Source organism: Parasphingorhabdus sp. W113, from assembly GCF_055693205.1.
This window is the reverse complement of record NZ_CM146328.1, coordinates 115343-346028: the sequence shown is the minus strand read 5'-3', so window position 1 is coordinate 346028 and position 230686 is coordinate 115343. Positions and strand designations below refer to the sequence as shown.

At 56.6% G+C, this 230686-nt stretch carries 200 protein-coding genes, 2 tRNA genes, 7 pseudogenes and 2 riboswitches (2 of these 211 cut by a window edge); of the genes and pseudogenes, 107 read left to right on the top strand and 102 right to left on the bottom strand.

The features are described 5' to 3' along the window. Window positions 1-645, top strand: the 3' portion of a protein-coding gene (locus tag ACZ1GS_RS01565; RefSeq protein ID WP_472698050.1) for a hypothetical protein. The gene continues 282 nt to the left of window position 1, outside the view; the window shows 645 of its 927 coding nt (coding positions 283-927); the start codon falls outside the window, past its left edge; it ends in the stop codon at window positions 643-645. 177 nt (window positions 646-822) lie between these two features. Here the strand turns inward: ACZ1GS_RS01565 and bchO are convergent, their stop codons facing one another. The 9 genes from bchO to ACZ1GS_RS01520 form a co-directional block, all read right to left on the bottom strand. Continuing rightward, the gene (bchO, locus tag ACZ1GS_RS01560; protein WP_472696745.1) at window positions 823-1710 is read right to left on the bottom strand and encodes an alpha/beta fold hydrolase BchO; all 888 of its coding nucleotides are present in this window, start codon (window positions 1708-1710) and stop codon (window positions 823-825) included. Further along, on the bottom strand, window positions 1707-3416 hold the full coding sequence (locus tag ACZ1GS_RS01555) for a magnesium chelatase subunit D (RefSeq protein WP_472696744.1): 1710 nt from the start codon (window positions 3414-3416) through the stop codon (window positions 1707-1709). Before ACZ1GS_RS01555 ends, bchO begins: the two co-directional genes overlap by 4 nt. Beyond that, window positions 3413-4414, bottom strand: a complete 1002-nt coding sequence (locus tag ACZ1GS_RS01550; protein WP_472696743.1) for an ATP-binding protein — start codon at window positions 4412-4414, stop codon at window positions 3413-3415. The genes ACZ1GS_RS01555 and ACZ1GS_RS01550 overlap by 4 nt, the downstream gene beginning before the upstream one ends. 54 nt (window positions 4415-4468) lie before the next feature. Beyond that, the gene (locus tag ACZ1GS_RS01545; RefSeq protein ID WP_472696742.1) at window positions 4469-5104 is read right to left on the bottom strand and encodes an isochorismatase family protein; all 636 of its coding nucleotides are present in this window, start codon (window positions 5102-5104) and stop codon (window positions 4469-4471) included. 115 nt (window positions 5105-5219) lie between these two features. Then, on the bottom strand, window positions 5220-7979 hold the full coding sequence (locus ACZ1GS_RS01540; protein WP_472696741.1) for a TonB-dependent receptor: 2760 nt from the start codon (window positions 7977-7979) through the stop codon (window positions 5220-5222). A gap of 280 nt (window positions 7980-8259) precedes the next feature. Continuing rightward, the gene (locus ACZ1GS_RS01535) at window positions 8260-9195 is read right to left on the bottom strand and encodes a MurR/RpiR family transcriptional regulator (RefSeq protein WP_472696740.1); all 936 of its coding nucleotides are present in this window, start codon (window positions 9193-9195) and stop codon (window positions 8260-8262) included. A 160-nt stretch (window positions 9196-9355) separates the two neighbouring features. Further along, window positions 9356-10123 (bottom strand): creatininase family protein, encoded by a 768-nt coding sequence (locus ACZ1GS_RS01530; RefSeq protein ID WP_472696739.1) that lies wholly within the window; start codon window positions 10121-10123, stop codon window positions 9356-9358. Window positions 10124-10187: 64 nt separating this feature from the next. Beyond that, the gene (locus ACZ1GS_RS01525; RefSeq protein WP_472696738.1) at window positions 10188-10709 is read right to left on the bottom strand and encodes a hypothetical protein; all 522 of its coding nucleotides are present in this window, start codon (window positions 10707-10709) and stop codon (window positions 10188-10190) included. After that, the gene (locus ACZ1GS_RS01520) at window positions 10706-11863 is read right to left on the bottom strand and encodes a mandelate racemase/muconate lactonizing enzyme family protein (protein WP_472696737.1); all 1158 of its coding nucleotides are present in this window, start codon (window positions 11861-11863) and stop codon (window positions 10706-10708) included. Before ACZ1GS_RS01520 ends, ACZ1GS_RS01525 begins: the two co-directional genes overlap by 4 nt. A gap of 294 nt (window positions 11864-12157) precedes the next feature. On the opposite strand from ACZ1GS_RS01520, the gene ACZ1GS_RS01515 reads away from it, so the two are divergent. From ACZ1GS_RS01515 to ACZ1GS_RS01495, 5 genes are all read left to right on the top strand, one after another. Continuing rightward, window positions 12158-13924 carry a sodium:solute symporter family protein gene (locus tag ACZ1GS_RS01515; RefSeq protein WP_472696736.1) on the top strand — a complete coding sequence of 589 codons (1767 nt, stop codon included), beginning with the start codon at window positions 12158-12160 and terminating at the stop codon, window positions 13922-13924. Between the two features lie 42 nt (window positions 13925-13966). After that, window positions 13967-14746, top strand: coding sequence for an SDR family oxidoreductase (locus ACZ1GS_RS01510; protein ID WP_472696735.1), 780 nt, complete (start codon window positions 13967-13969; stop codon window positions 14744-14746). An 89-nt stretch (window positions 14747-14835) separates the two neighbouring features. Continuing rightward, entirely contained in the window at window positions 14836-16449 is a 1614-nt protein-coding gene (locus ACZ1GS_RS01505; protein WP_472696734.1) for a Gfo/Idh/MocA family protein, read from the top strand. Between the two features lie 114 nt (window positions 16450-16563). Then, a complete protein-coding gene (locus ACZ1GS_RS01500; protein WP_472696733.1) occupies window positions 16564-16818 on the top strand; it encodes a hypothetical protein in 255 nt (84 codons plus the stop codon). Window positions 16819-16888: 70 nt separating this feature from the next. Further along, entirely contained in the window at window positions 16889-17233 is a 345-nt protein-coding gene (locus ACZ1GS_RS01495) for a hypothetical protein (protein WP_472696732.1), read from the top strand. Between the two features lie 82 nt (window positions 17234-17315). On the opposite strand, the gene ACZ1GS_RS01490 is transcribed toward ACZ1GS_RS01495, so the two are convergent. The 7 genes and pseudogenes from ACZ1GS_RS01490 to ACZ1GS_RS01460 all read right to left on the bottom strand — a co-directional run bounded on the left by ACZ1GS_RS01490 (window position 17316) and on the right by ACZ1GS_RS01460 (window position 27132). Beyond that, window positions 17316-18308, bottom strand: a complete 993-nt coding sequence (locus tag ACZ1GS_RS01490; protein WP_472696731.1) for an XdhC family protein — start codon at window positions 18306-18308, stop codon at window positions 17316-17318. Continuing rightward, on the bottom strand, window positions 18295-18399 hold the full coding sequence (locus ACZ1GS_RS01485) for a hypothetical protein (RefSeq protein ID WP_472696730.1): 105 nt from the start codon (window positions 18397-18399) through the stop codon (window positions 18295-18297). Before ACZ1GS_RS01485 ends, ACZ1GS_RS01490 begins: the two co-directional genes overlap by 14 nt. A 106-nt stretch (window positions 18400-18505) precedes the next feature. Further along, window positions 18506-21448 (bottom strand): annotated as a pseudogene (locus ACZ1GS_RS01480) (glycoside hydrolase family 2 TIM barrel-domain containing protein); the annotation flags it as partial. Window positions 21449-21527: 79 nt separating this feature from the next. Continuing rightward, complete coding sequence (locus tag ACZ1GS_RS01475) at window positions 21528-24662, bottom strand: TonB-dependent receptor domain-containing protein (protein ID WP_472696729.1); 3135 nt, start codon at window positions 24660-24662, stop codon at window positions 21528-21530. 344 nt (window positions 24663-25006) lie between these two features. Next, window positions 25007-25408, bottom strand: a complete 402-nt coding sequence (locus ACZ1GS_RS01470; protein ID WP_472696728.1) for a Ros/MucR family transcriptional regulator — start codon at window positions 25406-25408, stop codon at window positions 25007-25009. Between the two features lie 381 nt (window positions 25409-25789). Then, a complete protein-coding gene (locus ACZ1GS_RS01465) occupies window positions 25790-26425 on the bottom strand; it encodes a CoA transferase subunit B (protein ID WP_472696727.1) in 636 nt (211 codons plus the stop codon). Beyond that, on the bottom strand, window positions 26422-27132 hold the full coding sequence (locus ACZ1GS_RS01460; RefSeq protein ID WP_472696726.1) for a CoA transferase subunit A: 711 nt from the start codon (window positions 27130-27132) through the stop codon (window positions 26422-26424). Before ACZ1GS_RS01460 ends, ACZ1GS_RS01465 begins: the two co-directional genes overlap by 4 nt. Before the next feature lie 71 nt (window positions 27133-27203). Between ACZ1GS_RS01460 and ACZ1GS_RS01455 the strand changes: the two genes are divergently transcribed. Further along, window positions 27204-28334 carry an esterase-like activity of phytase family protein gene (locus ACZ1GS_RS01455; protein WP_472696725.1) on the top strand — a complete coding sequence of 377 codons (1131 nt, stop codon included), beginning with the start codon at window positions 27204-27206 and terminating at the stop codon, window positions 28332-28334. A gap of 27 nt (window positions 28335-28361) precedes the next feature. On the opposite strand, the gene rpmB is transcribed toward ACZ1GS_RS01455, so the two are convergent. After that, window positions 28362-28652 carry a 50S ribosomal protein L28 gene (gene rpmB / locus ACZ1GS_RS01450; protein ID WP_472696724.1) on the bottom strand — a complete coding sequence of 97 codons (291 nt, stop codon included), beginning with the start codon at window positions 28650-28652 and terminating at the stop codon, window positions 28362-28364. 145 nt (window positions 28653-28797) lie between these two features. On the opposite strand from rpmB, the gene ACZ1GS_RS01445 reads away from it, so the two are divergent. Beyond that, complete coding sequence (locus ACZ1GS_RS01445) at window positions 28798-29256, top strand: nucleoside deaminase (RefSeq protein WP_472696723.1); 459 nt, start codon at window positions 28798-28800, stop codon at window positions 29254-29256. Window positions 29257-29286: 30 nt separating this feature from the next. Here the strand turns inward: ACZ1GS_RS01445 and ACZ1GS_RS01440 are convergent, their stop codons facing one another. Together ACZ1GS_RS01440 and ACZ1GS_RS01435 are read right to left on the bottom strand one after the other, a co-directional pair. Beyond that, entirely contained in the window at window positions 29287-30087 is an 801-nt protein-coding gene (locus ACZ1GS_RS01440) for a LytR/AlgR family response regulator transcription factor (protein ID WP_472696722.1), read from the bottom strand. Next, complete coding sequence (locus ACZ1GS_RS01435) at window positions 30084-31316, bottom strand: sensor histidine kinase (protein WP_472698049.1); 1233 nt, start codon at window positions 31314-31316, stop codon at window positions 30084-30086. Before ACZ1GS_RS01435 ends, ACZ1GS_RS01440 begins: the two co-directional genes overlap by 4 nt. Window positions 31317-31412: 96 nt before the next feature. Between ACZ1GS_RS01435 and ACZ1GS_RS01430 the strand changes: the two genes are divergently transcribed. After that, window positions 31413-31994 carry an HD domain-containing protein gene (locus ACZ1GS_RS01430; RefSeq protein WP_472696721.1) on the top strand — a complete coding sequence of 194 codons (582 nt, stop codon included), beginning with the start codon at window positions 31413-31415 and terminating at the stop codon, window positions 31992-31994. A gap of 117 nt (window positions 31995-32111) precedes the next feature. Here ACZ1GS_RS01430 and ACZ1GS_RS01425 read toward each other — a convergent pair whose 3' ends face one another. Continuing rightward, window positions 32112-32666 carry a winged helix-turn-helix transcriptional regulator gene (locus tag ACZ1GS_RS01425; protein WP_472696720.1) on the bottom strand — a complete coding sequence of 185 codons (555 nt, stop codon included), beginning with the start codon at window positions 32664-32666 and terminating at the stop codon, window positions 32112-32114. A gap of 128 nt (window positions 32667-32794) precedes the next feature. Between ACZ1GS_RS01425 and ACZ1GS_RS01420 the strand changes: the two genes are divergently transcribed. After that, window positions 32795-33124: a CC_3452 family protein gene (locus tag ACZ1GS_RS01420; RefSeq protein WP_472696719.1), complete on the top strand. Its 330-nt coding sequence runs from the start codon at window positions 32795-32797 to the stop codon at window positions 33122-33124. A gap of 182 nt (window positions 33125-33306) precedes the next feature. After that, entirely contained in the window at window positions 33307-35397 is a 2091-nt protein-coding gene (locus ACZ1GS_RS01415) for a RelA/SpoT family protein (RefSeq protein WP_472696718.1), read from the top strand. Between the two features lie 501 nt (window positions 35398-35898). Here ACZ1GS_RS01415 and ACZ1GS_RS01410 read toward each other — a convergent pair. Beyond that, entirely contained in the window at window positions 35899-36180 is a 282-nt protein-coding gene (locus tag ACZ1GS_RS01410) for a hypothetical protein (RefSeq protein ID WP_472696717.1), read from the bottom strand. Continuing rightward, window positions 36120-36686: a hypothetical protein gene (locus ACZ1GS_RS01405; protein WP_472696716.1), complete on the bottom strand. Its 567-nt coding sequence runs from the start codon at window positions 36684-36686 to the stop codon at window positions 36120-36122. Before ACZ1GS_RS01405 ends, ACZ1GS_RS01410 begins: the two co-directional genes overlap by 61 nt. A 353-nt stretch (window positions 36687-37039) precedes the next feature. Between ACZ1GS_RS01405 and ACZ1GS_RS01400 the strand changes: the two genes are divergently transcribed. Further along, window positions 37040-37834, top strand: coding sequence for a hypothetical protein (locus tag ACZ1GS_RS01400; RefSeq protein ID WP_472696715.1), 795 nt, complete (start codon window positions 37040-37042; stop codon window positions 37832-37834). Window positions 37835-37874: 40 nt separating this feature from the next. Here ACZ1GS_RS01400 and ACZ1GS_RS01395 read toward each other — a convergent pair whose 3' ends face one another. The 4 genes from ACZ1GS_RS01395 to rpsU all read right to left on the bottom strand — a co-directional run bounded on the left by ACZ1GS_RS01395 (window position 37875) and on the right by rpsU (window position 40093). Then, window positions 37875-38243, bottom strand: a complete 369-nt coding sequence (locus tag ACZ1GS_RS01395; protein WP_472696714.1) for a DUF3592 domain-containing protein — start codon at window positions 38241-38243, stop codon at window positions 37875-37877. Window positions 38244-38311: 68 nt separating this feature from the next. After that, a complete protein-coding gene (locus tag ACZ1GS_RS01390) occupies window positions 38312-39166 on the bottom strand; it encodes an FKBP-type peptidyl-prolyl cis-trans isomerase (protein ID WP_472696713.1) in 855 nt (284 codons plus the stop codon). 58 nt (window positions 39167-39224) lie between these two features. After that, complete coding sequence (locus ACZ1GS_RS01385) at window positions 39225-39803, bottom strand: FKBP-type peptidyl-prolyl cis-trans isomerase (RefSeq protein ID WP_472696712.1); 579 nt, start codon at window positions 39801-39803, stop codon at window positions 39225-39227. Window positions 39804-39886: 83 nt separating this feature from the next. Continuing rightward, complete coding sequence (rpsU, locus tag ACZ1GS_RS01380) at window positions 39887-40093, bottom strand: 30S ribosomal protein S21 (RefSeq protein ID WP_074204042.1); 207 nt, start codon at window positions 40091-40093, stop codon at window positions 39887-39889. 339 nt (window positions 40094-40432) lie between these two features. Here rpsU and ACZ1GS_RS01375 point away from each other — a divergent pair, with 339 nt between their 5' ends. From ACZ1GS_RS01375 to ACZ1GS_RS01365, 3 genes are read left to right on the top strand one after another with little or no spacing between them, the layout of a single operon-like run. After that, entirely contained in the window at window positions 40433-41197 is a 765-nt protein-coding gene (locus tag ACZ1GS_RS01375) for a class II aldolase/adducin family protein (protein WP_472696711.1), read from the top strand. A 23-nt stretch (window positions 41198-41220) separates the two neighbouring features. Beyond that, complete coding sequence (locus ACZ1GS_RS01370; RefSeq protein WP_472696710.1) at window positions 41221-41760, top strand: (2Fe-2S)-binding protein; 540 nt, start codon at window positions 41221-41223, stop codon at window positions 41758-41760. Between the two features lie 14 nt (window positions 41761-41774). Continuing rightward, window positions 41775-42104 (top strand): DMT family transporter, encoded by a 330-nt coding sequence (locus tag ACZ1GS_RS01365; RefSeq protein ID WP_472696709.1) that lies wholly within the window; start codon window positions 41775-41777, stop codon window positions 42102-42104. Between the two features lie 15 nt (window positions 42105-42119). Here ACZ1GS_RS01365 and ACZ1GS_RS01360 read toward each other — a convergent pair whose 3' ends face one another. Beyond that, the gene (locus ACZ1GS_RS01360; RefSeq protein WP_472696708.1) at window positions 42120-44258 is read right to left on the bottom strand and encodes a TonB-dependent receptor; all 2139 of its coding nucleotides are present in this window, start codon (window positions 44256-44258) and stop codon (window positions 42120-42122) included. 189 nt (window positions 44259-44447) lie between these two features. Here ACZ1GS_RS01360 and arsC point away from each other — a divergent pair, with 189 nt between their 5' ends. Together arsC and ACZ1GS_RS01350 are read left to right on the top strand one after the other, a co-directional pair. Continuing rightward, entirely contained in the window at window positions 44448-44798 is a 351-nt protein-coding gene (gene arsC, locus ACZ1GS_RS01355; RefSeq protein WP_472696707.1) for an arsenate reductase (glutaredoxin), read from the top strand. Between the two features lie 51 nt (window positions 44799-44849). Next, complete coding sequence (locus ACZ1GS_RS01350) at window positions 44850-45578, top strand: ParA family protein (RefSeq protein ID WP_472696706.1); 729 nt, start codon at window positions 44850-44852, stop codon at window positions 45576-45578. 6 nt (window positions 45579-45584) lie between these two features. Here ACZ1GS_RS01350 and ACZ1GS_RS01345 read toward each other — a convergent pair whose 3' ends face one another. After that, window positions 45585-47954, bottom strand: coding sequence for a putative bifunctional diguanylate cyclase/phosphodiesterase (locus ACZ1GS_RS01345; protein WP_472696705.1), 2370 nt, complete (start codon window positions 47952-47954; stop codon window positions 45585-45587). Between the two features lie 86 nt (window positions 47955-48040). Further along, the gene (locus ACZ1GS_RS01340; RefSeq protein WP_472696704.1) at window positions 48041-49771 is read right to left on the bottom strand and encodes a fatty acyl-AMP ligase; all 1731 of its coding nucleotides are present in this window, start codon (window positions 49769-49771) and stop codon (window positions 48041-48043) included. Window positions 49772-49937: 166 nt separating this feature from the next. Between ACZ1GS_RS01340 and ACZ1GS_RS01335 the strand changes: the two genes are divergently transcribed. The 5 genes and pseudogenes from ACZ1GS_RS01335 to ACZ1GS_RS01315 form a co-directional block, all read left to right on the top strand. Further along, window positions 49938-50471 (top strand): regulatory protein RecX, encoded by a 534-nt coding sequence (locus ACZ1GS_RS01335; RefSeq protein ID WP_472696703.1) that lies wholly within the window; start codon window positions 49938-49940, stop codon window positions 50469-50471. A gap of 149 nt (window positions 50472-50620) precedes the next feature. After that, window positions 50621-51238 (top strand): cold-shock protein, encoded by a 618-nt coding sequence (locus tag ACZ1GS_RS01330; RefSeq protein WP_472696702.1) that lies wholly within the window; start codon window positions 50621-50623, stop codon window positions 51236-51238. A gap of 19 nt (window positions 51239-51257) precedes the next feature. Continuing rightward, window positions 51258-51776: a DUF192 domain-containing protein gene (locus ACZ1GS_RS01325; protein WP_472696701.1), complete on the top strand. Its 519-nt coding sequence runs from the start codon at window positions 51258-51260 to the stop codon at window positions 51774-51776. Window positions 51777-51854: 78 nt separating this feature from the next. Then, complete coding sequence (locus ACZ1GS_RS01320) at window positions 51855-52256, top strand: NADH:ubiquinone oxidoreductase subunit NDUFA12 (RefSeq protein WP_472696700.1); 402 nt, start codon at window positions 51855-51857, stop codon at window positions 52254-52256. Further along, window positions 52232-52720, top strand: a pseudogene (locus ACZ1GS_RS01315) (DUF2155 domain-containing protein); the annotation flags it as partial. The gene ACZ1GS_RS01320 and the pseudogene ACZ1GS_RS01315, both read left to right, overlap by 25 nt. A gap of 35 nt (window positions 52721-52755) precedes the next feature. Here ACZ1GS_RS01315 and aat read toward each other — a convergent pair. Then, entirely contained in the window at window positions 52756-53613 is an 858-nt protein-coding gene (gene aat, locus ACZ1GS_RS01310) for a leucyl/phenylalanyl-tRNA--protein transferase (protein WP_472698048.1), read from the bottom strand. A 37-nt stretch (window positions 53614-53650) separates the two neighbouring features. After that, a pseudogene (locus ACZ1GS_RS01305) lies at window positions 53651-54576 on the bottom strand (hydrogen peroxide-inducible genes activator). Between the two features lie 321 nt (window positions 54577-54897). Here ACZ1GS_RS01305 and nhaA point away from each other — a divergent pair. From nhaA to ACZ1GS_RS01290, 3 genes and pseudogenes are all read left to right on the top strand, one after another. Next, window positions 54898-56073 (top strand): Na+/H+ antiporter NhaA, encoded by a 1176-nt coding sequence (gene nhaA / locus ACZ1GS_RS01300; RefSeq protein ID WP_472696699.1) that lies wholly within the window; start codon window positions 54898-54900, stop codon window positions 56071-56073. A gap of 85 nt (window positions 56074-56158) precedes the next feature. Next, a pseudogene (locus ACZ1GS_RS01295) lies at window positions 56159-56506 on the top strand (YbaN family protein); the annotation flags it as partial. A gap of 116 nt (window positions 56507-56622) precedes the next feature. Further along, window positions 56623-57843, top strand: a complete 1221-nt coding sequence (locus ACZ1GS_RS01290) for an aromatic ring-hydroxylating oxygenase subunit alpha (protein ID WP_472696698.1) — start codon at window positions 56623-56625, stop codon at window positions 57841-57843. Window positions 57844-58153: 310 nt separating this feature from the next. Here ACZ1GS_RS01290 and ACZ1GS_RS01285 read toward each other — a convergent pair whose 3' ends face one another. Further along, the gene (locus tag ACZ1GS_RS01285; RefSeq protein ID WP_472696697.1) at window positions 58154-58699 is read right to left on the bottom strand and encodes a cupin domain-containing protein; all 546 of its coding nucleotides are present in this window, start codon (window positions 58697-58699) and stop codon (window positions 58154-58156) included. A gap of 74 nt (window positions 58700-58773) precedes the next feature. Then, window positions 58774-59145, bottom strand: a complete 372-nt coding sequence (locus ACZ1GS_RS01280; protein WP_472696696.1) for a PilZ domain-containing protein — start codon at window positions 59143-59145, stop codon at window positions 58774-58776. Window positions 59146-59425: 280 nt separating this feature from the next. On the opposite strand from ACZ1GS_RS01280, the gene ACZ1GS_RS01275 reads away from it, so the two are divergent. The 7 genes from ACZ1GS_RS01275 to rplA all read left to right on the top strand — a co-directional run bounded on the left by ACZ1GS_RS01275 (window position 59426) and on the right by rplA (window position 63119). Then, a tRNA-Trp gene (locus tag ACZ1GS_RS01275) sits at window positions 59426-59501 on the top strand. Window positions 59502-59528: 27 nt separating this feature from the next. Further along, window positions 59529-59918 (top strand): VOC family protein, encoded by a 390-nt coding sequence (locus ACZ1GS_RS01270; protein WP_472696695.1) that lies wholly within the window; start codon window positions 59529-59531, stop codon window positions 59916-59918. A gap of 106 nt (window positions 59919-60024) precedes the next feature. Beyond that, entirely contained in the window at window positions 60025-60903 is an 879-nt protein-coding gene (locus tag ACZ1GS_RS01265) for a phytanoyl-CoA dioxygenase family protein (protein WP_472696694.1), read from the top strand. Between the two features lie 142 nt (window positions 60904-61045). Beyond that, on the top strand, window positions 61046-61249 hold the full coding sequence (gene secE, locus ACZ1GS_RS01260) for a preprotein translocase subunit SecE (RefSeq protein ID WP_109354996.1): 204 nt from the start codon (window positions 61046-61048) through the stop codon (window positions 61247-61249). Window positions 61250-61283: 34 nt separating this feature from the next. Then, complete coding sequence (gene nusG / locus ACZ1GS_RS01255; protein ID WP_472696693.1) at window positions 61284-61817, top strand: transcription termination/antitermination protein NusG; 534 nt, start codon at window positions 61284-61286, stop codon at window positions 61815-61817. A 165-nt stretch (window positions 61818-61982) separates the two neighbouring features. Continuing rightward, a complete protein-coding gene (gene rplK / locus ACZ1GS_RS01250; RefSeq protein WP_472696692.1) occupies window positions 61983-62414 on the top strand; it encodes a 50S ribosomal protein L11 in 432 nt (143 codons plus the stop codon). Window positions 62415-62417: 3 nt separating this feature from the next. After that, window positions 62418-63119, top strand: a complete 702-nt coding sequence (rplA, locus tag ACZ1GS_RS01245) for a 50S ribosomal protein L1 (RefSeq protein WP_472696691.1) — start codon at window positions 62418-62420, stop codon at window positions 63117-63119. A gap of 184 nt (window positions 63120-63303) precedes the next feature. Here rplA and ACZ1GS_RS01240 read toward each other — a convergent pair whose 3' ends face one another. Then, window positions 63304-63828 carry a PEPxxWA-CTERM sorting domain-containing protein gene (locus ACZ1GS_RS01240; RefSeq protein WP_472696690.1) on the bottom strand — a complete coding sequence of 175 codons (525 nt, stop codon included), beginning with the start codon at window positions 63826-63828 and terminating at the stop codon, window positions 63304-63306. 494 nt (window positions 63829-64322) lie between these two features. On the opposite strand from ACZ1GS_RS01240, the gene rplJ reads away from it, so the two are divergent. Beyond that, window positions 64323-64835 carry a 50S ribosomal protein L10 gene (rplJ, locus tag ACZ1GS_RS01235; RefSeq protein WP_472696689.1) on the top strand — a complete coding sequence of 171 codons (513 nt, stop codon included), beginning with the start codon at window positions 64323-64325 and terminating at the stop codon, window positions 64833-64835. A 41-nt stretch (window positions 64836-64876) separates the two neighbouring features. Next, window positions 64877-65251, top strand: a complete 375-nt coding sequence (rplL, locus tag ACZ1GS_RS01230) for a 50S ribosomal protein L7/L12 (RefSeq protein ID WP_108811330.1) — start codon at window positions 64877-64879, stop codon at window positions 65249-65251. Between the two features lie 87 nt (window positions 65252-65338). Here rplL and ACZ1GS_RS01225 read toward each other — a convergent pair whose 3' ends face one another. Both ACZ1GS_RS01225 and ACZ1GS_RS01220 read right to left on the bottom strand, forming a co-directional pair. Next, complete coding sequence (locus ACZ1GS_RS01225; protein WP_472696688.1) at window positions 65339-65902, bottom strand: acyloxyacyl hydrolase; 564 nt, start codon at window positions 65900-65902, stop codon at window positions 65339-65341. A 21-nt stretch (window positions 65903-65923) separates the two neighbouring features. Beyond that, window positions 65924-67159, bottom strand: a complete 1236-nt coding sequence (locus ACZ1GS_RS01220) for a cytochrome P450 (protein WP_472696687.1) — start codon at window positions 67157-67159, stop codon at window positions 65924-65926. A 115-nt stretch (window positions 67160-67274) separates the two neighbouring features. Here ACZ1GS_RS01220 and ACZ1GS_RS01215 point away from each other — a divergent pair, with 115 nt between their 5' ends. Together ACZ1GS_RS01215 and ACZ1GS_RS01210 are read left to right on the top strand one after the other, a co-directional pair. Then, window positions 67275-67814 (top strand): adenine phosphoribosyltransferase, encoded by a 540-nt coding sequence (locus ACZ1GS_RS01215; RefSeq protein WP_472696686.1) that lies wholly within the window; start codon window positions 67275-67277, stop codon window positions 67812-67814. A 7-nt stretch (window positions 67815-67821) separates the two neighbouring features. Next, on the top strand, window positions 67822-68514 hold the full coding sequence (locus ACZ1GS_RS01210; RefSeq protein WP_472696685.1) for a 5'-methylthioadenosine/S-adenosylhomocysteine nucleosidase family protein: 693 nt from the start codon (window positions 67822-67824) through the stop codon (window positions 68512-68514). Here ACZ1GS_RS01210 and ACZ1GS_RS01205 read toward each other — a convergent pair. From ACZ1GS_RS01205 to ACZ1GS_RS01190, 4 genes are all read right to left on the bottom strand, one after another. Beyond that, a complete protein-coding gene (locus tag ACZ1GS_RS01205; RefSeq protein WP_472696684.1) occupies window positions 68511-69227 on the bottom strand; it encodes an SDR family oxidoreductase in 717 nt (238 codons plus the stop codon). The two genes, ACZ1GS_RS01210 and ACZ1GS_RS01205, sit on opposite strands and share 4 nt — an antisense overlap. A 77-nt stretch (window positions 69228-69304) precedes the next feature. Continuing rightward, window positions 69305-69826, bottom strand: a complete 522-nt coding sequence (locus ACZ1GS_RS01200) for a hypothetical protein (RefSeq protein WP_472696683.1) — start codon at window positions 69824-69826, stop codon at window positions 69305-69307. 60 nt (window positions 69827-69886) lie between these two features. Further along, window positions 69887-71341, bottom strand: a complete 1455-nt coding sequence (locus tag ACZ1GS_RS01195; RefSeq protein ID WP_472696682.1) for an 8'-apo-carotenoid 13,14-cleaving dioxygenase — start codon at window positions 71339-71341, stop codon at window positions 69887-69889. An 11-nt stretch (window positions 71342-71352) separates the two neighbouring features. Then, window positions 71353-71721: a hypothetical protein gene (locus tag ACZ1GS_RS01190; protein ID WP_472696681.1), complete on the bottom strand. Its 369-nt coding sequence runs from the start codon at window positions 71719-71721 to the stop codon at window positions 71353-71355. A gap of 54 nt (window positions 71722-71775) precedes the next feature. On the opposite strand from ACZ1GS_RS01190, the gene ACZ1GS_RS01185 reads away from it, so the two are divergent. After that, entirely contained in the window at window positions 71776-72381 is a 606-nt protein-coding gene (locus ACZ1GS_RS01185) for a TetR/AcrR family transcriptional regulator (protein WP_472696680.1), read from the top strand. Window positions 72382-72402: 21 nt separating this feature from the next. On the opposite strand, the gene ACZ1GS_RS01180 is transcribed toward ACZ1GS_RS01185, so the two are convergent. The 3 genes from ACZ1GS_RS01180 to ACZ1GS_RS01170 are packed head-to-tail and all read right to left on the bottom strand — an operon-like array spanning window position 72403 to window position 73777. Continuing rightward, entirely contained in the window at window positions 72403-72627 is a 225-nt protein-coding gene (locus ACZ1GS_RS01180) for a helix-turn-helix domain-containing protein (RefSeq protein WP_472696679.1), read from the bottom strand. Then, a complete protein-coding gene (locus tag ACZ1GS_RS01175) occupies window positions 72627-73163 on the bottom strand; it encodes a DUF2975 domain-containing protein (protein ID WP_472696678.1) in 537 nt (178 codons plus the stop codon). Before ACZ1GS_RS01175 ends, ACZ1GS_RS01180 begins: the two co-directional genes overlap by 1 nt. 53 nt (window positions 73164-73216) lie before the next feature. Next, on the bottom strand, window positions 73217-73777 hold the full coding sequence (locus tag ACZ1GS_RS01170) for a DUF2975 domain-containing protein (RefSeq protein ID WP_472696677.1): 561 nt from the start codon (window positions 73775-73777) through the stop codon (window positions 73217-73219). Window positions 73778-73913: 136 nt separating this feature from the next. Between ACZ1GS_RS01170 and ACZ1GS_RS01165 the strand changes: the two genes are divergently transcribed. From ACZ1GS_RS01165 to ACZ1GS_RS01150, 4 genes and pseudogenes are all read left to right on the top strand, one after another. Further along, window positions 73914-74615, top strand: coding sequence for a DUF2306 domain-containing protein (locus ACZ1GS_RS01165; protein WP_472696676.1), 702 nt, complete (start codon window positions 73914-73916; stop codon window positions 74613-74615). Between the two features lie 254 nt (window positions 74616-74869). Beyond that, window positions 74870-79264 carry a DNA-directed RNA polymerase subunit beta gene (gene rpoB / locus ACZ1GS_RS01160; protein ID WP_472696675.1) on the top strand — a complete coding sequence of 1465 codons (4395 nt, stop codon included), beginning with the start codon at window positions 74870-74872 and terminating at the stop codon, window positions 79262-79264. Between the two features lie 64 nt (window positions 79265-79328). Continuing rightward, window positions 79329-83619 (top strand): annotated as a pseudogene (rpoC, locus tag ACZ1GS_RS01155) (DNA-directed RNA polymerase subunit beta'). A gap of 234 nt (window positions 83620-83853) precedes the next feature. After that, complete coding sequence (locus tag ACZ1GS_RS01150; protein ID WP_472696674.1) at window positions 83854-84447, top strand: PEPxxWA-CTERM sorting domain-containing protein; 594 nt, start codon at window positions 83854-83856, stop codon at window positions 84445-84447. Window positions 84448-84514: 67 nt separating this feature from the next. On the opposite strand, the gene wrbA is transcribed toward ACZ1GS_RS01150, so the two are convergent. After that, window positions 84515-85114 carry an NAD(P)H:quinone oxidoreductase gene (gene wrbA / locus ACZ1GS_RS01145; protein WP_472696673.1) on the bottom strand — a complete coding sequence of 200 codons (600 nt, stop codon included), beginning with the start codon at window positions 85112-85114 and terminating at the stop codon, window positions 84515-84517. A gap of 69 nt (window positions 85115-85183) precedes the next feature. After that, window positions 85184-85900 carry a pirin family protein gene (locus ACZ1GS_RS01140; RefSeq protein ID WP_472696672.1) on the bottom strand — a complete coding sequence of 239 codons (717 nt, stop codon included), beginning with the start codon at window positions 85898-85900 and terminating at the stop codon, window positions 85184-85186. 131 nt (window positions 85901-86031) lie between these two features. Here ACZ1GS_RS01140 and ACZ1GS_RS01135 point away from each other — a divergent pair, with 131 nt between their 5' ends. The 3 genes from ACZ1GS_RS01135 to ACZ1GS_RS01125 are packed head-to-tail and all read left to right on the top strand — an operon-like array spanning window position 86032 to window position 88690. Then, window positions 86032-86922, top strand: coding sequence for a LysR family transcriptional regulator (locus ACZ1GS_RS01135; RefSeq protein ID WP_472696671.1), 891 nt, complete (start codon window positions 86032-86034; stop codon window positions 86920-86922). A gap of 52 nt (window positions 86923-86974) precedes the next feature. Beyond that, the gene (locus ACZ1GS_RS01130) at window positions 86975-87655 is read left to right on the top strand and encodes a LysE family translocator (protein ID WP_472696670.1); all 681 of its coding nucleotides are present in this window, start codon (window positions 86975-86977) and stop codon (window positions 87653-87655) included. Between the two features lie 9 nt (window positions 87656-87664). After that, a complete protein-coding gene (locus ACZ1GS_RS01125) occupies window positions 87665-88690 on the top strand; it encodes a M48 family metallopeptidase (RefSeq protein ID WP_472696669.1) in 1026 nt (341 codons plus the stop codon). A 2-nt stretch (window positions 88691-88692) separates the two neighbouring features. Here ACZ1GS_RS01125 and ACZ1GS_RS01120 read toward each other — a convergent pair whose 3' ends face one another. From ACZ1GS_RS01120 to ACZ1GS_RS01095, 6 genes are all read right to left on the bottom strand, one after another. Then, window positions 88693-88962, bottom strand: coding sequence for a DUF6726 family protein (locus tag ACZ1GS_RS01120; RefSeq protein WP_472696668.1), 270 nt, complete (start codon window positions 88960-88962; stop codon window positions 88693-88695). A 71-nt stretch (window positions 88963-89033) separates the two neighbouring features. Further along, entirely contained in the window at window positions 89034-89903 is an 870-nt protein-coding gene (locus ACZ1GS_RS01115; RefSeq protein WP_472696667.1) for a UTP--glucose-1-phosphate uridylyltransferase, read from the bottom strand. 10 nt (window positions 89904-89913) lie between these two features. Further along, window positions 89914-90441, bottom strand: a complete 528-nt coding sequence (msrA, locus tag ACZ1GS_RS01110; protein WP_472698047.1) for a peptide-methionine (S)-S-oxide reductase MsrA — start codon at window positions 90439-90441, stop codon at window positions 89914-89916. Window positions 90442-90460: 19 nt separating this feature from the next. Further along, complete coding sequence (locus ACZ1GS_RS01105) at window positions 90461-93556, bottom strand: efflux RND transporter permease subunit (protein WP_472696666.1); 3096 nt, start codon at window positions 93554-93556, stop codon at window positions 90461-90463. A 36-nt stretch (window positions 93557-93592) separates the two neighbouring features. After that, window positions 93593-94645: an efflux RND transporter periplasmic adaptor subunit gene (locus ACZ1GS_RS01100; protein WP_472696665.1), complete on the bottom strand. Its 1053-nt coding sequence runs from the start codon at window positions 94643-94645 to the stop codon at window positions 93593-93595. Window positions 94646-94773: 128 nt separating this feature from the next. Then, the gene (locus tag ACZ1GS_RS01095) at window positions 94774-95727 is read right to left on the bottom strand and encodes an L-threonylcarbamoyladenylate synthase (RefSeq protein ID WP_472696664.1); all 954 of its coding nucleotides are present in this window, start codon (window positions 95725-95727) and stop codon (window positions 94774-94776) included. A 52-nt stretch (window positions 95728-95779) separates the two neighbouring features. Between ACZ1GS_RS01095 and ACZ1GS_RS01090 the strand changes: the two genes are divergently transcribed. Then, a complete protein-coding gene (locus ACZ1GS_RS01090; protein ID WP_472696663.1) occupies window positions 95780-97531 on the top strand; it encodes an acyl-CoA dehydrogenase in 1752 nt (583 codons plus the stop codon). Window positions 97532-97533: 2 nt separating this feature from the next. Then, window positions 97534-98364 (top strand): ATP-binding protein, encoded by an 831-nt coding sequence (locus ACZ1GS_RS01085; RefSeq protein WP_472696662.1) that lies wholly within the window; start codon window positions 97534-97536, stop codon window positions 98362-98364. Between the two features lies 1 nt (window position 98365). Here the strand turns inward: ACZ1GS_RS01085 and ACZ1GS_RS01080 are convergent, their stop codons facing one another. Further along, a complete protein-coding gene (locus ACZ1GS_RS01080; RefSeq protein ID WP_472696661.1) occupies window positions 98366-99739 on the bottom strand; it encodes a PQQ-dependent sugar dehydrogenase in 1374 nt (457 codons plus the stop codon). A gap of 88 nt (window positions 99740-99827) precedes the next feature. Then, the gene (locus ACZ1GS_RS01075) at window positions 99828-100025 is read right to left on the bottom strand and encodes a hypothetical protein (RefSeq protein WP_472696660.1); all 198 of its coding nucleotides are present in this window, start codon (window positions 100023-100025) and stop codon (window positions 99828-99830) included. Window positions 100026-100200: 175 nt separating this feature from the next. Between ACZ1GS_RS01075 and ACZ1GS_RS01070 the strand changes: the two genes are divergently transcribed. Beyond that, window positions 100201-100410 (top strand): hypothetical protein, encoded by a 210-nt coding sequence (locus ACZ1GS_RS01070; protein ID WP_472696659.1) that lies wholly within the window; start codon window positions 100201-100203, stop codon window positions 100408-100410. Between the two features lie 24 nt (window positions 100411-100434). Here the strand turns inward: ACZ1GS_RS01070 and ACZ1GS_RS01065 are convergent, their stop codons facing one another. The 3 genes from ACZ1GS_RS01065 to ACZ1GS_RS01055 form a co-directional block, all read right to left on the bottom strand. Next, complete coding sequence (locus ACZ1GS_RS01065) at window positions 100435-101142, bottom strand: GIN domain-containing protein (protein WP_472696658.1); 708 nt, start codon at window positions 101140-101142, stop codon at window positions 100435-100437. Then, window positions 101139-101762 carry a class I SAM-dependent methyltransferase gene (locus tag ACZ1GS_RS01060; protein ID WP_472696657.1) on the bottom strand — a complete coding sequence of 208 codons (624 nt, stop codon included), beginning with the start codon at window positions 101760-101762 and terminating at the stop codon, window positions 101139-101141. Before ACZ1GS_RS01060 ends, ACZ1GS_RS01065 begins: the two co-directional genes overlap by 4 nt. Window positions 101763-101839: 77 nt before the next feature. Beyond that, the gene (locus ACZ1GS_RS01055) at window positions 101840-102580 is read right to left on the bottom strand and encodes a head GIN domain-containing protein (RefSeq protein ID WP_472696656.1); all 741 of its coding nucleotides are present in this window, start codon (window positions 102578-102580) and stop codon (window positions 101840-101842) included. A 195-nt stretch (window positions 102581-102775) separates the two neighbouring features. Here ACZ1GS_RS01055 and ACZ1GS_RS01050 point away from each other — a divergent pair, with 195 nt between their 5' ends. The 6 genes from ACZ1GS_RS01050 (at window position 102776) to ACZ1GS_RS01025 (ending at window position 110358) form a co-directional block, all read left to right on the top strand. Further along, window positions 102776-103645, top strand: coding sequence for an ImuA family protein (locus ACZ1GS_RS01050; RefSeq protein ID WP_472696655.1), 870 nt, complete (start codon window positions 102776-102778; stop codon window positions 103643-103645). Next, window positions 103548-105116, top strand: coding sequence for a Y-family DNA polymerase (locus ACZ1GS_RS01045; protein WP_472696654.1), 1569 nt, complete (start codon window positions 103548-103550; stop codon window positions 105114-105116). The genes ACZ1GS_RS01050 and ACZ1GS_RS01045 overlap by 98 nt, the downstream gene beginning before the upstream one ends. Next, entirely contained in the window at window positions 105113-108508 is a 3396-nt protein-coding gene (locus tag ACZ1GS_RS01040; RefSeq protein ID WP_472696653.1) for an error-prone DNA polymerase, read from the top strand. Before ACZ1GS_RS01045 ends, ACZ1GS_RS01040 begins: the two co-directional genes overlap by 4 nt. Before the next feature lie 207 nt (window positions 108509-108715). After that, window positions 108716-108994, top strand: a complete 279-nt coding sequence (locus tag ACZ1GS_RS01035) for a hypothetical protein (protein ID WP_472696652.1) — start codon at window positions 108716-108718, stop codon at window positions 108992-108994. A gap of 146 nt (window positions 108995-109140) precedes the next feature. Then, a complete protein-coding gene (locus tag ACZ1GS_RS01030) occupies window positions 109141-109482 on the top strand; it encodes a hypothetical protein (protein WP_472696651.1) in 342 nt (113 codons plus the stop codon). 60 nt (window positions 109483-109542) lie between these two features. Beyond that, window positions 109543-110358: a matrixin family metalloprotease gene (locus ACZ1GS_RS01025; RefSeq protein WP_472696650.1), complete on the top strand. Its 816-nt coding sequence runs from the start codon at window positions 109543-109545 to the stop codon at window positions 110356-110358. Between the two features lie 73 nt (window positions 110359-110431). Here the strand turns inward: ACZ1GS_RS01025 and ACZ1GS_RS01020 are convergent, their stop codons facing one another. After that, the gene (locus ACZ1GS_RS01020) at window positions 110432-110956 is read right to left on the bottom strand and encodes a DUF1993 family protein (protein ID WP_472696649.1); all 525 of its coding nucleotides are present in this window, start codon (window positions 110954-110956) and stop codon (window positions 110432-110434) included. Window positions 110957-110998: 42 nt separating this feature from the next. After that, on the bottom strand, window positions 110999-111415 hold the full coding sequence (locus ACZ1GS_RS01015) for an MAPEG family protein (protein WP_472696648.1): 417 nt from the start codon (window positions 111413-111415) through the stop codon (window positions 110999-111001). 145 nt (window positions 111416-111560) lie between these two features. Between ACZ1GS_RS01015 and ACZ1GS_RS01010 the strand changes: the two genes are divergently transcribed. The 4 genes from ACZ1GS_RS01010 to ACZ1GS_RS00995 all read left to right on the top strand — a co-directional run bounded on the left by ACZ1GS_RS01010 (window position 111561) and on the right by ACZ1GS_RS00995 (window position 117513). After that, complete coding sequence (locus tag ACZ1GS_RS01010; protein WP_472696647.1) at window positions 111561-112466, top strand: LysR family transcriptional regulator; 906 nt, start codon at window positions 111561-111563, stop codon at window positions 112464-112466. Window positions 112467-112592: 126 nt separating this feature from the next. Next, a complete protein-coding gene (locus ACZ1GS_RS01005) occupies window positions 112593-113432 on the top strand; it encodes a GGDEF domain-containing protein (protein WP_472696646.1) in 840 nt (279 codons plus the stop codon). Window positions 113433-113509: 77 nt separating this feature from the next. Next, the gene (gene polA / locus ACZ1GS_RS01000; protein ID WP_472696645.1) at window positions 113510-116365 is read left to right on the top strand and encodes a DNA polymerase I; all 2856 of its coding nucleotides are present in this window, start codon (window positions 113510-113512) and stop codon (window positions 116363-116365) included. A gap of 116 nt (window positions 116366-116481) precedes the next feature. Further along, the gene (locus ACZ1GS_RS00995) at window positions 116482-117513 is read left to right on the top strand and encodes an NADP-dependent oxidoreductase (RefSeq protein WP_472698046.1); all 1032 of its coding nucleotides are present in this window, start codon (window positions 116482-116484) and stop codon (window positions 117511-117513) included. Between the two features lie 25 nt (window positions 117514-117538). Here ACZ1GS_RS00995 and ACZ1GS_RS00990 read toward each other — a convergent pair whose 3' ends face one another. Further along, window positions 117539-118438, bottom strand: coding sequence for a prephenate dehydratase (locus ACZ1GS_RS00990; protein ID WP_472696644.1), 900 nt, complete (start codon window positions 118436-118438; stop codon window positions 117539-117541). Window positions 118439-118660: 222 nt separating this feature from the next. On the opposite strand from ACZ1GS_RS00990, the gene ACZ1GS_RS00985 reads away from it, so the two are divergent. After that, window positions 118661-119296, top strand: a complete 636-nt coding sequence (locus ACZ1GS_RS00985) for a c-type cytochrome (protein WP_472696643.1) — start codon at window positions 118661-118663, stop codon at window positions 119294-119296. Window positions 119297-119332: 36 nt separating this feature from the next. Here the strand turns inward: ACZ1GS_RS00985 and ACZ1GS_RS00980 are convergent, their stop codons facing one another. Both ACZ1GS_RS00980 and ACZ1GS_RS00975 read right to left on the bottom strand, forming a co-directional pair. Next, a complete protein-coding gene (locus tag ACZ1GS_RS00980) occupies window positions 119333-120202 on the bottom strand; it encodes an LOG family protein (protein WP_472696642.1) in 870 nt (289 codons plus the stop codon). A gap of 84 nt (window positions 120203-120286) precedes the next feature. Continuing rightward, on the bottom strand, window positions 120287-120973 hold the full coding sequence (locus ACZ1GS_RS00975) for an extensin family protein (RefSeq protein ID WP_472696641.1): 687 nt from the start codon (window positions 120971-120973) through the stop codon (window positions 120287-120289). Between the two features lie 311 nt (window positions 120974-121284). Here ACZ1GS_RS00975 and ACZ1GS_RS00970 point away from each other — a divergent pair, with 311 nt between their 5' ends. The 5 genes from ACZ1GS_RS00970 (at window position 121285) to ACZ1GS_RS00950 (ending at window position 127186) form a co-directional block, all read left to right on the top strand. Then, window positions 121285-122457, top strand: coding sequence for a phosphoserine transaminase (locus tag ACZ1GS_RS00970; RefSeq protein ID WP_472696640.1), 1173 nt, complete (start codon window positions 121285-121287; stop codon window positions 122455-122457). A 107-nt stretch (window positions 122458-122564) separates the two neighbouring features. Beyond that, complete coding sequence (serA, locus tag ACZ1GS_RS00965; protein ID WP_472696639.1) at window positions 122565-124151, top strand: phosphoglycerate dehydrogenase; 1587 nt, start codon at window positions 122565-122567, stop codon at window positions 124149-124151. A gap of 72 nt (window positions 124152-124223) precedes the next feature. Continuing rightward, window positions 124224-125339, top strand: coding sequence for an ATP phosphoribosyltransferase regulatory subunit (locus ACZ1GS_RS00960; RefSeq protein WP_472696638.1), 1116 nt, complete (start codon window positions 124224-124226; stop codon window positions 125337-125339). 25 nt (window positions 125340-125364) lie between these two features. After that, on the top strand, window positions 125365-126654 hold the full coding sequence (locus tag ACZ1GS_RS00955; RefSeq protein ID WP_472696637.1) for an adenylosuccinate synthase: 1290 nt from the start codon (window positions 125365-125367) through the stop codon (window positions 126652-126654). Next, a complete protein-coding gene (locus tag ACZ1GS_RS00950) occupies window positions 126644-127186 on the top strand; it encodes a L,D-transpeptidase family protein (protein WP_472696636.1) in 543 nt (180 codons plus the stop codon). The genes ACZ1GS_RS00955 and ACZ1GS_RS00950 overlap by 11 nt, the downstream gene beginning before the upstream one ends. A gap of 341 nt (window positions 127187-127527) precedes the next feature. Here the strand turns inward: ACZ1GS_RS00950 and ACZ1GS_RS00945 are convergent, their stop codons facing one another. From ACZ1GS_RS00945 to ACZ1GS_RS00900, 10 genes are all read right to left on the bottom strand, one after another. Next, entirely contained in the window at window positions 127528-128160 is a 633-nt protein-coding gene (locus tag ACZ1GS_RS00945) for an NAD(P)H-dependent oxidoreductase (RefSeq protein WP_472696635.1), read from the bottom strand. A gap of 269 nt (window positions 128161-128429) precedes the next feature. Beyond that, window positions 128430-129668 carry a dicarboxylate/amino acid:cation symporter gene (locus ACZ1GS_RS00940; RefSeq protein ID WP_472696634.1) on the bottom strand — a complete coding sequence of 413 codons (1239 nt, stop codon included), beginning with the start codon at window positions 129666-129668 and terminating at the stop codon, window positions 128430-128432. 96 nt (window positions 129669-129764) lie between these two features. Then, on the bottom strand, window positions 129765-131564 hold the full coding sequence (locus tag ACZ1GS_RS00935) for an SLC13 family permease (RefSeq protein WP_472696633.1): 1800 nt from the start codon (window positions 131562-131564) through the stop codon (window positions 129765-129767). Between the two features lie 11 nt (window positions 131565-131575). Then, the gene (aroC, locus tag ACZ1GS_RS00930; protein WP_472696632.1) at window positions 131576-132643 is read right to left on the bottom strand and encodes a chorismate synthase; all 1068 of its coding nucleotides are present in this window, start codon (window positions 132641-132643) and stop codon (window positions 131576-131578) included. 142 nt (window positions 132644-132785) lie between these two features. Then, window positions 132786-133589, bottom strand: a complete 804-nt coding sequence (fabI, locus tag ACZ1GS_RS00925; protein WP_472696631.1) for an enoyl-ACP reductase FabI — start codon at window positions 133587-133589, stop codon at window positions 132786-132788. A gap of 69 nt (window positions 133590-133658) precedes the next feature. After that, a complete protein-coding gene (locus ACZ1GS_RS00920) occupies window positions 133659-134468 on the bottom strand; it encodes a YihY/virulence factor BrkB family protein (RefSeq protein ID WP_472696630.1) in 810 nt (269 codons plus the stop codon). A gap of 224 nt (window positions 134469-134692) precedes the next feature. Next, a complete protein-coding gene (locus ACZ1GS_RS00915; protein WP_472696629.1) occupies window positions 134693-135610 on the bottom strand; it encodes a DnaJ C-terminal domain-containing protein in 918 nt (305 codons plus the stop codon). 68 nt (window positions 135611-135678) lie between these two features. Further along, window positions 135679-136146, bottom strand: coding sequence for an ABA4-like family protein (locus ACZ1GS_RS00910; RefSeq protein WP_472696628.1), 468 nt, complete (start codon window positions 136144-136146; stop codon window positions 135679-135681). Between the two features lie 65 nt (window positions 136147-136211). Then, window positions 136212-137936: a choline dehydrogenase gene (gene betA / locus ACZ1GS_RS00905; RefSeq protein WP_472696627.1), complete on the bottom strand. Its 1725-nt coding sequence runs from the start codon at window positions 137934-137936 to the stop codon at window positions 136212-136214. A gap of 5 nt (window positions 137937-137941) precedes the next feature. Beyond that, a complete protein-coding gene (locus ACZ1GS_RS00900) occupies window positions 137942-139090 on the bottom strand; it encodes a BCCT family transporter (protein ID WP_472696626.1) in 1149 nt (382 codons plus the stop codon). A gap of 149 nt (window positions 139091-139239) precedes the next feature. On the opposite strand from ACZ1GS_RS00900, the gene ACZ1GS_RS00895 reads away from it, so the two are divergent. Next, the gene (locus tag ACZ1GS_RS00895) at window positions 139240-139920 is read left to right on the top strand and encodes a cyclic nucleotide-binding domain-containing protein (RefSeq protein ID WP_472696625.1); all 681 of its coding nucleotides are present in this window, start codon (window positions 139240-139242) and stop codon (window positions 139918-139920) included. A 42-nt stretch (window positions 139921-139962) separates the two neighbouring features. Here ACZ1GS_RS00895 and ACZ1GS_RS00890 read toward each other — a convergent pair whose 3' ends face one another. Next, complete coding sequence (locus ACZ1GS_RS00890; RefSeq protein ID WP_472696624.1) at window positions 139963-140400, bottom strand: GFA family protein; 438 nt, start codon at window positions 140398-140400, stop codon at window positions 139963-139965. Window positions 140401-140640: 240 nt separating this feature from the next. Between ACZ1GS_RS00890 and ACZ1GS_RS00885 the strand changes: the two genes are divergently transcribed. Then, window positions 140641-141090, top strand: coding sequence for a response regulator (locus ACZ1GS_RS00885; RefSeq protein ID WP_472696623.1), 450 nt, complete (start codon window positions 140641-140643; stop codon window positions 141088-141090). 55 nt (window positions 141091-141145) lie between these two features. Next, complete coding sequence (locus ACZ1GS_RS00880; RefSeq protein ID WP_472696622.1) at window positions 141146-141700, top strand: hypothetical protein; 555 nt, start codon at window positions 141146-141148, stop codon at window positions 141698-141700. 191 nt (window positions 141701-141891) lie between these two features. Here the strand turns inward: ACZ1GS_RS00880 and katG are convergent, their stop codons facing one another. Beyond that, complete coding sequence (gene katG, locus ACZ1GS_RS00875) at window positions 141892-144087, bottom strand: catalase/peroxidase HPI (protein WP_472696621.1); 2196 nt, start codon at window positions 144085-144087, stop codon at window positions 141892-141894. A gap of 186 nt (window positions 144088-144273) precedes the next feature. Here katG and pdxH point away from each other — a divergent pair, with 186 nt between their 5' ends. Continuing rightward, on the top strand, window positions 144274-144852 hold the full coding sequence (gene pdxH / locus ACZ1GS_RS00870) for a pyridoxamine 5'-phosphate oxidase (protein ID WP_472696620.1): 579 nt from the start codon (window positions 144274-144276) through the stop codon (window positions 144850-144852). After that, the gene (locus tag ACZ1GS_RS00865; protein WP_472696619.1) at window positions 144849-145682 is read left to right on the top strand and encodes a PhzF family phenazine biosynthesis protein; all 834 of its coding nucleotides are present in this window, start codon (window positions 144849-144851) and stop codon (window positions 145680-145682) included. Before pdxH ends, ACZ1GS_RS00865 begins: the two co-directional genes overlap by 4 nt. 259 nt (window positions 145683-145941) lie before the next feature. On the opposite strand, the gene ACZ1GS_RS00860 is transcribed toward ACZ1GS_RS00865, so the two are convergent. Then, window positions 145942-147096, bottom strand: a complete 1155-nt coding sequence (locus ACZ1GS_RS00860; protein ID WP_472698045.1) for a serine hydrolase domain-containing protein — start codon at window positions 147094-147096, stop codon at window positions 145942-145944. A gap of 14 nt (window positions 147097-147110) precedes the next feature. Between ACZ1GS_RS00860 and ACZ1GS_RS00855 the strand changes: the two genes are divergently transcribed. After that, window positions 147111-147476 carry a hypothetical protein gene (locus tag ACZ1GS_RS00855; protein ID WP_472696618.1) on the top strand — a complete coding sequence of 122 codons (366 nt, stop codon included), beginning with the start codon at window positions 147111-147113 and terminating at the stop codon, window positions 147474-147476. A 24-nt stretch (window positions 147477-147500) separates the two neighbouring features. On the opposite strand, the gene mnmA is transcribed toward ACZ1GS_RS00855, so the two are convergent. Continuing rightward, a complete protein-coding gene (gene mnmA, locus ACZ1GS_RS00850) occupies window positions 147501-148637 on the bottom strand; it encodes a tRNA 2-thiouridine(34) synthase MnmA (RefSeq protein ID WP_472696617.1) in 1137 nt (378 codons plus the stop codon). Window positions 148638-148828: 191 nt separating this feature from the next. On the opposite strand from mnmA, the gene ACZ1GS_RS00845 reads away from it, so the two are divergent. Then, entirely contained in the window at window positions 148829-149155 is a 327-nt protein-coding gene (locus ACZ1GS_RS00845) for a hypothetical protein (protein WP_472696616.1), read from the top strand. Between the two features lie 105 nt (window positions 149156-149260). Further along, window positions 149261-149560 (top strand): CtrA inhibitor SciP, encoded by a 300-nt coding sequence (gene sciP, locus ACZ1GS_RS00840; protein WP_472696615.1) that lies wholly within the window; start codon window positions 149261-149263, stop codon window positions 149558-149560. 89 nt (window positions 149561-149649) lie between these two features. Here sciP and ACZ1GS_RS00835 read toward each other — a convergent pair whose 3' ends face one another. Beyond that, complete coding sequence (locus ACZ1GS_RS00835) at window positions 149650-150045, bottom strand: GNAT family N-acetyltransferase (RefSeq protein WP_472696614.1); 396 nt, start codon at window positions 150043-150045, stop codon at window positions 149650-149652. A gap of 256 nt (window positions 150046-150301) precedes the next feature. On the opposite strand from ACZ1GS_RS00835, the gene ACZ1GS_RS00830 reads away from it, so the two are divergent. The 4 genes from ACZ1GS_RS00830 (at window position 150302) to ACZ1GS_RS00815 (ending at window position 156549) form a co-directional block, all read left to right on the top strand. Further along, on the top strand, window positions 150302-150577 hold the full coding sequence (locus tag ACZ1GS_RS00830; RefSeq protein ID WP_472696613.1) for a GlsB/YeaQ/YmgE family stress response membrane protein: 276 nt from the start codon (window positions 150302-150304) through the stop codon (window positions 150575-150577). Window positions 150578-150845: 268 nt separating this feature from the next. After that, window positions 150846-152075: an efflux RND transporter periplasmic adaptor subunit gene (locus ACZ1GS_RS00825; RefSeq protein ID WP_472696612.1), complete on the top strand. Its 1230-nt coding sequence runs from the start codon at window positions 150846-150848 to the stop codon at window positions 152073-152075. Between the two features lie 11 nt (window positions 152076-152086). Continuing rightward, window positions 152087-155248 (top strand): efflux RND transporter permease subunit, encoded by a 3162-nt coding sequence (locus ACZ1GS_RS00820; protein WP_472696611.1) that lies wholly within the window; start codon window positions 152087-152089, stop codon window positions 155246-155248. 95 nt (window positions 155249-155343) lie between these two features. Further along, complete coding sequence (locus ACZ1GS_RS00815) at window positions 155344-156549, top strand: DUF445 domain-containing protein (RefSeq protein ID WP_472698044.1); 1206 nt, start codon at window positions 155344-155346, stop codon at window positions 156547-156549. 28 nt (window positions 156550-156577) lie between these two features. Here ACZ1GS_RS00815 and ACZ1GS_RS00810 read toward each other — a convergent pair whose 3' ends face one another. Together ACZ1GS_RS00810 and ACZ1GS_RS00805 are read right to left on the bottom strand one after the other, a co-directional pair. Further along, on the bottom strand, window positions 156578-161260 hold the full coding sequence (locus ACZ1GS_RS00810) for an NAD-glutamate dehydrogenase (RefSeq protein ID WP_472696610.1): 4683 nt from the start codon (window positions 161258-161260) through the stop codon (window positions 156578-156580). A 194-nt stretch (window positions 161261-161454) separates the two neighbouring features. Then, the gene (locus ACZ1GS_RS00805) at window positions 161455-162849 is read right to left on the bottom strand and encodes a PAS domain-containing protein (protein WP_472696609.1); all 1395 of its coding nucleotides are present in this window, start codon (window positions 162847-162849) and stop codon (window positions 161455-161457) included. 210 nt (window positions 162850-163059) lie between these two features. Here ACZ1GS_RS00805 and ACZ1GS_RS00800 point away from each other — a divergent pair. Together ACZ1GS_RS00800 and ACZ1GS_RS00795 are read left to right on the top strand one after the other, a co-directional pair. Continuing rightward, window positions 163060-163135 (top strand) — tRNA-Thr (locus tag ACZ1GS_RS00800). A gap of 165 nt (window positions 163136-163300) precedes the next feature. After that, window positions 163301-164530 (top strand): tyrosine-type recombinase/integrase, encoded by a 1230-nt coding sequence (locus tag ACZ1GS_RS00795; protein WP_472696608.1) that lies wholly within the window; start codon window positions 163301-163303, stop codon window positions 164528-164530. A gap of 857 nt (window positions 164531-165387) precedes the next feature. On the opposite strand, the gene ACZ1GS_RS00790 is transcribed toward ACZ1GS_RS00795, so the two are convergent. The 7 genes from ACZ1GS_RS00790 to ACZ1GS_RS00760 all read right to left on the bottom strand — a co-directional run bounded on the left by ACZ1GS_RS00790 (window position 165388) and on the right by ACZ1GS_RS00760 (window position 173455). Next, window positions 165388-165732, bottom strand: a complete 345-nt coding sequence (locus ACZ1GS_RS00790) for a single-stranded DNA-binding protein (protein WP_472696607.1) — start codon at window positions 165730-165732, stop codon at window positions 165388-165390. 526 nt (window positions 165733-166258) lie between these two features. Continuing rightward, on the bottom strand, window positions 166259-167293 hold the full coding sequence (locus ACZ1GS_RS00785; RefSeq protein WP_472696606.1) for a radical SAM/SPASM domain-containing protein: 1035 nt from the start codon (window positions 167291-167293) through the stop codon (window positions 166259-166261). Between the two features lie 6 nt (window positions 167294-167299). After that, window positions 167300-167698 (bottom strand): hypothetical protein, encoded by a 399-nt coding sequence (locus ACZ1GS_RS00780; RefSeq protein WP_472696605.1) that lies wholly within the window; start codon window positions 167696-167698, stop codon window positions 167300-167302. Continuing rightward, window positions 167682-168062 (bottom strand): hypothetical protein, encoded by a 381-nt coding sequence (locus ACZ1GS_RS00775; protein WP_472696604.1) that lies wholly within the window; start codon window positions 168060-168062, stop codon window positions 167682-167684. The genes ACZ1GS_RS00780 and ACZ1GS_RS00775 overlap by 17 nt, the downstream gene beginning before the upstream one ends. After that, the gene (locus tag ACZ1GS_RS00770; RefSeq protein ID WP_472696603.1) at window positions 168059-170644 is read right to left on the bottom strand and encodes an SMEK domain-containing protein; all 2586 of its coding nucleotides are present in this window, start codon (window positions 170642-170644) and stop codon (window positions 168059-168061) included. Before ACZ1GS_RS00770 ends, ACZ1GS_RS00775 begins: the two co-directional genes overlap by 4 nt. A 798-nt stretch (window positions 170645-171442) precedes the next feature. Next, window positions 171443-172162 carry a Coq4 family protein gene (locus ACZ1GS_RS00765; RefSeq protein WP_472696602.1) on the bottom strand — a complete coding sequence of 240 codons (720 nt, stop codon included), beginning with the start codon at window positions 172160-172162 and terminating at the stop codon, window positions 171443-171445. 129 nt (window positions 172163-172291) lie between these two features. Next, a complete protein-coding gene (locus ACZ1GS_RS00760) occupies window positions 172292-173455 on the bottom strand; it encodes an amidohydrolase family protein (RefSeq protein ID WP_472696601.1) in 1164 nt (387 codons plus the stop codon). Window positions 173456-173556: 101 nt separating this feature from the next. On the opposite strand from ACZ1GS_RS00760, the gene ACZ1GS_RS00755 reads away from it, so the two are divergent. Together ACZ1GS_RS00755 and ACZ1GS_RS00750 are read left to right on the top strand one after the other, a co-directional pair. Next, on the top strand, window positions 173557-174282 hold the full coding sequence (locus ACZ1GS_RS00755) for a TetR/AcrR family transcriptional regulator (protein ID WP_472696600.1): 726 nt from the start codon (window positions 173557-173559) through the stop codon (window positions 174280-174282). 14 nt (window positions 174283-174296) lie between these two features. Then, complete coding sequence (locus tag ACZ1GS_RS00750; protein WP_472696599.1) at window positions 174297-175730, top strand: MFS transporter; 1434 nt, start codon at window positions 174297-174299, stop codon at window positions 175728-175730. A 118-nt stretch (window positions 175731-175848) separates the two neighbouring features. Here the strand turns inward: ACZ1GS_RS00750 and ACZ1GS_RS00745 are convergent, their stop codons facing one another. Further along, a complete protein-coding gene (locus tag ACZ1GS_RS00745; RefSeq protein WP_472696598.1) occupies window positions 175849-176274 on the bottom strand; it encodes a MarR family winged helix-turn-helix transcriptional regulator in 426 nt (141 codons plus the stop codon). Between the two features lie 243 nt (window positions 176275-176517). Between ACZ1GS_RS00745 and ACZ1GS_RS00740 the strand changes: the two genes are divergently transcribed. Then, a complete protein-coding gene (locus ACZ1GS_RS00740; protein WP_472696597.1) occupies window positions 176518-177777 on the top strand; it encodes an acyl-CoA dehydrogenase family protein in 1260 nt (419 codons plus the stop codon). 14 nt (window positions 177778-177791) lie between these two features. Here the strand turns inward: ACZ1GS_RS00740 and ACZ1GS_RS00735 are convergent, their stop codons facing one another. Further along, a complete protein-coding gene (locus tag ACZ1GS_RS00735) occupies window positions 177792-178580 on the bottom strand; it encodes an SDR family oxidoreductase (protein ID WP_472696596.1) in 789 nt (262 codons plus the stop codon). 372 nt (window positions 178581-178952) lie between these two features. Here ACZ1GS_RS00735 and ACZ1GS_RS00730 point away from each other — a divergent pair, with 372 nt between their 5' ends. Further along, a complete protein-coding gene (locus ACZ1GS_RS00730; RefSeq protein ID WP_472696595.1) occupies window positions 178953-181382 on the top strand; it encodes a TonB-dependent receptor in 2430 nt (809 codons plus the stop codon). A 28-nt stretch (window positions 181383-181410) separates the two neighbouring features. Further along, window positions 181411-182664 carry a serine hydrolase domain-containing protein gene (locus ACZ1GS_RS00725; RefSeq protein WP_472696594.1) on the top strand — a complete coding sequence of 418 codons (1254 nt, stop codon included), beginning with the start codon at window positions 181411-181413 and terminating at the stop codon, window positions 182662-182664. Between the two features lie 242 nt (window positions 182665-182906). Here the strand turns inward: ACZ1GS_RS00725 and ACZ1GS_RS00720 are convergent, their stop codons facing one another. From ACZ1GS_RS00720 to ACZ1GS_RS00695, 6 genes and pseudogenes are all read right to left on the bottom strand, one after another. Beyond that, the gene (locus tag ACZ1GS_RS00720; protein ID WP_472696593.1) at window positions 182907-183536 is read right to left on the bottom strand and encodes a TetR/AcrR family transcriptional regulator; all 630 of its coding nucleotides are present in this window, start codon (window positions 183534-183536) and stop codon (window positions 182907-182909) included. A 648-nt stretch (window positions 183537-184184) separates the two neighbouring features. Beyond that, window positions 184185-185045, bottom strand: coding sequence for a tyrosine-type recombinase/integrase (locus ACZ1GS_RS00715; protein ID WP_472698043.1), 861 nt, complete (start codon window positions 185043-185045; stop codon window positions 184185-184187). 39 nt (window positions 185046-185084) lie between these two features. After that, window positions 185085-185381, bottom strand: a pseudogene (locus ACZ1GS_RS00710) (integrase arm-type DNA-binding domain-containing protein); the annotation flags it as partial. Then, window positions 185378-186679 (bottom strand): tyrosine-type recombinase/integrase, encoded by a 1302-nt coding sequence (locus ACZ1GS_RS00705; RefSeq protein WP_472696592.1) that lies wholly within the window; start codon window positions 186677-186679, stop codon window positions 185378-185380. The gene ACZ1GS_RS00705 and the pseudogene ACZ1GS_RS00710, both read right to left, overlap by 4 nt. A gap of 355 nt (window positions 186680-187034) precedes the next feature. After that, window positions 187035-187379, bottom strand: coding sequence for a single-stranded DNA-binding protein (locus ACZ1GS_RS00700; protein WP_472696591.1), 345 nt, complete (start codon window positions 187377-187379; stop codon window positions 187035-187037). Window positions 187380-187703: 324 nt separating this feature from the next. After that, window positions 187704-188639: an alpha/beta fold hydrolase gene (locus tag ACZ1GS_RS00695; RefSeq protein WP_472696590.1), complete on the bottom strand. Its 936-nt coding sequence runs from the start codon at window positions 188637-188639 to the stop codon at window positions 187704-187706. Between the two features lie 680 nt (window positions 188640-189319). Here ACZ1GS_RS00695 and ACZ1GS_RS00690 point away from each other — a divergent pair. After that, window positions 189320-189478: a hypothetical protein gene (locus ACZ1GS_RS00690; RefSeq protein ID WP_472696589.1), complete on the top strand. Its 159-nt coding sequence runs from the start codon at window positions 189320-189322 to the stop codon at window positions 189476-189478. Window positions 189479-189881: 403 nt separating this feature from the next. On the opposite strand, the gene ACZ1GS_RS00685 is transcribed toward ACZ1GS_RS00690, so the two are convergent. Beyond that, window positions 189882-191018, bottom strand: coding sequence for a FecR family protein (locus ACZ1GS_RS00685; RefSeq protein ID WP_472696588.1), 1137 nt, complete (start codon window positions 191016-191018; stop codon window positions 189882-189884). Next, complete coding sequence (locus ACZ1GS_RS00680) at window positions 191015-191551, bottom strand: RNA polymerase sigma factor (RefSeq protein ID WP_472696587.1); 537 nt, start codon at window positions 191549-191551, stop codon at window positions 191015-191017. Before ACZ1GS_RS00680 ends, ACZ1GS_RS00685 begins: the two co-directional genes overlap by 4 nt. A gap of 255 nt (window positions 191552-191806) precedes the next feature. Here ACZ1GS_RS00680 and ACZ1GS_RS00675 point away from each other — a divergent pair, with 255 nt between their 5' ends. The 5 genes from ACZ1GS_RS00675 (at window position 191807) to ACZ1GS_RS00655 (ending at window position 199821) form a co-directional block, all read left to right on the top strand. Beyond that, window positions 191807-195424 carry a TonB-dependent receptor gene (locus tag ACZ1GS_RS00675; protein ID WP_472696586.1) on the top strand — a complete coding sequence of 1206 codons (3618 nt, stop codon included), beginning with the start codon at window positions 191807-191809 and terminating at the stop codon, window positions 195422-195424. Window positions 195425-195634: 210 nt separating this feature from the next. Continuing rightward, a complete protein-coding gene (locus ACZ1GS_RS00670) occupies window positions 195635-196642 on the top strand; it encodes a metallophosphoesterase (protein WP_472696585.1) in 1008 nt (335 codons plus the stop codon). Between the two features lie 71 nt (window positions 196643-196713). After that, window positions 196714-196819, top strand: a riboswitch (SAM-I-IV-variant riboswitch). A gap of 46 nt (window positions 196820-196865) precedes the next feature. After that, complete coding sequence (tdh, locus tag ACZ1GS_RS00665; RefSeq protein WP_472696584.1) at window positions 196866-197894, top strand: L-threonine 3-dehydrogenase; 1029 nt, start codon at window positions 196866-196868, stop codon at window positions 197892-197894. Window positions 197895-197897: 3 nt separating this feature from the next. Beyond that, window positions 197898-199085: a glycine C-acetyltransferase gene (locus ACZ1GS_RS00660; protein WP_472696583.1), complete on the top strand. Its 1188-nt coding sequence runs from the start codon at window positions 197898-197900 to the stop codon at window positions 199083-199085. 544 nt (window positions 199086-199629) lie between these two features. After that, entirely contained in the window at window positions 199630-199821 is a 192-nt protein-coding gene (locus tag ACZ1GS_RS00655; RefSeq protein ID WP_472696582.1) for an aldehyde dehydrogenase family protein, read from the top strand. A 32-nt stretch (window positions 199822-199853) separates the two neighbouring features. On the opposite strand, the gene ACZ1GS_RS00650 is transcribed toward ACZ1GS_RS00655, so the two are convergent. Further along, window positions 199854-200819 (bottom strand): alpha/beta fold hydrolase, encoded by a 966-nt coding sequence (locus ACZ1GS_RS00650; RefSeq protein ID WP_472696581.1) that lies wholly within the window; start codon window positions 200817-200819, stop codon window positions 199854-199856. Between the two features lie 16 nt (window positions 200820-200835). On the opposite strand from ACZ1GS_RS00650, the gene ACZ1GS_RS00645 reads away from it, so the two are divergent. The 7 genes from ACZ1GS_RS00645 to ACZ1GS_RS00615 all read left to right on the top strand — a co-directional run bounded on the left by ACZ1GS_RS00645 (window position 200836) and on the right by ACZ1GS_RS00615 (window position 209269). Then, window positions 200836-201663 carry an alpha/beta fold hydrolase gene (locus ACZ1GS_RS00645; protein ID WP_472696580.1) on the top strand — a complete coding sequence of 276 codons (828 nt, stop codon included), beginning with the start codon at window positions 200836-200838 and terminating at the stop codon, window positions 201661-201663. A gap of 192 nt (window positions 201664-201855) precedes the next feature. After that, on the top strand, window positions 201856-202782 hold the full coding sequence (locus tag ACZ1GS_RS00640; RefSeq protein ID WP_472696579.1) for a Crp/Fnr family transcriptional regulator: 927 nt from the start codon (window positions 201856-201858) through the stop codon (window positions 202780-202782). A gap of 47 nt (window positions 202783-202829) precedes the next feature. Continuing rightward, window positions 202830-204290, top strand: a complete 1461-nt coding sequence (locus ACZ1GS_RS00635; protein ID WP_472696578.1) for an FAD-dependent oxidoreductase — start codon at window positions 202830-202832, stop codon at window positions 204288-204290. 49 nt (window positions 204291-204339) lie between these two features. Further along, the gene (locus ACZ1GS_RS00630; RefSeq protein WP_472696577.1) at window positions 204340-205350 is read left to right on the top strand and encodes an NADP-dependent oxidoreductase; all 1011 of its coding nucleotides are present in this window, start codon (window positions 204340-204342) and stop codon (window positions 205348-205350) included. Window positions 205351-205390: 40 nt separating this feature from the next. Beyond that, window positions 205391-206680 carry a spinster family MFS transporter gene (locus tag ACZ1GS_RS00625; protein ID WP_472696576.1) on the top strand — a complete coding sequence of 430 codons (1290 nt, stop codon included), beginning with the start codon at window positions 205391-205393 and terminating at the stop codon, window positions 206678-206680. Then, on the top strand, window positions 206563-208191 hold the full coding sequence (locus ACZ1GS_RS00620) for an alpha/beta fold hydrolase (protein ID WP_472696575.1): 1629 nt from the start codon (window positions 206563-206565) through the stop codon (window positions 208189-208191). Before ACZ1GS_RS00625 ends, ACZ1GS_RS00620 begins: the two co-directional genes overlap by 118 nt. 397 nt (window positions 208192-208588) lie before the next feature. Next, window positions 208589-209269, top strand: a complete 681-nt coding sequence (locus ACZ1GS_RS00615) for a TetR/AcrR family transcriptional regulator (protein ID WP_472696574.1) — start codon at window positions 208589-208591, stop codon at window positions 209267-209269. 42 nt (window positions 209270-209311) lie between these two features. Here ACZ1GS_RS00615 and ACZ1GS_RS00610 read toward each other — a convergent pair whose 3' ends face one another. Continuing rightward, complete coding sequence (locus ACZ1GS_RS00610; protein ID WP_472696573.1) at window positions 209312-211831, bottom strand: TonB-dependent receptor; 2520 nt, start codon at window positions 211829-211831, stop codon at window positions 209312-209314. A 220-nt stretch (window positions 211832-212051) separates the two neighbouring features. Between ACZ1GS_RS00610 and ACZ1GS_RS00605 the strand changes: the two genes are divergently transcribed. The 3 genes from ACZ1GS_RS00605 to ACZ1GS_RS00595 are packed head-to-tail and all read left to right on the top strand — an operon-like array spanning window position 212052 to window position 216413. Then, window positions 212052-213110, top strand: coding sequence for a VOC family protein (locus ACZ1GS_RS00605; RefSeq protein ID WP_472696572.1), 1059 nt, complete (start codon window positions 212052-212054; stop codon window positions 213108-213110). Between the two features lie 15 nt (window positions 213111-213125). Further along, window positions 213126-213887 (top strand): SDR family NAD(P)-dependent oxidoreductase, encoded by a 762-nt coding sequence (locus tag ACZ1GS_RS00600; RefSeq protein ID WP_472696571.1) that lies wholly within the window; start codon window positions 213126-213128, stop codon window positions 213885-213887. Window positions 213888-213932: 45 nt separating this feature from the next. Next, complete coding sequence (locus ACZ1GS_RS00595) at window positions 213933-216413, top strand: outer membrane protein assembly factor BamB family protein (protein WP_472696570.1); 2481 nt, start codon at window positions 213933-213935, stop codon at window positions 216411-216413. A 23-nt stretch (window positions 216414-216436) separates the two neighbouring features. Here ACZ1GS_RS00595 and ACZ1GS_RS00590 read toward each other — a convergent pair whose 3' ends face one another. After that, window positions 216437-217474, bottom strand: coding sequence for an alpha/beta fold hydrolase (locus ACZ1GS_RS00590; RefSeq protein WP_472696569.1), 1038 nt, complete (start codon window positions 217472-217474; stop codon window positions 216437-216439). A 355-nt stretch (window positions 217475-217829) separates the two neighbouring features. Here ACZ1GS_RS00590 and ACZ1GS_RS00585 point away from each other — a divergent pair. Both ACZ1GS_RS00585 and ACZ1GS_RS00580 read left to right on the top strand, forming a co-directional pair. Then, window positions 217830-217949: pseudogene (locus tag ACZ1GS_RS00585) on the top strand (IS110 family transposase); the annotation flags it as partial. Beyond that, complete coding sequence (locus ACZ1GS_RS00580; protein WP_472698042.1) at window positions 217947-218558, top strand: DUF4917 family protein; 612 nt, start codon at window positions 217947-217949, stop codon at window positions 218556-218558. The pseudogene ACZ1GS_RS00585 and the gene ACZ1GS_RS00580, both read left to right, overlap by 3 nt. 813 nt (window positions 218559-219371) lie before the next feature. On the opposite strand, the gene ACZ1GS_RS00575 is transcribed toward ACZ1GS_RS00580, so the two are convergent. Next, a complete protein-coding gene (locus ACZ1GS_RS00575; protein ID WP_472696568.1) occupies window positions 219372-219818 on the bottom strand; it encodes a MarR family winged helix-turn-helix transcriptional regulator in 447 nt (148 codons plus the stop codon). 77 nt (window positions 219819-219895) lie between these two features. Here ACZ1GS_RS00575 and ACZ1GS_RS00570 point away from each other — a divergent pair, with 77 nt between their 5' ends. The 6 genes from ACZ1GS_RS00570 to ACZ1GS_RS00545 all read left to right on the top strand — a co-directional run bounded on the left by ACZ1GS_RS00570 (window position 219896) and on the right by ACZ1GS_RS00545 (window position 226236). Continuing rightward, window positions 219896-220708, top strand: a complete 813-nt coding sequence (locus ACZ1GS_RS00570) for an amidohydrolase family protein (protein WP_472696567.1) — start codon at window positions 219896-219898, stop codon at window positions 220706-220708. A gap of 30 nt (window positions 220709-220738) precedes the next feature. Further along, window positions 220739-221140, top strand: a complete 402-nt coding sequence (locus tag ACZ1GS_RS00565; protein ID WP_472696566.1) for a nuclear transport factor 2 family protein — start codon at window positions 220739-220741, stop codon at window positions 221138-221140. Between the two features lie 168 nt (window positions 221141-221308). Beyond that, a riboswitch (cobalamin riboswitch) is annotated at window positions 221309-221510 on the top strand. Window positions 221511-221643: 133 nt separating this feature from the next. Continuing rightward, window positions 221644-223545, top strand: coding sequence for a TonB-dependent receptor plug domain-containing protein (locus ACZ1GS_RS00560; protein WP_472696565.1), 1902 nt, complete (start codon window positions 221644-221646; stop codon window positions 223543-223545). A 62-nt stretch (window positions 223546-223607) separates the two neighbouring features. Further along, a complete protein-coding gene (locus tag ACZ1GS_RS00555) occupies window positions 223608-224498 on the top strand; it encodes an ABC transporter substrate-binding protein (protein WP_472696564.1) in 891 nt (296 codons plus the stop codon). Further along, complete coding sequence (locus tag ACZ1GS_RS00550) at window positions 224495-225466, top strand: FecCD family ABC transporter permease (protein WP_472696563.1); 972 nt, start codon at window positions 224495-224497, stop codon at window positions 225464-225466. Before ACZ1GS_RS00555 ends, ACZ1GS_RS00550 begins: the two co-directional genes overlap by 4 nt. Next, window positions 225466-226236, top strand: a complete 771-nt coding sequence (locus ACZ1GS_RS00545; RefSeq protein ID WP_472698177.1) for an ABC transporter ATP-binding protein — start codon at window positions 225466-225468, stop codon at window positions 226234-226236. Before ACZ1GS_RS00550 ends, ACZ1GS_RS00545 begins: the two co-directional genes overlap by 1 nt. A 78-nt stretch (window positions 226237-226314) precedes the next feature. Here the strand turns inward: ACZ1GS_RS00545 and ACZ1GS_RS00540 are convergent, their stop codons facing one another. Both ACZ1GS_RS00540 and ACZ1GS_RS00535 read right to left on the bottom strand, forming a co-directional pair. Continuing rightward, window positions 226315-226845, bottom strand: coding sequence for a CarD family transcriptional regulator (locus tag ACZ1GS_RS00540; RefSeq protein ID WP_109355750.1), 531 nt, complete (start codon window positions 226843-226845; stop codon window positions 226315-226317). A 593-nt stretch (window positions 226846-227438) separates the two neighbouring features. Next, on the bottom strand, window positions 227439-227909 hold the full coding sequence (locus ACZ1GS_RS00535) for an Lrp/AsnC family transcriptional regulator (RefSeq protein ID WP_472696562.1): 471 nt from the start codon (window positions 227907-227909) through the stop codon (window positions 227439-227441). 102 nt (window positions 227910-228011) lie between these two features. On the opposite strand from ACZ1GS_RS00535, the gene ACZ1GS_RS00530 reads away from it, so the two are divergent. After that, complete coding sequence (locus tag ACZ1GS_RS00530; protein ID WP_472696561.1) at window positions 228012-229049, top strand: PLP-dependent cysteine synthase family protein; 1038 nt, start codon at window positions 228012-228014, stop codon at window positions 229047-229049. A gap of 460 nt (window positions 229050-229509) precedes the next feature. Here the strand turns inward: ACZ1GS_RS00530 and ACZ1GS_RS00525 are convergent, their stop codons facing one another. Continuing rightward, on the bottom strand, window positions 229510-230686 hold the 3' portion of the coding sequence (locus ACZ1GS_RS00525; RefSeq protein ID WP_472696560.1) for a hypothetical protein. The gene runs 329 nt beyond the window's last position; the window shows 1177 of its 1506 coding nt (coding positions 330-1506); its start codon lies beyond the right edge, outside the window — the gene reads right to left on this strand; the stop codon is at window positions 229510-229512.

Sequence of the window (230686 nt, the reverse complement as noted above, 5' to 3'; positions counted from 1 at the left end):
ATCATCGACATTGAAGAGCGGGACATCCGTCTCGGCATTCCATGGCGGCGGCGAGTCAAAGGCCAGATCGTTCTGGAACCGGAAATGCTCAACACCCGCGCGTTCCGGCTCGATCCGCAAGGCAAGCATCGCTGGCATACGATTGCCCCGAAAGCTCGCATTTCGGTCAAGATGGATCGTCCGGATATCTCCTGGACTGGCAGCGGATATCTCGATGGAAATCACGGTAGCGAACCGATCGAGGACGGATTCCAAAGCTGGCACTGGTCGCGGGCCCATGTCGGTTCTGAAGTGATGGTCAGCTATGAAGGCCAACGGCGCGACGGCAGTCACTTTGCCAGTGCGCTGCGCTTTGATCGGTCGGGCACGCCAATTGAGGACCCACTGCCGCTGGTGGCACCGCTGCCGCGCACATGGTGGGGAATGGAACGGCAAACCCGCGCTGATCGCGGGCACGCGTCGGTGATCAAGACCTGGGAAGATTCGCCCTTCTACGCGCGGTCCGCGCTGGCGATGCGGCTTTACGGGAAGCCCGTCGTCGCCGTTCAGGAAAGCATTTCGCTAAACCGGCTTATCTGGCCCATCGTCCAGCGCATGCTCCCCTACAAGATGCCCCGAGCCACCGGTGGCTCGGTCTCCAGCTAGGTCGCCTGATTGCTCTTTCGCCGCCGCCTTTTCCTTGTCTTTCGCGATTTCGCGATTGACTGACCACAGCTGCCAGAAACCGAATCCGAGAGCCACGGCCCCGGAGAAGATGATCTCGATAAATCCCAGATTGTCCCACGGGCTCGTTTCCATGACATTCTCCTCGCACCCGGCAGTTTATCGCTTCCGATGCTTTTTCGCAAATTCCTCAATGATCGCGACAGCCTGATCGGGGTCCTCCTCATGCGCCAGATGGCCGAGACCGATAATCTCATGCAGATCACAATCGGGCATGAGCCGCGCCGCATCGACAACCGCAGACTTGGGAATCGCGCTGTCTTTTTCGCCATGCACCAACAGGACCGGACTGACGAGCGCACCCAGGTGGTCCCGCAGGGGTTCAAGGTCCCAATTGGCCATCATCCGGATGGCCCCGTCACAATGCCCTGGCCGACTGAACAGTCGCTGGTAATAATCCACTCCGGTGGCATCAATGCGTGACCCGGTCGATCGCCGGAGAAACTTGCCCGTCTCCCCCGGATAGCGGGCCATGCGGGCAAAAATTCGCGCCACAAACGGATTGGTGAACAGCATTTTCGCAAGCTGTGGAAACAGTTTGGCCGCCAGGCCCGGGAATGGCATCAGCGCGGGCGTGAAACCGATCAGAGGCACCGCCCAATCATTGTCGAGCAACATCTGCGCCCCGATGGCGGCACCGGCCGAGTGCCCGACAATCAGGTCCGGCCTGGTCTCCATTGTCTCCAACAAAATCGCCAGCGATTGTGCCATCGCGGGCAAGTTCACGCGTCTTTGCACCGTTGGCTTGGTGAACCCATGGCCCGGCAGATCAATGGCGACGACCTGATGGTTGGCCGCAAGCAGCGGCATGATATCGCGCCAGCTATGGGTGGCGGCACCGGTCCCGTGTAACAACAGGCAAACCGGCCCCTTCTTGCCCATGATCTGTACGTGCCAGTTATAGCCATCCGCCTTGACGAACCGGCTGGCCGCGTGGTTGGGCCAGTCGACGCCTTCGATCTGCCATTCCGGATAGCGTCTGCTCATCGGCTGTGCTCCCTGTTCACGCTTTCAATGGCCTCGACCATCGCGGCGCTTTGGGCATGGGGCAAGGGCAGGTAGCGCCCGTTCACCATAGCCGCCAGTTGCGCAGCCTCTTCGCGGGGTCGTGGCGATATGTCCAGCACGATGCAGTTTATCCCCTGCCCGGCAATCATCCGCGCCGCTTGTTCGGTTTCCTCCCGCGCCGCCTTGCGCCCCGGCGTGCCGTCCAGCTTCACATTGCCTTTGCCATCGGTGAGCAAGGCGATGGTCGGCGTCTGGCCGCGTTTTTGGGCGGCTTCAGCCAATTGTCGTGCAGCAACCAGTCCGGCGGCAAGCGGCGTCCCACCGCCGCCAGGCAAGGCGCCCAACGCCCGTCTCGCGCGCGTCAGCGAACGGGTTGGCGGGAGCAATATTTCCGCCGCGGTTTGCCGGAAAGCAATCAATGCGACTTGCGACCGTTTGACATAGGCTTCGGCCAGCATCAGTTCGACCGCGCCCTTGGCTTCGGCCAATCGCGACAGCGCCGATGAACCGGACGCGTCGACGGCAAAAATGGTCAGGCTTTCGCGGCGCTGCTCGAAATGGCGGACCCGCAGATCCGCCTTGCGTATGTGCACCGATCGGCGGTCCGTCTCTCCAGCGGCCTGACGGCGGATGGTCTGCCACGGCGCGGCCGCGCGCAAACTGTCGATCAATGCCAGACGTTGACCGTTACCCGGAATACCAGGCCGGGCTCCCAGCGGACGGCCGCGCTTTTTTGACTTGCGCTTCTGACCCGATCGGCCCGCCGGACCTTTGCCCGCCGTCCGCGCAGGATCATCCAGACGACTGAGGATATCCGGCGGGATCGCAGCCGTCGCCGCAGCGAGCAGGAGATCCTCCAGCGGGAGGTCTTGCTGACTGTCCTGTTGGTCTTCCCGGTCGCCGTCATCGCTGTCGTTTTCCGGCGGTGGTGCCTCGGGCGAAGGTGGTTCGGGCGGTTCTTCCGCCGCCGGCAATTGCATGGCCCGCGGCGCGAACACCAGCCGCACCGCCGCTGCAATATCGTCATCATCAACCACGTTCTGGTCAGCAAGCGCCGCGCTGCCACGCGCTGCATTCTGGGCAAAGAGCAACGGCCGCACCGAAGCGATACCCAGCGCTGCCGCCGTGGCGGCAAGCGCACCTCTCTGCTTCTGAGTCAGCGGCTTGACCTTGCCCGGATTGCCACCGGGACCGACCGATATTGGCTCCGCCGTTCTGGCCTTGGATAGGTCGCAATGAAAGGCGATCCGTTCCATCAACACCGATGGTGGCCCTTCCTCCCCTTCGCAGGAATCATCCAGCAACAGGATGGCCAGATCACCAATATCGAGCGCCTGGGCGAGATGGGCCGCGACATCCTCCGCCATCCGGTCTGCCATCGGCACGATCAGCACGCCGCCTTGTGCCTGCGTGATCAATCCGGGGCGCTCCACCTTGCGGCCACGAGCCAAAGTCGCGGTCAGATCAACGCCCCCGAGCAACCGCTCCCCGTCCACATTGATCGGCAGTTTGAACACCGGCCGGACGCCCGTCATCGCGCTTTTCAGGCTTGCCACAAAAGCCTCGCGTACGGGTCCGAAACCACGCAAGCAGAGCCCGCCGAATAGCTTGGGATTTTGCAGGAAAATATGTCCGGCGAGGATCGCATCGGCGAGTGCCGCGTCGCTCTCGGCCGTCCGGTTCAACCGAACAGCTCTTCCAGCGCCCGCTCAATCCGGACCGTGGATCCCGTTTCATCGAGGACATCCCGGCGCAGTCGATGGCGCAACGCCAGCGGCGCCATCGCCTTGAGATGATTCCGGTCGACGGTCTTGTCCCCTTGCAAGGCAGCCAGCGCGCGGGCCCCACGCATCAGGGTCAATTCTCCCCGCAGGCCATCCGCTCCGACCGCTTTGCAAAGGCTCGCCGTATCTTTCAATATTCTGGCCGATGTCTTCACATCTCCGATTGCCTTCTTGGCGCGGGCGATCTGGCGCAAAATCTTGCCATCCTCGGCCTTCCATTTTGCCGCGAACTTTTCCGAATTGCGTTCCTGGGCATCACAGCGGCGCATAATCTCGACGCGCTCCTCAATCGCTTCGGGCGTGCGGACTTCAACCGACAAACCAAAACGGTCGAGCAATTGCGGGCGCAGCTCGCCTTCTTCAGGATTGCCGCTGCCGATCAGGACGAAACGCGCCGCATGCTTGATGCTCAAGCCATCGCGCTCGACCAGATTTTCACCGGATGCCGCGACATCGAGCAACAGATCCACCACATGATCCTCGAGCAGGTTAATCTCGTCAATGTAGAGAAACCCGCGATGAGCCTTGGCCAGCAAACCGGGTTCGAACCGCTTCTCGCCATGGGCCAGCGCGCGCTCCAGATCGAGCGTACCGAGAACACGGTCTTCGGTTGACCCGAGCGGCAGATCGACAAAAGGCACCGCCACCTTGCGAACCCGTTTGCTGGTGCAGGGATCGGGGCAGGTACCGCGATTGTCAGGCTCGCAATTGAACCGGCAATGCTCGACCATCCTGATCGGCGGCAAGGTCGCAGCCAGTGCGCGCGCAGCGGTGGATTTCCCGGTGCCGCGATCGCCAAAGATCATGACTCCGCCAATGCGCGCATCCACCGCGGCCACGAGCAGAGCAAGCTTCATCTCATCCTGACCGACAATTGCACTAAAAGGAAAAGCTGCCATGGCAAAACCCTAGCACAAGACACCCACCGCGCAACTGTCTCCTCAAGATTGGGGTCAATCGGCTGGATTTAGCTGATCAAAATAGCGCTGTACGGCATCCAGATTGTGCAAGTCGGCATATTTCTGACCAAGATCGAACAGATTGGCCGCCTGCACCTCTGGCGCCCGGTCTCCGCAGGCTTCGGTCACCACAATCGGCCGAAAACCGTGTTGCAACGCATCCAGCGTCGTCGCCCGCACGCAACCGGATGTCGAAAATCCGGCCATCAGGCAAGTGTCGATCCGCATGGCGTTCAGGGTGGATGCCAGCGTCGTTCCGAAAAAGGCACTGGCATATTGCTTGGTGACCACAACATCCCCGGGCCGGGGTTTCAATCGGTCGTCAAAATCCCCTAGCGGTTCACCGGCCTGAAACAGCGAGAGCGCCTGCACCTTCTGGTAGAACAATCCGCCGTCCGCCCCGCCGGGGCAAAATTCAACCCGCGTGTACAGAACCGGAACGCCGGCTGCGCGCGCCATGGCATCGAGCGCGATCATCGCCTGAAACGCGTCTTCCGACCCGACATAGAGCGGCGCATCGGGATCAATATAAGCCTTGGCCACATCGATCAGGATAACCGCAGGTTTGGCGCCAAAGCCAATCTCGCCACCGAAACCGGCGGCACTATAAGAGGTCTGTAGATCGGCCATAATATGCTCCGTTGGCGGTCCCTTGAGACCGGGAACAATGGATGGGACCATCGGTTTTGGCAAGCGCATCATCGCGGGCATGGCCACCAGTCGGATGGCCGGATGATCCGATGGATCAGTGTGTAATCCGAATTCCGAACAGAAAACGACGGTCATTCTGGGTCACCGCATTCGGCGCGCGCAACACCGAACTGGTCAACACCGTCTGTTCCCTGTTGATGTTCAAAGCCTGAAACTGCACACTGACATTGTCGAGCAGGTTGATATTGGCCGAAAAATCCAGTTGACCGAACGGCTCCTGAAATCGCGGCACGCCGAAGGATCCCGAGAATGCCTGCAGAAAGTCGCCACGCCAGGCATAGGCCAGCCGCGCATCGATCGTCCCGTTGTCAAAATAGAGCGCAGCATTGACGCTATCTCGCGACAATCCCGGCAGTCCAGTGCTGCGGACATCATCCACCGCGTTAAAATCAGCGCTGCTATCGGCATAGGTATAATTAGCGAAAAGACCGAAATCGCGTAGAATCGGGACATCGGTGAATATCGAGAATGGCAATTGTCCGGCGAGTTCGAAGCCCTTGATCGTCGCCGATGCGCCATTGGCCGGTCGCGTAAAAACAATCGGGGCCGTGACCAGGACATTGTCCGATTGCCGCGGAAAAGTTCGGAGTTCAGTAAAGGATTCGGTATCGATAATACCGTCGAGTTTCTTGTAAAAAGCGTTGAACGCGACATAGCCTTCTGCGCCAAAATAATATTCGATTCCGACATCGATATTGTCAGAGGTAAACGGCTCCAGATCGGGATTGCCCTGGGTTCCGTCGCCACCCCCTTCATCGATGCCGTTGATCGTTTCGGTGGGTGCCAGGTCACCAAGGCCGGCCCGCGTCAAGCTCCGCGAAAAGGCCGCGCGCAAGATGAAATCGTCGAGCAGCTCATAGCGCGCGCTGATGCTTGGCAGGAAAGCCGAGTAGCGGCTGGTAAACTGAATCGGCGAGACCACCCCATTGGTAATTTGCGACCCGCGCGAAATCTGCCTGGTCCGCAAATAGCGAACCCCGGCATTCAGGATGAAGCGATCCACCTCAAATGTGACTTCTCCGTACCCGTTGACGGTCTCTTCCTGCACGTCAAAGCTGCGCTGCGCGGTGACCAGCGGACGCGGAACAATGGCGGCTCCGGTGACCGGCTCTCCGCCGATTCCATTGGGGAGATACAAAGCCAGCAACCGGGCAGGATCAGCGCTGATCAGCGACCCAGGCACCGAAGCGGGCGCGCCATTAATATCAAAAGGGTCGAGCGTGACCGCGGCATCGGCAACGCTGGGCAGCAATCGGCGATCAAATCCGGGGAGTGCGGTCACCCGCGTGTCGGCACCGGTCCGGGCAATTTCACGGTTCGCATAGCGCACCCCAAAATTGATCACACGGAGCGCGCTGTCATCAAATCTCCGCTCGACATCCAGGCGCGATTGCCAATCGCTGTCGGTGTCGGTCGACGGTCGCAACAGGAAGACATTGAGCAAAAATTCTTCTGGATTGGCTGAAAAATCGGTGCCCGTCGTCGTCCAGTCGACGAAATCGCCGCGGTAGATATAGGACACGTCGGCATCGACAAAGGCTCCGGTGGTCAGATCAGCGCGGCGCATCGATAGCAGATTGCCAACCCGCTTAATGTCGCGCTTGGTATATCCGACAAAGGGCGAGATCGTCCAATTGTCGTCCGGCATCCAGTCCAGTCCGGCAGTAAACTGGTAGAGCTTATCTTTCGAAGAATTGTCGTTGATACCCAGGCGTTGCTGGACGCCGCTGAACGTCCCGGCGGCAATCAGCCCGTCTTCGATCACCAGATCGGAAAAACCGGCGACATTGCCTTCCGACGGGGCATCGGCTCGGGTGAACAAACGGGTGGCATCCAGTTGGGAATAGAGACCCGTGACCGTGATCAGCAACGCGTCCGTCGGGCGAAACTGGAAGGTGCCGCTGCCGCTCAGTGTCTCCCGGTCCTGAAAATCATGCAGGTAATGCTGAATATTCGTGGCCTGCGCTGCCAATTGCTCCGGCGTCGCCAGCGCGGCCGCCGCCGGTGTCAGGATCTGGGCCAGCGGCCGAACGTTGAAGCCGCCGGTGCGGCTGGTTTGGAATTGTGAGCGCGTGTAGACGAGCGATGCGGCCACACCCATCCGGTCATCGAAATTATAGCTCGCGAAGACCGCCGCCCGGCCACCAAGATCGCGCGCATTCTGGCTATAGTCAGCCTGCGCCGACGCTGTGAATTTGAAGTTACTATAGTCCAGCGGCTTGGCCGTCTCCAAACGGACAATACCCGCGAGACCGCCTTCAACATCTTGGGCTCTCGCTGTCTTGAACACGGCGGCATTGGTAAAAAGTTCGGATGGCAGGATCTCGAAATTGAACCCGCGCCCGCCCCCCGATAGGCCGAAAATGTCGGTTGTGCCGTTGCTCGGGGCCGTGACTCCGTTAATTTCAACCCGGGTGAAATCCGGGCCGAGACCACGCAGGTTGATCGCCTGCCCTTCCCCGCCACTGCCGCGGTTCAATGTGACACCCGGCACCCGCTGGAGCGACTCGGAGAGATTAAGGTCCGGAAATTTCCCGATATCTTCCGCCGAAATCGCGTCGACGACGCCAACCGCCGCGCGCTTCTGTTCCACACCGCGGATCAGGCCCGCGCGAACCCCGGTCACGATGATGATAACGCCATCATCGTCATCGCCATAAAGCGGCTGTTGATCCTCCGATTCTGGCGAGGATTCCTGCGCGCTTTGAGCCTTTGCCGGACATCCGATTGCGCCAGCGTACAGCGCGGCGCCAAACAGGATGCGCATCGGCAGTTGGGCGGTGGAATATATCATCAGTCCCTCAAGATTCTCTAGAGTGTCAGTGATGCTTCTGCCTGCCGGAACAGCCTCGATGATGGTCTTTCCCGACAAGTCCCCCGCAACTTTGTGATCAGAAGGTGCCGAAAAGTCCAGCACAAATCTAAGCTTGCTACATTACTATCTAATTATGTTATATTTTTTATTTCCGCAAACCGCCAACCCGCCCCGTGGCGGACGGCGCAAGACGTTTGCGATCCGTTATTGGCCGGCAGACGGGAAGCCGCAGCGCGCCCGTGCTTCAGTTCTCAATGCGTCAGTCTCCGATAGGCTGCTGCGGCAAAATCCCGTGCAGCGTGGCAACGCTGGCCCGCGTGCGTTTCAGTTGTTCCGCAGCCGCCTCCCCGCGCTCCACCGCGACCTTGAAGGCCAGCGCATCGATCGTCAGCAATTGGGCAAAGCGCATCGGATTGGGCTGAAACTGGTACACACCGGACTGCGACAATTCGACATGCAGGCAGACATCCATATCCTTGGCCAGCGCGCTGTTTCGCGGGGCGATCCCGATGCAGAATGCGCCGTAATATTTGGCCAGTTCCACGCTATCGAGCAAGGCGCGTGGCCGGCCTGTGGAGGATAGGAACAGAGCCACATCGCCCTTGTCCAAGGTTGCGGCTGACATGCGTTGCATATAGCTGTCCGTATAGGGCACACTGGTAATCCCCAGCCGGAACAGGCGGTTATGCATTTCCATCGCCATGACAGAGGAGCTGCCGCCCAGTCCATATATCGCGACCTGCTTGGCTTTGGCGATTTGCTTGGCCGAGGCGGAAATCTCGCCGGCGTCGATCGAGGACATGGCGCTGTCCAGCGCGTCCACAGCACATAAATAGGTATGTTTGAGCGTGTTGACGCTATCTTCGCCTTCGCTCGTATTAATCTGCGAATTCTTCTCGCCCGCCGTTTGCGCGTCGATATTGGCTTGCAGGACCGCCATGTCCTGGATCAGTTGAAATTTGAGATCCTTGAATCCGTCATAGCCGACATTGCGGCAAAAGCGGATGACCGTCGGCTCGCTGATCTTCACCTTCTTTGCAATATCGCGGACATTCATCTGCGAAAATCGTTGCGGGTCCTTGAGCAGCAACTGACCGATTTTATGTTCCGCCTGGCTCAACGTGTCGAGATGCGATTGCACCTTCATGACCACCCCAAGCCGCGATCCGATCGCACTGGCCTTGCTGCTCTTCATCAACTCTCACCTATCCTGTAAAGAACGAAAAATGGACATGTCAGATGTAGCGCAATTTCATCTGCGCCTTTTGTACACCGGAAAACAGGAGCTTATGCTGTACCAACCGCCGGACAATATCAAGCATCAATGCTGTAACTTCTTTACAACTATGTGGTGGCTATTGCGGTGACCTGGATCGGATATCGCGCAGCATCTCGATCAACCGCGAAACCACAATATCCGTGATGTCTGCTCCCTTTTCGGAAGACGCAAATTGCGGCGCCCCGACAATTCCGGTGCCGCCCGACATGGCACGGACAGAACGGTAATAGGTGCCCTGGGGCGCATGGAGCATGTCCGCTTCTGCCCACAGAAATGTCGGCGTTGGCGCAGCCGCAACGATATCCTCCTTCCGGACCAGGTCGGGACGGAAATAGGCGACAAGAGAAGTTTCAAATTCACAGGCATGACCAACGCCCCCGAAACCGGATTGCTGAACCACGGCGAGTTGATCGGCCACAATCTGCCACCATGTGAGAAGAAAAATATTATGCGCTGGATAAGCGCTGCCCAGCTGCTCGAGCAGAACCTGTCCAATCGCCAAATTGCCGCCATGGCTGTTGAACAGCACCAAATTGTGAAATCCGTGACGAAAAACCGATCCGGCAATATCGCTGACATAGGCCCGGAGGCTTTCATGCGAAACGGTCAGGGTTCCGGGAAAATCCATATGATGCGCCGAGCACCCGACCGCCAGCTGGGGCAAGATCAGCAACGCTTCGTCCGCCCGTTGATTCGCCATATTCAGAAATTCGCGGCCGATCAGACTGTCCGTGTCGAGCGGCAGACCGGGGCCATGCTGTTCGATCGCGGCCAGATTGAGAACCACCGGAATCGTGGGATCCAGCGCATCGAGCGCGCTGCTGGTCAGATCAGCCCAGTACATCGAGTCGCTCCACCGAGACAGGAACCTCTATATTCTGACAGAAAGCGCGCGTGCCGAAAGCCATTCATCCAGCCTCATGGTCCAGATAACCGATGAAAGCAGCGATTTTCCAGGCGCCATCGATCCTGCGACAAAAATAGACCGTTCGCCAATGCAGCCGCTCTCGCTGTCCATTGGCCAACGGCAAATGGCCGTCAAAATATTTTTGCACAACCGCCAGAGAATCCTGGATCGCAATAGCCCGCAGCGCACTGGCGTGAAACAAGGCTGCACGAACGGTCTCAGGGTCCGTCCGTTGCTGCACGTCCCGGGCCTGGCGCAACCACTCGACCTGATAAGCGGGCAAATCGGGAAAGGCAGGCGTCCAGCCGGCCGGGTTTGTGGTCGTGGTTGGGCTCGTGGGATTGGCCTCCCCCGAAACGCCAAAAAAGCCGCTGGCAATGAAATCTCCGGCCACGCGATCCCAATCGGCCTGCACAAAGGCGTCAATATCTCTGCGGACCAGCATATTCCACAGCTGCGCGCGATCGCCATCATCGGCATCGGCAAACGGATTGCGATCATAAGAGGGTTCGGTGCTCATCATTCAAACTCGAAATGCTCGACCCGATGTTTCTCCACCGCGGCTTCATCCAGCACAACCCCGAGGCCTGGACCATTGTCGGGAAGATGGGCGAAGGGCGGGTCAATCCGGATGGGCGTTTCGAGCAGATCATGGGACCGAATCATCCGCCCGAAAATGTCGCTCGGCCAAACGCAGCTTTGCGCCGCCACGCTCTGATGCAGATAGAGCGCCTCGAGCACGCCGAGATCAATTTCCGAACCGTGCCAACAATAAAGGCCGTGCGCGTTCACAATGCTGTCGATCTGACGAAACTTGGACAATCCGCCATTGACATTGAACCCGTCGACGCTGCCGTGGGTCAGGCAGTTTATCGTATCATGCACGCGTTGTCCCTGCGACACATAGGGAAGCGAGATATGCTGGACAATCCGGATATCGGAAAAGTGCCGAAGCCGCCCATAGTCCTGCCACATCCATTTCGGCAGCGGGTCTTCGATCGCCAGAATATTACCGATTTCCGACAGTTTCTTGAGCAAGCGGCGGGCTTCGCCGGCATTGCCCCACCGTTGATTGGGATCGAGGATAACCAGCATGTCGGGCGCCGCCTGCTTGATCGCGGCGCACCATCGGACGACATCATCCTCGAGATCACATTTGAACTTTATGCAGCCATAGCCCTGACTGGCAAAGCGGGCAGCCAGCGGACCGACCTCTTCCACTTTGCGATGGCTGGACCACGAACCAACCCGGACGGAATCCCGGACCTTGCCGCCAAGCAGGACATGCAGGGGAATGTTCAGGGACTTGGCATAGGCATCCCAAATGGCACATTCGAAGCCATCATATTCGCGGCACAGCGGAATCGGCAAATTCTGGAGCGACAGCTGATGCAGATCACGACCGATCAGGTCTCCGGCGATGTGATAAATGGTCTGGGCGTCATGATCCCGGTAAAATTCCCCTAGTCCCTCAATCCCGTTGGACAGGCGCAAGCGCAGGATGAGCTTGGGCAGGACGTCAAATTGCATGCTCCAGCCATCCTTGCCCTGGGAAGGCAGCATATGCAGGGGCTTATGCAAATCATCAGAATCAATCGCGCCCTCATGAGCGGGCACAATCACCGCATCAAAGCGCAACGCTTCGATCACAAGCGGATTCTGAGAATGCGACCACATAGCGACTCCATCTAAGACGAATGTCTAATTTTGTTTCATATAAATGCACGTAGCATGTATTTTTGCAACGCAATTTTCGACATTATGCGGCAAACGGAGCAACAGGGACTATCCGCCGATCGTCGGATCATGACGAAGAAGGGCATTTGATTCCTTTTAATCCATTGTTTTTATGTACTATTCTCTGTCATCTACGAAAATTTACCTTGCACATCAATGTAATGGAATTCGAATCTTGCTCGCGGCCTGAATTCGGTGCTATATGTAATTTTGTTAGATAATGAGAGGTTTCTCATGCTGCTGACTGCTCTGGACTGGACGATAATTGCGTCCGTCCTGCTCATCTCGATAATGATCAGCCTGATTGTCAGCAGACAGTCTGCCCGGTCGTCGAGCGAGTTTTTCCTGTCCGGGCGATCCATGCGATGGTGGCTGCTGGGCCTGTCCATGGTGGCGACAACCTTTTCCACCGATACGCCCAATCTGGTGGCCGACATTACCCGGACGCACGGCGTTTCGGGCAACTGGACTTGGTGGGCGTTTCTGGTCACCGGGATGGTCACGACCTTTTTTTTCGCCAAGCTGTGGCATCGGTCCGGCGTCGAGACCGACATTGGCTTTTACGAGCTGCGCTATAGCGGCCGCTGGGCGGCTTTTCTGCGCATATTCCGGGCGGTCTATCTGGGCTTGATCTTCAATGTCCTGATCATGGCGGCAGTGACATTGGCGGCGATCAAATTCGGTTCGATATTACTGGGTCTGTCTCCCGCTCTGATCGTCCTGATCGCCGGCAGCACAACCTTGCTGTTCTCGATTATCGGGGGCCTGCGCGGGGTCATCTATACCGACCTCTTTCTGTTTCTGTTCGCGATGATCGGCGCGATCGCCGCGGCCTATTTTGCGGTCAATCACCCCAGTGTCGGCGGGCTGGAAAAACTATTCGAAAATGACGTCGTCCAGTCCAAATCAGCTATCCTGCCCAGCCCGGGCAACCTCAATGCATTTGTACCGCTGTTTCTGGTGCCGTTGCTGGTGCAGTGGTGGAGCGTCTGGTATCCCGGGGCAGAACCCGGCGGCGGCGGTTATGTCGCCCAGCGCATGCTGGCGGCCAAAAGCCAGGATCATGCCCTCGGCGCGGTGCTGTTTTTCAATTTCGTCCATTTTGCCGTTCGGCCCTGGCCCTGGATATTGGTGGCGCTGGCATCGCTCATCATCTTCCCCGACCTCGACAGCCTGCGGGCCGCCTTTCCTGACGTGGATGACCATGTCATCGGTCACGATCTCTCCTATCCGGCGATGCTGACATTTTTGCCCGCCGGTTGGCTTGGTCTTGTCATGGCGTCGTTGCTCGCCGCCTATATGTCGACCATTTCGACCAGCCTGAACCTCGCCTCTTCCTATTTCTCCAACGATATTTATCGCCGTTTCATCAAGCCCGACGCGTCCGAGAAAGAGCTGATCCGGTTTGGCCGGATCATCATGGCGGCGCTGATGGTCCTCGCCAGCTTTCTGGCGCTGCAGCTCAGCAACGCGCTGCAGGCCTTCAATATCCTGCTGTCGATCGGCGCGGGAACCGGTCTGCTCTTTCTGTTGCGCTGGTACTGGGATCGCATCAACGTGTGGAGCGAGATTTCCGCCATGGTCATTTCGTTTCTCGCCAGCCTTGCCTTGCAAACCGGTGATTTCCCCGATCTGGAAAGTTGGGAAAAACTCTGTCTGGCGGTTGCCATTACGACCGCCGGCTGGATCATCGTCACATTGATCACGCCACGGACCGACGCGCGCACGCTGGTGCGCTTTTACAATCAGGTGCGGCCACCAGGTCCGGGATGGAACCGGACCAAACGGCAGAATTCCGATCAGATTATTGGCCGCTGGGGCGACATGACCACTCGGTATGCCTTGTTGAATGTGCTATATTCCTGTGCCGCAATTTACAGCTTTCTGATCGGAACCGGACTGCTGATCATGGGCTATTTTGCCTGGGCAGGATTGTTCGCGATCGTCGGAATATCTTGCGGATACCTGTGTTACCGATGCTGGCAGCGCCTTGACCGCTGAGCCTGTGGCGCGCCGATCACGAAACCAAGGGAGGGAAGCGCGATGACCAGATCAATTGCCGCGATCACCGGTGCTGCCGGCGATATCGGACATGCAATCGCCTGCCAATTGCTCGCCAGTGGCTTTCATGTCGCGGCTACCGATATTGACATTGCCGGTTTGCACGATCGCCGCCGTCAGTTGGCGGATCCGGACCGATATCATGCCATGGAACTGGATGTGTGCGATCCGCAGTCGGTCGACAAGGCCTTCGCTACTATCGCCCGGCAACTGGGTGATGTCACGGCGCTGATCAACAATGCCGGCGCGATTTCGGCCCATAATCTGAAAACGACTTCGGAAGACCAATGGACCCACGACATCGCGTTGAATCTGACCGGGGCCTGGCGGTGCATCAAGGCGGTCATGCCGATCATGATCGACAATGCCAAGGGCGCGATTATCAACATCGCCTCTGCCAACGGGCTCGGCATTTTTGGTCATCCCGGATATAGCGTGGCCAAGGCCGGCTTGATCCATCTCACCCGTTTCGCGGCAGTGGAACTCGGACAGCATAATATCCGCGCCAACGCGATCTGCCCGGGCACTGTCAACACCAAGGCCTGGGCTCAGCGGGCCCTGCAGAAACCGGACATTATCGCAGAGGCGATGCAATGGTATCCGTCCCGCCGGGTTTCCGAACCGACCGACATAGCCGATCTGGTTGCATTCCTGCTGACCAAGGCCCCGAGCAGTCTGAACGGTGCCATCATCCCGGTCGATGGCGGTCTGATCGCCGGTCAGGATCCTGTCGCCTCGGGCTTTTGCGGAAAGCCGCTTTAGCATGCGCCCGATCGATCTCCCCCTTCCTTCGCCGCCGACCGGCCCTGGCGCGTGTTTTCCGGTCACAGGATCGGCCAAAGGACAGTCTCATGATCACTACCAATCGTCGCACGTTTCTTTCGCTGTCGCTGGCGGGTGCTGCCAATGTCGCCCTCGCCCGCCCGATCGCTGACACCAGCGGAGAGATCATCGCCCGCCGCGGATCATCGGTTGCCGGTCTGGTCATTCCCAAACTGGACCGCGTCAGATTCGGGGTGATTGGCGTTGGTCGGCGGGGGAAAAAGCTGCTCGACCTGCTGATCGGGGTGGATGGTGCGGATATAGTCGCGCTGTGCGATATTGACGACCAGGCCTTGGCGGCCGGTGCCCAAGCGCTGGTGGCCGCCGCTGATCCGGATGATCACCGCCAGAAACCCGCTCTTTATGGAGAGAGTCCAACCGCGTTTCGCACCATGCTCGAATCCGCTGAACTGGACGCGGTGATTATCGCAACACCCTGGCGCTGGCACGTGCCGATGGCACTGGCCGCCATGGCGGCTGGCGTTCAGACTTTTGTGGAGGTACCCGCCGCGCTCGACAGCGATGAATGCTGGCAGCTGGTGGAAGCCGCCGAACGGCATCAGGTCAATTGCATGATGCTGGAAAATATCTGCTACGGGCGCGAAGAAATGATGGCTCTGAACATGGTCCGGGCGGACGTCATCGGCACGCTGCTCCACGGTGAAGCAGCCTATATCCATGACCTGCGCTGGCAAATGAAGGATGTTGATTCCGGCACCGGATCCTGGCGTACCGAGTGGCACAGCAAACGCAATGCCAACCTCTATCCGACCCACGGACTGGGACCAATTGCGCAATATATGGATATCAACCGCGGCGATCGGTTCGACTATATCAGCTCGATGAGCTCGGCCGCGCTTGGCCGCGCCCAATATGCCGCCCGCGAATTGCACGACGCCAATCCGCACAAGACATTGGAACCGATTTGCGGTGATATCAACACCAGCATCATTCGCACCGTCCGTGGCCGGACGATCATGTTGCAATATGACACCACCACGCCTCGGCCCTATACCAGACATAATCTGATCCAGGGCACCAATGGCGTGTTTTCAGGCTATCCCAACCGGATTGCTCTGGAAAACAACCCGCTTGCGCCCGAAGCGATCGATGGGTTTCATCATTGGGATCAGGATATGGCTGAATGGTATCGCGCCTATGATCACCCGATCTGGACGAAGCTGCTGTCCCTGACGGCGGAACAAGAGGAGCATGGCGGGCTGGATTTCGTGATGCTGTGGCGCATCGTCTATTGTTTGCGCAACGGATTGCCTCTCGACCAAGATGTTTATGATGCGGCAGCCTGGTCGGTGGTCATTGATCTCAGCGCGCAATCGGTCAGCAACCGGAGCGCATCAAGAGACTTTCCTGACTTCACCCGGGGGAGTGGAAATCAAGAAAGCCGCTGGAAATCAGCCTGTAAGAACGAAAAATGCCCGCCCGATCATCCGCAGATCGACAGGGCCCGCAAACCGATTATTGAAAAGAATGCACCGGCAGACGGGGGGGCCTGCCGGTGCGTGACGAACCCCACCGGGAAGAGGTTCGAGACTGAAAAACGGATCGCTCATCGCAAAAAGATCACCGGTCAACAAAAATGGTCCAAAACCGGAACCGGAAGATCAACCGGACAAGCCGCCTGAAAAGAAGGGCTCTGGCGGCATATCAGAAGCGAACATCAGGCCACTCAATGCGCAACGGAGGAACCCAATTCCTTGAGAGCATTCCAATCCGGGCATCGGGCAGTCGGGCGACACATGTGCTGGTTTCGAGCCGAAGCCGAATTGGCGACAATCGTCCCCGCCAGCGATATACTCTCCGCTGTCGGATCTACATTGCCGCCAATCTTCAATCCGCGTGCGGTGAGGATTGAACTCGATAAAAGAGAAGCCATATCGGAAATCATCGCCTCCGGGTCCGGCGTGCCAGTCGCCCGGGATGAGAAGCCAATGCTGACATTCTTGCCGTTCTCGCAATTGCGAGAACGGCAAGAGCGACCCGCGTTGCAGTGAGTGTGGCACTACCGTCAGCATTGACTCTCGCCCCCTTCCGGTCAGGGATTTGTCCAACGCGGAAAGATGAGTGGACCGCCGCTCTGTTCACTGCCCGTGGCAGGACGGTGAGGATCCCGCGCGCACCGACATTGAATCGCGGATCGGCATTAATTTGGCGATCGCCAATATGGGGGGCGCCAATATGGGGGGCGCCGATGTTAGGGCCGGTCCTATTGGCGCGTTGGACAGCGGCTGGAGCTTGAGCTGGCGCCGCCACGGGCACCGAAAAGACCGAAGTGAGCCCGTAAAATATGAGACCGTCCAAGCCAAAAAGCATATTTGCATCCCGTTGTCATCCGATGAGGCGGCAATTGGTTTGGCGCGGCGTTTTCGCGCGTGTCCAAACATCCATGCTTTTTCGGTTTGGCAATAACCAGAACCGTTTTCGCCTCACAATGTAACATAATTAACTCGTTGCCTTGTAAAACTATACCGGGTGATGCAGCAATTAGACTTTAGTCGGATTTTGTCCGCGGCGACGCGATCGCCGATGCCCGGAAATCCGCCTCATGATAGGCCGCGACAACCTCGGCCAGGGTTGAAAGTGCAAGACTTTCCGGGTCTCTGCTCGAATGAAACAATCCGATGGGCGCCTTGATGCTCTGCGCTTGGGCCGTCGATATGTGCAGCGTTGCCAATTTTTCCAGGCGGTGCTGATGCGCGGTTCTGCCGCCCATCGCTCCGCAATAGAAATGCGCCTGGTGCAGAGCCGCCGCCATGAGCGGGCCTTCCCAATCATGGTCGTGAAAGAGAAAAATGAAAGCCGTCCACGGATCGCCGGCTAAGCCTCGAATATCCTGCGGTGTGCGTAACAATCGGGCGACAATCCGCTCGTCTTCCAGATCGTCGAGCACCCGCTGGTCAGAGGTCAGGACATCAATATCCATATCCATTGTCCTGCCCAATCGACACAAGGCCGGAACCGCGGCGCCATGGCCGACAACCACCAGTTTTGGCACGGGCCAATGACCGACATGAATCGTCCCGCTGGCCGGATCCAGCGCCGTTTCTCGCCATTCAGGCAGAAAGGTTGCAACCCCCTTCGCCATCGGCAAGCGTAGGGAGAATGGCAGACGCCGGTGAATGGAATCGACGCAAGCGGCCACGGGTTCGATCGCCTTGTCCGATCCGGTCAACGGCTGAAAATGCACGTCAAGACCACCGCCGCAAGGTAATCGGATGTCCATATAAGGTGATCCGGATCCAAAGCGGGTGATCCTGGGCCGGCCTTCCGCCAGCGCGGCTTGCGCTTCCGCAACCACCGCATTTTCAATGCAGCCGCCAGACAAGGACCCGCGAAAATGACCATCCGCGCCAACCGCCATATGGGCACCAGGGTTGCGCATCGACGACCCTTCGACAGCAACAACGGTGATCAGCACGCAATCTTGCCCCTGTCCGAGGCGGTGGTGCAGAAATTCAAAGATCCGCCGGTTATCCATCAGCATCGACCGCTTGCAACAGCCAGGAAAAGCGATAGGCGCCTGGTCCAACCCGATAGGGCGGCAGCGCATCCGGCCCGCAAGCACCGGTCCCCACCCCGCGCAGCGCCGCGTCGATATGCACTTCGGTCAGAATCCTGTCGGACAAGATCAGCCAGCGTTGTTGCAGCCGTCAGATCCGCATCATGATGATGGCGTGCCGAGAAACTGAGCGGCCGGGGCAAGTCAATCACGAACCCCCGGCCATCGTTGTCGCGCAGGCTGAAGCGTCGGGTCGCATGATGCGCGCCATGTTCCTGCGGGAAACAATAAGGATGATATTGCGCATTTACCGTGGACGCCCAGCGCCCCATCAGCTGCGCCTGATAGCGGTCGGCATAGCTTTCATCCGGACCCAAGCCGATCCATTCCAGCTGTTCAAAACCGGCTGGCACGGCAAAACGGATCCCGACACGGGGCATATCCGTCCACTGGTCAGGAATGATCAGCTCCTCATCCACCGCCAAGCCATTTTCGGTGATGTCCCAGCGGGATCGGTGAATTGCCTTCGGTCCCAGTCCGGCAGACCAGATCCGCTCCAGCAAGAGAGCCTTCCGGTTTGGCTGATCGTCATATTTTACCGTCGATGACTCCAGCGCCAACCGATCAAATCCATGGGCGAACCAGTCGGCGAGACAGCTCGGCATGATATCGCCGGCCAGCGTCTGCACCCCGTCATTGTCGATTGGCGCCCGCCAGAACGCGGCGGTGACGTCACCATCGATGATTGGCTTGCCGTCGAGCATCACCCGTTCAATCCGCCCCTGACCATCCACATCCACGCCAAAGCGGTCGCAGCGAACCTGCACCGCCCTGTCCTGGAGGACCCCGATATCAGATGATATGGCCGAAGCGGCCGGGCGAGCGGGCGGCGCGGACAAGGGCAATTGGTCCCAGGCCACGCGATGACCGGCATCCGCCCAGGCGCTATCTGCTTTGAGCACCCATTCCGTGGTCAGATGCATCTCCGCGTCCGGCCCCCATTCTGTCTGATAAGGCACGACCAGCGCAGCGCTGTGCTGCGCGGCCACCGCGACATCCATTTCACCGGATTCGACGGTGTCGCCATCGGCTTGCACCGACCAGCGCAGCAGCAGATCATCCGTGCCCGAAAAATGCCTGCGGTTGGTGACGGTGAAGCGACCGTCTCCGGTTTGCGCAACCACCACGGGGCGGGCGGCCCACATATATTCCCGCAAACCCGGATGCGGCGTCCGATCGGGGCCGACGAGCCCGTCACAGCAGAAATTGCCATCATGCCGCTGTTCACCAAAATGGCCACCATAGGCCCAATAGAAACGGCCCTCGTCATCGGTCTTCGCAAGACCATGATCCTGCCACTCCCAGACAAAGCCGCCACCAAGCGCAGGCTCTGCATAAAAGGCATCGACATAATCGGTCAGCGATCCGTTGCTATTGCCCATCGCATGGGAATATTCGCACATGATCAGTGGACGATCATCTGCTTGGCTGTCCTCGGCCCAGCGCGCCCAGCTGACGATCAGATCGAGCGGTGGATACATCGGGCACACGACGTCGGTGGTCACCCGCTCCGATCGGTCCGGTGCCTGCCGGGACAGGCTGGACGGGTCGCTCCAGAAGCTGATGAACCGGTCGGCAACGGCGCCTTCATATTGGACGAACCGCGTGGGATCGAGCCGCCGCGCGAGAGCGGCGGCCGCATCATGGGCCGGACCATGGCCGGCTTCATTGCCCAGCGACCAGCCGATAATACACGGGTGATTGCGATCCCGCATGATCATCCGGCGGGTGCGATCGACAATCGCTTTCTGATAGCGCGGATCATTCGATACCGCCTTGGCCCGTGCATGGCATTCGACATTGGCTTCATCGACAACATACAGGCCGAGTTCATCCGCAAGATCGAGCAGGCGATGGTCATTCGGATAATGGGCGGTCCGCACCGCATTGATATTGTGGCGCTTCATCGCCACCAGATCCGCGCGCATGTCCTCCAGGCTAACGGTCTTGCCGTTGACCGGGTGGTGATCGTGGCGATTGACGCCGATAATGATCACCGGCTCACCATTGATCAAAAGCCGCCGGTCGCGGATCTCGGAGCGTCTGAAGCCGACCCACTGACGATGCGTTTCGGTAATTGTGTCGGCCGCGTCTTGCAGCGTCAGGCACAGCCGATAACGGGTCGGCTGTTCGGCCGACCATGGCTGAACGGACTGCACCGAACCGCTGAGTTCTGCTTCATGCCCGCCATAGTCAATCGACGTGGTCAACTGCTCCATCAACGTGCCGTCATGCGGAAATTGGGCAACACATGCACGAGAGAGATCGAGAATTTTCCGCCCGCCCCCATCTTCGAGCCAACCCGCAACCGACCAGTTCTCTGATGGCCCGGTGACCCGCGTGCGAACGGACAAGCTTCCCGATCCGTCCGCGGCTTCATAATCGGCCACCACCACCAGATCATCAATCCGCGTCCGGGCCCGGGATTCGAGAAAGACCGAGCGATGCAATCCGCCATGGCGCCAATGATCCTGATCCTCGATCCAGCTGGCATCCGACCATTTGATGACCATGATCGCCAGTTGATTCTGGCCTTCGACCAGCGCCGCGGTCAGATCATATTCGGACGGCAGGCGACTGTCATTGCCCATGCCGATAAAGCGATCATTGCACCAGATCAGCGCCACGCTCTCAAAGCCGCCGACATGCAGGATGACGTCACGGTCCGCCCAATGGGAGTCAAAGGGGAATTCGGTGCGATACAGGCCCGTCGGATTATCCGCTGGCACAGCGGGGGGCTCATGCGGGTCTCCGAACGGCATCCGGAAATTGCTGTAAATCGGTTCATCACCCGTAGCCTGCAAAGTCCAGACGCCGGGGACGGTGATCGCGCGCCATTCGCTCGCATCAAAGGCGCGATCATGCCACCCGTTCGGTGCCGCCTCCGGACGGTCGGCCAGCAGAAACTGCCACTCTCCATCCAGCGACAATCGCGTTTCGCTGATAACCTCATCCGGATGCTGGCCAGCGCCTGGCTGTTCCGGCCGCAGCGGAGGACGGATCGGCAGCCGGTTGATCTCGGTCAGCTCCGGCTGCAAGATCTGGTCTATGGTCAATGCAATCATGGCCCGCATCATGCACGATAATGCGGGCCATGATAGACGTTAAATATGATTTTTCGTCCTTGGCTGTGATGGAACCCTTTTAGAGGCCTACTTCAACCCCGGCGTAGAAAAAGCGTCCGGTATTCGGGAAAATCCCGCTGCCTTGACCCGTCCCGGTCAATCCGAACGGCGGGAGCCGGTCGAACAGATTGTCAACGCCAGCATAGAAGCGGAACTTCTCGTTCACATCCAGGCCGATGCGGATATCATGATAAAAGACATCGGGATAGAAAACGAACGGATAGGCATCGGGATCGCGGGCCGGGTCGCCGTTAAACGCATTTTGCGTTTCATATTCCGGCGCCGTGGTCTGCTTGCCAATATAGCGCAGGTCGTAGCTGAAATCGAAATCACCGAAATCCAGTCCGACCCGGAATGTCCCGGTCCAGGCCGGATCACCCAGTTCGCTTTTCGCCCGATCGGCGAAATCCGGCTGGGTGATATCGGTAAACGCATTGCGTTTGATGAGATAGCTCAGCAACAAACGGGTGTTCAGCTGAACGCCGTCGAATATCTCGCCGGTATAGGACATGTCCAGATCGACACCGGACGTCTCCAGACGGGCAAAGTTGAAAGAGCCGGCGCGGAACGAGTCACCGATGACCGGCAGGCTGATGATATCAGCGCCGATCCGGCGGTCGGATTGACCAAAAAAGGTTCCATCCGGCCGGCGGTTGATCGCAGCGCAGAACGGATTATCGATCCCGCCCGGATTATCATAACATTGGTCGATAATCGTCTGCCCGTTGAGCGTGAAGATGACATCTTTCACCGTGATATCATAATAATCTACCGCAATCGTCAGTCCGGGAGCATAGCTGGGCTGATACACGGCTCCAATCGTCAAGCTCTCGCCGGTTTCCTCTGTGATATCCGGATTACCGGCATTGATACCCCGGACACCGGAATTGGGCAGGTTGGTGAACGGCGTCACCCCGTCCGGATTGAACTGCGGCACGTTGGGATCAGCGGCACAATTGCTGGCGCGGTTGGGGTTGTTGGCAATATTTTCCGCGCTACACGGATCGGTGAGCCCGTTGACGAAGGTCTGCGACCCGGCATCAAACTGGTCGCTTAACGTCGGCGCTCGCACTGATTCCGCATAGCCTACCCGGAAACGGATATCGCGGGTCGGTGCGTAAGTGCCGGACAGATTATAGGCAAAGACCGTCCCGACCGCACTGTTATAGTCGGATACCCGGCCCGCAGCCTGGAAGGTCAATTCCTCCGCCCAGGGCACGTCAGCGAGAATCGGCAGATTGAGCTCGCCATAGGCTTCCCAGACTTCGGCTGCCGGGGGATCGAATTCCGAAATAGCGTTCAGGAAAGTTGCCCCGCTCTCGGTGACCGGGTCAAATTTAGAGAAAGCGGTGTCCCGCCGATATTCACCGCCCAGCACGAAACCCACCGGACCGCCCGGCAGTTCGAACAGTTGCGACAAATCACCGGCGACATAAGCGGTTGCGCTATATTGTTCGGCTTTCTCGTCGCGTGACGAAGTGAAGCCAAAATAGTCCCGCGCCGCTTGCGAGACATTGCCGACGCCGAACAAATTGGCTGGCGCACAAGCCGGGTCGTCATTGGTCGGATCGGCATCGGCATTGATTCCGCAGACAATCTCCCCGGCCGTGTTCCGCACCGCATTGATCGAATTGGAATATTCCGCGAGCAGAACATTGCCTTGCGTCTCGTAAAATGTGTCGAGACGGCCATAGTTGAAAGCGATTTCATATTTCCAGTCATCGTTGAACGTGCCGTCAATACCCGCGACGATCCGATAGGTTTCCCGCCGATGTTCCTCGCCCCGCGCACCGAGATCGGTGTTGAACCGGAAGGCGCGGAACTGCGTCGCACCCGGCGCCAGGCTCGAGGTCAGCAAGGCCCGCGTCTCTGCGTCGAGATACGGATTATCGACACTGAACGTATTGTTGAAAAATGTCGGCTGGCCTTCCTGAAGCGCGTCTATGCGGACATATTTGGCTTCGATAAACGGACGAAATGCCTCGGAAATTTCGTAGCTTGCGAGCAGATTGGCGGCATAGCGCTCCAAGCCTGCCTGCAATAGACCGGTATTCCTGAGGGTGGAACCGAGTCCGCCGACCGCATTGCCGGAGCCAAAGGGCCGCAGGTCGGTCACAATCGGGTTAGCGATCAGTGTCCCGTTCGGATTGAACACAAAGGTCCGGCCCAGCTCGTTGCCGCCGCCCGCCGCAAACAAGCCGGTACAATTGACCGCACGCCGCGCTTCCACGGCCGCAAAGGTCGGATCCGCAGCATCCACGGCGGTTGGACAGCTCGACGTATAGAGCCCGCCATCGGAGATATTATTGTTGCGGATACCGCGAATGAAATTCCGGTCGGGTATGCCGTTGCCGGTGTCGGGTTCGCCGATCCGATCCTCGACAATCTGGAATTGCGGTCGGCCGGAAAAGGCGCCGGTAATCTCGTCGCGATCAGAATTGAACAACGGATCGGATTTGGCATATTCGAGCGCGATAGCCACGTTGCCGCGCCCTTCTCCGAAATTCTGCCCCATGGTCAGACTGGCAAAGGACGAGGCGCGATCCCCTTCATCCGACAGACCGCTCTGGGCGCGAAAACGGATACCTTCAAAGTCGCGCTTGAGCACGAAGTTGACCACCCCGGCAACGGCATCGGCACCGTAAATTGCCGAGTTGCCGCCGGTGACGATATCAACCCGCTCGACCAGGTCGGTCGGGATCGTGTTGGTATCGACCCGGAAATCACCCGGCACCGAGGTCACATGGCGGCGACCATTGACCAGAACCAGCGTGCGCAACGTGCCGAGACCTCGCAGATCGAGGAGATTAAGACCGGCGGTCCCGATGAAACGGGTCGAATTGCCCTGACTGAATGTCGAGCGCAAAGCCGGCAGTTCGTTCAGAGCATCGCCCAGGGACACGTTCCCGGTGGCAATAAGATCGTCAATTTCCACGCTGGTAATCGGCACCGGAGATGACACATTCGGATTTTGAATGCGCGTGCCGGTAACCACAATGACCGAATCAGCGCTGTCGGCCTCTTCCTGCTGTTCTGATGCCGCGTCATCCGCCGCATCCTGTGCCTGCGCTGTGGTGGCCGAGATAGCGAGAGTGACCAGCGCCGTGGAGGCGAAGAACTGGCGTGAGAATTTCGTCGAGAATATCGTCCGCATGATTAGACTCCCTGATTAGTAACAGGGGCAACCAGATGATATTATGTACAATAGATCAATGGAATATGATAACATTTGTAACAATAGAAAGTGTATGACGTTGATCAGCAACACTAATTACACAACACTGTGAAGTTAGATAGAGTACACGACTGTGCATTTACTTAAATGGATTGAAAAATAAGTGAATTCTTGCTCGCTCAGCCACTTTCCACCCGGATATGGCCAGTCTCACGTCACCGCATAACGCGGGAATGCCGGCGCCCGCTGCCGGTCACAGAACAGGGCTATCCGACTTTCGTACGTGCCACGACCGAAAATGTCGTCGAGCCATATCGGACGTTTTACTTGAGGCCCAAGCCGATCTTGGTGGCCAGGCCGCTGCGGACCTTGGAATAGTTGGGCGATACCATCGGATAATCGGGCGGCAGGTTCCATTTTGCGCGATATTGTTCGGGGGTCATCTGATACCGGGTCATGAGATGACGTTTCAACATTTTGAATTTCTTGCCGTCTTCCAGACAAACAATATGGTCCGGCTGGATCGACTCGCTGATCGGCACGGCCGGCTCGGGCGGAGCGTCGGCTGTCGCCTCACTGGCCAGCCCTGACAGAGCGCCGTGGACGCTGTTGATCAGTTGCGGAAGATCCGACACCGCAACGCTGTTGTTGTTCACATGCGCGACCACAATTTGTGATGTCAGCGCGATCAACGTTTGATCCATATTCTCAGTTCCGTCCGACATTTCATCTCGCTTTCATCTGTGCGCCCAAAGCGGCATTTCATGTTGCTTTTGCGTAATAGGTCCAAAATGGATATAAATTGTTGATGGAAAATAATTCTGCAGAAATCAAGCTTATCAGGAGAAAATAATATTGTTACGCCGAATTTCGACGGTCTTTTACAATAGAGTTGCAAGCAGAAAAGTGAGAAGGTCTAGTTGTTCGGTCGCTGATTCCCATAGTATATCCAAAATGGATATTACTGAAGATCCAGGTTTCGGGCACTGGAAAGCCGCCACGCCGCGCCACCGACACGTTGTTTTCCACTAACGTGAAACGCTGAGAGCCCGCATGGCGCTGGGCGTCCGCTATTCCGTTCCGGAAAGGATGAAAAGGGTCCGGGGCTAGACCTGATATTCGGCGGTTGTTTTCTCGGCCACTTCGGCGGCGCTGACGCCCGGGGCCAGTTCGATTAACCGGAACGGGCTATCGTGATCGGGGCGATGAAAAACCGCAAGATCGGTAACGATCATATCGACCACATTGGTCCCGGTCAGCGGCAAGGTGCACGCGGGAATGAATTTGGGGCTGCCATCCTTGGCGCAGTGGTCCATCACCACGATGATTTTTTTCACTCCGGCGACCAGATCCATGGCGCCACCCATGCCCTTGATCATCTTTCCCGGAATCATCCAGTTGGCAATATCACCATTTTGCGCCACTTCCATCGCGCCCAGCACGGTCAGATCAATATGGCCGCCACGGATCATCGCAAAGCTGTCGGCGCTGCCAAAATAGCTTGAGGACGAGAGTTCGCTGATTGTCTGCTTGCCGGCGTTGATCAGGTCCGCGTCGATATCCTCTTCATAAGGGAACGGGCCAATACCGAGCATGCCGTTTTCCGATTGCAGGGTCACCTCCACGCCATCGGGGATATGATTGGCGACGAGCGTCGGAATGCCGATACCCAGATTGACATAATAGCCATCTTGCAGCTCTTGCGCAGCGCGCGCTGCCATTTGGTCACGGGTCCAGCTCATGATGCGGTCTCCCGTTCGCGGGTCATGCGAAATTCGATCTGCTTGTCATAGGGCGCCCCGCAGATCAGTCGTTTGACATAGATGCTGGGCAAGTGCACCGCATCGGGATCCAGTTCGCCAACCTCGACAATCTCTTCAACCTCCGCAACGCAAACTTTCCCGGCGGTTGCCATCGGCGCGTTGAAATTGCGTGCGGTCTTGCGGAATATCAGATTGCCGGCCTTGTCCGCCTTCCATCCCTTGATCAGGCACACATCGGCAAAAATTCCGTGCTCGAGAATATAGTCCTGACCCTCAAAATTCTTGACCTCCTTGCCCTCGGCCACTTGGGTTCCGACACCGGTCTTGGTGTAGAACCCAGGAATACCAGCGCCGCCCGCCCGGCACCGTTCCGCCAAAGTGCCCTGGGGACAGAATTCCACTTCCAGTTCGCCCGCCAGATATTGCCGCTCAAACTCCTTATTCTCCCCGACATAAGAGGAGATCATCTTTTTGACCTGTCGCGATCGCAACAGCTTGCCGAGCCCTTGATTGTCAATTCCGGCATTGTTCGATGCGATGGTCAGCTCTTTCACGCCCGCTTCCTGTAACGCATCGATCAGGCGCTCGGGAATACCACAGAGACCAAAGCCGCCCACACACAGGTGCATGCCATCAAAAAGCAGCCCGTCCAGCGCAGCGGATGCATCGGGGTAAATCTTCTTCATTGCGGTCCCTTCGCCAATATTATCCGCACCTCTAACGCATCTTTGAACAGAGCGTCCAGAATAGAATATATTTGCCGATCATTATCCGTTATGGCGGCTGCGTGATCCGACTATTGGCCTGCCTTTCTCTGATATTTTTCCTGGTTCCGGTGACCTATGTCCATGGTCCGGCTCCAAAAAGGAATGACAGCCAATATATTACCCTGGTACCGATCGGTTTTAACAGCGCCGATCCCGCCATGGATCGAACCGGTCGGCTTGAATTTCTGGCGGGCTGGAAAATGACCAGTAAAAATGATGGCTTTGGCGGCATTTCAGCCATGTTGGCAATGCCCGAAAATCGGTTCTTCCTGCTCACCGACGCCGGTATGCTGATCGGATTCACACTCGACGAAACCAACAATCTGGCCACGCGTCCGTTCATTGCGCCATTGCCTGATGGTCCGCCCAAACCAAACCAATATGCGCGGAAAAACTGGGACGCGGAGTCGCTTGTTCACAATCCCGAAACCGGGCAATATTGGGTCGGCTTTGAACGGCAACATGGCCTGTGGCGCTACGGCCCCTCTTTTGCCCGAACGGAAAGCGTCCATCGGGTCAAGGCGATGCAGAAATGGCCGATTAACGGCGGCGCTGAAGCGATGTTGCGGATACCCGGAACAGCCGGCTCGGATGGACAGCCTGCACCCGACCGGTTTCTGATATTCTCCGAATCCGCGCCTTATAAGGGCCGCAGCTATCAGGCGCTCCTATTTGACGGCGATCCCGCCGAGAAGGGCGCCAAGCCCAAGCGGTTCGGATACCGCCCGCCCAAAGGCTATAAAATCACCGATGCCACAGTGTTGCCGGATGGTGATGCCCTGCTCCTGCACAGACGCTTCACCCCGCTCGATGGCGTCTCCGCGATCGTTTCGATCGGTGACCTCGACGATATCACCGCCGGAAAGATCTGGTCTTCGCGGCGGATTGCGACGCTGGAATCCCCAATCAAGGTCGACAATATGGAAGCCATTGCCGTGACCAAGGAAGGCGCGGACACGATTATCTGGATCGCGTCCGATGACAATTTCAATTTCTATCAGGAATCGCTGCTGATGAAGTTCCGCCTGCTCGGCGGCAAGCAGAAGCGCAAGCCCAAGGACGACCGCGCTCAAAACGAAAAAGCCGAGGCAAGCCCCGGCTTTTCAACGTTGCAGGATTGAATTCACTGCCCAAGCAGCGCCGATCAATCAAGCTGCAGCGGTCTGTTTCTTCGCTACTTCTTTTTTCAGACGGCGCGCCCGCAAGCTCAGCTTGTCATCCGACGTCTTGAGCAGCCAATTGTCGAGCCCGCCGACATGCTCCACGGACCGAAGACCATGGGTGGAAACCCGCAACTTGACGCTTTTGCCGAGAGAATCAGACAGCAGTGTGACATTTTGCAAGTTTGGCAAAAAGGTTTTCTTCGTACGGTTCTTGGCGTGAGACACATTATTGCCTACCAGCCGAGTTTTACCTGTCAGTTCGCAAATCCGCGACATCGTTCAGTCCAATATCTAGTTAATTGAGTGATTCCCGTGGGAAAGTGAGCCGAAGTAACCGCAAACAGCCGGCGCGTCAAGCGCTGCTGTGCGATTTTCGGCGCTGCTCTGGCCTTCTCGATCACTTCCCGCTAGTCGCCGGGTGATGACCGGAGACCGCTTCACATCCTATATGCCACAGGCCCTTGCCCTGGCCCGCACCGCGGCGATTGCCGGAGAAGTCCCGGTAGGCGCGGTAATTGTCCGCGATGAGACGATCATCGGGAGCGGTCATAATCTGACCCGAACCGACCGCGACCCCAGTGCCCACGCCGAAATCACGGCGATCCGGGAAGCCTGCCAGATGCTGGGCAGCGACCGGCTGGAAAATTGTGATCTGTGGGTCACGCTGGAACCGTGCACGATGTGCGCCGGCGCCATTGCCCATGCCCGGATCAGACGGCTTTACTATGCCGTGCCGGATCCCAAGGGTGGTGCTGTCGAAAGCGGAGTCCGCTTTTTCGACCAAGCGACCTGCCATCATCGACCGGAAACCTATTCCGGTTTCGACGAAAGCGAGGCAACCCGGCTGCTGAAGGACTTTTTCCGCCAGCGACGCGACTGACTTGGTGCGGGACCAGGCCCCGGTCCCGTCCTAGTGGACAAACCGGGCCACAACATCGCGATAGCTGCGACTGACCTTTACTTGTGCGCCGGACCCCAGAATCAGGAAACATTCCCCGTTGGTGTGCGGCTTCACTTCGCGAACCTGACTGAGATTGACGATCGTCGACCGATGCACGCGCTGGAAATTGCGCGGGTCCAGCCGTTTCTCGAGATCTTTCATGGTTTCGCGTAAGATCAGCGAATTGTCAGCCGTGTAGATGCACATATAATCGCCTGCGGCATCGATCCGTTCGATCGTATCGACGTCAACACGGAATATCTGACCCCGGTCCTTGACGTTGATCAGCTTTTCATAGCGGCTGGCCGCGGCCGGCTCTTCGGCGGTTTCGAGATCGGCCATGGCGCCCGGCGCAACCTCGTTCAGCACGGATTTCAGTTTCTCAATTTCTTCCGCGCCGCGTTTTTCAGACAAACGGTTGCGCGCGCGTTCGAGCGCGTCGGCGAGTCGATCGACTTCGACCGGCTTGACCAGATAGTCGATCGCCTCGGCCTCAAAAGCCCGCACCGCATGATCGGCATAGGCGGTCACGAAGATAAACAGCGGCGGTTCGATTTCCATAATCCCCTGGACCACCGAAAATCCGTCAAAACCGGGCATCTGAATATCCAGAAAAACCAGATCCGGCTTCAGGGTCTTGATCTTGCGAATCGCTTCGCGGCCGTTGCTGCAGGTGTCGATGATCTCGATATCATCAAATTGCTCCAGTCGAATCTGCAGACCCTGAATCGCCAATTTCTCATCGTCGACCAGAATTGTTTTAATCGTCATGGGCTAATGTCCTTTTGGTGCGATGGGACCATGGCCGGGGCCGTAACCAAGGCCTCGTCATGATGTCCATCAGATGCATGCTCCCCAAAAATACTCTCGTTTCTGACCTGATCATCGGAACTGGTGTCGGCTGCCGCGTCTTTGTCAATTTGTTCCCTGGTTTCAAATGGCAAAGCTATGATTACGGAAAAACCGCCTCCGGGTGATGATTGAATCTCGAACTGATGTGCTTCTCCATAAGCTTGGTTTAATCGCTCCTGAATATTTCCCAAACCGACACCGGTGGAATCCGATGTTTTTCGCACCGGCGTGTTTTGTCCGGGACCGGTATCGGCCACGGTTATCCGAACCATATCATTTTCCAGTCGGGCGGACACCGCAATATCGGCGCCCTCTTCCATCGGCGTCACGGCATATTTGATCGCATTTTCGACCAATGGCTGGAGCAGCAGGGACGGCAGCAGGGATTCCCGCACTTCCGGATCAATATCGAAGCTGGGCCGCAAGCGCTCTTCGAATCGCATTTTCTCGATATCAAGATAAAGGTGAAGCGTCTCCACCTCCTGGGCAAGGGTCACCCGGCTATGCACTTCATTGACCAATGTGTGGCGGAGAAAGGAGGATAATCGCGACAGCATCGCATTAGCCGGTTCGGTCTGGCGCAACAGCACCAATGTCGAAATGCTGTTCAGTGTGTTGAACAGGAAATGCGGGTTCAGCTGATAGCGCAGCATGGCGAGCTGCGCGCGGGTCGCCTGGGTCTCCAGGCGCAGCAACTGGTCATTCTGCTCTTCGACCCGCAAGAAGAAATTGATCGCATAATAGAGCGCCGACCAGGCGCCGAGCATGGTGAAGTCGAGGAACAGGGCGCCAAGAAACAGCGTCCCAAACCCGCTTTCGGTACCGCGATTCTGGATGAGATAGACCCACGCGTCGATAAAGGCGAACAGCGAGGCGGCGGCCGACAGGACGACAATAGTCGTGCCCCAGGTGACCAGCGGCCGCCGGTGAATCAGGTTTTTGTAAATGACCGACAACAGCAATGAGATCGAGTAACCGGCAATCGTGGAAATGATGACCGGCACCAGAAAACTGAGCGGCAGGCCGTTGGCAATGCCGGACAGACCACGGAGCACCAGCGCACCCGCCCAACCCGCGGATTGCAGGTTCCAGAATGCGCGGTTCTTATTGCCAAAAAAGGGCTGGGGGCGAATTTCCATAACGGCCATCCGCTCTTCTATAGCGAGCCATTGCCGTTTGGGAAAGAATCGCATAAACTCTTTGGGATAAAGCACAGATCACTGTGCGCCAAAGGAGATAGCATCATGGGTGGCCCGAACGAAATGCAGGCGAAATTCGCGTCTATGGAAGAAGGAACGCAGGAAGACTGGCAAGCCATTAGCAGCCATTTCATGCCCTTTGCCGGCAAAGTTGCCGATCGCGTGCTGGATCATCTGCGGCTATTGGACGGCGATTATGGCGGGTTCCCGGTCGATCGCCTGGAACACAGCCTGCAAACCGCGACCCGCGCCCATCGCGATGGCAAGCCCGAGGACTATGTGGTGATGGCGTTGCTCCATGATATTGGCGATACGCTGGGGACGTTTAATCATCCCGATATCGCCGCGGCGATCCTGAAGCCTTTTGTCAGCGAGGAACTGCACTGGATCACCGAGAAACACGGCATCTTTCAGGGCTATTATTTCTTCCACTATCTCGGCCAGGACCGGGACATGCGCGAGCAGTTTCGCGGTCATGAGCATTTTGAAGCCTGTGCCGAATTCTGCGGCAAATATGACCAGACCGCTTTCGATGCCAATTATGACAGCGCACCGCTGGAGTTTTTCGAGCCGATTGTCCGCCGCGTCATGGAACGGCCGATCAACAGCATCTATGTGACCGACTAGCCTATGATCGCCAGGTTGATCCCGTTTCTCCAGGGATTGCCGTGCTGCTCATAGCAGGTGCTGTTCCCCGCAGGACAGCGCATGACGACAGGATCGCACGTCCAATTCCGGCCGGCCTCAGGCCGCCGTCGGGCTGCCAATTTCCTTGAGCGGGCGGACGACCATGTCACCGCGGTCACCGGCGCCAGAGTCGGCGCCGCCCGATTCGTGGTTGCGCAATTCTTCCTCTTCGATCCAGCACAGATCATCCAGACCCAGTTCCCGGTCATCATGGGCGCGCAGCGTGATTCGGCTGATCGGCTGACGGTCACGCGCGTCGGCCAATACCGGATTGGACGGCACGCCGGTCTCCCATTTTTCGCCCCATTGCCGGATCGCCACAATGACGGCGAGCAGGTCGGCGCCCTTGTCGGTCAGGCGATATTCGACCTTGCGCTTGTCGTGATCGCACGGCCGACGAGACATGATGCCGGCTTCGACCAGCCGCGTCAGGCGGTTGGCCAGGATGTTCCGGGCAATACCGATCTCGCTGAGGAAATCCTCGAAATGCTTCACCCCGTTAAACGAGGCCCGCAGGATCATGAAGCACCAACGCTCCCCGATGACTTCGAGTGAAATGGGCAGACTGCAGCCCGATCCGAGTTCGGCAAGATTTTCGGTTAATTTGTCCATAGCGCGATCCTAGCCCAGTTTTGACCAAAGCCAAAAATAAAATATAAGTTTTTAGTTGCAACTTAAAACCTAATAAACTAAGTACTGATTCGCAACCTAAATTGCAAACCAAATTTGAAAGGACTATCATGCTTCTCTCCCAAAGCCCTGTTCGCAGCCTCCTCGTGCTGTTCACCGCGATGCTCAGCACCGCATTGATCTTCACCGCCAGTGCCGCAGAAGCGCGCACCAAACCGGTCGTCTACACCGCCGAATTGCAAGAACCGATCGAAGCCTCCCGTTTCATCATCAAAGGCACCGTCATCCATTGTGCCGGCACCGAATGCAAAGGCGCCAAGAGCGGATCTTCGCAAAAAACCGTTTGTGCCCGACTTGCGCGCAAGGCCGGTCCCATCGCTTCCTTCTCCTACAAGGGCGAGGCGATGGACGCCGCAGCCCTGGCCAAGTGCAACGACTAAAGCGCACGCCAGACCTTTTCTCACGACCGGCCACTCAATCCCGTATCCGCTCTTCCAAACTCTGGAGCGGATCAACCTGCCGGTCCTACTTGGGCGCCGAGGCCGATATGTTCGTCCCCCGAACAATCCCTCGGCGCTATTTTTTTGTTGCTCCCAACGCCAAAGCCCGACAGTTAAAGCAGGTGCTGAGGCAATATGAACTTGTAGAGCGGGTGCGCAGCTATGACCCGGATGCGGATGAAGATCTGATCAACCGCGCCTATGTGTTTTCGGTGCAGAAACACGGGTCCCAGAAACGCGCCAGCGGCGATCCCTATTTCAGCCACCCGATTGAAGTGGCCGGTCTGATGACCGATCTCAAACTCGACCAGCAAACCATCGTCACCGCGCTGCTGCACGACACGGTTGAGGATACACTGACCAGCGTCGAGGAAATCGAGAAGCTGTTCGGAACCGATATTGCCCGGCTGGTTGATGGCGTGACCAAATTGTCGAAAATCGAGGCCCAGACCGACAATGAACGCGCGGCGGAGAACCTGCGCAAATTCCTGCTCGCAATGTCGGATGACATAAGGGTGCTGCTGGTCAAACTCGCCGATCGCCTGCACAATATGCGGACGCTGCACTTCATCAAGAGCGAGGACAAGCGCCGGCGTATTGCCCATGAGACGATGGATATTTATGCGCCCCTGGCAGAGCGGATCGGCATGTATGAATATATGCGCGAAATGCAGCTGCTCGCCTTCCGTCATCTCGAGCCCGAAGCCTATGAGACGATCACCGGACGGCTCCAGACAATCAAGGATGGCGATGATGGCCAGGTCGACAAGATCGCCGAGTCGCTGCAGAAGACCCTCGAGGCCGGCGGTCTGGCGGCGGAAGTCAGCGGCCGGGAAAAGCATCCCTATTCGATCTGGCGCAAGATGCAGGAACGCCATGTCAGTTTCGAACAGCTGACCGATATCATGGCGTTCCGGGTGATCACCGACAACAGCGCCGAATGCTATCGCGCGCTGGGCATTCTTCATGAGAAATGGAAAATGGTGCCGGGCCGGTTCAAGGACTATATCTCGACTCCCAAGCGCAACGGCTATCGCTCGATCCACACAACCATCATGCACGGCGACAATATGCGGGTCGAAATCCAGATCCGCTCGACCCGCATGCACCGCGATAATGAATATGGGCTGGCCGCGCACTGGGCCTATAAGCAGGGCAGCGGTCCCGATGGCCAGGCCGGCTGGATCCGCGATCTGGTCGAAATTCTCGATCATGCCGAAGACGCCGAAGAGCTGCTCGAGAATACCAAGCTGGCCATGTATCAGGATCGCATTTTTGCGTTCACGCCCAAGGGCACTTTGCTGCAATTGCCCAAGGGATCGACGACCGTCGATTTTGCCTATGCCGTCCATACCGATCTTGGCAATCAGGCGGTCGGCGCCAAGATAAACGGCCGCCACGTGCCGCTGCGCACCCAGCTTGGCAATGGCGATGTCGTCGAGATTCTCAAATCCAATGGCCAGGAACCCCAGCCCGGCTGGCTGTCCTTCGTGATCACCGGCAAGGCCCGGGCGGCGATCCGCCGGTTCGTGCGCTACAAGGAACGTGACGAGATTATCGAAATCGGTGCCAAGCTGTATGACGAGATTGTCGAGCGCCTGCCTGGCAAAATCGGCAAGAAGGCCCAGAAGGCGGCGCTGAAACGGCTTGATATTCCGGACGCCGACGAATTGATGATCGCCATCGGCACCCGCCATCTCAGCGACCGGGAAGTCATGGAAGCGCTGATGCCGGGCAGCGTCAACGACAATGATGATGATCGCCAATGGCCGGAACAGGATCGCGCGATCTCGATCAAGGGCCTGACTCCCGGCGTTGCGTTCGACCTCGCCGAATGCTGCCACCCGGTCCCCGGCGACCGCATTGTCGGCCTGCGCCGCAGCGGCGAAAATGTCGAGGTCCACACGATTGACTGTCACAGCCTGGCCAATGGCATCGACGCCGACTGGGTCGATCTCAGCTGGGGCACCGAAACCGACGGCGCCGCCGCGAGACTGGCCGTGGTGCTCCACAACAAGCCCGGCACGCTGGCCGAAATGGCCGGCATTTTCGGCTTCCACAACGCCAATATCCTGCGCCTGCGCATGACCAACCGCGATGCGCCGTTCCACACATTTGAAGTCGATCTCGAGGTTCATAATGTTCACCATCTGATGCGGATATTGTCGGCACTGCGGGCGTCGGAAGCGGTGGCCCAGGCGGAGCGGCTGTAGGGAAGAAGGATTCTTTGTTGGACCTCAAGCGCCGGGCGCGGGGAGGAGTCTTTATTAACCTCAAGCGCCGGGCGCGGGCATCCGCCCGCTTGGCTTTCCTCACATAAGCTCGGGCGCGCAGTCGCGCTTGCCTCGCTGCGCTCGGTAGACCACCTGGCCGTTGGCCACCAAACCGACGCGTAGCGGAGGCAAGGCCGACCGGCCGTCGCGCCTACTGGCGCGTAGCCAAGGCGACGGATGTCGCCGCCCGGCGCTTGAGGTCAATAAAGAATCCCGCGCGCAACACCCACTCACGCCGAAGAAAATCACCAAACCGACGCGCAGCGGAGGCAAGGCCGACCGGCCGCCGCGCCTACTGGCGCGTAGCCAAGCGGGCGGATGCCCGCGCCCGGCGCTTGAGGTCAAATAAAAACTCCTCCTCCCTCCGCCAGCCACCCAACCTTCAAAGTTCACACATTTCACACCCCCTTCCCCGCCGCGCGGTCGCACCCCTTCGCCGGCTCAGCCGCACGATCCCGCCCGCGCATCCGCTAAACCACGCTCCTCCTCTTCAGCATCATCCAAAATTCCGCTGCGCTCGAGCAATCCGCTGCACGCCGCGCGCTCCCACTGGAGGTCATCCCAGCTCTCCCGCTCCGCCACATCGAGATCCGACACATCAATATCCTCCGGCGCCATTTCCATCACCTGCCGCAGCGCCGCCGCGCGTTCGAGGGCCGCGATCAGGTCCGCTTCCGACCGCGGTGCGTCATGCTCCGCGGCGTTTTCGCCCGTTCCATCCATCTCCTCGAGCAACGCCGTACAATCCTCCCCCGCCCGATCCCGGCCAGCAGATCATCAAACCGCTCGGCGGCGGCCTGCGCCGGCTTGCCCGCCGGACCGATATCATCCGCCTTTGCATCCAGCCGCTTGAGCGCGGCCAGAAACAGCGGCGGGCTCCAGCGCTGGCGCTCGCCGACCTGCTCGCCCTGATGCCAGACCGGTTCCATCCAGCCGTTGAGCCCGCGGTCCATCAGCTCATCGCAATAGACGTCCCGTGCATGGATCAGCGCGGCATCCCACGCCCGGGCAAAAGCCCGCCCATCGGGGCGTCGCCGCAGCTTATAGGCGCTCTCACGCGACAATCCGACAAAGTGCGCCGCCGCCTTGACATTTCCGGTCCGAGCCAGCGCCTCCAGAAAAGACACCTGCCGCTCCGGCGACCAGCCATCATGGCGAGGCCTCGGCCGGGCCAGTTCATCCGCATCCGCAATCGCGGCAAACGGGCGGTTGGGGGAGGAATCCGTCATCGTCATTATCCTTTCCGAAGCAAAAGGGATAATGTACCTATTTGGTTAACTGTAGGAAAGCGGGTTTGCACGATCAGCTTTTCGTCAAACGGTAATTTTCACAGAATTGAGTAAGTGATTCGTAAAGCCGATACAAAAACCTCAATAATCTACTGAAGCATATAATATTATTGTAATTACTATTTTACAATTGGCCTAAACTATCAAACCCTGTTCTTGACCGTTTGCTGTTTTATGCCCAAAATATGGCCATCAAACTTGATTTGATATTCTGTATATTTAGAAATTACTTTTCCTAGTATTTGCCCCTATATATAAATGCATTGGCCAACTTGTGGCTATCGGACTATCGCTTGAAACCCGTCCTTTTCCTCATGTTCCTGTTTCTGATGTCGGGCTGCGAAGGGCCGGGCATTTTGGCGCCCCGTCAGCTTAATTTTGTTGGCCCCATTGATGGGCGATTGCTGTCTGAACTCAAACAAGCGCCAAATTCAATCAGTGCCATAAAGATCACCAGCCAGGGCGGCGATACCAGAACGGCCATCGCAATCGGAACCCTGATCAGGGAGAGAGGCTATAAGCTTATTGTGTCGCGCTATTGTCTCAGCGCCTGCGCCCAATGGATCATGCCGGCAGCAAAGCTCGTGGAAATTGAAGCGGGAGCCCTTGTCGCGATGCATCAGAACGCAACATGGACATCCTATGTCATGCACAAAACTGATCCCATGCTGGTTCACCCCGAAGCCGAAAAATTGTCGAAAATTGAGCGTGACTATTATCGTCAATTGGGTGTCGACGAAGAGATGCTATATTATCCCTATAAATTTCAATGGCCCATTTGTTATGCCACTGGAGTCAGGGACGTTACGGGAATCGAAAACGGTTCGAATATGCTCGCATCACGATGGGGACTCACGGTTCTGAGTCTCAAAAGCTATAAACGGTTCACTGGACAAAATGTCATTGGATGGTGGGCGGAGACCCGCGCCGATATAATGGACTCTCTCAAAAAGAACATTCCGCCCGGCGTTACCATGACCCTGACTCAGGAAAGCAAAGGCCTTTACAGGGATATGGAAGCGGCCGATTCACGCTTGCCCAAATGCACCAAAACGCAGATCGATTCTATGATTATGACAGGGCATTGACCAAAACTCCGCGCGATATCGCAGACACGCCTTCACAGCCTCACCACCACCCGGTCAATTCCATCCCCAGCACGACAAAGGCATAGCCAAGGGCGGCATAGAGCAGCCCACGGAAGACCGGATAGGGGATGCGGGCGTGCTGGGGTTGGCCTTCCGGATAGACGATCGGCACGGTCTCGCCAATAACCGGCTTCGGAAAAGGCAGATAGACCGCATCGCGGACCTCGACAAATGTGCCGCGGTCATCGGCGAACAGGAAGACCGGCCGATAGACCGGCGCGCCATCCTCGAAGCGGCGGTCATGCCGGACGATTTTGGCCGTGGTCCGGCGCACCGGATTGCGCAAAAAGGGCAGATCGCTGCGCAAGGTCAGCGCCAGGCCCGCCGTCACCAGGGCGAGCAGAATCAAGAGAAGGATCGTTTCGATCGCGCGGCGCTAGCATGGATTTCCGGCGCTGTTAAGGCGCGCCGCCAGAGCTATGGCCGGGCTTCGCCCGCGCGCAGCGCCTGCATTTCTTCGGCGCTGACAAAATCGAGCAGCCGCATGTCAAAGCTCAGCCAGGAATTGGCCGGAATATTCGGACCGGGCGACCGTTCGCCATAGGCCAGTTCGGGCGGCAGCCAGATCCGGTAATGGCCGCCTTTCTGCATCAATTGCAGCGCCTCGCCAAAGCCCGGCACCACCCGGTTGACCGGCAAGGCCGCTTCCGCATTGCTGTCGAACAGATTGCCGTTGAGCAGCCGCCCTTCATAGGCGACCAATGTCGTGCTGGTGGCATCGGGACGGGGGCCGGTGCCCGGTTTCAATATCTTGTAGCGCAAGCCGCTTGCGGTCTGCTGAACCCCCGCCTGGTTGACCGCGTGCAACAGCGAAGCGGTGAGCGCCGTCCGCGGCAACGGTTGCGACCCGGCCTTGCCGGCGAGAGTGCGTGCATAGGTCGCGGGCGGCAGGAAATCGAGCATGGTCACTTCGAACGCCAGCGCGGCATCGGCTGGCCGATCCGGGTGCGGCGGGAAAGCGCCAAATGCCAGAACAGATGGCAGGGTAAACCGATAGCGACCGCCTTTCTGCATCTTCGCCAGCGCAGCCGACAGGCCGATTGGCACCTGATCGATCGGCAGCACCGCCCATTGGGCCGATTCGGCTGCAGGATCACCATCACCATCTACCGGTGCGATACGCAGATTGACCAACGCCACCGCATCCGCCGCGGGCCGATCGCCCCGCCCGCGCTTGATGGTTTTGACCCGGAGATCAGACAGCGCTTCAGCCGTCGCCGCGCCATCGGCCGCAGCGCTGGTTTGCGCCACAGCGGTGGAGCTGGCGGCCAAAGCGGCCGATCCAAAAACTGTCAGAAAAAGAACCTGGCGAAGACCCACCGGCCGCAGCTTAGCGTCCAGGTGGCGGACCGCCAGGAATGCCGCCCTGTTGCTGCATCTGCTGCTGCAGTTCCTGCATCTGGGCAGCCGAAATAAAGTCGATCAGCGTAACGTCGAAGATTAGCACGCTATTGGCCGGCAATTGCGGGCCGGGCGACTGCGCGCCATAGCCGAGCTCGGACGGGATCCAGATCCGGTACTCGCCGCCTTTTTGCATCAGCTGCAGCGCTTCGGAAAATCCGGGAACGACGCCGCCAACGGGCATCGGTGTCTGGTCATTGGCATCGAAGATGCTGCCATCGCGCAGCTTGCCTTCATATTTGACCAACGCGGTATCCGTGGCCGTCGGGGACGGGCCTTCACCGGGCTTGAGCACTTTATACTGCAAACCGGAATCGGTCGTTATCACACCGTCTTTGTCGCCATTATTGGCAAGAAACTGTTCGTTGGTCGCTCCGGTTTCCACCGCATTCTGGGTGCCCACAAAAGCAAGCGCCGCAGCGACCGCCAGGACCAGCGCCAGGCCGATCCACAATTTGGTCAGCGACCCTTTCTTGATCGGACGGATGGGCACGGTGGTGACGGACATAGATAATCCCCAATCAGTGGAAAAGCCGAACAGAAACGAAGACCGGCCAATCTTTCGACGGGCGGTCTTTCGCCAGACAGTCTTTAGATGGTGCCGTCGCGTTCCATCCGCTTGCGCTCCATCTTGCGCGCGCGGCGCACAGCGGCGGCTTTTTCACGCGCCCGCTTTTCGGAAGGCTTTTCATAATGCCGGCGGAGTTTCATTTCGCGATAAACGCCTTCGCGCTGCAATTTCTTTTTCAGCGCCCGCAGCGCCTGATCAACATTATTGTCGCGAACCATGATTTGCATAAGACTGAGTAACTCCGTTCAAAATTTCTGTTCCGGCGCGGGGCAAAAAGGGCCACGACACCAGAGATATTATCTGCTGGCCTTAAACTAGATTAGCCATAAAAAAGGGTTTGGCGAGGAATCACCCTCACGCAATTGTCAGCCGCCTAACAGGCTCATCACGCAATTTCAAGCTTTTCCAGCATATTTGCTGTGGCCGATTTGCCGCGCTTTGGGCGGGGATCCGGGCCTTTTCCAGACCCGTGGCGCGGGGGCGGTGATCGGAATGGCTTTTGATTATCCCGAAAAGCTATGCCATATCGGTTCGCAATCGCAACCGGATCGAATCAGGAGAGTCCCATGGCCACCGCAATTAACGTCCAGTCCCGCTGCTCGGAAGAGGAATGGAAAGCGCGCCAGCGACTGGCCGCCTGCTACCGGATCTTCGCGCATCTCGGCTGGGACGAAATGATCTTCAACCATGTCACGCTCAAGGTTCCGGGCGAGGACGACGCCTTTCTGATCAATCCTTATGGCCTCCATTTCAGCGAGGTGACCGCGTCCACGCTGGTCAAGATCGATATTGACGGCAACACGCTCGACGGGTCGACCTATCCGGTGAACAAGGCCGGCTTTACCCAGCACAGCCTGTTTCATCGCGAGTTGCCCGATATTCACGCGATCATCCACACCCACACCACCGCCACCATGGCGGTCGCCTCGGTCGAGGGCGGGTTGCAGCCGGTGAACTTCTACGCCGCCGCCGTGGCGCCGCGGCTCGCCTATCACAAGTTTGAAGGCGTGACCGTCCATGCCGAAGAAGGGCCCCGCTTCCTCGCCAGCCTCGGCAAGAAACGGATGATGCTGCTCGAAAATCATGGCCCGGTGGTGATGGGCCGGACGCTGGAAGAAGCGTTTCTCAACCACTGGGTGCTGCAGCGCGCCTGCGAAATCCAGATGCAGACCCTGGCGATGGGCAAACCGATCATGATCGGCGAGGCGGTGATCCAGAAGCATCTCGACAATCTCTCGCAAACCGCGATTGATCCGGCGATGCAGGGGGTGCCGGAATTTGATGCGATGGTGCGCCTGATTGATCGCGAAGACAAAAGCTGGCGGGAATAGACGGCAGCCCCTAGGGTGATCGGATGACCAAGTTCACCGTCAATGACCGGCCGGTCGAATATCGCATGGATGCCGACACGCCCTTGCTATGGGCGCTGCGCGATGCGTCCAATCTGACCGGCACAAAATATGGCTGCGGCACCGGCGACTGCGGCGCCTGCATGGTCGAAATTGATGGCGAAGCGATCCGCAGCTGTCTGGTGACGATCGGCGAGCTCGAGGGGCGGTTCATTACCACCATCGAAGCGCTGTCGCGCGACCGCAGCCATCCGGTGCAACAGGCCTGGGCCGCCGAAAATGTCCCGCAATGCGGTTTTTGCCAGTCCGGCATGATCATGGCTGCGGCCGTGCTGCTCAAGAAAAACCCAAAACCGACGACCGAAGATATCGAAGCCGCGATGACCAATATCTGCCGCTGCGGAACCTATCCGCGGGTGCGCGAGGCGGTGCAGCGTGCGGCCCGGGTAGCGCGCGGCGACGATGTGCTGAGCGCCGCCCCGCCGCCGGGTATCGACCCGGAAGATGCCGCCAAGGCGGTGCCCGCCCTCACCCAAAAGAAATAAGGAAAGGGGATCATATGAGCGCCTGGGGCTATCTGGCGGCAGCGATCCTGCTCGAAATCATCGCCACAACCTTGCTGAAACTGTCCGACGGCTTCGCCAAATGGTATTGGGGCGTGCTGTCGATCATGCTCTATTCCGCCTGCTTTTTCGTCATGGCACCGGCACTAAAGACCCTGCCAGTCGGCGTGGTCTACGCGATCTGGTCCGGTGCAGGCATTGTCGCAATCACCATTATCGGCGCGCTGTTTTTCGACGAACGGCTGGCGCTGCTGCAATTCCTGTTCATCAGCATGATCCTGATCGGGGCGGTGGGATTACAGCTGACGACGCAATCGCACGGATAGGCCTGACAGCCGCGATCAGAAGCTGAAGGTCGCCGTTAGCCGCCCATTAATTGGTTCGCCGGTGGTGATATTGTCGCTGTTGTGAACCGATGGGAAATAGGTTTCATCAAACAGGTTCTCGACATTGAGCTGCACCTTGAACCGCTCGCTGACCGTATAATAGAGCGCGGCATCCACGCGGGTGTAAGACGGCACGCGAACCGTGCTGTTGGTCCGCGCAAACTGGCTCGACTGATGGGTGATACCGACACCAAAGCCCAGCTGGTCGTTCACGTCATAGCGGTTCCACAGCGAGAACATATGCTCCGGCACCTGTCCGAGACGACGGTTGGCAAACGCCCCGCCATCGAGACGGCCGCTTTCTTCGGCGTCGAGATAGCTATAGCCGGCATTGACCTGCCAGCCGGGCAGCGGGCTGCCGACCAGTTGCACTTCAAAGCCTTCGGTGCGGGATCCCTGAAACGCGCTATTGCCGTCATTATCGGTCGCGATGGCCTGATTGTCGCGATCGAGGCGGAAGACGGCAAAGGTGAAGTTGAGATTTTCCGCAATATCCCATTTCGCACCAATTTCGTAATTGTCGAAACTTTCGGGGGCCAGATTTTCCGTCGTCGGGCTCAAGGTCAGGAACTGGTCGCCGGAACGCGGCAGGAAGCTTTTTGAATAGCTCGCATAAAGCGAGATATTTTCCTGGGGCTTGAAGATCAGGCCGATACGTGGGGAAAGCTTGTCATCCTTGCGGCTGAGAAAACCGTCATTGCCATCCGCCGCGCCGTCGGCGACTTCAATCTGGTCGACCACATCAATGTCGAAACTGTCATAGCGCAGACCGGCAACAATATCGAACTTGTCGCTGATCGCGATCTGGTCCTGTATATAGAGCGAGAAGAAATTCAGTTCCGACTGGCGGTTGCGGTTGAACACCGGAAAGCTCAGGGCCGGGCGGGCAATTGGATCGGTCAGGGGAATGGTGATCCGGTCGTCAGCCGAGGCGGCAAACAGGACATCCTGCCGCCGGTTGTCCGATTTCTGCTGGCCCAGTTCATAACCGATCAGGAACGTATGCCCGATGCTGCCGGTCTCGCCGGTCCATACCAGATTGCCCTGGGTGATGAAATTCTCGCGATCGGTAGTGTCGCGATAGCCGTCCAGCGTCACCGTGTTGGCGTTGAGATCGGAGCCGACCGGAAAGATATTCTGATACAGCTTGTCATAATCGCCGTAGAGCGTGGTCGCGTTGAATTGCAGCGTGTCGCTAAAGTCATGCTCGACCCGCAGTTTCGCGATATGGGCCTGCAAGGTGGTTTCGTTGACGCCCGGAATTCCGAAAAACGTATCGCGAAAGCCGGTCACCGGACGATCATTGAACGACGGCACGCCGCGATCCACAACCCGGTCATCATCGACATATTCATAGGAGAACAGGATCCGGCTTTTCTCGCTCAGTTCACCGGCGATGGTGGGATTGATCGCAAAACGCTCGCCGCCAAAGAAATCGCGGTGATTGTTGAAATCCTCGTACAGCCCATTGATCCGGAAGGCCGCATTGTCCCCGATATTGGCGTTGAGATCGCCGCTGAGATAATAGGATCCGAAGGAATCGACACTGCCGGTGACCGCACCAAAAGTGGATTCCGCCAGCGGCGTCTTGGTGACGCGGTTGATGATCCCGCCGCCGCCGCCACGGCCAAAGATCATCGCATTCGGGCCTTTATGAATTTCGACCCGTTCGATATTATAAAGCGGACGGAAATATTGCACATCGTCGCGAATGCCATCGACGAAGAAATCGGCGGTCGTGTTCTGGCCGCGAATGGTGATCTGGTCGCGATGGCCCTCGCCCTGTCCAATGGATGCACCAGGCGTATAGCGCAGAATGTCGCCAATATCCTGCAGCGCCTGATCGTCGAGCTGCTCACGGGTAAAGGCCGACACGGTTTGCGGCGTGTCGAGCAAGGGCGTACCGGTTTTCAAACCGGCGCTGCTGATCGCCACATAGCCCTCTTTTTCGCCCGTCACGATAATCTCATCGCCATCATAACCCGTTTCCGCGGCCGCGTCTTCGGCGGCCACCGCGACGCTGGCTTGCAGCGCAATAGTCATCGCGGTTCCAACCGAGAGCAGGCGAGTGAGTGTGGCGCGGGTGGATTTCATGAAGGCAGTCCTTTTATGCGAGTCGTTCTCAATATCAACAAGCGCCCTAATGAGAATGGTTCTCACAAGCAATCGCTTATTGAAAAATTGCGATTTTTTCTTTGAAACGCCATCGCGACTGGTGTTTATGGGTCACAATTCGCGCGACAGCCGGATCGCCATCGCGCGGCCACAAGATGGAGAAAGACAATGAAAGCAACAATCTGGCACAACCCCAAATGCGGGACATCCCGCAAAACCCTGGCTATTCTTCAGGAAACCCCTGGCGTTGAAGTGACGGTGGAAGAATATCTCAAAAACCCGCCCAGCCGTGCCAAGCTGGAACAGCTCTACCGCGATGCTGGCATCACCCCGCAAGAGGGCCTAAGGGTGCGCGGGTCTCCTGCTGAAGAATTGGGGCTGACCAAACCGAGTGCCACGGCGGACCAGATTCTGGATGCCATGGCGACCGAACCGATTTTGATCGAGCGACCGCTTGTCGAAACCGATAATGGCGTACGGTTGTGCCGGCCACAGGATCGGGTGCACGAGATACTCTGACCACCTGAGTTGCGGGCGGTCGGTTCCTTATTCTGTCCACCGGGTGCGTTCATGGCCGTCATTGCAATTTACAGTCTTAAGGGCGGCGTCGGCAAAAGCTGCACCGCCGTCAATCTGGCCTGGAACAGCGCCATCAAATCCGCGCGCCGGACGCTGGTCTGGGATCTCGATCCCCAGGGCGCGGCCTCGTTCATGCTCAATGGCGACCGCCACAAGAAAGACCGCGCCCGGGCGATGATCGCCGGCGATATCAAACCGTCGAAACTGATCAAGCCGACGACGATCGAGAATGTCGATCTGCTGGCTGCCGATGTGTCGCTGCGCGGGCTTGATCGGCTGTTTTTCGAAATTAACAAGCGCAAATATCTCGGCAAGATATTGCGCGAGCTGCGCAAGGATTATGACCGCATCATCCTCGATTGCCCGCCAGGGCTGACCGAGACCAGCGAACAGGTGCTGCGCAATGCCGATGTCGTGATCGTACCGGTCATTCCCTCGCCGCTATCGGAACGCGCGCTGAAAGATGTCCAGATGTTTCTCGATTCCACCGGCCGCAAACATGCGCCGCTATTGCCGGTCTATAATATGGTCGATCGTCGCCGGACGATTCACAAGAACACGCTGGCCAAACATCCGAAATGGCCAACCATTCCGATGTCGAGCGACGTCGAGCGAATGACGCAATTCAAGATTCCGGTGGGCGAACTGGCGGCGCGCGGACCGGCGGCGGCGGCCTATGCCAAATTGTGGCGTGGAATCGAGAAGAAGCTGACCCGCTAGGGCCGCTTAGGCGGCACGGCCGTCAATCTGGTCGAGTTCGGGACTATAATCCTTGAACAGGTCTAGCGCATCAGCAGCGATCATCGGGCGACCGAAATAATAGCCCTGGATCTTGCTGCAACCCAGCTTCTGGATCATCTTGACCTCTTCTTCGGTCTCGGCGCCCTCTGCGGTCGTTGCCATGCCTAGGCTGTCAGCCATCGCGACGACGGCGCGAATGATCGCGAGGCTTTCCGGAACCTTCTTGGCGGCGCCCTGCACAAAGCTGCGATCCACCTTGATCGTGGTGAAGCGGGTTTTGCGCAGATAGCCGAGCGAAGAATAGCCGGTGCCAAAGTCATCCAGCGAGAGATTGATGCCCAGCGCAATAATCTGGTCGAGCACCTGTGCCGCGCCCGTGCCTTCCCGCATGAAAATGCTCTCGGTCACTTCGATTTCGAGCCGGTGCGCCGGCAATTCGCTGTCCTGCAAAGCCGACACCACCATGTCGAGGAAATTGGAATCGGTCAGCTGGTCGGCTGAAACATTGACCGCGACCTTGATGGTCGACGGCCATTTCATCGCTTCCTTGCAGGCGGTGCGCATGACCCATTCGCCAATCGGCACAATCAGCCGGGCATCTTCAGCCAGCGGCACAAATTTGGCTGGCGAAACCACCCCAAATTCGGGATTGGTCCAGCGCAACAGGGCTTCGAATCCCATCACGCCGCCAGTGTCAGCGCTGACCACCGGCTGATAGTTGATCGAGAATTCGTCATTGTCGAGCGCCTTGCGCAAGGCAATTTCCATCACCCGGCGTTCTTCGGCATGGACATGCAGCTTCGGCTCATACTGATTATGGGCACCACCGCCCTGATCTTTCGACCGGTACAGCGCCAGATCCGCACTCCGCATCAGCATTTCAACCGTCCGGCCATCGCGCGGCCCGATCGCGGTGCCGACGCTGGCGCCAATATAGAGCGTGTGCTGATCAACCTCATAGGGCCGCGACAAGGTGTCGATGATTTTCTTGCCGAGCATATCCATATACTGGGAATCGCTGGCGTCCTTGATCACGATCGCAAATTCGTCGCCGCCGAGACGGCCGCACAGCTCATTCGCCGTCATGATCGACCGCAGACGCTCGGACACGCGCGCGAGCAAACGGTCACCGACCGGATGACCCAGCGTATCATTGACCGCCTTGAAGCGATCCAGATCGATCATCATGAAGCCGCAACGTCCGTTCCATTTGTCGGAATCCTGCATCGCCTTGCCCAGCGTTTCAGTGAGCTGGAGGCGGTTGGGCAATCCGGTCAACGTATCAAAGCGCGCCATGCGGGAAATCTTGTCGGCTGATTCGCGCTGCTCGGTGACATCGGATCCGACGCCGCGAAAGCCATGAAAAATGCCGTTTTCGTCCAGCTTCGGAGAGGCCGACAATTCCCACCAGCGGGTTTCGTCATTGATCAACACCGGAACCAGCATATTGCTGAAACTGTCGCGGCGCTTCAATTTCTCCGCCAGCTCGTGCAAGGCGGGCGGGAATTTCCCGGAATCCCAGGCCTGGCCTGCGACCAGCTGCAGAAACGGACGGGTTTCGATTTCTTCGGCGCTTTTGCCAACCGCATGCGCAAAACGCGGCGACACATGGGTCAGCCGGCGCGAGGTATCGGTCTGCCACAGCCAGTCGGCGCCGGTATCCTCAAACTCGCGCAGCAGCAGGCTGACGACTTCCTTTTTCTCGTTGAGATTCGCCTCGGCAATCTTGCGGTCGACAAAGGACCGGCCATTCATCAGGCAGGCGGCGATCAGCAGGATGGTGATCGCGATCGACGCCATCGTCATCTGGAAGCTGTCAAACATGTACCAGCCGTAAACCGAGGACGCCCCGCACAGGCCGATGAACACGATACTCGACAGCGGCACCGCCGACAGCAGCATGGCAGACCCGACCATCAGACAGAGAATCAACGCCCAGATGCCGATCATCGCCGACAGGTCGGTCGTTGAGCCGAACATCACCATGGCAAAAGACCAGAGCAATCCCCCGCAGGCGGACGTCAGCACGACCTCCGCATTTTCCCGCAGCGACACGGATTTGCGTTCCCAGATCGCTTCCTTGCGGGCCTTGACGTAGTTATAAACGTAGAGACCGACCAGCGCGATCGTCCAGGCCGCGAGAATAAACCCGTTCACTTTCCCGATGCTGAATTGCACTGCCAGAATACCGCAGACGATACAGGCGATCATCTTCAGAAACCCGTTCTGATGCATGCCTTCAAATTGCAGCACGCGAATACGGCCCCAGTCCATACCCTCGGGATCCTTGATCCCAAGCAATACGCTCAGAGGAATTTCATGCGGCAAGCCGGATTGTGATACTTTTTCTTCCACGCCCTCCCCATACGGAGAAAGTCTTAGCGAAAGGTAAGCGGCCAGCTGTTTTTTACCATTTATGGTTAATCCGAATTAACCTTTGTTTATGCAGCAATTGCATAAGGTTGGATATCACCGGACAAATAGAGATTGCGTGCTTTCGCGCGACTCAACTTGCCCGAGCTGGTCCGCGGCAAGGTCCGTGGTGGCACCAGTTCGATCACGCAATTCATGCCGGTGATCGCCCGCACCTTCTCGCGAATTTCGTCCCGCAGACGCAACCGTTCGGTGTCATCGGAGGTCCGGCACTGCACCAGCACCGCCGGGGTTTCATCGCCGCCTGGCGTAGTGATCGCAAAGGCCGCGATATCGCCCGCCTTGAACCCGGGCAATTGCTCCACCGCCCATTCGATATCCTGGGGCCAGTGATTCTTGCCGTTGATGATGATCATGTCCTTGGCGCGGCCGACAATATAGAGATAGCCGTCCGACAAATAGCCCATGTCGCCGGTATCCAGCCAGCCGTCGACCAGACAGGCCGCCGTGGCTTCGGGGTCGCGATAATAGCAGTCCATCACCGACGGGCTGTTCATCCATACCTTGCCAACCGCTTTTTCCGGCAGGACCGTGCCATCTTCTTCGCGAATCTGGAGCAAGGTGTCGCGCACCGGCTTGCCGCAATTCACAATCGCCCGATAACGCTTGGGGCGGCTGCCATCGGCCTGTTTCTCGCCCGCCAGTTCGGTTTCCTCGACCAGCTCGACTTCCATGCCTTCGCCCGGTGGCATCAGGGTCACCGCGAGCGTCGCCTCGGCGAGCCCGTAGCTCGGCAGAAACGCCTTGGGGTCAAATTTGGCCGGTGCAAAGGCGTCGGTAAAGCGCTGCATCACATCGGGGCGGATCATGTCCGCGCCATTGCCGGCGAGCCGCCAGCGGGACAGGTCAAACCGCTCGGCGACATTGGACTGGCTGCCAATCCGGCGGGCACAGATTTCATAACCAAAGGTCGGCGAAAAGCTGCAGGAGCTGCCTTTGTTGCGGGAAATCAGATCGAGCCATGACAGGGGCCGCCGCGCAAAATCCGAGGTTTTGAGATAGTCGGTCGAAACCTGGTTGCAGACCATCGAGATGAAACAGCCGACCAGTCCCATGTCGTGATAAAAAGGCAGCCACGAAATGCAGCGATCCTCTTCATTCACCAGCATGCCGTGGGAATGCGAACCGACATTGTGGAGCAAGGCCTTGTGCGAAACCGCTACACCATGCGGGAAGCGGGTCGAGCCGCTCGAATATTGCAGATAGGCAATGTCGCTGCTCTGCGCTTTCGGCAATGCGCAATCCGGTTCATCGCGCTCGGCAAATTTGTCCCAGCCGAAAACCGGAATGTCCCGGGACTGGCCAGCCGACGCCGCCAGCTCTTCGATTTCATCGGGATAGAGCATGATCGCTGGATCACAGCTGTCCAGTTGCACGCCAATCTGCTCGATATAGCTTTCCTTGCCGCCGAAAGAGGTCGGCAATGGCAGCGGCACTGGCAGCGCGCCGGCATAGACGGCACCAAAGAACAGCGCGCCAAATTGCGGCTCGGTATCCGCGATCAACGCAACCCGGTCGCCCGGCTTGATACCGAAGCCGATCAGCCGCTTCGCCGCAGCCAGCGCGTCGGTACGCAATTCACTGAACGGGTAGACCCGCACCAAAGAGGCGCGCGCGTCATGAAAGTTGAACCCGCGCTGGCCCTGAGCGGCATAGTCAAGGGCATCGCCCAGCGTCTCGAAATCCGCAAAGCGGCGGGGCAAACTATCGGCGGTAGGGGTGGGTGTGAGCTCAGTCATAAAAATCCAATCTTTGAAAGGTCCAGCCTTTTCAATCCGTAATTTCTGTCAGACAGACGCCAATTTCTGCTCATTCCGGCGTCATTTGCCTTGCTCCAAGTCTCTTGGTTGTAACTGGCGTTTAAATTTCGGCTCTACTGTGGCACAAAAAGGGCAACCCAACCGGATGAAGGTCAAAGCGTTGAAAAATAGCGGTAAGCCGTTGAACGAAAAGAGCCTGCAGGAGCTCGCTTTGCGCTATGTCAGCCGCTACGCCACGACGCGCCACAAATTAAAATCCTATCTTTTCCGTAAATTAAGAGAACGCACCTGGGCAGAAGATGACCCGGCACCGGTGGAAGAGATGGTCGAACGCTTTGCCGAGCTGGGCTATATTGACGACGCGCTCTATGCCAACCAGAAAGCAGCCGCGCTGACTCGCCGGGGCTATGGCAAAAGACGCGTTTCCCAAGCGCTGCACCAGTCCGGCATTGGCGAAGATGACGGCGCTGGCGCACTCGATCTGAGCGAACAAAGCAAATGGGATGCGGCCGAGACCTTTGCCCAGAAAAAGGCGATCGGCCCGTTTGCTGCGGAATTGGCCGATCGCGACAAGCAACAGAAACAGCTTCAGGCGTTCCTGCGCGCCGGTCACAGCTATGATGTTGCGTCGCGATTTGTCTTTGCCAAGCCGGGCGAAGAAATAGCAGTCGATTTCTGACAGATTCTTCCAAATATTGGAACAGTTTGAGCCAGCGCCCTGCAGTGACCTCAAGAATCGCCAGTTTACAAATAATATGTTATAAGACCGATATTCGAGTCCCTGTTTCTTAATCCCCCGGGCTCAAGCATAGTTTTCGGAGATGCGTTGTGGCCAGTTTATATGCGGAAACCGATCAGGCAGAAGACGCTGAAACCACTGATTTTGGTGCGGCGTCCGCTGTAACTGACAAGCCGGTTTTGACCACCAAGGGCCATGTCAAATGGTTCGATTCCCACCGTGGCTTCGGGTTCATCATTCCCGAGCAAACGGATGACGTTGATATGCCGTCGCAAAAGGGACAGGATATCCTGGTCCACTGGACGGTGCTGGAGCCGCTCGGCCATCGTGACTTGCCGGAAATGGCGGTCGTGACCTGCGAATATGTCGCGGCGGCGAAGGGCCTGCAGGCGACCAAGATCCTCGACATCGATATTTCCAATTGCGAGCAGCTGGTCCACAAGCCCGCGCCCGAAGTCAAACGCAAGTCCATGCATGTGGTTGATGATGATTCCGCCTTTGTCGACGCCGAAGTCAAATGGTTCAATCGCGCCAAGGGCTATGGGTTTCTGATCGTCGACGATATTGATGGCGACATTTTCCTCCACATGGAAACATTGCGCAACGCCGGGATTGGCGAAATTGTTCCGGGCCAGCATTTGCGCGCCCGGATCGATGCCGGCGAACGCGGCCATATGGCCGTGCAAATCAGCCACCCTTCGGCCTAACAGCAAAGATTTTTCCATAATGGTGCTATTTGCAAACCAGAATCGGGGGCCCGCGCTGCTGGCTGCCACGATCCTTCTGACCGCCTGCCAGATGCCCGTCGGCGACACCGCCAATGGCCGGACCTTGGAGACATCCCAGTCCGGCGATCAGCGTTCGGAGGCGGGATTGCGCATTGTTCCGCTGACCATCGCCTCCGCTGGCGAAACCCATGCGTTCCGCGTCGAGCTGGCCGAAACCCAGGAGCAACAGGCCCAGGGCTTGATGTTTCGCACCGAACTGGCCCCAGACGCCGGTATGATTTTCCCTTTTGCCGAGGATCGCATGGCCAATTTCTGGATGAAGAATACGGTCATACCACTGGATATCATCTTTGTCCGGCGGGACGGCACGATCGAGTCGATTGCCGCAAACACGGTCCCTTATTCGCTCGCCCCGGTCCGATCGGGTGAACCGGTGGCTGCAGTTCTCGAGCTGGCCGGCGGACGTGCGGCAGAACTGAGGCTTGCCCCGGGAGATCAGGTGGCATGGCAGGAATGACGCCGGCTGCGATGAACAGAGCGTCTTGCGGCATTTTTTGTTTGCGAATTGCCCACAGCAGACGCTAAGCGATCAGCCATGGGACTTTTAGGCAAAATTTTCACATGGTGGGATGGGGCAACCATCGGCACCAGCTTGTATAGCGCACGCAATGGCGAGGCCGTTGGCGAAGATATTTTTGGCAATAAATATTACCAGTCGAAAAAGGCCGAAGCTGGCCAGAAACGCCGGTGGGTCATTTATGCCGGCGCCAATGACGCCAGCCTGGTGCCGCCCGAGTGGCACGGCTGGCTCCACAAAAGCTATGATGAAGTCCCTGAAAGCCATTTGCCGCAACCGCGCATCTGGGAACAGGAACCGACCGGCAATCTGACCGGAACCGCAAAAGCCTATCGTCCGGCGGGTGCCCTGGAATCGGGCGGCGTGCGCGCGGCTGCGACGGGCGACTATGAACCATGGAATCCGGCCGAGGCGGAATGATCGCCCGCTTCGTTCCTTCGGTTCGTTCCGCGCCAACTGCACAGCTCCGGCTTTTGCCGGTGCTTGCCGGCGCGCTGTTATTGACCGGTTGCGGACTGTTTGGCAGCGATGAACTGGATACCGAAAATACCGGCCAGCCCGCGGAAAAAGCCGAAGTCGCAGCAACCAATGACGATCTTGTCCAACCCGTGACCGATCAAATCGGCACACCCATGTCGGACCGGGTCGCCACTTTGGGCTTTCTCAACAAACGCAACGGCCTGACCCGCGACCTCGAGCTGAAACCGGGCCAGTCGATCCGCATCGGCCGCGCCATTGTGCGCCTGCGCGCCTGTGAACGGACCGCGCCATGGGAACTGACCCCCGAACAGGGCGCTTTTGTCCAGTTGCTGGTCAATGATCGCCCGGCCACCCGGCAAGGTGATGATCAGTGGCGTAAAGTATTTTCCGGCTGGCTGTTCCGCGAATCGCCTTCGCTAAACGTGGTCGAGCACCCGATCTACGATGTCTGGGTCAAAAGCTGCGCGATGAGTTTCCCGGGCGAGGAAAATCCGCCCCAAGATTCTGCCGATCCGACCGCACCGCGCGCCTCTTCCTCACCGGTTGCCAGCAGCACATCCAGCGACGCGAATGAGGGCGCGACCAGCTCTGACGAGGGGCCGGCTCCAGCGCCCGTACCGGTACCTGCTCCGGCCCCGGTTCCGACGGTCCCCGCGCCAGCGCCTGAATCAGACGACCCGATCGGCGATCTGATTGCCGAGAATGCCGGCGAAGGATAAGTCTGGGGATAAGTGCCGGGAAAACTCTGGGGATGGCTTTGGGGATAATGCTGGGCCGCGTGCAAACGCTCGAGATATTCGCTCTGGTCAATCTCGATGGCACCGAGCGACGCGAGATGATCGGTCATGAACTGACAATCCAGCACCGAAAAACCACCGACGATCAGCCGCGCCACCAGCCAGGCCAGAGCCACTTTCGACGCATCGCGGGCGCGCGAGAACATGCTTTCACCGCAGAAAGCGCCGCCAATTTCCACGCCATATAGACCGCCTGCCAATCTGCGCTTGCCATCCGGGTCGGTCGTCCAGCATTCCACGCTATGGGCCCGGCCTCGGCGATGCAGGATCGCAAAAGCGTCCTCTATTTCGCGGTTGATCCAGGTCTCCTGGCGATCCGCTGCGGCCTCGGCGCAATGGGCAATGACCGACTGGAATGCAGTATCCGTAGTGACTTCAAACCGGTCCGACCGGATCGTCTTGCGCAGCGAGCGCGACAGGCGAAAACCATCGAGCGGCAGAATTGCACGGGTTTTGGGTTCGACCCAAAAGGTTTCCGGATCGTCGCGCGCATCGGCCATGGGGAAAATACCCGATGCATAAGCTTTTAGCAGCAGATCAATATTGATCGCCACGCACCACCTCGTTCAGCAAATTCTTGGCCTCATTCGCGACTCGCTCTGCGACATTCATATATTCATCGGCAAAACCGGCGCCCGAGCGCCAGGCCAGACCGACGCTCCGCGACGCGGTCCAGCCGTCGACCTGTAGTCGCGCGATATCGCCGCCATGCCCGAGTTCTGATCGCACGTAGAGCGCCGGCAGGATGGCGAGGCCAAGCCCCGATGCAACCATTTGACGGACGCTGTCGAGGCTGGTGCCTTCATAGTCCTGCAACAGGTTCATGCCATGTTGCCGGCATTGTTCCGCGACATCGCGGTGCAAATGGTGGCGGCGATCCAGGCTCAGCACCGGCACACCATAGAGATCATCCTTGGTCAGGTCGCTGCGCGTTGCCAGCGGGTGATCGGGGGTGCCACCAGAATGAGCGGTTCCCGAAACAAAGGTTCAATGGTCAGATTCTCGCCCTCGATCGGCAACGGCCCGAGCAGCATGTCGATCGATCCCTTGACCAGTTCCATCGCCTGGAGATCGGGAATGCCTTCGCGCATATAAAAGCGCAGATCTGGCTGATCCTTGTGAAGCGCGGCAATGACCGGCGGCATCAAATAGGGGCCCAATGTGGGCGAAACCCCAAAACGCAGCGTCCCCGCCAGACTCTCGCTGGCGCGTTCGGCAAGGTCGCGGATATCCTTCACCTCGACCAGCACCCGCCGGGCCCGCTCGGCAATTTCGCGGCCGATCGGGGACAGTTCAGCGCCGTGGGTCCGCCGCTCCACCAGCGTCACGCCCAGCCGCGCCTCGAGCGCGCGCAACTGGTGACTCAAAGTCGGTTGTGATGCCCCGGCGGCTTGCGCTGCGCGGCCGAAATGGCGATGGTCGGCAACCGCCACAAGATATTGAAACTGGCGCAATGTTGGCATGATCTCACCTTTTGTTTAATAGACGTTATCTATTGACAATTCAATTTTCATTCGATTGGAAGTATCACCGAAAAGCTGCAATATCAAGCTCAAGCGAAGCAAGAGGAAAGAAAAGCAGACAGATGGCAAAAAATAATTTGAGTCTTCCTGTTCGCCGATACCGATCATTTCTCCAGCCAGACCGGCCCAGAGGGACAATCGGCGCTCTTCTCTAGCAGCGCACTTCTCACCCCCCGACCTAGGGGCAGCAGTTTCCCTCTTTCTACTGCTGCCCCTTTTTATATATACCGCCTTCTCCATCCATAATGAAAAGAAACCCATATGGTCGTCAAAGTCCGCACCGCCCTTCAGGAATTTATCGCCCGGGAAACCAGTGCGGGGATCGTCCTGTTCATCGCCGCCGTGTTGGCGATGATCGCTGTCAACAGCGCGTTCAGTCCCTATTATGCGGCCTTTCTGCAAATTCCGGTGGTGGTGCAATTTGGCGCCCTGGAAATTGCCAAGCCGCTGTCGCTGTGGATCAACGATGGCCTGATGGCGATTTTCTTCTTTCTCGTCGGACTCGAGGTCAAGCGAGAGGTGGTCGAAGGCCAATTGTCCAGTATCGACAAGTCCGCCCTGCCCGCCATCGCCGCCGTCGGCGGAATGGCCATTCCGGCGCTGGTTTTTGTCTATTTCAACTGGGGCAGTCCCGAAAATCTCAACGGCTGGGCAATCCCCGCCGCCACCGACATTGCCTTTGCCCTCGGCGTTCTCGCCCTGCTCGGCAAACATGCGCCGGTGTCGCTCAAAATCCTGCTGCTCGCGATTGCGATTATCGATGATATCGGCGCGATCATCATCATTGCGCTGTTCTACACCGCCAATGTCTCGACCCTTTCGCTCGGCCTCGCCGGCGTTGGCATGGTCGCGCTGTTCCTGCTCAACCGCTTTGGGGTGGTGCGGATTGCGCCTTATGTCCTGGTCGGCACATTTCTCTGGATCTGTGTGCTCAAATCCGGTGTCCACGCGACGCTGGCCGGCGTGATCGCCGCGCTTGCGATCCCGCTCAATGCCAAGGACGGCACCTCGCCGCTCAAGCATCTCGAGCATATCCTGCACCCGTGGACCGCCTTCATGGTGTTGCCGATCTTCGCCTTCGCCAATGCCGGCGTCTCGTTTGCCGGCCTGCAGATCAGCGACCTGTTCGCCCCGCTGGCCCTCGGCATCGCCGCCGGCCTGGTGGTTGGAAAACAGATCGGTGTGTTCGGCTTCATGTTCGTCGCCGCCCAGTTCCGCCTGGTCAAGCGACCGGAAGGCGTATCATGGCTGCAGCTCTACGGGCTGGCCTGTCTCACCGGCATCGGCTTTACCATGAGCCTGTTCATCGGCAATCTCGCCTTTGTCGACGCGGACCAGATTGAAACGGTGAAGCTCGGCGTGATCAGCGGGTCGTTGATATCCGGACTGCTCGGCTTCCTGATCCTGCGCTTTGCCGGGGAAGCCGTTCATCCGTGACCAATCCGTCCGGCGAACCGGCGATGAGCTGAGGGACCTGATTTAGATGCTCGGCCAGCGCGCAATTATGCTACGGCAGTCGCGCATGACGCGGTCTCTTTATCTTGTCGGCGGGCTCACCGCCCTGGCCCTGGGCGCCATTGGTATCGTCCTGCCGCTGCTCCCGACAGTGCCGTTCGTAATCCTCGCCGCCTTCTGCTTTGCCCGCAGCAGTCCGCGGCTGGAAGCCTGGCTGCTCGATCATCCGGTCTTTGGCCCGCATATTCTGAACTGGCGCCAACGCCGGGCGATTACCCGCAAGGGCAAACGCGCCGCGCTTTTCGCCTTTGCAGCCAGCGCTATCATTGCGTTGCTATTCGTCAAGCTGCCATGGAGTCTGATCCCGGTTGCGGCCGCACTGATCGGCGGCACCTGGATATGGACACGCAACGAACCCGACGCGGGCCCGGCACCCGCCGATGCGGTTTCAGAGGATGGCGAGTCTCCGCATAAAGAATAGTATGATCCTGGCCCGATTTTGATATTCTCCAGCCAGATATGGAGAGAAAAATGTCGCGGGAAAAATTACTCGAAATGACGCGTTCGCTGGTCGAACATGGCAAGGATGACACGATGGAACTGGTCGACAATGTCGTCGCCGTGCCGTCCTCCGATTATACCGATGAGCAGCGGTTTGAAGAGGAAAAGGAACGCATCTTCAAACGCTTGCCATTGATGGTCGCCCCGTCCTGTGAATTGCCGGAACCCGGCTGTTACAAGGCGATGGACATTGCCGGCATTCCGGTTCTGGTCACCCGGCAGAAAGACGGCAGCGCCCAGGCCTTTCTCAACAGCTGCACCCATCGCGGCAATCCGGTCGCACAGGGCAGCGGCAAGGCCTCGCGCTTTACCTGCGGCTATCATGGCTGGACGTTCAAAAATAATGGCGACCTGCTCGCGGTCGCCTCGCCCAAGGATTTCGGCACGGTCGACAAGGCGGCTTTCTGCCTCAAGAAATTCCCGACACTGGAGCGCGCGGGCCTGATCTGGGCGACATTGGATCTCGACAGCAGCCTCGACATCGAAGCCTATCTGTGCGGCTATGACAATCTGCTCGAGCATTTTGGTTTCAAGACATGGCATCTGTTCGACCAGCGCACGATCCCGGGTCCGAACTGGAAAACCGCCTATGACGGCTATCTCGACTTTTACCATCTCCCCGTGCTGCACAAGGACACGTTCGGGGCCGACTTTTTCAACCGCGCCAATTATTTCGCCTGGGGTCCGCACCAGCGGCTCGCTTCGCCGTCGAAATTTGTCCAGAAGACCGGCAGCGACGAACAGCTCGACCTGACCGAGACCGACGAAAAGGACTGGCCGATTGATGCGTTGCTGCAGGGCGTGTGGACGATCTTCCCGCATATCTCGATCGCGAGCTTTTATGGCGGCGGCGGACGCGGGGCGATGATCTCGCAGCTCTTCCCGGGCAAGACGGTGGGCGAAAGCTTTACCACGCAATTTTATGTGATGGAGCATGAACCCACCGACGAAGCCGTGCGCCAGGGCGCGCATGAGCAATTTGCCTTTCTCGAAACCGTGGTTGCCGAAGAAGACTATAAGACCGGTAAGCGCCAGCATGAATCGCTGCAATCGGGCATGCTCGACAAGGTCTGGTTCGGCCGCAACGAGGGCGGCGGACAGGTGTTCCATCAATGGGTCGATCGCCTGATCAAGGCCGACGACGCCGAACTGGACGCGATGTTCGCGCCGCAGCTGGAGGCTGCCGAATAAAGCGGGGGAGGATTCTTTATTGGACCTCAAGCGCCGGGCGCGGGGAGTCTTTTTGGAACCTCAGGCGCCGGGCGGCGACATCCGTCGCCTTGGCTATCCTCGCACAAGCTCGGGCGCGCGGTGGCGCTTGCCGACGCGATGCGTCGGATTGGTGCCCGGCTTGAAGCCATACAACCGAGCGCAGCGAGGCAAGGCCGACCGGCCGCCGCGCCTACTGGCGCGATAGCCAAGGCGACGGATGTCGCCGCCCGGCGCCTGAGGTTAAATAAAAGAATCCCGGCGCTTGAGGCCCAAAAAAGACTCTACACCCTCACGCGTTCCGGAAATCGCGGCTGGGCGGTAGCGCCTGTTCCCATTTGGGGCGTTCCGTGCGCAGCTTTTCGAGCATTTTTTCCCAATAGGCGTCGGTCTTGCCCTTGAACTGGATATTGAAATCCTCGGCGGTACGAAATTCCAGTATTTCGACGCCCGGCTCTCCGATCGTGTAGGTATAGGGCGTTTCGGCGGGCAGGAAAAACCCGTCGCCGGGCCCCATTTCCTCGGTGCCCATGCGGATATCGCCGGCGACAATATAATAGAGGCAATCGCTGTCATGGCTGTGGAGCGGCAAGGGATAGCCGGGCTTGAACCAGAAATGATGCAGCGAAAAACCAAAGCCGCTAAACAGGCAGGTGCCCTTATAGCCGTCGGCGACGCCGGCTTCGCCCATTTTCGTCAGGCCGCTTAGAATGACATCGGCCTCGTCGACGTAGGACATATGGCCGGCATCATCAAAGTCCTGCGCATCCGCCTTTCGGAAAATGCGCAGGACTTTTAGAGGTTCGGGCTTTTCCCGGGCGCTGTCACCATGTGTCATGTCGTTCTCCAGACCAGATTGGAGAAGGGCATAGCATGGTCATGGCATCCGGCAAAAGACTCCGCGATGCCCGATCAGTCTTCGAGCGGCTCCGGCATCGGGTAGCGGGCGATGTAGCGATCCAGAACCGCAGGGTTAAGCAGGTTCTTGAACGCACAGCCCAGACCGAGATGGCTGTGGCGAACCACTTCCGCCTCCAGCGCTCCGAGACCAGGCAAAGTCAGCCAGCACCGGGTGCCGGGATGAATTTGCAACAACGCATCGCAGGCAAAACCGGCCAGCGACATGTCGGTAACCACAACCGCAAAGCTGGTTGATCCGGAAAAGCGCATGCGCGCAGGGATCAGCAGCTCGTGTCGTGGGGCGCAGCGGTCTTCTTCCGCTGCTTCGGCGTAATGCACGAAATTGGGTGTTTGAAACGATTCTTTGGTAAGTAGTTGTGTCATATTAAGCTCCTAAGTCATGGCGCCCCCGCCGATACAGAGTTCCCCCCGAAAACAACGCCTCGGAAAACAACTCCTAGGAAACTGCATCGACATCCGCTTTTCACATGCGCGGGTAAACCAGCTGTTCGTCCGTGGGGTAAACAGGGATTCGGAGGAAATTAACCATATTGACCAAAGCCAAACCCAGCGGCAGCCTGCAGAATCCCGCTTGCCCTTCGCGCCACATGGGGTTAATGGGCGCGAGTTGATATGATCACGACCATCATGATCTGTCGCGCGTAGGAGTGTAGCTCAGTTGGTAGAGCATCGGTCTCCAAAACCGAGGGCCCACGGTTCGAGTCCGTGCACTCCTGCCATTTTCTTCCCAGTTTGGCGGTTCCATCATGACCCAGTTTATTTCCGCAATCTCTCTGGTTGTGCCGGACTATGATCAGGCGATTGCCTTTTATGTCGGCCTCATGGGCTTTGATCTGATCGAAGATACCGAATTGTCCGAGGACAAACGCTGGGTGCTGGTGGCCCCGGCGGGCAGCACCGAAACGCGGATATTGCTGGCCAGAGCCAGCGACGAGGCGCAGGAAAAGGTCATTGGCGAACAAGCCGGTGGCCGGGTGTTCCTGTTCCTCGAGACCTATGATTTTGACACTGACTTTGCGCTGATGGAACGGGCCGGGATCGACATTATCGAGGAACCCCGGATCGAACCCTATGGCAAGGTCGCCGTGTTCCGCGATCCCTTTGGCAATAAATGGGATCTCATCGAGCGCCATTAAGCGCGATAAAGCGAGTCGATCCGGTCGGCGGAAACGCGGGCCAAGCAATGCCGTAGCATCACCAGCGAAAATTGCACAAAGCCTGATTTTCTGCCATAAACAGGTCATGGAAACACAGCAAAAACCACCCCTATCCACCGATGAACTCACGCCTTTTCTCGGCGGTCGCAGCTTCGACGAGGTTTGGCAGGAATATGACGCGCAAGGCTATGTCATTTTCCCGTCGATCATGCCGCCCGACGCGCTGCAGGCGCAGCGCGCGGCACTCGCGCCCTGGATCGCCGCAGACGTCCGGGGCCGCAATGTGTTCGAGGGTGTCGAATCCAACCGCATCTATGCGATGCTCGGCAAGGATCCGCTTTTTGCCGATCTGATCACCCATCCGCTGCAGCTCGCCTTTGCCGAGCGCGAACTGGGCCGGTCCTGCCTGCTGTCCGCCTGTCTCGCGATCAACCTGCATCCTGGAGAAACCGTCCAGCCCTGGCATATGGACGATGACCATTGCCGCCAGCCGCTGCCGCGCAAGGCGCTGGGCGTCAGCACGTTCTGGACGATTGATCCGATGACCGAAACCAATGGCGCGACGGAAGTCATCCCCGGCAGCCACAAATGGAGCAAGGTTGAACTGGACGGCACCAACTCTCTTTCCGACTTTTTCACCACGGACAGCGACGATCAGGATCATGACCCCGGCGCCCATCCCGAAGCGGTCAAGGCAATCATGCCCGCGGGCTCGTTGATGATCGCCAAAGGCAATCTGTGGCATCGCGGCGGTGCCAACCGATCGGACGAATCCCGGATGATCGTGACACCACAATATTGTCCCGGCTGGATGCGGCCGCTCGAGACCATGTTGCTGGCCGTGCCCCCGGAGAAAGCGGCCCGGCTGCCGAAGCGGGCGCAGGAGCTTCTGGGCTATTCGATCCATGAACCGTTTATGGGCTATGTCGACGGCATGCATCCGAACCGCGCGATACCGGCTTAAACCGCACTCTGCTCTTGCGGAATCGGGAATCACGGGTTAAGGGGCTGGTTCTTTCCGAAATCATGCATATATCCGAACACAGTCCGCAGACTGACACCCGGAGTTTATGCGGAAGCCGGGAAACGAAAACAGGAATTGAGACATGGCGAAAGTCAATCCAGGCGAATTTATGCGGCAGGTCCGCGCGGAAAACAGCAAAGTGGTCTGGCCCACCTGGCCCGACACGGTGCGCACCGCGATCATGGTCTTGATCATGACGACGATATTGGCGCTGTTCTTCCTCGCCATTGATTCGGTTTTTAACGGTGTTGTTGGCTGGCTGCTTGGTCTCGCCAAGGGCGGCTAAACCCGCTGCGACTTTTTTGGGATTAGATTAAAATATGGCACGCTGGTATATTATTCACGCTTATTCGGGCTTTGAACACAAGGTCAAGGAAGCCATTGAGGCGGATGCCAAGCGTCTGGGCCTGACCCAGCTGGTCGAAGAAATCGAAGTCCCGACCGAGACCATTACGGAAGTCCGGCGCGGCAAGAAAGTGCAGTCGGAGCGGAAATTCTTCCCCGGCTATGTGCTCGCCAAGCTCGACATGAACGATGACGTCTATCACTTGGTGAAAGACCAGCCAAAAGTCACTGGCTTCCTTGGCACATCGAAACCGCAACCGATTAGCGAAGCCGAAGCCGCGCGGATCCTGAACACCAAGGAAGAAGCCGCCAACGCGCCGAAACAGCGGATTACCGTCAATTACGAAATTGGCGACCAGATCAAGGTGCTTGATGGTCCGTTTGCGAGCTTCAACGGTATCGTCGAAGAACTCGACTTCGAGAAGAACCGGGTCAAGGTTTCGGTTTCAATCTTCGGCCGCGCGACACCGGTCGAACTCGATTTCGAACAGGTCGAAGTCGCGAAATAGAATTTGGTGGCTTGCCACCGGATAAACCCCAGCGGCTTTGAGCCGCTGGATCACCACTGCGGGAGGCCAGTCTTCGGGCTCGCTGTTTGACCGCTTAATTTGAGGATCCCCAGACCCGCTCATTCCGAGCTTGTCACAGATCCGACAGAATGAAAGGACAGCCAAATGGCTAAGAAAATTGATGGCTATATCAATTTGCAAGTGCCCGCCGGCATTGCAAACCCATCCCCGCCGATCGGCCCAGCATTGGGTCAGCGCGGCGTCAACATCATGGAATTCTGTAAAGCGTTTAACGCGGCTACAGACAAGATGGAAAAAGGCGCTCCGATCCCGACGAAAATCACCGTTTTCGCCGATCGCAGCTTCACCTTCGAAACCAAGAGCCCGCCAGCCAGCTATTTCATCAAGAAAATTGCCAAGCTGAAAAAAGGTTCGAGCGAGCCAGGCAAGGTCTCGGGCGGCACGATCAAGACATCGCAGCTGAAGGAAATTGCTGAACTGAAAATGGCTGATCTCAACGCCAATGACGTTGATCAGGCCGTAAAAATCATCGCCGGCAGCGCCCGTTCGATGGGTATCGACGTGGTGGAGGGATAAGACATGGCCAAACTCACCAAACGCGCGAAAGCGGCAAATGAAGCCATCGATCGCGAAAAGCTCTATGGCATTGACGAAGCAATCAAGACCATCAAGGGCCTGGCGTCCAAGTCTAAATTTGACGAAACGCTCGATATCGCCATCAACCTCGGTGTTGACCCCCGCCACGCGGACCAGATGGTGCGCGGCGTGATCAGTCTGCCAGCCGGTACGGGCAAGGAAACCCGTGTGGCTGTCTTTGCCAAGGACGCGAAAGCGGACGAAGCCAAGGAAGCCGGCGCCGATGTGGTTGGCGCGGAAGATCTGATGGAAGCGATGCAGGGCGGCGATCTCAACTATGATCGCATCATTGCAACGCCAGACATGATGGGCGTCGTCGGCCGTCTCGGCAAGGTTCTCGGTCCGAAAGGCCTGATGCCAAACCCGAAACTCGGCACCGTCACCCCGAATGTTGGCCAGGCGGTCAAGGACGCCAAGGGCGGACAGATTGAATATCGCGTGGAAAAAGCCGGTATCATTCACAATGGCATTGGCAAGACCAGCTTCAAGGAAGCCGATCTGCGCAAGAATTTCGATGCGCTCGTCAACGCGGTGGTCAGAGCGAAGCCGACCGGCGCCAAGGGCCGCTATGTCAAGAAGATTGGCCTGAGCTCGACCATGGGCCCCGGTCTCAAAATTGACCTGAGCGAGATTGAAGGCGCGTAACCGCTTTCCGTTCCAACCAATAGTGAAAAAGGCCGGGCTGATCCCCGGCCTTTTTTGTGGGTGCCTTGTTTATGGGTGGCGTTTATGCGTGGCTGCCGTTCCGTCCCGATGCGACCGACGGGAACACCGCAGGCCAAAAAAAGGCCGGGATTGCTCCCGGCCCTCTTTATTGATTTGTGGTCAATCAGGCGTAGCTAACTTTCACATTAGCTTTGCGCTGACGGCGCATCGCACCGCCAATGGCACCAAAACCGAAGATCATGAACGCCCAGGTCGCTGGTTCCGGAACCGGAGCCGTGGAAGACAGCTCGATAAAGCCGGCGCCGCCGTCGAAGGGCGAGTCAGCAACGATGCCGGTGACATCATAGGAACCTGCTCCGAGCTCATAAAAAGCGCGCGAATAGAGACCACCATCAAAAGCGGCATCCGGATCACTCGTTTCAGGACCGGTTCCCGGTGTCGAGGTCAGGCCTTGCACAACGCCGTTGATCGTCAACTGAAAGACATCGCCATAAAGAAAAGCGTCAGTAATCTTCAGATAGGCGGTATCGGTGAGGACAAAATCATAATCGTCGCTCAATGCGCTGCCAGAATCATCAAAGGTGAACCGTTCCCAGCCGCCGTCAACGACAAGCGTCAACGCTTGTGCCGGTGTGGCGGATAGAGCTGCAACAGCAGCGGCGGATAATGCTAGGGCTTTCAATTTCATGGTCACTCCTCTTTTGCCGAGACTATACGGCGAATATCATTTGGTGCGACCCGAATTGAGCTGTGCTTTAGCATAAATGATCCCGGCTTTCATAGACTGTTAACCATAATTTTTTTGGCATCCGGATCCGCCTGAAAAACCCGCTTCGGTGCTGGCTATCGGCAGTATGTGCTTGACATCGCGCGGCCATGCGCTAGAGGCAGCGTCACAAATTGTGACTCCGCCAAGGAATCGCAATTTCCGTCCGAGACAGCCGGTGAGAGGAATTTGCCTCTCTTAATTTCCAGCCTAGACGGGGATCAGTTTTTTCGTGCGGCAACGCACGGGTTGGCAGCCAGCTTCTTACAGCCCGGCCAGACAACCAAAACCCCCTTCGGATTATACAGAACTGACTTCGGTTGGTTCTTTCGCTCGTCCCGCCGAACCGGTTTCGGCGTGGCGAAATTTGGAATCGGATACTGGTTTCGGCCGGTATCCTCGTGAAGGAGCAAAATATGGATCGTGGTCAAAAGACCGAAGCCGTTGCTGCGCTGAACGCGACTTTCAAGGAGGCCGGGGTTGTCGTGGTGACACGCAATCTGGGTCTGTCCGTGGCTCAATCTACCGAGCTGCGCGGAAAGATGCGGGAAGCAGGTGCGAGCTTCAAAGTCTCGAAAAACCGCCTTGCCAAGCGGGCTCTGGAAGGAACCGACTATGCCCCGATAGCAGATCTGCTGTCTGGTCCGGTCGCACTTGCCACATCGGATGATCCGGTGGCGGCTGCGAAAATCGCGGTCGAATTCGCAAAAACCAATGATCTCCTGGAGATTGTCGGCGGCGCGATGGGTGATACCCTTCTTGACGAAGCAGGCGTTAAATCGCTGGCCTCCATGCCTTCTCTTGATGAACTTCGCGGTACGATTGTTGGTCTGCTTGTTGCGCCACAAACGAAAATCGCACGGATTGTCAAGGAACCAGCTGGAGCCCTTGCACGCGTAGTCGGCGCTTATGCCGCCTCGGGTGAATGATTACCGAACTTAATTGATTAGAAATTTGGAGTATATTGAAAATGGCTGATATTGCTAAATTGGTTGAAGAACTGTCGAAACTCACCGTGATGGAAGCGGCTGAACTGTCCAAGGCTCTGGAAGAAGAGTGGGGCGTATCTGCTGCTGCTGCTGTTGCTGTAGCTGGCCCAGCTGCTGGTGGCGGCGAAGCGGCTGCTGAAGAGAAAGACGAATTTGACGTCATTCTGACCGGCGACGGCGGCAAGAAAATCCAGGTGATTAAAGAAGTCCGTGCGATCACCGCGCTTGGCCTGACCGATGCGAAAGCTCTGGTCGAAGGCGCGCCTAAGGCGATCAAGGAAGGCGTCAACAAAGCCGAAGCCGAAGAGATCAAGACCAAGATCGAAGCAGCTGGCGGTACCGTTGAGCTGAAGTAATGGCATGGTCATCATGCTGAACCCGGTTCAGGATGATGACAAGGCTTGCAGAATAAGGGCGGTCTCCCAAGCGGAGGCCGCCTTTTTCTATGGCAGCGTTACGACCAGCCGCAAGCCAACCGAATCCCGGCCGGGATTTTGCACACTGTTGAAAATCTTGCCGTGGCTGAGATGCACCCAGCTGGCTTCCAGGTCGATCGTCTCGGACAGCTGCACGCCGACCGACAATTCCGGCTCAAAGACAATCCGCGATCCCAATTGGGTCTGCGAACGGTCAGGCCCGACAGAGAAGTCCGGGCCGTCATGGATCGCCAGCCCGATCGCCGGACGCAGATAGACCCGGTCGCCGATTTTCCACGACAGACCGGCCGCAGCAAAGCTGGTATCGCCGGACAGATTGCCCGACAGCAATAGATAAGGCGAAGGCTTGCCGATGAACGCCAGCGCCTCAATCCGTTCCCCGCGATAGCCGAGCTGGATATCGACACCCTGTTCATCATTATTCGCCGCCAGCGGCCGTATCTCCTGATGCGCCGCGACACCGACAAACAGCTCGTCCGCCAGCGCCGGCTGGCTGGTGATCAGCACCAGCGCCGCCAGACATCGTGCCAGCAATCGCGCCGGAAATCGCGCCAGAAATCGAAAATACAAAATGCGGCTCCCCCGTCTGGTTCAGTCGACTGGCACCATCCGCACCGGCATGGCTGTAAAGCCGTGCAGAAACGGACTGGCCAGTCTGGTCGCAGGCTCTACCGGCTCAATCCTAATATTTCGTGCCAATATCTCCTCGAACAACACCGCGAGCTGTATCTCGGCGAGCCGCGCGCCGACACAGCGATGGACACCATGGCCGAACGCGACATGCCGCCGGGCGTTTTCGCGCGTGATGTCAAAGCTATCAGGGTCGGCAAACACGGTTTCATCGCGATTGGCCGAAATATACCACAGGATCACCTTGTCGCCCTTTTTGAGCTGTTGACCGCCGAGCTTCGTATCCCGGGTACAGGTCCGGCGCATGTGGGTGACGGGCGATTGCCAGCGGATGATTTCCTGGGCTGCATTGGCCACCAGCGACGGGTCGCCGCGCAGCTTGTCAAATTGCGCGGGGAACAGATGGCAGGCCTGGACAAAGCCGCTCATGCTGTTGCGCGTCGTATCATTGCCGCCGACGATCAGCAGCGCGATATTGGCGAGCCGCTCGAGCGCCGGCATGTCCCCCATCGCCTCGCTGTGCACGATGCGGGAGAACAAATCGTCTGCTGGCGGCGCGGCCCGGCGGGCTTCGAACAACTGATCGAAGCGGGCGAGCATCTGGAACATCTGCTCGAAAAATTTCTCGCGCCGTTCCTCGCTCTGGTCCGGCGACACTTCGCTGGCCCAGTCCGACCAGCGTTTCAGATCATGGCGCTCTTCCCAGGGGAAATCGAACAGCACACAGAGCATGCCGATGGTCAGTTTGACCGAAACCGCTTCGACCCAGTCAAATGTGTCACCCATCGGCAGGTCGTCGAAAAGCTCTTTGGTACGCTGGCGAATCTCGGCCTCGCGGCGCTTCATTTCGCTGGGGTTAAATGCCGGCTGAACCACTTTCCGCTGGGCCGTATGCTTGGGCCGGTCCATCGCGATGAAATTGGGAAATTCATTCTCATCGACACTGTCGACAATCGTGATCCCGCCAATTTCCGATGCCGAGGAATAGGTGTCGGGATCGGCCTCGACTTGCTGCACCAGATCGAGCGTCACGACCGACCAATAGGGACCATAAGGGCTGTCCTCCCGGTAACTGACCGGACTCTCTCGGCGCAGCGCGGCAAAAGGCGCCTGCCAGCGGTCCTCGACATAGAGCGCCGCATCACTGACATCAACCGGCGTCAAGGCGCGGGCTTCCCGGGTTTCGCTGACCGTCATCTTGCTCTCCTCTTTACAGACACGATAACCTAATCCGATTGAATGACAATGCGCGACCCAATTGACTTGCATCGGAGTGGCCTTATCAAGAGGCGAGATCAAATGGGGACGCATCATGACCGACAATCAAGACCTGATCGCCCTCGTCCGGACTATCCTTGACTATCCTAAACCGGGCATAGAGTTCCGCGACGTTTCCACCTTGTTGCTGGACGGTCCGGCGTTCCGCAAGACGATCGACCGGATGATCGCGCTGGTCGATCCGGACAGGTTCGATCTGATTGCCGGAATAGAAGCGCGCGGGTTTATCGTGTCCTCGGCCATGTCCTATGCTCTGGAAAAGGGCAAAGTCATGCTGCGCAAGCCCGGCAAGCTGCCCGGCCAGTCGGTCCGTATCGACTATGCGCTTGAATATGGCACCGACCAGATCGAGATGCATGTCGACGCGATCCAGCCGGGGCAACGGGTTCTGCTGGTCGATGATCTGATTGCCACCGGCGGCACCGCGATGGCCGGCGCGGAATTGCTCCGCGGCCAGGGCGCGGTGGTCGACACCGCCTTGTTCATCGTCGATCTGCCCGATCTCGGCGGAGCCGAAAAACTGGCCGCTGCGGGCGTGGAACCCATGGCGCTGATGGCCTTTGCTGGCGACTGAACCGGTCATGGCTTCGATCCAACGCATCGCGATCATCACCGGCGTCCAGGACGAAGCCGATGCCTTTCTGCGCGATAAGCCAGCCGAACGTCTTGACAGCCCGTTTGGCCCCATCCGGCAACTGGCCTATCAGGACAAGCATATCGCGATCTGCTGTTCGGGCATTGGCAAGGTCCATGCCGGGGCTGCCGCGATGTTCCTGCACGCCGCGCAGCAGCCCGATCTGTTTCTGGTGATCGGGACCGCCGGACAGGTCAGCAAAATCCCCGGCGACTGTTTCTATCTTCAGCAATCGCTGCAAGCCGATTATGGCACGCTGGAGAAATTTGGCAGCCACGAGGGCTTTACTCACTATAATGCCGGCGCCTGGCCGATTGGACCGGCGGACTGGTCGCCGTTCGAAGCCCACCCGATGCCACCCGCGCTGAGCCTGCCGCTGGCGCGGATTGCGACCGCTGACTGTTTTGTGAAATGCCCGGATCGCTCTGGCTATTTGCGCGATGATCTCAAAACCGATCTGGTCGACATGGAGACCGCGGCGGTGGCGCAGATCGCTGCGAAACTGGGCACGCCCTGGGCCGGCATCAAGGCCGTAACCGATAGCGCAGACGGCAATAGTTCCGGTGATTTTCACACCAATCTCGCGGCGGCAGCACAGCGCGCCGCCGATGCCGCTGCGCGCATGATTGCGCTGCTTTAGGGCTGGCCGGTCGGCCGGATCATGATCTCGCCGACGCAGACCGAAGGCGGCTGGTTCAGCACATAGGCAATACCATTGGCGATATCTTCGGGTTCGAGAAATTCAAAGGTGAACCGATTGCCCATCATCTCGAGCACCGAGGGATCGGTAATGGTGGTGCCCAGTTCGGTCTTTACCCCGCCGGGAAACACCGTGGTCACCCGCACGCCATGGCTGGTCATTTCCTTGCGCAGCGTATCGCCCAGCGAGCGCACCCCCGCCTTGGTTGCGGAATAGACCGCGCTGGACGGAAATGTTTCGAGCGCGGCAATCGAGGATACAATCACGATATGACCATCCTTGCGGTCGATCATGTCCGGCAGCACCGCATGAATGCCGTGCAGCACGCCGCGCAGATTGACGTCGATCATCCGTTCCCAGTCATCGACCCGGCCTTTCTCGATCAGTGACACCGGCATGATCCCGGCATTGCTGACCAGCGCGTCAATCTGTCCGAAACGCTCCGCCGTGGCTTCCGCCAGCGCAACATGATCTGCGGGATTGCTGACATCGGTGGCGTGGCAGGCGCAATGCGCGCCCAGCTCTTCCGCCAGCGGCTCAAGCCGATCCATGCGCCGCGCGGCCAGCATGACATTATAGCCCGAGGCGACCAGCACCCTCGCCGTTGCTGCGCCGATTCCGCTGGATGCTCCGGTCACTATGGCTGTTTTCATGCTCCGCTTCCTTTTCCTGACTGACTTGCCCAGCCCAAGTCTTGATCAGCGGCCGCCAGAGAACAAGCGTCTTTTTGCTAGGCCGAGAAGAGACCGAGGCCGAGCATATGATCCCCATAGATCACCGCGTCGCGGACATCGAAGACAAAGGAAAACAGGATCACCAGCGTGATCCAGGCCGACCACAGGGCGTAAAAGGACCGCTCTTTGAAAAACGGCCGGTTTTTCAGCAGCAGAAACAGAGCCGGCGTCCAGAAGACCAGATGCACCAGCGCCACCAGTCCCGACAGTTTGACCAGGCCGAGCGCGGGAATCACAAAACGGCTGACCAGCAGGCCAAGCACAAAGCCGCCCACCACCCAGCGGGCTTCGATACGCTTCCACACGAACAGCAGTCCGAGGGCGAAGCTGCCGGCCATGATCGTCAACCAGGTCTGGACCCATTGCGGTGCCGCAGCCTGGCCTTCCGCGTTCCACAATTGCAGCGCGCTATGCCCTGCTTTGTAGCCGGTCGCGGCCTGCACCGCACTGCTCGCAGCCATAGCCGTCAGAACCAGGACCGGCATTGTCAGCCGGTATCCGGTGATCGGTAATTTCATCGCACGTCCCCTTCAGAGACGCTGTTTTGAACCATTGCCCTGACAGGTCAAGAGCGGGTTTCAACCGCCGCTGCTATGCGCGACCCAATTGCCATGAAAGCCGGGGGGGATGCGATGCGGGATATGGATCACCGCCTGTGGCTCGCCGAGAAAATCATCGGCGTTCAAGATTGTCAGGTGACTGGTTTCAGTCTCGGAATCGATCACCAATCCGACCAGCCAACCTTCGTCCTCGCCCGCATCGGAATGGCGCGGAACGAAGACAAATTCACCGGGATGGCGGGTCTTGCCAAAGTCACGCGTCAACGTCTGACCGGTCTTCAGGTCATGTTTGTAAAGTTCATGGCCCGCGACATCAAAGTCTCCATTTTCACCGCCGAGCGACACGCTATAGGCATAGCGATAGGGCTGGCTGGTCAGGCGCTCGTCATAGCGGGGAAATTCCTGCGGACGGTCATGTAGGATCGTGCGATCCACCGACCTGGTGACCGGATCAATCGTCCAGCGCTCGAGGCGCGACCAGCTGCCGCCGGGCCCGAAAGTGGTGTTGGCATAAGTGCTTTCATGCGCGACCACGTCGACCACCGTTTTGCCGTCTTCGGTCTCGAAAGCATTGGCCGGGTGATAGACATAGCAAGGCTCATCCAGGGGGCACCAGATGATATCGGCATCGGTTCCGGTTTTCGGCAACAGCCCAACCCGCGCACCATGATCCGGACTCCAGTCATAGGGAAAGCTATATCCGGCTAGCATCCGCTTGACCGAGAAGGTGGCGGGCAGATCGAAGACCAGCACGTTATTCTCGGTAATCTGGCAATCATGGATCGATGGACCATCGGCGACCGTGATCGGTTCTTCGCGTTTCACCTTGCCATCGGTGCCGACAACCACATGCCAGACCTTGTCGGCAACCGGCGCATCATAGCAGATCGCATGCATCTCTCCGGTCTTGGTATCGACATGGGGATGGGCCGAAAAGGCGTTGGTCAGTGTGCCGTCAAAAGGATTATGCTTCACCGTATCAAGCTCGTCGGTCAGCTCGACCGGGAATCCGCCGGCTTCGACAATGGCAAATGTCTTGCCGCCAATGGCGACGATATTGGTATTGGCGGTGTCGGTTCGCGCCTTGCGGGTGCCGGGTTTGCGCACTTCACCCAGGGCGTCGCTGACCGCGTTGGAGCGGATCCAGCGGTTGCGATACCAGACCGCCTCGCCGTCCTTGATGCGGATCCCGTGCGCCATCCCGTCGCCGACAAACCAGTGATAGCTGCCTTGCTGCGGCGGCGTGGCGGGATTGGGGCCGATCCGCATATAGCGGCCGTCCAGCGCGGCTGGAATCGTCCCGGTCACCTGCATCGCCGAAATGGTTTCTTCGCTGGTCATCGGCGCATGGACGCCGGTCAGATAGGGATGGCCTTGCTCGGGATCAGGCAGACGCTTGCGGTTGAAATTGGCGACGCCGGTCAAAACCGGGGTTACCGCCGCGCGAATGGTTTTTTCAATTGCAGAAGCCATGAGTTGTTCCTTCAGTTAAATTGGATGTCGGCCAGCGTTGCAGCGGCCATGGCAAGCAGAATCAGCCCACCGGGATGCGGCCGACGCAGCGCCACCAGATTGCCGATTCCGGACAGCGCAAAGATGATCATCGCGGTCAGCGGCAGCAGGTCACTGCCATCTTGCAGACGATTGAGAAGAACCGCGATCGCCAGGCCAGCCCAGGCGATCGAGGGGATATGAAAAACGGCGCGGAATATGGCGCGGGTTGATGGCACCGCGAGCAAGCCATCGTCGCGCTCCCGATATAGCGGGCCAAGCAGAACCCGCTCGCTGAGCACCGAATGGGCCAGCGCGACAATGACGCCCAGGATTGCGGTTGTGATCGCATATATCAGCATCGCCCCACTCCCTTCCCGGTTGGCAAATCGATTCGATATGTTTATGATGTTAACATGAGCGCAAAAGGTAACAGTGTCAACATTAAAGATTCAGGATCCTATCACCACGGAGATTTGCGGTCGGCGGTGCTTGCTCTGGGCATGCAGCGGATCGCCGAGCAGGAACATCCGGACCTCGGCCTGCGCGCGCTGGCGCGCGAGCTGGGCGTATCGGCCACGGCGCTGTACCGGCATTTTCCGAACAAGGATGCCTTGCTTGATGCGCTGGCGCTCGAAGGGTTGAACCGGCTGGGCATTCATCAGGCCAAGGCCGCGAAAGCGGTCGGCGGTGGGCGCGATGGCTTTGGCGAAGTGGGCGTGACCTATGTCCGCTGGGCGGTTGAAAATCCCGCCTTGCTCCGCCTGATCTACAACCGGGTCGGCAAGGTCGATCTCGCCACTGGCGATCCCTCGGCAATGGGCGAGGCCTTTTATCAGCTGCGGGCCGGTATCACCGCCTTGATGCCGGACACGCTCTCGACCGAACAGCGCGCCGCGGCGGCCTTGCACGCCTGGTCGCTGGTCCATGGACTGGCGATGCTGATCCTCGACGGTCAGGTGGATTATGATCCGGATCAGGTGCGCAAAGTGGTGTTGATGACCGACTTTTCGAACTGCTGAACAGGGCGCGACACCGCCGCTTCAGTCTTCTGCTTTGCTATCGTCGCTTTCATAATGCAGCAGGTCGCCCGGCTGACATTGCAGTTCCCGGCAAATCGCGTCCAGCGTCGTAAAACGCATCGCTTTCGCCTTGCCGGTTTTCAGGATCGACAGATTAGCGAGGGTGATATCGACCCGCTCGGCCAGTTCGGTCAGCGTCATCCGGTTGTCGTGGAGCAGGTCGTCGAGCTTTACGGTAATGGCCATCAGACTGTCCCCTCCAGATCATCACGCAGGGCGGTGCCGAACTGGAACACCCGGGCGATGACAAACAAGGTCAACGCCATCAGCAGCGCAGTGCTGTCCCAGAATATAGCGACTTCGGATGTCGGTCCCTTGATCGCCGTCTCGACCATCAAGGCGAGCGCAGCGGTAGGAATATAGACCAGTTGCAAAACGACCAGAAGCCCGGCCATCAGATGGAGTCTGCCGGTATTCTTCGCAATGAACGGATCCCCCTGGGCCACCGTTTCCACAATGTCGGTCAGCGTCCGGAAGAACAGCCACCACAGGCTCAGGACCACCGAAAAAAGCAGCATCAGACCGGCGACAATAGCGGTCGGATAATGCGACGTCGGAATGGAGAAATGGCTGTGGATGGCGGCCAGCGCGGCGTCATCGTAGATCATCGCCGCAGGGATCGCCAGCAACACCAGCGCTGCGGCGATGGCGAAAAAATTGCGGGTCGTCCGCGAGGCCGTTCGGCTCGCCGATAATAGAGGATCTCTGAGTTTTGCAAGCATGGTGGAAGCTCTTTCGGTGGAAAAGGGTGGAAGCCAATGACGGTGTGGCAGAGCTAGATCGTGCCTTCCAGTTCGTCCTGCATTTCTGCACCGCGATCAAAGACACGCGCCAATATGATCAGCAGCAGCACCAGCAGGATGCCGCTCAGCGAAATGCTGCCTTCGATGGTCAGGTCAAAATCCTGTCCCGGCTTTGGCTCGCCCAGCATCGTGAGAACGCCGGTTGTCAACAATCCGCCGATAAATGTCACCACCTGGATGGCCAGCACCGCGATGCCCATGCCGCGCAGGCGGGTGCCATTGATCCGCGTGAACGGATTGCCCTCGCCCACTGAATCGACAATCTTGCGCAGACGGTTGAGCGCGAACAGGGTCAGCAACAGCAGGATGATGCCAAGCAATATTATACCGGCAATCAAGCCAACCACTTCCGGACCCGGCGGGGTGACAAAGACCTCCGCCATCGCGGTGACGAGCTTTTCGTGGAGGACCAAAATTGTTGGCAAGGCAATGGTCAGCACGGCCACGCCAAGCACCAACAGCCATTTGGAGACGATCAGCAGTCCGCGCGTCGATTTCAAGATGATGTCATTGGAGGGGCTGGTCTGTGTCATGAGAAAATCCGTTTCTGATTCGGTTGCATTTATTGCTTATCAATAACACTATATCGATAAACATCAAGTTGTTTATTGTTTTTCAATATGCATTGCGTTATCTGGACGGGGAATCAAACAGGCAGGGAGCCCTTTCATGACCGCCATGACCATCATTCATATCATCGCCGGAACGATCGCGGTGCTGAGCGGTGCAGCGGCCCTGATCGCTGCGAAAGGCACCCCTTTGCACCGGCGGATCGGCCAGATATTCTTTCTGTCCATGGCCGTGATGGCGGCGGCCGGCGTGTATCTGGCGCTGGTCATGCCGATGGCAATCTCGGTTCTGGTCGGGATGTTCACGCTCTATCTGGTGACCAGCTCCTGGTCGGCCGCGCGGCGGCGGGAAAGCCGGGTCGACTGGCTCGACTATGGCGCGCTGGGCGTCGCGCTGGCGGTCGCAGCGGGCGGACTGGTGACCGGACTGGAGGCAATGAACAGCCCGGATGGGCTCAAGGATGGGCTGCCGGCCTTCCCTCATTTTGTCTTTGGCGGGCTCGCTTTGCTGGCCGCTGCCGGCGATGTCGCCATGCTCATCCGGCGCGGTATCACCGGAAAGCAGCGCATTGCGCGCCATTTGTGGCGCATGTGCTTTGCCTATTTCATCGCCGCCGGCTCGCTATTCACCGGCCCGGGCGCAACCGTCTTTCCCGAAACGGTTCGCGAGAGCGGTATTCTCTCGATCCCCGAGCCGGTGATTCTGGTGGTGATGCTGTTCTGGCTGGTCCGCGTGCTCGCCACAAAATGGCTTCAGACAAAACCCGCCAAAACAGCCGTAAAGCCCGCCGCCCCCTCTTGACCAAATCAGGCCCTCGCCCTATATGCAGCGCTCACCACAGGTTTCGAGACAGGGCGTGCAGTTGCGCGGCACGCCAGAAGAAATGAAATCTGACCGGTTTTCAGGACGCTAAAAGCTGCGACTCTCTTCCCGGAGAAACTGGGTTTGAGAGGCCGTGGCTTTTTGTTCTGGAGCGCCCCACATAAATAGTTTTCCACTGGCCAAGCGTGCCACAAGGCGCGCAAATCCGGTGATGGCGAGAAGGCACTATATCTATGGCGACGAAAGCAGCTTCGGTTAAAACGACAGCACTGACCCCCACCCGCAAGAAACGCATCCGCAAAATCTTTGGCGACATTCATGAAGTCATCGACATGCCGAACCTCATCGAGGTGCAGCGCGAATCATATGAGCAGTTCCTGCGGTCGAACAAAGAAATCGACTATGTCTCCGGTCTGGAAAAAACGCTGCGCAGCGTCTTCCCGATCCGCGATTTTGCTGGCACCGCCGAAATGGACTTCGTCAATTACGAGCTCGAAGATCCCAAATATAATGTCGAGGAATGTCGCCAGCGCGGCATCACCTATGCAGCGCCGATGAAAGTGACCCTGCGTCTGATCGTTTTTGAAGTCGATCCGGAAACCGAGGCCCGTTCGGTTCTCGATATCAAGGAGCAGGACGTTTATATGGGCGACATGCCGCTGATGACCAAGAACGGCACGTTCGTCATCAACGGCACCGAGCGCGTTATTGTCAGCCAGATGCACCGTTCGCCCGGTGTGTTGTTCGACCATGACCGCGGCAAGACCCACTCTTCCGGCAAGTTCCTGTTCGCCGCCCGCGTGATCCCTTATCGTGGTTCGTGGCTCGACTTCGAATTTGACGCGAAAGATATTGTCAACGTCCGCATCGACCGCAAGCGCAAATTGCCGGTCACCGCGCTGCTGCGCTCGCTCGGCGACGCGACGCTCGAAGTCAAAGAAAAGAAGCCGCCGTTCAAGGTTGGCGAAATGGTCCGTGTGGCTGGCATGAAGCAGCCTGCCGAAATTATCGAAATGGACGGCAACCGGATCACGATCAAGGAGCCGATGGGCGCGATCGAAATCCAGGGCAAGATTGAAGATGAAGGCCGGACCAAGTCGGCTGAAATCACCGGTATCCTGAAACAGGGCTATTCGGAAGAAGATCTGCTCAACCTGTTCTATGAGCGCATCACCTATAAGCGGTCGAAAAATGGCTGGACGATCCCGTTCGTCACCGAGCAATGGCGTGGTCAAAAGCCGACCTTCGACATTGTCGATGCCGACAGCGGCGAAGTCATTTTCGCCAGCGGCACGAAAATCACGCCGCGCAGCGCCAACAAGGCGGAGAAAGATGGCATGAAAAATGTCGTCATTCCAACCGAGGAAATTTTCGGCCGCTACAGCGCCTTTGATCTGATCAACGAGAAAACCGGCGAAATCTACATTGAAGCCGGTGATGAAGTCACCGCCGAAAATCTCGAGAAACTCGACGGTGCCGGAATTGACCAGCTTGAGCTGCTCGACATCGATCATGTCACCACCGGTCCCTGGATCCGCAATACGTTGAAAGCCGACAAGGCCGACGACCGTGATGGCGCGCTGAGCGACATCTACCGGGTGATGCGTCCTGGCGAACCACCAACCCGCGAGACTGCCGAAGCGCTGTTCGAAGGCCTGTTCTTCGATCCGGAGCGGTACGACCTGTCCGCCGTTGGCCGTGTTAAACTGAACATGCGTCTCGACCTCGATGCGCCGGATGATTACACGATCCTCCGCAAGGAAGACATATTGGCTGTCGTCAAAACCCTCGTCGACCTGAAGGACGGCAAGGGCGAAGTCGATGATATCGACAATCTCGGCAACCGCCGGGTCCGGTCGGTGGGCGAGCTGCTGGAAAACCAGTATCGCGTCGGCCTGCTGCGCATGGAGCGTGCGGTCAAGGAGCGGATGTCCAGCGTCGATGTATCCACCGTGATGCCGAACGACCTGATCAACGCCAAGCCCGCCGTGGCGACTGTCCGTGAATTTTTCGGCTCTTCGCAGCTGTCCCAGTTCATGGATCAGACCAACCCCTTGTCGGAAGTCACCCACAAACGCCGCGTGTCGGCGCTTGGACCCGGTGGTCTGACCCGCGAACGCGCCGGCTTTGAAGTCCGTGACGTTCACCCGACCCACTATGGCCGGATTTGTCCGATTGAAACGCCGGAAGGCCCGAACATCGGTCTGATCAACTCGCTGGCTTCGTTTAGCCGCGTGAACAAATATGGCTTTATCGAAACCCCGTATCGCCAGATCAAGGACGGCAAGGTCACCGACGATGTGGTCTATCTGTCCGCGATGGAAGAGCAGAAGCACACGGTCGCACAGGCCAATGCCGATCTCAACCCGGACGGCAGCTTTGTCGAAGAGCTGGTCTCTTCCCGCGAAGCCGGCGAGTTTCTGATCGCCCAGCGCGACCAGATCACGCTGATGGACGTGTCGCCGAAACAGCTGGTGTCGGTGGCGGCCTCGCTTATTCCGTTCCTGGAAAATGATGACGCCAACCGCGCGCTCATGGGATCGAACATGCAACGCCAGGCGGTGCCTTTGGTGAAAGCGGAAGCGCCCTTTGTCGGAACCGGCATGGAAGAAACCGTGGCCCGGGATTCCGGTGCTGCGATCGCGGCGCGGCGCGGCGGTATTGTCGACCAGGTCGATGCGACCCGGATCGTGATCCGCGCCCAGGGCGATGTCGAAGCTGGCAAGTCCGGTGTCGACATCTACACGCTGCAGAAATTCCAGCGCTCCAACCAGAACACCTGCATCAACCAGCGTCCGCTGGTCAAAGTGGGCGAGATTGTTCAGGAAGGCGACACGCTGGCCGATGGTCCTTCGACCGACATGGGCGAACTGGCGCTGGGCAAGAACAGCCTCGTCGCCTTCATGCCGTGGAATGGCTATAATTACGAAGACAGTATCCTGATCTCCGAGCGGATCGTGAAAGACGATGTCTTCACCTCGATCCATATCGAAGAATTTGAAGTCATGGCCCGCGATACGAAACTCGGACCGGAAGATATTACCCGCGACATTCCGAATGTCGGTGAGGAAGCGCTGCGCAACCTCGACGAAGCGGGCATTGTCTATATCGGTGCGGAAATCGAGCCTGGCGATATTCTTGTCGGCAAGATCACGCCAAAGGGCGAAAGCCCAATGACCCCGGAAGAGAAGCTTCTCCGGGCGATCTTTGGCGAGAAAGCCTCCGATGTGCGCGACACCTCGCTGCGTCTGCCTCCCGGTGTTGCCGGAACGGTGGTCGAAGTGCGGGTGTTCAACCGTCACGGCATCGACAAGGACGAGCGCGCACTGGCGATTGAACGCGAAGAAATTTCGCGCTTCACCAAGGACCGGGATGACGAACGCGCCATTCTGAACCGTGCAACCTTCAACGCGCTGAAGGACATGCTGATTGGCCAGACCGCCACATCAGCACCGAAGCCGATGAAGAAAGGCGCGGAGATTACCGCCGAAAGCCTGTCCGAGCTGGACAATGCCGACTGGTGGAAAATCGCTGTGAAGGACGACAAGGTCCAGGCCGATTTCGAAGCAACCCGCGGTCAATATGACGATGCGATCAAGGAAATTAACGATCGCTTTGAAGATCGCCGCGAGAAGCTGGAGCGTGGGGACGAATTGTCACCAGGTGTCCTGAAGATGGTCAAGGTCTTCGTCGCGGTGAAACGCAAGTTGCAGCCCGGTGACAAAATGGCCGGCCGTCACGGAAACAAGGGGGTTATCTCCCGCATCCTTCCGCAGGAAGACATGCCATTCCTCGAAGACGGAACGCCGGTTGATATCGTGCTGAACCCGCTGGGCGTGCCTTCGCGTATGAACGTCGGACAGATTTTCGAAACCCATCTCGGCTGGGCCGCACGTGGTCTCGGCGAGCAGGTCACGAAAGCGCTGGAAGAATGGAAACTGGCCAATCCGGACCCGCAGGCGGCGCCACCGCCCGATGCGGTCAAGGAACGGCTCAAGACCATTTATGGCGAGCAATATCACGAAGATATTGACGCCCGCGATACCGGTGAGATCGTCGAAATGGTGGGCCACTTGCGCAATGGTGTTCCGATGGGCACGCCAGTGTTTGACGGCGCGCATGAAAGCGATGTTTCGGACATGCTGGAGCTGGCCGGTCTCGACCGCTCGGGTCAGGTCGATCTGTATGATGGCCGGACCGGAGACAAGTTCGACCGCAAGGTGACTGTGGGCTATATCTACATGCTCAAGCTGCACCATCTGGTCGACGACAAGATCCACGCCCGTTCGATCGGACCATATTCCCTCGTCACGCAGCAGCCATTGGGTGGTAAAGCCCAGTTTGGCGGACAGCGCTTCGGGGAAATGGAAGTCTGGGCGCTGCAGGCTTATGGCGCCGCTTACACGCTGCAGGAAATGCTGACGGTCAAATCCGATGACGTGATCGGACGGACCAAGGTTTACGAAGCGATCGTCAAGGGCGACGACACGTTCGAAGCCGGCGTGCCTGAAAGCTTTAACGTTCTGGTCAAGGAAATGCGTTCGTTGGGCCTCAACGTCGAACTCTCCAGCTTCGGTGACGAAGAGGATGATGATGACGATGACGGTGTCGCGATTGCGGCGGAGTGAGGCATTAAAACCCACTCCACCCAGCATTTTGAAATTTTGGGCCAAGGCCCCGAAGGAATAGAATATGAACCAAGTAACAAATTTCGCAAATCCGATCGCCAAACCGGAAACCTTTGACCAGATCCAGATCGGCCTGGCGTCTCCAGAGCGGATCTCGCAGCTGGTCGTTCGGTGAAATCAAAAAGCCGGAAACGATCAACTACCGGACCTTCAAGCCGGAACGGGACGGCCTGTTCTGTGCGCGTATCTTTGGCCCGGTCAAGGATTACGAATGTCTCTGCGGCAAATATAAGCGGATGAAATATAAAGGCATCGTCTGTGAAAAATGCGGTGTTGAAGTCACGGTCACCAAGGTCCGCCGCGAGCGCATGGGTCATATCGATCTCGCCGCTCCGGTTGCCCATATCTGGTTCCTGAAATCCCTGCCAAGCCGCATCGGCCTGTTGCTCGACATGCAGCTCAAGCAGCTCGAGCGGGTGCTCTATTTCGAAAGCTATGTGGTGATCGAACCCGGCCTGACCGCGCTCGAAAAATTCCAGCTGCTGACCGAAGACGAAATGCTCGAAGCGCAGGATGAATATGGCGAAGATGCTTTCTCTGCCGGAATCGGCGCGGAAGCGGTCAAGATCATGCTCCAGGACCTCGATCTCGAGCGCGAGAAAGAAGATCTGCTGGAAGAGCTGGCGACGACCAAGTCCACGCTGAAGCCGAAGAAGATCATCAAACGGCTGAAAGTCGTCGAGAGCTTTATCGAATCCGGCAATAAGCCGGAATGGATGATCCTCGAGATCATTCCGGTCATTCCACCCGAATTGCGCCCGCTGGTGCCGCTCGATGGTGGCCGTTTCGCGACGTCCGATCTCAACGATCTCTATCGCCGCGTGATCAACCGGAACAACCGTTTGAAACGCCTCATGGAACTGCGCGCGCCGGATATCATTGTCCGTAACGAGAAGCGCATGTTGCAGGAATCCGTGGACGCCCTGTTCGACAATGGCCGTCGTGGCCGGACCATTACCGGTGCGAACAAGCGCCCGCTGAAGTCGCTGTCCGACATGCTCAAGGGCAAACAGGGTCGTTTCCGTCAGAACCTTCTCGGTAAGCGCGTCGACTATTCCGGTCGTTCGGTTATCGTGACCGGTCCTGAGCTGAAACTGCACCAGTGCGGTCTGCCGAAGAAAATGGCGCTCGAACTGTTCAAGCCGTTCATTTACGCACGGCTCGATGCCAAGGGTCTTTCGATGACGCTTAAGCAGGCCAAGAAATGGGTCGAAAAAGAGCGCAAGGAAGTCTGGGATATTCTCGAGGAAGTGATCCGCGAGCATCCCGTGATGCTGAACCGCGCACCAACGCTTCACCGTCTCGGCATCCAGGCGTTCGAGCCGGTGCTGATCGAAGGCAAGGCTATTCAGCTGCACCCGCTGGTCTGTTCCGCGTTTAACGCCGACTTTGACGGTGACCAAATGGCGGTTCACGTTCCGCTGAGCCTCGAGGCGCAGCTGGAAGCGCGTGTCCTGATGATGTCGACCAACAACATCCTGTCACCAGCGAACGGCAAACCGATCATCGTTCCGTCTCAGGATATGGTTCTCGGCATCTATTACCTGACCATGGACCGCAAGGGCGAGCCCGGCGAAGGTATGCTTTTGGCTGACATGGCCGAAGTGCATCAGGCGCTCGAAATCGGTGCGGTGACCTTGCACTCCAAGATCACCACCCGGGTTCCGCAGACCGACGAGGATGGCAATCCTGTTCTCAAGCGGTTTGAGACCACACCGGGCCGTCTGCTGATTGCAGAATGCCTGCCGAAATCGCACAAGGTTCCGTTCGACATCGTCAACCGGCTTCTGACCAAGAAGGAAGTCGCGGACGTGATCGATCAGGTTTACCGTCACACGGGTCAGAAAGACACGGTCCTGTTCGCAGATGCGATCATGGACCTCGGCTTCCGTCACGCCTGTAAGGCGGGTATCTCCTTTGGTAAGGATGACATGATCATTCCCGACTCCAAGGATGCCACGGTCGAAGAAACCCGGGCTCTGGTGGCTGACTATGAGCAGCAATATCAAGACGGTCTCATCACCCAGCAGGAAAAGTACAACAAGGTCATTGATGCCTGGAGCCGTTGCGGTGACCAGGTCGCCAATGCGATGATGGACGAGCTGGCTGCGACCCCGGAGGACGAGCATGGCCGCGAGCGGCAGATCAACGCGATCTACATGATGAGTCACTCCGGTGCGCGTGGTAGCCCGGCCCAGATGAAGCAGCTGGGCGGCATGCGCGGCCTGATGGCCAAACCTTCTGGCGAGATTATCGAAACACCGATCATCTCGAACTTTAAAGAAGGTCTGACGGTTCTGGAATATTTCAACTCCACCCACGGCGCCCGAAAGGGTCTCGCGGATACGGCGTTGAAAACCGCCAACTCGGGTTATCTGACCCGCCGTCTGGTCGACGTTTCGCAGGATTGCACGATTGTCGAAAATGATTGTGGCACCGAAAATGCGCTGGAGATGAAAGCCATCGTCCAGGGCGGTTCGGTTATCGCATCGCTCGGCGAACGGATCCTCGGCCGGACCATGGCCGAAGATATTGTCGACAGCAAAGACGACACGGTTGTGATCAAGTCGGGCACATTGCTCGACGAGGCCGCGATCAAGGTGATCGAGGATCTGGGCATCCAGTCCGCGCGCATCCGCTCGCCGCTGGTCTGCGAATCCAAAATGGGCGTCTGTGGCACCTGTTACGGTCGTGACCTGGCCCGCGGTACGCCAGTGAATATCGGCGAAGCGGTTGGCGTTATCGCGGCCCAGTCGATCGGTGAACCAGGTACGCAGCTGACGATGCGGACCTTCCACATCGGCGGCGCGGCCCAGCTCAACGAGCAGTCCAACCTCGAAGCTGTTGCCGAAGGTACGGTGCAATATCGCGACATGCCGGTGATCGAAGACAAGAATGGTCGTTTCCTGTCGCTCGCTCGCTCTGGTGAAATTGCGGTTATCGATCCTGATGGTCGTGAACGCAGCGCCGACAAGCTTCCTTATGGTACCAGCCTGCTGGTCAAGGATGGCGCGAAGGTCAAACTGGGCGATCGTCTGGCCGAATGGGATCCATTCACCATGCCGATGATCACCGAGAAACCGGGTGTCATCAAATATCAGGATGTCATCGAAGGCAAGACGATGACCGAGCAGACCGATGAAGCGACGGGTATCGCACAACGTGTGATCACCGAATATCGCGCGTCGGGCCGCGGTGCCAACAAGGAAGATCTGCGTCCGCGCCTGACCTTGCTTGATGCGGACAGCGGCGAAGCGGGCCGGTACATGCTCGCCAATGGCGCAACGCTCTCCGTGACCGATGGTCAGGAAGTGGCCGCTGGTGACGTGATCGCGCGTGTCTCTCGCGAAGCGGCGAAGACCCGTGATATTACCGGTGGTCTGCCACGGGTTGCCGAACTGTTCGAAGCCCGTATTCCGAAAGACAATAGCATTATCGCCAAGGTTTCCGGCCGCGTTGAATATCTGCGCGACTATAAGGCCAAGCGGAAAATTGCGATTGTTCCCGAGGAAGGCGATCCAGTCGAATATCTCGTACCGAAGACGAAAGTCATCGACGTGCAGGAAGGCGACTTCGTCAAGAAGGGCGACAACCTGGTCTCCGGTTCTCCCGATCCCCATGACATTCTCGAAGTCATGGGCGTCGAGGCACTGGCGGAATATCTGGTTGCCGAGATTCAGGAAGTCTATCGTCTCCAGGGCGTGAAGATCAACGACAAGCATATCGAGACGATCGTTCGTCAGATGCTGCAGAAAGTTGAAATCACCAATGGCGGCGACACCACCTTGCTTCCGGGCGAACAGGTCGATCTGGAAGAGATGATGGAATATAATGCCAAGCTGACCAAGAAGCAGACACCTGCTGAAGGCAAGCCGGTTCTCCTCGGTATCACCAAGGCGAGCCTGCAAACCCGGTCATTCATCTCTGCCGCATCGTTCCAGGAAACCACCCGGGTGCTCACCCAGGCGGCGGTCGAAGGCAAGAAGGATCAGCTCATCGGTCTGAAAGAAAACGTCATTGTTGGACGTTTGATCCCGGCTGGTACGGGTGCTGGCATGAACCGGGCACGGATTGCGGCGACCAGCCGCGACGCCGCGCTGCGGGCGCAGCAGCAGAAGATGGTCGATGCCATGGCGGCGGCGGACGAGGCGAAAGCCGCTGAAGTTGCAGCAGCAGCGGCACCGGCAGCGGAAGAAGCGCCAGCCGAAGCACCGGTTGCGGAAGAAGCACCGGCTGTAGAAGCGGTTGCCGAGGAAGCGCCAGCAACCGAAGCACCGGAAGCAAAGGAAGAGTAACCCTCTCCCGACTGCCATAGCAAAACAGAAAAGCCCCGCCGGAGACGATCCGGTGGGGCTTTTTCGTTTTCATAAACGCCATCGGTGCTGTCCGGATATGGGACATGTAGTAACTGCCGGACTCGGACATTGCCCATAGTTTCATAATTTGTTAATTGCTTTTTAGGGTTCGCAAAAAATTGGGATGGCAGGGATTCAACAGACCATGTCATCGGCCTTTAAAAGGGGGAAATAATGAAGAAACTATCCTATCTCGCTGCCATGCTGGCAGCACCGGTGGCCTTTGCCGCGCCAGCACAGGCGGCAACCACCATTACATTTTCTGGTCTGCCAAACGGCTCATCAAGCGACACATTTACAGAATCTGGCTTTGACCTGATTTTTGATGGCTTTTTCATTGATGCTAGCGCGAATGAAGTTGAGCCATTGTGCTGCAGTTCCGGCGGCACATTGACCATCCGCCGCACCGATGGCGGACTGTTCGCCTTTTCGTCCGTCGACTTGCAGCGCGAATATGGCACGGGCCAATCATCGCTGTTCGCTGCGGGTCAGCTTGGCGGCAGCACGCTCTTCAACGACGTGTTCGGAATCGAAACGGATGTCTATGAGACCCAGCTTTCGCTGTCACCATCAACCCTGATCGACAGCCTGGTATTCAGCGGACAACGCGACTTGGACAATGGCGTTTCATTCACCAATGTGGTGGTTGATGCGACGGCCGCTGTTCCCGAGCCAGCCACCTGGGCGTTCATGATCTTCGGCTTTGGCGCCATTGGCGGTGCGCTCCGTCGCACGCGCAAGACCAATGTGAAAGTCAGCTACGCCTAAGCGCTCTGATTTTATAAAGAATCAAAACCCCGCTGGTGCCGATCCAGCGGGGTTTTTTATGGGCATTTCAGGCGGCAAGCTTGGCCGCGGTCCGGGCGACCTTTGCCCCCAGATAGCGGGCACCTTCGAGATCAATAGTGTGCGGTGTCCGGCTGCCATCCCCGCCGGCCACAGTCGAGGCGCCATAGGGCGAACCGCCAATCACCGCTTCGTCGCTCATCTGCCCGGCAAAACCATAGTCCAGCCCGACAATCGTCATGCCATGGTGGAGCAGGTTGCTGAGGATCGAGAACTGGGTGGTCTCCTGTCCGCCATGCTGGGTGCCGGTGGAGGTGAAGGAAGCGCCGACCTTGCCGACCAGCGCGCCTTTCATCCACAGACCGCCGGTGCGGTCCCAGAAGGAGGCCATCTGGCTCGACAGCCGTCCGAAGCGGGTCGGCGAACCGACGATGATCGCATCATAATCGGCAAGGCTGTCCGGCTCGACAATGCCATGGGCTTCATTGGCACCAAAACCGGAAGCCTTGGCCATGTCTTGTGGAACCGTTTCCGGAACCCGGCCGATTGTGACATTGCCGCCCGCTTCCCGCGCGCCTTCGGCAATCGCTTCGGCAAGGCTGTCCGTGTGACCGTAGGATGAGTAATAAAGGACCAGTATCTTCGTCATGCTTCGTCTCCTTGTTGGGTAAATTTGGGGGATGCCGCCATTGCGACAGCAGCATCCCCGTCGCGGGTGTTAGTTCTGCGTGTCGAAGGCCTCGACAAAGACCAGTTCGGCATCATCGATCGCTTCAATCTCCAGGCGAGCCACATCGCGGATCGCCAGCGCATCGCGGGCGGCGAGATCTTCGCCATTGACCCGCAATGTGCCTGCCGATGCGACCAGATAGACATGTGCGCCGTCGGCCATGTCATGGGTGACAACGGTTCCCGCCTTCAATGTCGCGCCATAGAGCCGGGCATCAGCCTGGATCATCAAGGCACCGCTGGCGATATCCTGATCAAAACCGCTGGCCAGCACTTCCAGAGCACCGGACCGCTCGCCTTTGGGAAAGGCCTTCGCATCCCAGCGCGGGTCACCACCAGGCGCGCGCGGTTCAATCCAGATCTGAAACAGACGGGTCTGCTCGTCCTCGAGATTATACTCGCTGTGGGTCACGCCGGAACCGGCGCTCATCACCTGGACATCGCCGGCCACGGTGCGGCCTTCATTACCCATATTGTCGCGATGGGTAATCGCTCCCTCGCGGACATAGGTGATGATTTCCATATTCTCATGCGGATGCATCGGGAAACCGGTCTGGCTCGCAATCTCGTCGTCATTCCATACGCGGATCGGACCAAAGCCCATGCGGGCCGGATCCCAATAGCGGCCGAAGGAAAAATGATGGCGCGCCTGCAACCAGTCATGATTGACATGGGCCAAATCGGCAAAAGGACGTTTCTCTATCATTATCATTCTCCTGTCTAGGGTCAGAAAATGGGCCTGACCCGTTGCTGGAGTCAGAGATAGGACCGTTGCTTTGTTTCGGAAATATCCAATAAGGAAATTGATTGTTTCTATTTCTTTACTAATATAGCACCATGTCCTTACCCGATTTCGAAGCCTGGGCGATATTTTCCGCCGTCGCCCGCCACGGCAGTTTTACCGCCGCCGCGCAGGAGCTGGCGCTGTCCAAGCCAACCATATCCAAAGCGATCAGCCGGCTGGAGGCGCGACTGGGCACCGTCCTGTTCCACCGCACATCGCGCAAGATTTCCCTGTCGACCGCAGGCAAGGCGCTGCTTCCCTATGCGCAGCAGATTGCCGCCGATGGCGAAGCGGCGATGGAAGCCGCGCGCGAAACCACCCACCTGCTGAGAGGCCAGGTCCGGCTGGCAGCACCATTGAGCTTTGGCCTTTCCCATCTGGCGCCGGTGCTCGCCGCGTTCATGTGCCAATATCCCGAAATCCTGGTCGATGTGCAGCTGAGTGATGCAAGGGTGGACATTGTCGAGGATGGCTTTGACCTCGCCATTCGCATCGGCGCCTTGCCCGACAGCAGCCTGCGCGCGATCCAGCTGCGACCGGTCAAAAGCCATTTTATCGCGGCGGCTGATTATCTCGATCGCAAGGGCATTCCGACGAAACCGGATGACCTGCTCGACCATGACTGCTTTCTCTATTCCAACGAAGCAACGCCGGAGACATGGCACCTGCGCGGTCCGAACGATGAACTGGTGACGGTCAAACCGCCATGCCGCTTTCGCAGCAATAATGGTGACATCATGCTGCCGCCGTTGATCGCCGGGCGCGGCATCGGCTATCTGCCCGACTTTCTCTGTCAGGACGCGCTCGATGCCGGAACCCTGACGCCCCTGTTGCCCGGCTGGACCTTGGGGCCGCTGGCGCTCAATCTGGTCATGCCGCCCTCGCCACACCGGCCCGCGCGGGTCGAGGCGCTGATTGCTTTCCTGAAAACCGCGCTGGCCTGACCGTCCCAATTTGGCTCTTCTGCTCGGCGCTCGACGCTGATAGGCAGAGAAGATGCCGCCCGAGACCATCCTGCTGTTTCTGATCACCGACCTGACCTTCTGCTTCACGCCGGGGCCGGCGACCATGGTGACTGTCAGCCATGCCCTGCCCGCGGGTCGCCAGGGCGGCATGCGCGGCGCTCTGGGGCCGATTGTCGGGATCAATGTCGGCAATTTCATCTGGTATGCGCTGACCGCATTCGGCTTGATCGCGATGATCAAGGCGTTTCCGTCCGCTTATGGAGTGCTGCGCTGGCTGGGCGTTGCCTATCTCGCCTGGCTGGGCCTTGCCATGCTGCGGGGCGGCGGATCGATGCTCGGCCAGTCCAGCGCCTTGGCCGCCAGTTTCAAGCGAGGCTTTCTGAGCGGACTTGCGGTCCATATGTCCAATCCCAAAGCGCTGTTTTTCTATGCCGTGATCATCCCGCCCTTTGTTGACCCCAATGGCAGTTTGCTGTTGCAGTTCAGCATTCTCGCCGGTCTGACCATCCTGACCGAAACCGCAGGTCTGTCCTTTTATGCCGCTCTGGCATCGCGCGCGCGCCATCTCGGCAATGCCGACCAGGTCCAGGACCGGTTCAAATATGTTGCCGCGATTATCCTGATTGCCGTCGCCGCCGCAATGGCGCTGCTCAACCTCAGCGAGCCCGCCAGCGCCTCACCATTCAACCCAGCGCAAGCATTGACAGGGTAGAAATCGCGCATGATTTTCAAACCCTTCCTGATCGTCTTTCCGGCCATGCTGGTCTTCGCGGCGCCCGCGGCAGCCGCCAAGCCTGCTGATCCCACAGCGATCGCCGCGCTCCAGATGCTACAACAGCTCGACCAGCGCCTGCACCGGGTCGGCTATCGCCTGGCAACGGCCAATGCGCGCTATTGCGAGGACACGGTCTATCGCAGCGGATTGTTGCTGCATGACATTGCCCAATATGGCGACAAGGCCGCGGCAAAAGCGGTGCATCACTTTGCCGCCCCGATATCGGTCAATGCAGTCGCTGGTTATAGCGCGCGCAGAATTAAACCGGGCGACGGTCTGGTCGCGATCAATGGCCGGGCCTTTGCCGATCTGCCGCTGGATGCGGAAAAATGGGCGCAGGAGAAACCGCAATATCGCCGCCTTGCGGCGAGCAACCATCTGGTTGAGCAGCAATTGCGCCAGCGGGTCCAGTTCCGCAACAGCGCCTCATTTGTGAATTTCGTGCGGGACAACCAGTCCATGACTGCCCAGATTTCGCCGGTAAGGGCTTGTGCGAGCCAGTTTCAGATTCGCCCCGACGACAAGCGCGAAGCTTCGGCGGACGGACGGATCGTCTCGGTCACTTCAGCGCTCGCGGAATATGTCGAAAGCGACGACGAACTGGCAGCGATTGCCGCCCATGAGCTTGCGCATAATCTGCTGAAACATCGCGAGCGTCTCGATGCGCTGAAAGTCAATCGCGGCTTTTTCGGGCAATTTGGTAAAAGCGCGCAGCGGATCAAGGCGGCGGAGATTGAAGCCGACCGGCTGTCGGTCTGGCTGATGGCCAATGCCGGCTATGACCCGGAAGCCGCGATCCGGTTCTGGACGCGCTACGGCAAGCGATATGGCAAAGGCATATTTTCGGCTTCCACCCATTATCGCTGGAAAAAGCGGGTCAAATTGTTTGAAGAAGAGCTGGTCAAAATGGCCGATGCCGAAGCAATAGACGGGAAACGCGCCCCGCCGCTGCTCACCAACTCATCGGACTAGCTTCAGTCGTCCTTATATTGTTCCTTGCAGGCCTTGCGCTCCTGCTTGTCCTGCGCCTGATCCAGGCAAGCCTCGCGTTCCCGTTTGCGTTCCGCCAGCACCCGGCGCCCGACATCCTCTTCCTTCTCCGACTGGGTCTGGGTTGAGGCATCAACAGCGGTTTCCACCACCGTGCCGGCGGCCTTGAATGGCGCGGTGACGATCTTGCTGGCAACGCAGCCGCTGAGCAGGGTACAGGCCAGGGTTGCAGTCAATACCGGGGTCAAGCGCATGATTGTCTCCTTGGGCCGTTTGTGCGCCGCGCTGCCTGAAGACGCGCTGAACAGCCTTTGGGTAGGGCGCGTCAGGACGCAGCGAGCAGCTTTTCGGCCATGGCTCTGATGTCGTCGCCAATTTCCGGATGGGCCAGGGCCAGCGCCAGATTGGCCTCGACATAGCCGGCCTTTGAACCGCAATCATAGCGCTGACCGTCAAAGGTCATGCCGTGAAAGGGCTGTTTGCCGATCATCTGGGCCATCGCATCGGTCAGCTGGATTTCCCCGCCGGCGCCTGCTTCCTGGGTTTCCAGAATCCGCATGACTTCGGGTTGCAAAATATAGCGGCCGGGCAGAATGAGATTGGATGGCGCCGTTCCAGCCGCCGGTTTTTCGACCAGGCCTTTGACTTCGGTAATCGGGCCATCGCGATAGCCCGGATCGATCACGCCATAAGAAGGCGTGTCCTCGATCGGAATTTCCAGCGCACAGACAATATTGCCACCGAGATTGTCATAGGCATCGACCATCTGTTTCATGCAGCCGGGGCTGCCGACCATGAACTCGTCGGGCAGCAAAATCGCAAAGGGTTCGTCGCCGATAATATCCCGCGCGCACCAGATCGCATGGCCCAGTCCGAGCGGTTCCTGCTGGCGGACAAACACGCTGTTGCCTGGCGTCAGCCGCGTGCCATCGAGCACGCCGCCATCCTTGCCGCGATCCCCCATCGTCCGTTCCAGCTCATAAGCAAGGTCGAAATGATCCTCGATCATGCCCTTGCCCCGGCCGTTGACGAAAATCATCTGCTCGATACCCGCCTCGAGCGCTTCGTCGACGGCATATTGCAGCAACGGACGATCAACGATCGGAAACAGTTCCTTGGGCATGACCTTGGTCGCGGGCAGAAAACGGGTGCCCATGCCGGCGACCGGGAAAACGGCTTTTTTGATCGGTTTCATGAAACGGTCTCTAGTCCTTTAGCTTGTCAGCAAAACTGGTACGCAATTTTTGCAGTTTGGGCGGGATGGTTGCCACGCAATAGGGGTTTCCGCGCCCTTCGTCAGCCCAATATTGCTGATGATAATCCTCTGCGACATACCAGGGAGCCGGCCCTTCGATGGTGGTCACGACCGGTTCGGAACGCTCCGCCGATGCGCGGGCGATACCGGCTTGCGCGGCGGCGCGCTGATCATCGTCGAGCGGAAAGATGGCCGAACGATACTGGGTACCGATATCATTGCCCTGCCGGTTCAGCTGGGTCGGGTCATGGGTCGCGAAGAAAATATCCAGCAGGTCGTCATAGCTGACCACATCGCTGTCAAAGCCGATCTTGATCCCTTCGGCATGACCGGTGGTTCCGGAGCAAACCTCGCGATAGGTCGGATTGGCATTGGCGCCGCCAATATAGCCGCTCTCGACACTGTGGACGCCCGCAATGTCATTAAACACCGCTTCGGTGCACCAGAAACAGCCGCCGGCAAAAATCGCTTCCTGCATCGTCATAACATACTCCTTGCTAGGCCGGCACCGGTTGCTCGGACGCGGGACCATCTGAATTGTCGGTTGCATCCCGCTGTTCCTCGGATCGGCGCGCAATCAACCAGTACATAGCTGGGGTGACAACCCGGGAAAGCAAGGTCGAACTGATCAAACCGCCAATTATTATGATCGCCACCGGGGCGTAGAGCGCGCCGCCCAGCAAAGCGAGCGGCATCAGCCCGCCAATCGCGGTGATCGACGTCAGCAGCACCGGCAGGAAGCGGACTTCACCCGCTTCCTCAATCGCTTCGCGCAGCGGCATGCCGCGATCGCGCAACTGGGTGGTGAAATCGACCAGCAGGATGGAGTTCTTAATCTCGATCCCGATCAGCGCGATAAACCCGATAATCGCCATGAAGCCCATACTGTTACCGGTGATGAACAGCGCAATGATACCGCCGAAAGTCCCCAGCGGAATGACCCCCGCGACCACAATCGTTTCGCGAAACCGTCCGAATTCGGCCACCAGTACCGCGAAGATCAGCAGCAGCGCGGCGGCGATCACCGATCCGAAATCGCCAAAAGTCTTGCCGATCGCCTCGGCTTCGCCGCCCACCGAAAACTCGTAGCCATCGGGCAAATCCAGTTCACTGACCTTTTGCACCGCGGAATTGGTCACGCTGGCCGGGATTGCGTCATATTCCACCTGCGCGGTGATCGACACCGAACGCTGCAACTGGAAACGCTGAATCTGGGAGGGCACATTGGACAATTTGGGATTGCTGACCTGGGACAGCGCGACCGGATCCCCGCTGCGGGTCGCCAGATAAATATCATCCAGCGCCGAAACCGGTTGCGTGTCTTTGAGCGGCAGGCGCACGGTCACCGGATAATTGTCGCCTTCCGGGTCACGGAACGTCGCCGCCTGCTCGCCGCTCAGGGCCAGACGGATGGCGCGCCGCGGTTCCCCTGGCGGTATATCAAGCAGGGCCGCCTTGTTGGCGTCGAGGCCAATGTCGAGATCGATCTTGTCGGTCGCGATCGGATTGTTGATATCCCGCGCGCCCGGCGTGTCGCGCAGTATATTGGCGACCTGCGCAGCGGCATCCTTCAACCCGTCGAGTTCCGGCCCGCTGATCCGGATGACCACCGGAGCCTCGATCGGCGCGCCGTTCTGGAACAGCTCGAGCTTGACCCGCGCACCGGCAATCTGGTCAAATTTCCCGCGCAGCCGTGCGACCAGCTCGGGTCCTTCCTGCGCACCCCATTCGTCCAGAACGGCAAGTACCTCGCCATAGTTGGTGCGCTCCGCCCGTGGTCCGATATTGTAGAAGACCTGCGGATTGCCATTGCCGACATTTTCCGCCCGGACTTTCACGCTGGGTTCGCCTTCCAGGATTTCGGCGACTTCGCGGACCACGACATCGGTCTGGTCGAGGCTGCTGCCCTGTTCCGTTTCCACCGCCACGCGAAAATAGGGGGCGTCGGCAAAGGGGAATAGCGAAAAGCCCATCGAAGGCACCAGCGCAAAGGCGGACAGGCACAATATCATGGCAATCGATACCGTCTTCCACGGCGCGCCCAAGGCCTTGTGCAGGATCGGCCGGTAAAAGCTGTGGATTCGGGCATTCACCCATTGCAGCGCGGCATTGCCTTCGGGATCTTCATCGCGGCGAAGCATCCGGCTGGCGAGAAACGGAATCAGCGACAGCGAAATCACCAGCGACGCCAGCACCGTCGCCATGATCGAGAGAAAGAATGAACGCGTGTAAGCACCGGCGCCTTCGGGCAGAAACAGCAGCGGCGCAAACGCGAAGACCAGAACAAATGTCGAGCCGATCACCGCCGCCCGGATTTCCAGACTGGCGTCAATCGCGGCCCGCATCCGGCTTTTGCCCATCCGCAAATGGCGGGCGATATTCTCGGTCACCACGATGCTGTCATCGACCAGCAGCCCGAGCGACACGATGAACCCGGCAATCGACAGCTGGCTGAGATTATAGCCAAAGGCATAGAGCACCAGCATGCCGGACGCGAGCGACAACGGTATCGAGATCATAACGATCCCGGACGCCCGCATGCCCAGCGGCAACAAGGTGAAGATCACCAATCCGATAGCGATCAGGAAATCGCGGGTCAGCTCGCCGAGCCGGCGTTTCACATCCCGGCTTTGATCGAACTGCTCCACCAGCTTGATATCCGGCGGCAATATCGACTTCTGTTTCTCCAATGTGCCGTCCAGCTCGGCTTTCAGGCGGGTCACGTCGAGGCCGTCTTTCTGGGTTGCGGTCATGAAAATGGCGCGCTGTCCATTATGGCGTGTCCGGTAAATCTGCTCTTCGGCGCCCCATTTCACCGTCGCGACATCCTTGACGGTCAGCAAACCACCACCAGCCGCGCGCAGCGGCAAGGATCGAATGGTATCAAGGTCGCGAAACGCGCCGCCAGCCTCGACATTCAGGCGCCGTCCACCGCTTTGCACGGCCCCGCCGGGCAATTCGACGCCGCCCTGGCGCAAGGCATCAGCCACCGCGCTCGGCGGCAGTTTCAATTCCGATAGCCGCGCCGGATCAATCTCGACGCTCACTTCGGGCTGGGGCAGGCCGAAGATCCTGACTTCGCGGACGCCTTCGAACCGGCTCAGATTGTCGGACAGATCATCGGCATATTTCTCCATCCGGCGCCACGAGGCGGTTTCACTGACCAGCGCCAGTTGCACGATCGCGGCCTCCGTGGTCCGGAACTTGCGAAACTCCAGCCGTTGGAGATTTTCCGGCAGTTGATCGCGGATCGCGGATACCTCGCGCACCACGTCATCGAAATAACCCTCGACATCGCCGGACCAGTCCGAAAACTCGACCTGGATGACGGTGCCGCCATCGGTGCTGGTGGATTCCACTTTGACGACATCATCGAGCCCTTGCAGCACCTCTTCAATCGGCTTGGCGACGGTCTCTTCCATATCCTGGGCATCGGCCCCCGGAAGAATCGCGATCACATTGGTTGCGGGTATCGGAAAATGCGGGTCGACGGCGCGGGGAATATTGACCAGTGCGCTGATCCCGAGCACCACGAGCAGCAGGAAGATGACCATTGTCAGTTGCCATCGCTTTATGACGAATTCGGCCAGCATGTCAGCAGATCGCCTGCAATAGCATGGTCAATCCGATCATTGGGCCGCGCGAACCGGTTTGATCAGATCACCGTCGCGGAGCTTTTCTGTCCCGCGCGTGACCACAACGTCTCCCTCGTTCAGTCCCGATGCGATTTCGAGATTGTCGTCGGTCAACGCGCCGATGATCACGTTGCGCTGTTTCACACGCTGTTTGTCATCGACGACAAAGACCAGCCCTTCACCGGAACGCACCCCGAATATCGCGGTGGCGGGAATGGCAATCGAACCGTCATTGCCGCGCGAGACTTCGATTTCCACCGACCCCAGCTGTCCGGAGCGCAGCCGGTCATTGGCGGGAAGCAGGAAGCTGACTTCAAAGGTGCCCGTGCGAGCATCAGCACGCCCGTCTTTTTCACTGACCACCGCCTCAATCGGCTGCTCCGACACCGCGCTGATCGACACCAGCGCCCGCATCCCGACCCGAACCCGGGCGGCATCACCATCGGTGAGCGGCACACGCAAGACAAAACCCTTGTCGGTTTCTCCCAGGACAATGGCGGTGGCGCCGGCAGGAATCGCCTGACCCGGATCAATATTGCGTTGCAGGATGATGCCGTTGCTGGGTGCGGAAATACGCGCCGTCCGGCTGGCAAAGCCACTGGCATTGACCAGCGCCTTGGCGGATCGCAACGCCGCTTGGGATTGTTCCAGACGGGCCTTGGTTACCCAGCCATCGGCATAAAGCGACTGGATCCGTTCAAATTCCGCATCGGCCCGATCCCGTTCCGCGCGGGCTGATTCCAGATCGGCCGACACCGTGCTGTTGTCGAGCGCCGCCAATATGGCGCCGCGCTTGACCCGGTCGCCTTCTTCGTAACGCACCGAAGCAACCTGACCAGCGGTGGTAAAGCCCAGCTCGGTTTCCCGGCGCAGGCGCACCGTACCGGCGGCATTGAGGATTTCATTCTGGCTCGCCGGTTGCACGGTCACCACCGAAGCGGCAATTGCCTCGCGGCTCTTTGGCTCCTCGGAAACCTCCTGCTCAGCGCAAGCGGCCAGCAAAAGCACACATAGCAAAGCCTGAGATTTTTGAACGAACCCCGTCATATGACCTAAAAACGTCCCCTTCGATCCGGCAGCATAGGTCGCGAAAGCCGCGGGACCAATAAAAAATTGCAACTTGCAACCAATATCTTGCAAATCCAGTCCAATTGTCCCCCGTCTGCCACAGCGGATCAGGACGCGGCGCGGCGCAACCGGTCATTCAGCGCCACGCCAATGCCGACGGTTGGCACCGGCGCCACGGCGATCCCGGCACGGCTGCTTTCGTCTGCCTGATGAAGAAGCGCGAACAAATTGCTGGCGGCCTCGGCCAGATCACCGGCGCTGGAAAGATTGGCATCGCCTGCTATTTTGCCAAAGCCAATGTGAAACTCGTCCGGATCAGCGGTCTCGGCGGCCAGCCGGATCGGCTTGCTCGGCGCATAATGCCGCGACAGCTGGCCCGGCGCTTCGATCAAGTCACTGCGCGCGATCAGGGACCGCTGCCCGGTGCAGGCTTCCAGCGCCTCCTGCGTGATCGGCCCCGGCCGCAAATTTTCATAGCCGTCTTCGCGGATCGCCACGATGGTCGATTCCAGGCCCTGTGCGCTCACCCCGCCATCCAGGATCATCGGCGCATCCGAGCCGAGGCTTCGGGTGACATGGTCCGGGGATGTCGGGCTGATCCCACCGCTTTTATTGGCCGACGGTGCCGCCAGATAAAGGCCCGATTCCGCCAGCAGCGCGCGCATCACCGGATGGGCGGGCATGCGCAGCGCAATCGTATCGAGACCCGCGGTCACAGCGGGCACCACAGGACAATCGGGTGCTTTCGGGACGACCAGCGTGAGCGGACCGGGCCAGAATTTTTCCGCCAGACGGCTGGCTAGGTCATCGAAGACACCCAGTTGATCGGCCGCTATCCGGTCCGGCACATGGACAATCAGGGGATTGAAATCCGGCCGGCCCTTGGTGCGGTAGATCGCGGCAATCGCCGCGGCATTGGTCGAATCGGCAGCGAGCCCGTAGACGGTTTCAGTCGGCACAGCGACCAAAGCACCGGCCTTGAGAGCATCCGCAGCGCTGGTGATGGCGGCCATGTCGTAGCGTCCTGCGCTTTCATCAATATGATCATTTGAGCCGGTCATGATAGGGCGCTATAGCCCAGCGAGATTTCAAGCAAGAGCGGATACCAACCCCATGAGCTTTACAGCACCCAGCCGAGAACAGAATTTTGTCCTCAAGCATATCGCCAATCTGCCCGAACTGGCGGCGCATGACCGCTTTGCCGGGGCCAGCGAAGACATGGTCGAGGCGATTGTCGAGGGCATTGGCCAGTTTGCCGCCGGTGAATTCGCCCCGATCAACCGCACCGGCGATATGGTCGGCGCGCGGTGGCAGGACGGCAAGGTCACGATGCCGGACGGGTTCCGCCAGGCCTATGACCAGTTTGTCGCGGGTGGCTGGGCGTCGATTGACGGCGCCGAAGAATTTGGCGGCCAGGGCCTGCCCTATTCGCTGTCGGCGCTGGTGCTCGAAACATGCGGCGCGGCCAATTTCGCGTTCACGCTGTGCCCGATGCTGAGCTTTGGTGCGGTCGAGGCGATCCACGCCCATGGCAGCGCCGACCAGCAGGCAACCTATCTGGCCAAGATGATTTCCGGGGAATGGACCGGCACGATGAACCTGACCGAGCCGCAGGCGGGATCGGATGTCGGCGCGCTGCGCGCCACGGCCGAGCCGATCAGCGACGGCGAGCATGCCGGAAAATACAAGATCAAGGGCCAGAAAATCTATATCACCTTTGGCGAGCATGATCTGACCGATAACATCATTCATCTGGTGCTGGCGCGGACGCCCGGTGCGCCCGAAGGCACGCGCGGCATTTCGCTGTTCATTGTGCCCAAATATCATCTCGACAGCGAGGGCAATCCCGGCGCGCCCAATGATGTCACCTGCGTCTCGATCGAGCACAAGCTGGGCATTCACGCCTCGCCAACCTGTGTCATGGCCTATGGCGAGCAGGATGAATGTATCGGCGAAATGATCGGCGGCGAATTTGGCGGGATGAAAGCGATGTTCACGATGATGAACAACGCCCGGATCAACGTCGGGTCGCAAGGCGTTCAGATCGCGGAACGCGCCACCCAGCAGGCGATTCACTATGCCAGCGAGCGGGTGCAGTCCGCCCGCGCCGGCAGCGGCAGCAAGGACCCGGTTGCGATTATCGAGCATCCGGATGTCCGCCGGATGCTGTTGCGCAGCAAGGCGCTGACCCAGGCTGCCCGCGCGCTGCTCTATTATGCGACGTCCCATGTCGACAAGGCGACGCTGGGGATTGACGGCGGCAAGGCCCGCGCCGAAATCCTGACGCCGCTGATCAAGGGCTATGGCACCGATATCGGCAACGAGGTCGCTTCGATTGGCCTGCAAGTCCATGGCGGCATGGGCTTTGTCGAGGAAACCGGCGCGGCCCAGCATTTCCGGGACGCCCGGATTGCCCCGATTTATGAAGGCACAAATGGCATTCAGGCGGCTGATCTGGTCGGCCGCAAACTCGGTCTCGACGGCGGCGATGCGATGCGCGCGCTGATTGCCGACATCAAGGTTGAGGCCAAAGAAGAACCCGGCCTGGCGCGGCTGGCTGATGCGGTGGAAGCGGTGGCCGAGTGGATGGCCGGCGGCGATGCCTCAATCGATGATCGACTGGCGGGCAGCTATCCGTTCATGACGATGCTGGCGACCGCAACCTGCGGCATGCTGATGGCCAAGCAGCACCGCATTGCGCAGGCGGAATTGCAGGACAATGATGATCCGTTTCTCAAGGCCAAGCTGGTGACCACGCGCTATTATCTCGATCATTTGGTACCGGAAGCGATGGGATTGCAGGCCGCCGCGATGGCGGGCGCGGACATTCTCTATCAACTGGGCCATGACGAGCTGGTTGCCTGATCATGGCGGCCGAGGAAACCGATCGGATCCTCGCCCGCATCGCGGACGCGCTCGAGCGCCTCGCACCCGCCGACCGGTCTTCGGTCGACCTGACGACCGGGTCGGCCTTTACATGGTCTGAAAGGGGCGCACGGGCGGTTCCATCCTTTGCTCCAATTGCCCTCGACCTGCTGACCGGTATCGACGATCAGAAGGCGCGCCTGCTCGACAACAGCCAGCGCCTTGCGCGCGGCCATGAAGCCCATGACGTGCTGCTCTGGGGCTCGCGCGGGATGGGCAAGTCAGCGCTGATCAAATCCGTGGTCAAGACCATCCAGACCGATGGCCTCGACCTGGCCCTGGTCGAGACCTCTGCGGACATGCTGGAAACGCTACCCGCGCTGTTCGACACGCTTGGCGCCGTGGACCGCGCGTTCGTGCTGTTCATCGACGATATCGGCTTTGAAGAAGGCAGTTCCGCACCGCGCTGGTTGCGGTCGCTGCTTGAAGGCGGCGCAGCGGCGCGGCCCGCCAATGTCCGCCTCTATGCAACCTCCAACCGCCGGCACATCGTCTCGCGGCAGATGCGCGAACAGGATGATCCGGTCAATCCGCGTGATGTGCTGGATGACAAGCTCGCGCTATCCGACCGCTTCGGATTGCGGCTGGGTTTTCACGCCGCCAGCCAGGATGATTATCTGGCGATGGTCGCGCGCTATGCGCAGGCGCATGATCTTGCGTTCGATCCCGAAGATGCGTTGCTTTGGGCGCAGCAACGCGGTCATCGCTCCGGCCGTGTGGCCTGGCAATATATTGTCGAGCTGGCCGGACGGGCCGGGACAAAGCTGCGCTAGTTCATTCCGCAGCCGCGGCTTCTGTTGCTTCGGCATCCGGCGCACTGGCACCGGAGCGCGAAACCCGCCAGATGATACCGCCGACATCATCGCTGACCAGCAAGGCGCCGGTCTGGTCGAATTCCACCATGGTCGGGCGGCCCTGCGCCTTTTCATCAGCATCGACAAATCCGGTGAGCAGCGGCACCGGTTTGCCCACCGGTTCGCCTTTTTCGTCGAAATTCACATAGACCACATCATAGCCGGACAGCGGCTGGCGGTTCCACGACCCGTGGCGGGCAATGACCGCGCCATTGTCAAACGGCGCGCCCAGCGCCTGCCCATTGGCAAAAGCCAGGCCGAGCGGTGCAACATGGGCGCCAAGGCCATAGTCGGGCCGTCGTTCATATTGCCGGTGATCGAGATTTTTCGGCTCTACCCGGGGATCGACATGCCCGCCCCAGAAATGCCAGGGCCAGCCATAATGCGCGCCAAAGCGCACCTGGGTCATATAGTCCGGCACCATATCGCTACCGAGCATGTCGCGTTCGTTGACCACCGTCCACAGCTCGTTGGTGGTCGGTTCATAGGCCAGCCCCACCGGGTTGCGCAGACCGGCGGCGTAGATAATCTTCTTGTTGGTCGTCAGTTCCACCCGCAGGATGGCCGCGCGGTCGTCTTCGGTGTCCATCCCATTTTCGCCGATATTGCTGTTCGAGCCGACCGCCACGAAAAGATATTTGCCATCCGGACTGGCAATGATGTTGCGCGTCCAGTGATTATTCGGCGCCTTGGCATTGAGATTGGCCACCTTGCGACCTTTCGCGGTGATCTTGGTGTCGCCTTCCGTGTAGGGATAGGCGTAGATGGCATTGGTATCCGCGACGTACAGCGTGTCGTCGATCAGCGCCATGCCAAACGGTGAATTGAGATTTTCGAGCAGCGCAAATTTTTCTTCCGCTGTCCCGTCCTTGTCGGCATCCCGCAGCAAGCTGATCCGGTTGGCCGACGGCGTGCCCGCGCCCGCCTTGCCCATCAGATTGCGCATGATCCAGCCTTCAATCCCCTTGTTGGTGCGCGGCGGGCTGTTGGTTTCGGCAACCAATATATCGCCATTGGGCAGGCGCAGCATCGACCGGGGGTGATCGAGCCCTTCGGAAAACCGCTGGACTTGCAGCCCTTCAGCCGCCACCGGGCCTTCATCTCCAGCCCACGGATCAGCTTCCGCAATGTTGATCGTCGGGAAGCGTTCGGGCCGGACATTGGTGATTTCGGGAATCGGCCCGGTCGTGGCTTCCACGGACAGGCGCGCGGTATCCCCGCGGGTTACATAATAGCCCAGACCCACGCCCAGAATGATGAGAAGAATCGTAACGTTTCGGAGATGTTTCAACATAAGACCTTAATAGGAAGCGCTGGCTGTTCTGACAAGCGCTCAGCCGGGCGGTTTGCTGCGCCCGGCATCGGTCCGGTCAGCGGTCCGGTCAGCGGTCGGCATACCAGATGGCCAGGGCAATCAGCCCGCCAAGCGCCAGTCCCGCCAGAAACCCGATCGACGGTTGTCCCAGCAAACCCCCAATAACCACGCCGGCGATGCAGCCAAAAGCCAGGAAAACGCCGCCAGCGCTTTTGGAAGAGCCAGCCTGCGGGATGTTCGATTGCGGATCAGGATTATCGGTCATGCCAGCGCCATGCCACGTCCTTCGGGCCACGTCAAAAGCCGGATCACCGGGGGCCGGCTAACAAAAGATGAATTTCTGTTCACCATTGCCTTTGACAGTATTTCCATCCCTTCCCCCTAGAGCGGTTAACAGAAAGCGAAGCCGTTTGAGTCGCATGGTTTACAGGAGCCTTCCCTTGCAATTACCGGTATTTATCGACACCAGCCATTTTTTTGATGCCGAGCAGCTGATTCAGAATTTTGGCGAAGAAGCCGGACTGGAAGCAGCGAATCGCGCGGATCAAAGCCGGGCTGTCGGAAATCATATTCACTATTGCAAGTGGCGCCAGGTCGAACGGCTCTGTGTGCTGCTCTCGATCGACCAGTCGATCGGAACCATCCACTAATATCGCAACAAACCAGGCTGTCGGTCAGTTATCCGGGTCGCAGACAATCTGCGCAGACCCGCTGGATCGGATTTTGCAATCGGGACGGCCATCAATCTGGATCACACCGCTGCCGCTATTGGTAATCGCGGCATCGCGTTCGACCATGATATGGCTGCTCGCCGGGCCGCGCTGAACTAGGTCCAGGGATTCCACGGTCAGGCGCGAGGCTTCCAACGTGCTGGTCCCGAGCAATTGGACCCGGCTGTCCCGCGCTTCACCGGCGATGGTGAGCATGCCGCCACCGGTCATCGCAATCGCCAGACGGTCGCTATCGACCGACGCAATGGCGAGATTGCCAAATCCGCCGACCCGTACCTCTGGCGCGCGTCCGGCCAACCGGTCGAGCGAGACCGTGCCGGTGCCAAGATGCGATATCTTCTTCACATCATAAGTATGCAGATAAATGGTGATCGGTTCTTCGGCGGAATATTGCCGTGTGTTGTCGGTCTTGGCCTGGACCGCGATAACCAGTTGTTTGCCGCTTTTGCGAAAGGCAATCCGGTCGAGCGTGGCGCGACTGTCTGCTTCGGCGCGCGCGACCGGGCCCTTGCCCGTCGTGATCACGACATCGGCGCCGCCTTCAATCCGCACCTCTTCGAAACTGAACAGAGAAAATTTGCGCTCGGCCGCCTGCGCGGGCTGGAGCACAAGCATCCATCCGGCCGCCAATAGGATCAGTCGTTTCATCATAGCGGGCGTGCTTCTCCAAATTCCATCCACCCCAGCCAGCGGGGCGTCTTGGGGGCATAATGCCCGTCATTATTCTGCAACGCGAACCCCTGTGCTTCGAACAATTTGGACACGGGGCGATGCAGATGGCATCCACCGGCAATATGTTTCCACATCGGTTCGATCCGGCGCTGCCATTTTTCCGGACCCTGATCGGGCGCCCGACCATGTTCCAGAAACAGGATTTTGCCGCCAGGCTTCAACACCCGGCGCATTTCCTTGAGGACCTGCTTACCGTCCTGGACTGAACAAAGCGTAAAAGTGGTCAAAATCGTATCGAACCGGTCGTCCGTGAACGGCATGGATTCCCCGATCCCATCGAGAATCTCCATCGGCATACCCCGTTCCGCAGCCTCGCGGCGGGTATAGTCGAGCAGCTCGGCCGACGGATCGAGACCGGTCAGGCTGGTTACCTTGTCGCGATCATAAAATTGCAGGTTGATGCCGCCGCCACAGCCCAGTTCGAGCACATTGCCGGAGGCTTTTGGAACGATTTCGCTGCGGTCTTTCATGACCGCCGGTTGCGAACATGCGAATGTGATCAGCCGGGGTACGGCGTGTCTTTCCCAGAAATTAGCCATGGCATCCGTCCTGCCATAGCCCGAACCGATCACCAAGTTTTTTTACCACAGACCGCAGCCGGCAGCGCTCATCCCGCTTAGCCGCAATTGACCTTGCCCGAACCGCTCACCTTGGATTTGCAATCGGCATCCCCGTGGATGCGAATATCCCCGGAGCCCGAGACTCGGGCATCGACCGTGCCGTCAGAAGACAGGGCAACATTGCCGCTCCCGGCGATCTTGATCGTCGCGTTGTCCGCTTTGAAGTCTTTGCCTTTGACATCGCCAGAACCGGCAATAGAGACGCTGATCATGTCCGCAGATCCTGCCAGTTTGACATCACCAGAGCCGGCAATTTTGGTTTTGACGGAGGCGGTATCGAATTCGGCAACAGCCAGATTACCCGATCCGGCAAGACTAAGGGTTGCGGCGTCGCCGCTCATCTTGTCGACTTTCATATCACCCGCGCCGGCCAGTTTGGCGGAGCGCAAGGCGGGTGCACTGACATAGACAGTCACCGATCCCGAATCGCCCCAGGACAGGCCGGACTTTTTCTCCCGGCCGATTTTGAGCTGCCCGTCTGAAATCTTGTAGCGCAGACGCTCAATCGCATCCGCATCGCCTTCGGCGCGGATGGAGTAACTGTTATCGGTGGTGAACACGACATTATCGGGGCCCGCAAGCGTAACCCCCTTAAATTCACCGGGGTCACTGGCATTGGTGCTGATCGTCTGTCCGTCTGCAAAACTGCCGGTCCCTGCGTTGCCAACCGCACTGGCGATTGATCCTTCACAGGCGGCGAGCGCGAACAGGGGCATGACAAACAATAGCTTCTTCATAAATTCCTCCAATGTGTATTGCAGTGTTAATACAGTAAGGATTATGGCGATGCAAGAGGCGATTGGGAACGGGCCGAAAAAGAGATGCCAAGCCTGTGGGGTGCGCGGCAGCACTTGTAAATTCTGATGGTGACGCTCCTGGAAAACAAAGCCTTTCTTGACCCCGGGGAAATGTTCTCTAGATTGGAACAAACCATGAACATTATCGATTCGCATGCCCTTCAAGCCGCTGGCTTGCATGATGCGCTGCGTCTGGCGGGCCATTCCGTCAAACGCGGCCCGTCTGCGCAGGCCGGAATAGCTGACCCGCTGACCCCTTCGCATTTCACCTTCGGGGCGGACAGGCTCGACCGCGCGCTGCAAGGGGAACGCCCGGTGGCGGGGCTGCCAGTCGCCCATTTGCATGAAATATACGCGGCCGAACCCGAAGACCGCAGCAGCGCCGCCGCGCTCAGCCTGCTGGTGGCCGAGCGCGCGCGGAGGGCTAGCATGCCGGGCCAGACGGCCGATGCCCCTCGCCCCATAATGTGGATCAGCGAAGCCAGCCGCGCCCGCCAGCAGGGCCGGCTCTATCCACCCGGCCTGGCCGAACTCGGACTGAATCCGGATCATATCCTGCATATCAATGCCGCCGATGCCGTGTCCGTGTTGCGCGCCGCGGCCGATGCCGTGCGTTCGACCGCCGTTGGGGCGGTCATTGCCGAACTGAGCGGCAAATCTCCCAAGGGCCTCGACCTCACCGCCACCCGCAGGCTCGCGCTATCCGCACAGAAATCGGGCACCAGCGCCCTGCTCGTGCGCAGCCAGGCCAGCGCCCTGCCCAGCGCCGCCTTCAGCCGCTGGGAAGTGGCCGCAGCCCCATCCATAGCTCTCGCCGCCAATGCCGTTGGCTATCCCACCTTTACGGTCAGTCTGCTCCGCCATCGCCGCGGATTGACCGGACTGACCCACAATCTGGAGTGGAACCGTGCAACACAACGCTTTCAGGACGCGCCGGATACTGGCGCTCGTCCTGCCGTTTCTGGAATCGGAACGGATCACGAAACAGAATATCGGCGCGCCTGACCCGCTTGCCGGTCAGCCTTTTGCGCTGATTGACAAGGTCAAGGGGGCGATGGTGCTGATGGCGGTCGACCGCGAAGCCGCGCATCTTGGGCTGGGGCCCGGCATGAAGCTGGCCGATGCCCGCGCGCAGGTGCCGGATCTCAAGGTTTTTGATCATGACCGGCTCGCCGATGCCGCCTTGCTCGACCGGCTCGCCGAGGCCTGTCAGCGCTACACCCCGATGACATCGGTGGCCCCGCCCAATGCGCTGCTGCTCGACCTGACCGGCTGCACCCATTTCTTTGCCTCGGAAGCCGCTCTGATCGAGGATGTCGAAGACCGCTTTGATCAGGCGGGACATGGCTTGTGCTGGGCGCTGGGCGGGACGCCGGATGCCGCCTTGGCGCTGGCCCGGCACGGCTTGCGGGAAGGGGCCGAAGCGCAACTGCCGGTTTCGGCGCTGGCGATGGATGACAAGACTCACCGCGCGCTGGAGCGGGCCGGGCTCTATCATATTGGCGATCTCGTCACTCGCCCCCGGGCGGCGCTGGTGACCCGCTTCGGCAGCCTGCTGGCGCTGCGTCTTGACCGGATCATGGGCATCGAGGACCGCCCGATCAATCCGATCCGCAAACAGGGCAATATCCAGGTCGAGCGCCGCTTTGCCGAACCGCTCACCCATATCGACTTTGCCATTGCCTGCCTCGAAGAGCTGTTTGCCGAAGCGGCGGTCGAGCTGGAACAGCGCGGGCAGGGCGCGCGGATGATCGCGATGATGCTGTTTCGCTGCGACGGAGAGGTCTCTCGGCTGCGGATCGAGACCGCCCCGGCCACCCGCGACCCGAAACTGTTCCGGCGGTTGCTCCAGGAACGGATCGCCGCGCTGAACGATCCGCTCAATCCCGGTTTCGGCTATGACCTGATCCGTCTGACAATCGTTGCGGCCGATGATCTGGCCGCCGAACAATATCGTCTGGAAGGCGGTCAGGACAGCAGCGCGGATCAGGCCGCACTGATCAGCCAGCTGAGCACCCGATTGGGCCGCCAGCAGGTCCAGCAGTTCCAGCCCGCAGACAGCCATATTCCCGAACAGGGGCTGCTCGCCCTGCCCGCGCTCGATCTGCCCGCTCTCGACGGGCGCGCGCCACAAAAATGGGACCCGCCGCAACCTGGTGAGCCGCCCCTGCGCCCGCTCCACCTGTTTGATCCCCCGCAGCATATTACGGTCATGGCGGAAGTGCCCGATGGCCCGCCTTACCGTTTCGTCTGGCGGCGCAAGACCCATCTTGTCCGCCGCTATGAAGGACCGGAACGGATTGCCTCGCAATGGTGGCAGAGACGCGATGGCCAGCAACCCGGCAAAGGCGGGCTGACACGCGATTATTACCGGGTCGAGGATGGCCGTGGACGGCGCTACTGGCTGTTCCGGCACGGGCTCTATGGCAGCGAGAAAGCACGCCCCGACTGGTATATTCACGGCCTTTTCGCATGACCGGAGCGCCGCCGCCTGCCTTTGCCGAGCTCTGCGCCGCAACCCATTACAGCTTTCTGCGCGGGGCTTCCTCTCCGGCCAATATGGTGGCGCAGGCCATGACGCAGGGCATGACCGGCATCGGCATTGCCGATCGCAACAGCGTCGCCGGCGTCGTCCGCGCCCATGCCGCCTTGCGCGCCGCCTATGAAGACGCCGCAGAGGAAGGCATCGCCCTGCCCGATTTCAAGCTGGTGGTCGGATCGCGGCTGGTCTTTGCCGACGACACGCCGGACATTATCGCCTATCCGCTCAACCGGCGCGGCTGGGGCCGGCTGACACGGCTGCTTTCCGTTGGCAATTTGCGCACGGAAAAGGGCGCGTGCCTGCTCTACCAGGCCGACTTGCTGGAATGGGCCGAAGATATGGCGCTGATCGTTCTCCCTTGCTCCGCCGTACAAGAAGACGATTTCTGGAATCTCCTGCGCCACCGGATTCCCGATCTCTGGATCGCCGCAACCATGCCGCGCGCGGGACGCGACAAGCGCCGTCTCGTGGCGCTCCAGAAGCTTGCCGACGCCACCCATATCCCGCTACTCGCCACCAATGATCCGCTCTATGCAACCGCTGATCAGCGCCCGCTGCACGATATTCTGACCTGCATTGCCGAGAAGACAACCATTGCCAAAGCCGGCCGGATTCTCGCCGCTAATGCCGAACGTCATCTCAAGAGCCCGCGGGAAATTGCGCGGCTGTTTACCGATTGTCCCGAAGCGATCGCCGAAACCCAGGTCCTGCTCGATCGCATCGGCTTTTCGCTCGACGAACTCAGCTATCATTATCCGGACGAACCGGTGCCCAAAGGCTGGACACCGCAGAAATGGCTGGCGAAGCTTGCCTGGGATGCGGCCCATGCCCAGCACGGCGAAACCCTGCCCGCGATACTCCAGAGCAAGCTGGAGGAAGAGCTCGGCTTGATCGAACGGCTGCGCTACGCGCCCTATTTCCTGACCGTCTATGATATTGTCAAATTTGCGCGATCGAAAGGCATACTCTGCCAGGGGCGCGGGTCGGCGGCGAATAGCGCGGTCTGTTTCCTGCTCGGCATTACATCGGTCGATCCGGTCAAGCATGACCTGCTATTTTCCCGCTTCATCTCGGAAGAACGCCGCGAGCCGCCGGATATTGATGTCGATTTCGAGCATGAGCGGCGCGAGGAGGTGATCCAATATATTTACGAGCGCTATGGCCGCCACCGCGCCGGCATTGCCGCCACCGTGGTGCACTACCGGTCGCGCAGCGCAATCCGCGAGGTCGGCAAGGCGCTCGATCTGTCCGAGGACATCACCGCCCGCCTGTCGAGTACGGTCTGGGGCAGCTATTCGAGCAAGGCGCCCGACAGCCGGTTTCAGGAAACCGGACTCGATCCGGCCAATCCCGAGATCATCCGGCTCGGGGATTTGGTCCGCGATATCCTGCAGTTCCCGCGCCACCTGTCGCAACATGTCGGAGGCTTTGTCCTGACTCAGGACCGGCTCGATGAAACCGTTCCGATTCACCATGCCGCGATGGAGGACCGGACCTTTATCGAGTGGGACAAGAATGACATCGACACATTGGGCCTGATGAAGGTCGACATTCTCGGTCTTGGCATGCTGACCTGCATCCGCAAGGCGTTCCGGCTGCTCGAGGAGACCGGTGTCACACCCGAGGACTACCGGCCGGGCAGCGGCGACCGCTGGGCCCTGAAGACGGTCCCGCGCGAGGACAAGGCGACCTATGACATGCTGTGCCAGGGGGACAGTATCGGGGTGTTTCAGGTCGAAAGCCGGGCCCAGATCAACATGCTGCCGCGCCTCCGCCCGCGCGAATTTTATGATCTGGTGATTCAGGTCGCAATCGTCCGGCCCGGTCCGATCGAAGGCGATATGGTGCATCCCTATCTGCGCCGCCGCTCGGGGGTCGAAGCGGTCACGCTGCCCTCCCCCAAGCCGCCGCATGATCCCGACGAGCTGCAATCCGTGCTCGGCAAGACCTTTGGCGTCCCGCTATTCCAGGAACAGGCGATGAAGCTCGCGATTGTCGCCGCGGATTTTTCTCCGGCCGATGCCAACAAGCTGCGCCGGGCGATGGCGACTTTCCGCAATGTCGGCACCATCCATCATTTTCAGGAAAAGATGATCGAAGGCATGGTCGCGCGCGGCTATGAGCGGGATTTTGGCGAGCGCTGCTACAAACAGATCCAGGGCTTTGGCAGCTATGGCTTCCCCGAAAGCCATGCCCAGTCCTTTGCCATATTGGTCTATATCAGCTCCTGGATCAAATGCCATCATCCGGCGGTCTTTGCCGCCGCCCTGCTCAATTCGCAGCCCATGGGTTTCTATGCCCCGGCCCAGCTTGTCCGCGATGCACGCGAGCATGATGTCATGGTCCGCGGCGTCGACATTAATCACAGCCGCTGGGACAATAGTCTTGAGCCTGCCGACCCGGTCAGCAAGGCGGAAGAGGCAAGGCGCAGACAGCCCGCGCTGCGCATCGGCCTGCGCCAGATTGACGGCTTTCGCGAAGAATGGGCCGACCGGATCGTCGCAGCACAGCCCTTTGCCAGCATCGAGCAGCTCGCCCATCAGGCGGGGCTGCCCGCTCGCGCCTTGCGCCTGCTGGCCGATGCCGATGCCTGCCGCTCGATCGGTCTCGACCGGCGCCAGGCGCTCTGGGAAGTGCGCCGAACGCCGTCCAATGTGCTGCCGCTGTTCGCCGCCGCACAGGCCCGCGAGCAGGCAGAAGAACAGGATGCGCGCTTGCCCGCCATGACCAAGAGCGAACATGTCGTTACCGACTATCAGAGCATCCGGCTCTCGCTCAAAGGCCATCCGATGGAATTTCTGCGCGATCGCTTGCGCGCGATGGGGGTGCTCAGTTGCGCCGAAGTGGCGAAAGCCAAAAATGGCAGCTTTATCCGCACCGCCGGCGTCGTCCTGATCCGCCAGCGTCCGGGCAAGGGCAATGCGATTTTCATCACTCTTGAGGATGAGACCGGGATTGCCAATCTGCTGCTCTGGGCGCGCCGGTTCGAAGCCATGCGCCGTCCGGTCATGGCCGCGCGGTTGATGATTGCCTCCGGGGAAATCCAGCATAGCCGGGAAGGCGTCACCCATGTGATGGTCAGCCGGGTCGAAGACTATACCCATATGCTTGATACGATTGCCCAGCAGGAAACCACCCCGATTGCCATGGCCCGCGCCGATGAAGTCAACCGGCCGGTTTATCGCAACGAAGACAAGCAGGCGGCGTTGCATGAAGAGGCCGATGCGGACCGGCCGGCGCGCCCGCAAAATCCCCGGCCCAAATTTCCCCGCAGCGGGCATCCGCGCAATGTTCGCATCCTGCCAAAGTCGCGTGATTTCCACTGAACCATCCGCGCCGTCCATCGACTCGCCAGCGAGGCGCTTCTGTTCGAAAAATTTGCCGAATCGGGATGGAGCGACCGCAAATAACGACGAATTTCAGCCATTTTTCGCTTGAACGCACGCACTATTCTGCTGACCGCTAACTTCTGGAATGTCACCCAATAACCACCATCTTTTAAGGGACAGGGGGATAACAATGGAGTTGAGTAGATGAAAAAATTATCCCTGATTACAGCCGCCTTTGGCGCTGCAACTCTGGTCGCCGCCCCGGGATTTGCCCAGGAAACGCCACCAGAAACCCCTGATACAGGCACAACCGAAGAAGCTGCCCCAGAAGCAGCGCCGGCAACCATCGACACCGATGGTGATGGAACAATGGATGCCTGGGACCAACGTGGTGACGGAAAGCCCGACAGTTGGGATACCGATGGCGATGGCGCCCCTGATGCCTTTGACCAAGACGGAGACGGTGCCCCTGATCCGAAATGATCTGGCCCCGACCGTTGATCACAACTGATCAATAAAGGCCCCAGCCAACCCTGTGCCTGACCTGGTGCGGCCAATCGGCGCATTCTCCCTCCCTGCCCGATTGGCCGTCACCCATTTTCCAGTCACAATAATATGGAAGAGAGCTCATGACCCAAGAACTGAAACCCGCCCGTATCGCCACTGCGCTGATTGCGGCGCCTGCCCTGATCGCCCTGGCGGCCTGTGATGTGCCCGCTGAAGACCCGGCTGGTGACGAACTCGGCACAACCGAAGAAATGCCCATGGAAGAACCCGTGGATACGGCCCCTCTGGATGACACCGCCCCGGCCGATAGCGGCCTTGAAGGCGGCGCCATGTCCACCGATGACACGATGGCAGAACCCGCTGTTCCACCGGCACCCGGCGAAGCAACCGGTGACGATGCCAGTGCCACGGAAACACCTGACGAACCGGCTGCGGCAGAAGATGAAAGCACGGCTTCGGAATAGCGTGCAGCGCCATGCAATGCTCGATCATGACCAGAAGAACGGCTTGATGAGGAGCTAACCATGACGCCAAAAATTACCGATCTCGACCTGAGCGCCATGCTGTTTGACCGCAGCATGGCGCTCAGCGAGATCGCGGCGATCCAGTCCTATCTCCGCCATTTTGGTTATATGCAGGACCGCTTTGGAACCCTGCACAGCGGGGAAATGGATGCCGCAACCGAGAAAGCCATCCGGCTCTACCAGTGCTGTTTCGGCCTGCCCGCGACAGGCGAGCTCGATCAAGCCACGCTTTGCGAAATGAGCCGCCCCCGCTGCGGCGTCCCCGATCTGCAACCCGAAGGTCTGGCCTTCACCGCGGTGAGCCGCTGGGACAAGTCCGAGCTGACCTACCAGTTCACGCGATTCTCCGAAAAGCTGGCGCAGTCCGAAGTTGAACGCGACGTCGCGGCAGCCTTTGCCTTGTGGGCGGACAATTGCGATCTGACCTTCACGCAAACCCCCGATGCGGTCGCCGTTGATATGGCGATCGAATTTGCCCGCGCCGATCATGGCGATGATGCCCCTTTTGACGGCCCCTCGGGCGTCCTTGCCCATGCCTATTTTCCGCCGCCCAATGGCGGGCCGCTAGCCGGCGACACCCATTTCGATGAAGATGAAAACTGGAGCACCGACATTAGCGACAGCCAGGCGATCGATTTTCTGACGGTGGCCGCGCATGAATTCGGCCACGCAATCGGGCTTGGCCACAGCCGGGTCCGCGGCGCCCTGATGTTCCCCAGCTATTCCGGGCCGCAACGGTTTCTTGCCCCCGATGACATTGCCGGCTGCCAATCGCTGTACGGCCCGCCACCGGCGCCCGTCGACAGCGATTGCTAGCTTTTGCCCCAAGAAAAAACCCCGCCAGACGGGACCGGCGGGGTTAGGGGGAAAACGGCACTGCAGCGGGTTGCTACATGCCCATATAATCGCGCTTGCCGATCGGCACCCCCTGCATCCGCAGTAAATTGTAAGCCGTGGTCACATGGAAAAACAGGTTTGGCAGAAAGAAACGCAGCACATAGCTTTTGCCATCAATATCCATCGTCTGCTCGGGGCCGACCGGCATGGAAATAACCATGGTGCCATTTCCGTTGATCACCGCATCATCGGCCTCCGCAACGGTCTTGCCGCAGTCGGCAATGCGGGCAATCAAGGCATCAAAACTGTCGCCTTCCATCGGAATGTCGGGCAGATCTTCCGTGACCACCCCGGACATCCGCGCCGCGCCACGAACCGCAAATTCGGTGATCATCTGCACCTGCCATTTCATGTCGTTCATGTCGGGAAACAACCGCTGGCTCAAAAAAGCTTCTTCGCTGGCTTCCGACGCGGCGGCATGAGCCTTCGCCTTTTCCAGCACAGTGGTCAGCCCGCGAAACGCCTGTGCCGTGGAGGATTTGAAAATTTCCGAAAGAGACGGATTGGTGTCGGTCATAGTGAGATTTCCTTGAACAAATGAAGAGAAGAACGGCAGCCGTTACAGCAGGTTGAACAGCAAAAATCCGCCCAGCGCAAGAAATGAACCGAGCGTACCAAATGCACCCAGTGCCCGGGCCGCGACAAAGACCTTGCCAGTTTCGGAGCCATGCGACCCCGCCTGTGTGGACAAGGCTATCGCATGCAGCAACCGCGCGCCGACAAAGACAATGGCGAGGATCCGGACAATATCATTGGGCACCACGGTCATTTCCGCCAGCGCGAGCACGGCGATGAAAATGGCCGCATTTTCAGACAGGTTTCCGTGGCGCCGAATTTTGCGCTCCAGCGCCAGATCGCCGCCGACACCAAGATTGACCCCCGATTTGACCCGGTGCAGCCCAACCATCACCATGAGCAATCCCTGGAGGATAATCAGCAGTCCGCCAGCATAGGCAGAAATAATCGGTGCGGTCATTGGCGTTCTCTCCAGCAGTGATATGAGTGAGCGGGTGTGCGCTCTTGCTACTGGCTCAAAAAAACAATGTCCAAGAGACAAATTGCACCTTGTTGGTGCAAATTTGAGCCGTGCCTTTGACGCCTTTTCGCTGTACGTCTGACCAATGATCGACGATATGAAGGATATGGACTGGGAAGATATCAAGACCTTTCGGTCGGTGATGCAGGGCGGCACGGTCCGCGCCGCAGCCAAAAGCCTGCACGTCCATCACAGCACCGTCAGCCGGCGCATTGAACAGCTCGAAAATGCGCTCGGCGTCACCCTGTTCGAACGCCGGCCGGAAGGCTATTTCCCGACCTCCGCCGGTGAAGATCTGGCGCGCGCTGCCGGCAGTTTTGCCGATGATTTGTTGGCGGTGGAACGCCATATTGCCGGACGCGACAATGAACTGTCCGGCTCGCTGCGCGTGACGATGGCAGAACCCTTTGCCACCGCCATGTTTGCGCCACGCCTGCCCGAATTTTGCGCAACCTACCCCGGTCTCGAGCTCGAGATCCTGACCAGCTATGATCTGCTCGATGTCGCGCGCCGGGAGGCTGATATCGCCATTCGCATGGACAATAATCCACCCGAAACGCTCGTCGGCAAACGGCTCTTTGCCTATAATATCTCGATCTATGCCCATCCGGACTATCTCGCCGAGCAGGATTTCATAAACCATCCCGAACAGGCCCGTTGGCTGGGCTGGAACGAACGCGAAGGGCGCTTTCCGGACTGGACCCAGGATACCGAGTTTGCCCGCGTGCCGGTATGGGGCAATTTTGCCAGCATCATGCTGCAGATAGAGATGGCGCGGGCCAAGCTGGGCATGGTCATGATCCCGTGCCTCGCCGGGGACAGCTATGACGATCTGGTGCGCGCCACAACGCGCCCGCCAAAGCCGTCGCGTGACATCTGGATCCTCACCCATGACGATCTGCGCCGCACGGCCCGGGTCCGCGCCTTCATGGATTTTGCCGAGAGCGTCTTGCGCGATAACAAGGCCGCGCTGCTCGGCGATAGACAATAGCGGACAGTTGATCGGGGCGGTTAACCATATTTGCCCGCAAACTGACGGAACTCCGGGATAGTGCGATCCCGAATTTAACCAATAAACTGCACCACCCGGCAATCTCTTCGCCTTAGTTAAAAGGATATGAATGCCGAACTCTCCAAATTATCCCCCGCACGGCAAGCCGGCATCGTCTCTGCCACAGAGGTTCTGACGGCCTTTTTCGTCACCGGAACCTTATATCTGCTGGTGTTCGGAATTGATGATCATTTCTGGAATGTGATGATGCTGACGATGATTGTCCCGTGGTTCATCTGTATCCCGGCCAATCTCTATGTCACCCATCAGCGTGAACAATTGCTGGAAACCGCTGAACGCCTGCGGGTGACGCAAAGCGAGCTGGAAGAAGTGAACCGGCAGCTGGAACATAAGGCGAGTTATGACGGGCTGACCGGCCTCGCCAATCGCGAGCATTTCGTGAAGATTTTCGACGAACGGCGCAAGCAATCGCGGCAGAATATCCTGATGATCGTCGATGCCGATCATTTCAAGAATATCAACGATTGCTATGGACATCTGGTCGGTGACCGCGCGCTCATATTGCTCGCCTCGGTGTTCAAGCGGATCCTGCGTAAAAATGATCTGGTCGGCCGGATCGGGGGTGAGGAATTTGGTGTCTTGCTGCCCGATACCTGTGCCGCAGAAGGCGAGATTATCGGTGAGATGATCCGCCACGAGATCGAGAATATCCTGTTCGAGCCGCAGGACGGCGTGCCTCATCGCATGACCGTGAGCATCGGCCTGACCAGCGTGTCGCCGCATGAGGAACGCGCTTTTCCGATGCGCAACGCGGACAGCGCGCTCTTTATGGCGAAGCGGCAGGGACGCAACCAGTGCGTGCTGTACACGCCGGGCATGCGGGAAAAACCGCGGCCATTTTACGAAGCGCGCCTGCAACAGGGTCCGGTCGAACTGCGCGCCTGATCCGCGCCGCCGTTCTTTTGATTGGCGCGACAAATTCCCGATGACGGACGCGGCACGCGCTGCTAGACCCGTGCCCTATGACCGAAAATGCTTCTGCCGACACCGCTACGGATTCGCAAGACAGGGCCGGCGCTGCCGACAGCGCTGCCAAACATCTCTATCTGGTCGATGGTTCGGCCTATATTTTCCGGGCCTATCATCGCCTCCCGCCGCTGACCAATATCCACGGCGAACCGGTAGGGGCGGTCTATGGTTATACGACGATGTTGTGGAAACTCGCGGACGAATTGCATGCCGCCGACGGCCCGACTCATATGGCGGTCGTCCTCGACAAAAGCTCCCAGAGCTTCCGCAACGAACTGTATAGCGAATATAAGGCCCATCGCCCTGAACCTCCCGAAGACCTGCGCCCGCAATTCCCGATGATCCGGGACGCCACCCGGGCCTTTTCGCTGCCGCTGATCGAGGAGGAAAATGTCGAGGCGGATGACATGATCGCGAGCTATACCAAAGCCGCGGTCGCGCAAGGCTGGAAAGTCACGATCGTGTCGTCGGACAAGGATCTGATGCAACTGATCGAACCGAGCGACAACAGCCGGGTCGACATGCTCGATACCATGAAGAACGTGCGCATGGGCCGCGCCGCGGTCGAGGAGAAATTTGGCGTCGGCCCGGAAAAACTGGGGGATGTTCTCGGCCTGATGGGCGACAGTGCCGACAATATTCCCGGCGTCCCCGGGATCGGTCCCAAAACCGCATCCAAGCTGATCAACGAACATGGCGATATCGAAGCGGTGCTCGCCGCGGCACCGGACATGAAAAAGTCCAAGATGAAGGAAAATATCCTCGCCAATATCGAACAGGCCCGGTTGTCGCGGGTGCTGGTCACGCTCAAAGAGGATTGCCCGCTGCCCGATACGCTCGACAGCTTTCTTCTCCAGGATATTCCTGAAGAACCGCTCCGCGCGTTTCTGTCCCATCACGGGTTCAACTCCTTGCTCAAAAAGCTCGGCGGTGGACAGGCCGAGCCCCAAAATCCCGATGTCGATGGCGGCATTGCCGGAACCAGCGCCGCACCGGCCGCGAAAGCACCGGAAGCGCCAGCGATTGATCGCAGCCAATATGAATGCGTTCAGGATCTCGACGCCCTCGATGCCTGGATCGCCCGCGCGCGCAGCGCCGGCGTGATGGCCGTGGATGTGGAAACCGACAGCCTGGAAAGCGTGACCGCACGGGTGGTCGGCATCTGCCTCGCCACTGGTCCCAATCAGGCCTGTTACATCCCGCTGGGTCATGGCAGCGGCGACATGTTTGCCGAATCCCCGCAGCAAATCCCCACCACCGACGCGCTCGCCCGATTGAAATCGCTGCTCGAGGATGATGCGGTTTTGAAAGTGGGTCAAAATCTCAAATATGACATGACCGTCCTCGCTCAGCATGACATCCGGATCACGCCGTTTGACGACACGCTGGTGATGAGCTTTGATCTCGACGCCGGTCTCCACGGGCACGGTATGGACGAGCTGAGCAAGCTGCATCTCGGCCACGAATGTATCAGCTTCAAGTCGCTGACCGGCACCGGCAAGAAAGCCATCAGCTTTGCCGAAGTGCCGCTCGACAAGGCGACCGAATATGCCGCCGAAGACGCCGATGTCACCTTGCGCCTGTGGGACATCCTGCGGCTGCGCATGGCACCCGAAAACGCCACACGGGTTTACCAGATGGTCGACCGGCCGCTGGTGCCGGTGATTGCCGGAATGGAACAGACCGGGGTGCTGGTCGACCGTGAAGAGCTGGCGCGCCTGTCGCAGAGTTTTGCCGAGAATATGGAAAGTCTCGAAAAGGAAATTCACGATCTCGCCGGCGAGCCCTTTTCGATCGGCAGTCCCAAGCAATTGGGCGAGATCCTGTTCGGCAAGCTTGGCCTGAAGGGCGGCAAGAAGGGCAAAAGCGGGCAATATTCGACCGATGTCACGGTGCTCGAACGGCTGGCCGGGGATGGCGAACCGATCGCCCAGAAAGTGGTCAACTGGCGCCAGCTGTCCAAACTTAAATCAACCTATACCGACGCGCTGCAGGACCAGATCAATGCCAAGACCGGACGCGTCCACACCTCCTATTCGCTCAGCGGAGCACAAACCGGGCGGTTGTCGTCGACCGAACCCAATCTCCAGAATATTCCGATCCGCACCGAGATCGGGCGCCAGATCCGGCAAGCCTTTGTCGCCGCGCCGGGCAATGTGATTCTGGCCGCGGACTACAGCCAGATCGAATTGCGGCTCGCCGCGCATATTGCCGATGTCGCGACCTTGAAAGAGGCCTTTGCCCAGGGCGAAGATATTCACAACCGCACCGCCCAGGAACTGTTCGGGTCGGTTGATCGCGACACCCGCGCGCGCGCCAAAACGATCAACTTCGCGATCCTCTACGGGATTTCACGCTGGGGATTGGCGAAACGGCTGGAGGTTGATCCGGATGAAGCCCAGGCGATGATCGACACTTATTTCGAACGCTTCCCCGGGATCAATCGCTATATCTCGACAACCCTCCAGGCCGCCCGCGAAAGCGGCTATACCGAGACCCTGTTTGGCCGCAAGACCTGGTTTGAACGGCTCAAGTCCGCCAATCAGGCCGAACGCCAGGGCAGCGAGCGGGCCGCAATCAACGCGCCGATCCAGGGCACCAGCGCCGACATTATCAAACGCGCCATGGCCCGCATGCGCCCTGCGCTTGTGGATGCCGGGCTGGCCGACGTCCAGATGCTAATGCAGGTGCATGATGAACTGGTTTTCGAATTGCCCGAAAGCCAGGTCGACGCCGCTTCGGAAATCATCCGCACGGTCATGTCGGGCGCGGCCGAACCGGCGGTCACGCTCTCGATCCCGCTCGATGTCGATATCGGCACCGGCAAAAGCTGGGATGAAGCGCACTAGCACGGTCGGCGAACAAATGCTCTGCCAAGGCGACCCCCGCGCGCTGCCGGATCCATCCAGCTAGTCATATTGCTACTTGCTCCTGGACGCCCTGCGCATAGGACGGGCCGCTCCATATCGCCAATGACAGGAGCGCGACCATCGCCATTTCAAACCGCAGGGTCTTTATCAAGCAACGGCCGGACGGCGTCCCGACAATTGCCGATTTCGGCGTCGAAGACGGCACCATCGATACGGTTCCGCCGGGCCATGTCGTGGTAAAGGTCGATACATTGTCGATGGACGCCTGGATTCGCACGACGTTAAATGAAGCCGGCATGCACCGCACCGGCGAGATCGGCACGACGATCCGCGCCTTTGGTGTCGGACAAGTGATCGAAAGCGCCAGCGACAGTCTGGCGGTTGGCGATTGGGTCTATGGCATATTATCAGCGCAGACCCATGCGCTGGTACCGGACCAGGCGGTGACCAAAGTTACGCCCGAAGACGGCATCCCGCCCAGCGCTTTTGTTGGCCCGCTGGGCATGACCACCGGCCTGACCGCCTGGGTTGGCCTGATCAGCGTCGGCGCGGTGAAAAAGGGCGATGTCGTGGTCGTTTCCGGTGCTGCCGGTGCAGTGGGGTCGGTTGTCGTCCAGCTTGCCAAGGCCCGCGAAGCCCATGTCATCGGTATTGCCGGTGGCCCGGAAAAATGCACCTATCTGACCGACACGCTCGGCGCGGATAGCGCCATTGATTACAAGAACAGCCCAGTCGCCGAAGCCCTGGCCGAGGCGGCACCCAAGGGAGTCGACGTGTTTTTTGACAATGTCGGCGGCGAATTGCTCGACACGGTGCTCGACAATCTCGCACCGGCCGATGCGCGGGTGGCGATTTGCGGGGCGATCTCGCAATATCAGCATCTCGACGATGTCCGCGGACCGAAGCTTTATCTCAGGCTCGCCGAGCGCAACGCGATGATGAAAGGGTTTGTGGTCAGCCACTATGCCGCCGATCACGCCGAGGCCAGGGCCGAGATTTCAGAGCTGATGCGGACCGGTCGTCTGGTCCTGCCAGAGCATGTCATCAGCGGGATCGACCGCTTTCCCGACGCTCTGTTCATGCTGTTTGACGGCGGTCATCTCGGCAATCTCGTCGTCCGGCCCTAACCCGATCCGCGCGCGCGGTGCCGGCCTATTCGGTCCGCGTCCGGGTTCGCGCCTGGCGATAGGAGCCGAGCAGGCGGACGCTGTTGCAGTGGAACGCGAGTTCCTCCAGCGCGCGGTCCACGGCCGGGTCGCCCGGCGCACCTTCAATATCGGCATAAAATTCGGTCGCCGCAAAACTGCCGCCGCGCTGATAGCTTTCCAATTTGGTCATGTTGACGCCGTTGGTGGCAAAACCGCCCATCGCCTTGTAGAGCGCGGCGGGGATATTCTTCACCTGAAAGATGAAGGTGGTCATCACCGGTCCGTTGGGTTCGGGAATCGTCGCCTCTTCTGCCAGCAGGACGAACCGCGTCATGTTGTGCGCTTCGTCCTCGATCGCATTTGCAATCGGCTCGAGACCGTAAATCTCCGCCGACAGCGGCGGTGCGATCGCAGCGGCATGCGGATCATCCTGATCCGCGACATAGGCCGCTGCAGCCGCGGTGTCGGCATAGGCAACCGGAATAATATCCTGTTCGCGCAGATAGTGCCGGCACTGGCCGAGCGCTTGCGGGTGGCTCATCGCGGTCTTGATCGTCGCGGTGGCGGATTGTGCCATCAGACAATGATGAATCGGCATGAAATGTTCAGCGACAATATGCAGGCCCGATTCGGGCAGCAGGAAATGAATGTCCGCCACCCGGCCGTGGAGATTATTTTCAATCGGGATGATCGCGCTGCCGGCCAGCCCGTTTTTTACCGCGTCGAGAGCGTCCTCAAAGGAAAAACACGGCAATGGCAGGCAATCGGGCGCAAATTCCATCGCCGCGATATGCGAATTGGCACCCGGCGCGCCCTGAAAGGCGATGGCCTGGGCGGGTGCCTGAGCAGCGCTTTCGGCCATGGTCTTGACCATTCCCAACGCTTTTTGCGGAAAGCTGTCCATGATTCTTGCAAGTCCCTCGTCACCTGTTCCGCGCTTGCCGCACAATTTACCAGGGGGCAAGACCTGAAAAGCAATTTGTGACAATGGTGTAATTTTATTGCGCGGCTCTGTTCTTCCGGGATGGATCAATTGAGGTCTTGCTTTGAACCGGCGCTGTTATTAGAGAAAGCCCGAAAGTATCGGCAGGCTGGGTCTGCACGCCATTCAGGGATTTGAGACAAGATGGACAATAATAACACCATTGCTGGCTGGGTTTTGGCTGGCGGTATTGCGGCACTCGGCTTTTCGATCCTGAGCGGCAAATATTTTCACGCCGACAATCCCGAACGCCCGGAAACCCTTGGCTATGTCATTGAAGGCGTCGAAACTGCGGATGCCGGTCCAGCCGAAAAATCAATGGGCGCGATGATGGCAACTGCCGATGTCGCTGCGGGCGAAACAGTGTTCAAGAAATGCGTGGCCTGCCATACGGTCAACCAGGGCGGCGCCAATGGTATCGGTCCCAATCTTTATGGCGTCATGGGCGCAAAACACGGTCATACGGCGGGCTTTGCCTATTCCGAGGCACTGACCAGCATTCCGGACAACTGGAATTTTGACAATATGAACGCCTGGCTGATCAGCCCGCGCAAATATGCCCCGGGCACCAAAATGACATTCGCTGGCCTCGGCAAACCCGAAGATCGCGCCAATGTGATTGCCTATATGAACGCGCAGGGATCCAACCTGCCTTATCCCGAGCCGCCGGCAGAAGAAGCTGTTGATGCCGACGCACCGGCTGAAGCGGAAACCGCGGCGGCCGAAGCGCAGGTAGCAGAAGAAACCGCGGCCGCTGACGAAGCCGCAGCGGAAGAATAAACTCTTCAGCCGCCGGCTGTTCGTCAGGCTATCAGCCTAACCGCAATCAAGATCATAAAAGTCCTGGATCACCTGCCAGGCTTCGTCTGCGGTTTCGACAAATTGGAACAGATCGAGATCCTTGGCGCTGATCGTGCCTTCCTCGGCCAGCGCGTCGAAATCAATCACCCGATTCCAGAAATGCTTGCCAAACAGCAGGATCGGAAGTTTCTCCATCTTGCCGGTCTGAATCAGTGTGAGCAGTTCGAAAAATTCGTCAAATGTCCCGAAACCGCCCGGGAAGACCGCGACGGCACGGGCGCGCAACAGGAAATGCATCTTGCGCAGCGCAAAATAATGGAACTGGAAACTGAGTGACGGCGTGACATATTCATTGGGCGCCTGTTCGTGCGGCAACACGATGTTCAGGCCGATGGATTCCTTGCCGACATCCTGGGCTCCGCGATTGGCCGCCTCCATGATCGACGGGCCGCCGCCGGAGCAAACCACAAAGTCCCGCTTGCCATTTTCTGATATGCCGCAGGCGCTGGCGAGCCGCGCCAGATTGCGGGCTTCGTCATAATATTTGGCCTTTTCCTGCAGCCGTTTTGCGGTCTTCAGCGATGCCTCGTCAGTCGCCGCCTCAATCAGCGCCTCGGCCTTGCCCGGTTCGGGAATCCGCGCGGATCCATACATCACCAGGGTCGAGCCAATTCCGGCTTCGTCGAGCAGCATTTCCGGTTTGAGCAATTCCAGCTGGAACCGCACCGGACGCAATTCCTCGCGGAGCAGAAAATCCGTGTCCTGAAAGGCCAGCGTGTAGGCCGGATCTTCGGTTTGGGGGGTGCTGAGCGCCTGTTTCCGGGCGAAGTCAGCTTCTTGTTTGGCGCGGTAGAACCGGCGGTCATGGAGATCTTTATTTGTCATCGTTTCGCTCTAGAGCAAAGCCTTGCGACTTGCCAATAAACTTAGTGGTTTAGACGCAAGTCTATCGACCCGCGAAACCGCCGGTCAGCGGCAAAATCCATTGCCGCCCATATCAAAATGGAAATGGTCATGATGCGCGGCGTTGTAATCGGGGCTGAGCACCGTCCCGAACCGGCGACAGGCGCTTTTGTGAATGGCGCGCAGAAACGCCTTTTCCTGGCGACCATTGCGCCAATTGTTGCGCACCGTGATCCGCCGGCCATCGGCCAGCACGAAGCCCGCCACATCGATCGCATTGGCCCGGCCATGTTCGGACAGGCGTCCGGACCCGGCGACCCGGCGACAGCTATAGCTGCCCATGGTTTCGATGCGGACCAGCTCGCTGCCAAGATATTGGCGCGCGGCGCGGCTGACCGCAAATTCGGTCCAGGCGGCAAATTTCTGGGCAAGCTCGCATCGGATCGGCCCAAGATTGCTGACATCCGTGGCCCCGAGATCCAGCAAGGTGATCGCATCAATCTGGCTGCATCCACCGCCGAATGTGCGGTTGGGCAGCGGCGTGAACCGGACATTGGCGCGTTTGAGCATGCCATGGCATTGCTTGGCCGACGGGCTCGACTGGACCACCGCTCCGCCACCGCTCTGTGGCCGTTTGGACTCGGGGATACCGCAACCGCTGAGCGCGAGTGAAACCAGGCCCAGCCACAGCCAGCCGCGACGCGAAGTGCAGGCTGTGGGTTGGGGCGGTGAAACATGTAATAGGCGTGTCATGAAAAAGGCTTGACCCTGCTTTTGATAATCCCGGCTGAAGCGCCGCAGCCATAATGCACATTTGCGCCAAAAGGGACAGAATTTGCGACCAACGGGCGCAAATAAGATCCGGAGCTGGCCGATGGTCCGCCACTGGTCCCGCTGTCGCCCGGTTTTCCGGCTGCTATGGATTCTATCTGTCCTGATCCGTGTGGCCGCTTCATCCCTTGCTCAAACAATTGCCGCTTGACTTGCTGCGCTGCACCATACATTGCGGCGACGGGCCACGCGGTCCCAACGCCGCGCGAGCTCTCTGCAAGGAGAAGCATGACATGACTGATACAACTGTACCGACGCCTGAATTGCGTCCTGACTGCCCGAATTTTTCTTCGGGCCCTACCGCCAAATTTCCTGGCTGGTCTCTCGACAAACTGAACACCATCGCCATGGGGCGGTCGCACCGTTCTGCCACCGGCAAGGGCCGGCTGAAATATGCGATCGATCTGAGCCGGGAACTGCTCGGCATTCCCGATGACTATCTGATCGGTATCGTACCGGCCTCCGACACCGGAGCGGTGGAACTGGCGATGTGGAACATGCTCGGCGCGCGCCCGGTAACCGTGGCGGCCTGGGAAAGCTTCGGCAATGTCTGGATTCAGGACGCCGTGAAGCAGCTCAAACCGGCTGATCTCACCGTCCTCGAAGCCGATTATGGCGAAATCCCGGATCTCACCCAGATCGACAAGGGTGACGATATTGTCTTCACCTGGAACGGCACCACCTCTGGCGCCAAAATCCCGAATACCGACTGGATTGCCGACGACCGCGAAGGCGTGACGATCAACGACGCGACCAGCGCGGTCTTTGCCCAGCCGATGGACTGGGCCAAGCTCGATGCCACCACCTATAGCTGGCAAAAGGTCATGGGGTCGGAAGCCGGTCACGGCATGCTGATCCTAAGCCCGCGCGCGGTCGAACGGATCGAAAGCTACAGCCCCGGCTGGCCATTGCCGAAAATTTTCCGCGTGAAAAAGGGCGACAAGCTCAACCGTGCGATTTTCGAAGGCGCGACAATCAACACGCCGTCGTTGCTCGCCACCGAAGATTATATCGCTTCGCTGGAATGGGCCAAATCGATCGGCGGATTGTCCGAATTGCACGCCCGTGCCGATCGCAATGCCCAGGTCGTACACGACTGGATTGCCGCCACGCCATGGCTGCGCAATATGGTCAGCGATCCGGCAAAATGGACCAATACCGGTGTCTGCATGCAGTTTCAGGGCGACTGGTATGACGGGCTCGACGCCGATCAGCAGGCCGCCGTGCCGAAAAAAATCGCCGCGATGCTCGAAGCCGAGAATATCGCCTATGATTTTAACGGCTATCGCGATGCGCCGCCTTCCTTGCGGATATGGTGTGGCTCGACCGTGGAAGAGGAAGACGTGCGGCGTCTGCTGCCGTGGATCGAATGGGCCTTTGCGCAAGTGCAAGCCGAGCTTTCCTAATTCCATCCGGCATCCCCGCAGATGCGGGAATGTCTATGTGCTGACACCCCAATGGCCAGGAGATTCCGGATTCCGTCCGGGATCACGAAAATCAGAAGGATTTTTCTATGCCCAAAGTTCTTATTTCCGACAAAATGGATCCCAAAGCCGCCGAGATTTTCCGCGAACGCGGCGTCGAGGTTGATGAAATCACCGGCAAGACGCCGGAGGAATTGAAAGCGATTATCGGCGACTATGATGGTCTGGCGATCCGCTCGTCGACCAAAGTGACTCCCGAGATTCTCGAAGCAGCGACCAATTTGAAAGTCGTTGGCCGCGCCGGAATCGGTGTCGACAATGTCGATATCCCGGCCGCCTCGGCCAAGGGTGTCGTGGTCATGAACACGCCCTTTGGCAACAGCATCACCACCGCCGAACATGCCATTGCGATGATGTTCGCGCTGGCGCGGCAGCTGCCTTCCGCCGATGCCTCGACCCAGGCCGGCAAATGGGAAAAGTCCAAATATATGGGCGTCGAACTGACCAGCAAGACGCTGGGCCTGATCGGCGCCGGCAATATCGGATCGATTGTGGCCGAACGCGCGATTGGCCTCAGGATGAAGGTCGTGGCCTATGATCCGTTTCTGACCGAAGAACGGGCGGTCGAAATCGGCGTCGAGAAGGTCACGCTCGACGGGCTGCTCGAGCGAGCCGATTTCATCACCATGCACACGCCTTTGACCGATCAGACCCGCAATATCCTGTCCGCCGAAGCGCTGGCCAAGACCAAGCCCGGCGTGCGGATCATCAATTGCGCGCGCGGCGGACTAATCGACGAGGCGGCGCTGAAAGAGGCGCTGGATTCCGGTCATGTCGCCGGGGCTGCGCTCGACGTCTATGCCGAGGAACCGGCCAAGGAAAACCCGCTCTTCGGCACGCCGAATCTGGTGTGCACGCCGCATCTCGGTGCGTCGACCAGCGAGGCGCAGGTCAATGTCGCCATTCAAGTGGCCGAGCAAATGGCCGACTATCTGGTCAATGGCGGTGTCACCAACGCGCTCAACATGCCGAGCCTGTCCGCCGAACAGGCACCGAAGCTGAAACCCTATATGGCGCTCGCCACCCAGCTTGGATCGCTGGTCGGGCAGCTGGCCGCCGACCAGATCAAGGGCGTGGCCGTGGAAGTCGAAGGCGCGGCGGCCGAACTCGATACCAAACCGATTACCGCCGCGGTCCTGGCCGGACTGATGCGCGCCTATAGCGACACCGTCAACATGGTCAATGCACCCTATCTCGCCAAGGAACGCGGTCTCGATGTCCGCGAAGTGCGGCACGACCGGGAAGGCGACTATCACACGCTGGTCCGGGTATCGGTCACCACCAATGACGGCGAAAAGTCGGTTGCCGGCACCCTGTTCGGCAGCAGCGGTCCGCGGCTCGTCGAAATGTTCGGCATCAAGGTCGAGGCCGATATGGAAGGCGACATGCTCTATATCGTCAACCGCGATCAGCCCGGCTTTATCGGCAGCGTCGGTTCCACCCTCGGCGCCGCTGGTGTCAACATCGGAACCTTCCATCTCGGTCGTCGGTCAGACACGCCGGGCGGTGAAGCGGTGCTGCTGCTGTCGATCGATTCGCCGGTTGAGGAACCGGTGCTGTGGTCGGTCTGTCAGCTGGAGGGCGTCAAAACGGTCAAGGCTTTGCGGTTCCAATAGCAGCGCAGACGCTGTCATTTGGCGAAAAAAGCGGTGGCCTGCGCGGATGCATAGGCTATGGAGCAGATGACTATGCAAAACTTGTCAAACTTGCTGCCCGAAGGCTTTCACGACGCGCTGCCGCCCCATGCGGAAGCGGCGTCGAGACTCGAACGCAACGTGCTCGATACGCTGGCCAGCCATGGCTATGCCCGCGTATCTTCGCCGCTGGTCGAATATGAAGATGTCCTGACCAGCCGGATGACCGGCGCGCAGAAAAGCGACCTGATGCGCTTTGTCGATCCGATCTCGCAACGCACGCTGGCGCTGCGTCCGGATATCACCATGCAGATTGGCCGGATCGCCGCCACCAGTCTGGCAGACGCGCCGCGCCCGTTGCGGGTGAGCTATTCGGGCCCGGTGCTCAAGCTCCGCTCGGGCCAATTGCGCCCGGAACGCAGCCGGCTGCAGATCGGCGCCGAGCTGATCGGCTCGGACAGCGTCGCCGCCGCCAGTGAAGTCGTGACTATCGCGATTGAAGCCCTCAGCCGGGCGGGTGTGACCGGCATTACGGTTGATTTCACCATGCCCGACCTGGTCGACATCCTGTCCGCCGAGAGTCTGCCGCTCAGCGCGGCGCAGGCGGCGGAAGTGCGCGCGGAACTCGACATGAAAGATGCCGGCGGCCTGACCGAACTGGGCGCGACGGGCTATTTGCCGCTGATCGAAGCGACCGGGCCCTTTGCCGAATCGCTGGAGAAGATGCGGGCCTTTGACAGCGACAATCTGCTGGCATCGCGGCTCGACGGCATCGCCGCCATCGCTGCCAATATTGATGGCAAGGCCAAGCTGACGCTGGACCCGACCGAACGGCACGGGTTCGAATATCAGAACTGGTTCGGCTTCACCCTGTTCGCCGAGGGCTTTGTCGGCGCGATGGGACGCGGCGGCAGCTACGAAATTGCGCATAATAGTGGCGAACCGGAAGCGGCGGTGGGATTCTCGCTTTACCCCGGACCGCTGATTGATGGCGGATCGGGTAAGGACCATCCGCGCATCCTGTTCCTGCCGCTCGGCCATGATCCGGAAGCCGCGACCGCCTTGCGGGCCGATGGCTGGCGGACCGTCGCCGCGCTGTCCGCCGATGACGATCCGGCCGCGCTTGGCTGCACCCACCAATTGGATGGCTCTGATCCCAAGAGCCTGTGAAGACTGAAAGAAAGACCGACCCACTATGGCCAATGTAACCGTAATCGGCGCCCAATGGGGCGATGAAGGCAAAGGCAAGATTGTCGACTGGCTGTCCGAACGGGCCGATGTCGTGGTGCGTTTTCAGGGCGGCCATAATGCTGGCCATACCCTGGTCGTCGACGGCGAAGTCTATAAATTGTCGCTGCTGCCCTCGGGCATTGTCCGTGGCGCGCTGTCGATTATCGGCAATGGCGTGGTGCTCGACCCCTGGCATTTGCGCGATGAGATTAGCAAGCTCAGCAAACAGGGCGTGGCGATCAACGCCGACAATTTCGGCATTGCCGAAAACTGCCCGCTGATCCTGCCAATCCACCGCGATCTTGATGCAATGCGCGAGGATGCCAGCGGCAAGGGCAAGATCGGCACCACCCGGCGGGGTATCGGACCGGCCTATGAAGACAAGGTCGGCCGCCGCGCGATCCGGGTTTGTGATCTCGCGCATCTCGATGATCTCGGACCGCAGCTCGACCGGCTGTGCGCCCATCATGATGCGTTGCGCGCCGGCTTTGGCGAAGCGCCGGTTGACCGCGACCGGCTGCTCACCGATCTCCAGGAAATCGCCGACTATGTGCTGCAATATGCTCAGCCGGTGTGGAAGCGGCTCAACGAAGCCCGCAAGCGCGGCGACCGGATCTTGTTCGAAGGCGCGCAGGGCGTGCTGCTCGATGTCGACCATGGCACCTATCCCTTTGTCACCAGCTCGAACACGATCTCAGGCACCGCGGCCGGCGGTTCGGGCCTGGGCCCTTCCGGAACCGGCTATGTGCTCGGCATCGTCAAGGCCTATACGACCCGGGTCGGGTCTGGACCATTCCCGACCGAACTGGACGATGATATCGGTCAGCGGCTCGGCGAGCGCGGCCATGAATTTGGCACCAATACCGGCCGCCAACGCCGGTGCGGCTGGTTTGATGCGGTGCTGGTCCGCCAGGCGCTGGCGGTTTCCGGCGTTGCCGGCATCGCGCTGACCAAATTGGATGTGCTCGACGGGTTCGAAGAGCTCAAGATCTGCGTCGGCTATGATCTGAGCGGCGTCACCTATGACTATCTCCCGCCGCATCACCAGGATCAGGAAGCGGTCACGCCGATTTATGAGACCATGGCGGGCTGGAGCGAGTCGACCGCCGGCGCGCGCAGCTGGGCCGATCTCCCGGCGCAGGCGATCAAATATATCAAGCGGGTCGAGGAACTGATTCAGTGCCCGGTGGCCCTGGTATCGACATCACCGGAGCGCGAAGACACGATATTGGTAACCGATCCCTTTGCGGACTAGGCTCCTCTCCCTCCTGACGCTGGCCGCAGTCAGTGCCTGTGGCGGCGGTTTGGAAACCGTCCAGCAGACCGATGGTGATAGGGTTCAACCGCTTCCGGTGATTCCGGAAGGCACCAAAGCCGACAGCCTCCTGGTCGACAAAAGCGATCGCACACTGATCCTCTACAACGGCGACACCGAAATCGCGCGCTATTCGAATATTCGCTTCGGCGATGCACCACAGGGGCATAAGCGCTTTGAAGGGGATGAGAAAACGCCCGAAGGAACCTACACCATCGATGGCCGCAATCCGGGCAGCCGCTATCATCTCTCGCTGCGCGTGTCCTATCCTAATGCCGCTGACCGCAGCTATGCCGAAGCGCGCGGTAAATCACCCGGTGGCGACATCTTCATCCACGGCCAGCCCAATGGCTATGACGGCCCGGCGATCGCCCGCGACTGGACCGACGGCTGCATCGCCTTGCGCAATGCCGAGATTCAGCAGCTCTGGGATGTGGTGCCGGATGGAGCGGAGATTGTGATTCAGCCTTAGTTTTTTGGTGTCCGTTTGGTTCCGAAGCGGGCGTTCGCCTGACCGGGGAATTCGCTGGCAACAGTCTTCCTGGGCTTCAAACTTCGGCCCCAAATCTGTGGGTGCTCGGGTTCACTTCGGCTGTTATGGCAGAAAGAGCGGTTGAATCAGTGTACGATCACACATTTTCGAATCATGGGAGCACGCGGTGTCTGTCAGCCCCGAATACAAAGAATTCCTTGAAGACCTATTTGAACCGATTGGTCCGATCAAGACCAGGAGCATGTTTGGCGTGGATGGCCTTTGTGGGACGCCAATCTGAGACCTGATCCAGAGAACGACAATTCGTTGCTCCACATTTCTCAGTGATCCCGGTGGAGAAACTGCTCCAGTCTTGGCTGTTTAGCGTGACTGGAAGACGGATTGATCGACCTCGCCATCTTTTTGATCTGCCGCTCCCATTTCTCTGAACGCGCCTCAACTCCTCCTTTCTTGATTGGGCCGCATGCCAAGACCCGAACCGGCTTGAACCCGCAGAAACCAAGAACCTGCCGTTTCCAGCGCTTGATCAGCGCATTGCCATACGTCAAGCGCAAGAAGAACGGTGGCGTGTCCATTGTCGCGATGACATCAGCGGAACGACCTTGCATCAATTTGTCCCACCAGGGATCATCGGCATGGTAGGCGAAGGCAAAGCCGGGGAGCAAAAGGCGGTCCAGCAAACCCTTTAGTTCGGCCGGTTCGCTGCCCCACCACATCGGAAAGCTGACAACAAGATGATCGCATGCATCCAGCTGTTCGGCCAAACGTGAAACGTCTGGCTCCCATTCCGTCCGTTTGGCATATCCGTGCCGGAGATTTGGTGAAAACTGCATGTCGCGTACGGCGACCTTTTCGACGATTGCATCGGAAGGAAGCGCATTCTCATAGACCTGAAGGAGGTGAGAGGAATATCGCCCCGCGTCTGGATGACCATCAAGCAAAACTATGCGCATATTTGTCGATTGCCCCACATGTGTCGTTCCAAGAGAATGGTCCACACTAAACGACATCCGATCGAGTGCAATCAATTCATCGAATTGGGATGATACGAACGGGTGGCTCTATAGTTGGCGTGTCCACAGATGCGCCGAAAGCAGACACTACATGAACCTCCGCTATTGGGCCGTCAGCAAAACAACATCGATGGCGTCGGTTCCATCCGCTTTCGCACCCATGGCGGACACTAGCAATCTACCGTCGTTCGCTCGATAGAGGGCCAGCCCTAAACATCATCCGCCGAGATCATTTCCGCGCGATCAATCTCGCCCGTCATCGCCGCCACCGTGGTTGCTACCGCCGCATCGCCCGACACATTGGTGGTGGTGCGCATCATATCCATGATCCGGTCGACACCGGCAACAAAGGCAATGGTCTCCAGCGGAACGCCGACGCTGCCGAACACCAGCGCCATCATGATCAGGCCCGCGCCGGGAATGCCGGCCGCGCCAATCGCGCCGAGAGTCGAGGTGATCGAGATCAGTACATAATCGCCAAAGCTCAGGTCAACGCCGAAAATCTGCGCGCCGAACAGCGTCGCGAGCCCGAGATACATGGCGGTGCCGTTCATGTTGATCGTTGCCCCGAGCGAGACGACAAAACTGGCAACCGAATTGCTCACCCCGAGATTGCGTTCCACGCAGCGCAGGGTCACCGGCAGCGTCGCATTGGACGAGGCGGTTGAATAGCTCACCGCAATCGCGTCGACGATCCCGCGGAAGAAATCGATCACCGGCAGCTTGGCGATAAATTTGATCATCCCCGAATAGATCACCAGGATGATCAGCAGGCAGCCGAGATAATTCAGGCCGACCAGCTGCGCGAGCGAGATTAGCGCATCGAGACCCAATGTCCCGGCCACCCAGGCCATCAGCGCAAAGACGCCAAAGGGGGTCAGTTCCATCACGATCATCGTGACCTTCTGCATCACGATCGCACCGCTATCGAAGATTTTCGCCAGCGGCTTGCCGTCTTCCTTGGCCATTAAGATGCCGATACCGATCAGCAAGGCAAAGACGATCAGCGGCAGCACGCGGACGTCGGCCATCACCTGCACCGGGCTGTCCGGGACGATCGACAGGATCATGTCGACCGCACTGGTTTCATTGGGCGCCGGGGTTTCCCCTTTTTCAATCGCGCTGGTATCGACGCCGGCTCCGGGTTGGAAAAAGGTTCCGAGGGCAAGGCCAAGCCAGGCGGCAATCTGTCCGGTGATCACGAACAGGATCATCGCCCTGCCCCCGACGCTGCCCAGTTTGCGCAGATCACCGAGCGCCGCGACGCCCGCGACCAGCGAGAAGAAGATCAGCGGCACGACCAGCATCTTGATCGCCTTGATGAAGAAATCACCGATCCATTTGATCGTTTCCGCTTCCGGTCCCCAGGCGAGCCCAGCGATGATACCGAGGATAAGCGCGGCTATGACTCGCTGCCACAAAGGTATTTTGAACCAGGTTGACAGCATTTTCACTTCCCCGCGTTTTTTCTGTACTAAGGCGATCTATCGCGCCGGCTTGTCCGGGGCAAGCGCGTTTCCGACTTCGGGCATGGCGCGCGCGGCTTACATCCAGAAACTGATCGCCAGACAGGTGGCCAGCCCCACCCCGATGGTCAGCGGAATGCCGGCCTTGAAGAAATCGGTGAAGCGATAATTGCCCGCCGCATAGACCAGCGTGTTGGTTTGATAGCCAATCGGCGTGGCAAAACTGGCGGATGCGGCAAACATCACGGCAATGACCAGCGGTCTTGGGTCGACCCCCAGTTCCTGCCCCAGCGTGATCGCAATCGGCGTGATGATGATCGCGACCGCATTATTGGTGACAATCTCGGTCATGATCACCGACAGCACATAGACTGCAAAGACCAGACCCCAGGGCGGAATATCGCGCAACAGCGGCGTGAGCTGGGTGACAATCAGATCGACGCTGCCCGCCTGCTGCAGGCCCAGACCCACCGCGAGCATCCCGAAAATCAGCACCAGCACATTGCCGTCAATTGACCCCCAGGCTTCTTCGGCATCGATACAGCGGGCGAGCAGGATAGCCCCGACCGCGAGGATGGCCGCCACGGCCAACGGGATAATATTCAACGCCGCCAGCACAACAACGGCGACCAGCGCGCCAATCGCAATCGGGGCGCGGTCGCGGCGGAAGGCCCGGATCTTGGTCTGACCGACACCGAACAGGTTCGGGTTTTCGTACATCCGCTGGATATCCTGACTCGAGCCCGTCACCAGCAAGCGGTCTGCGGCGTGGATCCGGGCATTGGTCAGGTCGGAGCGCGGCAGGTTGCGATAGCGGGTCATGCCCAGGATGCGGACATTGAGCTGGCCGAGAAACGGAATATCGAACAGCCGGTTACCGATGCTCGGATGGCTGGGAGCCACCGTCGCCTCAACCAGTTCCTCGCCCAGCGGGCCGACATCGCCCGAGCGGACAATGCCAACCTTGAAATCGTCCGAGGAGCGCATCGATACCAGCTCGGCGAGGTCCAGCCGCACCACGATCCGGTCGCCGGCGCGCAATTCGTGATCCTCGAGATCATGACGAATATAGCTGCTCAGCCGCTTGATCGCCGACACGCTGACATTGGTGCGCCGGAAAATCGGCACTTCCGACAGCTTCTTGCCGATCGCGGTCGACCGGTTCCGGACCGTCAATTCGGTCAGAAAATTACTTTCATCGCTGCTCGCAAAAGCCCCGCCGACCTGCCCGCCAGGCAAGAGCCAGCTGCTGAATAGGGCCATCATGATGGTGCCGGCCACCGCCGCGACCAGTCCATATGGGGAGATTTCAAAAATCCCGAAGCCAGCCATCCCGGTATCCCGCGCCACCGCATCGACGATCAGGTTGGTCGAGGTTCCGATCAAGGTCGTGGTGCCGCCGAGAATGCAGATGAAACTCAGCGGGATCAGCAGCTTCTTCGACGAGATTCCGGTCGCCCGGGACAGCCGGATGATGATCGGGATCAGCACCAGCACCACCGGCGTGTTGTTCATGAAGGCCGAAGCGACAAAGGCGCCGAGAAACATCTCGACCACCGCCAGCTTCGGATGTTTCTTCGCGCGCTCGATAATGAACCCGGCAATCGCATCAATCGTGCCCGTGCGGAGCAGCGCTCCGGACAGGATGAACATCGCGGCAATGGTGATCGGTGCGGTGTTCGAAAAGACCGAAAACAGCCCGTCGGAATCGATGATTCCGAGAAACAGGAACATGCAGGCGCCGAGCACCGCGACCACCGCCGCCGGAAAACGCTCCATGAAAAAGCCGATGAACAGGAACACCAGAATAACCAGACCAATAATCGCCTTGTGCGCCTGGATATAGTCATCAATGACATGAAGGACGAGGTCAATCATCTAGAACCGGCTCATCCGCATTGCGCTCTGTGCAGCAGTTTCTGATCGGCCAGCACCAGCGCCATCATCGCCTCGACCACCGGCACGCCGCGAATCCCGACACAGGGATCATGCCGCCCCTTGGTCATGATCTCGGTCGCCTCGCCGTCGCGGGTAATCGTCTCGACCGGGGTCAGGATAGAACTGGTTGGTTTGAACGCCACGCGGCAGAAGACCGGTTGCCCGGTCGAAATCCCGCCGGCCGTACCGCCGCTGTGATTGGACAGGAATTGCGGGCCCTCCGTGCCGGGCCGCATGCGGTCGGCATTATCCTCGCCGCGGAGCCGTGCGGCTGCGAAACCATCGCCAATCTCGACCCCTTTGGTGGCATTGATCGTCATCATCGCGGCGGCCAGTTCGCTGTCCAGCTTGGCATAGACCGGTGCGCCCCAGCCCGCGGGCACGCCGGTTGCTTCACAGGCGATGATTGCGCCAAGACTGCTGCCGTCCTTGCGCGCGTCGTCGACCAGCTGCTCCCACCGTTTGGCCGCTGCGGCATCAGGACAGAAAAACGGATTGCGGTCAATTTCGTCGGTATCAAATTGCGCCATATCAATCGCATCTCCGCCGATTTCCGCAACCCAGGCGCGAATCGCAACTTCCGGCAGCGCCAGCCGCGCGACCGCACCTGCGGCGACGCGGGCAGCGGTTTCGCGGGCACTGGAGCGCCCGCCGCCACGATAGTCGCGAAAGCCATATTTGCTGTCATAGGCATAGTCGGCATGGCCAGGACGATAGGCTTTGGCGACTTCGGAATAGTCCTTCGACCGCTGGTCGACATTTTCGATGGTCAGCGCAATCGGTGTCCCGGTGGTCTTGCCTTCGAACACACCGGACAGGATTTTCACCTGATCGGGTTCCTGTCGCTGGGTGGTATATTTGGACTGACCCGGGCGCCGGGCATCCAGATAGGGCTGAATATCGGATTCGCTCAGCGGCAGGCCGGGCGGGCAGCCATCAACCACGGCGCCGAGCGCGGGTCCGTGGCTTTCCCCCCAGGTGGAAAAGCGGAAAACATGGCCAAAACTGTTGAAACTCATTGATCCCCACTCATGTTTTGCAGACGGCCAAAGGCGGACGCGAAAAATCCTTGTCCTGACTGCGGCTTTTGGGCGGTCTCGTCAAGCCAAAGCGCGCGATAGCGAAGCGGTGACAAACCACGCCGCCGTGGCGCGCTAACGGTCAGTCCAGCGCGATATCGGGCGCGTCTTCCTGCTTCATGCCAACCACATGATAGCCGCCGTCGACATGATGGGTTTCCCCGGTCACGCCAGAGGACAGATCGGACAGGAAATAGAGCGCCGAAGACCCGACATCATCGATCGTCACATTGCGGCGCAGCGGCGCATTATATTCGTTCCATTTCAGAATATAGCGGAAATCTCCAATACCCGATGCCGCCAGCGTCTTGATCGGACCAGCGGAAATCGCATTGACCCGGATGCCATCCGGCCCGACATCATTGGCGAGATATTTGACCGAGGTCTCCAGCGCCGCCTTGGCGACGCCCATGACGTTGTAATGAGGAATGACCTTTTCCGCGCCATAATAGGACAGGGTCAGCATGGATCCGCCGGGTTCCATCATCGCGGCTGCGCGCTTGGCGACGGCGGTGAAACTGTAGACGCTGATATTCATCGTCATCAGGAAATCATCCAACGTGACATCGAAATATTTGCCGCGCAGGGCTTCTTTATTGGTGAACCCGATCGCATGAACGACAAAGTCGATGGTCGGCCATTTTTCCGCCAGTTCGGCAAATGTACTGTCGAGTTGATCCATGTCGGAGACATCGCAATCCAGCAGGAAATCACAGTTCAGTTCTTCCGCCAGCGGTTTGACCCGTTTGGCCATGACTTCGCCCTGATAGCTGATCGCCAGTTCCGCGCCCGCTTCGGACAGCTTCTGGGCAATACCCCAGGCGAGGGATTTCTTGTTCGCCAAGCCCATGATCAGGCCGCGCTTGCCCTTCATAATTTGGTTCATAGATGGTCCTTTTGCTCTAACCTATTGCGCCCTAGATAGCCGCCAGCGAGTTGATTTTCCAGCAAATCATCACAGCGCCTCTTCCGAATCGGTTTCGATCCGTCCCGGCCGGTCGGCGAGCGCCGCGTTGAGCTCCGACCCGATCACCATGCCCAGTCCGATGAGATAGAAGAAGATCAGCGTGATCATCACCCCGGCAAGACTGCCATAGGTGAGTTGATAATTGGCGGCATATTTCAGGAACAGCGGCAACAACCCGGTAATCGCCAGCCACCAGCCGCTGATGAACACCGCGCCAGGCCATTTCGGATAATGGCGCGGCCGATATTGGCGCGGGGTGAGCAGCCGGAACAGCAGATAGAGCGTTATGAACAAGGTGATGAACGGCAGCGCATTGGACAGCGACAACCACAAGCCATCGGTTTCGAGGCCCGGAAAATATTCCCCGAGAAACCCGGTCAGCGCCGCGACGACAAATTGCGCGCTCAACGCCAGCATGGCGAAAAAGACCGACAGGATGATCAGGCCCACCGAGGTCAGGCGATATTCCCAGAACGCCCGCTGCGCCTGCACGCCATAGGCGCGATGGAGAATTTCGCGGATCGTCTCGATCAGGCTCGCGGTGGTCCATAAACCCACCGCCGCGCTGAACCACAGCAACGGGCCCGTCCGCGCGCCCATCGCGTCATTGATCGGGTCGTGCAGCGCATTGGCGACCGACGGCGGAACGGTCTGCAGAAACGCCTCGACAAAATTGGTGCCGACGGTGGTCTGGCCAACGCTGCCGGCAATCGCCGCGGCGACGATGAAAAAGGAAAACACCGCCAGCAGCGCGAGATAGGCAAAATTGCCGGCAAAGGTGAAGCCGTCGCTATACACGCCGACCGCGGTGCGCTTGACGACAGAGATGACCTGGCGCGGCAGCGGTTCGCTGGCCAGTTCTTCCGCCGCGCGCGACCGGCGCTGACCAGAGTCCGTTTCCGCCGCGCTGCGGTCCTGACGGCGCGCTTCTGGGGATAGGGGGAAGCTTCAGACATCGGACCAACGGCACCGCACCGCCGCTAAGAGGCCGGAAACCGGGTCGGAGGCTCCACCGGCCAAGGCTAAACGCCCATATGTCCGCGCGGATTGCCGGCGCCGTCCCAATTTTTCACAAATTCGGCCAGCGCGGCATCATCCTCCGGCAGATCGATCATCAAAATCACCAGCTGGTCACCGCGACCACCGGATTTCTTGTGAAAGCCCCGCCCCTTGAGCCGCAGGGTCTTGCCGGATTCGGATCCCTTGGGAATCGACAGCATGACCGGTCCATCGACCGTCGGGACCTTGATCTTGGCACCTTCGACCGCTTCCTTGAGGCTGATCGGCAACTCCAGCGTTACATTATCGCCATCGCGTTCATAAAAGGGATGGCTGTTGATGTGGATCGTCACAATCGCATCGCCCGCTCCGCCGGCGCCCGGACGGCCTTTTCCGGCGAGCCGCATTTGTGTGCCTTCCTCGACGCCCTTGGGCAGGCTGAGATCAATGGTTTTGCCGTCTTCCAGCGTGATCCGCTGTTTGTCGAGGGTCGCCGCGGCGATAAACTCGACCTTGAGCCGATAGGAAACATTGGCGCCCTTGGGCGGTGGCGCGCTACGCTGGCGCGAGCCGAACGGGGATGACCGCCCGCCGCCGCCAAACAGGCCTTCGAAAATATCCCCAAAATCCGCGCCATCATTGCCGAAATCAAACTGCTGGCCGCCCGCCCCGCGATTATAGGCGCCGCCGGCCCCGCCGCCAAAGCCGAAACCGGCCGGATTGCCGTCGGCATCAATCTCGCCGCGGTCAAATTGCGCCCGCTTGTCCTTGTCCAGCAGCAGGTCATAGGCTTTGGTGACATCGGAAAACCGTTCCGTTGCCTTGGGATTATCCTTGTTGCGGTCGGGGTGGAGCTCCTTGGCCAGCTTGCGATAGGCGCTCTTAATCTCCTTCTCGCTCGCGCCTTTGGCCACGCCCAGTGCCTGATATGGATCTGCCATTACTCTACCTTTTCAACTCCTTACCCTGTATAACATTGGGTGATCGGACGCCTATTTCAACCAGTGTCTTATTGAGGTACTACGGCATCTGCAACTCTATTGTGGCGCGATGCGCGCACCAGCAAATAAAGCGTCAGACCAAAGGGCCCGAGCATCAGCACGAAGAATAATATCGGTATCTGCAGCCAGCGTGCAAATCCGTAAGTATCCGCATTGCGGGCCACCCACAGGCCGACAAACAGATCGAAGGCGAGATAGTGGATCCAGCCAATCGTCGCGCCGCCTTCACTGGACAACAGGGCCTGGACACCGGCCAGGGTCGAGAAACTGCCTTCTCCGCCGCCCTCGATCATACTGGTCATCAGCGGAATGATGATCACCGCATAGGTCAGCGACAGCAAACCGACACCGCCGTAAAACAGGCCCTTCAGAACAATATCCCGGCGCGGCGCCAGCGCGAGGATCAGCCACATCAGCAAAGCCCAGCTGTTGGTAAGTGTGAAAATCAGTTCCCAGTCCATGTCATCCTGCCCCATTTCCTTGTTGCCCAGCGACTAGCACGAAACCGGCGAACATGAAATTGCGCAAAAGCGCATGCTGCTCAAACCGCGCGGACCGGTTCCCCTGGCCGTTGCCGGCTTTGCCACTGGTCATCCATCCAGCTCGGCGCATCGGAGGGTGGCAACAGGGCATGGCCAAGGATCATGTCGGACACGCGTTCCGCGACCATGATCGTCGGTGCATTGATATTGCCATTGGTGACGGTCGGAAAGACCGACGCATCGACAACCCGCAGCCCGTCCACGCCGATCACCCGGCACGCGCTGTCGACCACGCTTCCGGGATCGTCTGCCGCGCCCATTTTGCAGGTTCCGCAAGGATGATAGGCGCTTTCGACATTCTCTTTCACCCAGGCATCAATCTCGGCATCGCTCTGCACATCCGCGCCGGGCTGGAGTTCCGCACCGCGATAGGCGTCCATCGCCGGCTGGGCGATAATCTCGCGGGTCAGGCGAATGCAGTGGCGCCACACCGCGATATCATCTTCATGCTGCAAATAGTTGAACAAAATGTCCGGCACCGCCATGGCTGCGGCCGATCGGATATGCACATGGCCACGGCTTTTCGGTTTGTTGGGGCCAACATGCACCTGGAACCCATGACCTTTGAGCGACGGCGTGCCGTCATAGCGGATCGCGGCGGGCAGAAAATGATACTGGATGTCGGGGGATTTGCGGCTGGTTGTTGACCGGATGAACGCGCAGGATTCAAAATGATTGGTCGCGCCCAGTCCCGATTTGAAAAAGAACCAGCGCGCCCCGATCCACAGCTTGCTGAGCCATCCCAATTTGCTATTCAGGCTGATCGGCTGGGTGCAGTGAAACTGGAAATAGACTTCGAGATGGTCCTGCAGATTTTCCCCGACGCCGGGCAGCGCATGCACGGTCACCACCCCCGCCGCCGCCAGCACGGCCGGAGCCCCGACACCAGAACGTTGCAGGATTGCCGGCGAGGCAATCGCCCCTGCGGACAGGATGATCTCGCGACCGGCACGGATCGTCTTTTGCACGCCATCATGGGTCAGCACGACATGGTCTGCGCGCTTGGCCCGACCCTCTCCGCTATCATCCGTGGCAAAGCCGATATGATCGACCACCGCCCCGGTCCAGACCGTCAGATTGGGGCGGTGCTGCGCGGGTTGCAGATAGGCCCGCTTGGTTGATTGCCGGACACCGCCCGCAACGGTCATGTGCATCGCGCCAAAACCTTCCTGGCGGAATCCGTTATAGTCCTCGGTATGCGGATAGCCGGCCTCGACGCCAGCATCTATAAACGCCTGATAGAGCGGGTTGCCGGTCATGTTATTGCCGCCACTGACCCCCAGCGGCCCCGCGCCGCCGCGATAGACATCCGCGCCGCCCTGCCAGGTTTCCGACCGTTTGAAATAAGGAAGGCAATGGGCATAATCCCACTGCTCCGCGCCCGCGTCCGTCCATTCCTCGAAATCACAGCGATGCCCGCGCACATAGACCATGCCATTAATCGCCGATGTACCCCCAAGCCCCTTGCCGCGGGGGCAGGAAATCTGCCGCCCGTCGAGACCGGGTTCTGCCGCGGAATCATAGCCCCAGTTATATTTTTCCGATGCCATCGGATAAGACAAGGCGGTGGGCATATCGATCAGGATATCGCGCGCCTGACCGCCGGCTTCGAGCAACAACACCCGATGCGCCCCGTCCGCGGTCAGCCGGTTGGCCAGCACACATCCCGCGGAGCCAGCCCCGATAATGATATAATCCCATTCGGAATCCGTTGTGACCGCCATGTCTGCTAGTCCTTTCCTGCGATCGCCCTAGCCAGCCGGTCGCTCCGTTGGAAGGCCAAAGCATAGATCGCGCCATAGAGACCGATCACGACCATGCCGATCCATTCGATCTTGAGCGGGGTGAACTGGTAGAGCAGGATCAACCCGCAGAGCAGGCTCCAGTGCAGCAGCACATATTTCTCCGTCCCCAACCGGTCGACGGTGAGGTCGAGATTCTCCGAATAGAGCCGGGTCAGCGAGTCGAGGGAATTGATCACGAAGATGATGCCCACAACCACCATCGCGGCCTGCAGCCCCCCGGTCAGGACCAGCGCCTCTGCATGATAATGATAGAGGATGGCAAACCACAAGGCGATCGGAACAGAGGGCAGGATCAACAAGGCGCCCAGCAATTGCGGCGGCGTCAGCCCGCCGACAAAGCGCGCGACAAACTGGCCGATCATGATGCTCCAGGCGAACCACCAGAATAGGTAGAAGGCGTGGTAATCGGTTAGCGGCGCGACAAACCGATGCAGATTGGCGAAATAGCCGCCGAGCTTGCGGCCGCTCTCGACCATGTCAGCGGCGCCCATTTGACTGGCGAACAGCATTGTGACCGCCAGAGCGAGAAACAGAGCAAAGGAGGCAAAGCTCAGCCATTGGACAAAACGCAGGTCGGTGCTCGAACAAACCGCAGCGAGGACGACCAGTCCAACCAGCGCATAGCGCGCAGCCGGCGCAATATCGGTGATATAAGTGGGCAAGTAACTGAAAAAGAGGAAGCCGGTAAACGCGCAGGTACTGATGATCACAACATTATTGACCAGTTTCACCCAGCCAATTTCAAACAGCTTGAGCCGCGGTTCGATGACGCAAAAATAGAATGTGGTGAGAAAATAAAAGCCCCAGACCAGAAAGCCCCAGAACCCGAACTCAATCGCCAGCGGATTGGTGAAGGCATAGGGCGTTTCGGTTGCATAGGTCGGGAATTCGGTCAGCGGAAACATGATCAGACCAACATCAAGGCCGGATGTGAACAGGATGGCGATAAAGGCCAGGAGGCTGCTCGGTTGCGCGCCGACCATTTTCAAATGGCGGTAACGCAGCACCAGAAAGACCGAACTCAACAGGGTGATCAGGATTGCAGCGGTCAATATGATATGCGCAAGGGGCAAATGGCATTCCTGACAATCGTGTTGGCGCCGCGCAACCTGCACTGGAACGCCGGACAGTTTACTAGGCTTTTCAAACCCTAACCGCCTCTTTATGGGTGCGATAGCGATTTTTTGCGGATGGTGTCAGAAACAGCGAAGGGGGCTGTGCGGTGGACTATAATACAGCCTTGCTGATCCACGCCGGTGCGTTGCTCTATATTGTCGCTTTTCTCATCCGTGACGAATTGCGGCTGCGATTGCTCGTGCTGGCAGGCTCGTTCTTCTATCTGCTCTATTATTTCTTCTACCCCGCCATCCCGCTATGGGATGCGATTATCTCGACCGCGATCTTGACGCTGGCCAATATCATCGTGCTGTTCCGGATCATCCTCGAACGCACGATGTTTGCGCTGAGTCCACAGGAACGACAGCTGTTTCAGGCTTTTGAAGGGTTCAGCCCCGGCCAGTTTCGCCAGCTGCTCAAGATCGGTCGCTGGGCCATGGCCGATCAGCCGGTGACGCTGACCGCCGAAAAACAGCCTCTGACAAAGCTCTATTATATCATCGATGGCGCGGTTCAGGCGGAAAAAGGGGCGCACAGCTTCACGCTGCAGGCCGGCACATTTATCGGTGAGATCGCCTTTGTTCTCGACGGCTTGCCCACCGCGACGGTCACCGCTCCGGCCGGAACCGACTATGTTGAATGGGACAGCGCCGCGATCACCGCCTTGATGGCCAAGTCAACCGCGTTCGAAAATGCCATGATGGCGCTGCTGAGCCGCGATCTGGCAGACAAGCTGGCGACCAGCATTCAGCCGCAAATCGACAGCGTCCAACAGATTGCGGTTTGAAGGCCCGGCTGACGCAATCGGTTTGAGGGACTGGATGCCCGCTCAGAATCGATAATCATCTCCGATGATGACCGGCGCGCGGCGAAATCCGAATGTGCCCTCACCAAACCAGTTCTTGCCATCGGGAAACCGCAGTTCGACGCCGGTCAGATCACTGCCCTCAAACAGCTTCATATTCACGCCCATGCGATCATTCTGTCCGCTGCTGGCGACAAAGGCTTCAGTCAAAATCCAGTGCGTGGTTGCGCCGCAGCGGTCGCAGAAGCGGATTTCGACCGCCGGCTCGGGATAATCCCGGCGCGTATAGCCCTGACCGGCTCCTGAAACCGTCACGTCCGCTGGATCAAAATAGCCCCAGATACCGCCGCTCTTGCGGCACAAGCTGCAATCGCAATCCTGCATATAATCCGGACGCTGCGCAATCGTCACGCCAATCGCACCGCAATGGCAACGGGCTTCCAGGGGAGGCTGTTTGATCATGCCGGTTTTCTCCTCATGCGTTCCGGAGACGATAGCTGAACCCGGCATCGGCGAACAGTTTAACAAGATGTTTCCGGCACGTTATTTTTTTCATCACCCTGTTTGTTGGAGCGAATCTAACTTTCTGTGCTTAACGATGTGTAACACGCCAGACGGGAGGAAATGGATCGCCGGGGGTTTCACAGCCGACCGAATGGCGCTCCTCATATCCCCAAAAGAAAGACGAAGACTACATAGCCGATGACACAATTAGACGTTAAGGCGCCCCGTTCCGGCACCGCCAAACCCCATGTCCTGATCATCGAGGACGATCATGTCAGCCAAGTGATGATGGCAGAAATGGTGAATCGCATGGGCTATATCTCAACCGTCGCCAGCGATGGACTAAACGCGCTGGTTCTGTTGAGCTCAGCCCTGTCGGAAGGCTGGATGTATGATCTGGTACTGACCGATCTGGACATGCCCAGAATGGACGGGTTTATCACCGCGCAATCGATCCGGGTGCTCGGTCTAACCGAACAAAATCTGCCGATTATTGCGGTCTCCATCGATGATGACTCGGCGACCATTGCCAAAGGAAAAGCAGCCGGTCTCCAGGATCACATCGCCAAACCTGTTATGATGGATGCGCTCAGAAACACGCTCAAGAAATGGACCGGCCGCAAAGCCGTGCGAGACGCAGCGCTGTAGCAAAAGCCGGCCAGGGCGCGGTGGTTCCGGCGGCAACAATATGATAAGACGCCGCATGATGTTCAGATTTATGCCCGCACTCATGGCCGCTCTTCTGATCGGTTCCGCGTCCCAGGCGCAGCCCGTCAGTCCCCCGATCGAAGGCACCGGCCCGGTCCGTCTGGTGTTCGTGGTGGATCCCGATTTTGTCGGCGTGGTCATTGAATCGCCCATGGCCAATTATGGCGTCACATCGGACCTGGATTTGCCGGCCCGCAATCATGGCGTGCCTGATTTTCAGGACTATCGGGACCTGCGCGCGCGGCTTTCGGCAGCGATCAATCCCGATATCGAAGGCATTGAAGCTTCGGTCGGTTCGCATTTTGCCTTCACCCCCACGGCGGGCTGTCGATATGACGAAGGCAGCGAGAGCATTTTCAAACAGGACGGCGAATGGATTGTCAGTTTCGATATTGAATTTGTCTGTGTGAACAAGGCCCGGTTGAAGGATGTTTCGATAAACCTGTTCGATCTCGGCGGCTTTTCATCCGGGTCGGCGAAGGTGATCAATGGCGATGCGGAAACCACGGTGGACGTGAACGGAATTCAGCGCAAAATCGATCTTTGGTAGCGGCCAGTGGCCCGGCGGGGCTTAACCGAGAACATCGCGCCTTTGCGCTTTGCCCGGGATTTTTTCTGCGGCCCACCGGTTGCGATGGAGGAAGAAACAACCGATGGGCCTTGCAGACGGCCGGGCGAACCGGCCAGTGCTTTCATCGACACGCCGCGCGGCGCGCCAAGTCAGCGTTCAGGCCGCGACGCTCAGTCGAGGTCAAAGCGGTCCAGGGTCATCACCTTGGTCCAGGCCGCGACAAAATCCTCGACAAATTTGGCCTTGGCATCGTCGGCGGCATAGACTTCGGCCAGCGCCCGCAATTGCGAGTTGGAGCCAAAGACCATGTCGGCGCGGCTGCCGATCCATTTGAGATCACCGCTGGTGCGATCCCGGCCCTCGATGACGGTTTCGGCTTCCGACGTTGCCCCCCAGCCGGTTTCCATATCGACCAGATTGACGAAAAAGTCGTTGGTCAAGGCGCCGGGCCGGTCCGTGAACACACCCAGGGACGACTGGCCATGATTGGTATCGAGCACCCGCAGGCCGCCGATCAATACGGTCATTTCCGGCGCGCTGAGAGTCAGCAGCTGGGCCCGGTCGAGCAGCATTTTTTCCGCCGGGATGGTGCATCCTTCTTTCATGAAGTTGCGGAACCCGTCGGCTTGCGGTTCCAGGGCCTTAAAGGATTCGACATCGGTATCCTCTTGCGCCGCATCAGTCCGGCCAGGGGTAAAGGGCACGGTCAGGTCATGACCAGCAACCTTGGCCGCCTGTTCAATCGCGGCGCTACCGCCAAGAACGATCAGGTCAGCGAGCGACACCTGCTTGCCCGTTTGCGCCGCGTTGAACTGCGCCTGGATGGTCTCCAGCGCGGCCAATACGGTTTGCAGCTGGGCCGGTTGATTGGCCTCCCAGTCCTTTTGCGGAGCGAGACGGATACGCGCCCCGTTGGCGCCGCCGCGCTTGTCGGACCCCCGGAAGGTCGACGCCGAGGCCCAGGCCGTCGCGACCAGTTGCGATACGGTCAAGCCACTGGCGAGGATCTGATCCTTGAGGCTGGCAATATCGGCATCGTCAATCAGGTCATGGGTGACCGCCGGAATCGGATCCTGCCAGAGCTGCGGTTCGGCCGGCACCATCGCACCCAGTCCCAGTTCATAGGGACCCATGTCGCGGTGCGTCAGCTTGAACCAGGCTTTGGCAAAAGCATCGGCAAATTCGTCGGGATTTTCATGGAACCGTTTTGCGATCACGGCATAGTCCGGATCCATTTTCATCGCCATGTCTGCCGTCGTCATCATCAGCGGCTGGGTTTTGCTGGCATCATGGGCGGCCGGCGGTTGATCGGCGTTTGACGCCGCCGTCGGGGTCCATTGATGGGCACCGGCCGGACTCTTGGTCAATTCCCAGTCATAGCCGAACAGGACATCAAAATAGCCATTGTCCCACTGCACCGGATTGACCGTCCACGCGCCTTCAATGCCGCTGGTAATCGTGTCGTCGCCAGCACCGCTGCCGAAACTGTTGGTCCAGCCGAGGCCCTGCTCGGAGAGGCTTGCGCCTTCCGGTTCGCGGCCGACATATTGATCGGGATCGGCCGCGCCATGCGCCTTGCCGAAGGTGTGACCGCCGGCCACCAGCGCCACGGTTTCCTCGTCATTCATCGCCATGCGCGCAAAAGTGTCGCGAATGTCAAAGGCCGAAGCGAGCGGATCGGGATTGCCATTGGGGCCTTCCGGATTGACGTAGATCAGACCCATTTGAACGGCACCGAGCGGATCTTCCAGCGCACGGTCGCCACTATACCGCTTGTCCCCGAGCCATTCGGTTTCGGGGCCCCAGTAGATATCTTCTTCCGGCTCCCAGATGTCGACCCGGCCACCGGCAAAGCCGAAGGTCTTGAAGCCCATGGTTTCGAGCGCCCGGTTGCCTGCGAAGATCATCAGATCGGCCCAGGAGAGTTTCCGGCCATATTTCTGTTTGATCGGCCACAACAGACGGCGGGCCTTGTCAAGATTGCCATTATCGGGCCAGCTGTTGAGCGGTGCAAAACGTTGCGATCCGGACCCGCCGCCGCCGCGACCATCCTGAATCCGGTAGGTCCCGGCACTGTGCCAGGCCATGCGAATGAAAAACGGACCATAATGGCCATAGTCGGCCGGCCACCAATCCTGCGAGTCGGCCATCAGCGCATCGACATCCTTGGCCAGCGCATCGAGATCGAGACTTTCAAACTCGGCGGCATAGTCATATTCCACGCCCATCGGATCAAGCGCTGGCGGATTCTGGTGCAATATCTTCAGGTTGAGCTGGTTGGGCCACCATTTCGGGTTGGACATTTCGGTTGATGCGGCATTTTTGCCGACGCTGCCCATGACCGGGCATTTGCTGAGTTCGTTCATGACGGGGTCCTTTCCTAATCTGTATCTGCACGCGGTATATCAGCAACCGACTGATCGATTAAACCAATATAATGTTTTAGAGAGAGTGGCTTTTCCACTAAGTCTCGATCTTGGCGGCGCCCGCCGGCCACGGGAAAGCCAACAAGTTCTCTTTCCTCGCCTCTAGCACGCTGATAAGGCGGGCGTATGACACAGGATCCCTTCACGCTGTTTGACAGCTGGTTTGCCGAAGCTCGCGAAACCGAGCCCAATGACAGCAATGCGATGACCATCGCGACCGCCAATGCCGATGGCCAGCCGGCGGCCCGGATGGTTTTGCTCAAAGGCCATGATCCGGACGGCTTTGTGTTCTACACCAATCAGGAAAGCCGCAAGGCCGCCGATATTGCAGCCAATCCGCAGGCCGCTATCCTGTTTCACTGGAAAAGTCTGCGCCGGCAAATTCGCATCGAGGGCCGCTTGTCGACGGTCGCCGACGCGGTGGCCGATGCCTATTTCGCGACGCGCAGCCGGGATTCGCAACTGGGGGCCTGGGCGTCTGCTCAATCGCGCCCGCTCGACAGCCGCGCAACCTTTGAAGCGCGCTTTGCCGAAATGCAGACCCGTTTCGATGGTCAGGAGGTCCCGCGTCCGCCCCATTGGTCAGGCTATCGGCTCCGCCCGCAACGATTCGAATTCTGGCAGGATCGCGCCCACCGTCTGCACGAGCGCCGGACGTTTGACCGTACTGACGACAGCTGGACAGAAGGAATGCTGTACCCATGACCATCGCACCGCCGACCCCGAACCACAATTTCCTGCATTATTATCACGTCGATGCTTTTGCCGACCGGCCCTTTGCCGGAAACCAGGCCGCGGTGATTCCGCTCGAGACCTGGCTGGATGACACCGTGATGCAGGCGATTGGCGAAGAGAATAATTTTGCCGAGACCGCATTTTATATCCCGGACGCGACCGGTGCAGCCGACTATGAGCTGCGCTGGTTCACGCCAACGATCGAGATCGCCTTGTGCGGCCATGCCACGCTGGCCTCCGGTCATGTCATTCTGGCGCAGGACCCTGATCGAGACCGGGTGACCTTCCGCACCCGCCAGGCCGGTATCCTTTCCATGGTCCGTGATGGTGATGGCTATGCCCTCGACCTGCCAGCCTATCCGCCGACCCCGATGGCGCTGCCCGAAATCACCGCCCTGGTCGGCGGCGAACCGGTCGAGACCCAGTTTCACGAGGGGCGCTATAATGTGCTGCGCTATGCCGATGCCGATGCGGTGCTGGCGCTCAAACCCGATTTCAAGGCGCTCGCGGCGCGCGGCAATGAACAGCTGATATGCACCGCTCCGGGCACCGACACCGATGTGCTCAGCCGGGTCTTTGTGCCGGGCGCCGGGGTCGATGAGGATAGCGTGACCGGCTCTGCCCATGCGGTTCTGACACCATTCTGGGCCAAACAGCTGGGGCGCGATGCGTTCACCGCCTATCAGGCCAGCGGGCGCGGCGGCTATGTCCGCTGCCGCCTGGAAGACGATGCCGAAAATCCCCGCGCCTGGCTCGGCGGACAATGCGTGACCGTCGTGGAAGGGCAGTTCCGCCTTTAGATTGGGCGCGCTTCGCAGGGTGGGCTCCGAACGGACCAGCTGGAGCCATGGCAGCGAGCCGCTGCGGTTCAGGGCCTGTCCTACATCGGTCGTTTCGTGCTAGGCACAGCTCCGGTTCTTTTCAGGTCGAAAAAATATCATCCCGGGTTTGGCCGAAAATGTCAAATCCAGGGCAAGTATTTGTAAAATAACCTGAAACAACTCTAATCTTCGGATCTGCAGGCTGTGAATTGTGTGAACTTTGGTTGGAACAGCCTGCCTATTCGACCGGGAACAAGGCGACGATCCGGCCAATCTGGTCGCTCATCGGTCGGTTGACATCATCCTGGGTCTTGCCGAGCCGGACCACTGTCAGTTTCTGGTCCGGTGAAACGACAATCTGCTGGCCGAGATGCCCGAGCGCGGCGAAGACCGTATCGGGTGCCATGTCGGGGAACAGGATCTGGTTGCGCCCCTCCGGCCGCCGCTTGTTGAGCCAGATATGCCCGCCATAGGCTGGATCATTTTCGGACGAGGTCCGCATGAACTGCACCCAGTTGACCGGCAAATGCTGCGCGCCCTTGCGCGCGCCATTATTGCGCAGAAATTCACCAAATTTGGCATAGTCGCGGGCGCTCGCCTGAATGATACTGCCGCCGAGAAACGTGCCATTGGCATCAAATTCAAAGAAGGTCCCGTCCATATCGAGCGGCTCGAGCAACCGTCCGCGGATAAACCGCATGGCGGCGTTGCGGCGCACTTGCGGATCGGTGCTGCTGGTCAAGGTCCGGGTGATGATATCGGCCAGGATCATGCTGGTCGCGGTGCTATATTCAAACTTCTCTCCGGGCTCCGCCTCCATCGGGCGGGCTTCGGCATAGCCGGCCATGTCGGCCGACCCGTCGAGAAACAGCATCTGCTGGGTATCGGCCTCATAGAGCGTCTTGCCGTTTTCCTCCGCGACTTCGGTATGATCAAGGCCGGAGGACATGTGGATCAGCTGGCGCAGGGTGATCGCGCCGCGCGGATCACCGGGGCGTTGCCAGGCCGGGACCGGCGCCGGATCGTCGAGCACCAGCCGTCCATCGGCGACCAGAAAACCGATCAGCGCGCCGGTAAAGGACTTGGCCATCGACCAGCTGATAAACCGGGTGTCCTCGTCATAGCCTTGGCCATAGCGCTCGGCGATAATCTCGCCGCGATGCATGATCAGCACCGCACGGGTTTCGGCCATGGCCGGGTCTTCGAACAACGGCGCAATGGCCGCATCCAGCCGGCTTTTGCTGATCGGGCTGGCGTCCGATATATAAGCCAGCTCTTCCGCCGTCTTGGCGCGCGGCACCGCCGCTTCGTCACTGGCGGCGCAGCCGGACAGCACAAGAGCCAAGGCGGATAGGGTAGCGATTTTCAACTTGTACATGATCATGGGTTGCACCAATAGAAGCGCCTATGGCAACTGTAAAAGACAATCCCGCACCGCCGTCATCGAAGCGCCGCCTGGCGCTGATCATAGTCGCGCTGTTCGCCCTCATCCTCGCTGCCGTCTTTGCCTATAATTACAGCTTTATCAAAGGCCAGCTTGGCATCGGCACCGCCTATGGCGCCCGGGTCGCCTGTTCCTGCCATTATGTTGGCGGGCGCGATCTGACCGACTGCGAAAAGGATTTCGAACCGGGCATGGAAGTCATCGGCCTGTCGCTGGACGACGAGAAGAAGCGCGTGACCGCCTCGGTGCCGCTGCTCGCTTCGGCAACTGCGGAGTTTCGCGAAGGCTGGGGCTGCGTCATGCTGACACCGGACGAAGCAGATCAATAAGCCCTGATCGATCGGGTCAGCAACTCAGACCGCAGCGGCGGCCAACCATTGCTGTGACACGGCTCCGGTTTTTTCGATCCAGCCGCCGCCGAGAACCCGCTCCTTGTTATAGAAGACCGCTGCCTGACCCGGCGAGACCCCATATTCGGGATTGTGGAATCGCAGCTTACCCTCTTCGAGGCGCGCGTGAGTCGGCTTCGCCATTGAGCGCACCTTGACCTGCATCGGCCCCTCAAAATCTCCGCCAATCCAGTTGATGTCGCGCAAGCTGGCCGATGCTACCGCCAGCGCCTGCTTCGGCCCGACAAACACCCGCTTGGTTTCCGGTTCGAGACGAATCACATAAAGCGGTTCGGCCTGTCCGCCAATTTCCAGACCCTTGCGCTGGCCCACAGTATAATGGATCAGCCCCTTATGCTGGCCCATGACGGTGCCGTCGATATGGACAATCTCGCCGCCATCATCGGCGTCGGGTCGCAATTTGCGGACGACCTTGGCATAATCGCCATCGGGCACGAAACAGATATCCTGGCTGTCGGGCTTGAACGCAACCGCCAGTCCCATCTCTTCGGCAATCTCGCGGACCTGGGCCTTGGGCATGGCGCCGAGCGGAAAGCGCAGATAGTCGAGCTGATCCTTGGTCGTCGCGAACAGGAAATAGCTCTGGTCGCGCGCCGGATCGATCGCCCGGTGCAATTCGGCCCCGTCAGGCCCCATGATCCGCCGGACATAGTGGCCAGTGGCGAGACAATCCGCTCCCAGCTCGCGCGACAGGTTGAGGAGGTCGGTAAATTTCACGCCCATATTGCACTGCACACAGGGAATCGGCGTGCGGCCGGCCATATATTGATCGGCAAACACATCCATGACCGATTCCTGGAACCGGCTGGCATGGTCGAACACATAATGCGCGATACCCAGTTTCTCGGCCACCGCCCGGGCGTCGCGAATATCCTGTCCGGCACAGCAGCTCCCGGCCCGGCCCACGGCTTCGCCATGATCATAGAGCTGGAGGGTGATGCCGATAGTCTCCGCACCGGTGCGAGCGGCCAGGGCGGCGACCACGCTCGAATCGACTCCGCCGGACATCGCCACGACGATGCGCTTGCCGGTCAGATCGTCGCCGAGCTGAAAATCACCCTTGATTCGTTCTTCTGTCATGGACATCCCCTTAACCGCCAAGCGCCCGAAGCGCCAGTATGCAGCGGTTCGTGCGCCATATTTCCGAATATGGTTCATATTGGGACGAAAGCCCGGTTCCACCGGAAGATTTGCTTAACCAGTCCTAAGACCGCGTGAACGCCGCCTTTACGTAAGTTTATATCTTCGGCGCTAGAACCGCGTTTATGGAAATGAACTTCCCACATAAGAGTCTGACTGCAGACGGCACCAGCGATGATGGTGATGCAGGCGAACGGCTGAACGCGCTTGTGGCGCATGCCAGCGCGCGCCAGTCGCTGTCATACTCGGCCCGTGCGGTCGTGGCTGATCGGGACGGCTGGTTTGAAGAGGCGGCAGAAAATGACACCGCTTTGGACGACCGCATCCGGCTGTTTGCCGGCCAGGCGCTATCGAAGACGTTCTTTCCCAACGACCGGCGCGGCGATGCGAGAGGGCATTTCTGGACCGGTGAGACCAGTGAAGACACACCAGATGAGACGGCAACGAGTCAAATATGAACGCGCTGTTTACCTTGGTGATTTAGTAGTTTGAAAAGCCCAGTAGCTAGAGATGTAAAAACATCCGGTGAACAGCAAAAGCCGCAAGGCAAATTTGAGGGTAGTATGATCGAGAACCAAAAAATTAAACCTGCACAAGTTGTCGGACCTTTGGGTGAGCCACTGACCGTGGATGACTTGCCAAAGCCAGGCACGACCCGCTGGGTTGTCCGGCGCAAGGCCGAAGTTGTTGCAGCCGTCAATGGCGGATTGCTGACCGTTGACGAGGTTTGTGATCGGTACAGCCTGTCGCTCGAGGAATTTGCTTCGTGGCAGCGCGCGGTGGACCGGTCCGGGATGCCCGGTCTGCGGGTTACCCGCATCCAGCATTATCGCGACCTCTATGAGCGTCAGCAGAAATATTGATCATCCGACCGATTTCATTGCCATCCTTCAGGCCCTGCGGAGCGATCCGCAGGGTCTTTTTTGTGCATGGTGCAAGGAAGGCCTGACCTTCAAAAGGATGGCGCGCCGTCCAGCCCATCCAGTGTTCCGCAGAAATGCCAGCCCTCTTTTTGCAATAAATTGCGCATGTTTGTGTTTGATCTGCTGGTCGATGTCCAGACTTCGCGGTGATCATCCGCGACGGACTCGATCAACGCACGCCCAAACCCCAATCTTCGGGCATTTTCGGCGACAATCAGCAGAGAAACAAACGGCTTTTCAAAGAAATAGCTGCTGTCACAGCAACAAAAACCAACACCCTGTCCGCGTTCAAACGCCAATGTCAAACCGCCTCGTTCGGCGATCGCACGAATGTAGCTGGCGCGGTCGCCCGTACCCGTTTCACGCTCGTCAACGGCGATGGCTAAGTTGATTTCCTCTGCGGCTTTGCCCGTTCGAACCTGCATGCTGTTCGTATATCATAAATTCTGTTCGAAGACACTTGCCTCAGGCGCGGTGGATGGCGTGCCACCGCCCCAGGAAATCGCCCATTTTTCTCGCTGCAATCTGATATCCTTGGCGGTCAAACCGCGCTGTCGCCTATCTTTTCTCACGAACGTCCAGACCGGTTTTTTTGAACATTTTCTGGCCTGTTTCCCAGTTTTGTATATTAGGGGCGGCATAGCCGGGGATCCGGCCAGTATAGTGTATCAGGAGGATAATATGATCAATTTCATCATCGCACTCGTCATGGGTGGAATCATCGGATGGCTCGCCAGCATGGTGATGGGCCGGGACGCGTCCATGGGCATTTTCTGGAATATCGTCGTCGGCTGCGTCGGATCGATGCTCGGCGGCTGGCTGTTCAGCTTTCTCACCGGTGGCACATCGAATCTTCGCGACGCGCCGTTCAGCCCGATGACCTTGCTCGTCGCCTTTGGTGGCGCGGTTGTCCTTTTGGGCATCGTCAATCTGATCAAGCGCGGGCGTATTCGCTAAGCGCTGAGCCGACAGGCTCTGACCCAAAAATTTGAACCCGGTCCGCCGCGCGGGCCGGGTTTTTTGTGGCAATTCGGACTTTTCGCGCGCGCGCGCTGACGCTATCGCCTAATCCACAAGGAGCGAGCCCAAATGTAAGGGCTTGTCGTGAGTGATTTATTGATATAACACAGTGCCATTGAAAACTACGGCTTTCCCCTGATTTGGTTGAATAATTGGTATATTGCTCGACGAAAATACGGTATGGGCCGGGCGGAAGAGAGCGCGTATGAATTATGAATCGACCATTTCCGGAGACGATGTCGACGGTTCGTCATTAAGTGACAGTGAGGAACAGGGACGCAACAAGCGCCGGCTGATCATCGCTGCTGCCGTGGCCATTGTCGTGATATTGGCTTTCATTGCCTATCAGTTTCTGCCGGGTGGCGGCGAAGGGGCTGCCGCAGAAGCGGCGGAAGAAGGCGGGCAGGCGCCAGCCGTGACCGTTATCATTCCGGGCAGACAAAATGTCGCCCGCACGATCAATTCGACCGGAACTCTGGCTGCGCGCCGGGAAATTCCTGTCGGCGTGGTCGGTGAAGGCGGACGCGTCACGCGCGTGCATGTCGAGGCCGGCGACTGGGTCAAGCCCGGACAGATCATGGCGAGCATCGATCGCTCGGTACAGAATCAGCAAGTGGCGCGGCTTGAAGCTTCGGTGTCCGCCGCGCAGGCCAACCTCAATCTGGCGCAGACCAACCTTGATCGGTCGCTGCAACTGGTTGAGCGGGGCTTTATCTCAAAGGCCGATATTGACCGTCTGACCGCGACCCGCGATTCGAGCGCCGCGCAATTGCGCGTATCCCAGGCCCAGCTGGGCGAAGCGCGCGCGCGCAACCGGTTCCTCAACATCATTGCGCCCAAAGGCGGCCTGGTGCTCGAGCGCGATGTCGAAGTTGGCCAGACGGTCAGCGCAGGCAGCGGCGTGCTGTTCCGGATCGCGCAAAATGGCGAGATGGAACTTCAGGCGCAGTTGAGCGAGAGCGATCTGGCGCAAGTGTCGGTGGGCACATCCACCGAAGTCATCCCGGTTGGGACCAGCCGCGTACTCGATGGCCAGATCTGGCAGATTTCACCGATGATTGATGCGCAATCCCGTCAGGGCATTGCCAAAATAGCCCTCGCCTATGACCGCGCCTTGCGGCCCGGCGGATTTGCCAGCACGCGGATCAGGAGCGGCAGCTCCGAAGCAGCCGTGCTGCCTGAATCCGCTGTTCAAAGCGACAGTCAGGGCAGTTTTGTCTACGTGGTCGGCAAGGACAACAAGGTTGAGCGCCGTGATGTAGAAATTGGTTCGGTGTCGTCCGCTGGCCTGTCCATCAGCTCGGGCATTGAGGGCAATGAACGGGTTGTGTTGCGGGCAGGCGGTTTCCTGAACCCCGGACAAACGGTCAATCCGACGGTGGAGAAGGGCAGCGCACCCAAAGCCAGCCCGACCGAGACCGAAGAGGCGGCGTGAAAGAGTAAATCATGAATCTCCGCAATATCTCTGCCTGGTCCACCCGCAATCCCGTTATTCCGCTGGTGTTGTTCACAGCCCTGTTGCTGGCTGGCCTGCTCAGCTTCAACCGGATGGACGTGGTCAACAATCCCGACGTCGAATTTCCGGCGGTCCGGGTTGTGATTTCTCAACCAGGCGCCGCGCCAACCGAAATCGAGAATCAGATCACCCAGCGCATTGAAGCTGCGGTCCGCTCGATCAGCGGGGTGAAGAATATCAGCTCCACCGCGAGTGAAGGCAGCAGCCGGACCTTTGTCGAGTTTGAAATTGGAGCCGACGTCAATGACGCGGTCAACGAAGTCAAGAATTCGGTCGATCAGGCCCGCGGCTCTTTGCCCGACGGCATTTTGGAACCGCAGATTTCCAAGGTCGATGCGGTCGGTGGGCCGATTGCCTATTTTGCCGTAAAAGCCGACGATATGACGGTCGAGCAGCTGAGCTGGTTCGTCGACGATACGGTCGCGAAACGGTTGCTGACGGTTCAGGGCATGGCCGAAGTTGATCGCTTTGGCGGCGTTGACCGCGAGATCCGCGTGATCTTGCAGCCGGCCCGGATGCAGGCGCTCGGTGTGACGGCCAATCAAATCAACACCGTCTTGCGGCAGGTGAATATCAACGCTGCTGGCGGACGCGCAGAAGTGGGCGGTACGCGGCAATCGGTACGTGTCCTTGGCAATGCCGAAGATGCCTATGCGCTGTCCCAGACCCAGATATCGCTCGGCAATGGCCAGACGATCAAGCTGGCCGATGTTGCGGACGTCAAGGATTCCTTTGGCGAGCGCAGTTCGATCAGCAAGGTGCGCGGCGTCGAAGTGGTGAACTTCTCGATGACCCGCGCCCGCGGCGCATCCGACGTGACGGTTTACGACACCGCTGTCGAGATCATGGATCAGATCGAGGCAGAAAATCCCGGCGTCGAGTTTATCCGGCTTGGCAGCAGCGTGGACTATACCAAGACACAATATAAGAGCTCGATGGCCGCGATGGTCGAGGGCGCGCTGCTGGCGGTTGTCGTCGTCTTCTTGTTCCTGCGCGACTGGCGTGCGACACTGATTTCGGCGATTGCCATTCCGCTGTCCGCCATTCCGACCTTCTGGTTCATGGACCTGATGGGGTTCAACCTGAACTTCCTGTCCCTGCTCGCGCTGGGTCTCGTCGCCGGGGTGCTGGTTGATGATGCGATTGTGGAGATCGAGAATATCGTGCGCCATATGCGCATGGGCAAATCCGCCTATCAGGCATCAATTGACGCCGCTGATGAAATCGGCCTGGCGGTGGTCGCAACCTCTTTCTGTATCGTGGCGGTTTTCCTGCCGGTCGGGCTGATGCCCGGCATTTCCGGTCAGTTCTTCAAGAATTTTGGCATTACCGTCGTGATTTCGGTGCTAATGAGTCTCGCCGTTGCGCGTATGATTACACCGATGGTGGCTGCTTATTTCCTGAAATCCAAAGGCCACGCCGAACATGGTGAAGGCAAATGGATGGACCGCTATATGGTCCTGCTCGAATGGTGCCTCGATCAGACCGCGGCAAAGAAATATGCTGAAGGCGGAGGACGCGGACGGCGCTTTGTTGCCAAATTCCTGGATCACCGCATCTGGCTGATGGGCATTGGCTTGCTGGCCTTCGGCATCACAATTGTGTTGTTTGCGATCACGCCAGCCCAGTTCCAGCCGACGATCAACGAGGATTCCAGCCGCGTCCAGATTGAAGTGGTTCCCGGAACCACCCTGCAGCAGACCGAGAAAATTGCCGATCAGGTTTCGGAGCTGATGTACCAGCAACCCGAAGTCGACCGGGCACTCACCCGCGTGCGCGAAACCAACGCGACCGTCTTTGTGAACTTCAAGGAGGAGCGCGAAAAAACGTCGATCGAATTTGAACGCAGCATGGCGCCCCTGCTGCAGAAAATCCCTGACGCCCGGATTTCGTTCCAGTCGCAAAGCGGCGGCGGCGGAACCGGACGGGACATTTCGATCATGCTGACCGGCTCGGACCCGGCGCTGCTCGATGACACCGCGCTGCAACTGGTCGAACAGATGAAGGGCATCAATTTGATCACCGCGCCGCGGATCGCATCCGATCTCAGTCGCCCGGAAATCCTCATCACGCCATATGGCGACCTCGCGTCCAAACTGGGCGTCACCACGGCCGCGCTCAGCCAGACGATCCGCATCGCGACGCTGGGTGAAATCGATCAAAATGCAGCCAAATTCTCGCTGTCTGACCGGCAAATTCCGATCCGGGTCATGCTGCCGGAAGAATCGCGCACCGATCTGACAACCATTGAAAACCTGCCGATCCCGACTTCCAGTGGCGGTACGGTTCCGCTAAGCCGCGTCGCCAAGGTCAGCTTTGGGTCCGGTCCGACCACGATTCAACGCTATAACCAGAACCGCCGGACTTTTGTCGGTGCCGACCTCGCTCCTGACGTGATCAAAGGCGAGGCGATGAAGGCCATTAACAATCTGCCGATCATGAAAAATCTGCCTACTGGCGTTTCCAATGCGCCATTTGGCGAGGACGAATGGCAGCAGGAATTGGCGGTCAACTTCATCGTTGCACTGATTTCGGGTATCCTGCTGGTCTTCGCGACACTGGTGCTGCTCTACAAGCGGCTGATGTCGCCACTGGTCAATATGGGTTCGCTGGCGCTGGCGCCTCTGGGCGGTATTTTCCTGGTCTGGGTGGTCGGTCAACCGCTTTCGATGCCGGTGCTGATCGGCGTGCTGATGCTGCTTGGTATCGTCAGTAAAAACTCGATCCTGCTGATCGACTTCGCGATCGAGGAAATGAAGAACGGCGTGCCGAAATTCGAAGCGATCATGGACGCCGGCCACAAGCGGGCCCAGCCGATCGTGATGACCACGGTGGCGATGACCGCCGGGATGGTGCCGACCGCGCTATCGCTGTCCGGTGATGGCGCCTGGCGCGCACCAATGGGCACGGTTGTGATCGGCGGCCTGATCGTCTCCACAATACTCACCCTGGTGATTGTGCCCGCCGGCTTCAGCCTGGCAGATGGCTTTGAACGCCGCGTCGGCCCATGGCTGCGGCAGCGCATGCTGACCTACAAGCCTGGTGATGATGCCGAAGACAAGGCCAGAAACGGGATTCAGCCAGCCGAGTGAAGAGGTTAGAATCCACAGCCATATCGACGCCTGCCGCTGACGCAGGGGTGCAGCCAAGCCATCTCGCCCCCGATCGCAACAATGCCGGCCGGGACATGAAGATCATCGCCACCGGGTTGCTGGTGTTCATGGCCATCGTCTATTTCACCGCCAAATCCTATGAAGAAATCCACCCGGCGCTTGGTTTTGTCCGCGCCTTTGCCGAAGCGGCGATGGTTGGCGGACTAGCCGACTGGTTCGCCGTCACCGCGCTGTTCCGGCATCCCATGGGTCTGCCGATCCCGCACACCGCAATCATTCCCCGCAACAAGGACCGGATCGGCGAAACGCTGGCGCATTTTCTGAAGAATAACTTCCTGATCTCGCGAATTGTCGCCCAGCGCATGTATGGCGTCGACTTTGCCGGCGGGGTCGGGCGGTTTCTCAAGGCGCCAAGCGGCGGTGAAGGGCGGCTGCGGACCGGGGCGTCGCGGGTGATCGGTGACATTATCGGATCGCTGGATCAGGAACGGCTCGGCAGCATGTTCAAGGGCGCGGTCAAGAAACAGGCGCGTGACCTCGATCTGGCGACACCCATGGGCCAGATACTCGAAGCCGTGATGGCCGAGAATCGCCATGGTCCGTTGATCGATTCCACCATCAAATGGGCTTACCGGACGCTCGATACCAACGAACATATTATCCGGACCATCGTCCACGACCGCGCCAATACGGTGATGCGCTGGACCGGTCTGGATGACCGGCTTGCCAATGAAGTGGTCGACGGCCTCTACAAGCTGCTGGCTGACATGGCCGCAGATCCGAACCATCCGGTGCGCGCCAAGACCGCCGAAAGCCTGGCCGAACTGGCCGAAGAACTGAAGAGCGATCCGGACCTGCGCCAGCGCGTGAATGAGTGGAAGCTCGAAATGATCGACAATCCGGCCATTGCCAACTGGATTGATGGCCTCTGGGAGACCGGCCGTGAAGCGCTGCTCAAGGCGTCGCGCGATCCGGAAGCCGCCATGGCCGGTCAATTTGGAGAGGCGCTGGTCCAATTGGGCAATAGTCTGCAGAAAGATCCGTTGCTCAACAAACAGCTCAATCGTTTCGCGCGCCGCGCGGTGACCGGTGTTGTTGCCAGCTATGGGGACAATATCGTCAAGCTCGTGTCGGACACGATCCGCAGTTGGGACGCCCAGACAATTACCGACCGGGTTGAAAATGCGGTCGGTCGCGATCTGCAATATATCCGCGTTAACGGCACGCTGGTCGGCGGGCTGGTCGGCGTGACCCTGCATACGCTCGGCTATTGGATATAGCCAAACCGCCGGACCGCTGCCGCTTCGTCTAGCGGGTCAGCAAGATCCGCGCCTGCCCGGCAATTTGGGCGAGCATCGCTATCGAAGGCCGGGGTGACAGATGCGCCCGATCGACAATCTTGCGGAACTGCCGCACGCGATCGGAATTTTTTTCCACCCAGGTCTCGAGAAACTGCGCCATATCCTCGCTGCGCGCGCGCCGGAGGAAATCTAGCCGCATCTGCTGGAAATCACGCGCCAGCCCCGCGACAAGCAAACGGTCCCACGGGTCTGACGGATTGATCCGCGTCGCCGTCATCTGCGCCCAGTCGAGGCCCAGCAAGCTTCCCAATTTGGTGAAGGCACCAGCCACTTCGATCGCGTCAATCTCCCGGATTTTCGCGAGAAAGGCGATGCCGGCAGCGCCATCATTCTTGTAAATATTGGCCATTTTCAGCGCAATCTCATTGGTTGCACCCGCTTCGACCAGAAGCCGCATCTGCTTGGTTGCTTCCAGTTGCCCTTCGTCGGTGATCAGCCGGTCGACATTGTCATCGAGCTGCTGAATGCCCGGCGTCAACATTTCGACGGCTTCATCAATCGCTCCGCCTGACAGGCCAATTCGCATCAGATCCGCCATGTGCGACCGCAACACATAGGCCAAGCGGTCGAACAGGACGAGGCGAATATCTTCGCCGATTTTCGCGTTTTCCAATGCGGTCCAAAGCTGATCGGCGTCGAACAGGCGCTCGGCCATGACGAAGGCCTTGGCCACTTCGCCGAGCGAACAGCCTTCTTCCTCTGCCAATTCAAATGGATCGATCAAACCGAGACGGTTGATCATCCGGTTGGCGAGTTTGGTGGCGATGATTTCCTTGCGCAGCTGGTGGTGCAGGATCGCGTCTTGATGCTTGCTGCGCATGCCGGATGGAAAGGCATCAAGCATTTCACTGTCGAGACCGGCATCGTCACTGAGGTCGCTATTCTCGATGGCCTCTTGCAACACCAGCTTGGCGGTGGAGATCAGCACCGCCAGTTCGGGCCGGTCAAGACCGCGTTCCTCCTGGGCCCGGCGCATCAGGTCCTCGTTGCTGGCGAGCCCTTCCACAGCGCGATTCAAATGCCCCTGGTCCTCGAACTGTTCGATCAGATGGACATAGGACGGCAATGTCTTCTTGCCGCCGCTTTCGGCGATCGAGAGGCCGAGCGCCTGCAGCCGATTGTCTTCGAGAACCAGCGCCCCGACTTCGTCGGTCATGGTTTCGAGCAAGCTGTTGCGGACAGCCGGCTTCAGTTTTCCGGCCGCCATCGCGGCGTTCAACGCGATCTTGATATTGACCTCGTTATCCGAGCAATCGACACCCGCGCTGTTATCGATAAAGTCGGTGTTGATCCGCCCGCCCTGTCCGGCAAAGGCGATCCGGGCCGCCTGGGTAATCCCCAGATTGGCGCCCTCACCAATCACTTTGACGCGCAATTGCTCGGCGTTGATCCGGATCTGGTCATTGGCCGGATCGCCGACCTCGATATGATTTTCGCTCGCCGCCTTGATATAAGTGCCGATACCGCCAAACCACAGCAGGTCCGCCTGTTTCTTCAGGATCGCGCTGATCAGCTTGGACGGCGCGATATCTTCGCGGTCCGGCAAATCGAGCAGCTTGGCGATTTCCTTGTTCACCTTGATCGTCTTGGACTGGCGCGAGAACACCCCGCCCCCTTTGGATATCAGGTCTTTGTCATAGTCATCCCAGCTCGACCGCGGCAGCGCGAACAGACGATTGCGTTCCTTCCAGCTCGCCGCCGCATCGGGATTGGGATCGATGAATATATGACGGTGGTCAAAGGCGGCAACCAGCTGGATCGCTTTCGACAGCAGCATGCCATTGCCGAACACATCGCCGGACATGTCGCCGACACCGATCACGGTCACCGGGTCTTTTTGGACATCGACCCCCATTTCCGCGAAATGCCGCTGCACCGAAACCCAGGCCCCGCGCGCGGTAATGCCCATGGCCTTGTGATCATAACCATTGCTACCGCCACTGGCGAAGGCGTCGCCCAGCCAGAAGTCCGATTCCACCGCAATCTTGTTGGCGATGTCGGAGAAGCTTGCGGTACCCTTGTCGGCGGCGACAACGAAATAGGGATCATCCTCATCGCGGCGCACGACTTTGCTTGGCGGGATGACCTCTCCGTCCTTGATATTGTCGGTTATCGACAAGAGCGAGCGGATGAATATCTCGTAAGAGGCAACGCCCTCGGCCAGGAAAGCATCCCGGTCATCCGGCGGCGGCAATTGCTTGGCGTAGAAACCGCCTTTGGCACCGGTCGGCACGATGACGGCATTTTTCACGCGCTGCGCTTTCATCAGGCCCAATATTTCGGTGCGGAAATCGTCGCGCCGATCGGACCAGCGCAAACCACCCCGGGCGACCGGACCCGCGCGCAAGTGGATTCCTTCCACTCGCGGACTGTAAACAAAGATTTCACGCCACGGCACGGGTGCTGGCAGGTCCGGAATCTGTGCGCTTTCAATTTTGAAGGCGAGCGCTGTATCGGCGTGCGATGCAAATGCGTTGGTGCGCAAGATCGAGCTGATCACAGCGCGGAACAGCCGCAACAGGCGATCATCATCAATGCCGTGCACCTGAATCAGGCCGCGGTCGATATTCTTCATCGCCTGCGCTGCCGCAGCCGCACGATCACCCTTGAATTCCGGGTCGTGCCACGCTTCGAACAACGCAATCAAAGCCCGGGTTACGTCACTGGCCTCGGCCAGCGCCTCGACCACTGTGACAATCCCATAGGACAGACCGGTCTGACGCAGATAGCGAAACCAGGCGCGGATCCAAACCGTCGACTGGGCATCGATGCCGGTCGCGGTGATCAGTTGATTGAAACTGTCATTTTCCGAGCGCCCTTCGAGCACATCGGTGATCGCCGCTTCGATCTCAGTTGCCCGGGCGATCAGACCATCGCGCGATTCCGGATTGCGCAGCTGAAGCTGAAAGTCGTGAATATAGCCCAGCCGGCCATTGTCGAGCGGCGTGGGCATTTCCTCGAGCACGGTAAAACCGAAATTTTCCAGCGTCGGCACCGCATCGGACAACGGCAACACGCCGCCAAGATGGAATATCTTGAGACGCAGCAGATGCGGGGCATCGCTATCCAGCTTGTAAAGCCGGGTGGATTTCTGGCCGCCCCGTTCGAGCTGGAACAGCCGGGCAATATCAGACGCCGCTTCTTCGGCTCCATAGGTTGTCCGGTAGATGGTCGGGAAACAGTCCGCATAGCGCTGGGCCAAGATGGCAGCGCGGCTTTCAAAACCGGCCTCACCCAGATGCAATTCGACTTCCGGGCGCCAGCCACGGATCATGCTTTCCAGCTTGCGGTCGAGCACATCCGGATCGGGGATCTGACCATCCTTGCCCATGTCGAGCGTATAGCGTAGCGATGATATGCCACCCTCGCCCAGCGTGTTGGACCAGCTCAAAATCCTGGCACCGGTAGCATCGGTGAGCAGCGTTTCGATATTCTGCCGCCGTTCGGTGTTCAGCTGTTCGCGCGGCAGCCAGACAAAGGCGAAAAGATGCCGGTTGAGCGGCGACATGACGCTGTGCAATTTGGGCCGGGGCCGATCGATCAGCGACATCGAAATCAGTGACAGCCGCTCGAGATCATCCTGGCCAAATGTGATCAGCAGATCATGCGGCAAGGCGGTCAGCGCGTGAGTCAGGGATTTGCCCGCATGGCCGGCGGCAGCAAATTCGAACTTGTCGAACAGCTGGGTCATTTGCGAGCGCAGCACCGGCACTTTTTCGGGCGGCGCGGCCAGCGCAGCGCTGGTCCACAGGCCGGCCGTGATCGACAATCCGGTCACCTGGTCCTGTTCCCGCAGCGGGACCACGATCAGATCCATCAACACATGGCGATGGACGGTCGATATCTGATTGGATTTCAGAATCAACGGTGAATAACCACCGTTTTTGAACCATTTAAAGGCCCGATTCTGGCTTTCCCGAGACAGGATTGGTCGCTCACGCATCCGCGCAACGCCGAGCATGTCGGTCCGCTCACCTTTCGGGCCAAGGGTCTCATGCGCCAATAATGTGAAATTGCGATCGAGGAACCACCGCAACAGCGCCGTGCCTTCTCCTTCCGGCAAACGGTCAGCATCATCCCCGAGCGCGATCTGTAATTTCAGCCAATCCGTAACCGCCGCACAGACATCCTTGAGATTCTTGATCAATGCCTGTTCGAGAGCGCGTCGGACTTTGGCTTCCGTGCGCTCAAGTTCGATATAGATGATCGATTCCCGTTTTTCGCCATCCTCGGCATCGCTATGGATCGCCGTCAGCCGACCGTCTGAGTCGCGATTCACGCCAATAACCGGGTGGATCAGGCGCTCGATATCGAGTCCGAAACCGGCAATGGTTGCACAGACGGAATCGACCAGAAACGGCATGTCGTCATTCACGATAGCCAGGCGCATATAGCGGTGTCCGTTGGCACCACTGACGCTTTCCATCAGCAATTTGGGATCATTGTCCGGTCGCAGGGACCCGCAGTCGAGAGCGAATTCGACCGCCTTGGCGCATGCGTCCTTGTCAAAGCCGATATTCTCGCCCGGCAAGGCGCTGTCTTGAAAAGCATTGTTCAGATTTTTGCTGAGCGTGTTGTGCGCTGACGCATCGGACGTGCGAGCGGTTGTCTTGCTGCGGCTACCAGTCATGGATCCCCCAATAGAATCAGGCGGGCAAATTTCCGTCTATGACTATGGTATGGGACGAATGGCGGCGCGGCTCAAGGGCGTTCCGATAACAACCGGTGGTGACGCTCCAGATTCTTCATCCTCCGTGATATATTGGTTACATATGAAACCACTATATCACGCGTGTCAAGCAAGGCGACCGCAATGGATCGTCGTCAGATGCTGGTATGCTTGAGCGCCTTGTCGGTCAGCTTCTGGTCGCCGACAACCGGTCCAACGATCGCCAGACTGCCATTATCCTCACGCCGCGCAACGAGCACGACAAATTCAGCATCGCCTGTATCGATATCGGCGAGATCGCGACTTGGCGCGTTGCGCAGCCGGTTGAGAACGACATCGGCCTGGTCTTCAACCGGGGACACTCGGGTTTGGGATTTTCGCGCTTCGCGCTCGGCATAGACAATCGCCTTGAGCCCGCCATCATGCTTCTCGAGCAGATCGGCAAACGCACCCTTGGCAACGCCGGTCTGCTTCGCAAAGCGCAGCGCGGCGGCATATTCGGTCAGCCGGGTCTTGTCATATTGCGCTCCGAAAATAAGTTTCACAATCGGCGTCATCGGCGCGCGTTCCTGAGCCTTCATGCCCGAATCCTCGAGCAGGATCTGATAATCCTCCGGGTGGGCTTCGGTCATCAGGTAGAAATCATAGGCTTTGCCAATCGCTTCATAAAGCGCGGCACGGCTCCGCTGCTCGCAATGGGCCGCATTGTCGGCGCTGTTCCGCGCCGCAACCAGCCAATCGGCGAGCGGTGCATTTTCGTCCGGCAAATCGACGAAATCCTCGATTCGGGTAGCCCCGTCATCGACGCCATAATCATCGTCACCCGTCGCGTCCTGATCCGCGGGCTCCGCGACAAAATCGCTGTCGACGACAGCATCTGCGGTCAGCTCGAGCGGTTCCGCAATTGGACCATCGGCCCAGATCGGACCGGTTTCTGTCTTTTCGGGTGCCGATCGCATGGCCTGATAAACCTGATCTTCAAGATCCTGGGCAAAGGCGTCAACCGCCACTTCTTTCCAGTTGATCACACCATATATGAAATCGATCGTGTCATCATCGGTTGAAAAGGGCAGTAATATCCCGCGATACATGATTGTTGCGCCGCGCTGGTTGACAAATTCCGCTTCGAAACCAATCGGGGCCTGATTGGCGATAATCTGGAGATAATGGTCGGTAATGCGCGACAGCAAAGACCGGGCCGGCACTTCATCAATGGTGGTAATACCTTCGTCCAGACCACATTCTTCGCCCAGCGACTGACCAAGAAACTGGATGGTCGGGTTTTCGACGCCATTGGTGAAATCAAGCAATACGCTGTTCGGTCCGAAATCATCATCGGCTTCCGGGTTGAGATCTTCGACGCTCGGGAACTGGCGATCGCCCAGCAACCCGGCCCAGAAATTATAGGCGCGCACGTGCATCCGGCGCTCGTCCTGACCAATTGCTGGCGGTGGCTCTACGGCTTCGGCGTTATCTTCATAGGCGATATAGTCCGTTTCCGAACCGCTATCCGATCCCGTACTGCCGTCTGAATTGCGAAGATTTTCCATTCCAGGTCCCACTTTTTCTCACGTTTCAACACCGTTGTGCAGCGGATATGGTAAACATCTCGTAAAGATCGGCGGAAATTCTGCATCCAGCGCCGGATTTTCGGGCTGCGTGACCGAAAGCGCTGCGCAGGCTTGTCAGACCGCCAGCCTGCTGTTAAACGCCCGGTCGTTAAAGGAGTGTTGCACCGCAGGGCCAACAAATCCCTAACAGCCGCTTTAGCTCAGGTGGTAGAGCACATCATTCGTAATGATGGGGTCAGAGGTTCGAGTCCTCTAAGCGGCACCAGAACTCCATCCCAAAACATCCCGAAAGCCTTGCTTTTCAGCCATTTTTGGGCTAATACTACCTTTTGAATGTTCCTGCTTTGTCCCGCGTTATGCCCCCACATCCCACGCGTCTGGGGGCATGATTGGGGGCATGAAGCACCTAACAGAAAGGTCATGCCCCCAAATGTCTCTCAAAGCCGCACAAATTAGGGGGTTACAGCCATCCGATACCCCCTATCGCAGAAGCGATGAAAAAGGCTTGTATTTGGAAGTTTTTCCAAATGGATCAAAGCTTTGGAGGTATAAGTATCGCATCTTGGGGCGGGAGAAGCGGCTTGCGCTTGGCGCATGGCCCGAAGTTTCATTGGCCGAGGCACGAAAGAAACGTGACGATGCGCGCCTTTTGGTTCTGGAAGATATCGACCCTTTGGCAGAAAAGAAAAAGCGCAAGCGTGTGGCGCGGATCAATGCCAATAATAGTTTTGCCAGCGTAGCAGAAGATTTCCTGACGGTTCGCATGGTGAACAATGGCAGAGCAGAGCGAACGGTCAATAAGGCGCGTTGGTGCATTTCGCATCTTCTGCCAACAATAGGCAATCGGCCCATTGCCGATATTGAGCCAGCGGAGATATTGGAAGTTCTCAAAAAGATCGAACGGCGTGGCCACCGCGAAACGGCTCACAGAACACGTTCGGTTGCTAGCCGTGTCTTTCGTCATGGGGTTGCCTCAGCACTTTGTAAGACCGATCCTGCGGCCTTATTGGGTGAAGCACTGTCTGCACCAATAGTGAAGCACCATGCCGCAATATTGGAGCCGGAGAAATTGGGTCAGCTGTTACGCGATATCGAAAACTATGGCGGCAGTCCCATTGTCAAAATCGCTCTGAAGCTGCTCCCTCACATATATACTCGTCCGAGCGAAATGCGGCTTGGCCAATGGCAGGAGATTGATTGGGAGCAGTCGATTTGGAGCGTGCCTGCCAAACGAACAAAAATGCGCCGCGTACACGCAATTCCGCTATCCACACAGTCCGTTGGGCTTCTACGCAAACTGGAAGTACATAGCGGCGGATTTGACAACATGTTTCCAGGTCTCGGTTCCCATCTCAAAACCATGAGTGAGAATTCTATCAACCAGTCATTGCGGAGAATGGGCTATGGGCATGACGAGGTTACTGGACACGGATTCCGTTCCACCGCTTCAACCTTGCTCAATGAAAGCGGGAAGTGGCATCCTGACGCTATTGAGCGCTCTCTTGCTCACGGTGACAGCAACGCCATGAGAGGCATCTACAATCGTGGAAATTATTGGGATGAGCGCGTCGAGATGATGCAATGGTGGTCTGATTATCTAGATCAACTTCGCGACGGAGCGACAATACTCCGGCCTCGGTTCGGGCAAAGCGGCTCATAATTTCCTTCCCCGCTCATATCATTCATCAGTCGATTGTGTTTTTGGCTGGCATAAAACGCAGAGCCATATCTTAAGTATTACCTCTACGCGTTTTCAGTCTGCGCGTGTGCTAAAGGACGCGTTTCAGAAGCGCTATTTTCTAATTTCCTAGGGAATAAGAAGCTGGGTTCTGACTTCGACTGGCACTGCTGATGTAAATTGCCACACAAACATGAGCGGTTCAAAATTAAACTATATAATTAAATGAGTTACGCCGGTCCAATTTGGATGCAAATGGTGTTTTTGGGCTTGCTTTACATCCAAATAGGAATTGACACGCCCGAAATTTCGGCTTGAAACCCGCAGAGAACTAACGAAAACTACCCTGCGACCCCTCGCGTACGGTGTGCACTGATTTTGTCCACAGCTCGGCAGCCTTTTCCCGCTCATATTGTTCTCCGTTTTCTGACAGATTTGCGCACCATTGCGCACGGTCTTTTAGCCCAACGGGCGTTTGAGTTCCATAAAATATTGTCTGAAATATTGCACTTTTTTGCGCTCTGGCGACCAATTGGCCTTAATCGACAACAATGTTGCGGAAGCCAAATCGGGATAAGCGAAATCCAAAATGATGACTGGCCGGAGGTAAAGGTCTGTCAAATCTGATATCAGGATTTAATTCTATAGGATCGTCTTCTGGTAACAAATGGCCATTTTATTCATGCAAACTGCGGCGCGGTTTGATGGTGGAATACCAATGGAGAAATTGCCGTTTCGTATTTCCGAAACGACCGTTTTTATTTTTTGACTAATTGAACAAATGAAAGGCCCGGTAGCGGACGCTACCGGGCCTCGGAAAGTTGCAATGTCAGTTGCGATTAGTCGGGAGATTTAGCTTTCGCTTTGGACAGAAAATCAACCTTCTCGGCGATGATCTCGCAGCCGTAACGGGTGATGTCGTTTTGATCGGTCCACTTGGTGTAATGGATACGTCCCGTAACCATTATCATGGCTCCTTTGGTGACATGGTCTGCAACGCACTTTCCGATACCATTGAAGCAGGTAATCCGGTGCCATTCTGTTTCCTGCTGACGTTCGCCTTCGCTGTCCTTGAAGCTGCGTGTGGTGGCCAACGAGATGGTGGTAATCGTTGCATCTGACTTTGTTTCGCGAACCTCTGGATCGTTGCCTACGAAGCCGACGAGTGTGACTGAATTTTTCATGTTAAATTTCCTTTCGAAGCAATTTTGTTCGTCCAAGGGACCATCCCTTTGACTAAGCCCCGAAAGGTCCGGTTGGGGTCTGGACTGCACCGAATGAACATGAGGGAAACCCCGCTCGAAGGGGTGGTGCGGGCAGCATTGCATAGCAATGCAACACGGCCCTGAAGATGCGCGGGTTGCTGTCCAGGCATCATCCGGACAGGGGCGTGTTTATGTCGATGAAAGGGATGTCCTTTTGGATGACAAAAGTAAGTGAAAAGGGTTTAAGCGTCCGAAACTTGCAACTGTATCGACGGTTTTTTCCGAGAGCAGCTTTAACCAATAGTAATGTCGATGTGGCCGAAACAGGGCAAAAGACTGCCGCTTCGACTGACAGGGTACGTTGTCGTTTTGTGGGCCGAGGGCGGACAGTCCACTATTAAGGTATTCAAGTGGATAACTAGTCTTTGGCGGAGCGCACACGAAGGACCCGTTCGGCGATCTATGCGAATTGACTAATTGTGTTCGAAAGATCGATTGAGTTTGATTAGCGATTGCCGCAAACCACAAGATCATCAAAGATTGGGCAACCGTTCATACAGGTGGATCGATGTGAGCAACCCCCGCATCGATCAGACGCAAAGTAACTTCTGAATGACCCGACGTTTTCCGAGTTAATCCAAATGTCATGCAGGCTTGTGCCTTCGTCCAACAGGTCTCCATCAGCAAGCGCAGCTTGGAAAGAGCAAGGGTAGACTCGCATATCTTCGGAAACGTAAAGAGAAAACCGACCTGCGTCGCAAGCGTCGACAAGTGAAATGTTTGCATCCGTTCGAGCAAAAAGCCCGCTAACACAACAGGCGTCGAAGCCAACTTTTTGCTTTGCTTCGGGGGAGGTCGCGAGTGAGAAGAATTCGTCAAGCCTAGTACTATTTCTGAGCATCCGTTCCTCAAAAATTTTCCTCCCTGAAGGCTTGTAGTTCAGAAAAATGAGTGCGTTGACCGGACAGAGAAATTCTGGGGGAACCTTGAGCCATTCAATTGCAGTGTCGATACTGAAGGCGTCCAATATGAAATGCACATTTGTCTTAATACCTGACGCTGTCAGCATTTGAATGGCACTCGCAGCTTCGTCGAATGGCTCGTAGACAGACACCGCGACCGCTCCGCAGTACATTTTGGTTGCCTCGATAATTTCCTTGGTTAGGCCACGACCGTTGGTCGTATAGTTTGGAACGACTCCTTTCGAACGTGTGTACTCCAACATCTCAACGAAATCGGGATGCTGGTTGGGATTGCCACCACCGAGTGCGACTTGAAATGTACCCATTTCGGCGGCTTGGTCGATAACTGACCTATAGTCAGAAATTGACATATGTGATCCGCGCTTAGTCGAGGACTTGTAGCAAAACGTACAACCCATATCGCACCAGTTGGTAATCGATATATCCATCAACTCCGGACCGTGCGGAGACCAGAATGGCTCAGGTTTCCCATCGTCCGGCACTCGAGCGAAGAAGCCCGAGTCTTGATCAAAAAAGGAAGAGTAACCTAGGCTGCGGTATCTGTTCGCTTTCAGCATTTTTCCCTACCAGTAATTTGAATAAGCGTTGATGTGGAACTTGTCCGATTCAATCTCGAATATCGAAGTGCACATCATCATCTCAGGGAGATTGTTTTCACTGCTTAGCTTAGAAACTATTACCTTTTGGCCGTTAGATACGGCATTTTTCATTTTTTCGATGGTTTCCGCTGTAAATTCGTGACGCTCATCAAGGCCATCAATCTCCTCAACCGAACTAAGAGGGGTGCCTTCTTGGATCCGCGAGGAAAGCTCATAGAACATTTGGCTGAACAGCTCCGAAACTGGGCTGTCCGGGCTTACACCCGACGCTTTGAAGAAATCCTCTTTCTCAAGGTCACCTTCAGAAATATACACGAAGGAGGTTGATGAGCTGTTCGATACGAAATCAACTTTGACTTTCATTCTCGCCCTCCAAATCGTGGATGCACTTCATCACGTTTTCAAACTGGTTATCATCGTAGTTCTTATCTAGCGCGCTAGATAACCAAGTGCAAAGAAAGATGTTTTCCTTCTCAAGGTCATCATTACCCAAGACAATACCGTACCGGCCTTCAAGATAGCGTTCTAGGGTCCCGTATTCTACTGAATAGTACTGCTCGAATTCAAGCTTGGCGTTGATTGAATCGGAGAAGAGGCAGGCGAAGGCCCCCTCAAAAAACTGTGCTCCAATTCCTCCAGGTTCAATTTTTAGCCTCCCCAGAAAATCGTTCTCATTCGGTTGCCAAGACGTAGCGACTACGAGTTCGATTTCCTCCCAGCTTCTCATGCGGAAACGTTCCAAATTTCCGCCACGTTATTGACGATCACACTTGAACGAGAATTTGTGAGATAGTCGCGCTGTGCATGAAACTCCGCTTTAGACACCAGCGATGCAAATCGATTGCGGTTCGGTTCCAAAAACTCCCAATCAGCATAGCCAGAAATTTGAAGCATGAATGTGAGCAAGCCCATGTCCTTCGGTGGGAAGTTCTCCTCTACTCGCTCAAGGTATTCCGACACAATCCTACCTATCCTTCGTCGCCAGTCATTTTGCGAGTGCCAATGTCCGTCCGCGAAAATGGTCGCGAAAAAGGCGCGACAACCGTCGTCGTCCAGAGCGTTAATATGATCTACGAGAATGTTGATGTTTAGAATTTCAGTTGGAATTCTCCGATGGAACAGGAACGCCGCGATAACACGTACATCGTGGGCGTTCTTTTGGGCGCTCAGAATATCTTTAACCCTGTCTCTGTCTGTGTCATCCTGCATTTCGGGACTTATCAACTCGATGTTGTTCACGAAATGCTGAGCAAAATCAGGCTGCGCCTCGCAGAGTTGAACAAGGTTTGCCTTCCCGTACTTCCGGGCAAGTATGTAGGTGTAGCGAAAGACTCCTTCTCGAACCTGTAGTTCTGCCAACTTGGCTAATATCGAATCAACTTCATTGAGATCTTCTTCCGCCAAGTCGATCACGATGTAGTGGGCTAGGATGAAATCGCGCAGCTCGTCATAGGTGAACGAGATGTTCTGCTGACCAGCGGTTGCAAGTGAGGGTTCAGGCAGCTCGCTGCGAAGAATGATATCGTCGGCGATCAGCCTTTCAATTATTAACGCCTCAGACGAGTGAAAAGTGGACGTGCTTAGGTTGCTGAAACTCTCCAGCCGCAGCATTTCTGATACGACTTTATGAAGGACCGGGACGACCTGCGCGCTCAGGTGATCTTCAAACTCTCCGACCTTTCGAAGCAAGAAGCGTTCGAAGACGTCTCCCTTGTAGATCGTTGGGACAAAGCGCGCCATTGCACCTTCCTCGATCTCACAGAAAATGCGCAGCAGAAGCAGGTCATTGCGCAAAAAGTCCAACGCTTCCTGGCCGAGGGTCAGAGCGATTCTAAAGTAGTCGAAATACGCCTCAATCAGGCGATCCTTGTGTTTTTCTGACATCTCAGATCGGAGATTCTCCACATGGAATATCTGATCTGAGAAATCCTGTTGAAGCATCGACGCATACCGTTGATCGAAAAACTCGCTTCGACATGTGATGACCGCTTTGATGTGGTCATACTGTGCGACAGAACCCAAAAAACCATTGATTTGCTTAGAAAATTCCGAAAATTCCGAAACTTCATTTATGCCGTCAACGACAATGATGAACGGCATACCGTTCTCTTTAGCGACTTCATCGAATAACTTGAGGAGCCCATGGAGGTTTTGGGCGTCTGGAGCATACCGATTGTTGGCAATGAAATCAAAAATTCGCGCTGGGCCTGCGTAGCCATTCAGCTCACGCGCTGGAATGAAGATCGAGGGAATCTGAAACTTGCGAAACATGTTTTCAATTAGATCACAGACGAAGTTGGTCTTGCCCTGACCAGCCATTCCTGTGAGAAGAAGGAACTTCTTTCGACCCAAATCGATGAACTCCAGGAGGTCGTCTAATCGACGATTAAAGCCATATGCGCGGCTCTCGACCGGATACCTCCAAATCCGACTATAAGCATCAGCGTCCTCCGTAGGCTCATACCTCTCCGCGGAGCCCCGATCCATGCTCATTGGTGCGATCTTGGATCGCAATGCTTGCAGCGCCTTTGCTTCGCTCTGAAGTGCTTCGGACAGTTTATCCAAGTTTGTGGGGTTGGAAGCAAGAGTGGCTATCTTAGGCAACTCTTCGACTGGCTCTTGCTTAGCAAGGCGTAGCAAATTGTTCAGCTCTTCCAGCTTCAGGTCCGAAAGTTTCTCCGTTATCTTTCTGTGAAAGAAGAGCGGATGCGCGAAGAATCTCGCCTGCTCTTTGACTGAACTTGTCTCGATGAAAATCGACGGAATATACTTCTTCGACTTCTTCTCAAATTCGATTTTCGACTGAGCAACGGTGAGGAAGTTTTCTAGCTCGTCGCGGAATGATAGGCTGGCGTCCTGTTTCGCAAATTCGTTTGTCAGGATTTCAGCGATCGATTGGATCTTCTCGCTTTCCAGCGAGCCCAACCTTGCAGCAAGGTCCCTGTAGTCAATTATGTGGTCTTCAGGTTCAAAGGTTATGGGGAGTTCAGCAATTTTCTCTTTCAACTTTTTTGAGCTGTAACCGCTTTGTTTCTCCGTCAGAACCAGTACGTAAACCGTGTCGAAACGATCGTTCAGCTTGTACTTTTTGAACAGCTCGAGCGTCTTTATGATTTTTCCGCTAGATGCCTCCGAGGTCACTTGAATTGAGACTCTCGAGGCATCACATCCCAAATCGACCGCAGGAAAATTGTACGTTATCAGGTTCTGATTTTGTAGTTCCTGACAATCGAATAAGATGGACAGAATCGGAACGTAAAAGTCTTCTGCCACCCGATTGATATCGAACAATCCCGCTGCGTTCTTCACTTTGATCTCGTGCGCCAACCTGCCCAAGAGGCTGCTAGACTTTGTCAGATTGTCCTCGCGATTCATAAAAAATCGATGCCCCTCAATGGTGTAAGACACTCAACCATCGTTTTTAGGCAGGTATATAAAATGCACAAGAAGCTTTAGTAAGCTTTCTCATGATGATTTTCGTTATTATTTCGATCCAATGCGAAAATGAAATACCGAATTGTTCTGGAGCTGAAGAACCTGAAAAGATCTCTCGACTGTCTGCTTTGTGGTACTGAAAACTCAGTTTGGAATGACCGAAACTGGGGCGCAATTCAGACAGGCGGCAATTGGGCCGATTGCGGACTGTCCGGTGCTGCCTGCTTTGGGCGCAAAAGCGGACATCAAAAATCGATGGTTTTCAAATAATTCTGAATAGACAGGCCAAACAAATACTTAAAAGCCTTGCATGCCAAAATTCAAGGTGGTTGGCCTTTCTTTTGCGACTGTCACCGTAGCGCGCAAATACTGGATCATCTTTTGCTCTAGATTCATCACTAGGAGTCGACTTGAGCCTAAAGCTGTAAGTCGCTGTTTTTGCAGTTCGACTTAATAATTCTGCACCAGCATATCTTTACGACTGGATGCCGGTTCTGGAGGGGCGGCGAACAACGGATTCAATGCCTGGAATCTTAAACCAGCAAGTTATGGTGGGATACTAAAAGTTATGGTGGGATACTAAAATGGCCAATTCAAATCCAAAACTGTGGAAGCAGGAATTACGCAGTCGTTTTCTGGATAAGCGCCACTATTTGGACCAACAATATAATATCAAGCGGCTTTGGCGATTTGGCGCAGGCCCATTTCTGACTGAAGATTTGAAAGCGGTTCTTCCAATCGCTCTTCCCATTTCTCAAAATTTATGTTGTTCGAATTACGACCATAATACCAGCCGTCCACAAAGGCATCCATCGATGGGGTTACGCCTTTCGGTGCAACGAACGCGGTATGTGCCATGGTCACAGCAAGACGAATGGCGTGATAAGGGCTTCGCATCTGAGAGAGATAATATGACGCCAGTGCAAGCTCTCCCAAAACGGTAGCACCATAACCGGTGAGAACATGCATAAAGTCGTGCAACTGTGTACCGCGGATCGACATATATGCCATCTCTTCCGGCATACGTTTCAGCTTGCCGGAGGCTTTGAGATCATTGAGATATGCGCGAGAATCGACGGCAAAATTCTGAAGCAGATCATTGTCTACAACGAAGTCACGATAGGCTGCACCCAGTGTGCCTGGCGCATAGTCTTTCAAACCCTCGACAGTCATCGGTTCAGCAATATATCGCTCTTTGAGGAATTCGGCCGCGCCAGGGATGGCATGAAATTCTTCCATATAAGCATCCACAGCTTCCGGTGTAGCCACTTCCCACCAATCGTTGATAAGGTGATAAACGCCGTAATCTAGAGGGCGATCAACGGCGACCAAGAATTTTTCAGCAAATTCACGATCGAGAATGGGTGGTTTACCAGTGATTGCATTGGCCATAAGTATTTCCTTCATTTTGGCTGATTGAGCAAGGGTTTAGAACTGAATGAACGCAGACATCAATTTCGCAGAAGCTTTTTGTAAGCTACTATATCCAACTCCTGTTCATTCTTTTCGAATGTTTGTGTCCTATAAATTATACAATGACTTAACGTTGTCGCGGATTACTTTCTGTTTCAGTTGCTCCGAATGACCTACGAACATTTCATTCAGCACTTCTGTTGAACAGGGCCAGGTTGAGTCCGTATGCGGATAGTCTGATCCCCACATCAAATTGTCTTCGCCGATCATATCGGCTGTTTTCAAGGCCGCCTGATCATCTTCAATCGTCGCATAAAACTGGCGATGCCAAATCTCTGCGACGGGTTTATATTCCGGGCCGCTCAGGCTCTTGCCGTATTCACGCTGCCACCCCTGGTCGATACGATCCAGCCAATAGGCAATCCAGCCAGCATTGAATTCCGCGACTACAAATTTGACGGATGGATGGCGTTCACAAACACCGCGCACCATCAGTTCGACCAGGGTTTCCTGTATCATTGAAGCCGTGTTCCCATAGGTCGCGATCATATCACGGCCCGCCATATCCTTGACCCATTGCGGGATATGGGAAAAGCAGCCGACATGCATGGAAATTGGTATCTGTGTTTCGGCTGCCCGGGTCCAAAGAGGATCATATTCTTCGTCGAAATAGTGTTTCCCCTCGGGAGCATTGCTGGGGATGATCGCAGCTTTATATCCCATCTTCGCGATACGATCGAACTCGATCACTGCTGCCGCTGGATCCTGAACCGGCAGCGCTGCAATCCCTTGAAGGCGTCCGCCGGATCTGCCGCAGAAATCGAAGAGCCAATCATTATAATTTTTTTGGAGAGCAATCAGCAGTTCGACATTGGGAATACTGAACATCGCAAAATAGCCGGGATAGAGAAACTCCATTTCCAGTCCGTCAATATCCTGATCCTCGCCGCGACGAGAACCATCGGTCAAACCTGGGCGCAGCGCAGAGTAACCGCCGTTGAGATAGGCCTGAATTTCCTTGTCGAGTATCGTTCCCGCATTGGGTTTATGCCCTTCTTTTCGCTCAAGCTCTGTTTCCCGATCAAGTCGGGCAGCGGCAAGAGCCATTGCGCCAACATTGGTTCCGGAATCCTTGTTGGCCGGAATTTTAATGAAGTCACCGCCACCTTCATTGTGAATGATTCTTGGTGCCTCATCGCCATATTTGTCGCTCAACCCGGTGAAAACACCCGGTCCCTCTACCACATGGGAGTCTGCTGAAATTGGTTTCATAATCCTCGCTCCAGGTTTTTTCGTTGACACTTGGTTATTAATTGAACATGATCATTTTATGGAAACATTAAATTGAATGTCAATAGGAAATTGGTTTACTGGTGAGCACCGACGGTTCTTTTTTGTTTAAGTTCGAAGAGAACGGTCGCGTCTTTTCACTGCAAAGAGAATGCAATATGCCGCGCCCAAATTTAACGCCAAGACAAAGACAAGAAACGCGTGAGCGTATTCGAAATGTGGCCGCGACCCTTTGCAAAGGTGGTGATCCCAGAACACTGACTGTGCGGGCCGTTGCGAATGAAGCCGACATATCAGTTGGAACGATCTACAAATATTTCGAGAATATTTCGGACCTGCTGCGGTCGCTCTGGCAGGAACCTGTTGATGAATTGCGTATGGAAATGTCCAAGATCGCTAAAACAACGGGCGATCCCTTGAAACGGATTGAGCGCCTGCTCGAATCATATGCAAATTTTGCAAAGGAGCAGGATCAGGTTTTTAGAGGGATCTTTCTGCTGGTTCGCCCGGACACATCAATACAACCGGAAAAAAGGGCCTTGGACACCGAACCATTTTTCGAGTTTTTGAGCGAGGCAATAGTCGACGGCCAGCATACCGGTCGGATCATTCAGGGAGACGAAAAAATGTTGGCCCAGCTTCTTTGGGCCGCTCTGCATGGGTCACTTTCCTTGCCCATAAATATTGACGTCATCGACTTCACCCCCTCCAAAGTTGGCGGGCCAAATGATCAAGCACTTAATGATGATAGTCAGCAAAGACTGAATATGGGTGCAGTTTCAAGCTCCCCTAACATTGCGATTTCATAGTCGAGGAGATAGGTGTGGGTGAGGAAAAGCGGGCGGTGACCATCCCCACAAAGATTGCGTTTGGCTCTGGTTCATCCGCACTCGCAACCAAGGAGAATGCCTTCGACATTTTCCTTCTGTTTTATTACACTCAGATAATCGGTCTGTCTGGCACTCTTGCTGGTACGGTTATACTCATCTCGCTCGTTGTTGATGCTGTTAGCGATCCGGCAATCGGTTATTGGTCCGATAATGTCCGCACGAAATGGGGATCACGACATCCCTTCATGTACGCATCCATAGTTCCGTTAGCAGTATCATTCATACTCTTGTTCAATCCGCCGCAAGATATGGGACAGACGGCGACCTTCAGCTGGATGCTGGTCTTTGCCGTTCTGGTTCGATCTTCCATCACACTTTTTTCCGTTCCGTCAATCTCGCTGGTCGCCGAAATGACTAGAAACTATACAGAACGGACATCTCTAATAAGCTTTCGGATGTTCTTCGGATGGCTGGGCGGTATCAGTGTGGGATATTTCGCCTATTCCGTGATTTTTGCCCCATCGGGCAATTTCTCCGACGGACGATTTGATCCATCAGCATACCAGAACTATGCGCTTTTTGGCGCCGCAGTTATGATCACCGCTATTCTGATCTGTACCGCCGGGACGCATCACTTGATCCCGAAACTTCAAAAACCGCCATCAAAGGGCATCTCGTTCGCTGGTTTCTTTGACGACATCAAGACCGCACTCAGCACCAAGCCATTTCTTGTATTGTTCATTGCGGTTCTGATTACAGCGATCGCCAACGGATTCCGGGAAGTCACCGATCTATACATATATACATATTTCTGGGGTTTCTCGACTGACAATCTGTCCACCTTTCTGATTGGCCGAGCGGTGGCCGCGCTGCTGCTTTTTGCCAGTATTAAATATATTACCGCTCGCTTCGGAAAGAGGCGCCTTATCGTGACCGCCACTTCGGTACTGATGATTGCGGGCCCATTGCCAGTCATCTTAAGCCTGATTGGACTGTTGCCAAATGACGGTGGACAAGCTTCGTTTTACGCAGTGTTTGTCCAGTCCATGGTCTTGACCTATTTCGCTATCGCCTCGATGATCACCGCGATCTCGATGGTTGCCGATTCCATCGACCAGAATGAGCTGGCAACAGGCAAGCAACAGTCAGGTTTGTTTTTCTCGGCCATCAATTTTTCCGGCAAGGCGACCTCGGGCATAGGAGGTTTTGTTGCTGGCGTTACTCTTGATTTGATCAGCTTTCCGAAAACGGCCGATGTCAGTTCAATCCCTCCGGAAACGCTCGATTCACTGGGCATTGCGAGCGTCATTATTCTGACATCTTTCTGGGCTGCAGCGCTGTTTACAATTTCCCGCTATTCCCTCACGAAGGAAAAGCATGCTGAAATCGTTGCTGAGTTGGCAAAACAGAGAGAATTAAGAAACTAAACGCTTTTTCAAGCTACTCTCAAGACTGAAGTAAGAGTGTGTCGTCGGCTGCGGCTTCCACTATAGAAATCCAGACAATTCGTCACCTATCGGATGCACCAGATCATCTGGACGAGTGTCAATCTGAGTCATTTATGATCAGTTCCATCGCCGCGACGACTGTGACTATCGTTTTTGCACCTAGCAGTTCATCAACAACAGCACTTGTTTCTTCAGTCACGGCATTCGCCTTTTCGACAGCTTCCATCCCAGACGTGGTCAATTTTAGAAACCAGGCGCGACCATCATTTCCATCTCGAATTCTCTCTACCATTTTCAGGTCAATTAATCGCCGCACCATCGCAGTAATGGCCGAATCATTCAGCCCCAGTGCCTTCGCCAACATGGTTTGTGTGATTGTCTCTTCGGCGCTGATAAGAACCAAAGCAGACATTTGAGCGGTCGTCACGCCGGCAACTTGAAGCAATTGGCGGTCTGACCTTTTCTTGAGCACATGCGCAGCAATTTGCAATCGAGAATAAAATCTGAGCTGTTTTGCAGACATATTCAAACATTAGCGTGCTTCGCAATGAATGTGAATCTTCAAATTTATAATTTACAAGTGAACTATAAAATTTATACTTCTCTTCGAAAAATGTACCTTATGCCGTGATAATCAGCAGAATCCTTCTGCTATTGCCATTTTTCCAAAGATAATATACTTACTATGTGAACTAAAATAGAAACCGTGTTTTGATAGTAGCTTACCAAATCTCTCAATTTGGCAAGCCCCCGGTAAGGAAAAACTATGACCCATGACCCTAATGATTCTGAATTGAATGATCTGCGCATGTCTGACGACGGACGGGCTCTATATGATCGAGTCAAACGCTTCGTTGTTGAGGAAGTTGATCCGATCACGGAGCAATTTTATGCCATGGGTGAAGGCCGTGAGGATCGCTGGAGCTATGCCCCGGGCCAACTGGAATTGCTTGAAGGCGTAAAAAATAAGGCGCGGGAACAAGGGCTTTGGAATTTCTTTCTGCCTGACGCAGAATCTGGCGAAGGATTGAAGAATCTGGACTATGCTTTCATCGCCGGTGTGTTGGGTAGCAGCCCGCTCGCATCCGAGTGCATGAACTGCAGCGCGCCCGACACCGGCAATATGGAGGTGCTTGAGCGTGTTGGTACGACTGCACAGAAGCAAGAGTGGCTTGTCCCCCTGCTTGAAGGGAAAATTCGTTCGGCATTTGCGATGACGGAACCGGGACACCCATCATCGGATGCGCGCAATATCCGGACGGAAGCGGTACTGGAAAAAGGCGAATGGGTGATCAACGGCGAGAAATTCTATATTTCGGGCGCCGGTGATCCACGATGCAAAGTCATGATCACCATGGTTCGGACAAATCCGGACGGCCCATCCCACTCACAGCAATCCCAAATTCTGGTGCCTATAGATACACCGGGTGTGGAGATTGTGGGCCCAATGCATGTGTTTGGGGAAGACGACGCACCGCATGGTCATATGCATATCAAATTTAACAATGTCCGTGTGCCGGAAGAAAACATTCTGCTAGGTGAAGGACGCGGTTTTGAGATATCCCAACTTCGCCTTGGGCCGGGCCGCATTCATCACTGCATGCGCTCCATCGGCGTTGCTGAAAAAGCATTGGATCTGATGGTTCACCGTGGCGGTAGCCGGGAGGCCTTCGGGCAGCCTTTGGCTTTGCTTGGCAAGAATCTTGAAGTGATTTCCCGAGCGCGTATTGATATTGAGGCCATGCGTCTAATGGTCCTCAAGGCTGCCAAAGCAATGGATGTCATGGGCAACAAGCAAGCGCGCGTCTGGGTTTCCATGGTTAAGGCTTATGTACCTGAAATCGTTTGCCGCATCGTCGATGAGGCCATCCAGATTCACGGAGCAACCGGTATCTCTCAATGGACACCGTTAGCGGGCATGTATACCGGTCAGCGAACCTTGCGGCTCGCCGATGGCCCAGACGAAGTCCATCACATGGTCGTTGGTCGTAACGAAATGGGCAATGCCGGTTACAAACCGAGGTAATTGCTACTCATTTGCTAAATCACGGTACTCCCGCCATCGACTGTTATAACTTCTCCGGTAATAAATGCGCCTGCATTGCTTGCCAGTAACAGAGCGGGACCCATGATATCTTCATCATGTCCCCAACGATGTAGGGGTATCATTTTGATTTCGTGATCATATTGTTCTTTGTCCTGCTCGACTAGGCTCGTCATTTTCGAATGAAACCGGCCGGGCGCAATGGCATTGACCCGGATATTATCGTCTGCAAGTAGATTTGCGAGGTTTCGGGTAAGTTGGTGAATAGCCGCTTTGGAAACACTGTAGCTCAAACCGCTGCCGGCATTCCCCATTAACCCTGCGACCGAACCGATATTGATCACGGATGCTCTATCCTCAGCTGTGGCGCCTGCTTTGAGCAGCGGCAAAAGCTGCTGTGTGAGGAAGAACGGGGTTTTCACATTCAAATCCAACACCTTGTCCCAGCCTTTTTCGGGAAAGTCACCGATCGGCGCAACCCAGCCCGTCCCGGCATTGTTTACCAGCACATCAATGTGGCTTTCTGCGCCCTCAAGGCTGTCGGCAAAAGCCTTGATTTCATCGAGGCTGCTCATATCGCCAGGCAATGCAATGCATTCACCGCTCTCGGTCAGTGCCGATAACTCCTCGGCAGTCTGTGCACATTCATCTGCGTTGCGTGCAGTGACATAGACTCGTTTGGCACCTGCAATGAGAAATGCTTTAGCCATGGATTTTCCTAATCCGCGAGAGCCTCCCGTAATCACACAGATTTTGTCGAGCATGGAAAACAGTTGGTTGGACATTGAATTTTTTCCTCGGGTTAAAAATTGGTGAGATAGATTGCTGGCAAATGCCATCAGAAAAATTGGAAGTCAGCAGACCGCTGATGACAGGCAATCACGTTGAAGGCTATCCTAAATCATATTTATGATCGGCTATCATTCCTGATTTTTTATTGCTGTGAGCCTACTTCCCGAGCTCCCGCGCCACGGCTCTATTGACGTCTTCAGCGCCGTCGATTCCATTGCCCAAACCTCTTTAATTAAATTTTTGTCGATTAAAAATCTTATAGGGTTGAATATGAGATGATTATCTATATCATAATTCTACTATAATATAATTAGTGAAACAATCGCTAAATGAGACCGGAAAAACCGGAATGGGAGGAAAGAGTGTTGAACAATCCAAAGCGGCGCGCGCGATTTGCCTACATATCGACTGCAGGTGTACTCGTGCTAGCGTTATTTGCCACCCCGGCCTGGGCACAGAATGAAAGCTCTTCGGCAGATAGCGAAAAGCGTTCCAAAAACATAATCATCGTAACTGCAACGAAGCGGGAGCAGACACTACAGGACACCCCCGTCGCAGTCTCTGTAGTCAGTGGCGAGGCAATCGAGCAAGCCGGAATACAAGACATCCTTGACCTTCAATCTTTGGTACCATCATTTTCCGCAAATCAGCGACTGGCATCGACCAGCACCAGCTTTTTCATCCGCGGCTTTGGCAACGGCTTGAGCGCCGTAGGGTTGGAGTCATCGGTAGGCGTATTTGTTGACGGCGTTTACCGTTCACGCTCGGGCGCAGCGCTGGCAGACTTTCCAAGACTGGAGCGCGTCGAAGTGCTTCGCGGACCGCAAACAACCCTGTTCGGCAAAAATGCCTCGGCGGGTGTGGTGTCCTTCATTTCGAAGAAACCGGAATTCGAATGGGGAGGTTCCGTCGAGGGAACATACGGCAATTATGATGCTTTTCGCGTGGGCGCAGACATTACAGGGCCAATTTCCGACACGCTGGCGTTCAGTGTTTCCGGTAGATACAACAGCCGTGACGGATATGCAGAAAATCTCTTCACCGGAGGTGACCTGAACAACAGGAACCGTTGGGGCGTGCGCGGCCAATTGTTGTGGGAGCCAAATGACCGAACGTCCGTTCGGATAATAGGTGACTTTGACGACATTAGCGAAGATTGTTGTATATCTGCGAATCTGTTAGCCGGGGGCTCTCCGACAGGAACATTCAGCACACTTGGTGCGTTTAGCACATTTGGCGATGTTGTTATCGAAGACCCTTATTCCTACACGGTTTTTGCCAATTTCGACAATACGGCAGATTTGGAAACTGGCGGGGTATCGCTTCATGTCGATCATGAGTTTGATGGCATCTCGCTCACTTCGATATCCGCCTACCGAACTGTTGACTTTGCATCCCGGACAGATAGCGACGGAACGAGTTTCGATGTGGTCGATGCTGTCGGAGACGGATCGCTTAGAACATTTACTCAGGAAGTCAGGCTGACGTCTGATTATGACGATTCACCGGTCGACTGGATGATCGGTGCATTCTATTTTTCCGAAAAAGTGAAGTCCAATTCCCGACCATTGTTCCCGTCTGATTCTCGCTTGTTCTATGATCTCGCTCTTGGTGGCAATGGTGGTGGAGCAACCGTTTCTTTCGTCGAGGGATTGTTTGGCCTACCTGGAGGCTCGATCGGCGAACTTGGTCGAGGATCCAATGATAGCTTCACTCAGGACAATGATGCATTTTCAGTCTTTGGAACCGTTGATTGGCATATCACCGATCGATTGGATTTTACCGTAGGACTAAACTGGTCACACGACTCCAAGGATGTGACGCTTTCTTCGATAAACACAGATCTCTTCTCTCTGCTGCCTTCCGCCGCACTGGGTGGCGCAGCGGCACTACAGTTTTTTCCAGTGCTTCAGGGCGTTCCAAACTCGGTTGAAGATGGCAGAACGCGGGATGACAAGCTGACCTACACGCTTCGCACTGCATATGAGGTAACGGACGACATCAACATCTATGCTTCATATTCGACTGGCTGGAAGGCGACATCGTGGAATCTTTCTAGGGAATCCCGGCCTACACCTACTGATCTGGCGACACTTCTTGCGGCAGGGGAAGCGGTCATAAATCTCGAACCTGGTACGCGCTTTGCGGAGCCAGAAAGTTCGCGTGTTTTTGAAGTCGGTTTAAAAGGATTGCTGTTTGATCGTTTGGCTTTTGATCTCACCTTGTTTGATCAATCAATCAAAGACTTTCAGTCTAATACCTTCGATGGCCAGAATGTCGTCCTTTCCAACGCCGGCAAGCAATCAACCCAGGGCATAGAAATCGATACAAATTTGAATGTTACGGATGAACTTACCTTCGGTGTTGCAGCTACAATACTTGATCCGGTTTATTCTGACTTCAGCACATCTCCATTTGGCGATTTGAGCGGCGTACGTCCCGCCGGCATTCCCACATGGTCGACATCGACGCGGATCGGCTATCAAACGGAAATCAATGAATGGAGTATCTTTGCTCGTGCCGACTATCAATATACTTCCAGCACTGCGCTTACCGACGATCCTGCTACGCAGGCGCTGATCGATACAACAGGCTTTGATACCGCCTCTCATCGGGTCAATGGCGCACTTGGCTTCACGACCCCCAACGACATCAACGTCACGTTCTGGGGCAGGAACATTTTCAACGACAAGTTTATTACAGGCGGGTTTGGCTGCCCTCTCCAATTTGGTTCCGTATGTGGATACCCGAACGAGCCAAGAACGTTCGGCGCCACAGTTCGCAAACGGTTCTGATAAAAATTGCTGATTAAAGGAAATAGAAATGTTTAAGCGAATCGCAGACTCTAAAAGGCGATCAATCGGCAACGTGGGGATTATCTTGTCCGTCTCCGCCGCACTGATGGTCACCGGATATCAACCAGCCTTGGCACAATCGCAGATGCCTAAAACGTCGACGCCTCAATCAAGCGAACGGCTCAGTGAGGAACAGCTGGCGGGGATCGAAACCGTGCTCGAGCCATATGTTACTTCTGGCAGGGTTTCAGGCTTTGTGACTTTGGTCGCCCATAAAGGTGAAATTGTTCATTTTAGCTCTATGGGCCAGCGGGACATTGACGCCGATGCTCCGATGACAGCCGATACAATCGTACGCATATATTCAATGACGAAACCTATTGCCACGACGGCGGTGATGCAGTTGATCGAGCGTGGAAAGTTGAATCTGGATGATCCGGTTGAAAAATATATACCGGAATTTTCAGACCTAAAAGTATATCTCAGTGAGACTGAAGACGGTGCGATTACTTCCGTTCCGGCCAACAGATCCATCACAATAAAGGACTTGCTAACCCACACCGCAGGCCTGACTTATGGTATCATAGGAAAAACTGCCGTTCACAAACAATATCAAGCTGTCAACTATATGCAGCTCGGGATGTCTCTAGATGAATTTTCTAAGAAGATTGCAAAGATTCCTTTGATTGCGCAGCCGGGCGAGACGTTCAACTATTCGGTTTCGATCTCAATCCTTGGCCGCGTGATTGAAATTATCAGCGGAGATACACTTCACGATTACATCGAGAAGAATATTTCCCAACCTCTTGATATGAAAGACACCGGTTTCTATGTGCCCAGCGAAAAACTGGATCGTTTTGCCGATCTCTACACAACCGACAAAGACGGCAATCTGGTTCTTTTTGACGACAATGAAACCGGAGGCTTGTCGGGCAAACTTCCTCCGCTTCTAATGGGTGGCGGAGGCCTGGTTTCCACTGCTTCGGATTATTATCGTTTCAGTCAGATGATCCTGAACAAGGGCGAATTGGATGGTGTACGCATCCTTGAACCCTCGACGGTTGAAACTATGAGCAAAAGTCATTTGCCTGCTGCATCGCCCGACATCAATCTGGGTCCAGGCTTGCCTTTGAAGGGTGTCGGATTTGGCTATGGATTTGCTGTCTCGGAGAACCCGGCGCCTTACTTGTTGAAAGGAACAGGACCCGGGGAATTGTGGTGGGGGGCTTTGCTAGCACTCTTTTTTGGATCGATCCGAAAGAGGAAATTGTTGGCATTCTGATGGCGCAACAAATTCCTGCTGCCGGTACGCAAGGAATGACTTTGGAATTGCAAATGAAACTAAGGCAAACGGTTTACGACGCGCTTGCCAAATCTAAAAAATAAGGCCAGCAGCCGTGGCTCTTTCAGAGGAAAAGAGCCTCTGCTGACGGCGGGAGGCATACCGGTTTCAACACTATTGACATCCCTGACTGCACTTCAAATAGCTTGTTGCGAAGCCTGAACGGGCGTCTCCGGATTGCATCAACGCTCTGCTTTCCGTAGCCGAGTGAAATAGTCGTTCCGCAATTGTGTGACCGCCCCTATAATCATAGAAACGGTAATCTCCTCTAATAACGCCCGATCGACTTCCCCGCGCAACATGCAGTTTCCGGCGGCCCCCGGCATGTAAAAGGTAACCTCCACAGCCACCTTTGCTAGATCAAGTGGCAAATCGAAATATTGCGCCGTCCGCGAAGCTAGAAAACTTATCGCTTCACGTCGCTGGCAGTTTGCCTGATCATCATCATCAACGACGCTGGGTTCCGATTGGAGCCGTTCGAGAATCAAGCCTCGCTCTTCTATATGGAGAAGATAGGCATGGGTCACGCCCCGAACCATCTCTTCGTAGGTCTCAGCTTTCTCTACGGCTGCGATCCTCAATTTCCGGAGTTCTTTCAGTTCGCGTTTACGGAGTGCTTTAAGAAGATCGGTTACACTATCAAAATATTTATAGATCAGAGATTTGCTGACGCCGGCTTCTACGGAAATTTGTTCCAGTGAAAGACCCGCAACTCCTTTCTTGGCGACAATTTTTGCTGCCTCGTCAAGAAACATCGACCGCCTGACATCAGGGTGAAATCGCTTCTGTTTTTGTTGAGCTTGTTTATTCATTCGTCAAACATAGTCGAAAATTTTGTTTTTACTATCCCGCTTTTGGAGAGGTTGAATGAAGACCCATGCATTTTGCCGACTAGTTTGATGCCATGGTACTGAAATAAAAATTCCGAATCCGGGTGGCTCAGGTGCGAGGAAGAGCCCTTGAAGGATCGTCTTTCGCTGTCGCAATAAATATGGTGCTTGTGCAACCGTGATCAAGCCATTTTGCCACGTCAATGAGCCACTTGAAGGTTCTGCACAATGTAGTTTCAGCGCATCTCTCGGCAGATTGATGATGGGGTGACAATGGCTCTATTGTTGCAGCATATAATTCGGGTACCTGTCGCAGAAATAGCCCCTTTAAAAAATAGCGGGCGTCCGAAATGCCGTTACTTCTCTTTTGTCATGTGGGGCAGTAGTCGGAATTGTCAATTGCATCGCAAAATCGGTCGCTCTCAATCTTGCTCCGATGTCCGCTTTCGGGATATCGCGGAATGCATGGGAAGGTCGGAAATTGGGGCGCAAAGCGGACGCAAAGTTCGGCAACGGTGAATAACCGAAACCGGGAAATGGCTTATTTTTCACGTGCAACGCCCTGAGAATGCCGTACGATCAGTCCAATCGCGCACGGAGTTGGTTGGTTTTGATCCAACAATTTCCTGCCTAAAGACTCATGTCGTAAACCGCATTGTCTATCAAACACCCAACCCGCTCCGCCGCTTCCAACACGCTCCCATCATCCAAATGCGCATACCGCGCTGTCGATTGAACACTCGCATGACCAAGCAGCTTCCCAATCATCGGCAAGGTCTCCGACATTGCCGCAGCATGGCTGGCAAAGCTGTGGCGCAAGTCATGCAGGCGGACGTGCCTGAGGTCCGCCAAGTCCTGCGCCTTACGCCACACGCGAGAAACACTTCCTGTGATGTCGATGTCATTGTCGAGCTGAAATACGTTCTGCTGCTTTGGTCGCCTCGGCAATACTGCCAGCAAATCGCGAACTTCATCGCCAACCCAAACCGTGCGTGGTCCTGTCTTGCTGTCCGTCAGCAACAATCTGTTTCCCCTCACCTCCGACCATGTAAGGCGAAGGATTTCACTTCGCCTGCAACCAGTTAGCGCCAATACCTTTAAGGCTGTCACCTGAACAGGAAATTCGGATTGCAGTTTTTCAAAGGCCCTGCCCAGTCGCGCAAGTTCGGTATTGGACAGGAAGCATTCAATAGTCCGCCGCCTGTTTGGTTTGATACCGCGACAGGGATTGGAGCCGTCAAGCCGATATCCCCATTGCTCGGCCTTGGTCATTGCGGCTGACAATATCGACATGACACGGTTGGCCGCTCCCGGTCCGCCGGTGTCGCTCACCCAGGTGAACCATTTCAGCACATCGGCCTTGTCGATCTCGTCGATAAACTTTCCGGCAAAGGCGCTATCAAGATAGTTTTTTCGATATCCGTCATGGGTGCGGAGCGTGAGCGGCTTCCATCCCGGTTTGGCTTTCTGCCAATATTCTTCAAGGAACACGGCATAGCTTGGCGCGGATCGGACACGGGCTTTGGTTTCGGCGGGATTTTCTCCGGCATGCGCTCGGAGCAGGATGCGCTTGGCAACATCAATGGCTTCGGCCTTGGTCAGGATGCTTGCGTTGCCAAGCGTAACCAGACGCTGCTTTCCCGCCATTGTTGTTTGCAGGACATAGACCTTTTTGCCTGATCCATGATATCTTATGCCAAATCCGGGCAAGGTCAATGACCAGACGGTGCGGCGCGGTCGCCCTAGCCTGTTGCCCCCTTTGAATTTGACAATACCAATGGCGGCAAGTTCTTCCGAGACGATACGGGCAAGGCTATGGGCGGTCATTGGTTTACTCCCATCGCAGAAGCAATTGACGAACAAACCCGCGAGGCAGATTCCTGAACAGTCTCGTCGGCAAGATGGGCATAGCGCGCTGTCGTTTCGGGCAAAGCGTGTCCAAGCAGTTTGCCAATTACCAATAGCGAGATACCGTCCCTGATCGCCAGTGAAGCAAAGCTGTGGCGCAGATCGTGAAGCCGAACATCGGGAATGGCGGCATGATGCCTGATCTTGTCCCAGGCTAAACTCATTCCAACCGGCTTTGCCGGTTTGATCCGGCTGGGAAATATCAGACCGCTGTCGCGTTTGTTTGGCAGCGCCTCCAAAATACTCTGCGCCTGTTTGTTGAGATAGATGGTCTTTGCGCCGGTCTTACTGTCTGGCAACATCAATCGCGGCGGTTTGACATATTCCCATCTCAGCGACTGGATTTCCCCAAACCGCGCGCCTGTGAGCATTAATAGCCGGATGATGCCGACCTGTTCGGGATAGCGCTTCTGATATTTATCCAGCGCCATTCCCAGTCGGCGATATTCTGTTGGTGAAAGATAACGCTCCATCAGCTTTGTCTTGTAGCGCGGTGTTCCCCGGCACGGATTGGAGTCAGCACGGCGATATCCCAATTGCTCGGCATATTTCATCATCACCGACATGACAGGAATGGCGCGGTTGAAAGCAACGGGCCGATCCGACAAGCCATCACGGAAATGGGCAATGTCCGTCTTGCGGATTGCATCAACCGTCATGTCACCGAAATACGGGATCAGTTGCAGCTTCAAACTGCTTCGACTGCGCTTTGCTGTGGACGGTTTCCAGTGACGTGAATAGTCGGCCCAGAACTCCTCAACATAATCACGGAACAAGGGTGCGCATTTGACCTGCTCATTGGGCCTCGTTGGCAGTCCCTCTAGCTGAACCCCAGAAAGGATGCGCCGAGCCTCGCGTCTCGCCTCCTTGATAGCCATTGCCGGAACGCTGCCCAAGGTCACTGTCCGTCTGATCTTGCGCTGCCGGTAGCTGACTATCCACGTCTTGTGACCGCTCTTTCGAAATCGCAGACCAAATCCGGGATAGAGAGTGTCCCAAACTACCCGCTCGCTGCCATCACCCCTCCGCCTTGCTGTGTGGCCGGTTAGTTTTATGCGCTCGACTTGCGAGTCGTTCTGGGATGATTTTGAGGTAGTATTTAGTGCCTCAATAGAGGTCGTATTGGTGACCTTATGGTCTGTTTCAGCATGGCGAACTGCATCGCCATTGCTAGATTTAACATCAACTAAATCAAAAACTTGCTTTCTTTTCTGCAACTCCGTTGCGTACGGTGTGCACTTTGTTGTTCCCTATTCGGACATGTTATGATCTTAACGATCTTGGTCACGAAAAGAACTCATTTCTCCCCGTTACCGGCGGACTTCATAGCCGATCCGGCGTCTGATGGATAGGATTTTTGAAAGAGGTTTGTTCTCATCAAAAGGTGATCTGGTAACAAATAGCCATCTTGTTCATGCAAACTGCGGCGCGGTTTGACGGTGGAAGACAGGATGGAAAAATGCCGTTTTGAATATCCGAAACGACCGTTTTTCATTGTAGCCTAATTAGACAAAAGAAAAGGCCCGGTAGCGGATGCTACCGAGCCTTGGAAAATTGCAATGTCAGTTGCGTTTAGTCAGCAGATTTTGCTTTCGCCTTGGAAAGAAAATCAACCTGCTCGGCGATGATTTCGCAGCCGTAACGAGTAACGTCTTTATCGTCTGTCCACTTGGTATAATGGATACGTCCTGAGACCATTATCATGGCACCTTTTGTGACATGTTCGGCAACGCATTTTCCGATGCCGTTGAAGCAGGTGATGCGGTGCCATTCGGTATCTTGCTGACGTTCACCTTCGCTATCCTTGTAGGACCGGGTTGTTGCCAAGGAAATGTTGGTAATCGTTGCATCTGATTTGGTTTCCCGAACTTCTGGATCGTTGCCTACGAAGCCGACGAGTGTGACTGTGTTTTTCATGGATTGTGCCTTTCGAAGCTATTTTGTTCGTCCAAGGGACCATCCCTTTGACTAAGCCCCGAAAGGTCCGGTTGGAGTCTGGATTGCACCGAATTACAATGAGGGAAACCCCGCATGAAGGGGTGGTGCGGGCAGCATTGCACAGCAATGCAACACGGCCCTGAAGATGCGCGGGTTGCTGTCCAGAAACCATCCGGATAGGGGCGCGTTTTAGTCATGGAATGGGATGTGCTTTTGGACGTTCGATCAGATTCTTAAGGTAACGAAACACAATACAATTCTAGTCGCGATTTGACGTTCAAGGTTTGATGCCAAACGACCGCTTCAGTCGCAAAAGTGGACGATGCACATAGGAAGGTTGTTGGTCTGCAAGCAACCCAATTTCAGTCTTTCGTTTTTTTGACTATTAATGTCTGCAATGCGCCCCAGTTTCAGACGTTCCGATGGTATCCGCTTTATCCTGAAAGCGGACGCTAGCTCCGATGTTTTGGTGCCGCCATTATCTGATTTCTCTTTTTTTAGAAAATCTCTGGACAGCTTTGCATATTTTTCAGGAAACAGGTCAAAGCCGCCTAAAGTTATTTCTGGAATATGAACCAGCGTCGAATCGGAAATATATTTGCGGGCTGTTTCCGTTTCTTTTTTCAGGCTGCCATTAATGGTAATGAGCAATACAGGTTGCGCAACCTTCTGGAGTTGTTTTTCCGTCTCATAAGTAAAAACCGCGTGATAGGCCTGCCAGCAGTGAGGATAGCATTGGACGGAATCGTTGAAATGCTCTTGCCCGCGCTCCAGACTCAGTCCGGCAGGCGCAGCGATATTTGAGAACTCCCATTTTTTCGACAGATGCGAGCCATCGGCTTCCACCGGGTCCGGCTTTACATTTTCCTCATATTCCTTTTGCCTATCCTCTCCGGCAAAGAAGGGAAACCCGGGTAAAACCAATCGGCGCACTGTGTCTGGACGGGTTGCAGCTAGCTCAACGGCTATCAATCCTCCAGTATGATAACCAAGAAGATCAATCGGTTCCTTGCCAAAACCCATCGCATCAATTGCTGCCCCAGCAGACGCCGCGTAATCGTTGATCGATGGCAGTTCCGTGGGCCTGTCAGAATCCCCATATCCCGGTGTGTCTATCGCCACCACAATTCGGTCCCGTGCCATTAGCCGCATATATTTGACAAAATAATCCCCGGAATAAGGCGTTGGGTGAAACAATATCAACGGTGGCTGGTTGGTTTGCACTGTCGGTTTTGCCATCCGAACATGGACCTGGCCAAATGGGCCTGACACGAAATCACGTGTGTTTATGATATCGGATTGCACCGGACTATCGTGAATTATCTGAGATTGAGCTGCCGAACAAGAAGCCAGACAGATCAGCGTTAGAAACGAAAATTTATGAAGTAGTGATGGGCGCACAAAATATCCTCTCAAGTTCGGCATTTCATTTTATAGGCCGCAAATGCAGATCACAGACGCTGTCTGAGCGGCTGTTGAACTGAATCTAACACCTATGGCAGTGATTTTGGAAGGTCTAGAATATTTTGTCCGGACAAAATATTCTGGATTATCTCGACTGTTGAAAAGCAACTCAATGCAGCCCGTCGTATAAATTCAAAATAAATCCAATCGTCAATGCCAAATGAAGGTTGACTGCTAGCCGCATCAACTAACTCATGCGTCCGCTTTTTGCGCCCAAAGCGGACGCTAAAGTACATCGCTTTCCGAAAGTGCTAGCGCATCTTCAACTTCGACACCTAGATATTTAACAGTGCTATAGATTTTGGAATGACCTAGAAGCAGTTGCACGGCTCTTCGATTTCCAATCTCCCGATAGATCAGCGTTGCGTTAGTCCGCCTCAATGAATGAATAGCACAAGCTCAGCTTGGAAGACTTATTGATCTAAACCAGTTCGCTGCAATTCTGGAATATTGCCGTGTTGAAAGATGATTTGACCTATCTATTTGCGATGGAAACAGCCAATCATAGGGAGATAAATTGGGGTGAGAACAACAAAGTTCGAGGCCGTTTCGTGTGTGTTTTAGAATTTAAAACGGACAGCGTTTCTGGTTCTTCGTTAAATGATTTTGACTAGGCTTTGGAACTCATCGCCAGTGCGAACATCGCTAACTTTCAAACCTACAAGGTCACACCCTCGAAGTTTGCTATCAATTGCAAGATTGAAAAGAGCCAGACTGCGTTTTCGGTTTGCCAATTTCAATTGAACTCTGATGGCCCAAAAGTCTTGTTGTTTCAGCGGTGCTTTTGGTAGAGTTTTTGAATGTCCTTAGTATGGTTTTGCATTTTTGATCTCCTCATCGAGAAGGTCAAAGCCCGCAGGCAATAACAAATCGTTATCTAACGTCCGTTTTAGACGCAAAAGAAAAGCTTGCCCGTCTGTCTTACGCGAATGTTCACTAGCTATGGATAGATGATCCCATTTGGTGTTTGCGCTCAGATGGTCGACAATATGGGTCACTATCTAAACGTAGAAGAGTTTAGCGCCCGTCTATCGACCTCAGCATAATTTCATTTGGTCCAGTTTTTTGTACTGAAACATCCCCTGTGAGTTTCAGGAATTCAACAAATGACTCCGGATCATCCGCATCAAAGACACCCGAGAATTTCGTGTTAGCCAGCTTCGCATCCGTTATCTTTATCTTCAGCGCATTGTAGCGGCCGAACTCACCGACGATTGATTGCAGTTTGTCACCTTCAAATGAAAGCTGTCGACTGCGCCACGATGTAGCAGCGGCAACATTTGCTACGGGCGCAAATACCGGGTTTTGTAAAACGCCCAGATTGATCTCTTGGCCCGTGGTAAGCAGTATTCGGCCATCGTCCAACCGCGATGGTGTTACAGCGCCGCTGATTTGCTCGGTTGTAGATCCGGGTACTGCTTTGCTTTCTTGATCAGCTTCAACGGCAACCTTGCCCTCAACAACAACAACTTTTGCACCGGCCTCTGTCACACGCACATTGAATTTTGTGCCTATAGCTTCTGCGACTGTCCCATTGGCCAAAACCTGAAATGGCCGATCAGGATCGTGCTCCACCTCAAACATGGCTTCGCCTCGCAGCAGGTTTACCACGCGCAATTCCTTGGTGAAATCCACCTCGATCTGAGACAATGTATTTACATGCACAATGGATCCGTCGGGCAACGCAATAGACCTCTGTTCGCCCAAAGCGGTTGCATATAGCCCTGCCTGTTCGGTTTCGCTTGCGGGCGCGATACTAGCCGAATTGTTGAACCATAACGTGCCAACCAGCAGTAAACATGCCACAGCTGAAATCATCCCGTAGAGCATTGGCTTGCGTCGATGATTTCGACTGGCAAAGATTTCGTCATTGTCATTCAATGCCGGACTTTTCGAATGTCGATTTAGCGGGATGGCATCAGGTGCGATATTCTCCAGCAACTCTTCAACCGACAGGCGTTTCCAGGATTTGATATCATCCATTCCTGTAAACAGGGAGGCAGCAAGCAGGAACTCATCAATATGAAGTGGCGATTTTTTGAGCCACAGCGCAAGCGCCTCGCTATCGGCAACGGAAAAATCACCAGCATCAATAGATATCGCCCAATCGGCAGCTTCTTCAGCTATTTTCGGATTTTCAAGTGCAGTCTTCATGATTCCAGTTCCATCCACAAAGTGCGGCATCGCAAAAGCGCACGTTTGAGATATTTGTGTACGGTGTGATGAGAGATGTTCAGTTTTTCGGCTATTTCACGATGCGAATAGCCATCTCGTTTTCTGAGCAACAACACCGCTTGATAAAGCGGTGGCAATTGATCGAGTATTTTTGCGAGCTCGGCGATTTCAGCTCTTTGGTCAATTTGGTCAGCGAAGGTTGCGCCGTCTTTCTCTTCAATCGTTTCGCCGACAGCGTCGATATCGACGGTAAAGGGCTGTTTGTTTTTCTTTTGCAAAAATTCATTTGCCAGATTTGATGCAATACGAAAAAGGTAGGCATCGGGTTCGCGGATTAAATCCGGTTCGGCGACGCGGCACAAACGGAAATAGGCTTCTTGCGCGAGATCCTGAGCATCAATGTCATTGCCCAGCCTTACGGCCAAAAAGCGCTTCAACTTCGGCGCGTATTCTGTGAAGCTGCTAGTGAGACGTGGATCAGGCGTGGAACTTGGTGCTGATTTCTTGATCATCTATCCCCCTCCCGTCTAACATCAAAATACTCATTCAGGCACTGCGCGATGCCTGGCAACTTTTTGCCACTCCTACAGTAGAGTGCAATCGAACAGAGAATTGGGTACTAATAATCACTTCTTTTTCGCATTGTAATGCTAACATGGCATTTCACCGTAACAAAATGTCTTTGGAATCAAAAAGTTTAAAATAATTTTGAAAATTCGTACCCATTTTACGGAACCGTACCGCTCCTTGGTGGTAGGCGTCATTCAATGAGAAAGATGCGCCGGATCATGAGGGGGTATCAAACGATGTATCAGACAAGAAAACAATCACAGGCCACATCCGGAGCCAAAAAAGTGAAAGCTGCACTGCTCGGAGTTTCAAGTTTGATCGCAATCAACGTGGCCTTCGTCGCCGGCGCACAGCAGGCAATTGCGGCGGCTAACGAAAACAGAATCCAGATCAGTATTCCGGCCCAATCGATGGAATCCGCCCTCAACAGTTTTGCAAAACAGGTCGGGAAACAGATTGTATTTTACTCTGATGATGCAAAAAGTCTGCGCGCTGGCCCCATTTCCGGCTCATTAACGGAACGCGAGGCGCTGAATAGGATATTGCGACAATCGGGACTTGAATATTTGTACGTTAATGACCGGACGATAGGCATTCGTCGCAAGCCTGGTCTTGTTGGTTTGACGAAGACGAGTTTTCAGGCGCAGAGTTCTAGTACTGCAAATCAAGGGTCGCCAGGCCGGGTTCAAAATTCGGATGGAACGATTGTTGTGACGGGGCGAAAGCTCGATCAAGTCACTGCAATTGCGAAAAAGAAGGAAGCAAAGCAAATCATCGACACGATCACAGCGGAACAGTCCAGCCGTCTGCCGGACAATAATGTGGTTGAATCCCTGGGCCGAATTCCAGGCGTTTCTTTCCAACGTGATTCCAATACCGGTGATGGTACGAATATCTCGATCCGAGGCCTTGATTCCGCGTTGAACAATATTCAATTTGACGGCATTAATGCTGGCACTTCGGGCAATGATGGTACCCGGCGTGTAGGCCTGGAGGGGATCAGTGCCGATGATATTGCTGAACTTCGTGTGGCAAAATCGCTCCTGCCCCAAGACGAAGGCGAAGGTATCGGTGGCGCCGTCAATATTATTACAAAAACTGCACTAGAACGGGGCAAAGACCGGTTTACTTTTGGCGTGGAAGGGCGTGCTTATGATTTTAACAGTCGCGAAGGTTTCCAAGTCAACGCAGGGTTTACAAAAATCTTCAGTGACGATTTTGGCATAAATCTCTCAGCTTCATTCCGCCGTCGTGAAACGCTGAACTACAGAATAAACTCTTCCGACCTTGAACCATTTCAGTTTTCGCAGGTTAGATCGATAGACGGGCAGGTCATCACAGCCGCAGACCTTATCGCCCTCAACAACGCGCAAAACGCGGCAGATCTTGCTGGAGGGGACACTACCCCTGATGATGACTATCTGGATGCAGGCACGCTTTTGAACGATCTGCTTCCCGGCCAATATTCAACCAATGACTTGGCGTTTCAAAGACAGTCCTATTCGGTCAATGATCAGACTCGAGACACGTTCAACATTTCAGGCAGCCTCGATTGGCAAGTATCGCCAAGCACGAAATTGACACTGGGCGGTAGATTCAATCGTGAGACACGTGATCAGGATATTCATAAATTTGATTTCTCAGCCGAGGATGAAGATTTTTCACTGCGGCCGGACGGTATGTTGCGGACTGATTACTTGTCTTCGATAACAGGTTTTCGTTTGCAAATTGCCGATCGTGAACGGACAAGTGCAAGCGTTTATCTCCGCGGAAAATCAGATTTTGGCCGTTTAAGACTGGACTATCTGGCAAGCTATTCGACAGAAGAAAACAAATCTCCTGATTCAGAGGTCGAGTTCAGACAGAACAATACCATCAGGAACATATTCCGGGGTAGGGATGCGTCTGTACCCGTTACCTCTGCCCAACAGTTTGCACCGTTCACTTTTGCCAGCAGGTATATCCCATCCCCAAATCTTGGTGTTTTGACCATACCCGGGTTCCAACAAGCTCTGGGAGATGTGAACAACAGTTATAAATCTCAACTGTTTGATATCCAGCAGGTAGATGACAATAATAACGACCGTTACGCATTTCGGTTTGATGGCGAGTACGATTTAGAACTTGGGAGTTTCCGAACCGTAAAATTCGGTGCCAAATATGAACGTTCCGACACGACGACCAACTCCCGACGGTTTACATTTGGTGATGGCAGGGTCGGACGAGATGGAACATTCAGCCCGGTCAATAACTCCGTGGACGATGATGTGGCATTCGGAGACTATGATCTGTTAAATACGAACGAATTTGTTTCGTTGGCCAAGATTGGCGATCCGCTTGCAGGTTACCCCATAACAGGTATTCCGCGCATCAATCCCGATGGCTTCAGAAGCATCGTATCCAACTTTAACAATACGGTTGATGATCGGGCACCCAGTAATTTTACGATCCGAGATCTGCGTGAAGAAATTTGGGCTGGCTATGCTCAGGCAGAATTCGAATCGGACAAGTTCCTGTTGGTTGGTGGTGTACGTGTCGAACATTACAAGGGTCGCTATGACACCACGCAACGGATCGAGACGGCACGGATCGTTTTAGATAATCGGGGAGCGCCTCTTAACGGCGTCAGAACATTTATTCCGCTATTGAACGAAGGTAGTCTTAGTGACCAACTTGCGCCGGTCAATACTGGAAACACTGATACGCAAATTCTACCGCGGCTGAATGCGCGATACGAGATTACCGACAACCTCTTTTTGAGAGGCGGCTTTGGCTATTCTCTGGCCCGGCCTTCACTACGCCAATTGAGCCAGGCGGGAGAGATTGATTTTGATATCAACATTGATGATGCGCCAACGTTGCTGAATGCGACATCAGTGGCTGACATTGTAGCTGCAGGAGGGCTTCCAGTCGGTAACATCAGAGTGTCCAGTTCAACCGACCTTGATATTGAACAGGGCAATCCGAACCTGAAACCGGCCCGATCGCGTAATATTGATTTGAGCCTCGAGTGGTATCCGCAACCTGGCACGTCGATCTCTGTTGGGCTTTTCCACAAACGGATTAATAACTTCATTTTCATCAACAATGAACCAGTGGGTACATTTGATGCAGATATTGCTCTGACTACACTGACGGATCAATTTAGCCCAGATACCGTGGCGCTGTTCGCACCATTTGGTGGGCTTTCAGCATTTCTTACCGGGCCTGGGGCGGATCTTATCGACGTATCGCTTCTACAACCACAAAACGGCGGTACTGCGACGATTAAAGGAATTGAATTTGGAGTGAACCATCAGTTTGACTGGGCAACCGGCTTCCTGAAGGATTTCGGATTTAATGGCAATATTACACTTACCGACAGTAATGCACAGCTTCCCGTGGGACGGTACGATTCCTTTACCGACCTGAATGTTTTACTTGGAGATGCGCAATTTCTTGAAGATTTGCCTATGCGCAGGGTTCCGTTTTTCAACTCACCAAAAATTACTGGGAATGCGTTGCTCTATTACGATGCCCATGGCCTCGATATCGGCATATCATACAGCTACCAATCCTCCTCTTTTAATGAACTGGATGAGTTTGGGTTGAACCAGTTTGATGACTCATATGGGCAATTCGACTTTTCGATATCCTATGAATTACCGAAAAAGATTTTTGGTGGTGAGTTCAAAGTCTATCTTGAAATCCCCGATTTTACGGATGGAGGTTCAAAACCAACCGCTGTTCAGACCATTGGCAGGGGAACCAACTTATACGATCTTGCAGCCTTTAATGGTCGCGAATATCGTTTTGGTATCAGGGGGAAATTCTAGAATAGCTGCCCGTCTTTGGCGTTGGAGATTTGGTGATGAGTGATTTGCCAATGGCTACTTTAGAATTTTTGGAACGGAGAGGTCAGCTGACCTCTCCGTTTTCGATTCTAAATTGCACCATGTCCCACTATCAGTGTAATTGAAAACATGATGCCTTTTTGTAAATTTTCATTCTTGATGACTGCACTCGGATTGCTCTTGGCTGGTTGCATGACAGCTTCCGCCACTGGCCAAACATCGAGTGCAAAAGCTGAGACTTTACCGCCCATTGTCGCTATCGGTGACATGCATGGCGACTACAATGCCTATGAAAGTCTGATGCGTGAAGCGGGCCTGATTGACACTGATGGCAATTGGAGTGGTGGTGACACCATTTTTGTGCAAACCGGAGATATTCCGGATCGTGGGCCAGATACGCGAAAAATTATCGAGAGCCTGCAACGTCTTGAGAGACAAGCCCCGAAGGCGGGCGGTCAAGTTATTCCAATGGTCGGCAATCACGAAGCGATGAACGTGTATCGCGATCTGCGCTATGTGCATCCTGGAGAATACAAGGCTTTTGCGGGGAAAAGGTCTGGGAAATTGAGGCATAATTACTATTCCGCCAATCGCGCCGATATTGAAGCTAAATATAGAGTAACGAACCCTGAACTGACGTCCGATGAAATCAAGGCAAATTGGGAACGGGCTACGCCGCTTGGCAAACTGGAACATGGTGCTGCCTGGCATCCGTCTGGTACTATCGGCAAATGGGTTGCTGGAAACCAGGTCGTTGCCAAGATACGCGGTTATCTGTTCGCGCATGGTGGTTATAGTCAGGAATTCAACTGCTTTTCATTGGATGATATGAACAAAGCGGCGGGAGCAGCATTGCGAACGCAGGATCGATCTCGCGATTCAATCCTGCGGCACGAACTGGGGCCGCTCTGGTATCGAGGCAATGTTCGCGGACGAGAGAATGATCCCGAATTTGATCCCGACAAGGAAATCGATCAAGTGCTGCAAACTTATGGTGCGACGCACATCATTGTCGGGCACACGCGCAATGAAAAGGGCATACGCGTTAGCCGCAGCGGTCGGCTGTTGCAGATCGATACAGGAGCATCAACCCATTATGGCGGTGTGCCATCTTTCCTGCGGATCGAAAACGGCGAATTTTTTGCTCATACGCTCAAAGGATTTAAAAAACTGAAAGTCGCCGCAATCAAAGCGGAATAGGAATGAGGTTATGCCAATTTTGCATTTGCCAATCGGCGGAGAACTGGCAATGATAGCTGAGGAAGCATAAGCTTCTGCATTAAGAGATGAGCCTATGGCTCACGCCAACCTGCCAGACCGGCAAGGTGGTGGTCCCTAATCGGACGATGCGGCCAAATGGCAACCGGTCCTTCACTGGTAGCTTCAGCCCTATCGCTTCCGATGCGAGAAAAAGGAGTTTGAAGTGAAAGCACTGGTCAAAGCAAAATCGGAACCAGGACTGTGGATGCAGGATGTTCCAGAACCCGAAACCGGGATCAATGATGTTCTGATCAAGGTGAAGCGCACCGCGATTTGCGGGACTGATATGCATATCTACAAATGGGATGACTGGGCGCAGAAAACCATTCCAGTTCCCATGACGGTTGGCCATGAATTTGTTGGAGAGATCGTCAAAATCGGCGACAATGTTCGCGGCTATGAATTGGGTCAGATTGTCTCCGGCGAGGGACATGTTGTATGCGGTCGCTGCCGTAACTGTATGGCGGGACGCCGTCATATGTGTGCCGATGCCGATGGCATAGGCGTCAATCGCCCCGGCGCCTTTGCTGATTATCTCGCACTACCTTCTGCTAATCTGTGGCTCCACAACGATGGAATCGATTTGGATGTCGCATCGCTGTTTGATCCATTTGGCAACGCCGTCCACACAGCCCTGCAATTTGATGTGTTGGGCGAAGATGTCTTGGTGGTCGGGGCTGGCCCGATCGGCATGATGGCCGCCGCGGTTTGTCGTCATGCTGGTGCGCGTCATGTTGTGATAACCGATGTTAATGAGAACCGGCTGAAAATGGCGCGAAAACTGGGCGTCACCCGGGCAGTCAATGTGACGCGGGAAACCATTGAAGACGTTCAGGAACAACTTGGCATGAGCGAAGGATTTGACATAGGCTTGGAAATGTCGGGCAATGAGGCAGGGTTTTCCTCGCTGATCGACAATATGTGCCATGGCGGAAAGGTCGCAATATTGGGGCTGCCGGAAGCCGGCATGGCAATTGACTGGTACAAGGTAATTTTCAATATGCTCACGCTGAAGGGTGTTTATGGCCGAGAGATATTTGAGACCTGGTACAAAATGTCAGTATTTATAGAGAGTGGCCTCGACATTTCTCCGCTGATCACGCACCGCCTCCCCTACACAGATTTTGAAACTGGTTTTCAGGCAATGTTGTCCGGCGAAGCGTGCAAAGTTGTGCTGAATTGGGAGAACTAGATAATGTACGGGAATTTTCAGCAGCATTTGCAGGGCGAACTCGACCAGATCAAAGCGGACAGCCTTTACAAGGATGAACGGTTGATCACCTCTCCTCAGGGTGCATCGGTTGATTTGAAAGATCGCAAGGTGATAAACCTGTGCGCCAATAATTACCTAGGCCTTGCCCAGGATGTTGGTGTCAATGCCGCCGCCAAAAAAGGTCTGGATGACTGGGGTTATGGCATGGCCTCGGTTCGTTTCATTTGCGGCACCCAAAGCCAGCACAAAGAGCTGGAGAACCGGCTTTCAGCTTTTGTTGGAATGGAAGACACTATCCTCTACCCATCCTGCTTCGATGCCAATGGCGGTTTGTTTGAGACATTATTGGGCCAGGAAGACGCGGTCATCTCTGACGAACTGAACCATGCCAGCATCATTGACGGAATCCGGCTCAGCAAAGCCAAACGATTCCGGTACAAGAATAACGACATGGCTGATCTTGAAACACAATTGCAGTCTGCAAAAGATCAGGGCGCGCGCTTTAAAATGATCACAACTGACGGTGTGTTTTCCATGGACGGCACAATCGCGCAGCTTGATAAGATATGTGACCTCGCCGAAAAATATGATGCACTGGTCCATTTTGATGACTGTCACGCAACTGGCTTTGTCGGCGTCAGGGGGCGCGGCACACATGAGTATCGCGACTGTATGGATCGCGTCGATATTACCACCGGAACATTGGGCAAAGCCCTTGGTGGCGCGAGCGGTGGCTATACCAGCGCAAAGCGCGAAATTGTCGAATTGCTGCGCCAGCGCTCCCGGCCTTATCTGTTTTCCAACACCGTCGCTCCGCCCGTCGTTAGCGGCGCGATTGCGGCCCTGGATGCCATTGAGCGATCACCCGAACGCTTGGAAGATCTAAATCAAAAAACCGCATATTTTCGAAAAGCGATGGCAAAGCTTGGCTTTGATTTATTGCCCGGTGGACACGCCATTGTTCCCGTAATGTTATATGACGCCAAAATCGCGAAGACCTTTGCCGATGAAATGCTGCAAGAGGGCGTTTATGTCATCGCTTTTTCTTACCCAGTGGTGCCCAAGGAAAAAGCCCGGATCAGAACGCAAATATCAGCCGGATTGTCATATTCCGAAATTGATGAAGCTATCGCGGCATTTGCAACAGTGAAGGTGAAACTGTCAATCTGACCTGTGGATGATGGCTGGCTGAGCTGATCTACAAGGGCCGCACATAGAAATGGCTTACGATTTTGAAGGTCTTCGAACACCCAATACCTTTCCACCTTTCAAGATCACAGGTAATACTTGGGATGATCGAATGGCAATGACGCTCTCGAGAGGATTCAAACCTCTGCCGTCTGCCTTCTGCCTTCTGCCTTCGGAGATCACTTGTATGTGGTCTATTCGTAACAATATCAACGACTTAAGTATCCTTGGCGATCATAGGTAATCAAGGGCAGCAGGCAAAAGCTTGGATGTACAGAACCTCCCTGTGAATTGCGAGTGAGTTTGTGACCGCTTTGTCCTGAAAGCATGCGCAATTGTCGGAACTGATTACGAGTCGAGTTCTCGTTAGATTGCTGTTTTTCATCAGCAACTTAAGGGATAAGAAGATGGGATTTTGTATGGGACTGGATGTGGCGCAGCATTCTGTTACGCTTTGTGTGATAGATGGTGACGGAGAGATTGTAATGGAAAGGGCGCTGGCCTGTGAAGTCGATGCAACCACCAATTGCCTGGGAGGTCTGGATTATCGGGTAGAGCGAATAGCTTTAAGGCCGGCATTGTTGGCATTAACTCGCATGGGCTCGTCAACCCGCGCGCGCCATTTGGGGGCGTAATGCAATCTGGCCTGGGTCTTGAATTCGGGCAAGAAGGCCTCGAATCTTTCCTCGAGACAAAATTGATTACGACCTGTTGTTAGCCTTTGTCGTTTTTCCAGATACATGCGCAGAACTATTCCAGAAAAGCTGTAATGGCAGCAGCGCGTGACGCATCATCTTTGATAGTCACATGTTCTGCATTGCTGAGCGTTTGCCGCGCGAGCGCCATTCCTGGGCTAAGATGAATGTCCTCATTGCCCATGCATAATGTGGGAATAGTGACGAGCGGCAACCGCTTGACAAGATCATGATTGAAAACCGCCTGATAGGGCAAATGGTACGTTTCCAGCGAATTGAGCACATCCATAACCAGCCCGTGCAATATATCGGGATCAAATGTGCCGCCGCTGCGCAAATGCTCTGCATCCCTTTTATAATAGGGATAGAAAATCATCTGATCGCGAATAAATTGCCAGGCCCAATGAAATTGCGCACCGGTCGCATCGGGTGATTGTGGCGGGGCGTAATGGGCTTTATACTCTTGCCTCTCGTCATCTGAAAAATGGGCCAAGCCCTCGATAATCAACCTGTTCACGCGAGCCGGATTGCGGATTGCCCATTCGATGGCAATATGTGCGCCGGTATGCGTTCCGTAGAGATTGACGGTTTCGAGATCTAAGGCATCGGCCATCCGATCCATAGCGCCTGCATAATATTCCACATCGGGGCTCTCGGTTGCGGGGGGCGGAGAGTTGCCATTGCCCAAGGTATCGGGCGCGATAATATGATGATCTTCTGCCAATGATCCGATCAAAGGTTCCAGCGATTTGGAAGATGACGGCGAGGCGTGCAGGAAAACGAGAGACACGTCCCGTTTATCCTGCCCGCCTGTTCGGACATGCAACTGGCCTTCGTCTATCGAAACAAAATCGCGCTTGATCATATATGCCCTCTTTTTTTGCCAACATCCGGCCAAAATATGCTTTACATGATCCTGCGGTATCTCACCTAAGTAACCTGTAAGATACAGTTTGATCGATATAGAGATAGTTTGTGAAACACTAAGCCGGTGTGTAACTTCATTCAAACTCCAGAACATGTGAAAAGGCCAGGCTATGCATAAAAAAACCGGCAGCTTTGGAAAAAATATTCCCGTGCGGGCCTATGGGGCGTCAGAATACGGACAGCTGCACTACCGGATTGCCAAGCCGGAACAGGCAGATCAGACGCCGCTGATGTGCCTTCATATGAGCCCTAGCTCAAGCCGGATTTATACCAGATTATTAAGCCATCTTGGCGAGGACCGTATCGGCATTGCTCCCGATACGCCCGGTTTTGGTGAATCCGACCCGCCGCCTGCACCCCTTGAGATAGAAGATTTCGCACGCACCAATTTCGCTTTGCTTGATCAGCTTGGTATCTCGGAACCCATTGATATAATGGGATATCACACAGGTTCTATGACGGCCTGTGAAATGGCACATCAGCAGCCTTCTCGCATTCGGCGGATCATTCTCGTATCAACCCCTATCTTGACTGAGAGCGAGATTGAACAATTCAAGAATGCCGACCTGTCACAAGAGCTCCACGCCGATGGCCGTCATCTCTTGAACAGATGGAATATGCTGGTTCAGTGGAGCGACAAACGCCAAACGTTGGAGAGTATAACGGAGCATTTTGCTGAACAAATCAGAGCCGGAGAAAAATATTCTTGGGGTGTAGATGCTGCTTTCAACTATAATCTGACCCAGGTGCTGTCAGAGCTTACCCAACCTGTTCTTTTGCTCAATCCGGAAGATGACCTACGTGAACAAACCAACCGCGCTGCCCCCCTGATGCGAAATGGACGCACACATGATCTGCCCATTTGTAATCATGGTTTTCTCGACGTTGTCACCGAAGATGTTGCTGCCATTCTGAAGGATTTTCTCGACGGGAATTAGGATGAAAGTTCAACATTGCATGGCCGCTGCCATCAAAAACATTTTCACAATGATATAGGATCGTCCATTCACAGACTGCATATCATCTAACGTCGTCGATTTCCGAAACACTATCCAATTTCCCCTTCCAGCAGAGGAATATTGCCGCAGACGATATTGGCAAATACGTCGGGAAATACTCGGAATCGTTAAGTGTCGCGGACAGTTTGGTGCGACAGCACCCAGATTTCTCGTCCCGGCCAACTATCGAAGCCTTCTGGTCTTCTGAGACTATTGTCTTGGGAGGCGTGGAAACAGGATAGGGTCGCGCAGCTCATAGAATCGAGGCTTGCCTTTGAAAAGACACGCGCGGATATTGCGCTGAAGAATGGCGGAGTGGTAAACGTGAACGGCAATTTGGAAAATGGTAGAGGCGCGCTGGCGACCATTGCGGCGAATCATATTCCTGAACTTACGGATTTATTTGCTCAAGGCGAGTTGCGTTGTTTCAGACAAGGGGAAACACTTTTCTCTGAAGGACAGGTTATTACCCATATTGTTGATTTGGTCTCCGGCACTGCGTCGGTTTCGCGCAACGGTAAAAACGGGCGGCGACAAATATTGGCTTTCATGGGCGCCAGACAAATAATAGGCGGTGCGTCGACTGCACTCTATCCCAATTCTGTGGTTGCTCTCACAGAAGTTGAAGCGATAGCTTATCCAAAATCCGTACTGGAAAGAGCCGTCGCGATTGCTCCAGAATTTGCCAAGCATTTCCAGACATTATTGGTGAATATAATTGAATCTCGGGACGACCATATTTACACGATCGGGCAGCGTACAGCCAATGAACGTGTTGCATCGTTTTTACTGCATCTGCGAACCAATCAGGCCCGCTTTTCCGCTGGGGCTCCGCGGGGTCAGAGCAATATCATTGACCTTCCCATGACCCGAGTTGATATTTCTGACTATCTGGGCTTGAGTGTGGAAACGATAAGCCGCGCCTTTTCGTGGCTCAAGCGGCGGGGGATGATCGATTTCTCTGACTCAACACATTGCGAGATAACCGACCTGCCAGGGATACAGGAATTTGGCGGGCGAGATGATTTTACCCAGCATAGGGGCAGTGCCAAAATGTAATTCGGTGGAACTCTAGAGAGATTGATCTTCTGTCGGGATTTCCGACCATGATAATTATCAAGGCAGACAGAAGCTCTCAAAGCTATGCATCCCGCATGAGCATTCTCCGCCATGATGGTGAAGCATTCGATCTGACGATACCGGTTTGCATTGTCGGGGCTGGTGGCTGCGGACTGACCGCTGCTGTTGCTGCCGCAAAAGAGGGCGCGCAGGTTGCGATATTTGAAAGCGACGCTTCTCCCGCTGGCTCGACGGCGATGACAATTGGGCTAATCTGTGCTGCAGGAACAAAACAACAAGCTACGTTGGACATAGAAGACAGTAGCGCGCTTCTCTTTGACGACATCATGGCTGCAACCCGCGAAGAGACGGATGCAGATCTCGTGCGTTTTCTTGCCGAGGAATCCGGACCTGCAATGGACTGGCTATGTGATGATGTCGGATGCGACTTTACCCTTGAAACAAGCTGGATTGGTTACGGGCATTCGGTGGCCCGTTGTCACGGTACACCCAACCGGAATGGCGAAGAATTGATCGCCATGTTGATGAAGGCTGCGACAGAAGCTGGCGTTGACATCGTTACCAATACCGCCGTCACCAGCCTGATCGTGAACGATGGCAAGGACATCGTCGGTGTCGTCTGCAATACTCCGGATGGCGAAATGAAAGTCGGTTGCGACGCTCTTATCCTCGCTTCGAGCGGCTATGGTGCGAACAAGGATATGGTGGAAAAGTTCATACCGGAGATGGCCAATGCGGTTTATCACGGTTCCGAAAATCATCGCGGCGACGCTGTGATCTGGGGCGAGGCTCTGGGTGCGAAGATCGCTGATCTGGGTTCTTATCAGGGTGTGGGTACATTAACGCCATTCGGCTTTGGGGTACCACATAGTCTGATGATCGAAGGCGGTTTCAAGGTGAATGCGCATGGGCGGCGTTTTGAAAACGAACTCGATAACATTTCTACCCAAACCAAAACCGTTTTGGCCCAGCCGGGCGGAGCCGCTTGGATTATCTATGATCACGAAATTCATTGCAAAACGGCAGCACTTTTTGGCGAATATCGTGATCACAAGGCCATGATCGAAACGGGATGCAAAGCTGATACTATCGACGCAATTGCACAAAAAATGGACATGCCAAAAGACTCATTACACGAGACATTTACCGATGTGACCAGCTATATCTCCAAAGATGCGGTCGACAGACTTGGCAGAGATTTTGAGGGCACACGAAATCTGGAATCGCCATATTATGCGATCAAGGTAACCGGCGCGCTGTTCCACACCCAAGGCGGCCTCTGCATCGACCGGTCGGCGCGGGTGCAGCGCAAGGTAGGCGGTTCCATCCCTAATCTATTTGCCGGCGGAGGCGCTGCGCGAAGCGTGTCCGGTCCAGCCGAATGGGGATATCTGCCCGCTATCGGATTGGCCACGGCCGTGACATTTGGACGAGTCGCTGGACGTGAGGCGGCAAAGCTGGCGCTAGGTGAGAAAGCGTTAGCATGAGCAATAAATTTCCCACATTCTTTCAAAATATTCAGTTTCAGGAGACACTATGAACACGGTGCAACAAATAGTTTTTGCCAAGCCAATCGACCTCGCTCCCACAAAAGAGCATTTTGACCTGGTGGACACGGACATGCCCGCAATTGCGGATGGTGAAATGCTGGTGCGGGTCGCTTACCTTTCTATCGATCCCTATATCCTGTCGCGATTGCGCGGGCGACATATCTCCGGACCTGCGCCTGAAGTCGGTGAGCTCATTCCGGGCATGGGCTTGGGTGAAGTGCTGGAATCCAAGGCGGAAGGCTTCGCAGCTGGCGACTATATTGTCGGAGAGACTGGATGGCGGACCCACGCAAATGTCCCCGCCTTCATGACCCGCAAGATAGATCCGACACTCTTCTCTTCGCTTTCCACTCATCTCGGTGTTGGAGGACTGCCCGGCCTCACCGCTTATGCGAGCACGTCCAAGCTTGCAGAGGTCAAAACCGGAGATAATGTTCTTGTATCTTCCGCTGCCGGACCAGTCGGTGGGACGGTTGGTCAGTTGGCCCGTATTCAGGGTGCCAAAAAAGTAGTTGGCATTGCCGGTTCGGATGAAAAATGCCAGCTGGTGGTTGAGAAATACGGGTTTGACGCCTGCATCAACTATAAAACAGAAGATGTAGCCGAGCAGATCGCTGCTGCCTTTCCGGATGGTGTTGACTTCTATCATGACAATATCGGCGGAGATATTCTTGCTACGGTTTTGCAGAATCTGGCCAATTATGGGCGCGTAGTTCTATGCGGTCTAGCGTCACAATATAACAGCAACACACCGCCACCGGGACCAAACCCCGCCATTTACATCGTCAAACGCGCCAAAGTCATGGGCCTTGTCGTCTATGATTTCATGCAGGAGCAAGACAGCTACGCGGCACAGGCCAATACATGGATCGAGTCTGGAAAGCTGGCGGTGATCGAGGACCGGGCTGAGAGCCTGGCAGGTGCACCGGCTCTATTCGCAAAACTGGCGCAAGGCGAGAATATCGGGAAAACTGTTGTAGCGGTTGATCCTAGTTAGCGCCCAAGCCAATCAATGATGAAGTCGTGGAGGAGAGAAAATGAGTAAAACTATTATGGTGCCGGGTGCGCGGGTCGCACTGATTTTCCTCTTCATCATATCTTTGTTCAACTATGTAGACAGATTCGTTCTCTCGGTCTTGTTGCCGTCGATCAAAGAAGATTTGCTGCTGTCCGACACGCAATTGGGCGCGATGGGAACGGCTTTTACGATATCCTATGTTCTGTTCGGTATTCCCTTTGCCCGGTTTGCGGATCGGCATAGTCGGAAATTGATTATATCGGTGTCGCTTGCCGTTTGGAGCGCGATGACCGCGGCTAGCGGTTTGGCTCAGAACTTTATTCAATTGGCCATTGCGCGCACTCTGGTTGGTGTCGGAGAGGCCGGTGCAACGCCATCAAGCCATTCGATGATATCCGACTATTTTCCTCCCGAACAACGCACAAGAGCGCTGTCCATCTATGGCATTGGCGCGCCGGTGGGTATCATGGTGGGTTTCATAGCGGCAAGCTGGCTAGCAGAGGTATATAGTTGGCGGGTGGCCTTTATCGCGCTTGGCCTGCCTGGCATAATCTGCGCATTTCTCGCCTATGCGTTGATAAAAGAACCGCAAAGAGGCGGTGCTGATGACGAATATCATGTCAAGGAAGCCGAAGAGGCTCCCGGTTTTTGGCAATGCGTTAAAACGCTCATGTCTTCCCCCAGCTACCGGCACATCGCCTTCGGCACCGGTCTATATACAGTCGTCTATCTTGGTGTATTAAACTGGTTGCCATCCTATTTCATCCGCTCCTTCGGAATGAGCCTGACCGACGTTGGATTCTGGTTGGCAATGAGCCTGGGGATTTCCCAATTGATCGGCATGCTGTCATCCGGGGTCCTGACCGACAAGATGATCCGGAAAGACCGGCGGTGGTATTGTTGGATACCAGCAACTGCCATGTTTGTGTCTACGCCGTTATTCATCATTGTCTTTGGAACCGAGAGTGCCATTTTGGCGGCTGTCGCGCTGGCACCTGCGTTCATGATCGGGGTGTTTCAGGGGCCTGCCTCTTTTGCTGCAATTCAAGCAATTTCGCATATTCGAATGCGCGCCATGGCGGTGGCCCTGTTTCTGCTGATCGTAAATTTGATCGGTGGTGCAATTGGCCCGCTGCTCACTGGCTGGCTTAGCGATCAGTTTGTGGCGACCTATGGTGAGGAGTCTCTCAGATGGTCGCTGATGATCGTTTCGTTGATCTTCGGACTATGGGCGGGCTTGCACTATTTTCTCGCTGGCCGAACGATGACGCAAGAAATGGACGTGCGTTTGAAAGAGGGGGTGGTTTGATGCTTTGCAAATATGTCACTTTGCCAGATGGTCAGCAGATCCATTATCGGCAGGCAGGTGAAGGACCACCGCTGATCATATTGCACCCGTCGCCACAAAGTTCGGAGGCGATGATACCTGCCATCAATGCGTTTTCCGATATCTGCACCTGCTTTGCGATTGACACCGCCGGCTATGGTCTTTCTGACGATTTCGATTGTGATCAACCGACAATAACCGATTATGCCGACAATTTGATTGCGGCGATTGATGCCATCGGAATCGGGCAATTTTGTCTTTACGGTGCCGCCACTGGATCACAAATCGCCATAGAAATTGGAAAAAAATATCCAGCGCGCATCAACCTGTTGATGCTGGATGCGAATGGCCATGTGTCTGACGATGATCGGGCGGTCATGCTGGAAGGATATTTCCCTGATGTCATGCCCAAAAGAGATGGCAGCCACCTTCTGACCTATTGGGACATGTGCCGCGATCTTTTTGCTTCCTTCCCTTGGAATTCCGGAAAACTCGCCGACCAACTACAATTTGATGTCCCACCGGCAGATGTTATCCAAGATGTAATGAACCGATATCTTCAGGCGGGTGAAAACTATGCAAAGGCTTATAAAACAGCCTTTTATATCGAAAACCGCGACCATATGAATGGCCTGGACGTGCCCACAACGATGATGCGCTGGGAGGGTAGCCCGGTTGTGTCGATTGCGGATGATCTGATCGTGCAAGGATTGCCCGATTGCTTGGAATTGCTGCATGCAGGACTCCCCGTTGAGCAGCGCTATTCGGTTCAGAAAGACAAGCTACAGTCAGTGATCAAAAACCTTCCGCTGCAAAATATTGAACCGCCACAGTATGCCGCATCCGATAATGCTGCGTGGCAACGCACATACTTCAGTATAGAATTTGGGCAGATCCACGCATATCAGAATCAGTCAAAAAACGGGGCACCCTTGGTCATACTCCATAGCGCTGGAGCATCCGCCAAGCAGATGCTGGAACAAGCGGAGGTTGATGCCAATGATAGACCCATTTTGATTTTCGACCTACCCGGCCATGGCGCATCCTTTAAACTACCCGATGAAAGCGACCTGTCATTGACGCAATTGGCCGATCCGATCATTGCTGTCTTGAAAAAGCTGGGATTTGCTTCAATCGACATTTTCGGCAAGGGCCTTGGCGGAGCTGTTGGAGAGCTTGTCAGCAAGCACATCAAGACCAACAATTTGCAGATGGCGGCTTCAAATCTCTATCAAGCTGAAGACAAAGACCGAATATTATCACACGGATTTGTCAACCTAACGCCGCAAATTGATGGTACTCATCTGGTAAAGGCATGGTCCTGGGTTCGTGACAATAGCAGATATGACCCATGGTTTGATCGTTCGGCAGCAGCCTTGAGACAACAAGATGCAGATCTGTCACCTGAAAAATTGCATGATCAAACCGTCGACATCCTGAGAACAGGGGCAAGTTGGCACAAGTTGAAAATCCTGGAAGTGCAACACAGTTAAGCACGCCGTTTTGAAAATCCCAAATCGTGTATGAATGGGAGAAATCTGATGTCCGTTTTTACACCTAAAGTGGAAATTCAACAAAGCGAGATGATATGTCCCCGATTAGTACCAGCCAGATGTCAGCTTTGTTGAATATCCGAGTTCCAACCAGACAGTCCGTAAACGGCCCAAACATTGACCTGTCCGTTTTGCGCCCCAATTTCAGACGTTCCGACGGATTCCGCCTTATCCCAAAAGCGGATGTTAGCATGAAGGCTATGGCGACTTGAGTATAATTGATCCGCTTTATGCTTATCGTGAGTATTTACCAAAACGAACACCATTAATTTGGTCTAGGTCAAATCTCAAAAACTGTTATTGAGGCAAAAGTTTTTGAAAAAGGCAGCGGTCCCAAATGGGAAAATCGAAGGAAAAACCACAACAACGTTTCGACCGCAAAGTTCGCCGGTCGATGATACTCGACAGTGCTGCTGAGCTTATTGCCGAAGACGGCGTGTCGCAATTGTCTTTGGAAGTGATTGGTCAAAAGGCCAATGTCAGCAAGACTCTCATGTACAGATATTTTGGCAGTCAGATGGAGCTGCTGAGAGAGTTGCTTGATCGCGAATTCACCAGCCTTCGGAACCAGCAGGCGGAAGCCGCTGAAAAGGCCGAAACCTATGAGGAGTTGGTTCGCAATATAACCAGAGTATATCTGTCTTATATCGAAGAGCGTGGCCTGATCATCGAAAAGCTACAGGCTTATCCAAATATATCAGATACACAGGATCCAACTCATTATCGGCGCGAAGCTGCGGTGAAATATCTAGCACAACTGGTGTCAGACAGTTTTGATATTCCGATGGATGTAGCGATAGCCAGTACTGATATTTCTTTTGGTCTGCCTGCATCGGCAGGCGATTTTTTGCTGCGAAGCAAGATGGATCGCCAAAAGATCGAGGACCTCACGGTATCCATGATGATGGGCGGTATGATGGGCGTGCGATACGGTGTTTCCGTGGCAGAAACGAAACTGAAAAGAACCGATCGCAACCAACAACAATCATCTGATGTCACTAAAAAGAAGGGCGGATGAATAAATTCACCCGCCCAAAGTTATCCCGGGAGATAGTTGGGATTAAAATTTGAACCGAAAAGACCCGCCATAGGTGCGCGGCTGATTCCGATACCCTGATAGTGACCCGGGCTGTCCCGTACTTGGGAAGATAAGAGTTGTGTAAGCATTATTGGTAATATTGCGTCCCCACACAGAAAAATCCAAACCGTTTTCCATGCCGAAGGTGATCGAGCCATTCAGTGTTTCAACAGCACGGCGGAATTGCGGAGCGCCCAGGGAAATCTGGACATTGCTCTCCATCAGATAGTCCGCATGGAATTTGAGGCTATTCCCACCACCAAGTTCGTGGGCATATGTGCCGCCAACCGCGATTGACCATTTGGGAACGCCTGCCGGGCGCTGGCCCGACAAATCGGTTGGCACGACCCCAAAGGTTGGCGATAAAGCGTTACCGCCAGTGAAGCGATCGAATTTGGAGTCCAGATAGGATACCCCAGCTGTGAAATTCAGTTCCGGGATTGGCGATATAATCGCATCTAGTTCAAATCCTCTGACCGACTGCTCCTCAGCGTTGCCTAGGATAAAGCCAGTTCCGGTAAATACGTTGGCTTGGAAACCTTTCAGCGTCTGGTCAAAAAGCGCCAGGTTGACGGATAAGCCATCCCAGCTACCTTTGACCCCAATTTCATAAACTTCCGCCTCTTCTGGCCCGGCAAAACGGGATCCGGTTGTCAGATTGTTGACGGCCAGACCGGCATCACGAATGGGAGATGCCGCCGGTGGTGGGGATCCAAATGGCGAACCGGGAATAAAATCCGCCGCGATCGGGCGGGTGTCATTGGACAGGTTGAAAGATGATGCCTTAAATCCGGTGGCGTAAGTCGCATATAGACTAAGATTGTCATTGGCATCATAGGACAAACGGAAAGTGTAAGAAAAGTCGCTGTCTTTGGTGCGACCATCTTCTACCGCGTTAGGGAAATTCAGATAAGGCGGATTAAACTGAAGCCCGCGTAGTCCCAGAAACGGATTGGCGGCACTGGATGCCAGCGCTGATGCCTGGGCCGGTGTTGCGCCATTGAAAATCGCGAGGTTAAAGCCTGCCTGAACCAGATCGATGCCGGAAAAGACATCGGTACTGACATTGTTCGCAGTCACTTCTTTTTTGTCATGCGTATAGTTGCCGCCGACGGTAAAGGTCAGGCGATCGGTTATGTCAAAATCCAGCTGACCGAAGACCGAAAAGGCTGTGTTTTGATATTGCATGTCAAGGATACGGCCTTGACCAACACCGCCGAATGTTCCGGCCGGAATGTTAGGGATCAAAGCGCGCAGCGTGGGTTCAACCGCACTATAGGCGCCGCCAGAAACGGCGTTGGCAAAGCGGACGAAATCTGGTCCGTTTTCAAACCTTGCACCTCTGTCGATGTCCTCATGAAATAGGAAGCCGCCAATCAGAAAATTGAGGGGCCCATCAAAATCAGAAGCCGCTCGTATCTCCGCCGTATATGTGTTGATGTCGACCGTGTTGATGTTGACACCAATGGAATTCAGGCTGGTGAAATCGCTATCCTGATTGGCAAAGCCATCAGAACGGCGATAGGCTCCTATGGCGGTCAGATCGATATCGCCCATCGACCAATTGGATTGCAGCGAAATGCCGTAATTTTCGATTTTGTTTTCCGGAGCGTAATTCACCGTACTGAGGAGTGATAAAGGTTCGTTCGAAATGACTTGTCCGCCAAGAAACTGTAGTACCCCGCCTAAAGGGCCATCGACAATATTGACCGCCCCACAGCAAACCTCATCAAGTTTGTCATAGTCAGCGATCAAACGGAAACTCAGGTCATCACTGGGTTTAAACAATAACTGCGCGCGGACACCCCAGCGGTCTCGGTCATTGATATCGCTATTTATCACAACATCACGGATGTAACCGTCTCGTTTATTAATATTGCCAGCAAGACTGAATGCCAGAGTATCGCTAATCGGCCCGGTGATATCTGCCTTTGCAACGATAGCGTTATAGTTGCCGTATGATAGTTCCGCCGAGCCGCCAAATTCGAATTGTGGTTCCTGGGTCACGACACTGATGATACCGGCAGATGCGTTCTTGCCGAACAAAGTAGACTGCGGCCCGTTTAGCACTTCGACACGTTGCAGATTCGGAAGGTCTCCAATTTGCGAGGCCGACCGAGAGCGATACACGCCATCGATGAACACGCCGACTGAGGGTTCAATTCCTGGGTTGGCGGAGCCGTTACCGAATCCACGAATGATGAAGTTAACATTTGAAGACAGGCTGCTCTGGCTAACGCGCAGAGACGGAACAAGAGTTTGAATGTCGATCAGATCTCGCACTTGCGAATCCTGAATCTGTTCAGCGGTGGTAACAGACACTGCGATCGGTGTTTCCTGCAACGTCGTTTCGCGCTTGGATGCGGTGACAATAATGACATTGCTATCCGAGTCGGCCGCCTCGGAAACTTCCTGAGCCAGCGCGGTCCCGGAGACTCCACATAGGGCTAGGCTACTGACCCCTGCTAGAAATATATTCTGAATATTCAATTGCTTAGACATCGATTCATTCCTCCCATCAAAAAACATATTTGTGAACCTTTAGTCCACATAATGCGCGCCATATACCGATATATAGAGAATTGAAAAGCATTATATTGACTTTAAGTATACTTGAAGGGTAGGTGGTAAAAATCATCATGGTGGCTAGGCTTGCAATTTCGACAGCTATGCAGCCAGATCAAGTTTGGCCCTAATTGCGGTCTGAAATGGAGACAAAGGAATGAAACTTTCCCATCTGGGTTTATGCGCTGCGCTGCTGCTATCGGCCTGCGCACGAATTTCAGGCAGTTCAGAATTACCGGAAGATTCCGTCATTAAAGGCGTAAGTTATGTTGGTGCTTCGGTTAGCGATCTTGATAAAACGATCGAACTTTATCGGAACGCAGTAGACCTGAAGCTCGTCGACGACTCGAAAATCACCGGCAATCCTTTGTTTGATCAAATTGCTGGTCGTTCGGGTGTCGAAGCTGACACACGGATGATGCGCAGCGTAAATGCGCAGGTGCGGTTCATGTCATTTATGAACCCTTCCGATGAAGCAAAGGCCACCCCGCATATGGAAGTTCAGGGCCCCGGCATCATGCATGTCTGTTATCAGGTTGTGCAGGAAACCGAATCCTATCAAAAATTTCTTGCTGGCGGTGCCAAACATATGGGCGCTAAAGAAATGCAGCAACTCAATCCCAAAAATCCGGTCTATTACGCCTATTCACGAGATTTTGACGGCTTGATTGCCGAGATTGAACATGTGGACATTTCCAAGCTGAACTTGCCCAAACCGCCGAAAAACCAGCACCGTATAAGGCATGTGTCACTTGCTTCTCCCGATCTTGATCGTTTGGTTAAATTTTATTCGGTATTTCTTGATCAACCTTCCCCGCGTCGCGGCGGTGAATGGGCATTCACGAGATCGTCGAGTGAAGAAGGTGACAATGTCAGCGGTCTAAAAGGCGGCGTGACAGAAGCAGCCTGGTTTCAGGTTCGAAATCTGGAGCTGGAGATGTTTCAGTTCCATAGCCACCCAACCAAAGACCTTGAAAAGCCACGCCCAATTGATGCGCACGGCTATAACATGATCGTATTTGATGTTGCTGACATGAAGTTGGCTCGCGAACAGTTCGTCAAGGCGGGCGGTAAAGTTGTGACGGAACCCGGCCCGATGGATGGCGGACAAATCATGTTCGGGCGTGACCCTGATGGTAACCTGATTGGGCTGCAGACTGCACCCACGGATGCGATGGTTTCATCACGCAATTTCAAGAATAACGGTATTGAGTAGAAGGAATTTAGCAAAATGATGTTTGATCTTTCGGATCACGTTTCCGTCGTTACTGGCGGAAATGGAGGGCTCGGCTTGGCCTATTGTCGCGGGCTGGTGAAGCATGGCGCCAAAATCGCAATCTGGGGCCGCAACAAGGACAAAAATCGCGTTGCGGTTGAAGAGCTTCGTGCAATGGGCGCCGAGGTCGAAGCCTACCCCTGTGATGTTACCGATGAAGCGCAAATTGCCGAGGCCTTCGAGAAAACCTTGGATCGCTATGATAAGATCGACAGTTGCTTCGCCAATGCCGGCGGTACTGGTTATCGCGGCTTTTCACATCAGACAGACAGACAGACCTGGCTTGATACAATCGACCTCAACCTGATGAGCGTCATTCAAACCTGGAAGCCTGTAACCGCCCATATGATGGAAAGAAAAATTCCGGGTCGTTTGATCGTGACATCATCAGTCGCCGCATTGGGCGGCACCGGCATGGCAGCTGGCTATTCCACAACGAAAGCAGCTGTACGCGGATTGGTACAAGCGCTTGCCGTCGAATTGGGGCAAGCCGGCATCCGCGTCAATGCCATTATGCCGGGTTTCATCGAAACCGAAATGTCACTTGATACGAGTGAGGCTTTTCAGAATGCAGCACGTCGGCGCTCCGCCATTGGCCGGATCGGCGAGCTGGATGACATGGAAGGGGTTGCAGTCTTTCTGGCTTCCTTGGAGAGTGATTTCATGACAGGTCAGGGCATTGTACTTGACGGCGGATCATCCATTTTTCCACTTTGACCGCCATAGATTTCGGCTTGGATGTTGCCGGAAGGGAGAGAAGAATTGATCATTTCAAAGGTTCTGCACTGGGTCTTCATCATATTGCTTGGTTTGATGGGACTGGTCCTGACGCTGCTCGGCGGATTTCTGGTCTACCTTGGCGGCAGCCCCTATTATATCCTTGCGGGCATCGCGACGCTGGCAGTCACCTATCTGGTCATCAGGCGCAATCCAAAAGCGCCGAAGCTTTATGCAGCACTATTGGTCGTCACTCTGATCTGGTCGCTGTTTGAAGCGGAGCTTGATTTTCTATCCCTGCTGCCGCGTCTTGCGACATGGCTTGGGTTTGGAATATGGTTCCTGACGCCTTGGTACAGAAAAACACTGGCCAAAGTGGCGGATAAAGATTCAACGACAGAACCGTCGGCACCTCCCAGTAACTGGTGGGTCGGAGCGCCCTCGCTTGCATCGGTCGCACTGCTTCTGGTTACCAGCATTCCGAGCTATGTGCAGAATAGCACCGGAACGGTTCGCGCCGATAGCAAAGTCGCCGAATCCGATGATTGGCGGCACTATGGCAACACAGAAGGCGGCACGCGTTTCGCGACTGTGGAAGACATTAATCTCGAAACCGTTGGCGGCCTGAAGGAGGTCTGGCGGTACCGGACAGGTGTAGAGGAAGACTTCAAGGCGACCCCGCTCAACATCGATGGTGTCCTGTATCTATGCGCGGCGCGCAATGTCATGATGGCGATTGACGATACGACTGGCGAGGAAATCTGGCGTTATGATTCTGGCATCAAGCCGCCGATGGAAAATCAATATGCCCGGACCTGTCGCGGCGTCGGATATCATGAAGCGCCCGAGAGCTATACAGGTCAATGCAAGAAACGCGTGGTCACCGCGACGGTCGACGCGACCATTCTCGCTGTGGATGCTGCAACCGGCAAGCCATGTACCGACTTCGGAGAAAATGGTGTTGTCAATCTGTGGGAAGGCCTGGGCGATCACGAAAGATTCAAGTATTGGGTAACCTCCGCGCCATTGGTAGCGGGCGATAATCTGGTCATTGGCGGCCAGGTTGCGGACTCTCAGGATCTTGGCCTGCCTTCCGGCGTAGTGCGCGCTTTCAATGCCATGACCGGTGAACTTTCGTGGGCATGGGATCTGGGTAATCCAGGCAACAATGACGCACCGGCGGAGGGAGAAACCTATACACCGGGTACTCCTAATGCTTGGTCGATCATGAGCTATGACCCCGAACTGGACCTAATTTACGCCCCGACCGGCAATGCATCCCCAGACTATTTTGGCAGCGCGCGCAGGGATTTCGACAATGAATATTCCTCAGCGGTCGTGGCGATTGATGCGCAAACCGGCAAAGCCAAATGGAAATATCAAACCGTCCATAATGACATCTGGGACTATGATGTTCCCGCGCAGCCCGTGCTGGTAGATGTGAAACGTGACTGGGAAATGGTTCCTTCTGTCGCCGTTCCTACGAAAATGGGTGATATATTCTTGCTGGATCGCCGTGACGGATCGCCTGTCCATCCGATCGAGGAAAAACCAGCGCCGCAAACGGGCGGCGTAGAGAGTGCATATCTCTCCCCAACACAGCCGTCTTCACCGCTGCCGAATTTTCATCCTTATCGCTATGAAAAAGATATGTGGGGCCTGACGCCGATCGACCAGTTGGTTTGCCGGATCGAATATCGCACGATGAATTATAAGGGCATGTATACGCCGCCATCTCTTGCTACTGGTATCACCCAGACAGGCACCATGCTGTATCCCGGAAACTTTGGTGGGTTCAATTGGGGTAGTGTATCGGTTGATGCTGACAATGGCTTGCTTATTGCTGCGCCGATGATGCTCGCCCATCGCCTGATCATGGTCACCCCAGAGCAAGTTGCAGAGGCTGGACCTCTTGCCGCTTTGCTGCTCGGTGAAGGTCACCCCGCGGTCAGAATGAACCCGGATGACCCGATGCCTAAATTGGGTGATGCCGATCCCAACGATCCTTATGACATTCGCCAGATCAAGGCCTATGGCTATCCGCAGCCATTCATGTCGCGTCTGGGCACACAGGTTCCATGTTTCGAACCACCATGGTCGCAAATTGCCGTGATGGACCTCAACACCAAGGAATTGTTGTGGAGCCGTCCCGCTGGAGACATGAGCCAATCCGGTCCGTTCAACTTGCGCTCGGGCATCCCCTATGATGTTGGGACAGCGGTGCGAGCAGGAACGCTCACCACTCGCGGCGGCCTAACCTTCCTGAGCTCAACAATGGATGCCAAGGTTCGCGCTTATGATATCCGAACAGGCGAGGAAAAATGGGAGTCGCCTCTGCCCGGCAATGGTCTCGCCACGCCAATGACCTACCGCTCGCAAAGGGACGGTAAGCAGTATCTGATTGTCACTGTTCCAAATCCGACATGGCGTTACCCACGGGACCCTTCCACAAATGAATATATCGATTCCCAAAGCCAACGGGATGGCAAAGGCGGATATGTTATCGCCTACGCCTTGGAAGATTAGTTAGCGGCTGTGGGGGCAGCAGCTTAGGGAGTAGTTGATGCTGCGATGATATGTTTGAGGATTGCAGCGGTAACTTCATCCGCCTTGCGTACATGCGGCCAATGACCGATTTCCGGAAACATCAGCAGCTCTGCATCGTCGGATAGGCTCATCATCCGATCGACCGCTGGCTGGCTATAAATCTGGTCATTTTCTCCCCAGATATACAGCGCAGGAACAGTTACCCGCGCTTCTCGTGAAGGCCAGAAGTCTCCTTCGGAAATTTCGTCTGGGCTAGGTAAATTGGCGCGGTACCAATTTATATGGGCATTTATCCGTCTGGGATCGCCCGTAGCAGCTCGGAAGAGTTCGCCTTCCTCATTGGTAAGCTTGCCCGATTCAACTAGAGGCTTATAGGCCCCATCATAAACCGCCTTGTCCCCTCCAAGCGCAACAATCAGCGCCGGATTGGCGCTCTTGAAGCTCTCGACATATTTCGCCGTTTCACGCGACTTCTCATCTGTCTCCAGAACATGCAGGCTGACATTCTGCGACGTTGCCCCAACGCCGGTTACCGAGATGACGCGATCCGGGTAACGCTGCGCAAATCCGATGGCAAAGGCCGATCCCCAGTCATGCCCCACCAGATGCACTTTCTTCGCACCCAGATGATCAATTAGGGCATTAAGATGCTCTGCCATTGCCTCAAGTTTATAAGGCTCACTCGCCAACGGTGCATCCGATTTTCCGGCACCCAAACCATCGACCGCGACGACGTGATAGTCATTTTTCAATCCTTCAACCTGACGCAGGAAGGAGAACCAATAGGATGGGAAGCCGTGCAGGAATATCACGGTCTCGCCTGTCCCGACTTCGACATAGTGTAAATTCAGTCCACTATGCTCGAAATATGCCTCCTGCAATTGAACCGCCTGCGATCCCGTAACATTGGCATGCACCATCGCCGGATCAGGAGTCGATTGGTCTGAACGCACCGGTGTAACGGACCATTTCAGAACGAATACGGCAAAGATAAAAATGCAAAACAGCAGTCCCAATATTGCGCGTTTGGCCATCAACATATCGCATATCCTTCATATAGCAGGAGCATCTCTGGAGCATAAGTTTACTTTAAGTCAACAACGTAGTGGGTGTCAGCCCTTTTTGTATTGTTTTTTGTTGGATGTCGGCGAGACCTTGATGTCATAATGCCGGAAGCTGTCAGATGTGCGTAAATTTGATTCCGACATCGGTCGATGTGGTAAAAAATGCATCTTAATTCTCGATGTTTTGACAAATGTTTTTCAAGAAAAACTATAGCGCAGATTCCAGTAATTTCTAACGTCCGCTTTTGATGCAGTGGACGGCGTGCACCGCCAGCCGGTTCGGGCTGGTATATTGAAGGTGGCGATGCCGCCAGCATAGGAGCACGGACAGATGAAGAAGGATATTTCGGTAGTAGGATTGGATTTAGCCAAGTCGGTCTTTGAGGTTCACGGGATTATTGATGGTGAAGAGGTTGTGGTGCGCCGCAAGCTGTCCCGCTCGCGGGTCTTGGCTAGTGGTAATTTTTTGGCCAATTTCGTAACTGTCTTCTCATTGAACTATGACCTTTTGCTTTATTGGGTTAATCTTGAGAAGCGCTTGCTCCGCGACGGCTTTGGATTGGGTGCACATACCGGACGTTTCATCGGACCATTCTCCGAAAGCGCATATTGCCATTTATTCAATTTACATGGTGGCCTCCACCTTTTTGATGATGGTGAGGGTGAGACTATGAAGGCGGTGGACATTGGTGATGGTGTGATTTCTACCATCACCGATACTATTCAGAACCAGCAGCGACTTCCAGTGTACGTTGCGGAAGGTACAAGTGCACAAAAAATGAAGAAGATCAACTCAGTCGCTTATCTTCGGTTTTGTTATAATACATTGAGGAACAGCGCCGCCTCAATATTCGTTTACGGCCACAGCGCAGACGAAAACGACGCACATATTTACCGTGCCATTTTCGAATCTGCTGCGAAACACGCGTATTTTGGCGTCCATCAACCCGATGAGCAAAAACTACGAGGTCTTGATGGACTTTTAGCAAAGTATCAAAGGGCATCCGGTACCAAAAAGGGCTATACCTTTTTTGATAGCCAGAGTGCTGCAGTTTGGTGATTCAAGTTGCCTCAAAGTTTGGCAATAATATTTTAGGATCACGCCGCCGAAGCGTCTGAGTCCAAGCGTATGGAACTAGAGAAAGCCGCCGGCAAGAAGCCTGTTCAGGGTGTCCAAACTACAAAAGAATCACCGACGCAATTGGACACGGTTTTCTGGATCAGAATATTGCCCGCGATGCTTCGCACCGAGGCAGCAAAATGGATACACACCTCACGCACGGGTGCATCAAGCTTTTCTGCGGTTTTTGGAGCGCGCCATTAGCGCGCTCTGCGCTGGGAGATATTCACAATGGCGATTTTCCGGGCGTTTTCGAGCGCGCTATCCGCGCGCTCTAGGTTTCATTTTACATTGCGTGCGGTGGTGAGTCATCGAGCCGAAAATTTGACAGTTATTTTCTGTCATTGAGCGTCTCGTGGGGGCAAGAAAATAGCTAAGTTATTGAAAACAAACGAGCGGGATTCATAACTTGTGCATCGAACAGATTATTATTTATATAATTCAATGAGATAAATGCCATTATGGGGTCCCGATGGGCCATAAATTGCTGGGGGCATCAGTGGGGGCATGACCAAAATCACTCACAACATTACCAATTAAAAACAAGTAGTTAGTGACCAAACGTGGTTCCTCTAAGCGCACCATTGGCTTCTTCTTTTTTCGATCCAAGCTTCACACAAAAACGGGTGGCGATATTTGCCACAACCAGCTCTTGCCTGCGGCCTGGCAATCTCGATTATAGAATGAACGACCACCAGACTGTCCTTTGAAGCAACCGAAAGTCACACTCACCGCTTGTATCAGCCCCACCCGCTATCCGGCCTTTGTTTTCGCGTGACCAAAATCATCCAGCAATTTGTGCAGGCCGGATGCCAGTTTTTCCATGTCGACATCTTCGAAGGCGGTATCGAGGCGGGTGTTGATCGCCTGAAACGGCGCGCGGATGGCGTCGAGCGCTGCGCGGCCTGCGGGCGTGACCTGCAATATCCAGGCGCGGCCGTCGGTTGGTGACCGTTCGCGCAGAACATAACCCGCCTTGATCAGACGATCGGCCATCGTGGTGATCGCACTTTCCCTTTGCAACAGCCGGTCGGCGAGAAATTTTTGTGACGCTGGGCCTTCCTGGACCAATATCCCGATCACGGCCGCCTGCGCCGTCGTGATGCCGCCGGCTTCTGCCAAAGCGGCATCGGCCTCTTTCTTCAGCGCATGCGCACTGCGTTGCAACAAAAAGTAAAGACGATGCTGTGAAGCCGACACTGATGCTTCTCCTGCCTGTTGACTCTCCTTTAACAGGATTATACTACATATGTGTAGTTTATTCCAAAGGAGCTTTCATGGGAGCGATAGACGTCTGGGCACAGATTACAACCGAGCGGATGGCGGCTGCGCCATGGCTGGCGACGCTGCGCCGCTGGACCAGTCAGGATGACGCGCCTTTGGTGCCCGATCCCGCCACTACGCTGGAAGCCATGAATGCTGCGGATATTGACATTGCGCTCTTGTCGGCCTGGCATGGCCCGCAGGGATCGTTGATCAGCAATAGCGAGGTCGCCGCCCAGATTGATGCCGCCCCCGACCGATTTCGCGGTCTCGCGACGGTTGATCTCACACGGCCGATGGAATCGGTGCGCGAATTGCGCGCGCTGGTCGATGGCAAGCGGTTTGTCGGTGTCCGGATCGTGCCGTGGCTCTGGGATCTGCCGCCCAATGACCGGCGTTATTATCCGATTTATGCGGCCTGTATCGATCTCGGCGTGCCCTTCTGTACCCAGATCGGCCATACCGGTCCGCTGCGCCGGTCGGAAACCGGTCGGCTCATCCCCTATCTCGAGGATGTGATGCTGGATTTTCCGGAGCTGGTTGTGGTCGGCGGCCATGTCGGCTTTCCGTGGATCGACGAATTGCTGTCGATGACGATCAAATTTCCGAATTTTCATGTCGATACTTCGGCTTATGCGGCCCACCGACTCCCCCCGGATTTCGTCACCTACATGAAAGGACTCGGCGCTGATCGCGTGCTGTTCGGAACCAACTGGCCGATGCTGTCGCCGGTGCAATGCCTCAAAAATATCGCCGCTCTGGATCTGACCCCAGACCAGACCGAAGCCTTTCTTAGCGGCAATGCCCGCCGTGTGTTCAATCTCTAGCCCTTTCCCAACCCCAAAAGGAGTCCCCCGATGCCTTCCAGAAATCACGTGCAGAATTTTGTCGACCGAGTCGTTTCCGGCGACCATGTCGGCGCGATCAAGGATTTTTATCACGCCGATGCCAGCATGCAGGAAAACAACCATCCGCCACGCGTCGGCCGCTATGCCCTGATCGATCATGAACAGCAGGCCTCGGCCAATATCCAGGCAATGCGGGCCCATCCGCCGGAACCGGTTCTGGTCGACAGCGACCATGTCGTGATTGGCTGGACTTTCGATATGGTGGACCAGACCGGCACCACCAGACGGTTGGAAGAAATTGCACTGCAACAATGGTCTGGAGACCGGATCCACCGCGAGCGCTTCATCTATGACAGCGCCCGGGCATGGCACAAGATACCGGCCGCTCAGACCGAAAGGATCGCGTCGTGACCCAATCTGGTCCCGGCATTGACCCCGCGATTCTGGACACGCTGGCCTTTTCCGGTCTGGATGAGGCTGCAAAGCCAGCCTGAAAGGGGATCGCCGGGTGCGGGTTTATCCTCACGGCCCGGCTTGACCCAAACCAGTTTTCCCTTGCCCCAGAACCGTGATCCGCTTATCCAACGGATTGCTACAGGTTCCCGGAGACGGGATCAAAAGGGAATTCGGAACGGTCCTTCAGGATCCTATCCGAAGCTGCCCCCGCAACTGTGATTGGTGAGCCGATCCGTCATAGCCCACTGGATTATGCAATCCGGGAAGGGGATGGATCATGCGATGACCCGAGAGCCAGGAGACCTGCCGGTAGCTGTCGTTCTATCATGTGGACGGGGTGTGCCAGATGATCGAGGATTTCCTCGCGTGGCGACGATTAACTTCGGGCTGCGCATGTGGGGACTCCACGAGCGCCGATATGCGTGGCCTTTTTGAATGATTGTCAAAAAGGAAATATCGTGCACCCATATCTATCCACTCTCTCCGTTACGCCACTGGCAGCATTGCTGTTGGCGCCACCTGTCCTCGCTGAAACCGCTGAAGCTGCGCAAGGGGACGACATCATCATTGTCACCGCCGGCCGCGCCGAACAGAATCTGTCGCAGACCGGACAAACCGTCTCTGTCCTCGACGCCGACCGGATCGCGCGGGTTCAAAGCGTCACCGTCACCGATCTGCTGCGCACTGTTCCGGGCGTGACGATCAACAGCAATGGCGGTGTTGGAACAGTCAGCGCCGTCAATATCCGCGGCGCCAATGCAAGCCAGACCGCGGCGTTGATCGACGGCGTCAAGATCAACGATCCGGCCTCGCCCGGCGGCGGATTCAACTTTGGCAATCTGCTCACCGGCAACATCGCGCGCATCGAAGTGCTGCGCGGTTCGCAATCCGTGATCTGGGGCAGTCAGGCGATTGGCGGCGTGGTCAACATCATCACGCGTGAACCGACGGAGGATCTCCAGATCAACGCGCGCGCCGAATATGGGTCCCGCGACACCGCCCAGCTGGTCGGCAATATCTCGGGTGCTTTTGGACCGGTCGCCGCGAGCCTGGGTGCCGGTTATTTCACAACCGATGGATTCTCCGCCTTTAATGCCGACCGCGGCGGCGTCGAGCCGGATGGCTACCGCAATTTCGGCGCGAACGGAAAGGTCAGGGTCACATTGAATGACGCCCTGTCGGTTGATCTGCGCGGCTATTATTCCGACGGCAAGACCGATATTGACGGCTTCACCCCGACCTTCCAGTTTGGCGACACACCGGAGACCAGCGAGACCGAGGAATTTGTCGGTTATGCCGGGCTCAACCTGGCGCTGTGGGATGGCCGGTTTCGCAATCGCTTCGCCTTTGCCTATACCGATATCCGCCGCGACAATTTCAATCTCGATTTTCAGACATTTGAATCACAAGGCGAGAATGAACGGGTCGAATATCAGGGAATCATCGCCATATCCGATGTCTTCGGCGCCACCTTCGGAGCCGAAGCCGAAAGATCGAGCTTCAGCGCCACCAGCTTCGGCAGCGTGACACCCGTCCAGGATGCGAGTTTGACCAGCTTTTACGGGCAATTGCAGATATCACCGCTCGAGGGGCTGACCGCCAATGTCGGCGCGCGTTATGATGATCATAGCAGTTTCGGCGGCGAAACAACCTTCTCCGGTGATCTCGTATACAGCCCCAATGCGGGCAACACGACCTTTCGCGCGAGCTATGGCGAAGGCTTTATCGTGCCGTCCCTGTTCCAGCTGTTCAGCGACTTTGGCAATCGATTGTTGCAACCGGAAAGCGCGAAAAGCTGGGACGCCGGTGTCACCCAGCTGCTGGTCGACGGCAAGCTGGAGCTCAGCGCGACCTTGTTCCGGCGCAACAGCCGCAACCTGATCGACTTTATCGGCTGTCCGGTCCAGACCGGCATCTGCACCGACCGGCCCTTCGGCACCTATGACAATGTCGGCCGGGCGCGGGCCCAAGGGGTTGAGCTGGGCGTTACCCTGCGGCCGACGGCGGCCTTGACGATTGCCACTAACTATAGCCTGATCGATGCCGAAAACCGCGACACCGGGCGGGCCCTGGCCCGGCGGCCGCGCCACAGCGTCAACACATCGGTCGACTATGACTGGGCTTTCGGTTTGAAAACCGGCGCGACCGTTACCCATGTCAGCGCGAGTTTTGACAATGCGTTCACTACGACGCCGACGCCGGGCTATGTGCTGGTTGATCTGCGGGCCGCGATGCCGATCACCGACAGGATCGAGCTTTACGGCCGGGTCGAAAATCTGTTTGATGAAGATTATGAAACGATTTTCCAGTTCGGCACCGCTGGCCGGTCGGCCTTTGCGGGAATCAGATTGCGCTATTGAGAACGGCCTGGCCGGAAAGCCAGAACCGATAAGGTAAAACGGAAACCGAGGGGGAGGATGCCATGTTTGCCAAACAGATAAGCCTGGCCATTCTCTGCCTCGGCCTGCTGCTGTGGCCAGCGCATCTCGCCGATGCCCGGAATATGATGCAGGTTTCAACAGCGCCGCTGCCGGAGCGGCCGCGACGGATTGTATCGATCAATCCATGCGCTGATGCGCTGCTCATGCACCTCGCAAGCCCCGATCAAATTGCCGCGATCAGCCACTATTCCCATGATCCGCGCGCGACATCGATACCGCTCAAACAGGCGCTGAAATTTCCGGCAACCGCGGGCACGGCGGAAGAGATACTGGCGATGCAGCCGGATGTTGTGGTGGCCAGTACGATCGTGTCTCCGGCGACGAGTCTTGCGCTCGAGCGATTGGGCATTCCCTTGATCAAGCTTTCGATTCCGCAGTCCGTCGCCGAGAGTCAGCAGCAAATTCGGGCCTTGGCGGGCGCGGTTGGCAAACCCGAGCAGGGGATCCGGCTCAACGCCGCCATTTCCCGCGCGCTGGCTGATGCCGTACCGGATGACAATAACCGCATCCCGGCGCTGATCTGGCGCAGCGGTGGCCTGGTTCCCGGCGCCGATACGCTGCCCGGCGAACTGATGCGCCGGACCGGCTTTGAGAATATCAGCGCCACTTATGGCCTGGCCCAATGGGATATTCTGCCGCTCGAACTCCTGGTTGCCCGGCCGCCGCAGGTGCTATTCTCAAACGCGCCGAACCGCGCCGGTAAGGGTTGGAACCCTCAGGACCGCAAGCTGTCCCATCCGGTCCTTGCCAAGCTGTCCCGGACCATCACGATTGCCCATTATCCGGGACGCTTGCTCAATTGTGCCGGGCCGGCGCTGATCGATGCTGCGGGCACGCTGGCGGCCGCACGCCGGAAAGTGATCGCGCGATGACCGCAGGATGGCGGCTCAATAGCCTGTTGCTGGTACTGCTCGTGCTGGCCATGATCCTGTCCCTGGCTGCGGGCAAGATCTGGGTCTCTCCCGGCGCCTGGCTGGGGGATGATTTCGCCGGGCTGGTGATGATGGAGTTACGGCTGCCGCGCGCGCTATTGGGGGCGATTATCGGCGCCGCTCTGGGGATGGCAGGCGCCACCATGCAGGGCTATTTGCGCAACCCACTGGCTGACCCCGGCATTTTTGGCGTGTCGAGCAGCGCCGCCCTTGGCGCCGTCTGTTCGCTCTATTTCGGCGTCGCGGCCACCGCCTGGGTGCTGCCTGCCTTTGCTCTCACGGGCGCGGGTATCGGCATGGCACTGCTGGCGTTGCTCGCCGGACGCTCGGGCAGCATCATCCTGTTCACCCTGGCCGGTGTGCTGTTGTCGAGCCTCACAGGATCGCTGACGTCGTTGATGATCAGTCTCGCCCCGACGCCCTTTGCCACCGCCGAGATTGTCACCTGGCTGATGGGCGCGCTGACCGATCGCAGCTGGCACGACGTCTGGCTTGCCGCACCCCTGGTCGCTGTCGGCATGTTGTTTCTTGCCGCAACCGGCCGCGCCCTCGATGCGCTGACCCTCGGTCAGGATGCCGCCCGTTCGCTGGGCGTGAATATCACCCGGCTGCAATGGCTCACGGTTGCGGGTGTCGGGCTGACCGTCGGGACCTCGGTTGCGGTGGCCGGCATTATCGGTTTTGTCGGCCTGATCGTTCCGCATCTCGTGCGCCCTTTTACCGGCCATCAACCCTCGGCGCTGTTGCTGCCTTCGGCGCTGGCCGGGGCGCTGCTGATGGTCGTCGCGGACAGCCTCGTGCGGATTTTGCCGAGCGTCAGCGAACTGCGTCTCGGGATTGCCATGGCGCTGCTCGGTGCGCCGTTCTTCCTTTATCTGCTGTACCGCATGCATCGGGAGCTCGCGTGATGCCGCTGGTCTTTGATCATCTCGATCTCACCTTGCGCAAGCGTCCGATATTGCGCGACGTCAGCGGGCGATTTGAACGCGGCCGGGTGACCGTCATTCTCGGCGCCAATGGCGCGGGCAAAAGCAGCCTCCTATCCTGCCTCTGTGGTCTGCGCGCACCCGATAGCGGTACGATCACTCTCGCCAACCAGCCGCTCGGCAGCCTGTCGGATCAGGCCCGCGCCCGGCATATCGGCCTATTGCCACAGCAGACCGAAATGCATTGGGATGTCGATGTGAAGACGATCATTGGCCTGGGGCGCCTGCCCTATTCCAGCCGATGGGGGCTGAGCAGCGCGGACCGCGAAGCAATTGCCGGCGCGATGGAAGCAACCGATTGCACGGCGCTGGCTGATCGCAAGGTGACCCGTTTGTCCGGTGGCGAGCAAAGCCGGGTGCTGCTCGCCCGGGTGCTCGCCGGCCAACCCGATTGGTTGCTCGCCGACGAACCGCTGGCCAGCCTCGATCCGTCACATCAGTTTGACATTCTCGAACGGCTGAAAGGCTATGCCCGGGCAGGCAACGGGGTGATCACGGTCCTGCATGACCTGATCCAGGCCGCACGGGTCGCCGATGATATCATGATCATGAAACAGGGCGAGATTCTGGCCGCCGGTCCCTGCGAAACGGTGCTGACCGCCGACACGATTGCCGAGGCCTATGGCGTGGCGGTGGACATTGGCCGCAATGCCGACGGCCAGTTGCTCGTCATACCGGTACGGCGGCTTTAACGGCGCCCATGAAAAAGGGCCATCTCCGGTCGGGAGACGGCCCTTTGTGCATTGTGATTCACCGAGTTAGCGGTGTGATCAGTCTTCTTTCACTTCATAATATTGCGGCGCGGCAATATTCAGAATTTCGAGAATCTTGGTCAGCGCGGTTGGCTCGTCAGTTTCTTCCATCGCCGCCAGTTCCCGGGCAAGCCGGCTGGAAGCGGCTTCGAAAATCTGACGCTCGGAATAGCTTTGCTCCGGTTGGTCGTCGGCGCGGAACAGGTCGCGCGTCACTTCGGCGATCGAAACCAGATCACCGGAGTTGATTTTCGCTTCATATTCCTGAGCCCGGCGCGACCACATGGAGCGCTTGACCTTGGGCTTGTCTTTCAACGTTTCCAAAGCCTCTTTCAGCGTTTTGTCGGAGGACAGTTTGCGCATGCCCACGCCTTCTGCCTTGTTCATCGGAACCCGCAGGGTCATCCGTTCTTTCTCGAAACGGAGGACATATAGTTCCAGTTGCATACCCGCAATTTCTTCATTCTGAAGTTCTATCACACGGCCCACACCATGTTTTGGGTAAACAACATAATCGCCCACATCAAAGGACAGCGTATTCGCAGCCATAAAAAGCCTTTCTTTCTCTATGGAAAAGAAGGATGATTCCGGTCAAATTTCTCAAAACCCCGACGAAAAAACCCTTTTGTTCATACGTATAACGACCGAACACCCCCCGTGCCCAGCCGTTAACTGACATTGGTTTTAACAGATTCGTCACAAAAAAGCAATTTTTCGTTGCAATGCACAACTTGCTTCGTTCGCGAAGGATTATTGGCTTTGGTGAAACGCGTGCTGGTTTGGGGGTTGTTGATGCCGGTCAGCGGCTGGCGGAGGGAGGAGAGGAGAGGATTCTTTGTTTAACCTCAGGCGCCGGGATTTTTTGTTTAACCTCAGGCGCCGGGCGCGGGGAGGAGTCTTTATTGGACCTCAGGCGCCGGGCGGCGACATCCGTCGCCTTGGCTATCGCGCCAGTAGGCGCGGCGGCCGGTCGGCCTTGCCTCGCTGCGCTCGGATCACCGACCAACTGGCGGGCACCAATCCGACGCATCGCGTCGGCAAGCGCGACTGCGCGCCCGAGCTTATGCGAGGATAGCCAAGCGGGCGGATGCCCGCGCCCGGCGCCTGAGGTTAAACAAAAAATCCCGGCGCCTGAGGTTAAATTATAACGGCACTGCCGTTTCATATTTGATCCGCTCCATCGTGAAGCTCGCCGACACGTCGGACAGCGGCACCACCTTGATCAGCTTTTTATACACCCGGTCATAATCGGCGACATCGCGGACCAGCAGCTTGAGCAGATAATCGACCTCTCCGGCCATGCGATAAAATTCGACAACTTCCTCAATTGCAGAGGCCGCGGCAGCGAATTTCTCGAGCCACTGGTCGCTATGGTCGCTGGTCCGCACCGCGACGAACACGGTCATGCCCAAGCCGACCGCTTCCGGATTCACGATCGCCACTCGCCGGACGATAATCCCGTCAGCCTCCATCCGCTTGATCCGCCGCCAGCAGGCGTTGGTCGACAAATTGAGCCGCGCCGCCAGATTTTCCAGCGACAAACTGCTATCCTGTTGCAAAGCCCTTAGGATGTTGCGGTCGTTATTATCAATATTTTTGATATTATTGCTCATTTTTAGATTATTATCACAGTATTGAGCGATTCCAAGCAAATTTCGACAAGGAATTTCTACCGCCGCCCGCTTATCAGCATCGAATTAACCGAAGGGGAAGACATGCTCGATCAAGTTGGTAGAAGTCGCAATGACGTGTTCCGGTCGCTTTCAGGATTAATCGGCAACACGCCGATGATCCGGGTGCGGCTGCGCTGTGATGATCAACCGATTACCGTCTATGCCAAAGCGGAAATGTATAATTTCTCCGGCAGCATCAAGGACCGCATGGCGCTTAATATCCTTGAGCAAGCTTCGCGCTCCGGTGCGCTCAAGCCTGGCCAGCGGATTGCCGAGGCAACCAGTGGCAATGCCGGTATTGCGATGGCGGCACTGGGTAGCGCGCTGGGTCATCCGGTCACGATTTTCATGCCGGACTGGATGAGCCAGGAGCGGCGCGCAATTTTGGCCAGCCACGGTGCGGATCTGCGGCTGGTCTCCAAAGCTGAAGGTGGTTTTCTCGGGTCGATCGCGCTGGCCGAAAAAATGGGCGAAGAGCAGGATGCCTTTCTTCCCCGGCAATTTTCCAATCAGGCCAATTGTGACGCCCATTATAAAAGCACCGGTCCGGAAATCTGGGCGCAGGTCGCAGCCGATGGCGCGCACCTCGGCGGCTTTGTCGCGGGTGTCGGTACCGGCGGCACGGTCATGGGCGTCGGCCGTTATCTCAAGGAACGCGATCCATCCATTTCCGCCCATCCGGTGGAACCCGTCGAATCACCGACCCTGTCGACCGGCTATAAGGTCGGTCACCACCGGATTCAGGGCGTGTCGGACGAGTTTATTCCCGAAATCGTCAAGCTTGACCAGATTGATGACATTATCGACGTCAATGATGGTGACGCGATCCTGATGGCGCAGAAACTGAGCCGGCAGTTCGGACTGGGTGTGGGTATTTCCAGCGGCGCCAATCTAGTCGCAGCCATTCGTCTGGCGCTGACCCAGGAGCCGGATGCGAATGGCGAGCGCAAGGCGATTGCGACGATTTTCTGTGACAACAGCACCAAATATCTGTCGACTGATCTGTCCCGGGAAGAACCATGCCGCGACTGCTATCTGACCCAGCATGTCGACCTGCTGGATATGCAGACGATCCGCTGAACAGAGTCCGAGAGGCGTTCAAAGTTCACACAATTCACACCCTGTTTGCCGGGGCGGCGTGCGATTGCCGCTTTGATATTCAAGACTGAGAAAGAGCCCGTCCGGAATATCAGAAACACCGGCGTGTAGGAAAGCCGGACGATGGTGTTGATGCTGAGGCGGATTGTGGTTTTGGCGGTGAAGGTTTGTGCCGCGAGTGCGGGTGGCTGGCGGTGGGAAGAAGAGTTTTTATTTAACCTCAGGCGCCGGGCGGCGACATCCGTCGCCTTGGCTATCGCGCCATAAGGCGCGGCGGCCGGTCGGCCTTGCCTCGCTTCGCTCGGTTGTACGACCTCAAGCTAGGCACTAATCCGACGCATCGCGTCGGCAAGCGCGACCGCGCGCCCGAGCTTATGCGAGGAAAGCCAAGGGCGCGGATGCGCCCGCCCGGCGCCTGAGGTTAAATAAAAACTCCTATCCCCTACCCCAGCACCGCCTGATTGCGTTTGCCATCATTCGTCACCGTCACCCGTTCACCGATCAGATCGGTTTCCACCGGCGCATCCTGCAGTAATCCGATGCATGGGATTCCGGCCTCATCTTCGAGCCAGACCGTCGCGGCGCCCGGCTCGCCTTTGACATAGGGCAGCGCGTAGCTTTTGATCATCGCCTGGCCCGACGTGAAATGGGCCGGTTTGGTGCCGGGATCCGATGGCAGAGCATTGGGCACCGCGATCCGGTCGGGCGACCATCCGCCGGCCACTGGTTGTGCGGCATAGATACCAACCGATTCCTTGTTGATCACACCGCCATTGGCCGAAATCAGGCCAGGCTTGCTGCCATCCTTGCGCAGCGCCTGAACCAGCGCGACAATCGCATGGGTGCTATAGCTGTTGCCCGGGCCGCCGAAAAAGCTCAGTCCGCCGGTCAACGTATAGGAAGAGAGTGGCCGCTCCGGCTGATTCATCGCCTCAATCGCGAGCGACACGGCGACCGGAAAGCAGCTGTAAATATCGACCGGGCCAATGGCGCTGGCCTCGAGTTCTGCGAGATCGAGCGCCGTGTCAAACGCCCACGCCATAGCCGGCGACCGCGACAGGTCGGTCTGTTCGCTCATGATCGGGGCGCTCGCATCGGCGCCGCTGTGGAGATAAATCCACTGCTCTTCGGCAATGCCCAGTTCTGCCGCGTGACCCGCCGTGGTCATGATCACCGCCGCGCCCAGTTCCACCGCATCCTGCGCCACCATCCAGCGGCGATAGGGATCGTTGATCCGGTAATTGGCGCCGCCGTCTTCGAGCAAGGCATCAGCGCTCCACGCTTTGGCAAACTGGGCATGATCCCGGGTGGCCGCGACCTCCGAAAAGGCCGACCAGAGCGCCGCCATGTCCGCCGCATAATCGTCGCGATTCTTATCGAGCCGCTTGCGGCGGGCATTTTCGAGCAGGCCATAAGCCATTGGCATGGAGATTATCCCGTGGCGAATCTCATACATGGTGAGCACCGCAAAATCGGAACGCTTGTCCTCAAAATCGCGCTCCGAGGGCTGGTTCCAGTCCATCGCGTGGCCGGTTTTCTTCGCTCGCTTGACGGTGCCGGTGGTTTCCGATCCGCACAGTACCGCCGCCTTGATCGATCCTTCATGCAGCTGCACCGCC

Excerpts from the sequence above, each read along its gene's own strand:
- bchO (WP_472696745.1), bottom strand. The coding sequence starts at position 1,710 with ATGAGCAGACGCTATCCGGAATGGCAGATCGAAGGCGTCGACTGGCCC.
- ACZ1GS_RS01550 (WP_472696743.1), bottom strand. The coding sequence starts at position 4,414 with ATGGCAGCTTTTCCTTTTAGTGCAATTGTCGGTCAGGATGAGATGAAG.
- ACZ1GS_RS01545 (WP_472696742.1), bottom strand. The coding sequence starts at position 5,104 with ATGGCCGATCTACAGACCTCTTATAGTGCCGCCGGTTTCGGTGGCGAG.
- ACZ1GS_RS01540 (WP_472696741.1), bottom strand. The coding sequence starts at position 7,979 with ATGATATATTCCACCGCCCAACTGCCGATGCGCATCCTGTTTGGCGCC.
- ACZ1GS_RS01535 (WP_472696740.1), bottom strand. The coding sequence starts at position 9,195 with ATGAAGAGCAGCAAGGCCAGTGCGATCGGATCGCGGCTTGGGGTGGTC.
- ACZ1GS_RS01530 (WP_472696739.1), bottom strand. The coding sequence starts at position 10,123 with ATGTACTGGGCTGATCTGACCAGCAGCGCGCTCGATGCGCTGGATCCC.
- ACZ1GS_RS01525 (WP_472696738.1), bottom strand. The coding sequence starts at position 10,709 with ATGATGAGCACCGAACCCTCTTATGATCGCAATCCGTTTGCCGATGCC.
- ACZ1GS_RS01520 (WP_472696737.1), bottom strand. The coding sequence starts at position 11,863 with ATGTGGTCGCATTCTCAGAATCCGCTTGTGATCGAAGCGTTGCGCTTT.
- ACZ1GS_RS01515 (WP_472696736.1), top strand. The coding sequence starts at position 12,158 with ATGCTGCTGACTGCTCTGGACTGGACGATAATTGCGTCCGTCCTGCTC.
- ACZ1GS_RS01510 (WP_472696735.1), top strand. The coding sequence starts at position 13,967 with ATGACCAGATCAATTGCCGCGATCACCGGTGCTGCCGGCGATATCGGA.
- ACZ1GS_RS01505 (WP_472696734.1), top strand. The coding sequence starts at position 14,836 with ATGATCACTACCAATCGTCGCACGTTTCTTTCGCTGTCGCTGGCGGGT.
- ACZ1GS_RS01500 (WP_472696733.1), top strand. The coding sequence starts at position 16,564 with ATGTGCTGGTTTCGAGCCGAAGCCGAATTGGCGACAATCGTCCCCGCC.
- ACZ1GS_RS01490 (WP_472696731.1), bottom strand. The coding sequence starts at position 18,308 with ATGCTGATGGATAACCGGCGGATCTTTGAATTTCTGCACCACCGCCTC.
- ACZ1GS_RS01475 (WP_472696729.1), bottom strand. The coding sequence starts at position 24,662 with ATGCGGACGATATTCTCGACGAAATTCTCACGCCAGTTCTTCGCCTCC.
- ACZ1GS_RS01470 (WP_472696728.1), bottom strand. The coding sequence starts at position 25,408 with ATGTCGGACGGAACTGAGAATATGGATCAAACGTTGATCGCGCTGACA.
- ACZ1GS_RS01465 (WP_472696727.1), bottom strand. The coding sequence starts at position 26,425 with ATGAGCTGGACCCGTGACCAAATGGCAGCGCGCGCTGCGCAAGAGCTG.
- ACZ1GS_RS01460 (WP_472696726.1), bottom strand. The coding sequence starts at position 27,132 with ATGAAGAAGATTTACCCCGATGCATCCGCTGCGCTGGACGGGCTGCTT.
- rpmB (WP_472696724.1), bottom strand. The coding sequence starts at position 28,652 with ATGTCGCGGATTTGCGAACTGACAGGTAAAACTCGGCTGGTAGGCAAT.
- ACZ1GS_RS01445 (WP_472696723.1), top strand. The coding sequence starts at position 28,798 with ATGACCGGAGACCGCTTCACATCCTATATGCCACAGGCCCTTGCCCTG.
- ACZ1GS_RS01440 (WP_472696722.1), bottom strand. The coding sequence starts at position 30,087 with ATGACGATTAAAACAATTCTGGTCGACGATGAGAAATTGGCGATTCAG.
- ACZ1GS_RS01435 (WP_472698049.1), bottom strand. The coding sequence starts at position 31,316 with ATGGCCGTTATGGAAATTCGCCCCCAGCCCTTTTTTGGCAATAAGAAC.
- ACZ1GS_RS01430 (WP_472696721.1), top strand. The coding sequence starts at position 31,413 with ATGGGTGGCCCGAACGAAATGCAGGCGAAATTCGCGTCTATGGAAGAA.
- ACZ1GS_RS01425 (WP_472696720.1), bottom strand. The coding sequence starts at position 32,666 with ATGGACAAATTAACCGAAAATCTTGCCGAACTCGGATCGGGCTGCAGT.
- ACZ1GS_RS01420 (WP_472696719.1), top strand. The coding sequence starts at position 32,795 with ATGCTTCTCTCCCAAAGCCCTGTTCGCAGCCTCCTCGTGCTGTTCACC.
- ACZ1GS_RS01410 (WP_472696717.1), bottom strand. The coding sequence starts at position 36,180 with ATGGATGGAACGGGCGAAAACGCCGCGGAGCATGACGCACCGCGGTCG.
- ACZ1GS_RS01405 (WP_472696716.1), bottom strand. The coding sequence starts at position 36,686 with ATGACGGATTCCTCCCCCAACCGCCCGTTTGCCGCGATTGCGGATGCG.
- ACZ1GS_RS01385 (WP_472696712.1), bottom strand. The coding sequence starts at position 39,803 with ATGTCCGTCACCACCGTGCCCATCCGTCCGATCAAGAAAGGGTCGCTG.
- rpsU (WP_074204042.1), bottom strand. The coding sequence starts at position 40,093 with ATGCAAATCATGGTTCGCGACAATAATGTTGATCAGGCGCTGCGGGCG.
- ACZ1GS_RS01375 (WP_472696711.1), top strand. The coding sequence starts at position 40,433 with ATGGCCACCGCAATTAACGTCCAGTCCCGCTGCTCGGAAGAGGAATGG.
- ACZ1GS_RS01370 (WP_472696710.1), top strand. The coding sequence starts at position 41,221 with ATGACCAAGTTCACCGTCAATGACCGGCCGGTCGAATATCGCATGGAT.
- ACZ1GS_RS01365 (WP_472696709.1), top strand. The coding sequence starts at position 41,775 with ATGAGCGCCTGGGGCTATCTGGCGGCAGCGATCCTGCTCGAAATCATC.
- ACZ1GS_RS01360 (WP_472696708.1), bottom strand. The coding sequence starts at position 44,258 with ATGAAATCCACCCGCGCCACACTCACTCGCCTGCTCTCGGTTGGAACC.
- arsC (WP_472696707.1), top strand. The coding sequence starts at position 44,448 with ATGAAAGCAACAATCTGGCACAACCCCAAATGCGGGACATCCCGCAAA.
- ACZ1GS_RS01350 (WP_472696706.1), top strand. The coding sequence starts at position 44,850 with ATGGCCGTCATTGCAATTTACAGTCTTAAGGGCGGCGTCGGCAAAAGC.
- ACZ1GS_RS01340 (WP_472696704.1), bottom strand. The coding sequence starts at position 49,771 with ATGACTGAGCTCACACCCACCCCTACCGCCGATAGTTTGCCCCGCCGC.
- ACZ1GS_RS01335 (WP_472696703.1), top strand. The coding sequence starts at position 49,938 with ATGAAGGTCAAAGCGTTGAAAAATAGCGGTAAGCCGTTGAACGAAAAG.
- ACZ1GS_RS01325 (WP_472696701.1), top strand. The coding sequence starts at position 51,258 with ATGGTGCTATTTGCAAACCAGAATCGGGGGCCCGCGCTGCTGGCTGCC.
- ACZ1GS_RS01320 (WP_472696700.1), top strand. The coding sequence starts at position 51,855 with ATGGGACTTTTAGGCAAAATTTTCACATGGTGGGATGGGGCAACCATC.
- aat (WP_472698048.1), bottom strand. The coding sequence starts at position 53,613 with ATGGCCGATGCGCGCGACGATCCGGAAACCTTTTGGGTCGAACCCAAA.
- nhaA (WP_472696699.1), top strand. The coding sequence starts at position 54,898 with ATGGTCGTCAAAGTCCGCACCGCCCTTCAGGAATTTATCGCCCGGGAA.
- ACZ1GS_RS01290 (WP_472696698.1), top strand. The coding sequence starts at position 56,623 with ATGTCGCGGGAAAAATTACTCGAAATGACGCGTTCGCTGGTCGAACAT.
- ACZ1GS_RS01285 (WP_472696697.1), bottom strand. The coding sequence starts at position 58,699 with ATGACACATGGTGACAGCGCCCGGGAAAAGCCCGAACCTCTAAAAGTC.
- ACZ1GS_RS01280 (WP_472696696.1), bottom strand. The coding sequence starts at position 59,145 with ATGACACAACTACTTACCAAAGAATCGTTTCAAACACCCAATTTCGTG.
- ACZ1GS_RS01270 (WP_472696695.1), top strand. The coding sequence starts at position 59,529 with ATGACCCAGTTTATTTCCGCAATCTCTCTGGTTGTGCCGGACTATGAT.
- ACZ1GS_RS01265 (WP_472696694.1), top strand. The coding sequence starts at position 60,025 with ATGGAAACACAGCAAAAACCACCCCTATCCACCGATGAACTCACGCCT.
- secE (WP_109354996.1), top strand. The coding sequence starts at position 61,046 with ATGGCGAAAGTCAATCCAGGCGAATTTATGCGGCAGGTCCGCGCGGAA.
- nusG (WP_472696693.1), top strand. The coding sequence starts at position 61,284 with ATGGCACGCTGGTATATTATTCACGCTTATTCGGGCTTTGAACACAAG.
- rplK (WP_472696692.1), top strand. The coding sequence starts at position 61,983 with ATGGCTAAGAAAATTGATGGCTATATCAATTTGCAAGTGCCCGCCGGC.
- rplA (WP_472696691.1), top strand. The coding sequence starts at position 62,418 with ATGGCCAAACTCACCAAACGCGCGAAAGCGGCAAATGAAGCCATCGAT.
- ACZ1GS_RS01240 (WP_472696690.1), bottom strand. The coding sequence starts at position 63,828 with ATGAAATTGAAAGCCCTAGCATTATCCGCCGCTGCTGTTGCAGCTCTA.
- rplJ (WP_472696689.1), top strand. The coding sequence starts at position 64,323 with ATGGATCGTGGTCAAAAGACCGAAGCCGTTGCTGCGCTGAACGCGACT.
- rplL (WP_108811330.1), top strand. The coding sequence starts at position 64,877 with ATGGCTGATATTGCTAAATTGGTTGAAGAACTGTCGAAACTCACCGTG.
- ACZ1GS_RS01220 (WP_472696687.1), bottom strand. The coding sequence starts at position 67,159 with ATGACGGTCAGCGAAACCCGGGAAGCCCGCGCCTTGACGCCGGTTGAT.
- ACZ1GS_RS01215 (WP_472696686.1), top strand. The coding sequence starts at position 67,275 with ATGACCGACAATCAAGACCTGATCGCCCTCGTCCGGACTATCCTTGAC.
- ACZ1GS_RS01210 (WP_472696685.1), top strand. The coding sequence starts at position 67,822 with ATGGCTTCGATCCAACGCATCGCGATCATCACCGGCGTCCAGGACGAA.
- ACZ1GS_RS01205 (WP_472696684.1), bottom strand. The coding sequence starts at position 69,227 with ATGAAAACAGCCATAGTGACCGGAGCATCCAGCGGAATCGGCGCAGCA.
- ACZ1GS_RS01200 (WP_472696683.1), bottom strand. The coding sequence starts at position 69,826 with ATGAAATTACCGATCACCGGATACCGGCTGACAATGCCGGTCCTGGTT.
- ACZ1GS_RS01195 (WP_472696682.1), bottom strand. The coding sequence starts at position 71,341 with ATGGCTTCTGCAATTGAAAAAACCATTCGCGCGGCGGTAACCCCGGTT.
- ACZ1GS_RS01190 (WP_472696681.1), bottom strand. The coding sequence starts at position 71,721 with ATGCTGATATATGCGATCACAACCGCAATCCTGGGCGTCATTGTCGCG.
- ACZ1GS_RS01185 (WP_472696680.1), top strand. The coding sequence starts at position 71,776 with ATGAGCGCAAAAGGTAACAGTGTCAACATTAAAGATTCAGGATCCTAT.
- ACZ1GS_RS01180 (WP_472696679.1), bottom strand. The coding sequence starts at position 72,627 with ATGGCCATTACCGTAAAGCTCGACGACCTGCTCCACGACAACCGGATG.
- ACZ1GS_RS01175 (WP_472696678.1), bottom strand. The coding sequence starts at position 73,163 with ATGCTTGCAAAACTCAGAGATCCTCTATTATCGGCGAGCCGAACGGCC.
- ACZ1GS_RS01170 (WP_472696677.1), bottom strand. The coding sequence starts at position 73,777 with ATGACACAGACCAGCCCCTCCAATGACATCATCTTGAAATCGACGCGC.
- ACZ1GS_RS01165 (WP_472696676.1), top strand. The coding sequence starts at position 73,914 with ATGACCGCCATGACCATCATTCATATCATCGCCGGAACGATCGCGGTG.
- rpoB (WP_472696675.1), top strand. The coding sequence starts at position 74,870 with ATGGCGACGAAAGCAGCTTCGGTTAAAACGACAGCACTGACCCCCACC.
- ACZ1GS_RS01150 (WP_472696674.1), top strand. The coding sequence starts at position 83,854 with ATGAAGAAACTATCCTATCTCGCTGCCATGCTGGCAGCACCGGTGGCC.
- wrbA (WP_472696673.1), bottom strand. The coding sequence starts at position 85,114 with ATGACGAAGATACTGGTCCTTTATTACTCATCCTACGGTCACACGGAC.
- ACZ1GS_RS01140 (WP_472696672.1), bottom strand. The coding sequence starts at position 85,900 with ATGATAGAGAAACGTCCTTTTGCCGATTTGGCCCATGTCAATCATGAC.
- ACZ1GS_RS01135 (WP_472696671.1), top strand. The coding sequence starts at position 86,032 with ATGTCCTTACCCGATTTCGAAGCCTGGGCGATATTTTCCGCCGTCGCC.
- ACZ1GS_RS01130 (WP_472696670.1), top strand. The coding sequence starts at position 86,975 with ATGCCGCCCGAGACCATCCTGCTGTTTCTGATCACCGACCTGACCTTC.
- ACZ1GS_RS01125 (WP_472696669.1), top strand. The coding sequence starts at position 87,665 with ATGATTTTCAAACCCTTCCTGATCGTCTTTCCGGCCATGCTGGTCTTC.
- ACZ1GS_RS01120 (WP_472696668.1), bottom strand. The coding sequence starts at position 88,962 with ATGCGCTTGACCCCGGTATTGACTGCAACCCTGGCCTGTACCCTGCTC.
- ACZ1GS_RS01115 (WP_472696667.1), bottom strand. The coding sequence starts at position 89,903 with ATGAAACCGATCAAAAAAGCCGTTTTCCCGGTCGCCGGCATGGGCACC.
- msrA (WP_472698047.1), bottom strand. The coding sequence starts at position 90,441 with ATGCAGGAAGCGATTTTTGCCGGCGGCTGTTTCTGGTGCACCGAAGCG.
- ACZ1GS_RS01105 (WP_472696666.1), bottom strand. The coding sequence starts at position 93,556 with ATGCTGGCCGAATTCGTCATAAAGCGATGGCAACTGACAATGGTCATC.
- ACZ1GS_RS01100 (WP_472696665.1), bottom strand. The coding sequence starts at position 94,645 with ATGACGGGGTTCGTTCAAAAATCTCAGGCTTTGCTATGTGTGCTTTTG.
- ACZ1GS_RS01095 (WP_472696664.1), bottom strand. The coding sequence starts at position 95,727 with ATGACCGGCTCAAATGATCATATTGATGAAAGCGCAGGACGCTACGAC.
- ACZ1GS_RS01090 (WP_472696663.1), top strand. The coding sequence starts at position 95,780 with ATGAGCTTTACAGCACCCAGCCGAGAACAGAATTTTGTCCTCAAGCAT.
- ACZ1GS_RS01085 (WP_472696662.1), top strand. The coding sequence starts at position 97,534 with ATGGCGGCCGAGGAAACCGATCGGATCCTCGCCCGCATCGCGGACGCG.
- ACZ1GS_RS01080 (WP_472696661.1), bottom strand. The coding sequence starts at position 99,739 with ATGTTGAAACATCTCCGAAACGTTACGATTCTTCTCATCATTCTGGGC.
- ACZ1GS_RS01075 (WP_472696660.1), bottom strand. The coding sequence starts at position 100,025 with ATGACCGATAATCCTGATCCGCAATCGAACATCCCGCAGGCTGGCTCT.
- ACZ1GS_RS01065 (WP_472696658.1), bottom strand. The coding sequence starts at position 101,142 with ATGATGAAACGACTGATCCTATTGGCGGCCGGATGGATGCTTGTGCTC.
- ACZ1GS_RS01060 (WP_472696657.1), bottom strand. The coding sequence starts at position 101,762 with ATGGCTAATTTCTGGGAAAGACACGCCGTACCCCGGCTGATCACATTC.
- ACZ1GS_RS01055 (WP_472696656.1), bottom strand. The coding sequence starts at position 102,580 with ATGAAGAAGCTATTGTTTGTCATGCCCCTGTTCGCGCTCGCCGCCTGT.
- ACZ1GS_RS01050 (WP_472696655.1), top strand. The coding sequence starts at position 102,776 with ATGAACATTATCGATTCGCATGCCCTTCAAGCCGCTGGCTTGCATGAT.
- ACZ1GS_RS01040 (WP_472696653.1), top strand. The coding sequence starts at position 105,113 with ATGACCGGAGCGCCGCCGCCTGCCTTTGCCGAGCTCTGCGCCGCAACC.
- ACZ1GS_RS01035 (WP_472696652.1), top strand. The coding sequence starts at position 108,716 with ATGAAAAAATTATCCCTGATTACAGCCGCCTTTGGCGCTGCAACTCTG.
- ACZ1GS_RS01030 (WP_472696651.1), top strand. The coding sequence starts at position 109,141 with ATGACCCAAGAACTGAAACCCGCCCGTATCGCCACTGCGCTGATTGCG.
- ACZ1GS_RS01025 (WP_472696650.1), top strand. The coding sequence starts at position 109,543 with ATGACGCCAAAAATTACCGATCTCGACCTGAGCGCCATGCTGTTTGAC.
- ACZ1GS_RS01020 (WP_472696649.1), bottom strand. The coding sequence starts at position 110,956 with ATGACCGACACCAATCCGTCTCTTTCGGAAATTTTCAAATCCTCCACG.
- ACZ1GS_RS01015 (WP_472696648.1), bottom strand. The coding sequence starts at position 111,415 with ATGACCGCACCGATTATTTCTGCCTATGCTGGCGGACTGCTGATTATC.
- ACZ1GS_RS01010 (WP_472696647.1), top strand. The coding sequence starts at position 111,561 with ATGATCGACGATATGAAGGATATGGACTGGGAAGATATCAAGACCTTT.
- ACZ1GS_RS01005 (WP_472696646.1), top strand. The coding sequence starts at position 112,593 with ATGAATGCCGAACTCTCCAAATTATCCCCCGCACGGCAAGCCGGCATC.
- polA (WP_472696645.1), top strand. The coding sequence starts at position 113,510 with ATGACCGAAAATGCTTCTGCCGACACCGCTACGGATTCGCAAGACAGG.
- ACZ1GS_RS00990 (WP_472696644.1), bottom strand. The coding sequence starts at position 118,438 with ATGGACAGCTTTCCGCAAAAAGCGTTGGGAATGGTCAAGACCATGGCC.
- ACZ1GS_RS00985 (WP_472696643.1), top strand. The coding sequence starts at position 118,661 with ATGGACAATAATAACACCATTGCTGGCTGGGTTTTGGCTGGCGGTATT.
- ACZ1GS_RS00980 (WP_472696642.1), bottom strand. The coding sequence starts at position 120,202 with ATGACAAATAAAGATCTCCATGACCGCCGGTTCTACCGCGCCAAACAA.
- ACZ1GS_RS00975 (WP_472696641.1), bottom strand. The coding sequence starts at position 120,973 with ATGACACGCCTATTACATGTTTCACCGCCCCAACCCACAGCCTGCACT.
- ACZ1GS_RS00970 (WP_472696640.1), top strand. The coding sequence starts at position 121,285 with ATGACTGATACAACTGTACCGACGCCTGAATTGCGTCCTGACTGCCCG.
- serA (WP_472696639.1), top strand. The coding sequence starts at position 122,565 with ATGCCCAAAGTTCTTATTTCCGACAAAATGGATCCCAAAGCCGCCGAG.
- ACZ1GS_RS00960 (WP_472696638.1), top strand. The coding sequence starts at position 124,224 with ATGCAAAACTTGTCAAACTTGCTGCCCGAAGGCTTTCACGACGCGCTG.
- ACZ1GS_RS00955 (WP_472696637.1), top strand. The coding sequence starts at position 125,365 with ATGGCCAATGTAACCGTAATCGGCGCCCAATGGGGCGATGAAGGCAAA.
- ACZ1GS_RS00945 (WP_472696635.1), bottom strand. The coding sequence starts at position 128,160 with ATGCGCATAGTTTTGCTTGATGGTCATCCAGACGCGGGGCGATATTCC.
- ACZ1GS_RS00940 (WP_472696634.1), bottom strand. The coding sequence starts at position 129,668 with ATGCTGTCAACCTGGTTCAAAATACCTTTGTGGCAGCGAGTCATAGCC.
- ACZ1GS_RS00935 (WP_472696633.1), bottom strand. The coding sequence starts at position 131,564 with ATGATTGACCTCGTCCTTCATGTCATTGATGACTATATCCAGGCGCAC.
- aroC (WP_472696632.1), bottom strand. The coding sequence starts at position 132,643 with ATGAGTTTCAACAGTTTTGGCCATGTTTTCCGCTTTTCCACCTGGGGG.
- fabI (WP_472696631.1), bottom strand. The coding sequence starts at position 133,589 with ATGAACCAAATTATGAAGGGCAAGCGCGGCCTGATCATGGGCTTGGCG.
- ACZ1GS_RS00915 (WP_472696629.1), bottom strand. The coding sequence starts at position 135,610 with ATGGCAGATCCATATCAGGCACTGGGCGTGGCCAAAGGCGCGAGCGAG.
- ACZ1GS_RS00910 (WP_472696628.1), bottom strand. The coding sequence starts at position 136,146 with ATGGGGCAGGATGACATGGACTGGGAACTGATTTTCACACTTACCAAC.
- betA (WP_472696627.1), bottom strand. The coding sequence starts at position 137,936 with ATGGCGGTCACAACGGATTCCGAATGGGATTATATCATTATCGGGGCT.
- ACZ1GS_RS00890 (WP_472696624.1), bottom strand. The coding sequence starts at position 140,400 with ATGATCAAACAGCCTCCCCTGGAAGCCCGTTGCCATTGCGGTGCGATT.
- ACZ1GS_RS00885 (WP_472696623.1), top strand. The coding sequence starts at position 140,641 with ATGACACAATTAGACGTTAAGGCGCCCCGTTCCGGCACCGCCAAACCC.
- ACZ1GS_RS00880 (WP_472696622.1), top strand. The coding sequence starts at position 141,146 with ATGATGTTCAGATTTATGCCCGCACTCATGGCCGCTCTTCTGATCGGT.
- katG (WP_472696621.1), bottom strand. The coding sequence starts at position 144,087 with ATGAACGAACTCAGCAAATGCCCGGTCATGGGCAGCGTCGGCAAAAAT.
- pdxH (WP_472696620.1), top strand. The coding sequence starts at position 144,274 with ATGACACAGGATCCCTTCACGCTGTTTGACAGCTGGTTTGCCGAAGCT.
- ACZ1GS_RS00865 (WP_472696619.1), top strand. The coding sequence starts at position 144,849 with ATGACCATCGCACCGCCGACCCCGAACCACAATTTCCTGCATTATTAT.
- ACZ1GS_RS00855 (WP_472696618.1), top strand. The coding sequence starts at position 147,111 with ATGGCAACTGTAAAAGACAATCCCGCACCGCCGTCATCGAAGCGCCGC.
- mnmA (WP_472696617.1), bottom strand. The coding sequence starts at position 148,637 with ATGACAGAAGAACGAATCAAGGGTGATTTTCAGCTCGGCGACGATCTG.
- ACZ1GS_RS00845 (WP_472696616.1), top strand. The coding sequence starts at position 148,829 with ATGAACTTCCCACATAAGAGTCTGACTGCAGACGGCACCAGCGATGAT.
- sciP (WP_472696615.1), top strand. The coding sequence starts at position 149,261 with ATGATCGAGAACCAAAAAATTAAACCTGCACAAGTTGTCGGACCTTTG.
- ACZ1GS_RS00835 (WP_472696614.1), bottom strand. The coding sequence starts at position 150,045 with ATGCAGGTTCGAACGGGCAAAGCCGCAGAGGAAATCAACTTAGCCATC.
- ACZ1GS_RS00830 (WP_472696613.1), top strand. The coding sequence starts at position 150,302 with ATGATCAATTTCATCATCGCACTCGTCATGGGTGGAATCATCGGATGG.
- ACZ1GS_RS00825 (WP_472696612.1), top strand. The coding sequence starts at position 150,846 with ATGAATTATGAATCGACCATTTCCGGAGACGATGTCGACGGTTCGTCA.
- ACZ1GS_RS00820 (WP_472696611.1), top strand. The coding sequence starts at position 152,087 with ATGAATCTCCGCAATATCTCTGCCTGGTCCACCCGCAATCCCGTTATT.
- ACZ1GS_RS00815 (WP_472698044.1), top strand. The coding sequence starts at position 155,344 with ATGAAGATCATCGCCACCGGGTTGCTGGTGTTCATGGCCATCGTCTAT.
- ACZ1GS_RS00810 (WP_472696610.1), bottom strand. The coding sequence starts at position 161,260 with ATGACTGGTAGCCGCAGCAAGACAACCGCTCGCACGTCCGATGCGTCA.
- ACZ1GS_RS00805 (WP_472696609.1), bottom strand. The coding sequence starts at position 162,849 with ATGGAAAATCTTCGCAATTCAGACGGCAGTACGGGATCGGATAGCGGT.
- ACZ1GS_RS00795 (WP_472696608.1), top strand. The coding sequence starts at position 163,301 with ATGTCTCTCAAAGCCGCACAAATTAGGGGGTTACAGCCATCCGATACC.
- ACZ1GS_RS00790 (WP_472696607.1), bottom strand. The coding sequence starts at position 165,732 with ATGAAAAATTCAGTCACACTCGTCGGCTTCGTAGGCAACGATCCAGAG.
- ACZ1GS_RS00785 (WP_472696606.1), bottom strand. The coding sequence starts at position 167,293 with ATGCTGAAAGCGAACAGATACCGCAGCCTAGGTTACTCTTCCTTTTTT.
- ACZ1GS_RS00780 (WP_472696605.1), bottom strand. The coding sequence starts at position 167,698 with ATGAAAGTCAAAGTTGATTTCGTATCGAACAGCTCATCAACCTCCTTC.
- ACZ1GS_RS00775 (WP_472696604.1), bottom strand. The coding sequence starts at position 168,062 with ATGAGAAGCTGGGAGGAAATCGAACTCGTAGTCGCTACGTCTTGGCAA.
- ACZ1GS_RS00765 (WP_472696602.1), bottom strand. The coding sequence starts at position 172,162 with ATGGCCAATGCAATCACTGGTAAACCACCCATTCTCGATCGTGAATTT.
- ACZ1GS_RS00760 (WP_472696601.1), bottom strand. The coding sequence starts at position 173,455 with ATGAAACCAATTTCAGCAGACTCCCATGTGGTAGAGGGACCGGGTGTT.
- ACZ1GS_RS00745 (WP_472696598.1), bottom strand. The coding sequence starts at position 176,274 with ATGTCTGCAAAACAGCTCAGATTTTATTCTCGATTGCAAATTGCTGCG.
- ACZ1GS_RS00740 (WP_472696597.1), top strand. The coding sequence starts at position 176,518 with ATGACCCATGACCCTAATGATTCTGAATTGAATGATCTGCGCATGTCT.
- ACZ1GS_RS00735 (WP_472696596.1), bottom strand. The coding sequence starts at position 178,580 with ATGTCCAACCAACTGTTTTCCATGCTCGACAAAATCTGTGTGATTACG.
- ACZ1GS_RS00725 (WP_472696594.1), top strand. The coding sequence starts at position 181,411 with ATGTTTAAGCGAATCGCAGACTCTAAAAGGCGATCAATCGGCAACGTG.
- ACZ1GS_RS00720 (WP_472696593.1), bottom strand. The coding sequence starts at position 183,536 with ATGAATAAACAAGCTCAACAAAAACAGAAGCGATTTCACCCTGATGTC.
- ACZ1GS_RS00700 (WP_472696591.1), bottom strand. The coding sequence starts at position 187,379 with ATGAAAAACACAGTCACACTCGTCGGCTTCGTAGGCAACGATCCAGAA.
- ACZ1GS_RS00695 (WP_472696590.1), bottom strand. The coding sequence starts at position 188,639 with ATGGCAAAACCGACAGTGCAAACCAACCAGCCACCGTTGATATTGTTT.
- ACZ1GS_RS00685 (WP_472696588.1), bottom strand. The coding sequence starts at position 191,018 with ATGAAGACTGCACTTGAAAATCCGAAAATAGCTGAAGAAGCTGCCGAT.
- ACZ1GS_RS00680 (WP_472696587.1), bottom strand. The coding sequence starts at position 191,551 with ATGATCAAGAAATCAGCACCAAGTTCCACGCCTGATCCACGTCTCACT.
- ACZ1GS_RS00675 (WP_472696586.1), top strand. The coding sequence starts at position 191,807 with ATGAGAAAGATGCGCCGGATCATGAGGGGGTATCAAACGATGTATCAG.
- ACZ1GS_RS00670 (WP_472696585.1), top strand. The coding sequence starts at position 195,635 with ATGACAGCTTCCGCCACTGGCCAAACATCGAGTGCAAAAGCTGAGACT.
- ACZ1GS_RS00660 (WP_472696583.1), top strand. The coding sequence starts at position 197,898 with ATGTACGGGAATTTTCAGCAGCATTTGCAGGGCGAACTCGACCAGATC.
- ACZ1GS_RS00650 (WP_472696581.1), bottom strand. The coding sequence starts at position 200,819 with ATGTTCTGGAGTTTGAATGAAGTTACACACCGGCTTAGTGTTTCACAA.
- ACZ1GS_RS00645 (WP_472696580.1), top strand. The coding sequence starts at position 200,836 with ATGCATAAAAAAACCGGCAGCTTTGGAAAAAATATTCCCGTGCGGGCC.
- ACZ1GS_RS00635 (WP_472696578.1), top strand. The coding sequence starts at position 202,830 with ATGATAATTATCAAGGCAGACAGAAGCTCTCAAAGCTATGCATCCCGC.
- ACZ1GS_RS00630 (WP_472696577.1), top strand. The coding sequence starts at position 204,340 with ATGAACACGGTGCAACAAATAGTTTTTGCCAAGCCAATCGACCTCGCT.
- ACZ1GS_RS00625 (WP_472696576.1), top strand. The coding sequence starts at position 205,391 with ATGAGTAAAACTATTATGGTGCCGGGTGCGCGGGTCGCACTGATTTTC.
- ACZ1GS_RS00620 (WP_472696575.1), top strand. The coding sequence starts at position 206,563 with ATGGTCGCTGATGATCGTTTCGTTGATCTTCGGACTATGGGCGGGCTT.
- ACZ1GS_RS00615 (WP_472696574.1), top strand. The coding sequence starts at position 208,589 with ATGGGAAAATCGAAGGAAAAACCACAACAACGTTTCGACCGCAAAGTT.
- ACZ1GS_RS00610 (WP_472696573.1), bottom strand. The coding sequence starts at position 211,831 with ATGTCTAAGCAATTGAATATTCAGAATATATTTCTAGCAGGGGTCAGT.
- ACZ1GS_RS00605 (WP_472696572.1), top strand. The coding sequence starts at position 212,052 with ATGAAACTTTCCCATCTGGGTTTATGCGCTGCGCTGCTGCTATCGGCC.
- ACZ1GS_RS00600 (WP_472696571.1), top strand. The coding sequence starts at position 213,126 with ATGATGTTTGATCTTTCGGATCACGTTTCCGTCGTTACTGGCGGAAAT.
- ACZ1GS_RS00590 (WP_472696569.1), bottom strand. The coding sequence starts at position 217,474 with ATGTTGATGGCCAAACGCGCAATATTGGGACTGCTGTTTTGCATTTTT.
- ACZ1GS_RS00570 (WP_472696567.1), top strand. The coding sequence starts at position 219,896 with ATGGGAGCGATAGACGTCTGGGCACAGATTACAACCGAGCGGATGGCG.
- ACZ1GS_RS00565 (WP_472696566.1), top strand. The coding sequence starts at position 220,739 with ATGCCTTCCAGAAATCACGTGCAGAATTTTGTCGACCGAGTCGTTTCC.
- ACZ1GS_RS00555 (WP_472696564.1), top strand. The coding sequence starts at position 223,608 with ATGTTTGCCAAACAGATAAGCCTGGCCATTCTCTGCCTCGGCCTGCTG.
- ACZ1GS_RS00550 (WP_472696563.1), top strand. The coding sequence starts at position 224,495 with ATGACCGCAGGATGGCGGCTCAATAGCCTGTTGCTGGTACTGCTCGTG.
- ACZ1GS_RS00545 (WP_472698177.1), top strand. The coding sequence starts at position 225,466 with ATGCCGCTGGTCTTTGATCATCTCGATCTCACCTTGCGCAAGCGTCCG.
- ACZ1GS_RS00540 (WP_109355750.1), bottom strand. The coding sequence starts at position 226,845 with ATGGCTGCGAATACGCTGTCCTTTGATGTGGGCGATTATGTTGTTTAC.
- ACZ1GS_RS00535 (WP_472696562.1), bottom strand. The coding sequence starts at position 227,909 with ATGAGCAATAATATCAAAAATATTGATAATAACGACCGCAACATCCTA.
- ACZ1GS_RS00530 (WP_472696561.1), top strand. The coding sequence starts at position 228,012 with ATGCTCGATCAAGTTGGTAGAAGTCGCAATGACGTGTTCCGGTCGCTT.